The 227,600-nt window shown below is 64.6% G+C and carries 215 protein-coding genes, 4 tRNA genes and 2 pseudogenes (1 of these 221 running past the window's edge); 85 read left to right on the forward strand and 136 right to left on the reverse strand.

Going from position 1 to position 227,600, the window contains the following annotated elements:
• Positions 1–138: 138 nt before the first annotated feature.
• The 11 genes from QDT69_RS08770 to QDT69_RS08820 form a co-directional block, all read right to left on the reverse strand.
• Entirely contained in the window at positions 139–1,110 is a 972-nt protein-coding gene (locus QDT69_RS08770; RefSeq protein WP_279706204.1) for a tripartite tricarboxylate transporter substrate binding protein BugD, read from the reverse strand.
• A 120-nt stretch (positions 1,111–1,230) separates the two neighbouring features.
• A complete protein-coding gene (locus tag QDT69_RS08775) occupies positions 1,231–2,472 on the reverse strand; it encodes a threonine synthase (RefSeq protein WP_279706665.1) in 1,242 nt (413 codons plus the stop codon).
• Between the two features lie 175 nt (positions 2,473–2,647).
• Complete coding sequence (gene lpdA / locus QDT69_RS08780; RefSeq protein ID WP_279706205.1) at positions 2,648–4,069, reverse strand: dihydrolipoyl dehydrogenase; 1,422 nt, start codon at positions 4,067–4,069, stop codon at positions 2,648–2,650.
• A 17-nt stretch (positions 4,070–4,086) separates the two neighbouring features.
• Positions 4,087–4,329 carry a hypothetical protein gene (locus QDT69_RS08785; protein ID WP_279706206.1) on the reverse strand — a complete coding sequence of 81 codons (243 nt, stop codon included), beginning with the start codon at positions 4,327–4,329 and terminating at the stop codon, positions 4,087–4,089.
• Positions 4,330–4,506, reverse strand: a complete 177-nt coding sequence (locus QDT69_RS08790; protein ID WP_165445499.1) for a hypothetical protein — start codon at positions 4,504–4,506, stop codon at positions 4,330–4,332.
• 12 nt (positions 4,507–4,518) lie between these two features.
• Positions 4,519–5,877: a pyruvate dehydrogenase complex dihydrolipoamide acetyltransferase gene (locus QDT69_RS08795; protein WP_279706207.1), complete on the reverse strand. Its 1,359-nt coding sequence runs from the start codon at positions 5,875–5,877 to the stop codon at positions 4,519–4,521.
• A 2-nt stretch (positions 5,878–5,879) separates the two neighbouring features.
• Complete coding sequence (locus QDT69_RS08800; RefSeq protein WP_279706208.1) at positions 5,880–6,185, reverse strand: DUF5076 domain-containing protein; 306 nt, start codon at positions 6,183–6,185, stop codon at positions 5,880–5,882.
• A gap of 5 nt (positions 6,186–6,190) precedes the next feature.
• Entirely contained in the window at positions 6,191–7,588 is a 1,398-nt protein-coding gene (locus tag QDT69_RS08805) for a pyruvate dehydrogenase complex E1 component subunit beta (protein ID WP_279706209.1), read from the reverse strand.
• Between the two features lie 46 nt (positions 7,589–7,634).
• Positions 7,635–8,654 carry a pyruvate dehydrogenase (acetyl-transferring) E1 component subunit alpha gene (pdhA, locus tag QDT69_RS08810; protein WP_279706210.1) on the reverse strand — a complete coding sequence of 340 codons (1,020 nt, stop codon included), beginning with the start codon at positions 8,652–8,654 and terminating at the stop codon, positions 7,635–7,637.
• A gap of 159 nt (positions 8,655–8,813) precedes the next feature.
• Positions 8,814–9,131, reverse strand: a complete 318-nt coding sequence (locus QDT69_RS08815; RefSeq protein WP_021079258.1) for a septum formation initiator family protein — start codon at positions 9,129–9,131, stop codon at positions 8,814–8,816.
• 99 nt (positions 9,132–9,230) lie between these two features.
• Entirely contained in the window at positions 9,231–9,782 is a 552-nt protein-coding gene (locus QDT69_RS08820; RefSeq protein ID WP_279706211.1) for an NAD(P)H-dependent oxidoreductase, read from the reverse strand.
• A gap of 277 nt (positions 9,783–10,059) precedes the next feature.
• Here QDT69_RS08820 and QDT69_RS08825 point away from each other — a divergent pair, with 277 nt between their 5' ends.
• Positions 10,060–11,175 carry a D-alanine--D-alanine ligase gene (locus QDT69_RS08825; RefSeq protein ID WP_279706212.1) on the forward strand — a complete coding sequence of 372 codons (1,116 nt, stop codon included), beginning with the start codon at positions 10,060–10,062 and terminating at the stop codon, positions 11,173–11,175.
• A 110-nt stretch (positions 11,176–11,285) separates the two neighbouring features.
• Here QDT69_RS08825 and QDT69_RS08830 read toward each other — a convergent pair whose 3' ends face one another.
• Both QDT69_RS08830 and eno read right to left on the reverse strand, forming a co-directional pair.
• On the reverse strand, positions 11,286–12,425 hold the full coding sequence (locus QDT69_RS08830) for a zinc-binding dehydrogenase (protein ID WP_279706213.1): 1,140 nt from the start codon (positions 12,423–12,425) through the stop codon (positions 11,286–11,288).
• Positions 12,426–12,472: 47 nt separating this feature from the next.
• Positions 12,473–13,756 carry a phosphopyruvate hydratase gene (gene eno, locus QDT69_RS08835; RefSeq protein WP_279706214.1) on the reverse strand — a complete coding sequence of 428 codons (1,284 nt, stop codon included), beginning with the start codon at positions 13,754–13,756 and terminating at the stop codon, positions 12,473–12,475.
• A 176-nt stretch (positions 13,757–13,932) separates the two neighbouring features.
• On the opposite strand from eno, the gene queF reads away from it, so the two are divergent.
• Both queF and QDT69_RS08845 read left to right on the forward strand, forming a co-directional pair.
• Positions 13,933–14,409, forward strand: coding sequence for a preQ(1) synthase (gene queF, locus QDT69_RS08840; RefSeq protein WP_279706215.1), 477 nt, complete (start codon positions 13,933–13,935; stop codon positions 14,407–14,409).
• A gap of 51 nt (positions 14,410–14,460) precedes the next feature.
• Positions 14,461–14,790: a hypothetical protein gene (locus QDT69_RS08845; protein WP_279706216.1), complete on the forward strand. Its 330-nt coding sequence runs from the start codon at positions 14,461–14,463 to the stop codon at positions 14,788–14,790.
• 3 nt (positions 14,791–14,793) lie between these two features.
• Here QDT69_RS08845 and QDT69_RS08850 read toward each other — a convergent pair whose 3' ends face one another.
• Positions 14,794–14,970, reverse strand: coding sequence for a hypothetical protein (locus QDT69_RS08850; RefSeq protein ID WP_279706217.1), 177 nt, complete (start codon positions 14,968–14,970; stop codon positions 14,794–14,796).
• A 199-nt stretch (positions 14,971–15,169) separates the two neighbouring features.
• Here QDT69_RS08850 and QDT69_RS08855 point away from each other — a divergent pair, with 199 nt between their 5' ends.
• On the forward strand, positions 15,170–18,265 hold the full coding sequence (locus tag QDT69_RS08855; RefSeq protein ID WP_279706218.1) for a hypothetical protein: 3,096 nt from the start codon (positions 15,170–15,172) through the stop codon (positions 18,263–18,265).
• Positions 18,266–18,323: 58 nt separating this feature from the next.
• Here the strand turns inward: QDT69_RS08855 and QDT69_RS08860 are convergent, their stop codons facing one another.
• The gene (locus QDT69_RS08860) at positions 18,324–19,520 is read right to left on the reverse strand and encodes an MFS transporter (protein ID WP_279706219.1); all 1,197 of its coding nucleotides are present in this window, start codon (positions 19,518–19,520) and stop codon (positions 18,324–18,326) included.
• A 15-nt stretch (positions 19,521–19,535) separates the two neighbouring features.
• Entirely contained in the window at positions 19,536–20,393 is an 858-nt protein-coding gene (kdsA, locus tag QDT69_RS08865; RefSeq protein WP_279706220.1) for a 3-deoxy-8-phosphooctulonate synthase, read from the reverse strand.
• Between the two features lie 165 nt (positions 20,394–20,558).
• Between kdsA and QDT69_RS08870 the strand changes: the two genes are divergently transcribed.
• A complete protein-coding gene (locus QDT69_RS08870; RefSeq protein ID WP_279706221.1) occupies positions 20,559–20,885 on the forward strand; it encodes a PAAR domain-containing protein in 327 nt (108 codons plus the stop codon).
• A 57-nt stretch (positions 20,886–20,942) separates the two neighbouring features.
• On the opposite strand, the gene QDT69_RS08875 is transcribed toward QDT69_RS08870, so the two are convergent.
• Positions 20,943–21,269, reverse strand: coding sequence for an NIPSNAP family protein (locus QDT69_RS08875; RefSeq protein ID WP_279706222.1), 327 nt, complete (start codon positions 21,267–21,269; stop codon positions 20,943–20,945).
• Between the two features lie 167 nt (positions 21,270–21,436).
• Here QDT69_RS08875 and QDT69_RS08880 point away from each other — a divergent pair, with 167 nt between their 5' ends.
• The 3 genes from QDT69_RS08880 (at position 21,437) to QDT69_RS08890 (ending at position 24,268) form a co-directional block, all read left to right on the forward strand.
• A complete protein-coding gene (locus tag QDT69_RS08880; protein ID WP_279706223.1) occupies positions 21,437–22,111 on the forward strand; it encodes a response regulator transcription factor in 675 nt (224 codons plus the stop codon).
• Positions 22,108–23,478: a HAMP domain-containing sensor histidine kinase gene (locus tag QDT69_RS08885; RefSeq protein WP_279706224.1), complete on the forward strand. Its 1,371-nt coding sequence runs from the start codon at positions 22,108–22,110 to the stop codon at positions 23,476–23,478. The genes QDT69_RS08880 and QDT69_RS08885 overlap by 4 nt, the downstream gene beginning before the upstream one ends.
• Positions 23,479–23,602: 124 nt before the next feature.
• On the forward strand, positions 23,603–24,268 hold the full coding sequence (locus QDT69_RS08890) for an rRNA adenine N-6-methyltransferase family protein (protein WP_279706225.1): 666 nt from the start codon (positions 23,603–23,605) through the stop codon (positions 24,266–24,268).
• 18 nt (positions 24,269–24,286) lie between these two features.
• Here QDT69_RS08890 and QDT69_RS08895 read toward each other — a convergent pair whose 3' ends face one another.
• Both QDT69_RS08895 and secG read right to left on the reverse strand, forming a co-directional pair.
• The gene (locus QDT69_RS08895) at positions 24,287–25,918 is read right to left on the reverse strand and encodes a CTP synthase (RefSeq protein ID WP_050419628.1); all 1,632 of its coding nucleotides are present in this window, start codon (positions 25,916–25,918) and stop codon (positions 24,287–24,289) included.
• A 166-nt stretch (positions 25,919–26,084) separates the two neighbouring features.
• Positions 26,085–26,474: a preprotein translocase subunit SecG gene (secG, locus tag QDT69_RS08900; RefSeq protein ID WP_050419627.1), complete on the reverse strand. Its 390-nt coding sequence runs from the start codon at positions 26,472–26,474 to the stop codon at positions 26,085–26,087.
• Positions 26,475–26,677: 203 nt separating this feature from the next.
• Between secG and QDT69_RS08905 the strand changes: the two genes are divergently transcribed.
• A complete protein-coding gene (locus tag QDT69_RS08905; protein WP_279706226.1) occupies positions 26,678–27,244 on the forward strand; it encodes an XRE family transcriptional regulator in 567 nt (188 codons plus the stop codon).
• A gap of 3 nt (positions 27,245–27,247) precedes the next feature.
• Positions 27,248–27,778, forward strand: coding sequence for a GNAT family N-acetyltransferase (locus QDT69_RS08910; protein ID WP_279706227.1), 531 nt, complete (start codon positions 27,248–27,250; stop codon positions 27,776–27,778).
• 186 nt (positions 27,779–27,964) lie between these two features.
• Here the strand turns inward: QDT69_RS08910 and tpiA are convergent, their stop codons facing one another.
• Entirely contained in the window at positions 27,965–28,717 is a 753-nt protein-coding gene (gene tpiA, locus QDT69_RS08915; protein WP_279706228.1) for a triose-phosphate isomerase, read from the reverse strand.
• Between the two features lie 252 nt (positions 28,718–28,969).
• Here tpiA and QDT69_RS08920 point away from each other — a divergent pair, with 252 nt between their 5' ends.
• From QDT69_RS08920 to QDT69_RS08940, 5 genes are all read left to right on the forward strand, one after another.
• Positions 28,970–30,871, forward strand: coding sequence for a peptidylprolyl isomerase (locus QDT69_RS08920; protein ID WP_279706229.1), 1,902 nt, complete (start codon positions 28,970–28,972; stop codon positions 30,869–30,871).
• 70 nt (positions 30,872–30,941) lie between these two features.
• Positions 30,942–31,955 carry an anthranilate phosphoribosyltransferase gene (gene trpD / locus QDT69_RS08925; RefSeq protein ID WP_279706230.1) on the forward strand — a complete coding sequence of 338 codons (1,014 nt, stop codon included), beginning with the start codon at positions 30,942–30,944 and terminating at the stop codon, positions 31,953–31,955.
• A gap of 11 nt (positions 31,956–31,966) precedes the next feature.
• The gene (trpC, locus tag QDT69_RS08930; protein ID WP_279706231.1) at positions 31,967–32,788 is read left to right on the forward strand and encodes an indole-3-glycerol phosphate synthase TrpC; all 822 of its coding nucleotides are present in this window, start codon (positions 31,967–31,969) and stop codon (positions 32,786–32,788) included.
• 4 nt (positions 32,789–32,792) lie between these two features.
• A complete protein-coding gene (gene moaC, locus QDT69_RS08935) occupies positions 32,793–33,317 on the forward strand; it encodes a cyclic pyranopterin monophosphate synthase MoaC (RefSeq protein WP_279706232.1) in 525 nt (174 codons plus the stop codon).
• 326 nt (positions 33,318–33,643) lie between these two features.
• Positions 33,644–36,376: an EAL domain-containing protein gene (locus QDT69_RS08940; protein ID WP_279706233.1), complete on the forward strand. Its 2,733-nt coding sequence runs from the start codon at positions 33,644–33,646 to the stop codon at positions 36,374–36,376.
• A gap of 120 nt (positions 36,377–36,496) precedes the next feature.
• On the opposite strand, the gene QDT69_RS08945 is transcribed toward QDT69_RS08940, so the two are convergent.
• Together QDT69_RS08945 and QDT69_RS08950 are read right to left on the reverse strand one after the other, a co-directional pair.
• Entirely contained in the window at positions 36,497–37,849 is a 1,353-nt protein-coding gene (locus QDT69_RS08945) for a S41 family peptidase (protein ID WP_279706235.1), read from the reverse strand.
• 186 nt (positions 37,850–38,035) lie between these two features.
• A complete protein-coding gene (locus QDT69_RS08950) occupies positions 38,036–39,223 on the reverse strand; it encodes an NADH:flavin oxidoreductase/NADH oxidase (RefSeq protein WP_279706237.1) in 1,188 nt (395 codons plus the stop codon).
• Positions 39,224–39,656: 433 nt separating this feature from the next.
• On the opposite strand from QDT69_RS08950, the pseudogene QDT69_RS08955 reads away from it, so the two are divergent.
• Positions 39,657–39,842 (forward strand): annotated as a pseudogene (locus QDT69_RS08955) (hypothetical protein); the annotation flags it as partial.
• An 89-nt stretch (positions 39,843–39,931) separates the two neighbouring features.
• Here QDT69_RS08955 and QDT69_RS08960 read toward each other — a convergent pair.
• The 4 genes from QDT69_RS08960 to QDT69_RS08975 form a co-directional block, all read right to left on the reverse strand.
• Complete coding sequence (locus QDT69_RS08960) at positions 39,932–40,216, reverse strand: hypothetical protein (protein WP_279706239.1); 285 nt, start codon at positions 40,214–40,216, stop codon at positions 39,932–39,934.
• A gap of 306 nt (positions 40,217–40,522) precedes the next feature.
• Entirely contained in the window at positions 40,523–41,530 is a 1,008-nt protein-coding gene (locus QDT69_RS08965; protein ID WP_279706240.1) for an ABC transporter substrate-binding protein, read from the reverse strand.
• A gap of 283 nt (positions 41,531–41,813) precedes the next feature.
• Positions 41,814–42,725, reverse strand: coding sequence for an amino acid ABC transporter substrate-binding protein (locus tag QDT69_RS08970; RefSeq protein WP_279706241.1), 912 nt, complete (start codon positions 42,723–42,725; stop codon positions 41,814–41,816).
• 135 nt (positions 42,726–42,860) lie between these two features.
• Positions 42,861–43,793 (reverse strand): DUF3280 domain-containing protein, encoded by a 933-nt coding sequence (locus QDT69_RS08975; protein ID WP_279706242.1) that lies wholly within the window; start codon positions 43,791–43,793, stop codon positions 42,861–42,863.
• Positions 43,794–44,017: 224 nt separating this feature from the next.
• On the opposite strand from QDT69_RS08975, the gene QDT69_RS08980 reads away from it, so the two are divergent.
• From QDT69_RS08980 to QDT69_RS09010, 7 genes are all read left to right on the forward strand, one after another.
• Positions 44,018–45,445, forward strand: a complete 1,428-nt coding sequence (locus QDT69_RS08980; protein WP_279706243.1) for a histidine kinase — start codon at positions 44,018–44,020, stop codon at positions 45,443–45,445.
• Positions 45,442–46,104, forward strand: a complete 663-nt coding sequence (locus QDT69_RS08985; protein ID WP_279706244.1) for a response regulator transcription factor — start codon at positions 45,442–45,444, stop codon at positions 46,102–46,104. The genes QDT69_RS08980 and QDT69_RS08985 overlap by 4 nt, the downstream gene beginning before the upstream one ends.
• Before the next feature lie 796 nt (positions 46,105–46,900).
• Positions 46,901–47,527 (forward strand): HAD family phosphatase, encoded by a 627-nt coding sequence (locus tag QDT69_RS08990; RefSeq protein WP_279706245.1) that lies wholly within the window; start codon positions 46,901–46,903, stop codon positions 47,525–47,527.
• 80 nt (positions 47,528–47,607) lie between these two features.
• Positions 47,608–48,819 carry a gephyrin-like molybdotransferase Glp gene (glp, locus tag QDT69_RS08995; protein ID WP_279706246.1) on the forward strand — a complete coding sequence of 404 codons (1,212 nt, stop codon included), beginning with the start codon at positions 47,608–47,610 and terminating at the stop codon, positions 48,817–48,819.
• 243 nt (positions 48,820–49,062) lie between these two features.
• Positions 49,063–49,767 (forward strand): transcriptional repressor LexA, encoded by a 705-nt coding sequence (gene lexA / locus QDT69_RS09000; RefSeq protein WP_279706247.1) that lies wholly within the window; start codon positions 49,063–49,065, stop codon positions 49,765–49,767.
• A gap of 266 nt (positions 49,768–50,033) precedes the next feature.
• Complete coding sequence (locus QDT69_RS09005; RefSeq protein ID WP_074130078.1) at positions 50,034–50,462, forward strand: hypothetical protein; 429 nt, start codon at positions 50,034–50,036, stop codon at positions 50,460–50,462.
• Positions 50,463–50,607: 145 nt separating this feature from the next.
• Positions 50,608–50,835: a hypothetical protein gene (locus QDT69_RS09010; protein WP_279706248.1), complete on the forward strand. Its 228-nt coding sequence runs from the start codon at positions 50,608–50,610 to the stop codon at positions 50,833–50,835.
• 11 nt (positions 50,836–50,846) lie between these two features.
• On the opposite strand, the gene QDT69_RS09015 is transcribed toward QDT69_RS09010, so the two are convergent.
• Entirely contained in the window at positions 50,847–53,135 is a 2,289-nt protein-coding gene (locus QDT69_RS09015; RefSeq protein WP_279706249.1) for a ComEC/Rec2 family competence protein, read from the reverse strand.
• A 432-nt stretch (positions 53,136–53,567) separates the two neighbouring features.
• On the opposite strand from QDT69_RS09015, the gene QDT69_RS09020 reads away from it, so the two are divergent.
• Positions 53,568–54,896 (forward strand): MFS transporter, encoded by a 1,329-nt coding sequence (locus QDT69_RS09020; protein WP_279706250.1) that lies wholly within the window; start codon positions 53,568–53,570, stop codon positions 54,894–54,896.
• A 229-nt stretch (positions 54,897–55,125) separates the two neighbouring features.
• On the opposite strand, the gene QDT69_RS09025 is transcribed toward QDT69_RS09020, so the two are convergent.
• Positions 55,126–55,488, reverse strand: coding sequence for an SPW repeat protein (locus QDT69_RS09025; protein ID WP_279706251.1), 363 nt, complete (start codon positions 55,486–55,488; stop codon positions 55,126–55,128).
• Between the two features lie 246 nt (positions 55,489–55,734).
• On the opposite strand from QDT69_RS09025, the gene QDT69_RS09030 reads away from it, so the two are divergent.
• Both QDT69_RS09030 and glnA (QDT69_RS09035) read left to right on the forward strand, forming a co-directional pair.
• Positions 55,735–55,917: a hypothetical protein gene (locus QDT69_RS09030; protein WP_279706252.1), complete on the forward strand. Its 183-nt coding sequence runs from the start codon at positions 55,735–55,737 to the stop codon at positions 55,915–55,917.
• Between the two features lie 112 nt (positions 55,918–56,029).
• Entirely contained in the window at positions 56,030–57,460 is a 1,431-nt protein-coding gene (gene glnA, locus QDT69_RS09035; protein WP_279706666.1) for a type I glutamate--ammonia ligase, read from the forward strand.
• Between the two features lie 126 nt (positions 57,461–57,586).
• Here the strand turns inward: glnA (QDT69_RS09035) and QDT69_RS09040 are convergent, their stop codons facing one another.
• Positions 57,587–57,973: a nuclear transport factor 2 family protein gene (locus QDT69_RS09040; protein WP_279706253.1), complete on the reverse strand. Its 387-nt coding sequence runs from the start codon at positions 57,971–57,973 to the stop codon at positions 57,587–57,589.
• A 35-nt stretch (positions 57,974–58,008) separates the two neighbouring features.
• Positions 58,009–59,688: a glutamine--tRNA ligase/YqeY domain fusion protein gene (locus QDT69_RS09045; RefSeq protein WP_279706254.1), complete on the reverse strand. Its 1,680-nt coding sequence runs from the start codon at positions 59,686–59,688 to the stop codon at positions 58,009–58,011.
• A gap of 165 nt (positions 59,689–59,853) precedes the next feature.
• On the opposite strand from QDT69_RS09045, the gene gltX reads away from it, so the two are divergent.
• The gene (gltX, locus tag QDT69_RS09050; RefSeq protein WP_279706255.1) at positions 59,854–61,275 is read left to right on the forward strand and encodes a glutamate--tRNA ligase; all 1,422 of its coding nucleotides are present in this window, start codon (positions 59,854–59,856) and stop codon (positions 61,273–61,275) included.
• 160 nt (positions 61,276–61,435) lie between these two features.
• On the forward strand, positions 61,436–62,737 hold the full coding sequence (gene gltA / locus QDT69_RS09055; protein WP_279706256.1) for a citrate synthase: 1,302 nt from the start codon (positions 61,436–61,438) through the stop codon (positions 62,735–62,737).
• A 33-nt stretch (positions 62,738–62,770) separates the two neighbouring features.
• Here gltA and QDT69_RS09060 read toward each other — a convergent pair whose 3' ends face one another.
• The 5 genes from QDT69_RS09060 to lpxA all read right to left on the reverse strand — a co-directional run bounded on the left by QDT69_RS09060 (position 62,771) and on the right by lpxA (position 66,732).
• Positions 62,771–63,106: a metalloregulator ArsR/SmtB family transcription factor gene (locus tag QDT69_RS09060; protein ID WP_279706257.1), complete on the reverse strand. Its 336-nt coding sequence runs from the start codon at positions 63,104–63,106 to the stop codon at positions 62,771–62,773.
• A gap of 5 nt (positions 63,107–63,111) precedes the next feature.
• A complete protein-coding gene (locus tag QDT69_RS09065) occupies positions 63,112–63,768 on the reverse strand; it encodes an SRPBCC family protein (RefSeq protein ID WP_279706258.1) in 657 nt (218 codons plus the stop codon).
• 114 nt (positions 63,769–63,882) lie between these two features.
• Positions 63,883–65,061 carry a lipid-A-disaccharide synthase gene (lpxB, locus tag QDT69_RS09070; RefSeq protein WP_279706259.1) on the reverse strand — a complete coding sequence of 393 codons (1,179 nt, stop codon included), beginning with the start codon at positions 65,059–65,061 and terminating at the stop codon, positions 63,883–63,885.
• Entirely contained in the window at positions 65,061–65,918 is an 858-nt protein-coding gene (lpxI, locus tag QDT69_RS09075; protein WP_279706260.1) for a UDP-2,3-diacylglucosamine diphosphatase LpxI, read from the reverse strand. Before lpxI ends, lpxB begins: the two co-directional genes overlap by 1 nt.
• A 19-nt stretch (positions 65,919–65,937) precedes the next feature.
• Positions 65,938–66,732, reverse strand: coding sequence for an acyl-ACP--UDP-N-acetylglucosamine O-acyltransferase (gene lpxA, locus QDT69_RS09080; RefSeq protein ID WP_279706261.1), 795 nt, complete (start codon positions 66,730–66,732; stop codon positions 65,938–65,940).
• A gap of 150 nt (positions 66,733–66,882) precedes the next feature.
• Between lpxA and QDT69_RS09085 the strand changes: the two genes are divergently transcribed.
• Positions 66,883–67,206: a KTSC domain-containing protein gene (locus QDT69_RS09085; protein WP_279706262.1), complete on the forward strand. Its 324-nt coding sequence runs from the start codon at positions 66,883–66,885 to the stop codon at positions 67,204–67,206.
• Positions 67,207–67,222: 16 nt separating this feature from the next.
• Here the strand turns inward: QDT69_RS09085 and fabZ are convergent, their stop codons facing one another.
• From fabZ to dnaE, 12 genes are all read right to left on the reverse strand, one after another.
• Positions 67,223–67,681 carry a 3-hydroxyacyl-ACP dehydratase FabZ gene (gene fabZ, locus QDT69_RS09090; RefSeq protein ID WP_279706263.1) on the reverse strand — a complete coding sequence of 153 codons (459 nt, stop codon included), beginning with the start codon at positions 67,679–67,681 and terminating at the stop codon, positions 67,223–67,225.
• Positions 67,681–68,742, reverse strand: a complete 1,062-nt coding sequence (gene lpxD / locus QDT69_RS09095; RefSeq protein WP_279706264.1) for a UDP-3-O-(3-hydroxymyristoyl)glucosamine N-acyltransferase — start codon at positions 68,740–68,742, stop codon at positions 67,681–67,683. The genes fabZ and lpxD overlap by 1 nt, the downstream gene beginning before the upstream one ends.
• 32 nt (positions 68,743–68,774) lie before the next feature.
• A complete protein-coding gene (bamA, locus tag QDT69_RS09100) occupies positions 68,775–71,318 on the reverse strand; it encodes an outer membrane protein assembly factor BamA (RefSeq protein WP_279706265.1) in 2,544 nt (847 codons plus the stop codon).
• 176 nt (positions 71,319–71,494) lie between these two features.
• Entirely contained in the window at positions 71,495–72,646 is a 1,152-nt protein-coding gene (gene rseP, locus QDT69_RS09105) for an RIP metalloprotease RseP (protein WP_146985734.1), read from the reverse strand.
• A 45-nt stretch (positions 72,647–72,691) separates the two neighbouring features.
• On the reverse strand, positions 72,692–73,918 hold the full coding sequence (dxr, locus tag QDT69_RS09110; protein ID WP_279706266.1) for a 1-deoxy-D-xylulose-5-phosphate reductoisomerase: 1,227 nt from the start codon (positions 73,916–73,918) through the stop codon (positions 72,692–72,694).
• Positions 73,919–73,922: 4 nt separating this feature from the next.
• Positions 73,923–74,795 carry a phosphatidate cytidylyltransferase gene (locus tag QDT69_RS09115; protein WP_279706267.1) on the reverse strand — a complete coding sequence of 291 codons (873 nt, stop codon included), beginning with the start codon at positions 74,793–74,795 and terminating at the stop codon, positions 73,923–73,925.
• Positions 74,792–75,550 carry an isoprenyl transferase gene (locus QDT69_RS09120; protein ID WP_279706268.1) on the reverse strand — a complete coding sequence of 253 codons (759 nt, stop codon included), beginning with the start codon at positions 75,548–75,550 and terminating at the stop codon, positions 74,792–74,794. Before QDT69_RS09120 ends, QDT69_RS09115 begins: the two co-directional genes overlap by 4 nt.
• Positions 75,551–75,569: 19 nt before the next feature.
• Positions 75,570–76,133 carry a ribosome recycling factor gene (gene frr / locus QDT69_RS09125; RefSeq protein WP_024583513.1) on the reverse strand — a complete coding sequence of 188 codons (564 nt, stop codon included), beginning with the start codon at positions 76,131–76,133 and terminating at the stop codon, positions 75,570–75,572.
• Between the two features lie 73 nt (positions 76,134–76,206).
• Positions 76,207–76,923 carry a UMP kinase gene (gene pyrH / locus QDT69_RS09130; protein ID WP_279706271.1) on the reverse strand — a complete coding sequence of 239 codons (717 nt, stop codon included), beginning with the start codon at positions 76,921–76,923 and terminating at the stop codon, positions 76,207–76,209.
• A gap of 69 nt (positions 76,924–76,992) precedes the next feature.
• The gene (gene tsf / locus QDT69_RS09135) at positions 76,993–77,916 is read right to left on the reverse strand and encodes a translation elongation factor Ts (protein WP_279706272.1); all 924 of its coding nucleotides are present in this window, start codon (positions 77,914–77,916) and stop codon (positions 76,993–76,995) included.
• 127 nt (positions 77,917–78,043) lie between these two features.
• Positions 78,044–79,036 (reverse strand): 30S ribosomal protein S2, encoded by a 993-nt coding sequence (locus QDT69_RS09140; RefSeq protein WP_279706273.1) that lies wholly within the window; start codon positions 79,034–79,036, stop codon positions 78,044–78,046.
• 410 nt (positions 79,037–79,446) lie between these two features.
• Complete coding sequence (gene dnaE, locus QDT69_RS09145; RefSeq protein WP_279706274.1) at positions 79,447–82,974, reverse strand: DNA polymerase III subunit alpha; 3,528 nt, start codon at positions 82,972–82,974, stop codon at positions 79,447–79,449.
• A 1,159-nt stretch (positions 82,975–84,133) separates the two neighbouring features.
• On the opposite strand from dnaE, the gene QDT69_RS09150 reads away from it, so the two are divergent.
• Positions 84,134–84,298, forward strand: coding sequence for a hypothetical protein (locus tag QDT69_RS09150; RefSeq protein ID WP_279706275.1), 165 nt, complete (start codon positions 84,134–84,136; stop codon positions 84,296–84,298).
• Between the two features lie 110 nt (positions 84,299–84,408).
• On the opposite strand, the gene QDT69_RS09155 is transcribed toward QDT69_RS09150, so the two are convergent.
• Positions 84,409–85,143, reverse strand: a complete 735-nt coding sequence (locus QDT69_RS09155; protein WP_279706276.1) for an outer membrane beta-barrel protein — start codon at positions 85,141–85,143, stop codon at positions 84,409–84,411.
• Between the two features lie 164 nt (positions 85,144–85,307).
• Between QDT69_RS09155 and QDT69_RS09160 the strand changes: the two genes are divergently transcribed.
• On the forward strand, positions 85,308–85,739 hold the full coding sequence (locus tag QDT69_RS09160; RefSeq protein ID WP_279706277.1) for a DUF3551 domain-containing protein: 432 nt from the start codon (positions 85,308–85,310) through the stop codon (positions 85,737–85,739).
• A gap of 109 nt (positions 85,740–85,848) precedes the next feature.
• Entirely contained in the window at positions 85,849–86,130 is a 282-nt protein-coding gene (locus QDT69_RS09165; protein ID WP_279706278.1) for a DUF3551 domain-containing protein, read from the forward strand.
• 108 nt (positions 86,131–86,238) lie between these two features.
• Here QDT69_RS09165 and QDT69_RS09170 read toward each other — a convergent pair whose 3' ends face one another.
• The 10 genes from QDT69_RS09170 to QDT69_RS09215 all read right to left on the reverse strand — a co-directional run bounded on the left by QDT69_RS09170 (position 86,239) and on the right by QDT69_RS09215 (position 97,031).
• The gene (locus QDT69_RS09170) at positions 86,239–86,937 is read right to left on the reverse strand and encodes an ABC transporter ATP-binding protein (RefSeq protein WP_279706279.1); all 699 of its coding nucleotides are present in this window, start codon (positions 86,935–86,937) and stop codon (positions 86,239–86,241) included.
• Positions 86,938–86,946: 9 nt separating this feature from the next.
• Positions 86,947–88,227 (reverse strand): lipoprotein-releasing ABC transporter permease subunit, encoded by a 1,281-nt coding sequence (locus tag QDT69_RS09175; protein ID WP_092114619.1) that lies wholly within the window; start codon positions 88,225–88,227, stop codon positions 86,947–86,949.
• A gap of 71 nt (positions 88,228–88,298) precedes the next feature.
• On the reverse strand, positions 88,299–89,618 hold the full coding sequence (proS, locus tag QDT69_RS09180; RefSeq protein ID WP_146985719.1) for a proline--tRNA ligase: 1,320 nt from the start codon (positions 89,616–89,618) through the stop codon (positions 88,299–88,301).
• A gap of 164 nt (positions 89,619–89,782) precedes the next feature.
• Positions 89,783–91,345, reverse strand: a complete 1,563-nt coding sequence (locus QDT69_RS09185; protein WP_279706280.1) for a CopD family protein — start codon at positions 91,343–91,345, stop codon at positions 89,783–89,785.
• A 4-nt stretch (positions 91,346–91,349) separates the two neighbouring features.
• Positions 91,350–91,877 carry a YcnI family protein gene (locus QDT69_RS09190; protein ID WP_279706281.1) on the reverse strand — a complete coding sequence of 176 codons (528 nt, stop codon included), beginning with the start codon at positions 91,875–91,877 and terminating at the stop codon, positions 91,350–91,352.
• A 7-nt stretch (positions 91,878–91,884) separates the two neighbouring features.
• Positions 91,885–92,409 (reverse strand): copper chaperone PCu(A)C, encoded by a 525-nt coding sequence (locus QDT69_RS09195; protein WP_279706282.1) that lies wholly within the window; start codon positions 92,407–92,409, stop codon positions 91,885–91,887.
• 34 nt (positions 92,410–92,443) lie between these two features.
• Positions 92,444–92,941: a TlpA disulfide reductase family protein gene (locus tag QDT69_RS09200; protein ID WP_279706283.1), complete on the reverse strand. Its 498-nt coding sequence runs from the start codon at positions 92,939–92,941 to the stop codon at positions 92,444–92,446.
• Positions 92,938–94,119 (reverse strand): sialidase family protein, encoded by a 1,182-nt coding sequence (locus tag QDT69_RS09205; RefSeq protein WP_279706667.1) that lies wholly within the window; start codon positions 94,117–94,119, stop codon positions 92,938–92,940. Before QDT69_RS09205 ends, QDT69_RS09200 begins: the two co-directional genes overlap by 4 nt.
• Positions 94,120–94,175: 56 nt before the next feature.
• Positions 94,176–96,536, reverse strand: a complete 2,361-nt coding sequence (locus QDT69_RS09210; RefSeq protein WP_279706668.1) for a TonB-dependent receptor — start codon at positions 96,534–96,536, stop codon at positions 94,176–94,178.
• A 123-nt stretch (positions 96,537–96,659) separates the two neighbouring features.
• A complete protein-coding gene (locus QDT69_RS09215; RefSeq protein WP_279706284.1) occupies positions 96,660–97,031 on the reverse strand; it encodes a DUF2946 domain-containing protein in 372 nt (123 codons plus the stop codon).
• 457 nt (positions 97,032–97,488) lie between these two features.
• Here QDT69_RS09215 and QDT69_RS09220 point away from each other — a divergent pair, with 457 nt between their 5' ends.
• The 4 genes from QDT69_RS09220 (at position 97,489) to QDT69_RS09235 (ending at position 101,593) form a co-directional block, all read left to right on the forward strand.
• Complete coding sequence (locus QDT69_RS09220; RefSeq protein WP_279706285.1) at positions 97,489–97,914, forward strand: globin; 426 nt, start codon at positions 97,489–97,491, stop codon at positions 97,912–97,914.
• Between the two features lie 88 nt (positions 97,915–98,002).
• Positions 98,003–99,034: a sugar ABC transporter substrate-binding protein gene (locus tag QDT69_RS09225; protein ID WP_279706286.1), complete on the forward strand. Its 1,032-nt coding sequence runs from the start codon at positions 98,003–98,005 to the stop codon at positions 99,032–99,034.
• A gap of 9 nt (positions 99,035–99,043) precedes the next feature.
• A complete protein-coding gene (locus tag QDT69_RS09230) occupies positions 99,044–100,546 on the forward strand; it encodes a sugar ABC transporter ATP-binding protein (protein ID WP_279706287.1) in 1,503 nt (500 codons plus the stop codon).
• Positions 100,547–100,558: 12 nt separating this feature from the next.
• Positions 100,559–101,593, forward strand: a complete 1,035-nt coding sequence (locus tag QDT69_RS09235; protein ID WP_279706288.1) for an ABC transporter permease — start codon at positions 100,559–100,561, stop codon at positions 101,591–101,593.
• 463 nt (positions 101,594–102,056) lie between these two features.
• Here QDT69_RS09235 and QDT69_RS09240 read toward each other — a convergent pair whose 3' ends face one another.
• Both QDT69_RS09240 and mtnK read right to left on the reverse strand, forming a co-directional pair.
• On the reverse strand, positions 102,057–102,191 hold the full coding sequence (locus QDT69_RS09240; protein ID WP_279706289.1) for a hypothetical protein: 135 nt from the start codon (positions 102,189–102,191) through the stop codon (positions 102,057–102,059).
• Between the two features lie 72 nt (positions 102,192–102,263).
• Positions 102,264–103,571, reverse strand: coding sequence for an S-methyl-5-thioribose kinase (mtnK, locus tag QDT69_RS09245; protein WP_279706290.1), 1,308 nt, complete (start codon positions 103,569–103,571; stop codon positions 102,264–102,266).
• A gap of 712 nt (positions 103,572–104,283) precedes the next feature.
• Here mtnK and QDT69_RS09250 point away from each other — a divergent pair.
• Together QDT69_RS09250 and QDT69_RS09255 are read left to right on the forward strand one after the other, a co-directional pair.
• Positions 104,284–104,523, forward strand: coding sequence for a PilZ domain-containing protein (locus tag QDT69_RS09250; protein WP_279706669.1), 240 nt, complete (start codon positions 104,284–104,286; stop codon positions 104,521–104,523).
• An 80-nt stretch (positions 104,524–104,603) separates the two neighbouring features.
• On the forward strand, positions 104,604–105,899 hold the full coding sequence (locus QDT69_RS09255; RefSeq protein ID WP_279706291.1) for a hypothetical protein: 1,296 nt from the start codon (positions 104,604–104,606) through the stop codon (positions 105,897–105,899).
• 22 nt (positions 105,900–105,921) lie between these two features.
• On the opposite strand, the pseudogene QDT69_RS09260 reads toward QDT69_RS09255, so the two are convergent.
• From QDT69_RS09260 to QDT69_RS09365, 22 genes and pseudogenes are all read right to left on the reverse strand, one after another.
• Positions 105,922–106,029, reverse strand: a pseudogene (locus QDT69_RS09260) (IS5/IS1182 family transposase); the annotation flags it as partial.
• A gap of 53 nt (positions 106,030–106,082) precedes the next feature.
• Positions 106,083–106,724: a glutathione S-transferase family protein gene (locus QDT69_RS09265; RefSeq protein WP_279706292.1), complete on the reverse strand. Its 642-nt coding sequence runs from the start codon at positions 106,722–106,724 to the stop codon at positions 106,083–106,085.
• A 158-nt stretch (positions 106,725–106,882) separates the two neighbouring features.
• Positions 106,883–107,158 carry a DUF1467 family protein gene (locus tag QDT69_RS09270; RefSeq protein WP_279706293.1) on the reverse strand — a complete coding sequence of 92 codons (276 nt, stop codon included), beginning with the start codon at positions 107,156–107,158 and terminating at the stop codon, positions 106,883–106,885.
• 6 nt (positions 107,159–107,164) lie between these two features.
• Positions 107,165–107,569 (reverse strand): methylmalonyl-CoA epimerase, encoded by a 405-nt coding sequence (gene mce, locus QDT69_RS09275; RefSeq protein ID WP_016841811.1) that lies wholly within the window; start codon positions 107,567–107,569, stop codon positions 107,165–107,167.
• A 44-nt stretch (positions 107,570–107,613) separates the two neighbouring features.
• A complete protein-coding gene (locus QDT69_RS09280; RefSeq protein ID WP_279706295.1) occupies positions 107,614–109,284 on the reverse strand; it encodes a ribonuclease J in 1,671 nt (556 codons plus the stop codon).
• Complete coding sequence (locus tag QDT69_RS09285; protein WP_279706296.1) at positions 109,284–110,090, reverse strand: biotin--[acetyl-CoA-carboxylase] ligase; 807 nt, start codon at positions 110,088–110,090, stop codon at positions 109,284–109,286. Before QDT69_RS09285 ends, QDT69_RS09280 begins: the two co-directional genes overlap by 1 nt.
• Positions 110,091–110,150: 60 nt before the next feature.
• Positions 110,151–111,587, reverse strand: a complete 1,437-nt coding sequence (gene nuoN / locus QDT69_RS09290) for an NADH-quinone oxidoreductase subunit NuoN (RefSeq protein WP_279706298.1) — start codon at positions 111,585–111,587, stop codon at positions 110,151–110,153.
• Positions 111,588–111,598: 11 nt separating this feature from the next.
• Positions 111,599–113,113 (reverse strand): NADH-quinone oxidoreductase subunit M, encoded by a 1,515-nt coding sequence (locus tag QDT69_RS09295; protein WP_050423872.1) that lies wholly within the window; start codon positions 113,111–113,113, stop codon positions 111,599–111,601.
• Complete coding sequence (gene nuoL / locus QDT69_RS09300; RefSeq protein WP_279706301.1) at positions 113,114–115,201, reverse strand: NADH-quinone oxidoreductase subunit L; 2,088 nt, start codon at positions 115,199–115,201, stop codon at positions 113,114–113,116.
• Positions 115,202–115,209: 8 nt separating this feature from the next.
• The gene (gene nuoK / locus QDT69_RS09305) at positions 115,210–115,518 is read right to left on the reverse strand and encodes an NADH-quinone oxidoreductase subunit NuoK (RefSeq protein WP_016841823.1); all 309 of its coding nucleotides are present in this window, start codon (positions 115,516–115,518) and stop codon (positions 115,210–115,212) included.
• Positions 115,515–116,153: an NADH-quinone oxidoreductase subunit J gene (locus QDT69_RS09310; protein ID WP_050423874.1), complete on the reverse strand. Its 639-nt coding sequence runs from the start codon at positions 116,151–116,153 to the stop codon at positions 115,515–115,517. Before QDT69_RS09310 ends, nuoK begins: the two co-directional genes overlap by 4 nt.
• Before the next feature lie 9 nt (positions 116,154–116,162).
• Entirely contained in the window at positions 116,163–116,657 is a 495-nt protein-coding gene (gene nuoI / locus QDT69_RS09315) for an NADH-quinone oxidoreductase subunit NuoI (protein ID WP_279706303.1), read from the reverse strand.
• Between the two features lie 7 nt (positions 116,658–116,664).
• A complete protein-coding gene (gene nuoH, locus QDT69_RS09320) occupies positions 116,665–117,735 on the reverse strand; it encodes an NADH-quinone oxidoreductase subunit NuoH (protein ID WP_050423875.1) in 1,071 nt (356 codons plus the stop codon).
• A 10-nt stretch (positions 117,736–117,745) separates the two neighbouring features.
• A complete protein-coding gene (gene nuoG, locus QDT69_RS09325; RefSeq protein ID WP_279706304.1) occupies positions 117,746–119,821 on the reverse strand; it encodes an NADH-quinone oxidoreductase subunit NuoG in 2,076 nt (691 codons plus the stop codon).
• A 9-nt stretch (positions 119,822–119,830) separates the two neighbouring features.
• Positions 119,831–121,156 (reverse strand): NADH-quinone oxidoreductase subunit NuoF, encoded by a 1,326-nt coding sequence (gene nuoF, locus QDT69_RS09330; protein ID WP_021079173.1) that lies wholly within the window; start codon positions 121,154–121,156, stop codon positions 119,831–119,833.
• Positions 121,157–121,175: 19 nt separating this feature from the next.
• Positions 121,176–121,388 carry a hypothetical protein gene (locus tag QDT69_RS09335; RefSeq protein ID WP_279706305.1) on the reverse strand — a complete coding sequence of 71 codons (213 nt, stop codon included), beginning with the start codon at positions 121,386–121,388 and terminating at the stop codon, positions 121,176–121,178.
• Complete coding sequence (gene nuoE, locus QDT69_RS09340) at positions 121,388–121,999, reverse strand: NADH-quinone oxidoreductase subunit NuoE (protein WP_016847752.1); 612 nt, start codon at positions 121,997–121,999, stop codon at positions 121,388–121,390. Before nuoE ends, QDT69_RS09335 begins: the two co-directional genes overlap by 1 nt.
• A gap of 43 nt (positions 122,000–122,042) precedes the next feature.
• The gene (locus tag QDT69_RS09345; protein ID WP_146985695.1) at positions 122,043–123,239 is read right to left on the reverse strand and encodes an NADH-quinone oxidoreductase subunit D; all 1,197 of its coding nucleotides are present in this window, start codon (positions 123,237–123,239) and stop codon (positions 122,043–122,045) included.
• Positions 123,236–123,853, reverse strand: a complete 618-nt coding sequence (locus tag QDT69_RS09350) for an NADH-quinone oxidoreductase subunit C (protein ID WP_279706306.1) — start codon at positions 123,851–123,853, stop codon at positions 123,236–123,238. The genes QDT69_RS09345 and QDT69_RS09350 overlap by 4 nt, the downstream gene beginning before the upstream one ends.
• Positions 123,854–123,863: 10 nt before the next feature.
• A complete protein-coding gene (locus QDT69_RS09355; protein ID WP_279706670.1) occupies positions 123,864–124,448 on the reverse strand; it encodes an NADH-quinone oxidoreductase subunit B in 585 nt (194 codons plus the stop codon).
• Positions 124,445–124,810, reverse strand: a complete 366-nt coding sequence (locus tag QDT69_RS09360; RefSeq protein ID WP_018271860.1) for an NADH-quinone oxidoreductase subunit A — start codon at positions 124,808–124,810, stop codon at positions 124,445–124,447. The genes QDT69_RS09355 and QDT69_RS09360 overlap by 4 nt, the downstream gene beginning before the upstream one ends.
• Positions 124,811–125,024: 214 nt before the next feature.
• Positions 125,025–125,540: a MarR family transcriptional regulator gene (locus QDT69_RS09365; RefSeq protein WP_279706307.1), complete on the reverse strand. Its 516-nt coding sequence runs from the start codon at positions 125,538–125,540 to the stop codon at positions 125,025–125,027.
• Between the two features lie 132 nt (positions 125,541–125,672).
• On the opposite strand from QDT69_RS09365, the gene QDT69_RS09370 reads away from it, so the two are divergent.
• The gene (locus tag QDT69_RS09370; protein ID WP_279706308.1) at positions 125,673–126,863 is read left to right on the forward strand and encodes an aromatic ring-hydroxylating dioxygenase subunit alpha; all 1,191 of its coding nucleotides are present in this window, start codon (positions 125,673–125,675) and stop codon (positions 126,861–126,863) included.
• 42 nt (positions 126,864–126,905) lie between these two features.
• Entirely contained in the window at positions 126,906–128,189 is a 1,284-nt protein-coding gene (locus tag QDT69_RS09375) for an MFS transporter (protein ID WP_279706309.1), read from the forward strand.
• On the opposite strand, the gene QDT69_RS09380 is transcribed toward QDT69_RS09375, so the two are convergent.
• The 3 genes from QDT69_RS09380 to QDT69_RS09390 all read right to left on the reverse strand — a co-directional run bounded on the left by QDT69_RS09380 (position 128,186) and on the right by QDT69_RS09390 (position 134,737).
• Positions 128,186–129,004, reverse strand: a complete 819-nt coding sequence (locus QDT69_RS09380; RefSeq protein ID WP_279706310.1) for an alpha/beta hydrolase — start codon at positions 129,002–129,004, stop codon at positions 128,186–128,188. The two genes, QDT69_RS09375 and QDT69_RS09380, sit on opposite strands and share 4 nt — an antisense overlap.
• A gap of 134 nt (positions 129,005–129,138) precedes the next feature.
• Positions 129,139–133,365 carry an autotransporter outer membrane beta-barrel domain-containing protein gene (locus QDT69_RS09385; protein WP_279706311.1) on the reverse strand — a complete coding sequence of 1,409 codons (4,227 nt, stop codon included), beginning with the start codon at positions 133,363–133,365 and terminating at the stop codon, positions 129,139–129,141.
• Positions 133,366–133,714: 349 nt separating this feature from the next.
• Positions 133,715–134,737 (reverse strand): TRAP transporter substrate-binding protein, encoded by a 1,023-nt coding sequence (locus QDT69_RS09390; RefSeq protein WP_279706312.1) that lies wholly within the window; start codon positions 134,735–134,737, stop codon positions 133,715–133,717.
• Between the two features lie 190 nt (positions 134,738–134,927).
• Here QDT69_RS09390 and QDT69_RS09395 point away from each other — a divergent pair, with 190 nt between their 5' ends.
• From QDT69_RS09395 to QDT69_RS09415, 5 genes are all read left to right on the forward strand, one after another.
• Positions 134,928–135,131, forward strand: a complete 204-nt coding sequence (locus QDT69_RS09395; RefSeq protein WP_021079164.1) for a hypothetical protein — start codon at positions 134,928–134,930, stop codon at positions 135,129–135,131.
• A 188-nt stretch (positions 135,132–135,319) separates the two neighbouring features.
• The gene (locus QDT69_RS09400) at positions 135,320–135,973 is read left to right on the forward strand and encodes a haloacid dehalogenase-like hydrolase (RefSeq protein WP_279706313.1); all 654 of its coding nucleotides are present in this window, start codon (positions 135,320–135,322) and stop codon (positions 135,971–135,973) included.
• An 87-nt stretch (positions 135,974–136,060) separates the two neighbouring features.
• Complete coding sequence (locus tag QDT69_RS09405) at positions 136,061–136,261, forward strand: hypothetical protein (RefSeq protein WP_279706314.1); 201 nt, start codon at positions 136,061–136,063, stop codon at positions 136,259–136,261.
• Positions 136,262–136,299: 38 nt separating this feature from the next.
• Positions 136,300–136,467: a hypothetical protein gene (locus tag QDT69_RS09410; RefSeq protein WP_279706315.1), complete on the forward strand. Its 168-nt coding sequence runs from the start codon at positions 136,300–136,302 to the stop codon at positions 136,465–136,467.
• Between the two features lie 170 nt (positions 136,468–136,637).
• The gene (locus QDT69_RS09415; protein ID WP_279706316.1) at positions 136,638–137,936 is read left to right on the forward strand and encodes a hypothetical protein; all 1,299 of its coding nucleotides are present in this window, start codon (positions 136,638–136,640) and stop codon (positions 137,934–137,936) included.
• Between the two features lie 64 nt (positions 137,937–138,000).
• On the opposite strand, the gene QDT69_RS09420 is transcribed toward QDT69_RS09415, so the two are convergent.
• Positions 138,001–138,891 (reverse strand): class I SAM-dependent methyltransferase, encoded by an 891-nt coding sequence (locus QDT69_RS09420; protein WP_279706317.1) that lies wholly within the window; start codon positions 138,889–138,891, stop codon positions 138,001–138,003.
• A gap of 426 nt (positions 138,892–139,317) precedes the next feature.
• Here QDT69_RS09420 and QDT69_RS09425 point away from each other — a divergent pair, with 426 nt between their 5' ends.
• A complete protein-coding gene (locus tag QDT69_RS09425) occupies positions 139,318–139,503 on the forward strand; it encodes a hypothetical protein (RefSeq protein ID WP_279706318.1) in 186 nt (61 codons plus the stop codon).
• Between the two features lie 141 nt (positions 139,504–139,644).
• Here QDT69_RS09425 and QDT69_RS09430 read toward each other — a convergent pair.
• Positions 139,645–139,721, reverse strand: a tRNA-Asp gene (locus QDT69_RS09430).
• Between the two features lie 307 nt (positions 139,722–140,028).
• On the opposite strand from QDT69_RS09430, the gene QDT69_RS09435 reads away from it, so the two are divergent.
• Positions 140,029–140,352, forward strand: coding sequence for an HU family DNA-binding protein (locus QDT69_RS09435; RefSeq protein WP_224924859.1), 324 nt, complete (start codon positions 140,029–140,031; stop codon positions 140,350–140,352).
• Positions 140,353–140,519: 167 nt separating this feature from the next.
• Positions 140,520–141,776: a peptidase T gene (gene pepT / locus QDT69_RS09440; RefSeq protein ID WP_279706319.1), complete on the forward strand. Its 1,257-nt coding sequence runs from the start codon at positions 140,520–140,522 to the stop codon at positions 141,774–141,776.
• An 80-nt stretch (positions 141,777–141,856) separates the two neighbouring features.
• Here pepT and QDT69_RS09445 read toward each other — a convergent pair whose 3' ends face one another.
• Genes QDT69_RS09445 through QDT69_RS09455 form a run of 3 tightly spaced genes read right to left on the reverse strand, consistent with a single transcriptional unit; the run spans position 141,857 to position 143,420 of the window.
• Complete coding sequence (locus QDT69_RS09445; RefSeq protein WP_279706320.1) at positions 141,857–142,747, reverse strand: methyltransferase domain-containing protein; 891 nt, start codon at positions 142,745–142,747, stop codon at positions 141,857–141,859.
• 48 nt (positions 142,748–142,795) lie between these two features.
• Entirely contained in the window at positions 142,796–143,101 is a 306-nt protein-coding gene (locus tag QDT69_RS09450; protein WP_050425261.1) for a YciI family protein, read from the reverse strand.
• Between the two features lie 34 nt (positions 143,102–143,135).
• Positions 143,136–143,420 carry a hypothetical protein gene (locus QDT69_RS09455; protein ID WP_050425260.1) on the reverse strand — a complete coding sequence of 95 codons (285 nt, stop codon included), beginning with the start codon at positions 143,418–143,420 and terminating at the stop codon, positions 143,136–143,138.
• Between the two features lie 246 nt (positions 143,421–143,666).
• Between QDT69_RS09455 and QDT69_RS09460 the strand changes: the two genes are divergently transcribed.
• Positions 143,667–143,876 (forward strand): PRC-barrel domain containing protein, encoded by a 210-nt coding sequence (locus QDT69_RS09460; protein WP_279706321.1) that lies wholly within the window; start codon positions 143,667–143,669, stop codon positions 143,874–143,876.
• Between the two features lie 147 nt (positions 143,877–144,023).
• On the opposite strand, the gene QDT69_RS09465 is transcribed toward QDT69_RS09460, so the two are convergent.
• A tRNA-Val gene (locus QDT69_RS09465) sits at positions 144,024–144,100 on the reverse strand.
• 69 nt (positions 144,101–144,169) lie between these two features.
• Complete coding sequence (locus QDT69_RS09470; RefSeq protein ID WP_279706322.1) at positions 144,170–144,574, reverse strand: GFA family protein; 405 nt, start codon at positions 144,572–144,574, stop codon at positions 144,170–144,172.
• Positions 144,575–144,774: 200 nt separating this feature from the next.
• Between QDT69_RS09470 and QDT69_RS09475 the strand changes: the two genes are divergently transcribed.
• Positions 144,775–145,443: a GntR family transcriptional regulator gene (locus QDT69_RS09475; protein ID WP_279706323.1), complete on the forward strand. Its 669-nt coding sequence runs from the start codon at positions 144,775–144,777 to the stop codon at positions 145,441–145,443.
• A gap of 1 nt (position 145,444) precedes the next feature.
• On the forward strand, positions 145,445–146,653 hold the full coding sequence (locus QDT69_RS09480; protein ID WP_279706324.1) for an MFS transporter: 1,209 nt from the start codon (positions 145,445–145,447) through the stop codon (positions 146,651–146,653).
• Positions 146,654–146,743: 90 nt separating this feature from the next.
• On the opposite strand, the gene lon is transcribed toward QDT69_RS09480, so the two are convergent.
• From lon to QDT69_RS09505, 5 genes are all read right to left on the reverse strand, one after another.
• Positions 146,744–149,173: an endopeptidase La gene (gene lon / locus QDT69_RS09485; RefSeq protein WP_194454115.1), complete on the reverse strand. Its 2,430-nt coding sequence runs from the start codon at positions 149,171–149,173 to the stop codon at positions 146,744–146,746.
• Between the two features lie 321 nt (positions 149,174–149,494).
• Positions 149,495–150,769: an ATP-dependent Clp protease ATP-binding subunit ClpX gene (gene clpX / locus QDT69_RS09490; RefSeq protein ID WP_018271869.1), complete on the reverse strand. Its 1,275-nt coding sequence runs from the start codon at positions 150,767–150,769 to the stop codon at positions 149,495–149,497.
• Positions 150,770–151,225: 456 nt separating this feature from the next.
• Entirely contained in the window at positions 151,226–151,861 is a 636-nt protein-coding gene (locus QDT69_RS09495) for an ATP-dependent Clp protease proteolytic subunit (protein WP_021079148.1), read from the reverse strand.
• A 245-nt stretch (positions 151,862–152,106) separates the two neighbouring features.
• Positions 152,107–153,468, reverse strand: coding sequence for a trigger factor (gene tig / locus QDT69_RS09500; protein WP_279706325.1), 1,362 nt, complete (start codon positions 153,466–153,468; stop codon positions 152,107–152,109).
• Positions 153,469–153,634: 166 nt separating this feature from the next.
• Positions 153,635–153,719, reverse strand: a tRNA-Leu gene (locus QDT69_RS09505).
• 135 nt (positions 153,720–153,854) lie between these two features.
• Here QDT69_RS09505 and QDT69_RS09510 point away from each other — a divergent pair.
• The 3 genes from QDT69_RS09510 to QDT69_RS09520 are packed head-to-tail and all read left to right on the forward strand — an operon-like array spanning position 153,855 to position 157,284.
• Positions 153,855–155,189, forward strand: a complete 1,335-nt coding sequence (locus tag QDT69_RS09510) for a multicopper oxidase domain-containing protein (RefSeq protein ID WP_279706671.1) — start codon at positions 153,855–153,857, stop codon at positions 155,187–155,189.
• 42 nt (positions 155,190–155,231) lie between these two features.
• The gene (locus tag QDT69_RS09515) at positions 155,232–156,317 is read left to right on the forward strand and encodes an enolase C-terminal domain-like protein (RefSeq protein WP_279706326.1); all 1,086 of its coding nucleotides are present in this window, start codon (positions 155,232–155,234) and stop codon (positions 156,315–156,317) included.
• A 34-nt stretch (positions 156,318–156,351) separates the two neighbouring features.
• Positions 156,352–157,284 (forward strand): hypothetical protein, encoded by a 933-nt coding sequence (locus QDT69_RS09520; protein WP_279706327.1) that lies wholly within the window; start codon positions 156,352–156,354, stop codon positions 157,282–157,284.
• Between the two features lie 123 nt (positions 157,285–157,407).
• Here QDT69_RS09520 and QDT69_RS09525 read toward each other — a convergent pair whose 3' ends face one another.
• From QDT69_RS09525 to QDT69_RS09540, 4 genes are all read right to left on the reverse strand, one after another.
• Positions 157,408–158,118 carry an SDR family NAD(P)-dependent oxidoreductase gene (locus QDT69_RS09525; RefSeq protein WP_279706328.1) on the reverse strand — a complete coding sequence of 237 codons (711 nt, stop codon included), beginning with the start codon at positions 158,116–158,118 and terminating at the stop codon, positions 157,408–157,410.
• A 10-nt stretch (positions 158,119–158,128) separates the two neighbouring features.
• The gene (locus QDT69_RS09530; RefSeq protein ID WP_279706329.1) at positions 158,129–158,761 is read right to left on the reverse strand and encodes a glutathione S-transferase family protein; all 633 of its coding nucleotides are present in this window, start codon (positions 158,759–158,761) and stop codon (positions 158,129–158,131) included.
• Positions 158,762–158,957: 196 nt separating this feature from the next.
• The gene (locus QDT69_RS09535; protein ID WP_279706330.1) at positions 158,958–160,070 is read right to left on the reverse strand and encodes an alkene reductase; all 1,113 of its coding nucleotides are present in this window, start codon (positions 160,068–160,070) and stop codon (positions 158,958–158,960) included.
• A gap of 84 nt (positions 160,071–160,154) precedes the next feature.
• Positions 160,155–160,706: a TetR/AcrR family transcriptional regulator gene (locus QDT69_RS09540; RefSeq protein WP_279706331.1), complete on the reverse strand. Its 552-nt coding sequence runs from the start codon at positions 160,704–160,706 to the stop codon at positions 160,155–160,157.
• Between the two features lie 202 nt (positions 160,707–160,908).
• Here QDT69_RS09540 and QDT69_RS09545 point away from each other — a divergent pair, with 202 nt between their 5' ends.
• Positions 160,909–161,250 carry a monooxygenase gene (locus QDT69_RS09545; protein ID WP_279706332.1) on the forward strand — a complete coding sequence of 114 codons (342 nt, stop codon included), beginning with the start codon at positions 160,909–160,911 and terminating at the stop codon, positions 161,248–161,250.
• A gap of 34 nt (positions 161,251–161,284) precedes the next feature.
• Here the strand turns inward: QDT69_RS09545 and QDT69_RS09550 are convergent, their stop codons facing one another.
• Positions 161,285–162,250, reverse strand: coding sequence for a LysR family transcriptional regulator (locus QDT69_RS09550; RefSeq protein ID WP_279706333.1), 966 nt, complete (start codon positions 162,248–162,250; stop codon positions 161,285–161,287).
• A 113-nt stretch (positions 162,251–162,363) separates the two neighbouring features.
• On the opposite strand from QDT69_RS09550, the gene QDT69_RS09555 reads away from it, so the two are divergent.
• A complete protein-coding gene (locus QDT69_RS09555) occupies positions 162,364–163,191 on the forward strand; it encodes an oxidoreductase (protein WP_279706334.1) in 828 nt (275 codons plus the stop codon).
• 159 nt (positions 163,192–163,350) lie between these two features.
• On the opposite strand, the gene QDT69_RS09560 is transcribed toward QDT69_RS09555, so the two are convergent.
• Positions 163,351–164,850, reverse strand: a complete 1,500-nt coding sequence (locus QDT69_RS09560; protein WP_279706335.1) for an NAD(P)H-hydrate dehydratase — start codon at positions 164,848–164,850, stop codon at positions 163,351–163,353.
• A 354-nt stretch (positions 164,851–165,204) separates the two neighbouring features.
• Here QDT69_RS09560 and QDT69_RS09565 point away from each other — a divergent pair, with 354 nt between their 5' ends.
• Both QDT69_RS09565 and glnA (QDT69_RS09570) read left to right on the forward strand, forming a co-directional pair.
• Positions 165,205–165,543, forward strand: a complete 339-nt coding sequence (locus tag QDT69_RS09565; protein WP_011441447.1) for a P-II family nitrogen regulator — start codon at positions 165,205–165,207, stop codon at positions 165,541–165,543.
• A 150-nt stretch (positions 165,544–165,693) separates the two neighbouring features.
• On the forward strand, positions 165,694–167,103 hold the full coding sequence (glnA, locus tag QDT69_RS09570) for a type I glutamate--ammonia ligase (protein WP_074127279.1): 1,410 nt from the start codon (positions 165,694–165,696) through the stop codon (positions 167,101–167,103).
• A 179-nt stretch (positions 167,104–167,282) separates the two neighbouring features.
• On the opposite strand, the gene QDT69_RS09575 is transcribed toward glnA (QDT69_RS09570), so the two are convergent.
• The gene (locus QDT69_RS09575) at positions 167,283–167,546 is read right to left on the reverse strand and encodes a tautomerase family protein (RefSeq protein WP_279706336.1); all 264 of its coding nucleotides are present in this window, start codon (positions 167,544–167,546) and stop codon (positions 167,283–167,285) included.
• A gap of 152 nt (positions 167,547–167,698) precedes the next feature.
• Between QDT69_RS09575 and QDT69_RS09580 the strand changes: the two genes are divergently transcribed.
• Positions 167,699–168,676: a helix-turn-helix domain-containing protein gene (locus QDT69_RS09580; RefSeq protein ID WP_279706337.1), complete on the forward strand. Its 978-nt coding sequence runs from the start codon at positions 167,699–167,701 to the stop codon at positions 168,674–168,676.
• 186 nt (positions 168,677–168,862) lie between these two features.
• Complete coding sequence (locus QDT69_RS09585; protein ID WP_279706338.1) at positions 168,863–170,092, forward strand: ABC transporter substrate-binding protein; 1,230 nt, start codon at positions 168,863–168,865, stop codon at positions 170,090–170,092.
• Positions 170,093–170,288: 196 nt separating this feature from the next.
• Here QDT69_RS09585 and QDT69_RS09590 read toward each other — a convergent pair whose 3' ends face one another.
• The 5 genes from QDT69_RS09590 to QDT69_RS09610 form a co-directional block, all read right to left on the reverse strand.
• Entirely contained in the window at positions 170,289–171,356 is a 1,068-nt protein-coding gene (locus tag QDT69_RS09590) for an extracellular solute-binding protein (RefSeq protein WP_279706339.1), read from the reverse strand.
• Between the two features lie 102 nt (positions 171,357–171,458).
• Positions 171,459–172,517, reverse strand: coding sequence for a dipeptidase (locus QDT69_RS09595; RefSeq protein WP_279706340.1), 1,059 nt, complete (start codon positions 172,515–172,517; stop codon positions 171,459–171,461).
• A gap of 40 nt (positions 172,518–172,557) precedes the next feature.
• Positions 172,558–173,208 (reverse strand): glutathione S-transferase family protein, encoded by a 651-nt coding sequence (locus tag QDT69_RS09600; RefSeq protein ID WP_279706341.1) that lies wholly within the window; start codon positions 173,206–173,208, stop codon positions 172,558–172,560.
• Between the two features lie 92 nt (positions 173,209–173,300).
• Complete coding sequence (locus QDT69_RS09605) at positions 173,301–175,571, reverse strand: PAS domain S-box protein (protein ID WP_279706342.1); 2,271 nt, start codon at positions 175,569–175,571, stop codon at positions 173,301–173,303.
• A gap of 388 nt (positions 175,572–175,959) precedes the next feature.
• Positions 175,960–176,730, reverse strand: coding sequence for a gamma-glutamyl-gamma-aminobutyrate hydrolase family protein (locus QDT69_RS09610; RefSeq protein WP_074131319.1), 771 nt, complete (start codon positions 176,728–176,730; stop codon positions 175,960–175,962).
• Between the two features lie 292 nt (positions 176,731–177,022).
• Between QDT69_RS09610 and QDT69_RS09615 the strand changes: the two genes are divergently transcribed.
• On the forward strand, positions 177,023–178,168 hold the full coding sequence (locus QDT69_RS09615; protein WP_279706343.1) for an AI-2E family transporter: 1,146 nt from the start codon (positions 177,023–177,025) through the stop codon (positions 178,166–178,168).
• Between the two features lie 7 nt (positions 178,169–178,175).
• Here the strand turns inward: QDT69_RS09615 and QDT69_RS09620 are convergent, their stop codons facing one another.
• The 6 genes from QDT69_RS09620 to QDT69_RS09645 all read right to left on the reverse strand — a co-directional run bounded on the left by QDT69_RS09620 (position 178,176) and on the right by QDT69_RS09645 (position 181,856).
• Complete coding sequence (locus QDT69_RS09620) at positions 178,176–178,472, reverse strand: antibiotic biosynthesis monooxygenase (RefSeq protein WP_279706345.1); 297 nt, start codon at positions 178,470–178,472, stop codon at positions 178,176–178,178.
• A gap of 116 nt (positions 178,473–178,588) precedes the next feature.
• Positions 178,589–178,825, reverse strand: coding sequence for a hypothetical protein (locus tag QDT69_RS09625; protein ID WP_279706346.1), 237 nt, complete (start codon positions 178,823–178,825; stop codon positions 178,589–178,591).
• Positions 178,826–178,869: 44 nt separating this feature from the next.
• Positions 178,870–180,087: a GGDEF domain-containing protein gene (locus QDT69_RS09630; RefSeq protein ID WP_279706347.1), complete on the reverse strand. Its 1,218-nt coding sequence runs from the start codon at positions 180,085–180,087 to the stop codon at positions 178,870–178,872.
• A 247-nt stretch (positions 180,088–180,334) separates the two neighbouring features.
• A complete protein-coding gene (rpsI, locus tag QDT69_RS09635; protein ID WP_194454095.1) occupies positions 180,335–180,811 on the reverse strand; it encodes a 30S ribosomal protein S9 in 477 nt (158 codons plus the stop codon).
• Positions 180,811–181,275, reverse strand: a complete 465-nt coding sequence (gene rplM, locus QDT69_RS09640; RefSeq protein WP_021079117.1) for a 50S ribosomal protein L13 — start codon at positions 181,273–181,275, stop codon at positions 180,811–180,813. The genes rpsI and rplM overlap by 1 nt, the downstream gene beginning before the upstream one ends.
• Before the next feature lie 152 nt (positions 181,276–181,427).
• Positions 181,428–181,856 (reverse strand): PaaI family thioesterase, encoded by a 429-nt coding sequence (locus tag QDT69_RS09645; protein WP_050422551.1) that lies wholly within the window; start codon positions 181,854–181,856, stop codon positions 181,428–181,430.
• A 70-nt stretch (positions 181,857–181,926) separates the two neighbouring features.
• Between QDT69_RS09645 and QDT69_RS09650 the strand changes: the two genes are divergently transcribed.
• The 8 genes from QDT69_RS09650 (at position 181,927) to nadC (ending at position 189,858) form a co-directional block, all read left to right on the forward strand.
• Positions 181,927–182,754, forward strand: a complete 828-nt coding sequence (locus QDT69_RS09650) for an enoyl-CoA hydratase (RefSeq protein ID WP_279706350.1) — start codon at positions 181,927–181,929, stop codon at positions 182,752–182,754.
• Positions 182,755–182,882: 128 nt separating this feature from the next.
• Positions 182,883–183,467: a CoA-binding protein gene (locus tag QDT69_RS09655; protein WP_279706672.1), complete on the forward strand. Its 585-nt coding sequence runs from the start codon at positions 182,883–182,885 to the stop codon at positions 183,465–183,467.
• Between the two features lie 149 nt (positions 183,468–183,616).
• The gene (locus QDT69_RS09660; protein ID WP_279706351.1) at positions 183,617–184,897 is read left to right on the forward strand and encodes an O-acetylhomoserine aminocarboxypropyltransferase; all 1,281 of its coding nucleotides are present in this window, start codon (positions 183,617–183,619) and stop codon (positions 184,895–184,897) included.
• Positions 184,898–185,052: 155 nt separating this feature from the next.
• Entirely contained in the window at positions 185,053–185,448 is a 396-nt protein-coding gene (locus tag QDT69_RS09665) for a hypothetical protein (protein WP_279706352.1), read from the forward strand.
• A gap of 14 nt (positions 185,449–185,462) precedes the next feature.
• The gene (locus tag QDT69_RS09670; protein ID WP_279706353.1) at positions 185,463–186,422 is read left to right on the forward strand and encodes a hypothetical protein; all 960 of its coding nucleotides are present in this window, start codon (positions 185,463–185,465) and stop codon (positions 186,420–186,422) included.
• Between the two features lie 54 nt (positions 186,423–186,476).
• Positions 186,477–187,463: a quinolinate synthase NadA gene (nadA, locus tag QDT69_RS09675; protein ID WP_279706354.1), complete on the forward strand. Its 987-nt coding sequence runs from the start codon at positions 186,477–186,479 to the stop codon at positions 187,461–187,463.
• A complete protein-coding gene (locus tag QDT69_RS09680) occupies positions 187,460–189,010 on the forward strand; it encodes an L-aspartate oxidase (protein WP_279706355.1) in 1,551 nt (516 codons plus the stop codon). Before nadA ends, QDT69_RS09680 begins: the two co-directional genes overlap by 4 nt.
• On the forward strand, positions 189,007–189,858 hold the full coding sequence (gene nadC / locus QDT69_RS09685) for a carboxylating nicotinate-nucleotide diphosphorylase (protein WP_279706356.1): 852 nt from the start codon (positions 189,007–189,009) through the stop codon (positions 189,856–189,858). Before QDT69_RS09680 ends, nadC begins: the two co-directional genes overlap by 4 nt.
• A 4-nt stretch (positions 189,859–189,862) precedes the next feature.
• On the opposite strand, the gene QDT69_RS09690 is transcribed toward nadC, so the two are convergent.
• Positions 189,863–190,948 carry a COX15/CtaA family protein gene (locus QDT69_RS09690; RefSeq protein ID WP_279706357.1) on the reverse strand — a complete coding sequence of 362 codons (1,086 nt, stop codon included), beginning with the start codon at positions 190,946–190,948 and terminating at the stop codon, positions 189,863–189,865.
• A gap of 93 nt (positions 190,949–191,041) precedes the next feature.
• Between QDT69_RS09690 and QDT69_RS09695 the strand changes: the two genes are divergently transcribed.
• Entirely contained in the window at positions 191,042–191,251 is a 210-nt protein-coding gene (locus QDT69_RS09695; protein ID WP_050422561.1) for a DUF2842 domain-containing protein, read from the forward strand.
• Here the strand turns inward: QDT69_RS09695 and QDT69_RS09700 are convergent.
• Entirely contained in the window at positions 191,248–192,312 is a 1,065-nt protein-coding gene (locus QDT69_RS09700; protein WP_279706358.1) for a polysaccharide deacetylase family protein, read from the reverse strand. The genes QDT69_RS09695 and QDT69_RS09700 overlap by 4 nt on opposite strands.
• A gap of 154 nt (positions 192,313–192,466) precedes the next feature.
• Between QDT69_RS09700 and QDT69_RS09705 the strand changes: the two genes are divergently transcribed.
• Complete coding sequence (locus tag QDT69_RS09705) at positions 192,467–193,660, forward strand: GNAT family N-acetyltransferase (protein ID WP_279706359.1); 1,194 nt, start codon at positions 192,467–192,469, stop codon at positions 193,658–193,660.
• An 18-nt stretch (positions 193,661–193,678) separates the two neighbouring features.
• Here the strand turns inward: QDT69_RS09705 and QDT69_RS09710 are convergent, their stop codons facing one another.
• On the reverse strand, positions 193,679–194,617 hold the full coding sequence (locus tag QDT69_RS09710; RefSeq protein ID WP_279706360.1) for a LysR family transcriptional regulator: 939 nt from the start codon (positions 194,615–194,617) through the stop codon (positions 193,679–193,681).
• A gap of 343 nt (positions 194,618–194,960) precedes the next feature.
• Between QDT69_RS09710 and QDT69_RS09715 the strand changes: the two genes are divergently transcribed.
• Positions 194,961–196,289, forward strand: a complete 1,329-nt coding sequence (locus QDT69_RS09715) for an MFS transporter (protein ID WP_279706361.1) — start codon at positions 194,961–194,963, stop codon at positions 196,287–196,289.
• 88 nt (positions 196,290–196,377) lie between these two features.
• On the opposite strand, the gene QDT69_RS09720 is transcribed toward QDT69_RS09715, so the two are convergent.
• Complete coding sequence (locus QDT69_RS09720; protein WP_279706362.1) at positions 196,378–198,702, reverse strand: Wzz/FepE/Etk N-terminal domain-containing protein; 2,325 nt, start codon at positions 198,700–198,702, stop codon at positions 196,378–196,380.
• Between the two features lie 174 nt (positions 198,703–198,876).
• On the opposite strand from QDT69_RS09720, the gene QDT69_RS09725 reads away from it, so the two are divergent.
• The 4 genes from QDT69_RS09725 (at position 198,877) to QDT69_RS09740 (ending at position 203,724) form a co-directional block, all read left to right on the forward strand.
• A complete protein-coding gene (locus QDT69_RS09725; protein WP_279706363.1) occupies positions 198,877–199,503 on the forward strand; it encodes a polysaccharide export protein in 627 nt (208 codons plus the stop codon).
• 3 nt (positions 199,504–199,506) lie between these two features.
• The gene (locus tag QDT69_RS09730; protein WP_279706364.1) at positions 199,507–200,646 is read left to right on the forward strand and encodes a glycosyltransferase family 4 protein; all 1,140 of its coding nucleotides are present in this window, start codon (positions 199,507–199,509) and stop codon (positions 200,644–200,646) included.
• Between the two features lie 115 nt (positions 200,647–200,761).
• Positions 200,762–202,306, forward strand: a complete 1,545-nt coding sequence (locus QDT69_RS09735) for an undecaprenyl-phosphate glucose phosphotransferase (RefSeq protein WP_279706365.1) — start codon at positions 200,762–200,764, stop codon at positions 202,304–202,306.
• Positions 202,307–202,455: 149 nt separating this feature from the next.
• Positions 202,456–203,724, forward strand: coding sequence for an O-antigen ligase family protein (locus QDT69_RS09740; RefSeq protein ID WP_279706366.1), 1,269 nt, complete (start codon positions 202,456–202,458; stop codon positions 203,722–203,724).
• Here the strand turns inward: QDT69_RS09740 and QDT69_RS09745 are convergent.
• Positions 203,696–204,169: a MarR family transcriptional regulator gene (locus QDT69_RS09745; protein WP_279706673.1), complete on the reverse strand. Its 474-nt coding sequence runs from the start codon at positions 204,167–204,169 to the stop codon at positions 203,696–203,698. The two genes, QDT69_RS09740 and QDT69_RS09745, sit on opposite strands and share 29 nt — an antisense overlap.
• A gap of 144 nt (positions 204,170–204,313) precedes the next feature.
• On the opposite strand from QDT69_RS09745, the gene QDT69_RS09750 reads away from it, so the two are divergent.
• Positions 204,314–205,513, forward strand: coding sequence for an FAD-dependent monooxygenase (locus QDT69_RS09750; RefSeq protein ID WP_279706367.1), 1,200 nt, complete (start codon positions 204,314–204,316; stop codon positions 205,511–205,513).
• Positions 205,514–205,644: 131 nt separating this feature from the next.
• On the opposite strand, the gene QDT69_RS09755 is transcribed toward QDT69_RS09750, so the two are convergent.
• From QDT69_RS09755 to QDT69_RS09765, 3 genes are all read right to left on the reverse strand, one after another.
• A complete protein-coding gene (locus QDT69_RS09755) occupies positions 205,645–206,820 on the reverse strand; it encodes a saccharopine dehydrogenase NADP-binding domain-containing protein (protein ID WP_279706368.1) in 1,176 nt (391 codons plus the stop codon).
• Positions 206,821–206,981: 161 nt separating this feature from the next.
• Positions 206,982–207,767, reverse strand: a complete 786-nt coding sequence (locus QDT69_RS09760; RefSeq protein ID WP_279706369.1) for a DUF169 domain-containing protein — start codon at positions 207,765–207,767, stop codon at positions 206,982–206,984.
• Positions 207,768–207,859: 92 nt separating this feature from the next.
• Complete coding sequence (locus QDT69_RS09765) at positions 207,860–208,654, reverse strand: YdcF family protein (RefSeq protein ID WP_279706370.1); 795 nt, start codon at positions 208,652–208,654, stop codon at positions 207,860–207,862.
• A 66-nt stretch (positions 208,655–208,720) separates the two neighbouring features.
• Between QDT69_RS09765 and QDT69_RS09770 the strand changes: the two genes are divergently transcribed.
• The 4 genes from QDT69_RS09770 to QDT69_RS09785 all read left to right on the forward strand — a co-directional run bounded on the left by QDT69_RS09770 (position 208,721) and on the right by QDT69_RS09785 (position 212,539).
• Positions 208,721–209,662 (forward strand): acetamidase/formamidase family protein, encoded by a 942-nt coding sequence (locus QDT69_RS09770; RefSeq protein WP_279706371.1) that lies wholly within the window; start codon positions 208,721–208,723, stop codon positions 209,660–209,662.
• 168 nt (positions 209,663–209,830) lie between these two features.
• Positions 209,831–211,657 (forward strand): AMP-binding protein, encoded by a 1,827-nt coding sequence (locus QDT69_RS09775; RefSeq protein ID WP_279706372.1) that lies wholly within the window; start codon positions 209,831–209,833, stop codon positions 211,655–211,657.
• Positions 211,658–211,821: 164 nt separating this feature from the next.
• A complete protein-coding gene (locus tag QDT69_RS09780; RefSeq protein WP_016844973.1) occupies positions 211,822–212,022 on the forward strand; it encodes a hypothetical protein in 201 nt (66 codons plus the stop codon).
• A 49-nt stretch (positions 212,023–212,071) separates the two neighbouring features.
• Positions 212,072–212,539, forward strand: coding sequence for a GcrA family cell cycle regulator (locus tag QDT69_RS09785; protein WP_279706374.1), 468 nt, complete (start codon positions 212,072–212,074; stop codon positions 212,537–212,539).
• A 165-nt stretch (positions 212,540–212,704) separates the two neighbouring features.
• Here QDT69_RS09785 and QDT69_RS09790 read toward each other — a convergent pair whose 3' ends face one another.
• Positions 212,705–213,667 carry an SDR family NAD(P)-dependent oxidoreductase gene (locus tag QDT69_RS09790; protein ID WP_279706375.1) on the reverse strand — a complete coding sequence of 321 codons (963 nt, stop codon included), beginning with the start codon at positions 213,665–213,667 and terminating at the stop codon, positions 212,705–212,707.
• Between the two features lie 218 nt (positions 213,668–213,885).
• Here QDT69_RS09790 and QDT69_RS09795 point away from each other — a divergent pair, with 218 nt between their 5' ends.
• The gene (locus QDT69_RS09795; RefSeq protein WP_279706376.1) at positions 213,886–214,023 is read left to right on the forward strand and encodes a hypothetical protein; all 138 of its coding nucleotides are present in this window, start codon (positions 213,886–213,888) and stop codon (positions 214,021–214,023) included.
• A 150-nt stretch (positions 214,024–214,173) separates the two neighbouring features.
• On the opposite strand, the gene QDT69_RS09800 is transcribed toward QDT69_RS09795, so the two are convergent.
• Both QDT69_RS09800 and QDT69_RS09805 read right to left on the reverse strand, forming a co-directional pair.
• Positions 214,174–214,353 (reverse strand): hypothetical protein, encoded by a 180-nt coding sequence (locus QDT69_RS09800; RefSeq protein ID WP_279706674.1) that lies wholly within the window; start codon positions 214,351–214,353, stop codon positions 214,174–214,176.
• Between the two features lie 442 nt (positions 214,354–214,795).
• Positions 214,796–216,331: a porin gene (locus QDT69_RS09805; RefSeq protein WP_279706377.1), complete on the reverse strand. Its 1,536-nt coding sequence runs from the start codon at positions 216,329–216,331 to the stop codon at positions 214,796–214,798.
• A 454-nt stretch (positions 216,332–216,785) separates the two neighbouring features.
• On the opposite strand from QDT69_RS09805, the gene QDT69_RS09810 reads away from it, so the two are divergent.
• On the forward strand, positions 216,786–217,298 hold the full coding sequence (locus QDT69_RS09810; RefSeq protein WP_279706378.1) for a MarR family transcriptional regulator: 513 nt from the start codon (positions 216,786–216,788) through the stop codon (positions 217,296–217,298).
• A 68-nt stretch (positions 217,299–217,366) separates the two neighbouring features.
• On the opposite strand, the gene QDT69_RS09815 is transcribed toward QDT69_RS09810, so the two are convergent.
• The 7 genes from QDT69_RS09815 to QDT69_RS09845 all read right to left on the reverse strand — a co-directional run bounded on the left by QDT69_RS09815 (position 217,367) and on the right by QDT69_RS09845 (position 222,208).
• A tRNA-Pro gene (locus QDT69_RS09815) sits at positions 217,367–217,444 on the reverse strand.
• 85 nt (positions 217,445–217,529) lie between these two features.
• Positions 217,530–218,123 (reverse strand): MerR family transcriptional regulator, encoded by a 594-nt coding sequence (locus tag QDT69_RS09820; protein WP_279706380.1) that lies wholly within the window; start codon positions 218,121–218,123, stop codon positions 217,530–217,532.
• 128 nt (positions 218,124–218,251) lie between these two features.
• Positions 218,252–218,587 carry an integration host factor subunit alpha gene (locus QDT69_RS09825; protein WP_035631661.1) on the reverse strand — a complete coding sequence of 112 codons (336 nt, stop codon included), beginning with the start codon at positions 218,585–218,587 and terminating at the stop codon, positions 218,252–218,254.
• Positions 218,588–218,717: 130 nt separating this feature from the next.
• Complete coding sequence (locus QDT69_RS09830; RefSeq protein ID WP_279706382.1) at positions 218,718–219,695, reverse strand: ketoacyl-ACP synthase III; 978 nt, start codon at positions 219,693–219,695, stop codon at positions 218,718–218,720.
• Entirely contained in the window at positions 219,692–220,753 is a 1,062-nt protein-coding gene (plsX, locus tag QDT69_RS09835) for a phosphate acyltransferase PlsX (protein WP_279706383.1), read from the reverse strand. The genes QDT69_RS09830 and plsX overlap by 4 nt, the downstream gene beginning before the upstream one ends.
• 322 nt (positions 220,754–221,075) lie before the next feature.
• Positions 221,076–221,660 carry a DUF177 domain-containing protein gene (locus QDT69_RS09840; RefSeq protein WP_279706384.1) on the reverse strand — a complete coding sequence of 195 codons (585 nt, stop codon included), beginning with the start codon at positions 221,658–221,660 and terminating at the stop codon, positions 221,076–221,078.
• Entirely contained in the window at positions 221,657–222,208 is a 552-nt protein-coding gene (locus QDT69_RS09845) for a ubiquinol-cytochrome C chaperone family protein (protein ID WP_279706385.1), read from the reverse strand. The genes QDT69_RS09840 and QDT69_RS09845 overlap by 4 nt, the downstream gene beginning before the upstream one ends.
• A gap of 137 nt (positions 222,209–222,345) precedes the next feature.
• Here QDT69_RS09845 and QDT69_RS09850 point away from each other — a divergent pair, with 137 nt between their 5' ends.
• On the forward strand, positions 222,346–222,825 hold the full coding sequence (locus tag QDT69_RS09850; protein WP_279706386.1) for an outer membrane protein assembly factor BamE: 480 nt from the start codon (positions 222,346–222,348) through the stop codon (positions 222,823–222,825).
• 227 nt (positions 222,826–223,052) lie between these two features.
• Positions 223,053–224,027, forward strand: a complete 975-nt coding sequence (locus QDT69_RS09855; RefSeq protein ID WP_279706676.1) for a tripartite tricarboxylate transporter substrate binding protein — start codon at positions 223,053–223,055, stop codon at positions 224,025–224,027.
• Between the two features lie 136 nt (positions 224,028–224,163).
• Here the strand turns inward: QDT69_RS09855 and QDT69_RS09860 are convergent, their stop codons facing one another.
• The 3 genes from QDT69_RS09860 to thiL form a co-directional block, all read right to left on the reverse strand.
• Positions 224,164–224,319: a hypothetical protein gene (locus QDT69_RS09860; RefSeq protein WP_167351864.1), complete on the reverse strand. Its 156-nt coding sequence runs from the start codon at positions 224,317–224,319 to the stop codon at positions 224,164–224,166.
• A gap of 217 nt (positions 224,320–224,536) precedes the next feature.
• Positions 224,537–226,657: a sodium-translocating pyrophosphatase gene (locus QDT69_RS09865; protein WP_279706387.1), complete on the reverse strand. Its 2,121-nt coding sequence runs from the start codon at positions 226,655–226,657 to the stop codon at positions 224,537–224,539.
• A gap of 222 nt (positions 226,658–226,879) precedes the next feature.
• A protein-coding gene (gene thiL / locus QDT69_RS09870) for a thiamine-phosphate kinase (RefSeq protein WP_279706388.1) crosses the window boundary here: on the reverse strand, positions 226,880–227,600 show its 3' portion. It continues 281 nt past the right edge of the window; only the last 721 of its 1,002 coding nucleotides appear in the window; the start codon falls outside the window, past its right edge — the gene reads right to left on this strand; it ends in the stop codon at positions 226,880–226,882.

Below are 227,600 nucleotides of genomic sequence, written 5' to 3' on the forward strand. Positions count from 1 at the left end.
GAAGGCCGGGACCCATAACCACCGCGTTTGATTGTGATCGGGAACGTGGCCCCAGCGTCGCGCCGCAACCAACGTTTGGAGTAATTGGGTCCCGGCCCCGGTGCGCATTGCGCACCAGGCCGGGACGACGTTGCGTCTTCACTCCACCTTCACGTTGGCGGCCTTGATCATCGGCCACCACTTCGCGATTTCCGCCTTCTGCCAGGCGCCGAGTGCTTCCGGCTTCAGCTGGTCTTGCGGCGGCATCTGCAAGCCGAGATTTTCGAGCTGCTTCCTCACGGCGGGATCACGCAGCGCCTGGATCGCAGCCGTGTTGAGCTTGGCCACGATCTCCTGCGGCGTGCCCTTCGGCACCCAGAGGCCGGACCACAGCGTCATGTGGAAGCCGGGCAGGCCTGCCTCATCGACCGTCGGGACTTCGGGCGCATTCGCGACCCGCTTGGAATCGGTGACGGCATAGGCGCGGATGTTGCCGGCACGAACCTGGTTGATCGAGTTCGAGGTCTGATCGACGATGATGTCGATCTGGCCGGCGACGAGGTCGTTCAGCGCCGGCCCGGTGCCGCGATAGGGCACGTATTGCAGCTTGATGCCGGAGACATTCTCGAAATAGAGCCCCGCGATATGGCTGCCGCTGCCGGCGCCGGCGGTGCCTGCGGTCGGCGGCGCCGGCCGCGACTTCAGCCATGCGAGCAGCTCCTTCAACGTCTTCGCCGGCACGTCGTTCTTGCTGACGATGATCATCGGATTGCTCGGCAGCAGCACCACCGGCTCGAGATCCTCGACGAGGTCGTAGCCGAGCTTGTAGATCGCGCCGTTTGCGACGTGGGTACCGAGATGGCCGAACGAAACGGTGTAGCCGTCCGGCGCCGCGCGCACCGCGCGGCCGACGCCGATCGAACCGCCCGCTCCGGTCACGTTCTCGATCAGGACCACCTCACCGAGCGACTGCTTCATCCGCTCGGCAAGAATGCGCGCCATGGCATCCGACGGACCGCCGGCGGCGAACGGCACGACGATGGTGATCGGGTGCGCGGGCCAGGTTTCCGCGTGTGCAGCGCCGACTAGCGTCACAAACGCGGCCAAAACAGCCCACAGGATTCGACGCATCATTCACTCCATCAAATGACACCGTCATTGCGAGGAGCGAAGCGACGAAGCAATCCATGGTTCAGCAAGCGGTGAGATGGATTGCTTCGCTGCGCTCGCAATGACGACTGCAACAACAGGTTAGAACTGCGAGAAGTCGATCGGCTTGTGCCGGTCGAGCGCGCGGGGCACCGGCGGCAGCGGGTATTTCAAGCCGCTGGCGCAATTGAACAGCATCACGCGGTCACCCTTCGAGACGCGGCCGTCGGCAAGGCTCTCCTTGTAGGCGGCATAGGTCGCAGCGCCCTCAGGGCACAGCAGGAGCCCCTCCTCACGCGCGACCTCGTTGAGCGCGGCGCTGATCTTGTCGTCATCGACCGCGATCGCAAACCCCTTGCTCTCGCGCACCGCGCGCAGGATGAGGAAGTCGCCGATCGCCTGCGGCACGCGGATGCCGGAGGCGATGGTGTGGGCGTCCTCCCAGCGCGCCGCATGCTCGGTGCCAGCCTCGTAAGCACGCACCATCGGCGCGCAGCCGGAGGCCTGCACCGCGACCATGCGCGGGCGCTTCGAGCCGATGAAACCGATCTTCTCGAGCTCGTCGAACGCCTTCCACATGCCGATCAGGCCGGTGCCGCCGCCGGTCGGATAGAAGATCACGTCGGGCACGTCCCAGCCGAGTTGCTCGGCGAGCTCGAGGCCCATCGTCTTCTTGCCCTCGATCCGGTACGGCTCCTTCAGGGTCGACGTATCGAACCAGCCGACCTTGGCCTTGCCCTCGCCGACGATCTTGCCGCAGTCGTCGATATAGCCGTTGACGCGATAGACGGTGGCGCCCTGCAGCTCGATCTCGCTGACATTCACCTCCGGCGTATCCGCCGGGCAGAAGATCGTGGTCTTGATGCCGCAGGAGGTCGCGTAGGCCGCGAGCGCCGCGCCGGCATTGCCGTTGGTCGGCATCGCCATGTGCTTGATGCCGAGCGCCTTGCCCATCGACACCGCCATCACGAGGCCGCGCGCCTTGAACGAGCCGGTCGGCAGCCGCCCCTCGTCCTTGACGATGATCTCACCGCCGCCGAGCTTGGCGCCGAGCCGCGGCAGCCGGATCAGCGGCGTTGTGACTTCGCCGAGGCTGACGATGTCCTGGCATTTGCGCACCGGCAGCAGCTCGCGGTAGCGCCATAGGTCGGCCGGACGTTCGGCCAGCGCATCCTTGGTGAGCGCCTTCTTCACCCCGGCGAGGTCGTAGCGCACCAACAGCGGCTTGCCGGCCTTGGACAGGTTGTGCACCTGGTCGGCTGCATAATGATCGCCCTCCATCGCGCATTCGAGATGGGTCACGAAGGTCGGGCGTTCGATGGTGAGGTTGTCGTTGTCTTTCACTGGCTTCATCGCCTTTCTTGTTCTGCTCTATTGCTGTTAGACCCGTCACCCTGAGGAGGTCGCGAAGCGGCCGTCTCTAAGGGCGAACGGCCCGCTGTTCGATCCGGGCCGTGCATCCTTCGAGACGCGCTCCGCGCTCCTCAGGATGACGGGACCGTGGCCGCCGTCCGCGGCCTCAGATATTCAGCACGCGCCCATAGGCGTCGAGCACCGCTTCCTTCATCATTTCCGACAAGGTCGGATGCGGGAACACGGTGTGCATCAACTCCTCTTCGGTGGTCTCCAGATTCATCGCCACCACATAGCCTTGGATCAGCTCGGTGACTTCGGCGCCGATCATGTGTGCGCCGAGCAGCTGGCCGGTCTTCTTGTCAAACACCACCTTGACGAGGCCCTGGTCTTCGCCGAGCGCGATCGCCTTGCCGTTGCCGACAAACGGGAAACGGCCGACGCGGATCTCGCGGCCGCCTTCCTTGGCCTTGGCTTCGGTGAGGCCGACGGAGGCGACTTGCGGGTTGCAGTAGGTGCAGCCCGGGATCATCAGCTTGTCCATCGGATGCGGATGCAGACCCTTGATCGCTTCGATGCAGATCACGCCCTCATGCTCGGCCTTGTGCGCGAGCATCGGCGGTCCCGCGACGTCGCCGATCGCGTAGATGCCGGGGACGTTGGTCTTGCCGAGGCCGTCGATCACGATGCAGCCGCGATCGGTTTTGACGCCGAGCTTTTCCAGCCCGAGACCCTCGATATTGCCGACCACGCCGACCGCCGAGATCACGCGCTCGAATTCCTTGGTCTGCGGCTGGCCCTTGCCGTCGTCGATGGTCGCGACCACGCTGTCGGCCTTCTTCTCCAGCTTGGTCACCTTGGTCGAGGACATGATCTTGATGCCCATCTTCTCGAACCGCTTGCGCGCGAGGCCGGCGATCTCCGCGTCTTCCACGGGGAGGATCTGCGGCAGCACCTCGACCACGGTGACGTCGGCACCCATGGTGTGGAAGAACGAGGCGAACTCGATGCCGATCGCACCGGAGCCGACCACCAGCAGCGACTTCGGCATCCGCTCCGGCACCATCGCCTCGAAATAGGTCCAGATCAGCTTCTTGTCGGGCTCGAGCCCGGGCAGCACGCGCGGCCGCGCGCCGGTCGCAATGATGATGTGCTTGGCCTGGTAGGTGCCCTCGCCGCTCGCGCCCTTCGGCGCCTCGACCGCGGACTTCTTCACCGTGATCTTGCCGGGCGCGTCGATCGTGGCATCGCCCCAGATCACCGTGACCTTGTTCTTCTTCATCAGGAAGCCGACGCCGTCGTTGAGGCGCTTCGACACGCCGCGCGAGCGCTGCACCACCGCTTTCGGATCGAACGAGACATTGTCGGCCGACAGCCCGTAATCCTTGGCGTGCTGCATGTAGTGATAGATCTCGGCGGAGCGCAGCAGCGCCTTGGTCGGAATGCAGCCCCAGTTCAGGCAGATGCCGCCGAGATAGGACTTCTCCACGATCGCGGTCTTGAAGCCGAGCTGCGCGGCGCGGATCGCGGTCACGTAGCCGCCGGGGCCGGAGCCGATGATGATGACGTCAAAGGATGTGTCGGCCATGGCGGCTCCCGTTCAACTCAACGTGTAACGCCGCGGGCGCGGCTTCTTGCGATCAACGACCTGACCAGCCATTCGAGCCCGATCGCCACGGCCATAATGGCCAGGGCCGTCAGCACGATCGGCTGGGCGATATTCCGTGCCAGCTGTTCGCCGGCGAAGAACGCGGAGTGCAGCAAATCGAACCCGACCGGATTGCACACCAGCACGGCCGACAGCAGCAGCGAAATCCAGGGCCAGCGCGTGCGGGCCAAGCCGGCCACTCATCGGTACTCCTGCCATACCGCACCGAGAAATATGGTCCACACCAGCGCCAGCACACCGGCGCCGATCATCATCAACCGGAACTGGAACGTCGATATCAGGTCGCGGTTGACCGCGACGAGCAGCGCAACGGCTATGGCGGCGAGCAGAACGTACGGACCTGACATCGCGTACATGGCGGATGCCCGTCACACCATCATCATCACGGGATTTTCGATCAGCTGCTTGAAGGCGCCGATCAGCTCGGCGCCGAGCGCGCCGTCGATGGCGCGGTGATCGCACGACAGGGTCACGCTCATGACGTTCGCGATCTCGATCTTGCCGCCGCGCACGACGGGGCGCTCCTCCGAGGTGCCGACCGCGAGGATCGAGGCGTGCGGCGGATTGATCACGGCGGTGAAGTGGTTGATGCCGTACATGCCGAGGTTGGAGACCGCGGTGGTGCCGCCCTGGTATTCTTCCGGCTTCAGCTTACGGGCGCGGGCGCGCGCGGCAAAATCCTTCATCTCGTTCGAGATGGTCGAGAGCGTCTTGGTCTCGGCCTTGCGGATGATCGGCGTGATCAGGCCGCCCGGCATCGCCACCGCGACGCCGACGTCGGAATGCTTGTGCTTGAGCATGCCGCCTTCGGTCCAGCTGACGTTGCAGTTCGGAATCTTCTGCAGCGCGACCGCCATCGCCTTGATGACGAAGTCGTTGACCGAGATCTTGTAGAGCGGCTTCTTCTCCTTGTCCTTCGGCGCGGCGGCGTTGATCTCTTCGCGCGCGGCGAGCAGCTTGCCGATGTCGCAGTCGATGGTGAGATAGAAGTGCGGGACGTTCTGCACCGAGGCGGTGAGACGCTGCGCGATGGTGCGGCGCATGCCGTCATGCGGCACGACTTCATACGAGCCTGGCTCGAACAGCGCCAGGATCTGCTTGTCCGACATCGACGGCGCGATGCTCGGCCCCGCGGCGGCGGGCGCCGCCGCCGGCGCCTTCAGGCCCTTGCCGGACTTGGCGTCGTCGACATCGCGCGCGATGACGCGGCCGTGCGGTCCGGTGCCGGTGATGCGGGAAAGATCGATGCCGGCTTCCTTTGCCAACCGGCGCGCCAGGGGCGAAGAAAAGACGCGGGCGTGGCCGTTGGCTTGCGCGGCGGGTGCCGCAGCAGGCTGCGGCGCCGGCGCTGCGGCCGGTGCCGGCGCAGCCACTGGTGCGGGAGCCGCGGCAGGCGCGGCCTGCGCGGCGGGCTTCGGGGCTTCGGCGGGCTTGGCGGCCGGAGCAGTGCCGGCTCCGGCGCTGGCTGCCGCCTTCACATCCTCGCCGTCGCCGGCCATGACCGCGATGACGTCGTTGACCGGCACGTCCTGCGTGCCCTCCGGCACCAGGATCTTGGCGATCGTGCCCTCGTCGACCGCCTCGACTTCCATCGTCGCCTTGTCGGTCTCGATCTCCGCGATCACGTCGCCGGACTTGACCTTGTCGCCCTCTTTCTTGAGCCACTTGGCGAGATTGCCCTTTTCCATCGTCGGCGACAGCGCGGGCATGAGAATATTGATCGGCATTGTCAGTGACCTTGTTGCGACCGCGGTTTGGTTTGGCCCATGTCGGTCGGCCGGGCGATTTCGGCTTCGAACATCTCGACGATGCGCGCGAGCGCCTCGTCCTCGGTGTATTCGCTCTCGCGCGAATAGGCGCGCGCGGCGTGGCGGGCGATGTCGACGAGCATCAGCCCCCACATGTCCGGCTCCTCGAAGGCGCGCTGGAACGCGATCGACAGGCCGCCGTCGACGACAAAGGCGCGCAGCACCTCGACGGCGTCGTCGCGGCCTATCACGTCAGGCGGCAGCGGCTGCTCCTTGGGACCGGCCATCGGCGTTACCGGTAGGACACGGCCTTGGCGGCCGCGACCACCTCGGCGACGGAAGGCAGAGCAAGCTTTTCGAGATTGGCGGCATAGGGCATCGGCACATCCTTGCCGGAGACGCGCGCGACCGGCGCATCGAGATAGTCGAACGCATGCTCCATGATGCGCGCGGCGACCTCGGAGCCGACGCCGCTCTGCTGCCAGCCCTCCTCCACCGTGACCGCACGGCCGGTCTTCTTCACCGAGTTGATGATGGTCTCCGTGTCCATCGGACGGATGGTGCGCAGGTCGATCACCTCGGCGTCGATGCCCTCCTTGGCGAGCTCGTCCGCGGCCTTCAGCGCATACGACATGCCCATCGCCCAGGACACGAGGGTGACGTCCTTGCCGGCGCGCGCAATCCGCGCCTTGCCGATCGGCACAATGAAATCGGCGAGCTTTGGCACCTCGCCGGTGTGGCCGTACAGCACCTCGTTCTCGAGGAAGATCACCGGATTGGGATCGCGGATCGCGGCCTTGAGCAGGCCCTTGTAGTCGGCGGCCGAATACGGCGCGATCACCTTGAGGCCCGGAATCTGCGAGTACCAGGCGGCGTAGTCCTGGCTGTGTTGGGCGGCGACGCGCGCAGCGGCGCCGTTCGGGCCGCGGAACACGATCGAGCAGCCCATCTGGCCGCCAGACATATAGAGCGTCTTGGCGGCGGAGTTGATGATCTGGTCGATCGCCTGCATCGCGAAATTCCAGGTCATGAACTCGACGATCGGCTTCAGCCCGGCCATCGCCGCGCCGACGCCGACGCCGGCAAAACCGTGCTCGGTGATCGGCGTGTCGATCACGCGCCGCGCACCGAATTCCTGCAACAGGCCCTGCGTCACCTTGTAGGCGCCCTGATACTCGGCGACCTCCTCGCCCATGATGAAGACGTCGCCGTCGCGGCGCATCTCCTCGGCCATCGCATCGCGCAGCGCCTCGCGGATGGTCTGCGTGACCATCTCGGTGCCCGCGGGAATTTCCGGATCGGGCAGCGCCTCGCTGACCGGCGCGGCCGGCGCCTTTGCTGCCGGCTGCGGCGCTTCCGCCTTGGCTTCGGCAGCAGGCGCAGCCTCCGCCGCCTTCGGCTGCGGCGCTGGTGCCGCAGGCACCTTGGCGAGGTCGGCGGCGCTTTCGCCGTCCGCCAGAATCGTGGCGATCGGCGTGTTCACCGCGACATCGGCGGTGCCTTCCGGAATCAGGATCTTGCCGAGCGTGCCCTCGTCGGTTGCCTCGACCTCCATCGTCGCCTTGTCGGTCTCGATCTCGGCGATCACGTCACCGGACTTGATGGTCTCGCCTTCCTTTTTCAGCCATTTGGCGAGGTTGCCCTTCTCCATGGTGGGCGACAGCGCAGGCATCAGCACTTGAATGGGCATATCGGCTCCCGAAATCGATCTTGAAATTCGTCTGCGCGGGGTGGGGTCAGCGGTAGATGTCGGTGTAGAGCTCGGATGCATCCGGCTCCGGATCGTGCTGCGCGAAGTCGGCGGCTTCGTTGACGATCTCGCGCACCTCGGCGTCGATCGCCTTCAGATCCTGCTCGCTGACGCCCGACGCCAGCAAGCGGTTGCGCACCTGCTCGATCGGGTCCTGGTCGTGACGAACCTTCTCGACTTCCTCGCGCGTGCGGTACTTCGCGGGATCGGACATCGAGTGGCCGCGATAGCGGTAGGTCTGCATCTCGAGGATCATCGGACCATTGCCGCCGCGGCACCATGCTGTGGCCTCATCGGCGGCGGCCTTGACCGCGCGCACGTCCATGCCGTCGACCTGCCTGCCGGGAATGTTGAAGGAGGCGCCGCGCTTGGAGAAATCCTGCTGCGCCGAAGCGCGCGACACCGAGGTGCCCATCGCGTAGCGATTGTTCTCGATGACGTAAATCACCGGCAGCTTCCACAGCTCAGCCATGTTGAAGCTCTCGTAGACCTGGCCCTGGTTGGCCGCGCCGTCGCCGAAATAGGTCACGCTGACGTTATCGTTGCCGCGATAGCGGTTGGCGAAGGCAAGGCCGGTGCCGAGCGACACCTGCGCGCCCACGATTCCGTGACCGCCGTAGAAATGCTTCTCCTTGCTGAACATGTGCATGGAGCCGCCCTTGCCGCGGGAATAGCCGCCGCGGCGTCCGGTCAATTCGGCCATCACGCCCTTAGCTTCCATGTCGCAGGCCAGCATGTGGCCGTGGTCGCGGTAGCCCGTTATGACCTCGTCGCCCTGCTTCAGCGCCATCTGCATGCCAACCACAACGGCTTCCTGGCCAATATAGAGATGGCAGAAGCCGCCGATCGCACCCATGCCGTAGAGCTGACCGGCCTTCTCCTCGAAGCGCCGGATCAGGAGCATGTCCCGCAGTGCCTTGAACTCCTGCTCCTTGGAGAATTCGGGGGGAGAACCAGCCTTCTCTTGCCCTGATTCTTTTGCGACGGTTTTCTTGGGTGCGGCCATGGCAATTCCGGGTGAGAGAAGTCGGAGAACCCTCTCTAACCCAACTCAAATCACCTTGGAAGGATTGCGTTCGCTCGATGGAATTTTGCTATGCCGCACTGCAGCGCGGCGCGACACTTTTGTGATAGCACGCGATTATTTTTGAAATTTGAGAACGCGTCAGTTCGACTTGTTGATCCGGACCAGATCACGCGGGTTGGCGTAGTCGAGCTGGAAGCGCGCGCGCTCGTCCAGCATGTCGGGATCGACCCGGTCCGACCGCAACAGCGACACCCGCTGCTCGCCCTCGGCGCGTTCCTTCTTCAGCCGCGCGAGCTCCGAGGTCAGCGCGATGATTTCCTGGTCGAGCTCCTGCCGCGCGTTCAGGCCGTATTTGCCGGTATAGGCGTTGACGCCGAAATAGCCGACCATCAGCGCCGCCAGCGTGTAGAGCGCGAGCCCGGTCAGAATCGATTTGAGGCGCGTACGGGAAACCATGGCCGCGAAGATGCGGCCATGGGGTTAACGGAGTGCTAAACCAAAGCGTTTTCGAGCGAAGTGGATGCCGGTTCGCGTGAAGAAAACGCGTCAACAAGGTCAGCCGTTCTGCTTTTCGATAAAGGCCGCGAAGGCGCCGAGATACTGCTGCAGCACGCCCTTGAGCGACTCCTTGGTCAGTTCGCCCTTGTCGTCGAAGGCATCGCCGACACCGTTGAGATAGGCTTCCGGCTGGCCGAGGATCGGACCGGAAATGCCCGGCAGGATGTTCTGCAGATGCTTCACCGCGCTGACGCCGCCGAGCGGTCCCGGCGAATTGCCGATGATGCCGATCGGCTTGCCGATAAACGAGCTCTTGCCGTAGGGCCGCGAGGCGACGTCGATCGCGTTCTTCAGCACGCCCGGAATCGAGCGGTTGTATTCGGGGGTCACGAACAGCACGCCGTTCGACTTCTGCAACTTCTCGCGGAAGGCCAGCCAGTCCGCCGGCGGGGCGGCCTCGAGGTCCTGGTTGAAGAAGGAAATGCCTTCGAGGGTCGTCACGTCGAGCTTCAGCGATGCCGGTGCGAGCTTGGCCAGCGCATTGGCAATCTTGAGCGAGAAGCTCTGTTTGCGGATGCTGCCGACGATGGTGACGATGTTATAGGCCATAGCAATTTCCCTCGGGTTGTGCGTGAAGCTCGCGCACTTCACCTACCGGCGCTCCGAGAAAGATGCAAGTGCATGGATCGTTCAATTCCGGAAACCCAGTGTTCACGAAATTTGACCGAACGGCCATGAGGCTCTGCCCCCAAAGCGTTGGCGCCTCCGGATCGGCCACCGGCCGCTCCGCCCGAAAACCGCGTCGGGCGAGCGCTCGGGGCCAATTGTCGACACGTTCCTCCAAACATACTGTTGCCGGATTCGACCGCCGACCGAAGAGCGGACAATGGCAGAGCGCAAGAGACGGATTGCAATCCTGTTCGGCGGACGATCGGCCGAACATGACGTGTCGCGGGCGTCGGCGGCGAACGTGCTTCGCTCGCTCGACCCGGATCGCTATGAGGCCACGGCGATCGGCATCACCCGGGATGGCCGCTGGATCGTTGCCGATGCCGGCAACGGCGCCGGCGCGGGTGGCGGCGCGCTGACCATTCCGGACCATGGGCCGCAACTCGCGCTGCTGCCGGGCGGACAGGGCCGCGTCGTGGTGCTTCCGGGACCTGAGGCAGTGCCGGCGGAATTGCCGGCATTCGATGTCGTCTTCCCGGTCCTGCATGGCCCCAATGGCGAGGATGGCACGGTGCAGGGTGCGCTGGAGTTGTCCGACGTGGCCTATGTCGGCTCGCGCGTGATGGGCTCGGCGGCCGGAATGGACAAGGACATCGCCAAGCGCCTGCTGCGCGAGGCGGGATTGCCGATCGTCCCCTTTGTCGTGATGTCGGTCGCCGCCCCGGTCAGCTACGACGACGCGGTCAGCGCCCTCAGCTCGCAGGAGCTGTTCGTCAAGCCGGCCAACATGGGATCATCGGTCGGCGTGTCGAAGGCGCGCAACGCGGCGGAATTCGAGGCCGGCTGCAAACTGGCGTTCCGCTTCGACACCAAGATCCTGATCGAGCGCTGCATCGCGCCGATCCGGGAGGTCGAGTGCTCCGTGCTCGAGGATGCCGAGGGCCGCGTGCGTGCCTCGCAGCTCGGCGAGATCGTGCCGTCCGACAAGCACGGCTTCTACTCCTACGACGCGAAGTATCTCGATGCGGATGGTGCCCTGCTTCAGGTGCCCGCCGACGTCCCGCCCGCCGTGGCAGATCGCATCAGGGAGCTCGCGATCAAGACGTTCGGCGTGCTGGGTTGCGAAGGCATGGCGCGCATCGACTTCTTCCTGCACGGCGAGCAGGCGTTCGTGAACGAGGCGAACACCCTGCCCGGCTTCACCAACATCAGCATGTATCCGCGGCTGTGGGAGGCCAGCGGCCTGCCGCAATCCGAGCTGATGGACGTCCTGATCGGCCATGCCCTGGAGCGTCACAAACGCTCCAGGGCACTGGCATTCGAGCGCGACTAGCAGGATCCGGAAAAGTGCGAAGCGGTTTTCCGGAAGGATCATGCTCAAACAAGAATCCAAAGCGCGATGACGATTCAACCTAATCTCATCGCGCTTTAACCTCCGCTCGGTTACGCGCCCTTGTTCGGATTGATCAGGAATTTCTCGCCGGTCGCGCGCTTGCCGTAGACGGCGATGTTGTCGAGCTGCAGGGTTTCCTGCAACGACACCACCTTGGTGTAGTGACTGGCGAAGGTGGTCTTCAACTCGGCAACCACCCGCTGGCGCAGCTTGTTGCCCGCCTCCGGACCGATCTTCATCAGGAACGGGAACAAGAGCCAGCCGCCGACGCCCCAGGCCATGCCGAAGCCGCGCGGCAACTCGATCGAGCGGGTGTCGAGGCTGCCGTAGACATAGACCTGCTTGTGCACATTCGAGCCGTAGCGGCTGTAAGCCTTGGCGGTCTTGTTGATCGCAGTCTCCATCGCGACCAGGATCTGGCCCGCGAGCTTGCCGCCGCCGATCGCATCGAAGGCGATGGTCGCGCCGGTCTCGACCAGTGCGCCGGTGAGCTTGTCCATGAAGTCGGGCGCGCTGGAATCGACGATATGCTTGGCGCCGATCTTGTGCAGGATGTCGGCCTGCTCCTTGTTGCGCACGATGTTGACGAGGCCGATGCCGTCCTTGAGGCAGATCCTGTTCAGCATCTGACCGAGGTTCGACGCCGCCGCCGTGTGCACCAGCGCCTTGTGGCCCTCGCGACGCATCGTCTCGGTCATGCCGAGCGCGGTCAGCGGATTGACGAAGCAGGACGCGCCTTCCGCGGGCGTGGTGCCTTCGGGCAGCGGCAGGCATTCGTTGACACGCAGCGTGCGGTATTGCGCATACATCGCACCACCGATCATCGCGACGGTCTTGCCCATCAGCGCTTTCGCCGCGTCCGACGAGCCGGTCCGGATCACGACGCCGGCGCCTTCATTGCCGACCGGCATCGACTCGTCGAGCCGGGCGGCAAGGCCCGGCAACGCCGCTTCCGGCACGCGCGCAGTCACCACGGGCAATTCCTTGCTGCCGGAGACCTTGGCGGCCGACATGTCGGCCGGGCCGATTAAAAGCCCAAGGTCGGACGGATTGATCGGGGTCGCCTCGACCCGGACCACGACCTCGTCGGGACCGGGCTCGGGGGTCGGGACATTGACCAACGACAATTCCAGTTCGCCATCCTTCTTGAGCAGCGAACGTAGTTGCAGACCGTTCTTGCCGTCACTCATCCCGACCTCCCCTTTTGCGTTTTGTTCAGTCCCGATCAATTGGGGCGCTAGGCGAGCGCCTTCAAGGCCGCCCTGCCGGCGTATTTTGCCTGGGTACCGAGCTGCTGCTCGATGCGCAGCAGCTGGTTGTACTTGGCGGTACGGTCGGAGCGCGCCAGCGAGCCGGTCTTGATCTGCCCGCAATTGGTGGCGACCGCGAGGTCGGCAATCGTGGAGTCCTCGGTCTCGCCGGATCGGTGCGACATCACGGCGGTATAGCCGGCCTTGTAGGCCATCTCGATCGCCGCCAGCGTCTCGGTGAGCGTGCCGATCTGGTTGACCTTGACCAGGATCGAGTTGGCGCGGCCGTGCTTGATGCCGTCGGCAAGCCGGGTCACGTTGGTGACGAACAGATCGTCACCGACCAGCTGGCACTTGTTGCCGATCGCGTCCGTCAGCTCCTTCCAGCCGTCCATGTCGTCTTCCGACATGCCGTCCTCGATCGTCACGATCGGATAGCGGCCGACGAGGTCGGCGAGATACTTCACCTGCTCCGAGCGCGAGCGGGTCTTGTTCTCGCCGCCATAGACGTAGGAGCCTTCCTTGAAGAATTCGGTGGAGGCGCAGTCGAGGCCGAGCACGACGTCGTCGCCCGCCTTGTAGCCGGCCTTGCCGATCGCATTCATGACGAACTCGAGCGCGGCGTCGGCCGACGGCAGGTTCGGCGCGAAACCGCCCTCGTCGCCGACATTGGTGTTGTGGCCGGCCTTCTTCAGCTCGCCGCGCAGCGTGTGGAAGATTTCCGAACCGCAGCGCAGCGCTTCGGCGAAGCTGCTGGCGCCGACCGGCAGGATCATGAACTCCTGGAAGTCGATCGGGTTGTCGGCATGCACGCCGCCATTGATGATGTTCATCATCGGCACCGGCAGCGTCCGCGCTGAGGTGCCGCCGACATAACGATACAGCGGCATGTCGAAGGATTCAGCCGCGGCCTTGGCGCAGGCCAGCGAGACGCCGAGGATGGCGTTGGCGCCAAGCCGGCTCTTGTTCGGGGTGCCGTCGAGCTCGATCATGATCTGGTCGATCGCGACCTGCTCCTCGACGGCCTGGTCGCTGAGCGCCTCGAAGATCTCGCCGTTGATGGCGGCAACCGCCTTCTCGACGCCCTTGCCGAGGTAACGCGACTTATCGCCGTCACGGAGTTCCACCGCCTCATGGGCGCCGGTCGAGGCCCCCGACGGCACCGCCGCGCGACCGATCGACCCATCCTCCAGCACCACATCGACCTCGACGGTGGGGTTGCCGCGGCTATCCAGGATTTCGCGGCCGATGATGTCGACGATGTCAGTCATGAGTACCTCTTGTGGCAGTGAGGGGGGCAGATGGCGGTGCTTCTACCGCAATGCATCGAGGGGGAAAAGGCCGGGTGACCGGCGGCATTGCCCTCCTTTGCATGGGGTTGATTTGCAGGAAAACCGGTTTCCACTTTTCCGGATCATGCTCTATGAGGACCCCACGGAGACCCCTCATGGCGAAGAAATCCAGCAAATCAACGACCTCCTCCGGCCTGCAACTCGGCCGTGCGGTGGAATGGCCCGACGCGCCTGAGAAGGCGCAGCTCGACCGCGTGCCTAATCCGCAGGCTGGTACCGATTATCTGGTACGCTTCACGGTGCCGGAATTCACCTCGATCTGCCCGGTAACGGGCCAACCGGATTTCGCGCATCTGGTGATCGACTACGTGCCCGGCCGCTGGCTGCTGGAATCCAAATCGCTGAAACTGTTCGCCGCAAGCTTCCGCAACCATGGCGCCTTCCATGAGGATTGCACGGTCATGATCGGCAAGCGGATTACGGACGAGATCAAGCCGAAATGGCTGCGCATCGGCGGCTACTGGTATCCGCGCGGCGGCATCCCGATCGACGTGTTCTTCCAGACCGGCAGGCTGCCGAAGGGCCTCTGGGTCCCCGACCAGGGCGTCGCGACGTATCGCGGGCGGGGTTAGGTGGGCGCCAAAAATTGGCCGCGTGAAGTGGTCTCGCTACAGGAGCCTTCTATGACGCGAGATAATGAAGCTATCGAACGGGTCCGATCCGACGGTCGACAAAAGACCTTTGCCATTAGCCCGGATCGAGAGATCAAAATCGCGTTCCTTATCCGCGGCGATGATTGGCTTCCTCTCAGAGCGCCGTGGTGGCGGGGGAAAGATGTCTCGATTATTGGCGCAGACCTCGACGGCAACTTCATCCTTCGCCATTGCGATGGCTCGGTGCGATTGTGGGATCATTCAGAGCACGCCGACGAAATTCTTGCGTCCGGAGTAGTGGATTTTTGTAAGCGCCTGGGGCCGCCATTCCAAACCAGGCCGACACAAAGTTCAATCTAGGCGCTAAGGATCGCTAAGCCTCGACTTCAGGCCGCGATCCGCATCGGCCGGACGGCGCTGCTTCAAAAATCTCGCGCAAATAAATCCGAGCACGACCATCACGGCGGCGGCCGAGACGAGCGTCGTCGCCTTGCCGGCGTTATTGAAGCCCACGTCGCGCGAAGCCAATTCGTGCGACACTGCGGCTTATTCTTGAAAGTTGTGAGGCAGGGTTCCGCGCTGCCGTTTGCAGCATCGCTAAAGCGATTGAGCGACAACGCGGATTCCCAACGTGCGAAATGTTCCGCAAGCGCAGAAAAATTTGCGCGGCCAATCGTCACATACGCGTCGTCCGTCAGGTGTCTCTTCCGCTCCTCATCTCACCCCAGGGAGCATCGAAATGGCTACGATCAGCGGAATGAAAACCTTCGCGTCGGGCGCGGCGGTTGGCGCAACGGCTCCGGACTCCGTTACGACTGCGAACGGGACGATCTTCGTCGAATACGGCAATGGTGCAGACTCGACCGGCGCCGGCGGCTCAAGCACGATCGTGCAGTACGACAAGAACGGCAAGGTCGAACACACCTACACGATCGCCGGATCGGTCGATGGCTTGAAGTACAATCCGTTCACCGGCGAGATCTGGGCGCTTCAGAATCAGGACGGAAACTCCACACTTACCCTGATCGATCCCCTCACCCACAAGGTGACGGGCCCGCTGAGCTTTGCCGATCCATCCGCGACGCGCGGCTATGACGACGTCGTCTTCAAGGGCGACAAGGTGTTCCTGAGCTACACCAATCCGAACGGAGCCGGCGATCCGACGCTCGTCGAACTGCTCAATGGCGATCATCCAAGTGGAACATTGTTGACGGCGACGATCCTGACCGATGGCGCCACCGGCTTCAACACGGTCACGGGCGCCACCGAAGTTGTCCCGCAGTCCGATCCGGATTCGCTCAAGCTCGCGCCCGACGGCGATCTGATCTTCACTGACGGCGCCGACGGCACCATCATCGACGTTCAGCATCCCGGGACGGCCAGCCAGGCGATCGCGTTCACGACGATCAAGGGCATTCCAGCCGGCTCCGTCGGCAATGCCGGCCTCGACGACGTGATCAAGCCCGGCGCTACTGCCGGCACGTTCTATATGACCGACACGAAGACCGGGAACGTCTATTCGTTCCACGCGAGCGGCCTCAACACCAACGACTATTACGCGTCGGTTGCGAGCCTCGGCGGGTTCGGCCAGGTCGATCCGACCACCGGCGTCTTCACGCCGCTGGTCACGGGAGCGAACTTTTCCGCCGCGCACGGCCTGATCTTCGTTCCGGACAAGAACGCGTCCCCGATGGCGCATGTGGATTCAATCACGACATTTGCCGCTCCGCCGAATGGGGTGACCGGACTGGATTCGATCACCATCGCGAACAAGTACGTGTTCGTGGAGTACGGCAATGGCGTCGACTCGACCGGCGCCGTGCCGGGCGACAGCACGATCATCCAGTACGACCGCGCGGGACACTTCGTGCACGCTTATTCGATCGAGGGATCGGTCGACGGGCTGAAGTACAATCCCGAGACCGGAATGGTCTGGGCATTGCAGAACCAGGACGGCCGCTCATCACTGTCGCTGATCGATCCCAACACGCAAACGGTCACCGCGCATTTCGACTATGCCAACCCGTCGACCTCGCGCGGCTATGACGACGTGGTGTTCAAGGGCAACGAAGTATTCCTCAGCTATACGAACCCGACCGGCAACGGTGATCCCACCATCGTGAAGCTCCTGAACGGCCCGAACCCGAAAGCTGGCGACCTGCTCACCACCGCTCCCGTGTTGCTCGACGGCGCCGTGGGTTACGATACCGTCACCGGCAAGATGGAGGTGGTGCCGCAGGCCGACCCGGACTCGCTGAAGCTTGCCGCGAACGGCGATCTAATCTTCTCCAGCGGCGATGACGGCGCGATCATCGACGTCCAGAATCCGGGCACTTCCCACCAGGCGATCGCGTTCACTCCGATCCAGGGAATTCCTGCCGGATCAGGCGCCGGCCTCGACGACGTCATCAAGCCATCCGCGACGTCGGGCACCTTCTACATTTCGGACGCAAAGGACGGCCATGTCCTGGCGGTGTATGCGAGCGGCCTCAATCCCAACGACTACTATGCCTCGGTGGGTTCGCTCGGGGCGTTCGGCCAGGTCGACGAGAACACCGGCACCTTCACCGCGCTGGTGTCCAGCGAGAATGCACCCGGCTTCAGCTTCGGCTCGCCGCACGGCGTTGCCTTCGTTCCCGACAAGAATGCGACGCCATTTCCCGAGATCAGTGCGGTCAAGACCTTCCAGGCCCCACCCGACGGGGCGACCCAGCCCGATTCCGTCACCACTGCACACGGCTCGACCTTTGTCGAATACGGCAATGGCGCCGATTCGACCGGCGCCGGAGGCTCCAGCACCATCGTGCAATACGACAAGCACGGCGACGTGGAATTCACATACTCGATCACGGGATCGGTCGATGGCCTGAAATACAACCCAACGACCGGCGATATCTGGGCACTCCAGAATCAGGACGGCAATCCCACCCTGACGTTGATCAATCCGGAGACGCATGCGGTCTCCGCGCCGCTCAGCTATGCCGATTCGAGTGCGAGCCGCGGCTTTGACGACGTGGTGTTCAAGGGCGACAAGGTGTTCCTGAGCGAGACCAACCCCGTCAATCCCGGCGATGCAACCGTGGTCCAGCTCCTCAACGGCGATCATCCGTCTGGCACGTTGACGACCAAGCCCATTCTTGAATTTGGCGCTACCGGTCTGGACACCGTGACCGGCAAGACCGAGGTCGTGCCTCAGAACGATCCGGACTCGTTGAAGCTCGCCCCGAACGGCGACCTGTTGCTGTCGAGCGGCGACGACGGGACCATCATCGATATCAAGAATCCCGGCACGACCCACCAATCGGTGTCGTTTACGCCGATTGCGGGCGTCGGCGCCAAGGCTGGTCTCGACGATGTCATTGAAACAGGTGCCAAGTCGGGCACGTTCACATTGACCGATACGGCCACCGACAAGGTCTTCTCGTTTCACGCGACTGGCCTGAACCCCGACGATTACTACGCCTCGGTCGGCAGCCTGAAGGCGTTCGGCCAGGTCGACCCGACCACCGGCGCATTCACGCCGCTGCTGTCGGCCGACAATGCGCCCGGCTTCGACTTCAGCTCTCCGCACGGCGTCAGCTTCACGCCCGACCCTTCTCCCGCGGCCGGTCATGTCGCGACATCGGTGCACGCCGATAGCTTCGTGTTTGCCGATGGCGGCAACAACGCCGGCGCCGCAGCCGGCACTCCCCAGCCGTTCTCATTTGAAGGCCCTTCACATGCAGAACAGCTTGCGCAACTTGCTTCCGACGTCTCGCATAGCAGTTCGGATTGGCTGCACGAGACTACGATGCAGTACGTGGCGATGGGGCACGATGCCTTCCATCTGACCTAGCGATCGCGCGTTTTCGGAACGGTGCTGCGAGGACGCGGACAGTTCCTCGCAGCAGCGCTCAGGAGCCGGCATGCGCGTCAGCGGGCGCACGCTGCTTGAGGAATCTGGCGCAGATGAATCCGAGCACGACCATCACGGCGGCGGCCGAGACCAGCGTTGCGGTCTTGCCGGCATGTTGAAGACCAAAACCATAGGCGATCGGGCCGACGGTCTGGCCCATGAAAAAGAAGAACGAGTGCAGCGACAGCGCGGTGGCGCGCGCTTCGACCGATAGCTCGCTGGCGAACACCTGCAGACAGCCGTGGATCATGTAGAAGCCAAGACCCATCACCAGCAGGCCCGCCATCTGCAATTTCCAGTGCGGGCCGAAGGCGACGCCGACCAGTTGAATCGCGACCAGCGTCGCGCCGACGATCATCATCCCCCTCACCCCGATCAATGGCAAAAGCCGCGCCACCGTCAGCGTGTAGAGCAATCCGCCGATCGCAAAGCCTGCGATCACGATGCCGGCGATCGACAGTGAGGTCTCGCCGAGCTCGAACAGGAACGAGGCGATGAAGGGAAACAGCCCAAGCACGCAGCAGCCTTCGACGAAGACGGCCGAATAGCAGATCCGCGCGTTCGGATTGGTGAAGATGGTGCGATAGCCGTGGCGCAGCGCCTTCAGGCTGGTACGCGGCGGACGGTTCAGCTCAGCGCCGCGGAAGCCGGCCGCAACCGCCAGCGCGACAATGATCACGAGGCCGCCGAGCACCGCGAGCACGCCGCGCCAGCCGAGCAGATCGCCAATCAGGCCAGAGGCCGTGGCGCCGAGCAGATTGCCGGTCATCGAGCCCGCCAGCGTACGGCCGATCGCGAGCTGCCGCTTGTCAGGGCCGACCAGATCGCTGGTCAGCGACAGCGCCACCGGAAACACGCCGCCCGAGCCGATGCCTGCAAGGATACGGGTCACGAACAGCATCGGGAACGAGGTCGAGAGCGCGCCGAGGATGTTGGCCGCGCCGAGCAACACCAGGCAGATCGTCATCAGCCGCGCCTTGCCGAACAGATCGGCGGCGGCGCCGATCGCCGGCTGGATTGCGGCAAAGGTGAAGGCGAACACCGCAGCAAAGCTCGCCGCGGTCGCAATGCTGACGCTGAAATCCTCCGCGACATGCGGCAGCACCGGATCGAGCGCGCGCACCGACAGGCTCGCCGCGAATGTCGCCAGCGTGATGACGTTGAGAACCGGCGGCATGCCGCTCTTTGCGGTCATGTCGTCGTCACCCCGTCAGGCCGCGGTCTTGGCCAGCGCGTCGAAGGCCATCAGCCGCCTGACGAGGGCTTCGAAGTCGCGCAGCGGCACCATGTTGGGGCCATCGGACGGCGCGTGATCCGGATCGGGATGGGTCTCGATGAATACGCCGGCGACGCCGACCGCAACCGCGGCGCGCGCCAGCACCGGCACGAATTCGCGTTCGCCGCCCGACGAGGTGCCCTTGCCGCCGGGCTGCTGCACCGAATGGGTGGCGTCGAAGATCACCGGCGCACCGGTGGTGCGCGAAAGGATCGGCAGCGCGCGCATGTCGGAAACCAGCGTGTTGTAGCCGAACGACGCGCCGCGCTCGGTGACCAGCACATTGGCATTGCCGGCGCCTGTGATCTTGCTGACCACATTCGCCATGTCCCACGGCGCCAGGAACTGGCCCTTCTTGACGTTGACCACCTTGCCGGTCGCGGCCGCGGCCAGCAGGAGATCGGTCTGCCGGCACAGGAAGGCCGGGATCTGCAGCACGTCGACCGCCTGCGCGGCCTCGGCGCACTGGTCAGGCTCATGCACGTCAGTCAGCACGGGCAGCCCGAGCGAGGAACGGATCTCGGCGAAGATCGGCAGCGCCTGCTTCAGCCCGATGCCGCGCGCGGCCGACGCGCTGGTGCGGTTCGCCTTGTCGAACGAGGTCTTGTACACCAGACCGACTTTGAGCCGGGCCGCGATCTCTTTCAGCGCGGAGGCCACTTCAAGCGCGTGCGCGCGGCTTTCAAGCTGGCAGGGACCGGCGATGATCGAGATTGGCAAGGCATTGCCGAATTTGGCCGATCCGACGGCAACGATCGGCGCAGCGGCTTGCGCGGAAACCTGATTGGTCAAAATGTGCATCCTTTTGCCGGCGACCATGCAGTCCTGTGCGGGGTGGATCAAGCCATCCCGCGCGATGAGGGGGTTGCGCTGACGCCGTGGGTGCGCCGTGCTATCACAATCCTGCCCTATCCGCCCCTATAGATTGGCGCGGAACAGATTCCCATGAGGAACGACATGCGCCTTTTGCTTGTGATCGTTGCTGCGGCCGCCTTGCCGGGCCTTGCCTACGGCCAGGCCAGCAGCCAGCCCGGGGTCGTCACCAGCGGCGCCAACGGCGTCACCGTCAATGGCAAGCCGGCGGCGCGTAGCGGCGACACCACCAGCAATGGCGGCCCGCTCGTCGAAGGCGTGCCCAATGTCCTGATCAACGGCAAGCCGGCGGTGGTCATGGGCGATCGCACGCATTGCGGCGGCAAGACGACCTCCGGCAGCCACGGCGTCTTCATCAACGGCAAGCCGATGGTGACCCAAGGCGATCAGACCTCGGGCTGCCCGCAATAGGCCAGGCGGTGACTGGGCGCGACGAGGTCTCGCCATCGCGCCCTTGCGGCACCCGTTTCATTTCACCGACGAAAACGCGGTCGGCACCAAAAGCTGGTTTTCGATGTTGAGAACGATCTGGCCGTCTTCCTCGCTCTTGGCGCGCCCGGCGATCCATTCCGGATCGCTCGTGAACGCGGTCCATTTCTTCTCGCGCTCGGCGAGCGATTCCCAGGCCAGCAGATAGGTCAGGTCCTGGTTGGATTCGCCGACCAGCGTCGTGAAGAAGCCGGCCTGCCTGATGCCGTGCTTGTCCCAGAGCTTCAGCGTGATGGTCTCGAAGCGCTTGAGCAGCGCCGGCAGCCGGCCCGGCAGGCAACGATAGACGCGGGTCTCGTAGATCATCGGCAATTCTCCCGGATTTGTGTGCGAGGGTTATAGCCAGCAAGTTCCGGACTGTCTTGGGGGGTGGCAACATGGCACCCCTGCTCGCGGCAGGCGGCCATTTCCGCAATGTTGTTGCAATGTCACTTGCCTTAAAACCGGCTGTTCGGGATCTGGACCAAGAGGACATGCGGATACTGCTGGTGGAAGATGAGGCGGAGATGGCGGCGGCGCTGGCGCAGGCGCTGAAGGGCTACGACATGGTGGTCGACCATGTGCCGAGCCTCGCCGAGGCCGAGGAGGCGATTTCCGCCGACGTCCATGGCGCGGTGCTGCTCGACCGCCAGCTTCCCGACGGCGACGGCCTCACGTTGATCCCGAAGCTGCGCGCCAAGGCCGACGGCGTTCCAATCATCGTGCTGACGGCGCGCGGCGACCTCGCCGACCGCATCATTGGGCTCGACAGCGGCGCCGACGACTATCTGGCCAAGCCGTTCGCGGTCGAGGAGCTGCTGGCGCGGCTGCGCGCCGTGCTGCGCCGTCCCGCCGGCCTGCAGCTCGAGATCATCAAGGCCGGCCGCATGGCGTTCGATTGCAGCCATCGCGAGGCCAGCGTCGATGGCCGCCCGCTCGACCTGCCGCGGCGTGAGCTTCTGGTGCTGGAGACGCTGCTGCGCCGCCTCGGCCGCACCGTGTTGCGCGCGACGCTCGAGGAGGCCGTGTACAATTTCGAGGACGAGATCCAGTCGAACGCGCTCGACGCCCATGTGTCGCGGCTGCGGCGCAAGCTCGCCGATACCGACGCCGGCGTCGAGATCCACAGCATCCGCGGCGTCGGCTACCTGCTCAAGCAGGTGTCATGAGCGAACCCGCCGACCACTATTGCCTGCGCTCGCAACTGAGCTGGCGACTGGTCGGGCTGCAAGCGCTGCTGCTTGCCATGCTGATCGTTTGCCTGATCAGCGCATTGTGCGTCACCGGTTTCCTGATCGTCCCGCGCGATGAGGATCACGTCATCTCCATCGTGCAGAACGCGATCGCACGCGATGGGAAAGGCGACCTTATTTTGCGCTCGACGGCCGAACTCAAGCAGCTTCGCGACAACACGCCCGACCTCTGGTTCCTGGTGCGCGACCGGCAAGGCCATTCGCTGTCGGAAGGCGCAGTGCCGTCCGAATTTGCACGAATCGGTGATGCACTCGACCAGATCAGCCAGGCCAGGCTCGGCTGGCAGATGTTCGAGGACGATCCCCGCAAGCCGCCGGCGCGGCTGAAGCGCGTCAATTCCGACGCCGGCCCGGTGCAGGTGCTCACGGCCACGCAAGGGCCGACATCGAGCGTCAAGACAGCCCTCGCCACGACGCTGGCGTTCCTGGCCGTTGCCCTGCCCGGCCTGCTGCTGATGGCGTGCGCCACCTTCATCGCAACGCCGATGGTGGTGAAGCGCGCTTTCGCCGGCCTCGACACCGCGGCCGATCAGGCGCGCCGGATCGACTTCCGCCAGCGCGGCAGCCGGCTGTCGGCCGACCACCTGCCGCTCGAGGTCGCGCCGCTGGTGACCGCCGTCAACGATGCGCTGACGCGGCTCGACGACGGCTATTCGCGCCACCAGCGCTTCGTCGCGGATGCCGCGCACGAATTGCGCACCCCGATCGCGATCCTCAACACGCGGCTGGAGTCGCTGCCGTCGGGGCCAGAGAAAACCCGCCTGCTCGAGGACTCTGCGCGGCTTGCAACGCTCGCCGAGCAGCTGCTCGACATCCAGCGCTTCGACCAGTGCCGCAACCCCTTCGGCCGCATCGATCTCGTCGCGGTCGCGCGCAATGTCGCCGCCGATCTCGCGCCGCTCGCGATCGCGGGCGGTTACGAATTGTCGCTCGATAGCGCCGCCGACCGCGTCGAAACGCTGGGCGACCGCGCCGCGCTGGAGCGCGCACTGACCAATCTCGTACAGAACGCCATCCAGCATGGCGGCCGCCGCGGCACCATCACCATCCATGTCGGCAACGCCGCGACGGTCGACGTGACCGACGAAGGCGACGGCATTCCGAAGCATGAGCGCACGCGGATCTTCGATCCGTTTTATCGGCTCGCGCCGCTCGACCGCGGCGCCGGCCTTGGTCTGAACATGGTGCGCGAGATCGCAAGGCTGCATGGCGGTCACGTCTCCGTGCTCGACGGACCGAAGGGCGGCGCATGCTTCCGTCTTACACTACCGCCTGCGCCCTAGGCATCGTGATGCCAGAGCGCTTTCCAGCAACATCGCGCAATGTTCTCGCAATGCAGCCCGCGCAAAGAGGAGATCGCGCCGCGCGATCGAGTCGCGACGCGACGACACTTTGCTGGGAATCCCAATGGCACATGATCTCCTTTCTTTCTTCACGGCGTGGATGGCTGCCCCCGGCCGCGTCGGGGCCATCGCGCCTTCGGGCGCAGCGCTCGCCGAACTGATCACCCGCGACATCGGCGCCAACACCGGCCCGGTGCTGGAGCTCGGCCCAGGAACGGGCGCCTTCACCTATCAGCTGTTGAAGCGCGGCGTGCGCCAGCAGGATCTCACGCTGATCGAATACGGCTCGGATTTCATGCGGCTGTTGCAGCTGCGCTTTCCCGGCGCGCGCGTGCTGTGGATGGACGCCGCGCGGCTGGCCTCGGAACGGCTGTATGACGGCGCGCCGGTCGGCGCCGTGGTCAGCGGACTGCCGCTGCTCAACATGTCGCCGCGCAAGGTCATCTCGATCGTCGGCGGCGCATTCAGCTACATGCGTCCCGGCGGCGCGTTCTATCAATTCACCTATGGGATGCGCTGCCCGATACGGCGGCCGATCCTCGACCGGCTCGGCCTGCGCGCCACGTTGGTCGATCGCGCCATCCTCAACGTGCCGCCCGCCGCGGTCTACCGGCTGACGCGGCGACCGCAGTACAAGCTGTTGACGCGTGACGTTACACCGGCGGCCGGCACCAACGTTTCACCGATCAAGAAGGAACGCCAGGCGAGCGAGGACTGCGCCGCCGTGTGACGGCGCAGCTGACCACCGTTACATCAGCCGGCTCTGCTTCGCAGCCGCCTCGATGAACGACGCAAACAGCGGATGCGGCTCGAACGGCCGCGACTTCAGTTCGGGATGGAACTGGACGCCGATGAACCAGGGGTGGTCCTCGTACTCGACGATTTCGGGCAGCACGCCGTCGGGCGACATGCCGGAGAAACGCAGGCCGTGCTGCTCGAGGCGATCCTTGTAGGCGGTGTTGACCTCGTAGCGGTGGCGGTGTCGCTCGGAGATCTCGGTCGCGCCGCCATAGACCTGCGAAACCCGGCTGCCGCGGTTGAGCGCCGCGGGATAGGCGCCGAGCCGCATCGTGCCGCCGAGGTCGCCGGTCTGCGAGCGCTTCTCGAGCTCGTTGCCGCGCAGCCATTCCGTCATCAGACCAACCAGCGGCTCCTCGGTCGGGCCGAATTCGGTCGAATTGGCGTTCTCGATGCCGACCAGATTGCGCGCCGCCTCGATCACCGCCATCTGCATGCCGAAGCAGATGCCGAAATACGGCACGTCGCGCTCACGCGCGAACTGCGCCGCGCGGATCTTGCCTTCGGCGCCGCGTTGGCCGAAGCCGCCGGGCACCAGGATGCCGTTGACGTGCTCGAGGAACGGCGCCGGGTCCTCGTTCTCGAACACCTCGCTCTCGATCCAGTCGAGGTTGACCTTCACCTTGTTGGCGATGCCGCCATGCGAGAGCGCCTCGATCAGCGATTTGTAGGCGTCCTTCATGCCGGTGTACTTGCCGACGATCGCGATCGTCACCGCGCCTTCCGGATTGCGGACGCGCTCGTTGATCACGTGCCAGCTCTGCAGCGCCGGCGGAATCTTCGCCGTGATGCCGAACGCGGCCAGCACTTCGTCGTCCAGCCCCGCCGCGTGATAGGCCTCGGGCACCGCGTAGATGTTGTCGACGTCGCGCGCCTCGATCACAGCGCTCTCGCGCACGTTACAGAACAGGCCGAGCTTGCGCCGCTCTTCCTTGGGGATTTCGCGGTCGGTGCGGCACAGCAGGATGTCCGGCTGGATGCCGATCGAGCGCAGCTCCTTCACCGAGTGCTGCGTCGGTTTTGTCTTGAGTTCGCCGGCGCTTGGAATGTACGGCAACAGCGTCAGGTGAATGTAGACGGCGTGATCGCGCGGCAGCTCGTTCTTGAGCTGGCGGATCGCCTCGAAGAACGGCAGGCCCTCGATGTCGCCGACGGTGCCGCCAATCTCGACCAGCACGAAATCGTACTCGTCGTTGCCCGACAGCACGAATTCCTTGATCGCGTTGGTGACGTGCGGGACCACCTGGATGGTGGCGCCGAGATAATCGCCGCGGCGCTCTTTCGTGATGATGTCCTGGTAGATGCGACCGGTCGTGATGTTGTCAGCCTTGGTGGCCGGACGACCGGTGAAACGTTCGTAATGGCCGAGATCGAGATCGGTCTCGGCGCCGTCGTCGGTCACGAACACTTCGCCGTGCTGATACGGCGACATCGTTCCGGGATCGAGGTTGAGATAGGGATCGAGCTTGCGAAGGCGGACTTTGTAGCCCCTAGCCTGCAGCAAAGCGCCGAGCGCCGCTGAAGCCAGACCCTTGCCGAGCGAGGAGACCACGCCGCCGGTGATGAATATGTACCGCGCCATGGGACTTTACCTTTAAGCCGACTCCACCGATTCGCAAAACGAATCGGCTGTTCCCGGCAAACAAACCACCGGGCTGTGGGTTACGTTAAATTGAGAGCGATTTCAGACTATTGATGGGTATTCCTGATGCAGGATGCCAGCTGGTATCCTGCATGGCCACCCTGCTTTATTGCGACCGAGGCGCCTGCGGGCCGCTCGGGGCCTGCTGGCCCTGCTGCTCGTCGGTCTTCTTCAGCGAATCGAGGATGCCGCCGGACGTCGGGGGCGTCAGCGGCGCGCCGCCGGCCGGCTGGGTCTGCGCCGGTGCGCCGGTGCCGATGATCGAGCTCGGCTTGCGGTCGTAGCCCGCGTACCAGGACAGAAACAGGCTGGTGAGGAAGAAGCCGGCCGCGAGGATCGCGGTGGTCCGCGACAACAGATTCGCGGTGCCGCGGCTCGACATGAAGCCGGCGCCGCCGCCCATGCCCAAGCCGCCGCCTTCAGATTTCTGCAGCAACACGGCGCCGATCATGACGGCGACGATCATGAGATGAATAATGATAACGACAGTCTGCATCGCAAGCCTTCCGTCACAAGCCGCCAAGCGGCCAGACAAACGGCGCTATCGGCTCTACGGTTTTCGTGAAGTCGCGCCCTGTTACACGATTGCACCGGGCATTGTCACCCCCGAGATAGTCGCATCGGCTGACATCACAAGCGATGCCGATCACGCGCCCCCGCATCTTGATCGGAATTGGCCAATTCCATTATAATAGACATATGGATACTTTGATAGACGACCTGAGCGAGCGCTTGGCGCAACGGATCAGGCTCGAACGCGACAGCCGGGGCTGGTCGCTGGCCGAGCTTGCCGAACGCGCCGGCGTCTCCAAGGCAACGATCAGCAAGATCGAGCGCGCCGAGGTCAGCCCGACCGCGGTCGTCCTGGTGCGCCTCGCCTCCGCCTTCGACCTCACGCTTGCCGGTCTGATGCTGCGCGCCGAGGGCCAGGGCGAACGGCTGTCGCGCGCCGACGCGCAACCGATCTGGCGCGATCCTGAGTCCGGCTATCTGCGCCGCCAAGTGTTCAGCCGTCCCGATCATCCGGTCGAGCTGGTGCGGGTCGAGCTGCCGCCGAAGCAATCCGTCACCCTGCCCGCCTCGTCCTACACGCATATCCGCCAACTGGTCTGGGTGCTGAGCGGCAGCCTCGTCATCACCCAAGGCGGCGCACGCCATGTGCTGGCGGCCGGCGACTGCCTCGGCTTCGGCCCGCCGGCGGAAACCACCTTCGCCAACGAAACCAATGCCGGGTGCACCTACGTGGTCACCCTGGCCCGGAGCTGATGCATGCCGCAGTTTTCCATCAAGCCGCTTGCCGACGAGCCCGGGATTCGCGACGCGCTCAGCGAATTGCTGATCGAGACCGTCGCCAGCGGCGGCTCAGTGAGCTTCATGCATCCGCTGGCGCCGGAGGATGCTGATGCGTTTTGGCAGGATTCGCTCAACGCTGCGGCGCGCAGCGAGCGAGCAGTGCTCGGCGCGTTCGACGGCAATGATCTGATCGGCACCGTGACGCTGCTGCTGAAGCTGCCGCCGAACCAGCCGCATCGGGCGGAAATCGCAAAAATGATGACGCGCGTCGCCCGCCGCGGTCGCGGCGTGGCGACCGCGTTGATGCGCGCCGCCGAGCAGCTTGCGATCACGCACGGACGCACGCTGCTGGTGCTCGACACCGCCGAGGAAGACGGCGCCGGGCCATTTTATGAACGGCTTGGATTTCAGCTCACCGGCCTGATCCCGGATTACGCGCTGAAGCCGCACGGTGGCCTCACCGGGACGTTGATCTATTGGAAGCGGATCGGGGCGGCGGCGGCTTGATCCTGCGGCACAGATGTAGACGGCACCAGCTTCGCAACACTGACAATCCCGTCACCCTGAGGAGCGCGCAGCGCGTCTCGAAGGGTCGACGGCCACCAGCCGGGTCGTCGACCCTTCGAGGCTCGCTCCGCTCGCACCTCAGGGTGACGGTGAGCGAGCCCAATCCGCGGCACGATGCACGGCCGCCTAGCAGCCGGCCGCGATCGCCAGGAAGTCGGATGCCTTCAGGCTGGCGCCGCCGACCAGGGCACCGTTGACATTGGCGACGGCCATCAGCTCAGCGGCATTCGACGGCTTCACCGAGCCGCCATAGAGGATCCTGATCTTGTTTCCCTCGCCCTTGAAGCGATCGGTGAGCTGACCGCGGATAAACCTGTGAACTTCCTCGATATCTCCGGCGGTCGGGGTCAGGCCGGTGCCGATCGCCCAGACCGGTTCATAGGCCACCACCAGATTGGCCGCGGTCGAGCCGTCGGGCAGCGAGCCGGCAAGCTGGGTGCCGCAGACATCGAGCGTCTTGCCGGCGTCGCGCTGCTCGCGCGTCTCGCCGATGCAGACGATGGCGGTCAACCCCGCGCGCCACACCGCCTCGGCCTTTTGACGAATCAAGGCATCGGTCTCGCCGTGGTCGGCGCGCCGCTCGGAGTGCCCGACGATGATGGCGACCGCGCCAAGGTCCTTAAACATTTCGGCCGAGAGGTCGCCGGTGTGGGCGCCCGATGGCTTCGGGTGGCAATCCTGAGCGCCGACGGCGACCTTCGAGCCGCGCGCCTTGTCGGCAAAGGCACCGACCAACGTCGCCGGCGGACAGACCAAGAGATCGGCCTTCCCGGCGACATCGCCGGCGCCGGCCAGCATCGCGTCGAACTCGGCAAAAGAGGATTTCAGGCCGTTCATTTTCCAGTTGCCGGCGATCAGCGGCCGGATGGCGTCGGTCATGTCGGATTTCCCATCATTCAAGCGTCCCCTGCGCTATCAGAGCCGGGCGGTGACTTCCAGAGCGCGGCTTGAAGCCCGCTGCGCGGCGCTTTACCGCTTCGATCTGTCCCCCTTACCCATGGTTGCGGGGGGGCTTCGGCCACTTTATAAGCGTTTTCAATTCGGTGACGCCCTGTTGCCGGACGAAAAGTCCCGACTTTTGGTCCCATTTGGGCGCGACCCGGTTCCCCTCCTGTAAAACAAGTTGGACCCATGCTTCGAGGAATGCGGAAAGCCTCATCAAACTGGCTCGGCAAGACGATTATGGCCGTGGTGATGGGCGTTTTGATCGTCAGTTTCGGAATTTGGGGTATTGCCGACATTTTCAAGGGGTTTGGCCAGTCGACCTTCGCCAAGGTTGGCGGGACCGAGATTTCCGCCGAGCAGTTCCGCCAGATCTACACCGATCGCTTGCAGCAGCTTGGCCGCCAGTTCGGCCGTCCGCTGACGCCGGACCAGGCGCGCGCCTTCGGGATTGATCGCCAGGTGCTGCAGCAGACGCTCGCGGAGGCCGCACTCGATGAAGAAGCGCGCCGCATGGGCCTCAACCAGTCCGATGCCGAAGTGCTGCGCACGATCTACAACGATCCGAACTTCAAGGGCCTCAACGGCCAGTTCGATCCGCAGCGCTTCCAGTCCGTGATCCGCAACTTCGGCTACACCGAGGGCCGCTACATCGCCGAGCAGCGCCGCGTCGGCCTGCGGCGGCAGATCGCCGGCACCATCTCGTCCGGGATCGAGCCGACCAAATCGATGATCGAGGCGCTGACCCGCTTCCAGAACGAGCAGCGCTCGATCGACTACGTCACGCTCGGCGCCGCGCAGGCCGGCACCATCGATCCGCCCTCGCCCGAGGCGCTCGCCGCCTATTTCGAGGACCACAAGGTCCAGTTCCGTGCGCCCGAATACCGCAAGATCTCCTTCGTCGCGATCACGCCGGAGGAAATCGGCAAGTGGGAAGCCGTGTCGGACGAGGATGCCAAGAAGCTGTTCGAGGAGCGCAAGGACCGGCTCAGCACGCCCGAGAAGCGTGAGGTCTCGCAGATCGTGTTTCCGGACGCCGGCGAGGCGCAGGCCGCCCGCGCGCGCATCACGTCAGGCACCTCGTTCGACGACATCGCCAAGGAACGCAAGCTCAGCCCGGCCGACGTCAATCTCGGCCTGGTCGCAAAGTCGGCGATCCTAGATCCGGCCGTCGGCGATGTCGCTTTCTCTCTCCCTTCGGGCGAAGTCAGCCAGCCGGTCCAGGGCCGCTTCGGCATCGCGCTGGTCAAGGTCGGCAAGATCGAGCCCGGCGTGACCCCGACCTATGACAGCGTGGCGCAGCAGGTGAAGAACGAGATCGCCTCCGAGCGCGCCCGCACCAAGGTCGCCGAACTGCGCGACAAGATGGAAGACGAGCGCGGCGGCGGCTCCAGCGTGATCGACGCGGCACAGAAGCTGAAACTGAACGCCGTCACGATCGATGCGGTCGATCGCTCGGGCCGCCTGCCGAACGGCCAGGTCGCGTCAAACATCCCGCGCGGCCTCGACGTGGTGTCGCAGGCCTTCAACAGCGACGTCGGCGTCGACAACGACCCGATCCAGTTCAACAACGGCTATGTCTGGTACGACGTGCTCGGCATCACGCCGTCGCGCGAGCGCCCCCTCGACGAGGTCCGCGACCAGGTCGAGGCGAAGTGGCGCGAGGACCAGATCTCCGCCAAGCTGCGCGCCAAGGCCACCGAGATGGTCCAGAAGCTCGACAGCGGCACCAAGCTCGCCGACGAGGCGGCCGCTGCCGGCGTCAAGGTCGAGACCGCCGCCAACTTCAACCGCGAGGCCACCCTGCCCGGCGTGCCGGCCGGCGTGATCGCGGCCGCGTTCCGCACCGCCAAGGATGGCGACGGACAGACATCGACCGCCGGCGGCAGCCAGTGGGTCGTGTTCCGCGTCACCAATGTGACGGTGCCGCCGGTCGACTTCGCCTCCGACGCCGCCAAGCAGCTCGCCGAGGCGCTGCGGCGCTCGATGAGCGACGAGCAGGTCGCGCAGTATGTCAGCAAGATCGAGTCCGATATCGGCGTAACCGTCAACCAGGCCGCCTTCGCACAGGTGACAGGCGCAAATAATTGAGCATGATCCGGACAGCGCGACGGCGCGCTGTCCGCAGATCAAGCTCCAACAACAGACCCTGAGCCAGCGAATGGACGACCTGAAATCGATCATCGGAAAAGTCGCCACCGGCGCCACGCTGACGCGTGAAGAAGCAGCGTCCGCCTTCGACAGCATGATGTCGGGCGAAGCCACGCCCTCGCAGATGGGCGGGCTGTTGATGGCGCTGCGGGTGCGCGGCGAGACCGTCGAGGAAATCACCGGAGCCGTCACCGCGATGCGCGGCAAGATGCTGCCGGTCAAGGCGCCGGCCGAGGCCGTCGACATCGTCGGCACCGGCGGCGACGGCTCCGGCTCGGTCAACGTCTCGACCTGCGCCGCTTTCATCGTGGCCGGCGCCGGCGTGCCCGTCGCCAAACACGGCAACCGCGCGCTGTCGTCGCGCTCGGGCGCCGCCGACGTGCTGGCCTCGCTCGGGGTCAAGCTCGATCTGACGCCGGCACAGGTCGGACGCTGCGTCGCGGAGGCCGGCATCGGCTTCATGTTCGCGCCCGCGCATCATCCGGCGATGAAGAATGTCGGCCCGACCCGGGTCGAGCTCGCCACCCGCACCATCTTCAACCTGCTCGGACCGCTGTCGAACCCGGCCGGCGTCAAGCGGCAGATGGTCGGCGTGTTCTCGCGGCAGTGGGTGCAGCCGCTGGCGCAGGTGCTGAAGAATCTCGGCTCGGACAAGGTCTGGGTCGTGCACGGCTCCGATGGCCTCGATGAGATCACCCTCACCGGTCCGACCTTCGTCGCGACGCTCGAGGACGGCGAGATCAGGACGTCAGAGGTGACGCCCGAGGAGGCTGGCCTTGGCCGCGTCGGCGGCGAGGCGCTGAAGGGCGGCGATGCCGACGCCAATGCGATCGCGCTCTCCAGCGTGCTCCAGGGCAAGCCGAGCGCCTATCGCGACGTCGCCCTGCTCAACGCCGCCGCCGCACTGATCGTGGCCGGCCGCGCCAAGGATCTCAAGGAAGGCGTTGCGATCGGCACCCAGTCGCTCGACAGCGGTGCGGCCGCTGCGCGGCTCAAGCATCTGATCGCGGTGTCCAACGGCTGAGAACGAAAATCATGTCCGACATCCTGACCAAGATCGAGGCCTACAAGCGCGAGGAGATCACCGCCGCAAAGCGCGCGCGTCCGCTCGCCGTCATCGAGGCGCAGGCAAAGGTGGCCTCGGCCCCGCGCGGCTTCGTCCGCGCGCTCAGGGATAAGCATGCACGCGGCGACTATGCGCTGATCGCGGAAGTGAAGAAGGCCTCGCCCTCGAAGGGGCTGATCCGGGCCGACTTCGATCCGCCCGTGCTCGCAAAGGCCTATGAAGCCGGCGGCGCGGCCTGCCTGTCGGTGCTGACGGACGCGCCCTCGTTCCAGGGCCATCTCGACTTCATGGTCGCGGCCCGCGCGGCGACCAGCCTGCCGGTGCTGCGTAAGGATTTCATGTTCGACACCTACCAGGTGGCGGAGGCACGCGCCCATGGCGCCGACTGCATCCTGATCATCATAGCCGCGCTCGACGACGCGGCGGCGAAGGAGATCGAGGACGCCGCGCTGTCGTATGGCATGGACGTGCTGATCGAGATCCACGACCGCACCGAGCTCGACCGTGCGCTGAAACTTCGCTCGTCGATGATCGGCGTCAACAACCGCAATCTGCGCACCTTCGAGACCACGCTTGTGACCAGCGAGGCGCTGGCACCGCTGATCCCGCGCGACCGGATGATCGTCGGCGAGAGCGGCATCTTCACGCCTGACGATCTCGCCCGCCTCGAGCGCGTCGGGATGTCGACCTTCCTGGTCGGCGAGAGCCTGATGCGCCAGCAGGACGTCACTGCGGCCACCCGCGCCCTGCTGACGCGGCAGGGCGCGCCGCGCGCCACCGCAACGCGCTGACGCGATGGCGCGAAAGACCAAGGCCAGGACGACTAAGGCCGAGCCGCCGGGCACGGCCCTCACCCATATCGACGCCAAGGGCGACGCGCGCATGGTCGACGTCTCGGCCAAGCCGGCGACCGAACGAACCGCGGTCGCCGAAGGCCGCGTCCTGATGAGCAAGGCAACGCTGGCACTGATCGAATCCGGCCAGGCCAAGAAAGGCGATGTACTGGCGACGGCGCGGATCGCCGGCATCATGGCGGCGAAGCGGACCTCGGAATTGATCCCGCTCTGCCATCCGCTGGCGCTCACCAAGGTCACGATCGACATCGCAACCGACCGCAAGCTGCCCGGCTGCATCGTCCGCGCCAGCGTCAAGGTGACCGGGCCGACCGGCGTCGAGATGGAGGCACTGACCGCGGTCTCGGTCGCGTGCCTCACGATCTACGACATGATCAAGGCGGTCGAGCGCGGCGTGCGCATCGAGGGCATTCATCTGATCGAGAAGATAGGCGGCAAGTCCGGGCACTATCGCGCCGGCGCGTGATCGCAACGGGCGCGCATCGCGGGACTGACAGCTTCAGCTGATCTACCTGTCGGCCGGACGTCTCTATCCCCGTCATCCTGAGGAGCGCGAAGCGCGTCTCGAAGGATGCACGGCCCGGCTGCTGGCCGTCGATCCTTCGAGGCTCGCTCCGCACGCACCTCAGGATGACGGTGACAGAGCCGAGCGCAGTCCAACCGCCAATGTCCACAGCCATTCGTTAACCAATCTCGCTAACCCGCGCTCCATTTCGTTTGGATACGACTTTCGCGGGCCGGAGGTGCGCGAAACCTACTTCCGGGTGAAACGCCTGGAAGCGATAGCGACACATGAATCCAAACGGCAACGCCTCGTTCAATATCACCTCGGTGATCGGCAGCGGTCCGATCCGCTGGCTGATCCTTGGCGGCGCCGTGCTGATGGCCGCGATCGCGATCGGCGCCACCCTGATGGCCGAAAATTTCCGCGAGCGCGCCCTGCACAACAGCGAGCGCGAGCTCGAGAATACGGTGCTGTTGCTGGCGCGGCATTTCGACCAACAGCTCGACGATCTCGAAGTGGTTCAGCGCGACCTGATCGCGTTCATGCGCGACAACGGGATCGCGACGGCTGAGAACTACAAGCGCCGGATGTCGTCCGCCGACGTCCACGCGATGCTGAAGTCCAAGATGGACGCGCTGTCCAACGTCGGCAGCCTCAACGTGTTCGACGCCGACGGCGTGCTGATCAACAGCTCGGGCGCCTGGCCGCTGCCGCAGGCCTCGATCGCCGATCGCGACTACTTCAACATCTTCAGATCCAGCCCCTACTCGCCCGACATGATGGTCGCGCCGGTGGTCAGCCGCGTCAGCGGAAACTGGACCACCGCCATCGTCCGCAAGGTCACCGGTCCGCACGGCGAGTTCCTTGGCGTGGTCGGACGCGGCATCGAGCCGGCGACCTTCGAGAAGTTCTTCTCCACCGTCGCGCTTGGCGAAGGCGCCGCGATCGCGATGCACCATCGCGACGGCACGCTGCTGGCGCGCTATCCGCATGTCGAGGAGATGATCGGGAAGAATTTCCGCGCTGGCCCGGCCAGCCAGCAGCAGGTGTTCGAGCTGCCAGCGAGCACCGCGCGGCTGACCAGCCCGGTCGACGGCAAGGACCGCCTGGTGTCGTCGCGGGCGCTGACCAAATTCCCGATCGTCGTGGTCGCCACGACCACAACGGAAGCGGCGCTCGCCAACTGGCGCGAGCAGATCGGCATCCTGATCGCGGTGACCGCCGCATCCGTGCTGGCGATCGCGATCCTGCTGACGCTGGTGGTGCGCAAGCTGATGCAGCAGCATCGCGCCCAGCAGCAGCGCCTGACGCTGGAGAAGCTGCGGCTCGACACCGCCGTCAACAACATGACGCAGGGGCTGTTGCTGTTCGATGCCGCGCAACGGCTGGTGATCTGCAACAAGCGCTATATCGAGATGTACGGATTGTCCGCCGACGTCATCCGTCCCGGCTGCAGCTTCCGCGACGTCATCATGCATCGCCATTTGACCGGCTCGTTCCAGGGCGACGTCGAGCGCTATGTCAACCTCGTGCTGCGCGACGTCGGCATCCGCAACACCATGGTGATCGCGACGCCCGACGGGCGCTCGATCCAGGTCGTCAACGAGCCGCTGGCCGATGGCGGCTGGCTTGCGACCCACGAGGACGTCACCGAGCGCCGCCGCGCCGAGGAGCGCATCACGCATCTTGCCCACTACGATGCCCTCACCGACCTGCCGAACCGCGCGCTGTTCCACGAGGAGATCAAGCGCGAGCTGCCGCACGTCGCGCCCGACAGCCAGCTCGCGGTGCTCTATATCGACATCGACGAATTCAAGGGCGTCAACGACTCGCTCGGCCACATGGTCGGCGATGAACTGCTCAAATCCGTCGCGCGGACGCTGAGCGGCGTGATCGGCGACGGCGATTTCGTGGCGCGGCTCGGCGGCGACGAATTCGCGATCGTGCAGACCGACGTGAACAGCGAGCTCGAGGTCAGCGACCTCGTCGCGCGCATCTACGAGGTGATCCGCACGCCCTATCAATGCCTCGGCCACCAGGTCACGACCGACGCCAGCATCGGCATCGCGCTGGCGCCGAGGGACGGCACCGATCTCGACCAGATCATGAAGAACGCCGATCTTGCGATGTATGCGGCGAAGTCGGCCGGCCGGCGCGTCGCGCGCTTCTTCGAGCCGGCGATGGATGCCGACGCCCGCGCCCGCCGGGAGCTCGAGATGGAGTTGCGGCAGACGATCTCGGCCGGCAGCGGGCTCGAAGTGTATTACCAGCCCTGCGTCGACCTGCGCAGCAACGAGATCACCGGCTGCGAGGCGCTGGTGCGCTGGCGGCACCCAGTGCGCGGCATGATCTCGCCGGCCGAGTTCGTGCCGATCGCGGAGGAGACCGGCCTGATCAACCAGCTCGGCGAATGGGTGCTGATGACGGCCTGCAAGGAGGCCGTGAACTGGCCCGATCACATCAGGCTCGCGGTCAACGTTTCGCCGGTCCAGTTCCGCAGCGGCACGCTGGCGCTGAAGGTGATCGGAGCGCTCGCGGCGTCCGGCCTGTCAGCCGGCCGGCTCGAGCTCGAGATCACCGAGGCCGTGCTGATCCGCGACGACGAGACCGCGCTGGCCGCGCTGCACCAGCTCCGCGCCATCGGCATCCGGATCGCGCTCGACGATTTCGGCACCGGCTATTCGTCGCTGAGCTATCTGAAGCGCTTCCCGTTCGACAAGATCAAGATCGACCGCTGCTTCGTCACCGACATCGCCGACCCGCAAGGCTCGGCCGGCATCGTCGAAGCCGTTGTCAGCATCGCGGCCGAGCGCAGCATGACGACGACGGCGGAAGGCGTCGAGACCGCGCAGCAGCAGCAATTGCTGCGCGAGCTCGGCTGTTCGGAAATGCAGGGCTATCTCTTCAGCCCGCCGAAGCCGGCCGCCCAGATCCGCGAGCTGCTGGCCGAACATCGCCGCGGCCCGGCCGCGGGAACGGGCGCCACGCGCCGGCGCAAGCCTGTCGCCGGCGCGGCGTAAGCTTTTTGGGAGAGGTGGTGTAGCCCGGATGAAGCGAAGCGCAATCCGGGGACTTTGCAGCCCCGATGGACCGCTCCCGGATTTCGCTTCGCTCCATCCGGGCTACGGGGGGCTCAAGCTCTAGTTCGGTACCGGCCGCTTCTGCGCGGCCTTGGTGTCGGCATTCTTGGCGTCGGCGTTGACAGTGACGCCGCGCAGCTGATTGAACGCTGCCGCCAGCGCCTTGTCGTTCTTCTCGTCCGGCGGCACATACGATTGCGAGCCGGTCTGCTCGGCGCCCTCGGCGGAGAGATGCCCGCGCATCGAGGCCTCGCCCTTGATCTCGGAGCGGGTCTTGAACTCGTCCGGCACGTCCTGCAGCACCTCGATGTCGGGCTTAATGCCGAGCGCCTGGATCGAATGGCCTGACGGCGTGAAGTAGCGCGCCGTGGTCAGCGCCAGCGCGCCGTTGCCGGCGCCGAGCGGAATGATGGTCTGCACCGAGCCCTTGCCGAACGAGCGGGTGCCGATCAGGGTCGCGCGCTTGTGATCGTGCAGCGCGCCGGCGACGATCTCCGAGGCCGAGGCCGAACCGCCATTGATCAGCACGACGAGCGGCTTGCCCTTGGTCATGTCGCCGCCATGGGCGGTGAAGCGCTGGGTCTCTTCCGGATTGCGGCCGCGGGTCGAGACCACCTCGCCGCGCTGCATCAGCGTCGAGGTCACCGAGACCGCCTGGTCGAGCAGGCCGCCCGGATTGTTGCGGAGGTCGACGACGTAGCCGGCGAGCTTGTCCTGCGGGACTTCCTTCTGGATCTCGCCGATCGCCTTGCGCAGGCCCTCGGTGGTCTGCTCGTTGAAGGAGGTGATGCGGATATAGCCGATGTCGCCGCCCTCGACGTGATACTTCACCGGGCGGACGCGGATGATCTCGCGGGTGATCGAGACCTCGATCGGCTTGTCGGCGTCCTTGCGGACGATCTTCAGCCGGATCGAGCTGTTGGGGGCGCCCTTCATCTTGTTGACGGCCTGGTCGAGCGTCATGCCCTGGATCTGCTCGTCGTCGATCGAGGTGATCACGTCGCCCGACATGATGCCGGCGCGCGAGGCCGGCGTGTCGTCGATCGGCGCCACCACCTTGACGAAGCCGTCCTCCATCGTGACCTCGATGCCGAGCCCGCCGAACTCGCCATGCGTGGTCTCCTGCATCTCCGCCCAGCCCTTCTCGTTCATGTAGCGGGAGTGCGGATCGAGCGAGGAGATCATGCCGTTGATCGCGCCCTCGACGAGCTTGGAATCCTCTGGCTTCTCGACGTAATCGGTCTTGATCTTCTCGAACACCTCGCCGAACAGATTGAGCTGCGAATAGGTGTTGTCGGAATGCGCGGCGGCATTGGCGACGGCGAACAGATGCGCCCCCTGCGGCGAGGCCACGAGCAGGGTGAGACACGCCCCCGCAACCGTCCCGAGGAAGAAGCCAACATGTTTGCGCATTATCCGTGATCCCTTCGCTAGCGGCCGGCAACGTTTCGCAACATACGGCCCACCTCACCCCGACGCGGGGCACCACACAACGGCTTTTTGGTCGGATCAAGGCCGCCCCGTCCCCGGACCATTACGGTCCTGTCACGATGCCTCGGTCAGCGCCAAATCAACAACTTAGTCAGCACCCAGTCAGCCTCAAGTCAGCTCCCGGTCGGCCTCTGGCCCAGCCTCCCGCAACCCGTTCTGCCAGGTCGACGGCCGGGTCCCGAATCCGCGCTTGGCCCGGGTGCCCAGCCAATAGCCAAACTGCGGGGGAACATTGCGAAATGGCCCTTCAACCCCGAGTTTCAATGCCGCATCCATCGGCCAGTTGGGGTTATTGAGGATTTCACGGCCGACCGCGATCAAATCTGCTTGTTTATCACGCAGGATCTGCTCGGCCTGGTCACCATGGATGATCAGGCCGACCGCCATGGTCATGATATCGGCATGGGCGCGGACATATTCCGCCAGCGGCACCTGATAGTTGTATTTGATCTCCTTGCCGAGGATCGGCGCCATCTCGCTGATTCCGCCCGACGAGCAGTCGATCACGTCGACGCCCTTGGGCTTCAGGATCGCCGCCAGCCGGGCGCTTTGCTCCGGACCCCAGCCGGCATTGTCCTCGACCGACAGCCGCACGAACAGCGGCTTGTGATCCGGCCAGTGCGCGCGCACCGCCTCGGTCACCTCGATCAGGAAACGCATCCGATTGGCTTCCGAGCCGCCATATTCGTCGCTGCGCTGGTTGGAGCGCCCGGAGAGGAATTCGTGCACGAGATAGCCGTGGGCGCCGTGCAGTTCGAGCACCTCGAAGCCGGCCTCGTGCGCACGCCGCGCCGCCTGCCCCCAGGCCGCGACGAGGTCCTTCACCTCGTGCGTCTCAAGCGCCCGCGGCACCGGCCAGCGCTCGCTGTGAGCGATCGCGCTCGGTGCCACCGGCGTCCAGGCATCCCAATCCTCGATCTCGGCGCTGCGTTCGAGCGGACGGTCGCCCTCCCAGGGGCGGCTCGCCCGCGCCTTGCGGCCGGAATGACCGAGCTGGATGCCGGCGACCGCGTTCTGCTGCTTGATGAAGCTCGCGACACGGCTGAGCGGCGCGATGAACTTGTCGTCCCAGATGCCGAGGTCGCCGATGGTGCCGCAACCGCGGCGTTCGACCTTGGTCGATTCGACGATCACGAGGCCGGCGCCGCCGGCGGCGAACTTGCCGGCATTCATCAAATGCCAGTCGGTCGGAAAGCCCTTCTCGGCCGAATATTGATGCATCGGCGGCACCACGATGCGGTTCTTCAGCGTGACGCCGCGGATGGTCATCGGCGAAAACAGCAGCATGTCGGACATTCGCTTCCTCGCAGAGCGTCGTTACCCGGCGCGCCGGGCCGATCTTGGCTTTCCCAGCGACGATATACGCGCCGCGCGATGACCGATAGAGGCACGCCGTGGCCACGCGCGTTCGTCGAAATTGTCTGTTCCACCGCATCGAAATTATTGCGCGCGGAGGAAATCATGATCGCCGCGCGCGTTGTCTCTGGCAACCCGAAGGAGGAAACTCATGAGGACCAGCACAATCGCGTTGTTCATCGCCGGTGTCATGGCAACCGGCCCGATGATCACGGGACAGGCAGCTGCCCAGAACCTGCAAAACGAGGCCGATAAGGGCGCCAAGACCCGCAACTCCGGTGAATCCGGTTATGTCGGCAACCAGGATAGACCCGGCGCGGCCGCCACGCCTCCGGGACGCCCCGATGCCACAACCGATTCCACGAATGCCGCGACATCTCCGAGCGCCCAGAATTCGGGGACCGGAATCAGCGGAGCGCCGGGTAACAAGAACGGGCCGCCGGCCAAGGGACAGAGCACGGTGGGCTCGAATTCGCAGAACCAGCATGTTCGGCAACAGGATCCTTCAAACGTCAAGGGATTGCCCGGCAACAAGAGCGGCGAGCCTGCGAAACGCTAACGCCTGCCGGTCTTCAACGGAAGCGACGCCGATCAATGAGCCTGATCGGCGTCGCTTGAATTACGCTGCTGATCGGATCAGTTCTGATCCTACTGAGCGGGTTTCCGGCTCGCCGACACATCCGTCGGGCAGTTCGCGCCGCATGCAATCGCTTTCTTCTGGTCGCCGACACGCCACACCAGCAGCGCGACCAGGACAATGATGGTGACCGTAAGCTTGGCCAATGTGTCGTGATTCAATTTCAGCTCCGAACAACAATCGGCATAACCAGGAAAATCAGTTGCACGCAGAATATGGCCCAGCGAGACTTCGGAGGCCGATGCCGGGATCATCGACCAGACCCGGATTCTAATCGGGTTGATCGACGTCATCATGATACGACCGCGGCGCGGCCTGCAACCTTCTCGGCCTGCATGGCAGCACGGCACAGCCGCAGACGGCTGGAACATTCGCCGCCGTGTGCCGTTCAGTCGCCGTGCTCTGAATCATTGCCCCAGAGGCACACAACACCTCCTGCGGCCCCAGTCGTCACGCTGGGGCCGTAAAATATTCGAGTTCCACGCACCCCGGGGAGCAGGGTGGACGGAGTCCGCAGCGATCTTGCGGGAACCGCGCGTCAATGACGCGGCGTCAAGTCGCCGATCCCTAGCCCAAATGGGCTACGTCCGCATTACCAATTGTCAGATCCGCGCGAGGCTGGCCGCGCCCGCGGCGATCGCGTCGTTGAAGCTCGTGTCCCAGAATTTTCCGACCTCGGCGCGCGCGTCGAGCACGCCGAGCTTGAGGAAGGTGTCGGCGACCTTCTGGTGGGTGTCCGGCACGTCAGGCGTCACGCCGGCGAGCGAGAAGTCGTCGCTGCGACGGGCGAACTGGTCGAGGATGTCCTGTAACGGCAGATGGGTTTCGGCCACCTGCGCGGCCGCATAGGCCGGAAAATTCTTGTTGGCGAACGCATAGGCGCGCTGGATCCGCAGCAACAGGTCGCTCACCGCCGCGTGGCGCAGCGGATCATCGACCGCCCTCGGATTGGCGTAGATCGGGAAATTGCCCGAGAGATAGCCGACGCCGGTCTTGAGCAGGCGCGCGCCCTGCTTGGCGATCGCAAGCTGCCCGTTGTAGCCATAGATCGCCCAGGCATCGAGCTTGCCGGAGGCGAACGCGGTGTAACCATCCGACGGCGTCAGGTTGATGGCCTCGATATCGCCGAACCCAAGGCCTGCTTCTTCGAGTTGCTTGGCAAGAAAATAATGCGCCGTCGTCGCGCGCACATAACCGACGCGCTTTCCCCTGAGGTCGGCTATCGAACGGATCGGCGCATCCTTCGCCGCCACCGTGACCTGGATGTTGAGATCCTCATGGGTGACGGCGATGAAGCGCACCTTGGCATTCTGGCGCGCGGCGAACATCGCCGGAATCTCGCTGCCTGATCCGATGTCGAGCGCGTCGCCGTTCAGCGCCTCGATATGGAGCACACCATTGTTGAGCTCCTTCCATTCGATCCTGTACGGCGTCTTGTCCTCGCCGGCGGCCTGCAGCAGCGGCCGCCAGCCGCCCTTGTAATACGCGACACGCAGGGTGACGCCGCCGAGATCGGCCGACCCGGTTTGGGCGCGCGCACCGCCAGCGACCAGACTTCCGGCGAGCACGCCAAGCGCGGAACGTCGAGAGAGAGAAAATGGCGTAGTCAACGGCCTGCTCCTGATCAGCAATCACAACGCTGCAAGCTTAGGAGAAAAACCGCCGATGTATATGAGAAGCTATTTCGTTTTTGGCGTCGTGCGCGAAATGCCGTTCCAAGGATTGGTGGCTTAGCGCGGTGATCCGCTTTCCGGTCGCGTCATTGGCCAAACGTAGAACCAGGCTGCACCCGCGTCGCACAGTGCGTAGGATGGGTAGAGCGGAGCGAAACCCATCGCTCATCCCGCGGCCCGAATGATGGGTATCGCTTCGCTCCACCCATCCTACTCCGCGCTACTTCGCAACCTCATACACATCAGGATCGTAGCTCGAGCTCGGATTTTTGAACGCACTCCGCAACGCCGGCGACATCGGGACGTTGTAATTGATGCCTTTCGGCGGGGTCGGCGATTCCAGCCACTTCTTGTACATCACCTCGATCTCGGGGCTCATGTAGAGCTCCGCCGTGGCGCGGTCGGCCAGCGCCTTGAACGGCGCGTCCTCCCGGCGCAGCATGACGCCGAACGGCTCCGCTTTCGAGAAGACATCATCGCTGATCATGTAGAGCGAAGGCTGCTTCGACCGCGCGATCGCGACCGCGAGCTGGACGTCGTCGAGCGCGTAGGCCTGGGCCCGATCGGTCTCCAACATCAGGAAGGCCTCGGCCTGGTCCTTGGCCGGCAGAACGTTGATGCCGAGCTTGCGTTCGGTATTGACCTTGATCAGCTGCGCCAGGTTCACCGAGCCGGCAACGGCGGTGACCGATTTGCCCTTGAGGTCGTCGATCGTATTGATGCCGAGGGATTTCTTGGCGGCAAAACGCGTTGCGCTCAGGAAGTGCGTGTTGGTGAAGGTCACCTGCTTCTGGCGATCCGCGCTGTTGGTGGTCGCCGAGCAGTGCAGATCGATCGTGCCGTTGACCATCAGGGGGATGCGGTTCGACGAGGTGACAGGAAGGTAATCGACCGCGATGTCCGGAATGCCGAGATCCTTCTTCACGGCATCGACGATCCTGAGGCAGATATCGAGCGCAAAGCCGATCGGCCGCGCGTCGTCGTCGAGATAGCTGAAGGGAACGGACGCTTCCTGAAAGCCGAGCGTAACCTTCCTGGTCTCCTTGATCTTCTGCAGCGTGCCCGACAACTCCTCGGCTGCCACCGGGCTCGCGGCGAGCGTGAGAGCGAAAAGGATGGCGGGCAAGCGCATCGGCGGCTCCTGTGCGGTGATCAGACGGCGTTGATAACCCACGCACAGGCCCGGCGATAGACGACGGCGTGTCTAACAGCTATCGCGCTTTGCTATAGTCCGCCTGCAATCCGCCGAACGCCGTCGCCGGCAGGGCTAGCGCTGCGCCCCGCCCTCGAGCAGGCGGTCGCCGACCAGATGGACCGCGCCGCGGGTCCAGGAATAATCGGCGCCCATCCGCAGGCCGCTGTCGCCGCGTGAGACGACCTCGCCGCTGCGTGCGTCGCGCACCTGGAAGCCGACGGTGTATTCGGTCCGGCTGACCCGCCTGATCACGCCGATCAGCGATCGATCGGCGCCGAGCTCTTTCGCGATCGCGGCCTCGCAGCCGTTGCAATCGCGCAGTGCGCGCGCCTTGACGGGCTGCGCGGTCGCGCCGGTGATATCGACCAGGCGATAGCGGCCCGATTGCGCGAGCCGGTCACGCACGCCACGGGTCACATCGGCCAGATAGGCCGCATCGGAGCCGGCAAGGCCGGACGCGGGTGCCGCGGAATTATCCTCGAGCTCGAACTCGAACACTGCAAGCCCGATCGGCGCTGCGGCGGTGACCTGTGCCGGCGGCAGCGCGGCTGCAAGGGCAGCGCGCACCTCGCGCGACACGAATATCCGCGCATGGTCCCACGCCTCGTCATTGTCGCCGCGAAACGTGTAGAGTTTCTCGTACAGGACACGGCTCGCGCCGACATCGATCACCGCGACCTTGGCCCATTGGATCAGCGTGCTCATCTTCTGCACGCCGCCGACAACCTTGATCCGGGCCTCGCCTGCGGGCGCCGCCGACGGGACCAGGCGATAGCGCGGCTCTGCGGCCACATCGGCGCGCAGCGCGGCCATGAATGCGTCGAGCCGCTTCTGATGCGCGGCGGTCTGATCGACCACCTCGCCCGAGGTGTCGACATAGCTGAAATCGTCGATGCTGACGCCGAGTGGGGATGTCTGCGCGGCGGCTTCGGCGCGAAGCGGATCAGGTCCGGCCAGGAGGCCGATCAACGCGACGGCGTACAAGACGAGGCGAGACTGGCGCATGATCCGGGCCTTTCGGGTGCTGGTGCGGGCTGGTCGACCGGAGGTCTAGGGCGGCCACCTCCGCACCGCAGCGGAGCGTCTCCCGGCCGGTGCCGGGAAAATTTCACGACCGCGGTCCGCCCCCACCACGGCGCTTCTCGACCGGTCCATTCTGCCGTTTAATGCGCATGGCGGCCCTGCCCGCAACGGGCGTCGAAGCCGCCTGCTACCCCGAGGATACGCCAATGCGGAATTGGTCCGGAAGCGATCTGAAGCTGCGGCTGACCTTGCGTGTGGCCGCCGTTGCCACCCTCTGCTTTGCCGTGATCTCCGGCTACTTCCTGTTCGACTCCGACCGCTCGGTGCGCGCCAGGATCGCCGCCGTTGCCGATGTCGCCGCCCGGACGCTGGAGCTGCAGCAGAACAAGATCCAGTGGCTGAACAATGCGCGCGCCGAGTTCCCCGATCTTGAGGGCGTTGCCGCCTCGGTCATGGCGCCGGGCTTGTGCCTCGCATTTCGCAGCAATGGCGGCGAGATCAGCCAGCGCTTCTGCGGCGGCGCGCAGACCGATACGGCCGCGCCGCCGCTCGCCTTTGCGGCGCTCTATCGCCGCCTGTTCGATCCCGGCCGCGAGACCGTGCGCCCGGTGGTTGCGCGCGGCCATGCGATCGGCGAGGCCGTGGTCTGGGTCGACCCTGCCGTGCTGACGGCCGAGGCCTGGCACGATGCCGGCCGGCTGATGGCCGTGCTCATGATCGCGCTGCCGCTGCTCTGCGCGCTGGTCTATGCGGCGTTGTCGCGTGCGCTGCGTCCGACCCGGCTGATCCGCGACGGGCTCGAGCGGATCGCCGCAAGCGACCTCGCCGCACGCCTGCCGCCGTTCGACCTCGCCGAATTGTCGGCGATCGGCGACGTCTTCAACCAGCTCGCGGCGCGCCTCGCCGCAGCGCTCGCCGACCGCAATGCGCTGACGCAAAAACTGATCCTGGTACAGGACGAGGAACGCCGGCATCTCGCGCGCGAGCTGCATGACGAGTTCGGGCAATCGCTGGCCGCGATCCGTGCGCTCGCGGCCTCCGCGCGCCTGACCGCGGTCCGGGATTGCACGCCCTTGCTCGCTGAATGCGACGGCATTGCGCGGACCGCGACCGACATGATGGAGACGTTGCGCGGCGCCCTGTTCAGACTGCGCCCGCCCGATGTCGACGAGCTCGGTCTAGCCGCCAGCCTGGAGGGATTGATCGCCGGCTGGAACGGCCGCAGCCGCGGGCAGCCACGGTTCGAGATCGTCCTATCGGGATCGTTCGCGCGCCTGCCCTCCTCCGTCAACGCCAATCTCTACCGCATCGTGCAGGAGGCGCTCACCAACGCGGCCAAGCACGCCGGCGCCACGCGCGTGGTGCTGCGGCTGCAGATGCGCGAGGCGGCTTCCGGCGACGGCGAAATCGCGCTCGCGGTCGAAGATGATGGCAGGCCCGGCGATGGGCAAAGCGATCCCCACGGCGATCTACAGGTCAAGTCCGGCATGGGCCTGCTCGGCATGCGCGAGCGGGTCGCCGCGCTCGGCGGACGGTTGAGCTTCGAGGTCGTGCAGCCCCATGGCACATCCCTCCGCGTCGTCGTTCCCGTTGCTGCCGGCGCCGAGGCCGCGGCCGTGGAACGCGCGGCATGAGCAATGCGGCGCGAACCATCATGCTGGTCGACGATCACGCCGTGGTTCGGGAGGGCTACCGGGCGATGCTGCAGAAGCAGCCGGGCCTCCGTGTCGTCGCCGAGGCTTCCGACGGCGTCGAGGCCTACCGCCTCTACAAGGAGACCGGGCCCGATCTCGTGATCATGGACCTGTCGATGCCCGGCATCGGCGGCATCGAGGCGATCCGGCGCCTCAGGCAGTGGGACAAGCGCGCAAAGATCCTGGTGTTCACCATGCACCAGAACGCGGCCTTTGCCATGCAGGCGATCCGCGCCGGCGCGAGCGGCTATGTCACCAAGACCAGCCCGCCGGAGACGCTGGTGCATGCCGTGATGGATGCGCTGTCGGGCAAGATCGCGATCAGTCCGGACATCGACCACGAGCTCGCGCTCAGCCACCTCGCCCGCGAGCGCGCCGCCGCCGACCTCCTGACCGCGCGGGAGTTCGAAGTGCTGCGCATGCTGCTCGCGGAAAAGACCACCGACGAGATCGCCGAGGCGCTGCATCTCAGCCCCAAGACGGTCGCGAACCTGCATTCGATGATCAAGGACAAGCTCGGCGTCGGCACGGATATCGAGCTGGTTCGCCTCGCGCTGCGGCAGGGCATCCTGACGCAGGTCGATCTGCGCGAACAGTGAGCCCGCGGCGGCACCTGATGATGCGGTCCGGCGCCCATCGAGATCGGTGTTGCAAACAAAGGGCCCCAGCGAGGGGGGTCGCCGGGGCCAGAGCAACTCAGTCGCATCATCCTAGACCTTATCGCGACGCTTTGCTCCGCTCCTTCGGATGACCGGAATCGTACGGGGCCGAAACCGTGAACCCTGCTCGGCTCTCGTCCGTATCCGTACAGGTCAGGATTTTGCCATCCCTCCTGGGGCTAGAACCAACGCCGTCCGCCCGTATTCAATGCGGGCGGCGTTGCTCGTTTCCGGCCTGGAACAGCAAATGGCGACCCCAGCCTGTCACGCGCCTGGCATTCATCGAAGTTCCCGGGCAGGAACCGGAACGGACCTTCATCGACGTGAGTTGGACAGAATGATTTTCGACGAAGGAGCGTCATCGCCGTGACCCGGAAAACCCTACAGGCACGTTCGGAGCAGGCGCTCGTCGTCATCATTCTCAGCACCGGCGCGCTCATCGCCTATCTCGGCCTAGCGCTATCCAGAATGTGAGAGGGTCTGCGCTCGCGCGCGCCGAAAGCTGTATCCCCATCCTCAACTGTCATCGCCCGGCTCGACCGGGCGATCCAGTACGCCGCGGCTTCTCGATTCAAGCACCGCCGTCTCTGGAATACTGGATCACCCCGCCTTCGCCTTTCGCGGGTGATGACACCGTGCGCGCGGGAACGACAGCGCGCTTAACCGCGTCGCATGCCTGCCGCACAAATCGGGGACATTGCCGCCCGCCCGCAATTCTCGTACACGGTTTCACGCAATGACCTCGCAACTCTCCCCCGATTCCGTCGACGTGCTGCTGTTCGATATCGGCCGCGTCGTGCTCGACATCGACTTCGACAAGGTGATGGCGCACTGGGCGCAGCATGCCGGCTGCGCACCGGCCGAGCTCGCCAGCCGCTTCGTCGTCGACGACAGCTTCAAGCATCACGAGATCGGCCGGATCGACGATGCGGCATTCTTCGCCAATCTGCGCCAGTCGCTCGGCATCGGTCTCAGCGACGCGCAATTCCTCGAGGGCTGGAATTCGATCTTCACCGGCGAGATGCCGGGCATCGCGCCGCTGCTCGCGTCCGCCGCGAAGCGTATGCCGCTCTACGCGTTTTCCAACACCAATCCGGCCCATGTCGCGCATTTCTCGGCCGCCCATGCCGAGTTGCTCGGCCATTTCCGCAGCGTCTTCCTGTCCTCGAGCATCGGCTTTCGCAAACCCGACGCCGAGGCCTACGATCATGTGGTAAAAGCCATCGGCGTGCCGGCGTCGCGGATCCTGTTCTTCGACGATTTGGCTGCCAATATCGAGGGTGCGCGGGCGCGCGGCCTTCATGCCATCCACGTGACATCGACGGATGACGTGGCAAGGGCGCTGACTGCACTTGGGATTTGAACATTGGGACTTGAACCTCGGGATTTGAACCTCGGGATTTGAACCCTGGATTTGAACCCTAAATTTGAGGAGCTCTGAGCGTGGCCTTGATGCCGGTTGCCGATGCCCTGTCCGCCGTTCTCGCCGGTGCCGAGCCGCTGCCGCAGGAGATGGTCGCGCTCGATGCCGCCTACCACCGCACCCTGGCCGGTGACCTTGCCGCACTCCGCACCCAGCCGCCGCAGCCGATGTCGGCAATGGACGGCTATGCAGTGCGGGCAGCCGACGCGGCCGATCTGAAAGCCCGGCTCAAGGTGATCGGCGAAGTCGCCGCCGGCCGGCCGTTCGAGCGGACGGTCAGTGCCGGCGAGGCGGTGCGGATCTTTACCGGCGGCGTGATCCCCAACGGCGCCGACGCCGTCATCATCCAGGAGGACACCAGGGTCGACGGCGACCACATCGCGATATCAGAGGCGGCAGCCGCCGGACGGCACATCCGCGCCGCAGGCGTCGACTTCCGCGAGGGCGACGTGCTGCTCGCCGCCGGCAGCTGCCTCTCCGACCGCGCGCTGTCGCTGGCCGCGGCCATGAACTATCCGGAGCTCGCGGTCCGCCGCCGGCCGAAGGTCGCGGTGCTGGCGACCGGCGATGAGCTGGTGATGCCGGGATCAAAGCCCGGCCCCGGCCAGATCGTCTATTCCAACGGCTACGCGCTGCGCGCGCTGGCGCGGGCCGAAGGCGCAGAGACCGTCGACCTCGGGATCGCCGCTGACACCGTGGAGGCGACCACGGCCGGCATCCGCCGGGCGCGCGAGGCCGGTGCCGATATCCTGATCACCACCGGCGGCGCATCGGTCGGCGACCACGATCTCGTCAAGCAGTCGCTGGAGGCCGAGGGCGTCGAGATGGCGTTCTGGCGGATCGCGATGCGGCCCGGCAAGCCGATGATGCACGGCCGACTAGGGGCGATGCGGGTGATCGGCCTGCCCGGCAATCCGGTGTCCTCCTATGTCTGCGCCTTCCTGTTCCTGGTGCCGTTGATTCGCGCATTGAGCGGCCGGAAAGTGATTCATCATCGCCGCGCGAGCGCCCTGCTCGGCCGCGACCTCGCCGCCAACGACCAGCGCGAGGACTATCTGCGCGCGCGCCTGGACGAGCGCGAAGACGGCACGCTGATCGCAACGCCTGTCATGCAGCAGGACAGTTCGCTGCTCGGGAATCTCGCTGCGGCACGGGCACTTCTCGTGCGTCCGCCGTTTGCGCCGGCGGCTGTCAAAGGCGCCGAGTGCGAGATCCTGACGCTGCCTGAGTGAGGCTTTCGCGGCCCGCTCATTGTGCGTCGCCGAGCGCGTTCACCGGAAATTAAGTGGTTGCGGAACACATATCGAACATATAGTGTCCGTTCATGATTTGTTTCGAGTACTGGTGTCTACAAACGGGAGGCCACCAGGGAGCGCTTGCAGCAAGCACGATGCTCCTGAGGTCAGGCCCGGCCTGCAGGCCCCACTGAAGAGTCTCGGAATCGAACGACGCTATCAACCGGGGGAATACTCGAGATGCTCACGCGCAAACAGTACGAACTTCTGCGTTTCATCAATGAACGTCTGAAAGAGGCCGGCGTGCCGCCCTCCTTCGACGAGATGAAGGATGCGCTCGACCTGCGCTCGAAGTCCGGTATCCACCGCCTGATCACTGCACTGGAGGAGCGCGGCTTCATCCGCCGCCTGCCCAACCGCGCCCGCGCCATCGAAGTCATCAAGTTGCCCGAGCTCGCAGCCGGCGGCGGCAACGGCCGCCGCGGCTTCACGCCAAGCGTCATCGAAGGCACCCTCGGCAAGCGCACCAGCACGCCCCCGGTCGCCGAGGACGACGGCAACCGTCCGGTCGCCGTGCCCGTGATGGGCCGGATCGCCGCCGGTACGCCGATCGAGGCGCTGCAGACCCGCAGCCACACCATCAGCGTGCCGCCCGACATGCTCGGCGCCGGCGAGCATTATGCGCTGGAAGTGCGCGGCGACTCGATGGTCGATGCCGGCATCCTCGACGGCGACATGGCGCTGATCCAGCGCAACGACGTCGCCAACACCGGCGACATCGTGGTGGCGCTGATCGACGAGGAGGAAGCCACCCTGAAACGCTTCCGCCGCCGCGGCGCATCGATCGCGCTTGAGCCGGCCAACACCGCCTATGAAGTGCGCATCCTGCCGCCGAACCGGGTCCGCATCCAGGGCAAGCTGATCGGCCTCTATCGCAAGTACTGAGCGCAAATACTTGCGGCGGCGAGGAACGAGCAACACATCGGATCGTTCCTTGAAGGATGGCGCAACGCGCGGCTTCTCGTGCGGCCTGCCTGACGCGCTCCGATACCTCTCACGCAGCGTCGCGTGTTTGTGATTGAGGCGGCCTCGGGCCAGTCGTACAATCGCCCAGAAACGAGCAGACACTCGTTCGCTATCGTCCACTCTGGTAGAGGCCCTATGCCTCAAGGAGAGGCACGGGTCGCTACCTCGAAATGAGGAGCCAACCGATGTGTGACTATAGTCTGCACGCCGTGGCATCGCGCCCCGCCATTGTCGGAGAGACGCTTATCACGACGACCTTCCGCGGCACGTCGACCCGCGGCTTTGCTTCGGAGAACGATCCCACTGTCGCGGTCTGCATGCTGCCAGGCACCGAGCTCGCTTTCGCCGAGAACGTTCGCTACGACAGCCGCTGGATCTGGACCAAGACGATGAACTTCCGCGTCGGCGTGTTCAACGAAGTCGAGCCCGACGTGCCCGATCGCCATCACGACGCGGTCGAATTCCCCGACGGCAGCCATGTGCTGGTGACCCAGCTCGTCGAGGGACAGCGCGTCAGCGTGCTGCAACTGCCGGCGCTGCATCCGCCGGTCGAGCAGAAGCCGAAGGTTGTGGAGCGGCGGCCCTCCGCATTCGCGTCGCTGTTTTTGGGTTGAACGCATCGTCGCCACGGAATGACCCGTTCGGCGGCGGATGACCTAAGCGATTTCGAGCGACCCCGGACGTCGGGTTCCGGGGCGCAACAGGAGATTTGCGTCGGCGGACGGCTTGGCGCATCATCGTGCACGGAGGACGTGCGCGGTGGTCGATAAGGTCACATGGCAAAAAGCTGGACGCGTCACGGAGCCGGGCCGCTACATGTTCCGGTTCGGCTGGCTGACGGTCACGGCCGACGACCTGAAGGTCTGGCAACGGTTTCCCGAGGCGGTCTTCACTCTCGTCAAGAAGCCCGACGGCGGCCCCGACTCCGACGAATACCATCTCGGCCTGTTTGAGCTGCCCTCCGGCACCTCGCTCGATCCCGGCTAATCCTCGCCTTACTAATCCTCGCCTTGCAGATCGACCTCGGACGGCGTCGCGTCGACGGCGGGCCGCGGCACGGCGGCGGGTGCGCGCAGCGTCGTCTCGCTCTCGCCATCGCCGGGAACCGCCGGCGACCACGGCCGGTCGATCCCGCCCGGCTTGACCGCATCGATGGCGTAGCCGTCCCGGATCCGCCGCAGCATCAGCGCGCCGTGGCGCCGCAGCCGCTCGGCGTCGATCACTGAGGCGGCGCAGTCCCGCGGCGGTGGCGGCCGCGCGGTCACGATCAGCGCCGCGCGCTCGCAATCGTCGGCCAACGCCTCCGGCCGGGTCGCCAGCGCGACGAAGGCGCCGTTGGGCCCTTGCGTCACGCAGCCGCTCGGATCGCAGGAGACCCCCTCGCCGAGCGACGCATCCGTAGCAGTCCGCGCGTCAGCATCCGCCGCCAGCCATTCCTTCACGAGAAAGGCATCCTTGGCGCTGTGCATCAGATGTAGCCGCCCGTCGCCGCCACGCACCGCGACGTTGCGACCGTCGGCCGAGACCAGGACGTCCGGCTGCGGCACCCGCACCGCCCAGACCGAGGCGACCACGAGCAACGCGGCCCCCGACCAGCGCAGCGGCGAACGCAACAATCCGAGCAGGATCAGACCGGCACTCGCCAGGATCATCGGCCCGACGCCGAACGCCGCCATCCGGCCGACCGCGCCGGGCAGCGCCGCGACCCATTGCGTCACCAGGATCATCCAGTCGATTCCGAACCCCATGATCGCCCAGAACACCCCGTCGAAGCCGAACGGCATGGCGAGGAGCCCGAGCAGGCCCGCCGGCATCACCACGGCCGACACCACCGGCATGGCCGCGAGGTTCGCGAGCAGCCCGTACGGGGTGACGCGATGGAAATGGAACGCGGCGTAGGGCGTCGTCGCGAGCCCCGCGACCAGCGAGGCCAGCGTCAGCATCGTCAGCTCGCGCCCGCCCCACAGCGCGACCCGCGCGGTCGCCGAATGGTCGGGTGACGCCAGCAGGTTCGGCAGCCCGATCTGCACCAGCGCCACCAGCCCAAGCGTCGCGGCAAACGACATCTGGAAGCTGGGATGCACCAGCGCCTCCGGCGCGATCGCGAGCACGATCAGCGCCGCCACCGCCAGCGTGCGGAAGGTGATGGCGCGGCGGTCGACCATCACGGCGATCAGCACCACGGCCGTCATGAAGAACGACCGCTGGGTCGCGACCTCTGCTCCCGACAGCAAAAGATAGAACGCTGCGGCGACGAGCGCCGCCGCAGCAGCCCATTTCTTGATCGGCTGTCCCGCCGTCAGCGCCGGAAACAGCGCAAGCAGCGCGCGGATCGTGAAGAACACGACGCCTGCGACGACCGCCATGTGGTAGCCGGAGATCGACAGCACATGGCCGAGCCCCGAGATGAACATCGCATCGTTAACCGGCGTCGTGATCGCATCGCGCCGCCCGGTGAGCAGCGCGGTTGCGATCGCGCGCTGATCGCCGTCGAGCGTAGTGCGGATGCGTGCGTCGATGGCGTCGCGCAGCCACTGCATGAAGGCTGCGTAGCGCAGCGCGAGGCCACCGGCCGCCGGCGGCTCCCTGGTCTTGACCGCCCCCATCACGAAGCCGGACGCTCCGATGCCCTGGAAATACAGGTCGCGGCCGAAATCATAGGAGCCCGGACGCTGCGGCCCAAGCGGCGGCATCAGCCGCGCCTTCAATTCGACGAAGCTGCCGACTTCGGGCGCGGTGCCCTTCTTCACCGACAGCCTGACACGCTCCAACTTCGTATTGTCGCGCGGGCTCTCCATCGAGACCACCCGCAGCACGAAGCGATCGGTCTTCTCTCTGATGTCGCGCGTCTCGACGAAGCCGGTCAGCGCCACGGAGAACATCGGCCGCGCCAGCACGCCATGGGCGATCCGCGCCGTTTTCCATGTCGCGGTCGCAAAGCCCGCGGCAACCGCAGCCAGCATTACGACGGCGGGAAACACACTGCGCCGCCGGAGCAGCAGCGCCAGCAGGCAGAGCACGATCGCGACAGTGGCCGCGACCGACAGCACCGGCTCGTGCTCGGCCGCGAAATAGAATGCGATGCCGGTGCCGAACGCCACCGGCACCCACGGCAACAGCCGACCGGCGCCCGCCTCCGCGCGCGCCCATTCCCGCAACGTCTCGACGAAGGGCCGCCAGATGCTGGCAGGCGTCGGCAGATAGCCGCCGGCAGGAACGACGGCACGCGGCGGCCACGTCCCCGCGTAGCCGCGTTTGCCGCCCGGCGTCGTGCCCTGCTCCGCCATTCCACTTGTGATCCCTGCCGGGCGGCAAGGCTACCGGAAGCAGTGACCTCACCGCTAGCGGAACGGATGCAGAATACGGACCGGCAAGGCGGGATACGAGGACCGACCTGCGCCGCGCGGCTCCCCGCACGGGCCACAGCTCCTGCCCGCGTCAGACCGATCGAGCCGAAAGTCGCATTAGGTACCAATCCGGTTGGGATTAGACTGCCCTGACGCCTGCATTCCCGGACAGACAGGGATGAGGCGCTAACGGCTCGCGGCACTGAAGGCCGCTGGAGCTCTTCTCAGGTGGTCCAAAACTCCCCTGAGACCAGGCGTTGCGGACGAACTCGCAAATCTCGCCTGCAACGCCGCGCACCACGCGCACTCCGCGAGCGGATTGATCGCTGAAAAAACGCGAGGAGTAGCGTCTGCATTTGATAGGAGCAGCACATGGCAATTCAAGTACCTAGCGATTTTCGTCGCGTGATTGTCGCTGCGTCAGTGGGAAACATCATTGAATGGTACGACTTCTATATTTTTGGCAGCCTTGCCGCCGTTCTATCGGTCAAGTTCTTTGAGCAATCCCACCCCGTCGCAGCCCTGCTGAGCACAATCGCACTGTTCACTGCGGGATTCCTGATCCGTCCGCTGGGGGCCTTCCTGTTCGGATGGATGGGCGATCGGGTCGGCCGCAAATATACATTTCTCATTACGTTGAGCGGAATGGGCCTGGGAACGGGAGCAATCGGACTGATTCCAACCTATCAGTCGATCGGCCTGACGGCCGCATTCATTCTGTTCGGTTTGCGGATGATCCAGGGTCTGTGCCTCGGCGGCGAATATGGCGGCGCCATCACCTATGTCGCCGAGCATGTTCCGGACGACAGCCGCGGCTACTACACGGGCTGGCTACAAACCTCGCCGACGCTCGGGATCGTGGTGTCGCTGGCCGTGATCGTCCTGACCCGGAGCTGGGCCGGCAATCAGGCCTTCGACGAATGGGCCTGGCGCGTTCCGTTCCTGCTCTCGTTCGTGCTGGTGGCCATCGCCATCTACATCCGCCTCCAGCTCCAGGAGACGCCGATTTTCCAGGAGATCAAGGCACGCGGACAGATGACCAGGAATCCGTGGAAGGAAGCCTTCCTCAGCGCCAACATCAAGTACATCGGGATCGCCATCGTCGTCCTGATCGGACAGGGCGTGGTCTGGTACAGCGGTCAATTCTGGGCACTGTACTTCCTGCAGCAGGTTTCGAAGGTGGACGCGCTCTCCTCGGCCTACATCGTAGGAGCAGCATTGCTGATCGCAACACCGAGCCTGATCTTCTTTGGCTGGCTGTCGGATCAGATCGGCCGCAAGCCCGTGATCCTGGGAGGGATGCTGCTCGCCGCGATCACCTACTATCCGCTGTATCTGTGGCTCGGCACGGTCACACAGCCGGGACACATCAACTATCCGGCCGCCGTCTTCATCGTCTTTATCCTCGTCTGCTATGTCGGGATGGTGTACGGGCCGGTCGGCGCGTTCCTGGCGGAATTCTTCCCAGGGAGGATCAGGTACACCTCAGTCTCGGTGCCGTATCATATCGGCAACGGCTGGGGCGGCGGCTTGGTGCCGTTCATCACATCGGCCGCTTTCGCGGCCACCGGCAGCATCGGCTACGCGCTGATCTACCCGATTGTCGTTCCGGCGGTGTGTTTCGTGATTGCCCTGCTCGTCATGCCTGAGACACGCAAGACCAGAATTTGGGAGCAGATCGAGGCGAGCGTCGCATCGTAACGAAGTGACCTTGCTGCGGGGCGACTGCGGCAGGAGTCATGGCCGTCTTCCAGCAGGTGCGGACGATGATTCTGAATCGTCCCGCACTCGCGGTCCCTTGCGTGATTTCTCTGCAGAACTTGCGTCCGCGTGACATCGATGCGGCCTGGAGGGGACCCTGCTCCATGCAACCAAACCTCTGCGGCCGCCAGTGATAGGCGGTTAGACCAACACTTCCGTTGGCTTCCTCTCAGCCAGCCCGGTGATGCCACCGATCGTGCCACCAGGTGGTGAAATCACGATCCGTGGTCAGCTCCCAGCAAGCGAGCACGATCACCACGATGCCGGCGAGCACGCTGCCCGTCGTGACCGATCCGTGTTCGTAGCTGAACGTCCAGGGTGCCAGCACCAGAGCCAACCCCATCAGCATCTCGCCCCATTCCTCCAGATAGGACGGAATGATGAATGCCTCCAAGGCAAACAGCACGACGCCCAATCCGAGTGCGATGGAGATCCAGAGAGCTGCCCCGGAGAAGCCCAGTGCAAACGGCGACGCGACCAGCCAAACGCCCACCAACAGGCTGGCAGCATCCTGCCAGTGTTGAATGCGCATAATCCTCACCTCCCTCTTCCGAAGATATGGTGCGGTGGGGACAAAAAAACCTGTCCAGCCTGCGTTGTGTTGCCGCTGCTGATCGGTGAGCCGGCGACCATGCTGGCATCCCTCCGCCCGGAGAGCGCTCTTGTAATCGCGCTGCAGCAAGATGCACACTGTGTGAGCTTGACTAGGTGTCAACGTCTGCGGTTCGCGGTCCACCGGTATTCACGGCTGCGCTCAGGACGAGAGGAGTATGACGCCATGCGAGAAATCGAAATCCACAACTATGCGCGGCAATTGCTCGAGGCACATGGCGCCAAGGCCATTGCAGAAGCGGCGCAAAACGCCATCGAGCTCGAAGCAAAGGGCGAGGCCGAGCTGGCCAAAACGTGGCGGCATATCGAAGACGCTATGAAGCTGATGCGCGGGCCGCACCAAAGCTGAGCTGCTAGCGCGCAGTGCAGAACGTGGAGCAGTATCCGTCTCAAGTCGCCTTGTGACGGCTGAACGGCAGCATGATCTCTACGACCCGGCTCTCGATGACAGGAGCGAAGCTATGTTTCCAAAATGTGCAACAGCCGAAGATCTCGTAAAGGCGATCAAGGACGAGAAAGTGCAGATGATCGATCTGCGCTTCACCGACTTGCCGGGGCTATGGCAACATTTTTCTGTCCCGCCGAGCGCGGCGAACGTCGATGCTCTCAGCGAAGGGATTGGATTCGACGGCTCATCGATCCGCGGCTTTCAGGAAATTCAGGAAAGCGACATGCTGGTCGTCCCGGACCCGACCACGGCTTTCCTCGACCCGTATTCCCCTGCATCCACCCTGGTATTGATCTGCAACATCCGCGACCCCGTCACCGGTCAATCATATAGCCGTGATGCCCGCTACATCGCCCAGAAAGCCGAAACTCACCTGAAGGCTACGGGCCACGCCGATACCAGCTACTTCGGTCCGGAGGCGGAGTTCTTCGTGTTCGACAGCGTGCGCTACGGACAAGGCATCAATTACGCTTTCCACGAAATCGATTCCGGTGAAGGCAGCTGGAACACGGGCACGGAGGAAGCGCCCAATCTGGGACACAAGCCGCGCCCGAAAGAGGGATACTTTCCGGTGCCCCCAACGGACAGCATGCAGGCGCTGCGCACCGAGATGGTGTTGATCATGGAGCAGTTGGGCATCCAGATCGAAGCCCACCACCATGAAGTCGCAACCGGTGGACAGAACGAAATCGACATGCGCTTCACCACGCTGACGCGCATGGCGGACAATCTGATGATCTACAAATACGTGGTGAAGAACACCGCCCGCCAGAACGGCATGACCGCGACGTTCATGCCAAAACCGCTGTTCGAGGACAACGCGTCCGGAATGCATGTCCATCAGTCGCTGTGGAAGGGCGAGACCAACCTGTTCTACGACAGGGGCGACTATGCCGAACTGAGCCAACTCGCTCGCCATTATATCGGCGGCCTGTTGACCCATGCCTGGGCATTGTGCGGGCTTTGCGCCCCAACCACCAACTCCTATCGACGACTGGTGCCGGGCTATGAGGCTCCGATCAATCTGGTCTATTCCCAACGCAACCGATCAGCTTGCTGCCGCATTCCGATGTATTCGCCGAATCCGAAGGCCAAGCGCGTCGAATTTCGCTCGCCGGATCCCTCCTGCAATCCCTATCTGGCCTTTGCCGCAATGCTGATGGCAGGCCTCGACGGCATCCACAACAAGATCGACCCGGGCAGCCCGATCGACAAGAACCTCTACGACCTGCCGCCAGCCGAGGCGAAGGAGGTGAAGTCGACGCCGGGGTCATTGGACCAGGCGCTGGATGCGCTCGAACGCGATCACGCGTTCCTGCTGCGGAACGATGTCTTCACCGCGGACGTGATCGAAACCTGGCTCGACTACAAACGGAAGAAGGAGGTCGATCCCATCAGATTGCGACCTCACCCCTACGAATTCCATTTGTACTACGACATCTAGCGGCGACCGCCGACGAGCGGCGGCCGCAAGGCGCACGACGCCCGGCCTCGCGAACTGCCTACGCACTATCGCTCAATACGAGGCGCGCCAGCCCTCAACTTCTTGTGCCGCGTTCCAGCGCGAAGCCTAGATCAACGGCGTCCGCGAGGAGACGTGATGGCAGACGATCTTCCAGTCGCCGTCCTCGCGAGCGATCACCCAGGTGATCTTGACGGCAAGCGCGGGCGCATCGCCGTCGAGGAAGAATGATGCGACGCCCGCCATGTTGACGAGATCGGCATTCACCCGTTCGGTCCTGATATCGCTGAACCGAGCGCGCGGCGCGTGCCAGCGCGGCAGGCCGTCAAAGTAGGCTTTGACGCCGTCGCGGCCGCGATACAGCGTCGGATTCGAGCCGAAGAAGAACGCGCTCTTCGAATAGAGCGCGGCAAGCGCATCCGCATCGAGCTTGCTGAAGCCCGCAGACCAGCTCGCGATCATAGCGGAGGCGATATCGTCGGCTTCACTCGGCATCGATCGCCTCCGTCCGTTATCCGCGCGGGACCAAGCTAGCCCTTGCCGCCGACTTCCTTGGCGAAGGTGTCGCGCAGGCCGATGGTGCGGTTGAACACGAGCTTGTCCGGCCTCGAATCCGCATCGCGCACGAAATAGCCCTGCCGCTCGAACTGCATCGCGTCAGGTGAATTGCCCTCGGCGATCGCAGGCTCGACCCGCGCATCGCTGAGCACTTCCAGCGACTGCGGATTGAGGTCGGCGGCAAAATCGGCGGCGTTCGGGCTCGGGTTGGCGAACAGCTGATTGTAGACGCGGATCTCCGCCGGCTTCGACTGTGCCGCCGGCAGCCAGTGCATCGTCGCCTTCACCTTGCGGCCGTCGGGCGCATTGCCGCCCTTGGTCAGGGGATCGTAGGTCGCGCGGAGCTCTGCGATCTCGCCGGCGTCGTTCTTGATCACGCCCGTGCACTTGATGAAATAGGCATAGCGCAGCCGCACCTCGTTGCCGGGCGAGAGGCGGAAGAACTTCTTCGGCGGGTTCTCCATGAAGTCGTCGCGCTCGATAAAGAGCTCGCGGCCGAACGCGATTCTGCGGGTGCCGGCTTCCGGATTGTCGGGATGGTTGATCGCCTCGATCTCCTCGACCTGGCCTTCCGGATAGTTCTCGATCACGACCTTGAGCGGCCGCAGCACCGCCATGCGGCGCAGCGCGGTGCGGTTCAGCTCCTCGCGGATGCAGAATTCGAGCATGCCGACGTCGACCACGCTGTTGGCCTTGGCGACGCCGATGCGCTTGATGAACTCGCGCACCGCGGCCGGCGGCACGCCGCGCCGCTTCAGGCCGGCGATGGTCGGCATGCGCGGATCGTCCCAGCCCGAGACATGCCCGTCACGGACGAGCTGGGTCAGGACGCGCTTCGAGAGCAGCGTGTAGGTTAGGTTCAGTCGCGCCATTTCGTACTGGCGCGGCGTCGAGGGCACCGGCAGCTTGTCGAGCAGCCACTCATAGAGCGGACGGTGGTCCTCGAACTCCAGCGTGCAGATCGAATGGGTGATCCCCTCGATCGCGTCCGACTGGCCGTGCGCGTAGTCGTAGCTCGGATAGATCGACCATTTGTCGCCGGTGCGCGGATGGTGGGCATGCAGGATGCGGTAGAGCACGGGGTCGCGCAAATTGATGTTGCCCGCCGCCATGTCGATCTTGGCGCGCAGCACGCGGGTACCGTTCGGAAACTCGCCGGCCTTCATGCGGCGGAACAGGTCGAGGTTCTCCTCGACCGAACGGTCGCGGAACGGCGAGTTCTTGCCGGGCTCGGTCAGCGTGCCGCGGGACGCGCGGATCTCCTCCTGCGACTGGTCGTCGACATAGGCATAGCCGGCCTTGATCAGGCCCTCGGCCCAATCATACAGGCGCTCGAAATAGTCAGACGCATAGAAGAGGTTCTTGCCCCAATCGTAGCCGAGCCAATGGACGTCGGCCTGGATCGAGTCGATGTACTCCTGCTCCTCCTTGGTCGGATTGGTGTCGTCGAAGCGCAAATTGCACTGGCCGCCGAACTCCTGCGCGATGCCGAAATTTAAGGCGATCGACTTGGCGTGGCCGATATGCAGGTAGCCGTTCGGCTCCGGCGGGAAGCGGGTCACGATCCGGTCGTGCTTGTGGGAGGAGAGATCGGCCTGGACGATGTCGCGGATGAAGTCGCGCCCTGCCTCTGCCGTCGTGTCAGTCGTCATCAAAGGGTTCCCTGGAGGATTAGGCCCAACCTTCTGCCAAATTCGTGCCGTCCGGCCAAGCCCGGTTTCGAGCCGGTTTGACGGGCAAAAGGTCAACCGAGGCTTTAGTTATGTCCGGTTCCTGCTATACACCACCGCCCGTTCCCGCATACGTCTCGCTCGATCATGGCCAATCCCGTCGTTACCCGCTTCGCCCCCTCACCGACCGGCTTCCTCCATATCGGAGGTGCCCGCACCGCGCTGTTCAACTGGCTCTATGCCCGGAAGCTCGGCGGCAAGATGCTGCTCCGGATCGAGGACACCGACCGTGAACGCTCCACCAAGGAGGCGATCGACGCCATCCTCGACGGCCTGAAATGGCTCGAGCTCGATTGGGACGGCGACGTCATCTACCAGTTCAGCCGCGCCGCCCGCCATCGCGAGGTCGCCGAGGGCCTGCTCGCCGCCGGGCGCGCCTATTACTGCTACGCCACGCCCGAGGAGCTGGCCGCGATGCGCGAGAAGGCCCGCGCCGAGGGGCGCACCCGGCTCTATGACGGCATGTGGCGTGACCGTGATCCGGCCACCGCGCCCTCGGACGTCAAGCCGACCATCCGCCTGAAAGCGCCGCAGACCGGCGAGACCGTGATCGAGGACCAGGTCCAGGGCCGCGTGGTCTGGCAGAACGAGAACCTCGACGACCTCGTCCTGCTGCGCGGCGACGGTACCCCGACCTACATGCTCGCGGTCGTGGTCGACGACCACGACATGGGCGTCACCCATATCATTCGTGGCGACGACCACCTGATCAACGCCGCGCGCCAGAAGCAGATCTACGACGCGCTGGAGTGGGAGCTTCCGAGCATGTCCCACATTCCGCTGATCCACGGCCCCGACGGCTCGAAACTGTCGAAGCGCCATGGCGCGCTCGGCGTCGATGCCTACCGCGCGCTCGGCTATCTGCCGGCCGCCCTGCGCAACTACCTCGTCCGGCTCGGCTGGAGCCATGGCGACCAGGAGATCTTCTCGACCCAGGAGATGATCGACGCGTTCGATCTCCCGGGCATCGGCCGCTCGGCGGCCCGGTTCGATTTCGCCAAGCTGGAGAACCTCAACGGTCACTATATCCGGCAGAGCGACGATCAATCCCTCGTGACCCAGTTCGAGAGCGTGCTGGACTATGTTCCTGAAGGCGCCGCGCTTAAGGCCAAGCTCAACGACACCACCCGCGCGCAGTTGCTGCGCGCAATGCCGAGCCTGAAGGAGCGCGCCAAGACGCTGATCGAGCTGATCGCGGGCGCCTACTTCATTTTCGCCGATCGGCCGCTCGAGCTCGATCCGAAAGCGGCAGCGCTACTCACGCCGGAAACACGCGCATTGATCGGCCGGCTGCGCACCGCGCTGGAAACCGTGAATGACTGGACCGCGGAAACCACCGAGACCGCCATGCGGAATTTCGCCGAGCAGAACAATCTGAAGCTCGGCGGCGTCGCCCAGCCGCTGCGGGTGGCGCTGACCGGACGCACAACGTCGCCGGGCATCTTCGACGTGCTGGCCGTCCTGGGACGCCAGGAGTGTCTGGCCCGCCTCGCCGATCAGGCGGCGTAATCCTGCATGGACCCCCTCCAGGGTCCATCTTGCAGCGCACATTGCAATGAGCTACCCATCCCCGGACGCTTTCTCAACAAGCCGTTCCGCCCGGCCATGGGCCGCACATTAGCGACTGGGCATGGTCGGTTTTCGCAACGAATTCATCGGGGATATCGCGATGGACGCAAAATCCAGCAAGACAGCCACACTCACCATCGGCAACAAGAACTACGATTTCCCGATCCTGAGCGGCACGGTTGGGCCTGATGTCATCGACATCGCCAAGCTCTACGGCCAGGCCGGGGTGTTCACCTACGACCCCGGCTTCACCTCGACCGGCAGCTGCCAGTCGAAGATCACCTACATCGACGGCGATGCCGGCGTTCTCGAATACCGCGGCTATCCGATCGAGCAGCTCGCCGAGCACGGCGACTTCCTCGAGACCTGCTACCTGCTGCTCTACGGGGAGCTCCCGACCCCGGCGCAGAAGAAGGACTTCGACTACCGCGTGATCCATCACACGATGGTGCATGAGCAGATGGCCCGCTTCTTCCAGGGCTTCCGCCGCGACGCTCATCCGATGGCGATCATGGTGGCGGCCGTCGGCGCGCTGGCTGCGTTCTACCACGACTCCACCGACATCAACGATCCGCGGCAGCGCATGATCGCCTCGATGCGGATGATCGCGAAGGTGCCGACGCTGGCGGCGATGGCGTACAAGTACACCGTCGGCCAGCCCTTCATCTATCCGAAGAACTCGCTCTCGTTTGCCGAGAACTTCCTCAACATGTGCTTCGCGGTGCCCTGCGAGGAGTACAAGATCAATCCGGTGCTCGCCGACGCACTCGACAAGATCTTCATCCTGCACGCCGACCACGAGCAGAACGCCTCGACCTCGACGGTGCGTATCGCCGGCTCCTCGGGCGCCAACCCGTTCGCCTGCATCGCGGCCGGCATCGCCTGCCTGTGGGGCCCGGCGCATGGCGGCGCCAACGAGGCTGCGCTCAACATGCTCTACGGCATCGGCAAGGTCGAAAACATTCCGGACTTCATCGCCAAGGTGAAGGACAAGAACAGCGAAGTCCGCCTGATGGGCTTCGGTCACCGCGTCTACAAGAACTACGACCCGCGCGCCAAGATCATGCAGAAGATGTGTCACGCGGTGCTCAAGGAGACCGGCCATGGCGACGATCCGATGCTCAAGGTCGCGATGGAGCTCGAGAAGATCGCGCTCAGCGATCCCTACTTCATCGATCGCAAGCTCTACCCGAACGTCGACTTCTATTCGGGCATCACGCTGAAGGCGATGGGTTTCCCGGTCTCGATGTTCACCGTGCTGTTCGCGGTCGCCCGCACCGTCGGCTGGATCAGCCAGTGGAGCGAGATGATCGAGGATCCGCAGCAGAAGATCGGCCGTCCGCGCCAGCTCTACACCGGCGTCGCGCGCCGCGACTATGTGCAGATCGACAAGCGCAAGTAAGCTGCATTTCTGAGTGAGTCCGAGACGGCGCCGTCATTCCTGACGGCGCCGTTTTCGTTTGCCGCGCGCGACTTCGGTCGCGAGCGCATCGAGGCGCGGCAGCCAGAACGCCCTGAAGCGGTCGAGCCAGTCGTCGACCTCGCGCAGCCGCTGTGGCTCCACGGCATAGATCCGGCGGGTACCGTCGGCGCGCACCGACGCGAAACCGGCCTCGCGCAGGATTCGCAGCTGCTGCGAGACCGCCGATTGCGTGATACCGAATTCGCGCTGCACGACGGCGACGACATCGCCCGAACTGTGCTCGCCGGTCGCCAGCAGCTCCAGGATGCGCCGGCGGACGGGATCGCCGAGGATGTCGAAGGCATGCACGCGCGCTAACCTCCGCCCGGCTCAGGCTCGCCGCAATAGAACGCCGTGGTGTTGGCCTCTGCGCGCCGCGCGGCGCTCTCGTCGGTCCCAGCCTTGATCGAAGCCCGGCACCAGTCTGCGCTGCTGCGGCGGATGAAATCCTTGCCGTCGTCCGAGCCGGGCCAGGCCGCGGCCGCCGCGCGGTCGAAAAGCTGTCCCGGCGCTGTGGCGAGGCACAAAGCGAGCCCCATCAAGGCGAGGTCCCAGCCAACGCCGACTGCGCCAGGCCCATAGCGGTCCCAGAAGTCACCTTCGATGAGCGAGAGATGCTCAAGTTCCAGACGGGTTCCTCTGGAACCGTCATCAGCCAAGGTTACGGTCAACCAGCTGACGGTGCCCATCGCCTCCCAAGTCACGGCAAGCCGGCGCGGCGGCTCACACGTCGTGATCTCGCCGCCCGCCTGGCCCTGGAACTGGTAGCGGCCGCCGAGCTTCAGATCGCCCGAGATCGGCAGAAACCAGCGTGGAATGCGCTCGGGATTGGTCAGCGCGTCCCAGAGATCGGCAATGTCGGTGTCGTAGCTGCGCGTTGCAATCACCGCCCGCGCCGGTTTGCCGTCGCGCTCCCGGACGGCGACTTCACGAACGACGGCTCCGACATAGGCGACAGGATCGATCTTCATGGAGGGCTCCATAGCAATATTAGATAACGCTAATATTAGCGTAGTCTAAATATTCGAGGCAAGCGGAACCGTTGCGGCGGTATATCGCCGCTGAATGAAGACATGATCGATTGGCTAGGTCGGACGCCGGCCCAGTTCGGCCAGCACGATGTCGGCGGCGCGGACGCTCGGCGGCTGGTCGCCGGTCGACATCTTGCCGTCCATCGTCGCGAACGCCACCAGCTGCCGCAGACGCTCCGGTGAATCCTTGATCACGTCGACCAGCGCCTGCGCGAGCTTGTCCGGGGTGCAGTTCTCCTGCAGGAACTCCGGGATGATGTCGCTGCCGATCACGAGATTGGCGAGGATCACCGACGACACCCGGATCGCGCGGCGCAGGATGAACGCCTCGGCGGCGCCGACGCGATAGGCCGTCACCATCGGAATCCCTGACAGTGCGAGCTCCAGCGTCACCGTGCCCGACTTCGCGAGCGCCGCGCGCGCCACGCGAAATGCGGCGCGTTTCTCGGTCTCGCCGATCGCGAGCCGCGGCGCCACCGGCCAGGACGCGACGCCTTCACGCACCATCAGCTCGAGATGCGGCATGGTGGGAAGCACGAGCTCGAAAGGGATTTGCTGGCTGAGCTGGCCGAGCGCGGCGCCGAACAGCGCCAGATGATGCCTGATCTCGCTGCGCCGGCTTCCGGGCAGAACCAGCAGAACCGGCGGCTGCGCGTCGCGCCGCCTCTGCTCCTCCTCGTTCGGCCGCAGCGAGGCGAGCTGCTCGGTCAAGGGATGGCCGACATAGCTGCATGGCGGTCCCTGCAGCTCGCGATACTCCTCCGGCTCGAACGGCAGCAGCGCGAGCACATGATCGACATAGCCGCGCATCGCGCGCGCCCTGCCCGGCCGCCAGGCCCAGACCGACGGCGACACGTAATCGACGATCGGAATGTCCGGATTGCGCGCGCGAACGCGGCGGGCGACGCGATGCGTGAAGTCGGGGCTGTCGATGATGACCAGCATGTCGGGCGGATCGGCGAGCACGGCGCCGGCGGTACGGCTGATCAACCGCAGGATTTTCGGCAATTGCTTCACGACCGCGGAAAGGCCGACGATCGAGAGTTCTTCGATCGGGAATAGCGTGTCGATGCCCTCACCTGTCATCGCCCGGCCACCGACGCCGGAAAACTGCACGGCATCGCCGAGCCGCTGGCGCAGCACCTTCATCAGCGCCGCGCCGAGGCGGTCACCGGATTCCTCGGTCGCGATGAGGAAGACCTTGCGGCCGGTGCTGGGACTGCGCGCCTGCATCAGCCCGCCAGCCCGATGACGAACAGCCCCTTGGCGTCTGCGGCCTCGATCAGGGCCTGAGGTTCGGCGGCAAGCGTATTGCCGGCAATCACGGCGATCCCGGCGATCCCCGCCGCTGCCGCGCCCTCGACCGTGCGCGGACCGATGGTCGGCAGATCGAAGCGCAGATCCTGCTTGCTCTTCGGCGCCTTCACCAGCACGCCGCGGCCGGCCTTGGCACGGATCCGCCCCTCGGCACGCAGCCGCGCTACGCGCGCGAGCAGCCCGTCGGTGCCTTCGATGTCTTCAACCGCAACCACGTGACCGTCGATCACCACGGCCGCCTGGCCGATGTCGAACGGCCCGAGCGCGTCGAGCACGCCGCGGCCGCGCGCGATGTCGGCGAGCGCTGCACTGTCCGGCGACGCGCGCGTCACGGCGCCCTCCGGCATCAGCAGATCGGGCGCGACATCCTTGATCCCGACCATACGAAATCCCTGCTGCTCAAGGATGCGGCCGACGCTCGACAGCAAATGATCGTCGCCGCCGCGAAACGCGCGCACGACATGACCAAGCAGGCGTAGCGTCCCCCAGTCGAGCCGGATCTCCGACAGCGCCGGACGCACCAGGGTGCCAATGAAGATCAGGTCGCGGCAGCCCTCGTCGCGGAACAGCCGGGTCGCCCGTCCGAGTTGGCCGACCGAGATCCAGCGATGACGAAACTTCTGCAGGCGCGCGGGATCGCAGGCGCCGCGCAACGCGAACAGCACCGGCGTGATGCCACGCGCGGTGAGCTGATCGGCGACCGCAAACGGCATGGCGCCGCCGCCGGCGATCACGCCGACGGGCGAGGAAAGCGAGGGAGCCGCTGACGTCATGCTGGCGGCCATCCCCTGCTCAATTGGTATCGGCGGGAAGACAGAGCGGCCGCAGCTTGCCGCCCTCGATGAAGGTGAGGATTTCCGCGATCGCGGGATCCTCGTCCGCCAGCGGCTGCACCGATGCCAGCCGCTCGGCGAAGATGCCGGGGCCGTGGAACAGCTTTTGATAGAACGCGCGCACCGTTGCGAGCCGCGCCTTGGTGAACTGGCGGCGTCGCATGCCGATGATGTTGAGGCCTTCGAGGACCGCGTACTGGCCGTTGGCCAATCCGAACGGGATGATGTCGCCGCGCACGCCGCAGACGCCGCCGATCATCACCTGCGAACCGACGCGGGTGAACTGGTGTACCGCCGACAGGCCGCCGATATAGACGAAGTCGCCGATCTCGCAGTGGCCGCCCAGCGTCGCTGATGTCGCGAAGATCACGCCGTTGCCGACCATGCAGTCATGGCCGACATGGCTGTTGTTCATGAAGAAGCCGCGATCGCCGACGCGGGTGAGCCCGCCGCCCTTGATCGTGCCGACGTTCATCGTGACGCCCTCGCGGATCGTGCAGGCTTCGCCGACTTCGAGACGGGTCGGCTCGCCGCGATAGCTGAGATCCTGCGGCGGCCCGCCGAGCGCGGCAAACGGCGAGATGACGCAGCCGGCGCCAATCTTGGTATGCCCGCTGACCGTGACGTGCGCGATCAGCTTGCAGTTCTCACCGAGCACGACATTGGGGCCGATGATGCAGTACGGACCGATCTCGGTGCCGGCCCCGATCACAGCGCCATCCGCAATCCGCGCAGTGGGGTCGATCATGCTCATGAAGTTTTCGATCCGGAATTCGTTAAAGGCGCCAAGGTACTATCAAGGCACAATGCTGTCGATTTGGGCGGTCGTTAGCGCGACTTTGACCGCCCTGTCCAGTGACGTATCATGACGGCCTGTTGCAAACGAGAAGGTCGCAACCGATCCATGGTCCGGGCCGCCGCGCTGATCCTCAGCCTGCTCTCTGCGCCGATCGGCCCGGAGACCGTCGACCTCGGCAACAGCACGACGGTCGATCTCTCGCGCTTCGACTGCCGCGATATCAATCGCAGCACGATCGTCCAGCGCGTCTGCTACAGCGTGGCCGAACGCACGCTGCTGGTCGCAGTCAGAGGCAGCTACCAGCACTATTGCGGCGTGCCTACTGAAACCTACGACGCGCTGATGATCGCACCATCGATGGGCGTCTTCCTCAACCGCGTCCTGCGCATCGCCGGCGCGGATGGTCGGTACACCTGCCGGACGTCGTGAGCCCGGCGAAAGCGCTTTAGTCCGTCAGCATCGCGCCGACATCGGCCTCGGCGACCACCTGGCCGTTGACCTTGGCATCGCCGTGAAACCACCACATCGTCTTGCGGCGGCCGAGCGAGCGCATGTGATACTCGATGGTGTCGCCCGGCATCACCGGCTTCCTGAACTTGCACTTGTCGATGGTGAGGAAATACACCGCGCGCGGCTTCTCGGTGCCCTCCACCGACTTGATTCCGATCACGCCGGCGGTCTGCGCCATCGCCTCGATCATCATGACGCCGGGATAAACCGGGCGCTCCGGGAAATGTCCCTGGAACGGCGGCTCGTTGAAGGTGACGTTCTTGATGCCGATGCCGCTGTAGTCGGTGCGGATCTTGATCACGCGGTCGATCAGCAACATCGGAAAGCGATGCGGGAGCGTCTTCAGGATATCGTTGATATCCACCAGCTCGAATTTGACCGGTGCCTCCTCCATCACTCCTGTTCCTTGCCCTTGGCTTCGTTGTCGCGCACCAGGCGCTCCACTGCGATAATTTCCCTGAACCACTGCTTGGTCGGCTTAGCGAAATGCCCGCCCCAGCGGCCATTGGCCGGGATATCGTCCTTGACCGCACTCATCGCCGTCACTTGGGCGCCGTCGCCGATCTTGAGGTGGTTGTTGATGCCCACCTTGGCGCCGAGCGCGACATTGTCGCCGATCGTCAGACTGCCGGCGAGCCCGATCTGGGCCGCGAGCAGGCAGTGCCGGCCGATGGTGACATTGTGGCCGATCTGGACCTGATTGTCGATTTTGGTGCCCTCGCCGATCACGGTGTCGCGCAGGGAACCGCGGTCGATGGTCGAGGCGGCGCCGACCTCGACATTGTTCTGGATCACCACGCGGCCGGTCTGCGGTACCTTCACGTGGCCTTTGGGCCCGAAGAAGATGAAGCCGTAGCCGTCCTGGCCGATATTGCAGGCGGGGTGGATCAGGACGTTGTTGCCGATCAGCGCGAACTGAATGGTGGTCTTGGCGCCGACATTGCAGTCGCGGCCGATCTTCACGTCGGCACCGATCACTGCGCCGGCGCCGATGATGGTGCCCGAGCCGATCTCGACCCGCGGGCCGATCACGACCAGCGGATCAACGATGACACCGTCCTCGAGACGTGCAGTCGGATCGATGATCGCCGACGGGGCGATCCCCTCGGTATCGAACCAGGATTGCGGGCGCAGCGCATCGGCGTGCCATTCGCGGGCAAGCTCGACGAACACCTGGAACGGCTTTGCGGCGCGCAGCACGGCGGTGCCCTTCGGCACCTGCGCCTCGAAGCGCGGGCTGACCAGGCAGGCGCCGGCCTTGGTCGCGGCAAGCTGGTCGGCGTATTTGAGATTGTCGAAAAACGCGAGATGCATCGGACCGGCCTCGTCGAGCGAGGCCAGCCCCCTGATCTCATGCGCGCCCCTTTCGGGGTCGACCAGTTGCGCCTTCGTCAGCGCGGCTATTTCAGCCAGCGATGACGAAGGAGGACTCTTGAAGAAGATCGGCTGCGCCATTCCATCCGTCGCAGTCCGGCCGGGTCGCGGTGTTAGAAAGTCGTACCGCCACCAAACCGGAATTCTTGCACGCGGTCATACGCACCCTTGGTCAGCGGTATCGCGTAGTCGAAGCGCAGCGGACCAAACGGCGACTGCCAGATCAGGCCGACACCGACCGAGGTACGAACGACCTTGCTGTCGTCATAGCTTAGACCAAGGCAGGTGCCTGGAGTCGGCGGGTTGTTCGTCGGCTTGATGCAGCCAGGCTGATTGACTTCGCCCGTCGCCGCCCACGAGGTCGGGCCCTTGTAGTCGTACAGCCCGCCGGCGTCGGCGTAGACCGCGCCCTTGAGCCCGACTTCCTTCGGCAGGAACCAGAACGGCATCTGCAGTTCCGCCGACACGCCCCAGTACTTGGTGCCGCCGATGGCGTCCATGGTGCCGTACGGGTTGATGTCACGCGGACCGATACCGTTCGGCGCGAAGCCGCGGACCAGGTTCGGGCCCATCTGGAAGTGATCCAGCATACGCAGCTCGTCGCTGCCGAGCTTGTTCAGGATGCCGCCCTGCGCGTGGATCACGCCGACGATGTCGGAGACCAGCGGGGTGTAGTACTTCGCGTCGATCGCGGACTTGATGTAGCTGACGTCGCCACCGACACCGGCGAAGTCCTGCTTGAAGTCGACGATCAGACCGTCGGTCGGGTTCTTGTTGTTGTCGAGGGTGTTGTAGTTGAGCGTGTAGCCGAGCGCCGAGGTCAGCGTCTTGCCACCCGCCAGCTCCTTGCGGACCGGCAGCGAGGCTTCGCCGTCGGAGAAGCAGCCGAGACCATTGGTCGACACCAGGCTGATCCCGTTCAGGTTCGCGTAGGCAGGGCTCGGATTGAACGCCGGATTGGGAGTTACACCGTCAGCGAGGAATGGATTGTTGTTACAGTTGTTCAGCGTCGACGGCAGGGTGATTTCCTGCTGATAGACCGAGTAACGCAGCTGCAGCGACAGATCTTCCCGCAGGCTGAAGCCGAGCCGCGGGCTGAAGCCCAGTGTCTTGGTGCCGTAGGCGATGTAGCTGTTGGACAGCTGCTGGCGCTGGTAGAAATCGAGGCCGAGCGCGACGCGGTAATCGAGCAGATAGGGCTCGACGAACGACAGCGAGTAACCGCGGGCGTACTGGCCGTAGGTCACCGAGGCCTTTGCGAACAGGCCGCGGCCGAGCAGGTTGCGCTCGGAGACGCTGACTTCGGCCAGCGCGCCATCGGTGGTCGAATAGCCGCCCGACACCGAGAAGTCGCCGGTCGACTTCTCCTCGAGATCGACGATCAGGATGACGCGATCGCTGGAGGACCCGGGCTCGGTGGTGATCTTCACGGTCTTGAAGAAGTCGAGGTTCTTCAGCCGGCGCTCGGCACGATCGACCAGCGCACGGTTGTAGGCATCGCCTTCCGAGATATCGAACTCACGGCGGATCACGTAGTCGCGCGTGCGGCTGTTGCCGCGGATGTTGATGCGCTCGATATAGGTGCGCGGACCTTCATCGATCGCGAAGGTGATCGACACCGTGTGATTGTCGAAATTGCGATCGCCGCGCGGCCGAACCACCGCGAACGCGTAGCCGCGGCGGGACGCCTCGATCTGCATCTCCTCGACCGACTTCTCCAGCGCCTCGGCGTTGTAGAGCGAGCCGACATTGACGCGCGAATAGGAGCGCAGCGCGTTCGGATCGAGCGTGTTGATCGACGAGGTGAAGTTGACGGAGGCGACGCGGTACTGCTGGCCTTCCTCGATCTTGAAGGTGACCAGGAAGCCCTTCTTGTCGGGATCGTATTCGGTCAGCGCGGCCACAACCTGGACGTCGGCATAGCCGTTCTTGAGGTAGAAGCGGCGCAGCAGGTCACGGTCGGCCTCGACCCGGTCGGGGTCGTAGACGTCGTTGCCGCCAAGGAAGCTCAGCAGATTCGATTCGCGGGTCTTGATGACGTCGCGCAGACGGGATGCCGAATAGGCATTGTTGCCGATGAACTCGATCGACCGCACGCCGGTCTTCACGCCTTCATTGATCTCGAAGATCAGGTCGACGCGGTTGTTCGGCTGCTCGATGATCTGCGGATTGACCCGCACGTCGTAGCGGCCGGACCGACGGTAGATTTCGGCGATGCGCAGCGCATCCGACTGCACCATCGGACGCGAGAAGGTGCCGCGCGGCTTGGACTGGACTTCGGCGGTGAGTTGCTCGTCCTTGACCTTCTTGTTGCCTTCGAAGGCAACGCGGCCAATCACCGGGTTCTCGACCACGACCACGACGAGGCGTCCGCCCCGCTGGTCAATATGGACGTCCTGGAACAGACCGGTCTCGATCAGCGCCTTCAGACCGTCGTCGATCTGGGCCTGGCCCAGCCGACCGCCCGGTCCGGGATGGAAATAGGAGCGGATGGTTTCGAGCTCGACGCGGCGGTTCCCCTCCACCGTGATCGAATCAACCGTCTGCGCATACGCAGGCGCAGACACAGCTACGGCCGACAGAGTGGCCGCCACCGGCGCGGCGAACATGACCAAGGCGGCGAACAAGCCCCCCCTCACTCGCATTCCAAACATCATGCGCAACGCGCCCTTATCTTAACGATGCCAAGTCGTTCCCCAACGACCCGACAGATTCCCAACCTGCCGCTCAGCTTGTAGCCAAATTTGCCAAGGGGGCAAACTTACTAGAGCTGAACATTTCCATTTTCGTTCCAAGACGTTGCCCATTGGCAACGTCACAGAAAAGCCCCGTTTCAGGACCCGGCGATCCTGAGGATGTCGTTATACGTCGCAAACACCATCAACATCAGAACCAAACCCAGCCCGATTCGGAAACCCACCTCTTGCGTCCGCTCGGAAAGCGGGCGTCCACGGAGCGCCTCCGCGCTGTAGAAAAGCAGGTGTCCGCCATCCAGAAGCGGGATCGGGAACAGGTTCAACAGACCGATCGAGACCGACAGGATGGCGCAAAGATTGACCACGAACTGGAACCCGGCGCTCGCGGCCTGGCCCGAAAGCTTCGCGATTCCAATGACTCCGCTCACCTCGGCCGGATTGCCGGTCCCGACGAAAAGCGACCCCAGGAACTTGAACGTGCTGGAAATGATGTACCAGACCTGCTCGACGCCGATCTTCATGGCCTCGAAGACGCCGACCGGCGCGCTGGATGCTTCGCCGACCTGAGCCTTGTGCTCGATTCCGAGCACGCCGATCTTGTGCGCGTTGCCGAAGGGATCCTTGACCTCCTTCAGCGCCGGCGTCGCCTTGAGCGAGACCACCGCACCGTCCCGCTTCACCTTGAAGCCAAGCTCTGAACCGGCGTTCGACGCTACGATCCGCTGCATGTCAGCGAAGCTCTGGATGGCGCTGCCGTCGATATCCACGACGACGTCGCCGACCTTGAAGCCTGCATTGGCGGCGACGCTCTCGGCGACCAGGCCGTCGACCCGGGCGATCGTGCTGGGCTTGCCGTAATAGAGCGCCATGCCGGCGAAAATCAGAGCGCCGAGGATGAAGTTCGCGATCGGGCCGGCCGCGACGATGGCGGTGCGCTTGCCGACGGATTTGTGATGGAAGCTGCCTTCGCGCTCTTCCGCCGTCATGGCGGCAAGCGTCTCGGTCGACGGCGTCGACGCCTCGCTGTCGTCACCGAAGAACTTGACGTAGCCGCCGAGCGGAATCGCCGAGATCTTCCAGCGAGTGCCATGCCGGTCATTGAAGCCGGCAAGCTCCGGCCCGAAGCCCAGCGAGAAGGTCAGCACCTTCACGCCAGCCCAGCGCGCGACCAGGAAATGGCCAAGCTCGTGGAAGAAAACGACGATGGTCAGGACGAAGAGAAACGGAACGATATAGCCGAGCAGCCCATGGCTCAACGCATTGATACTATGAAGAAAATACTCGGGCATCCGAATTCCCCTCGACAAGAGCGATTAAGCTCCGTCCCCAACCCTCTAGGTTGCCTTTAAGGCAATTTGAGGCAATAGGGCGGCAGCCTTATTTCGCGCGATATGGTCAACGGAAATCGCATCATCCGCCGAGTGCAGTGGTGGCTGATTCCCTGACCTGATCCAATCATTCATCGTCGCCTCGACCAGCCGGGCGATCGCACCGAACTTGATCTTGCCAGCGATAAACGCGGCGACCGCAATCTCGTTCGCGGCATTGTAAACCGTCGTCGCGCCGTGCCCCATCCGCAGCGCCTCATAGGCCAGCCGCAGTCCGGGGAAGCGCTCGAAATCCGGTGCCTCGAAGGTGAGCTGTCCGATCTTGGCGAGATCCAGCTTGGCTGACGGGCCGACGACGCGATCAGGCCAGCCGAGGCAATGCGCGATCGGAATCCGCATGTCAGGCGTGCCGAGCTGCGCCACCACCGAGCGATCCGAGAACTCGACCATGCCGTGGATGATCGACTGCGGGTGCACCAGCACGTCGATCTCGTCGGGCGCCAGGGCGAACAGATAGGACGCCTCGATCACCTCGAGGCCCTTGTTCATCATCGAGGCGGAATCGATCGTGATCTTCTGGCCCATGCTCCAGTTCGGATGCTTCAGCGCCTGTTCCAGCGTGGCCTGCTCGATGTCGGCCGGAGCCCAGGTGCGGAACGGTCCGCCGGATGCGGTGATGATGACCCGCGTCAGTTCCTCGCGATTACCGGAAGCCAGCGCCTGGAACAGCGCATTGTGCTCGGAGTCCGCCGGCAGGATACAGGCGCCGGCCTTCTTGGCCCGCTCCATGAAGATGTCGCCGGCGCAGACCAGGCACTCCTTGTTGGCGAGCGCGACGGTTGCGCCGCGATCGACCGCGGCAAGCGCCGGCTTCAGACCGGCCGCGCCGCTGACTGCCGCCATCACCCAATCCGCCGGCCGTGCGGCGGCCTCGATGATAGCACTCTCCCCGGCCCCGCATTCGATCCGGGTTCCAGCCAGCGCGTCCTTCAGCTCGGAAAGCTTCGCCGGATCGGCGATGGCGGCGAACCGAGCGCCGAACTCTCTGGCGAGCTTTGCGAGGCCTTCAACATTGCTGTTCGCGGTCAGCGCCTCGACCCGGTAGCGGTCGCGCGCGCCACGCAACAGATCCATCGTGCTATCGCCGATCGAGCCGGTGGCACCGAGGACAGTCACGGTCCGCACGGCTGATGCCGCTACGGCCTTGTTGTTACGCAACGGAACTGCGCTCATCTCATCACCAAACCATAAGACCGCGTCCGACGCCATCGGCGCCACCACGGAGAAAGCCGAAAATCGCCGCCACAATGACGGCCGCGACAAATCCGTCCAGGCGATCCAGCAGGCCGCCATGGCCGGGAATGATGTGGCTCGAATCCTTCACCCCGAACCGCCGCTTGACCGCGGATTCGAAGAGATCGCCGAGTTGCGAGACCACCGACAACACGGCTCCGAGCATCAGCAGCGCCCCGGTCGTCCCGATCTCGAAGGCGGCAAAGCCGGCCGCAACAATCAGGCTCGCCACGAAACCGCCGATCGCGCCAGCCCATGTCTTCTTCGGGCTGACCCGCACCCAGAGCTTCGGCCCGCCGATGCTGCGGCCTGCGAAATAGCCGCCGATATCGGTGACCCACACGATCAGCAGCACGAACATCAGCGCGGCGAAGCCCTTCGCCGTATCGAGACGCAGCACGACCGATGCGATCTCGGCGGCCGCGGCATAGAGCAATCCCGCAATTGCCCAGCTGCGCCGCTCGCCCGACGTCAACGCCACCGCGACCACACCGACCACGAGCACGTCCAGGGCCGCATCGATGCGGCCGGCCATCAAACAAAGTCCGATCAGCAGCAGCGCGGCGGCACCGGGCACCACGACGCGGAGTTCGCGTCCGAACCCGGTAACCGCGAGCCATTCCACAAACAGGCCGACCGCCACCAGCGTCACCAACAGCGACCAGGCGACGCCACCCAGATAGGCCAATGCGATCGCAACCGGCGCCAGCACCAGCGCCGCAACCACGCGCATCGCGAGGTTGCGCGACCCCTGCTCGCCTGCTGCCGCCGCGGGCTGCTCGCTTGCTGCCGCAGGTGCGGCTTCGCCCTCGCTCACGAGCCGGTTTTCACGGCGAGACCACCGAACCGGCGCTCGCGCTTGCCATATTCCGCAATCGCGCCCTCGAGCGCCGCCTTGTCGAAATCCGGCCAGTGAATCGGCACGAACACCAGCTCGCTATAGGCGGCCTGCCACATCAGGAAGTTCGACAGACGCTGCTCGCCGCTGGTGCGGATGATCAGATCCGGATCCGGAATGTCGGGCGCATCGAGATAGTGCCCGAGTGTGTCGGCATCGATCGAGTTGGCGTCGCGCTTGCCTTCGGCGACCTCGCGCGCAAGGCGCCGCGCGGCGGCGGCGATCTCCGCTCGCGAACCGTAGTTGAAGGCGACAACAAGGTTGAGCTTGCTATTGTTCCTCGTGAGCTCTTCGGCCTCGTTGAGCAGCGCGCAGATGTCGCCGTCGAGCCCGTCGCGCTCACCGATCACACGCACCCTCACCCCATCGCGGTGCAGCGTCGCCAGATCGTTGCGGATAAAGCGGCGCAGCAGGCCGAACAGATCGCCGATCTCGCTCGCGGGTCGCGACCAGTTCTCCGAGCTGAACGAAAAGATCGTTAGATAGACGATGCCGAGTTCATGGGCCGCACGCACCACGCGGCGCAGCGCCTCGACGCCGCGGCGATGGCCCTCGACGCGCGGCAGGCCGCGCGAAGCGGCCCAGCGCCCGTTGCCGTCCATGATGATCGCCACATGCAACGGACTTCCGGAGCGATCCGGTCCGTCAGTCGCTGGGGCGGCGGCGTTCGACATCGGCTCTTCCCGTACCGTCTCAGACCGTCAGGATTTCCTTTTCCTTGGCAGCAAGCAGCTGATCGATTTCGACGATCATGCCGTCGGTCGCCTTCTGCACCTCGTTCGACAGGCGCTCCTGATCGTCCTCGGATATCTCGTGATTCTTCTCGAGCTTCTTGATCACGTCGAGGCCGTCACGGCGCACATGGCGCACCGCGACCTTGGCCGCTTCGGCGTATTTATGCGCGACCTTGACGAGCTCCTTGCGGCGTTCCTCGTTGAGCTCGGGAATGCGCAGCCGCAGCACCTGGCCTTCGGTCGCCGGCGACAGGCCGAGGTTCGAATCGACGATCGCCTTTTCGACCGCCTTCACCATCGTCTTGTCCCAGACCTGCACCGAGAGCAGGCGCGGCTCGGGCACGCTGATGGTCGCAACCTGGTTGAGCGGCATATGCGAGCCGTAAGCCTCGACCTGGACCGGCTCCAGCATGGACGCCGCAGCGCGGCCGGTCCGCAGACCGCCGAGCTCGTGCTTGAGCGATTGTGTGGCGCCCTGCATGCGGCGCTTCACGTCGTTGATGTCAAAACCAGGTGCGGCCATGACGTTCTCCCTTTCACTAGAAACCGGCTGTCGACGCCCTCGAGCCCAAAATCTGGACCCGGAGGCGCGGCAATCAGCCGGCGACGACCGTGCCGTGTCCGGACCCGCGCAGAATCGCACCGATCGAACCGGGCTCCGCGATCGAGAACACGATGATAGGCAGCGACGTCTCGCGGGCAAGCGCGAAAGCAGTCGCGTCCATGACCTTGTAGCCGCCCTCGATCGCCTGCGAATGGGTCAGGCGGTCGAAGCGCTTGGCTTTGGGGTCCTTCTTCGGATCGGCGTCATAGACGCCGTCGACATTGGTGGCTTTGAGCACCGCCTGCGCGCCGATCTCGGCCGCACGCAGCACGGCGGTGGTATCGGTGGTGAAGAACGGGTTGCCGGTTCCACCGCCGAGCAGGACGATGCGTCCCTCGGCCAGATATTTGTGCGCCGCACCACGGGTGAATAGCTCGGAAATCTCCGGCATCACGAATGCCGACAAGGTCCGCGCCGCCGTCCCCTTGCGCTCGATCGCCGCCTCGAGCGCGAGGCAGTTCATCATGGTCGCGAGCATGCCCATGGTGTCGCCGGTCGGCCGCGACACGCCACGCGAGGACACCTCGACGCCGCGGACGATATTGCCGCCGCCGATCACGACAGCGACCTCGACGCCGAGCTTGCGGGCCGCGATCAGGTCGTCGGCAACGCGGTCGACCGTCGGTTGATCGATACCGAACCCGTGGGAGCCGGCCAGATATTCGCCGGACAGCTTGATCACCACGCGACGATAGATCGGCTCAGCCATGATGCGATCGCTTTCTTATCCCGCGCAGGCAGGCCTCCGGCGCATGCGCCGGACGCCTGGTGTCAGCGGTTACTTCTTGCCGCTGGCGGCGGCGACTTCGGCGGCGAAGTCGCTTTCCTGCTTCTCGATTCCCTCACCGAGAGCATAGTTCACAAAGCCAGCGATTTTGATCGGCCCGCCGACCTTACCCTCAGCTTCCTTCACCGCCTGGGCGACGGACTTGCCGCTGTCGTGGATGAAGGCCTGATCGAGGAGGCAAACCTCCTTGTAGTAGGTCTTCAGGCCGGAATCGACGATCTTCTCGATGACGTTCTCGGGCTTGCCCTGCTGGCGGTACTTGTCGGCCAGCACGTCCTTCTCGCGCTTGACGGTCTCCGGATCGAGCCCGGCCGGGTCGAGCGCCAGCGGCTTCGCCGCCGCGACATGCATGGCGAGCTGGCGGCCGAGCACCGCGAGCTCGTCGGTCTTGCCGGTGGACTCCAGCGCCACGATCACACCGATCTTGCCGGCGCCCTCGATGACAGCGTTGTGGACATAGCTCGACACCACACCCTTGCTCACCTCGAGCGAAGCGGCGCGGCGCAACGACATGTTCTCGCCGATGGTCGCGATCGCGTCCGAGATCGCCCGCTCCACCGTGAAGTCGCCAACCTTGGCGGCCTTAATGGCCTCGACGTCGGAGCCGTGCTTCAGCGCGACCTGAGCAATCATCTTGACCAGGCCCTGGAACTGCTCGTTGCGCGCGACGAAGTCGGTCTCCGAATTGACCTCGACCAGCACGCCCTTGGTGCCGGAGGTCAGCGCGCCGATCAGGCCCTCGGCCGCCACGCGACCGGCCTTCTTCGCAGCCTTGGAGAGGCCCTTCTTGCGCAGCCAATCCTGCGCAGCGGTCATGTCACCGTCGGTCTCGGTCAGCGCCGCCTTGCAATCCATCATGCCCGCGCCGGTCGACTCGCGGAGTTCCTTGACCATCGCTGCAGAGATCGTTGCCATCGTTCCATGTCCTTCTTGCCTGTACAGAAACCGCGGCGCCCGATGGCGCCGCTGTCAGCGACAGGAAAATCGTTGTTCGTGGAATAGAAGCGGCGGCCGGGCAGATCCCGGCCACGCCGCGTAACTGTTATTCCGCTTCGGCGAGCGTCTTGGCTTGGGCGACCCAGGCATCGGCGCGGCTCGGCAGACCGACTTCTTCGCCGATCTTGTGCGCGGTGTCGTGATCGAGCTCGGCGAGCTGCCAGTAGTGGAAGATGCCGAGGTCGTTGAGCTTCTTCTCGATCGCGCCGGACACGCCGGTGAGCTTCTTGAGGTTGTCGGCGGTGCCGCGCGGGCCGGCCAGCCCCTGGAAGCCGGACGGCGCCGCCGCCGGAAGGTCTTCCTGCACCGGCGATGCCGAGGCACCGATATCGATTCCGGAATCGCCCTGAGCGCGCGAGATGCCGTCGATGGCGGCGCGCGCTACGAGGTCGCAGTACAGCGAGATCGCGCGGCCGGCGTCGTCATTGCCCGGCACCACATAGGTGATGCCCTTCGGGTCCGAATTGGTATCGACGATCGCGGCGACCGGGATGTTGAGCCGCTGGGCTTCCTGGATCGCGATGTCTTCCTTGTTGGTGTCGATCACGAAGATCATGTCCGGAAGACCGCCCATGTCCTTGATGCCGCCGAGCGAACGGTCGAGCTTGTCGCGCTCGCGCTGCAGCGTCAGCCGCTCCTTCTTGGTGTAGGAGTTGGCTTCGCCCGACGAGAGCACGTCGTCGAGATGCCGCAGGCGCTTGATCGAGGCCGAGATCGTCTTCCAGTTGGTCAGCGTGCCGCCGAGCCAGCGCGAGTTGACGAAGTACTGCGCCGAACGCTTGGCCGCATCGGCAACGCCGTCCTGGGCCGAGCGCTTGGTGCCGACGAACAGGATACGGCCGCCCTTGGCGACGGTATCGCTGACCGCCTGCAGGGCACGGTGCAGCATCGGCACGGTCTGCGCGAGGTCGATGATGTGGATGTTGTTGCGGGCGCCGAAGATGTAATCCTGCATCTTCGGATTCCAGCGGTGGGCCTGGTGGCCAAAGTGAACGCCAGCTTCAAGCAACTGACGCATAGAAAAATCGGGCAGCGACATAGTGATAATTCTCCGGTTGGTTCCTCCGGAAACGTGTGAGCAGACGAGCCTTATGGCCCGGCTGCCACCGGACGGCCTTTTGAGCCATGTTTCCGTGTGAGATGGCGCGCTATATAGCGCGATTTGCGCCAGAAGCAAGGAAATACGGCCGGTTACACCGGCCGGACAGGCCCAAATCGTGCCGAAACGGCCCTGTTTGGCGGCCTAAGGGCTACCGCGGGTGCGCGCGGCCAAAATATCGAAAAACAACCCCATGCAAAGGAGCTGGCGGCGACCGGCATTGGACAAGCAGCTTAACCCGTCGGGCAAAATCACCGCCACATTTCCAATATTCCGAAATCGTGCACCCACTCCTCGCGGGCGCCGTGAAACATCGCCCTCTTTAGACGCCAAATGCGATCGCCCTACCCCTACAGCGTCTGCACGTCGACCACGCCCGCGACGGCCTTGATCGCGCCGGCGATCTGCGGCGAGACCTTGTAGCGGCCGGGCAGCTTCATCTCGACCTCGGTTTCGAGGTCCAGCATCATCACCAGCGAGACGTCGCCGTCCGCCCCCGCCATCGGTGCTGCCAGCGCGGCTGCCGGCTTCACCACAGGCGCCTTTGCGGGACCGCCCGGGGCCGGCGCGGCGTCCGGCATATTGAGGCGGCGGGCGATCGAATCGAGCGGCTTGGTGTCACGCACGAAGATCCGCAGGCCCTTTTGGGTCTTGGCCGCGGCGTGATCCAGCGGCTCCGCGTGCAGCACCCGCGCCCGCACGTCCTCGCCCTGTAGTTCGGCGCCGAGTTGCAGCAGCACGGCCGCGCCGGGCTCGAGCACATCGCGGTACTGTGCGAGGCCCTCGGAGAACAGCACTGCCTCGAAATGGCCGGTCGGATCCGACAGGCCCATGATGCCCATCTTGTTGCCGGTCTTGGTGCGCCGCTCCATGCGCGACACCACGGTTGCCGCAACCTTGCCCGCCGTGGCGCCGGTCTTCACCGCGCGCGAGAACTCCGCCCAGGATTGCACGCGCAGCCGCTTCAGCGCGGTCGCGTAGTCGTCGAGCGGATGGCCGGACAGGAAGAAGCCGATCGCATCATATTCGCGCCGCAGCCGGTCCGCGGGTAACCACGGCTCGACTTGCGGCAGCGTGATGCTGGGCGCATCCGGAGCGCTGCCGAACATGTCGTTCTGGCCCGAGGTTGCCGCCTCGTGGCTGCGCTGGCACGCCGCGAGGATCGCATCGGCGCCGGCGAACACGCGGGCCCGGTTCGGGTCCAGCGTGTCGAAGGCGCCGGCTGCCGCAAGGCTCTCGATGATCCGCTTGTTGACGGCGCGCGGGCTGACCCGCGCGGCGAAATCGGCGAGCGAGGTGAAGGCGCCCTTCTTGTTACGCTCCTCAATGATCTGCTCGACGGCTTGGATGCCGACGCCCTTCAGCGCGGCGAGCGCGTAGTAGATCGTGTTGCCGCTGACCTCGAAGGTCGGGCCGGAGCGGTTGATGTTGGGCGCCTCGACCTTGATGCCGAGCCGCTGCGCCTCGGAGCGGAATTCGGACAGCTTGTCGGTGTTGTTGAGTTCCAGCGTCATCGACGCTGCCAGGAACTCAACCGGGTAATGCGCCTTCATGTAGGCGGTGTGGTACGACACCAGCGCATAGGCCGCCGCGTGGCTCTTGTTGAAGCCGTAGTCGGCGAACTTGGCGAGCAGTTCGAAGATCGTCTCCGCCTGCCCCTTCGCCACGCCGTTCTTCATCGCGCCGGCAACGAAGATGTCGCGCTGCTTGTCCATCTCGGCGCGGATCTTCTTGCCCATCGCGCGCCGCAGCAGGTCGGCTTGGCCGAGCGAGTAGCCCGCCATCTGCTGCGCGATCTGCATCACCTGTTCCTGGTAGATGATGACGCCGAAGGTCTCCTTCAGGATCGGCTCCAGGATCGGGTGCAGATATTCCGGCTCCTCGTCGCCGTGCTTGCGCGCGCAATAGGTCGGGATGTTCGCCATCGGGCCCGGGCGATACAGCGCCACCAGCGCGATGATGTCCTCGAAGCGGTCCGGCCGCATGTCGATCAGCGCGCGCCGCATGCCCTGGCTTTCCACCTGGAACACGCCGACCACATCGCCCCGTGCCAGCATCTGGTAGCTCGGCGCATCGTCGATCGGCAGCGTCGCGAGGTCGACATGAACGTCGCGCTGCTTGAGCAGCTTGACCGCGACGTCGAGCACCGTCAGCGTCTTGAGGCCGAGGAAGTCGAACTTCACGAGCCCCGCCGGCTCGACCCATTTCATGTTGAACTGGGTCACCGGCATGTCGGATTTCGGATCGCGGTACATCGGCACCAGCTCGCTCAGCGGCCGGTCACCGATCACGATACCCGCGGCGTGGGTCGAGGCATGGCGTGTCAGACCCTCGAGGCGCTGCGCGATGTCGAAGGCACGCGCCACCACCGGATCCTCGTCGCGAAACGCCTGCAGCTTCGGCTCGCCCTCGATCGCCTGCGCCAGCGTCACCGGCGCGGCGGGATTTTGCGGCACCAGCTTGGTCAGCTTGTCGACCTGCCCGTACGGCATCTGCAGCACGCGCCCGACGTCGCGCAACACGCCGCGCGCCTGCAACGTACCGAAGGTGATGATCTGCGCCACCTGGTCGCGGCCGTAGCGCTCCTGCACGTACTGGATCACCTCGCCACGGCGGTCCTGGCAGAAGTCGATGTCGAAGTCCGGCATCGAGACGCGTTCCGGATTGAGGAAGCGCTCGAACAGCAGCGCGAAGCGCATCGGATCGAGGTCGGTGATGGTGAGCACCCATGCGACCAGCGAGCCGGCGCCGGAGCCGCGGCCCGGTCCGACCGGAATGCCCTGCGCCTTTGCCCATTTGATGAAGTCCGACACGATCAGGAAGTAGCCCGCGTATTTCATGCGGGTGATGACGTCGAGCTCGAAGGCAAGCCGCTTGCTGTAGTCCTCCTCCGTCATGCCCGGCGAGAGACCGTGCACCCGCAGGCGATTGGCGAGCCCCTCCTCGGCCTGGCGCTTCAGCTCGGCAGCCTCGTCGGCGGCGGCATCGGAACTCTGTGCGGCACCGACCGTGAAGAACGGCAGGATCGGCTTGCGGGTCTTCGGACGGAACGAGCAGCGCTCGGCGATCTCGACCGTCGAGGCCAGCGCCTCCGGGATGTCGGCGAACAGCACCGCCATTTCCGCGCGGGTCTTGAAGCGGTGATCCGGGGTCAATTGCTCGCGGTTGGTCTCGGCGATCAGGTGGCCACCGGCGATGCACAGCAGCGCGTCATGCGATTCGTAGTCGTCGCTGCTGGCGAAATAGGGCTCGTTGGTCGCAACCAGCGGCAGGCCCTTCGCATAGGCGAGATCGATCAGGCCGCCCTCGGTGCGGCGCTCCTTGTCGATGCCGTGGCGTTGCAATTCGATGTAGAGGCGATCGCCGAACAGGCCGGCCAGGCGTTCGCAGCGCGTGGCCGCCAGCGCCGCCTGCTCGGCGCGCAGCGCCAGCGCGATCGGCCCGTCGGGACCGCCGGTCAGCGCGATCAGATCCTCGGCGGCGTCGGTGAGCCAGTCGAACTTGATGTGCGGGGTCTGGTTGACCGGCGTCTCCAGGAACGCCCGCGAGTTCAACCGCATCAGGTTCTGGTAGCCGCGCTCGCGTGCCGCCAGCAGCACGATTCGCGTAGGTCCCGTCGTCGCCAGGATGCTCCGCGTATTGGGGTCGACATCGCCGAAATCCACCGCAACCTCGCAGCCGACGATCGGCTGGATGCCGTAGCCGGCCATCTTGTCGGAGAATTCCAGCGCCCCGAACATGTTGTCGGTATCGGTGAGAGCCAGCGCCGGCTGGCGGTCGGCCTTCGCGAGTTCGCCGAGCTTGGCGATCTTGATCGAGCCCTTCAGCAGCGAATAGGCGGAATGAACGTGAAGATGAACGAATCCGGCATTCGGCATGGCGGCTTATGGAATCTCTAGCGTCAGGGATGGAGCGAGTGCCAAAGCCGGAGCTCGAAAGCGTCAGACCCGACTCGCATCCCCATCGTGGGGTCTTCGCCCTGCCAAGTCCACGCCGAACGCGGTATGGCGGCAGGTCCTCCCGGTTTTCCCCAGGGGGACATTGGAGGGGTCACCAAAGGCGAGCTATGCCCCTGCCCCCATGCACATTTTCAGAACTGGGTGATCAGCTGAGCCCAAACCGCGATCATCCCGACGAACAGCGTGATCGATGCCAGCGCTGCAGCTTCCTGCACGAAAATCTTCAACATGGCCGCTCTCCCTGAACTGGAACGTATGCAGAACATTGTTCCTTTTTTGTTCTGGGAGTCAAGCAAGGGTATTGGGGCAGTTTGAAAACTGCCCTCGAAACAGTTCGCTTGGTTAATTCGGCTGATTGAGCGGCAAGACCACGCTGAGACGTGACGGGGCCGCACCTCCAATTCCAGGGCATCACGATGCAGGACCGGCCGTAAGGCTGGTGTCAGCCAGAAATGTTTAGATACAGCCACTGCAACATGGAGAGAACAGTTACCGCCCGGCGGCCTCACGGTTGCCGGGCGTTGTTCATTTGCCTCCGACAAATTCAGAAACAAAAGTTCCCCTCGTCAGGCTCGCGTAAGCCGGCGCAGCTAAGCGTTGAGCCGCGCTGAGTTCTCAGCTCAGCGAAAAGCATGCCCTTGCTTGGAGCCTCATCCGTTGGAAACAACGGGTGAGGCTTTTTCCATTTGTCCTCATTGGCCGCGTCGGGCGTCCTAACCGGGAGCATCGAACAGCTGCCGCCCATGCCGGGCGTTCCTCCAACCGTGATCCTGGTAGCTAATCGCAGGAGTGGCCGGGTGCAGTCCGAATCAGGGCGCTCATCGCGCGAGGCGGCCCTAAGGCTCATGACATTCCCCCCGTACGATTCCGGTACTCCCTGTGAGCAGCGGAAAACGCCCGGGCCAAGCCTAGGATCGCGGCGCTGAGTGCTCCGGCCTCAGCGTAAGGTCTCAATCAACAATCTCGGGGGAGCGTCGTGATGCCTCGTATCTCCACCATTCCTGGAGCAGGACTTCCTGTCAGTGTCCTCGCGATAACGCTGCTGACCTTGGCGCCCGCCAGCGCGGAAAAGATGTCCATGCGACAGCAGGCCGTCGTCAAGCACATCAAGGCCGAATGCAAGGCGAAGGCGGCGGAGCAAGCCAAGGGCTACGGCTTCGTCGAGAGGTGGCGCGCGTACTCGGATTGCGTCCACGATGCAGCCAAGACCAATAGCGGGCTCGACTTCGCCGATTTCGATTGATGGTCCAAGCTCGGTCGTTGCTCAGGTAGGAGAATCCGACAAGCCAATAAAAAACCCCGGGCCGAAGCCCGGGGTTTTCGCTGCCGCTTGGATCAAGCGAGCAATCGGTATCAGTACCTGGCGATGATCGGGCCACCGAACTTGTAGTTCAGACGGCCGAGGACCATGTCGGTGTCGCCACCGGTGTGGAAGCCAGCAACGGCAACACCGGCCGGGGTGACGAAGGTCGCGCCGTGGGTGTCTTCGAAGATGTGGTTGTATTCCACGCCGAGCGACCAGCCCTGCGAGAAGGCGAATTCGAGGCCAACACCGACCGTCGGGCTCCAACGGGTGTCGAAGCCGGTCGAGGACGCCAGGGCGCCGCCCGGTGCCAGGAACTGGTAGTTGCGATCGGTGACCGCAGCACCGCCCTTGGCGTACAGCAGGACGTTGTTCCAGGCGTAGCCGATCTGACCGGTGAACAGGCCGAACGCATCCGTCTTCGAGCGAACGACGCCGCCCGGGACGAGCAGGTTGCCGGTGCTGCCCTTGAAGTCAGCCCAGTTGCCCTGAGCTTCCAGACCCCAGACCCAGCCGCCGGTCTGCCAGCGGTAGCCAACCTGGCCACCGATGGTGCCGCCGTTGGCGTCGTAGCTGCCGACGCTGCCGACACCATCGACCGAACGGTTGTCGTGGCTCTGGCCCCAACCACCGTTGATACCGATGTAGAAGCCGGTCCAATCATAAACAGCGGCAACCATGGGCGGCGGAGCCTTGGTGTAAGGGCGAGCCGCGAGGTCAGCCGCGGAAGCAGCCGTCGCGCTGAGCGCGATCATGCTGGCGGTGACAAGCAAAATCTTTTTCATTTTCCCGTTCCAACTTTTTCTACAGGCCCCCAAGGCCGCGAGACACCGTCATAGCAGCCCCCGACGGAATTGCTGTAACTTCGCTGCAACAGGCAGGCCCAAACGACTTCGCTCAAATTTGAAGTTAATACTGTATTACATGCACTTCTTGGAACTTTTGCCACATGGCTGCCGCAGAAATTTCACAATTCGAAATCGCCTGCGCAGCAGCGCGTAAGATCGTGTTGACCGGAACCGGCTTGTCCGATTTGGATCGTCGCCGAGATCGAATCTGCGCAGCGAAGGAAATGCATATGCGGACGATGATTCTGGCTGCTGCGACGTCTGCGGTCGTATTCGCAACCCTCGGCACCGCGCCCGCCCATGCGGTCGGTGTGCGCTACCCGTTCTGCATCCAGGGCGACCGCTATCCCGGCCTGAGCAACTGCTCCTACCCGTCCTATGAAGCGTGCCTGGCCACGGCCTCGGGCATCGGGCAGAACTGCATCGCCAACCCCTATTATGCCGGCGATAACGACCCGCGCTCCTATCTGCACATCCCCCCGCGCGATCGCCGCGAGGGCAATTTCTTCGATCTGTTCTTTACTGACCGCTGATGTGGCCGAGATCAGCGCGGCAATGTGAGTTGATGCAGCACCCATGCCGGCGCCTATTCGCGCATATGCGCCGTCAGCGTCGCTGACGCCTGATTGACTGGAGATTCCGATGCGCAGCCTGATTCCGGCGCTATTCCCGGCACTTTTGGCTTTGGGTACCGTCGCCAGCGCACCAGCTAGCGCCCAGAAATACGACACGACCTCGCCGGTCTGCAAAACCAACTACCGATGGGGCGGTGAGGATACCGACTGCGGCTACACGTCGCTGGCGCAGTGCCAGGCATCGGCGTCCGGCCTTGCCGCGATGTGCATCAACAATCCCTATTATGCCGGGCCGCCGAGTGGCGGCCGCTCGCGCGAGCCTGGCCGCGCGCGGCGCTCCGGATATTGAGGATGAGAGCCTTCCCGCTTCGATTAAACGAGAACGAAAAAGCCTTTGAGCTCATCACCTTGACGCACGCTCTTCACGCGAGCCGTTAGCCACTTCACGTTAGACGGTTTATTCGAGCTCGACGACCTGCCCGTTCGACAACGACACCCGGCGATCCATCCGCGCGGCGAGCTCCATGTTGTGGGTAGCGATCAGCATCGCGACTTGGGTCGCCTTGACCAGTTGCATCAGCGCGTTGAAGACGTGATCGGCCGTTGCCGGATCCAGATTTCCGGTCGGCTCGTCCGCAAACAGCACCCGCGGTGCGTTGGCAACCGCGCGCGCGATCGCCACCCGTTGCTGTTCGCCGCCGGAGAGTTCGGCCGGACGATGGGTGATGCGGTCGCCAAGCCCGAGATAGGCGAGGATCTCGGTCGCCCGTTTCACGGTTTCGGAGCGCTTCAGGCCACGAATCATCTGCGGCAGCATGACGTTCTCGAGCGCCGAGAACTCCGGCAGAAGCCGGTGCGATTGATAGACGAAGCCGATATCGGAGCGGCGAATCTGCGTGCGGTCGACGTCGGACATCTGCGAGGTCGGCGTGCCCGCGACATAGACCTCGCCGTCGTCCGGGCTTTCGAGCAGGCCCGCGATGTGCAGCAGCGTCGACTTGCCGGAACCCGAAGGCGCCACCAGCGCCACCGATTGACCGGGCCACAGCGCGAGCTTGGCGCCGTTCAGGACCGTCAGCGTCGCTTCGCCCTGCCTGTATTCCCGCTTGATGTCATGAAGATAGACGACCGGTACGTCTTCCGCCCCCTCCGCCATGTGGGCTCCTTATTCGTACCGGAGCGCTTCGACCGGGTCGAGGCGCGCGGCGCGCCACGACGGGTAGAGCGTCGCAAGGAAAGACAGCGTCAGAGCCATGATCACGACGGCGAGCGTCTCGCCGAAATCGACCTCGGCCGGAAGCTTGGAGAGGAAATACAGCTCGGGCGAGAACAGCTCGGTGTTGGTGAGCCATGACAGGAACTGCCTGATCGATTCGATGTTCAGGCAGATCAGCATGCCGACCGCAAAGCCGGTCAGCGTACCGACCACGCCGATCGAGGCACCGGTGATCAGGAATATCCGCATGATCGAGCCTTGCGAGGCACCCATGGTGCGCAGGATCGCGATGTCCTGGCCCTTGTCCTTCACCAGCATGATCAATCCGGAGACGATGTTGAGCGCCGCGACCAGCACGATCATGGTCAGGATCAGGAACATCACGTTGCGTTCGACCTGCAACGCGTTGAAGAACGTCGAATTGCGCTGCCGCCAGTCGACCAGGAAGACCGGCCGCCCGGCCGCTTCCGTCACCAGCTTGCGGTAGGTGTCGATCTTGTCCGGATTGGTGGTGAACACCTCGATCGAGGACACGTCGTTGTTGCGGTTAAAATAGGCCTGCGCTTCGGCGAGCGGCATGAACACGAAGGTCGAGTCATATTCCGACATACCGATCTCGAACACCGCGGTGATCTTGTACGGCTTGATGCGCGGCGTAGTGCCCATCGGCGTCACCGCGCCCTTCGGCGAGACCAGCGTGATCATGTCGCCGGCATGCAGCGAGAGCTGATCGGCGAGCCGGCGGCCGATCGCAACCCCCTGCCCCTCGTCAAAGCCCTCGAGCGTGCCCTGCTTGATGTTCTTGGCGATCGAGGTGAGGTTGTTGAGATCGTCGGCGCGGATGCCGCGGATGAAGACGCCGGCGGCGTTGAACGGCGACGATCCGAGCCCCTGCCCGTCGACGACAGGCGCGGCGAGGCGAATGCCCTGCACCTGGCTGATGCGGTCGGCGACGTCCTTCCAGTCGGTCAGCGGCGATTCCAGCGGCTGCACCAGCAGGTGGCCGTTGAGGCCAAGGATCTTGTCGAGCAATTCCTTGCGGAAGCCGTTCATGACGGCCATCACCACGATCAGCGTGGCAACGCCGAGCATGATGCCGAGGAACGAAAAGCCGGCGATGACCGAAATGAACCCTTCCTTGCGGCGCGCGCGCAGATAGCGTCCGGACAGCAGCCATTCGAATGGCGCAAAAGGCGGGGTACGGACTGGCTCGTTCATGGTCTCATCCATCTTTCGATAATCCCATGATTCGGGCCAAATGTGGCCGGATTACCCCGCCGAACACGCGGCGTGAATAAACTTTAACCCGCGAGCTTCGCGACGACGTCAGCCGGGCTCATATTGTCGCGTGAACCGTCGCTGCGGCGCTTCACCTCGACCTTGCCCTCGGCAAGCCCCTTCGGCCCGACCAGAATCTGCCAGGGGATGCCGATCAGATCGGCGGCGGCGAACTTGGCGCCGGCGCGCTGATCGGTGTCGTCGTAGAGCACGTCGACGCCCTTCGCCGAGAGCTCGCGATAGAGCTGCTCACAGGCGCCGTCGACCGCGGCATCGCCCTGCTTGAGGTTGAGGATCGCGGCGCGGAACGGCGCGACCGCCTCGGGCCATTTGATGCCTGCGTCATCGTGACAGGCCTCGATGATCGCGCCGACCAGACGCGACACGCCGACACCATAGGAGCCGCCATGGATCGGCACGTCGACGCCATCGGGCCCGGCCACCATCGCCTTCATGGTGTCGGAATATTTGGTGCCGAAATAGAAGATCTGGCCGACCTCGATGCCTCGGGTGTTCAGCCGCTTTGCTTCGGGCACTTCCTGCTCGAAACGCGCGGCCTCGTGAACGTCCTCGGTCGCAGCATAGACCGAGGTCCACTGCTTGATGATCGGCGTGAGGTCGCCATCGTAATCGACGTCCTCGCCCGGCACCGGCAGATCCAGCACATCGCGATTGATGAAGACGCCGGACTCGCCGGTGTCAGCCAGCACGATGAATTCGTGGCTGAGGTCGCCGCCGATCGGGCCGGTCTCGGCCCGCATCGGAATAGCCTTCAGGCCCATCCGCGCAAATGTGCGCAGATAGGCCACGAACATCTTGTTGTAGGAGCGTCGGGCGCCGGCCTCGTCGAGGTCGAACGAATAGGCGTCCTTCATCAGGAATTCGCGGCCGCGCATCACGCCGAAGCGCGGACGCTGCTCGTCGCGGAACTTCCACTGGATGTGGTAGAGGTTGAGCGGCAGGTTCTTGTAGGACTTGACGTAGGAGCGGAAGATCTCCGTGATCATTTCCTCGTTGGTCGGCCCGTACAGAAGTTCGCGCTTGTGACGATCGAGGATGCGCAGCATCTCCGGGCCATAGGCGTCGTAGCGGCCGCTTTCACGCCAGAGATCGGCGAGTTGCAGCGTCGGCATCAAGAGTTCGAGCGCACCGGCGCGATCCTGCTCCTCGCGAACGATCTGCTCGATCTTCTTCAGCACCCGGAAGCCGAGCGGCAGCCAGGCATAGATGCCGGCCGCCTCCTGCCGCATCATGCCCGCGCGCAGCATCAGCCGATGCGAGACGATCTCCGCCTCTTTCGGATTTTCTTTCAGGATGGGCAGGAAAAACCGCGACAATCGCATGGCGTTACTCGGGAATCAGGAAAGCATGGGAAGAGCTGCAGTGAAACCGGATCGGCTGTGAAAACACAAGGCCGCCAAATAAGAAAAACCCTTCAAATCAGGCGATTTTCGGCCATTTGAACGAATTGCATGCCGCCGAAGTGCCCGGCGTGCTGATCGTGCGCTTACCTGACCTCGAAATCGTCTTCCAGTGTCACTTTCTTGAAATCGGACACCAAAGCGTCGATCTGCATGTGCCAGCGGCCCGGGACCGGCAAGGGCACCTTCTTCACGCGCCAATAGCCGTCAGATCCGAGCGCAGCGGCGCGTTCCAACGGCTCAATGCCGCGATCCGGCAGGCTCAGCGTCAGCGTCGCTTCCTTGGCCGCAAACGGGCTGGCATCGCCGTTCATCAATTGGAGCACGAAATCGTTCTGCCCGACCTTGCCCGGCGCGATCAGCACCTGGAACATCGCGGCATCGGTGTGGATGTGAACCGCGAGCGGAACGTCGTCTGACATCGCCAGCACGCGCGGTGGCGGCGTGAAGCGCCAGAGTGCAACGAGGCCGAGGATCGCGATCATCAGCACGAATTCGAGCGCGATCGAGCGCTGCAGCGGCCGCGTCCGATGAAACTCGCGCGCAATGGCCGGCGTGAACACCAGCCGATTCAGCGCGGCGAGCCCGAGCAGGACAGTGACAAGCACAAGCTTCGCGATCAGGACGTTGCCATACTCGGTGTCGATCAACGCGCCAAAGCTTTCGAGCTGGACGATCGCGAGCGCCAGGCCCGACAGGACAATCAACGCGACGACCGGCACCGCCAGCATCGAAAACCGCCGCAGCACCCGGAGCAGTGAATCCTTGCGCTGCCAGGCAAGCACGGCCAGCGGCGCGAGCGCGCCCATCCAAAACGCCAGGCCGACGCCATGGATGAACAGCGCGGTCCGCGTTAGCCATTGCGGAGCGGCGGTGGCGGCGTGGCCGCTGACCGCAAACGATAGCCCGACACAGATCATTGCGACCGCGGTGCGGATAAAGGCTGCGCTGAATGACGGGCTGCGCCAGGCAATCGCCGCGATCAGCATCGCGGCAATCGCAAGCAGCAGAGCCGGAAACAGGCTGGTGCCGGCGGCACTGGCCCACGCCGCCCATGTCAGGACGCCCGTGATCGGCAGGTTCAACAAGTCGACGCCCTGCAGGCCAAGCGAAGCGATCGCGCCGATGAGGCCGATCTTGAGCGACCACATGATCAGCCGCTCGCCGGCCGGCCCCTGCCCGATCCAGGCGGCAAAGAACACGCCGCCGACGCCGGCAAACAGCCCCAGATAGAGCGCAAGCCGCGCCAGCCAGATCAGCGCATAGAGCACGCCGTCGCCAGCTGGCACCGCCGAGCCGGTGACGACGCCGATCGAGAACAGCAATGAACCAGCAACCGGATGGCCGTCCTGCGACACCACGCGATAGCTCACCACCTGCGTGCCCTGCGGCAGGCCCGCCGGCAGCGTCACCACCACCGATTCATCGACGGCGCGGAACGCAACGTCGCGCGGCTTGCCCACTGCGTCGAGCAGGCTGACCGCGGTCGGCGCTACCGCTTCGTTGAAACGGAGCACCACCGTCTTCGGCGCTTCCGCCACCACGCTGCCGTCCGCCGGCTCGGCGCCGATCAGGACGGCATGCGCATGCGCCGCGGTCGCAACACACAGCGCCACGACGAGCGCAGCCAGCGTTGCGACGAGCCGCACGGCTTTAAGACTTCGGCAGCAGCTTGACGCCGGGCGCCGGCGTCTTGCTGCCATGGTCGTGCCCGCCGCCCTGCCCCTCAGACGGGATATCGATCCAGCGGCTGACGCCCTGCTCGCACTCCTGCACGACAGGGAAATACAGCACGGTGTTCGGCTTCAGCGTATCGGTGAGAAACGTCTGCATCACGAACTCGTCGTAGTTCTTGTCCGCCAGCTTGCCACCGCTCCAGGCGACTTCCTTGACGCCCTCGGAGAGCTTGGCGCCGTGATAGTCGTATTCGGCAGCGTATTTTCCAGTGACCGTATCGAGCGTCCAGCCGGGCTTCGGCATCGGCTTCACCCCGATCACGCCTTCCGGAATCTGCACCCGGATCTTGATCGTCGCCGATCCTGCACAACCGTGCGGCACGGCGAACACCGCCTTGTAGTACGAACCGGCCGGCGCCTGCTTTCCTTCAAGCGTGATATGGGCGATCGCCGGCGACGCTGCGAGCAGCGCCGCTGTGGCAATGAGGAGCGTGGGTGATCGCATGGCGCCCTCACATCTTCTTCATGTCCATGTGACCGGAATGGTCGCCATGGCCGGAGTGGTCGCCACCCGGCGCCTGCGCACCGACGGCCTGCACATCGAGCGAGACCGCGACCTTGCCGGCCTTCTCGAATTCGAGCGTGACCGGCACCTTGTCGCCCTGCTTGAGCGGGCTCTTCAGGTCGAACATCATCAGATGGAAGCCGCCAGGCGCGAGCTTCACGGTCTTGCCCGGCTCGATGGCCAATCCCTTGTCGAGCGCGCGCATCTTCATCACGCCATTGTCCATCGACATCTCGTGAACTTCGACCTTGCCGGCGACGTCGGCTGAGCCTGAAACAAGACGATCGGGTGTCGAGCCCTTGTTCTCGATCGTCAGGTAGCCGCCGCCGATCTTGGCGCCGTTCGGCGTCGCGCGCGTCCACGCCTGCGTGATCACGAGGTCGCCGGCCTTGACGTCCTCGGCACGCGCGGACGTCGACACAACAGCAGCAGTCAGCGCCGCGAGCGCGAGGATACGAGAGAGTTTCTTCATGGCGACGGATTCCTTTCAGGTTGAAGTCGTCGTGTTATCGGGTTGCTGCGGCCTGGGTGTCAGACCATTTGTTCAAATCGGCGATTTCGGCCGATCCTTCGATTGTCGTGATGGTGCCGTCCCGGGCGATCAGCATGGTTCGCGGGATATCGCCCTGCCAGGCAGGATCGATCTCAAATCTCAATCGTTCGGCGAACCCATCGCCGAAAATCCAGTTCTCGGCCGACGCCAGCCCCGCGCTATTCAGCATCGATCGGGTCGCCTCCGGCAGGTTTGGAACCAGATCCGCGCTGATCGTCACGACGTCGATACCAGGATGATCCTTCATGAACCCTCCGAGCTGCGGCAGCTCGACCTTGCAGGGTCCGCAGGTCACGCCCCAGAAATGCACCAGGGTCGGGTGGCCGGCATGCGCATGCAGCAGCTTTTGCCAGCTGCCGCGCTCGAACGGCTTTGGCGCGCCCTCACCTGCCGCGAGTGCGGACGGCAGCGTTGCGAGCAGCATAAGAGCAGCAAGCAAATGACGCTTCATGGTTCGCCCTCGATCGCCTGAAAATGATAGCCGTCGGCCTTCGTCATCCACGACAGGTAGGTTTGCCGGCGGTCGGTCACGAGCAACGGATGATCGGAGCTGTCGGTGGTGTCGGCTATGACAGCTGGTTTCGACCAGGTCGCTCCGTCGTCGTGCGAGGTCATCAGATTGATCGACGTCTTTTGCCCATCGAATTCCTTCCAGGCCATCGCAAGCCCCTGCGGGCCCGCGATCACCTGCGGCCGTGACGGGCTGTGGTTGAGCTGACCAATCGGAAGCGGATCGGAGAAGGTTTTGCCGCCATCGCGCGACCGCGCGTAGAACAGGCCCTTGCGTGCCTTCCCGTTGGTGTACCAGGTCACGTGATAGGTTCCGGCGGGCGAAATGGTCAGGCTGGGACCATGATGCGGACATGCCGCGATCTGCCAGTCGTCGCGGCTCACCCGATGCACCTCGCCTGATGTCGCCAGATCGGTGAACGTCACGATCGCATGGTCGCGGACACCGCCGTCGAAGATGTTGCGAAACACCACCACCGGATGGCCTGAGCCGTCGAACGCCAAAGCGAGACGGCAACACTCGCAGGTGTTGTCGGCAGCCATCCGCGCATCGGAATAGGTCGCGCCACCGTCCTTCGATGACGCGAAGAACAATCCGGCACCGTCATATTTCTCGCCGCGCTGCTGCGCCGGCGCACGGTTGCGCTTGTCGAGCCAGACCGCGAACACGGCGCCGGTAGGATCGAAACCGATGGCTTCGAACCGTTGGCTCTCGTTGTTTGCAGTGATCGGCTTCGGGGGATCAAAGCTGTGCCCGCCATCGGTCGAGCGCGTGGTCAGCACCTGGCCATTGAAGGCCTGATCGCGAAAGATCGAGAACGCCAGCGCGATGTCTCCCTTGGCATCGATCGCAAGCTTCGGCCGCGCGTCCGGCCCCCAATCCAGGTTGAGCCGGTCCCGCGTCACCTGCACCGGCGCGGAAAAGCTTTTGCCCTGATCCATCGAGCTCGCGACGGAAATCTGACCTCCGGCCATCCACGCCAGCCAGAGCGTCCCGTCCGGCGCGAAGGCCGGAGTGACCTTGCTCGCGCAACGCAAGACGGTTTCCTCGCACGCCGCTTCCGAAGCGTGCTGATGGCTCATTTGCGCCTTGGCGAGGTTCGGATAGGCCGCGAGCATGGCTGTCGCAAGCACGATGCGAACAGCAGATTTGCAAGAAATCATCGATGCGCTCCTCATTTGAACGCGATCTTCATGCCCGCGACAAACGCCCGCGGCGAACCGGCATAAATCGAGTTGGGGTTGTTCGCCAGTATGCTCGCAGGATTTTGAACGCCTGCCGCCGTCACCGAGTTGGCGATATTGTTCGCGGAGGCGATGTAGGTTCGATCGAACACATTCCGCACCTCGAGATACAGGTTCAGCGACTTGAAATAGTCGGAGATCAGATCCGTCGTGTAGTGAACATTGAGATTGACCAGCTCGTAACCCGGCGCCCGCAGCAGATTGGCGTTGTCCATATAGAAGCCATCCTTCCACTGGACCTCGACGAACCCGCCAAGCCCCTGCAGCGGCCCCGACGGCTGGTCATAGCCAAGCCGTGTCGTCAGCTCATTTGGCGAGACGCCGGGAATCTTGTTGCCGGCGCGATTGAAGCTGAAGACCGCGCCATTGGTGATGTTCTCGACATATTCTGTGTAGACCTCATCGAGATAGGTATAGGCGGCCGAGAACCGCCAACCCGGCAGGAACTTCCAGTCGGCGGCCAGTTCGACACCGCGATGTTCCGACCGCGGCGCATTGAACGTGTAGGTGATCCCCGCCCGCGGCGTTGCCTGGGAGACCAGCTCGTCCTTGAAGAACTCGTAGAACCCGGTGACGCTGACCTTGACCGCGTTGTTCGGCGTCCAGTCGGCGCCGAGGTCGTAGCCGAGGTTCTTCTGCGTCCGCAGCTGGGTGTTATTACCGGACGAGCCGTCCGGCAGGATGAACAGGTTACTGACCTGCGGCGTGCCATATCCCGTTGCCACCCGGCCGCGGAATTGCCACTCGCTGTTCAGGCGGTAGAGCAACGCGAGCTCGGGTGCGGTGTTCTGGAATTGTCGGTCCGCCGTCGTGATCGCCGTGGTCGTCGCCCCGGCCGCGCCGGTATAGGTATAGCCGGTGTTTCGCCCCGTGAGATTGGTGGTCTCCCAACCAATGCCGGCGACCGCCGTAAGGTCAGGCGTGAGCTTCAGTTCCTCGCGCGCGCGAAGGCCGTAATTCGTCGTCGTGCTGAACAGGTTGCTGGACAGGCTTCCCAGAGTCGCATTGCCGCCCGGCATCACGTTGCGGGTGTCGCTCGAAGCCGTGAGCGTGTTGTAGAAGCCACCGAAATAGGCGGTGGAATCCATCCCGAAGATGTCGCCGCGTCTGACGATGTCGCTCATGTAGTTGTAGGACGGGAAGTCGCCGATCGCGCTCGTCGATCCTGTCGGCTGGTTGATGTTGCGGTCGTCGAAGACGAACTGGTTGCGCCAGGTGGTCTGGTTGTCGAAATCGTGCTCCCAGCGACCGCCAACGATGGTGCGGCGATCGTCGCGCCCGAGGCCGGCTTGAACAGCGGTCTCCTTGTCGGTGCCCGCCGCCGAATTGAAACCGTTGTTGAACAGGGTCACGGTTCCGCATCCCGGCGCGGCCGTAGCGCCGGTGGTGCAGCCCTGCTGGAACGGGTTCTGGTTGAACTGGTTGAGCGACGAGCGGATCGGCAGGCGCGCCGTCAAATCGTTGTTGATCAGCTTGAACGTGAAACGGTCATCCGGCGTCACCTGCAGGGTGCCGAGGAAATTGACGGTCTGGGTGTTGAACCAGCTGTTGCCGAGATACCCGTCGCCGCGGGTGTCGCTGGCGAACAACGAGCCCTCGAAATTGCCGACCTTCTTGCCCGCGGCCAGATAGTTGTTGAGATAGCCAAAGCTGCCGCCATCGACGCCATATTCGACGCCGTCGATCGTGCCGCCCGGCCGGGTCCGGAAATTCAGCGCACCGCCGGTCGCGTAATTGCCGTAGAGCGCCGACGACGGGCCGCGGACGACGTCGATCGCGCCATAGGCATGCGGATCGATCAGATCGCTGCGCGACAGACCGTCCGGCTGGGTGACCGGGAACCCGTCATCGAAGATGACGAGGTTGCGGATGCCAAAACCATTCCGGGCATTCGATCCCCGGATCGAAATGCCGAAGTCGCGCGGACCATTGCCCTGCTTGATCGAGATACCCGGACTGTCGCGCAGCACGTCGGCGACGGAGAACGACGGCCGGTTGTCGAACTGGCTGCGGTCGATGGTGGTCTGTGTCTGGCCGGCCGGCGCCTGGTTCAGACCGTTCCGGGCCGGTGCAGCGGTCTCTCCCGGCCTCGCGGCGCGTGATGTGTCGGCGGCCACCGCCGGCGCCGCGCGCGGCTTGGGGGGGCGCCGGACGGATGCCGCGCGAACGCGGGGCTTCTGCGTGACCGGCTTGGCACGCACCGAAGTCTGGGGCGCCTCGACCGTGACGGAGGGCAGTGTCGTTTGGGCCTTCGCCCAACAATTGATCGTGGAAAGGGCCGCGCCGAGCATCAGCGCACTTGCCCTGCCTCGCGGTTGAAACCGAAACATGGATGAATCCTGACACCGGCTCTCTGGCCGGCTTGTTCAAGGGCACTCTCCGGCGCGGCACGCGCACCGGCAGCGACAATCTCGTCAGGAAAACAGCGGCGGAGCGCGGGCTTGCGCGGCAAGATGCGCCCGCGAACGATCGAACTCGCTGGCGAAATCCAGCCAGACGATCCGGCTTGGCACGCGCGGGGCGGTCTGCGCTGTGACTTGCGGGTTATCAACGGGAGCACCGGTCTGCAGCACGCTGCAGGCCGAGCAGCAGCCGTCATGGGCGTCATGACCGGTCTGGTCACCTTGCCCGCCGCCTGAGCTGGCATCGCCGTGGCAGATGGTCGCCACCCCGAGCGGATCCGACGCGGCAAGGCTCGCCGCCCAGCACGCCCCGATCGGTGCAAAAATCTGCACCAGCAGGGCAACCAGGACTATAGGCAGAAAATTCTTCAGCCGCCGGCGCATCGCAAACCCATCCGGGACGGAACTAACCACCAAGGGCGTCGAAAGTCGAGATCGCGGACACGCCCGGCTTCTTCCAGCCGACGGAATTTGCCGAACGTGACGTTGATGCCGCGGCTGCCTCGCAACTGGTCGTATCTCCTTACCCCGTCACGGGTTTTCACACGAATGTCATAACCGGCAGAGGCTCCATCCCAATCATTTCGCAAACTGCTCGAAATTTGAACAATCGTTGCCGAAAATGATGACAAGGCTGGAAAGATAGTCTACCAATTCGGGCGCAGGTCAGCCGCGAGGTGTGTCCTGGTGGTCCAAGTCTCGGGAGGAGCCCGACGCGCACAAGCAGCGTCACCCCATCAATCAAGATCAAATCGAATTTTTGGGGCAAATAGGGTCGACACAATTTTTGGAGCAGGGCTTGCAGCCCTGCTCTTTTTTTGTGTGATGATCGCATCAAGCAATGACCTCATCATCGAATCCGATCGAACGCAGTTTCGAACTCGCGGCAGCGGCTTGCGATGATCTGACGCCGCACGTGTACCAACGGTTGTTTCGCGAGCATCCCGAGGCGCAGACGATGTTTCGCACCGAAGGCAGCGAGCCGGTGAAAGGCTCGATGCTGGCGTTGACCATCGAAGCCATCCTCGATTTCGCGGGCGAACGTCGCGGGCATTTTCGCCTGATCGAGTCGGAGGTGTTCTCGCACGACGCCTACGGGACGCCGCGCGAACTGTTCGTCGCTTTCTTTGCGGTGATTAGAGACTGCCTGCGCGACATTCTCGGCGAGCAATGGTCCGCGGACATCGATGCTGCGTGGCACAAGCTGCTCCGCGACATCGAGGCCATCGTGCTGCAGCAGACACATCTCGTGGACGCGAGGGCGTAGCGTCACCGTTCCGATTGTGACACACTCCCATTATCCGCGGCGCGTGCAACTGACGCCGACGGTCAGAAAAACGAAGAGGGAGCAAACAATGCCAGGCACCGACAAGGGGATGGATAAGGCGTCGACGACGCGGCGCGACCTTCTGCAAATGGCGGCGGCAGGTGGAGCCGGCCTGCTCGGCGGAATGGGCGTGACGACGTCCGCACTCGCAGCCGAAATGGGACGTTCGGAAAAGCCGCTGAAGGCCGCATTCTCCAATGCCGGACTGCAGGCGACGTGGTGCGCACAGGGTAAGCAGGCCGCCGAGTTCTGGGGCAAGCTGTTCAACGTCGAGGTCACCTGGTTCGACGGCCAGCTCGACGCCGTCAAGCAGCGTGCCGCCATCGACAACATGGCCTCGCAAAAATGGGACTTCGTCGCGATCCAGGCGTTCGGCATCGGCACATTGACCCAGCCGGTGCAGAAGATGATCGACGCCGGCACCCCCGTGATCGACATGGACACGCTGATTGCGCCGCTCGACCAGATCAACGTCCATTCGTTCCTCGCCCCCGACAACGAGTTCATGGGCGCCTCGGTGACGCAGGCGCTGTGCAACGCGATCGGCGGCAAGGGCAAGGTCATCATGACCCAGGGCGCGCTCGGCCACACCGGCGCACAGGGCCGCGCCAAGGGCTTCAACTCGGTCGTGAAGCAGTTCCCGAACATCGAGGTGCTGGATACCCAGCCCGCCGACTGGGACGTCTCCAAGACTGCCCGGCTCTGGGAAACCTACCTGACCAAATATCCGCAGATCGACGCGGCTTTCTTCCACAATGACGACATGGCGCTTGCGGCCTACAACATCATGAAGGCGCACAACCGCACCAACATCCTGATCGGCGGCGTCGACGCCATGCCGCCGGCGATCCAGGCGGTCAGCGAAGGCCGCATGTTCGCGACCGTCCGCAACCCATCCTGCCGCATCCATGGCGGCGCGATCGTCGCCGGCGTTGCCGCCGTGGTCGGCGGCGAGAAGAGCGGCCAGGGCATTCCGAAGAACGTCGTGACCGACGGTCCCGTCGTGACCAAGGCCAATGCCGCCGGCATGCAATGGATGGAGGATCACTTCCTGATCTGAGCGGGCCTCATGTCGCAGGGACGCTCCCCGATCCTCGAGTTGAACCAGATCACGAAGGCCTTCGGCGGTGTCGAAGCCCTTCGTGGGGTCGACTTTGCACTGCACGCCGGCGAGATCCATGGTCTCGTCGGCGAGAACGGCGCCGGGAAAAGCACGCTGATGAAGATCATCGCCGGCGTGCACCCGGAATTCTCCGGCCGCTTCATGCTGGACGGCAAGGAGACCCGGTTCCGCTCCACCCGCGACGCGCATGCCGCCGGCATCGGCATGGTGCATCAGGAGCTCAGCGTCGCGTCGGATTTGACCGTCGCCGAGAATGTCTTTCTCGGCAACCAGCCGACCAACAGCCTCGGCTTCGTGCAATGGCGGCGGATGGCGCGCGAGGCCGGCGAGCAGCTCTCCCGGTTTGGCATCGACGTCGATCCGATGACGCGGCTCGGCGACCTGCCGATCGGCCTGCAGCAGCTGATCGAGATCGCCCGCGTGCTGTTTTCCGGCGCGCGCATCATCATTCTGGACGAGCCGACCTCCGCCCTCTCCCCGCCCGAGGTCGAACGCCTCTTTACTACGTTGCACAGGCTCCGCGACGAAGGCACCAGCATCGTCTTCATCTCGCATTTCATCGAGGACATCCTGCGGGTCTCCGACGTCGTGACCGTATTCCGCAACGGCCGCAAGATCGCCGAGACCGCTTCCGCCGACACCACCAAGGGCGCGCTGATCGAGGCCATGATCGGCCGCGGCGGCGAGGCGCTGGAACACAGCTACACCGACGACCTGATGCTCCCGCAATCGGGCGGCGGCGCCGCTGTCCTGAAGGTCGATCAGCTATCGCTCGGCCGTACCCTGCAGGACGTCTCGTTCGAGGCCCGCGCCGGCGAGGTGCTCGGCATCTACGGCTTCATGGGCTGCGGGCAGTTGGAGCTGTCGCGCATCCTGTTCGGCAAGCTACGGCCCGACGGCGGCACGCTTGCGGTCGACGGCGCCGCGAGGACATTTCGCAGCACCGCAGCCGCCCGGCGGGCCGGCGTTGCGCTGGTCCCGGAGAGCCGGCGCGCGATGCTGTTCCACCAGGAGCCGGTCTACAAGAACATCTCGATCAGCGTCCTCGATCGGATCTCGGCGGTGCTGCTCAAGCCGGTGCGCGAGCGCGCCATCGCCCAGCGTCAGGTCGAGCAGTTGCAGATCAGGCCGCCGGTGGTCGGCCTCGATCTCGGCATGCTCTCCGGCGGAAACCAGCAGAAGGTGGCGCTGGCGAAATGGCTGACCTACCCGCCGCGCCTGCTGGTGCTGTGCGAGCCGACCCGCGGCATGGATGTCGGCGCCAAGAACGACGTGATCAACATCGTGCGGGACCTCCGCGCCAAGGGACTGGCGATCATCGTGCTGTCGACCGAGCCGGAGACGGTGCTGTCGCTGGCCGACCGCATTCTGGTGCTGAAGCGCGGCGCGGTGGTGCGTGAATTCGCGGGTGAGGCAGTCAGCAAGGATCGGCTGCTGGAAGCCGCGTGATGGAGAAACATGATGGCAAGCAGTGACAGCGCGACGAGCCCGGCCGATCACAAGCGGCCGCGCGGGCTGGCGCCGTTCCTGCGCTCGCAGATGCGCAACATCGCGCCGTTCCTGACGCTGATCTTCCTCAGCGCCTTCTTCGCGATCGCGAGCCCGTCGTTTGCGACCATCGACAATGTCGGCAACATCCTGACCCAGGTGTCGGTCACCGGCATCATCGCGGTCGGCCTCACCTTCGTGATCCTGTGCGCCGAGATCGATCTGTCGATCGCCAGCATCGCCAACGTCACCGGCATTGCGGTGGCGTATTTCACGCTGCAGGAATCCTACGTCAACATCGCCAACGTCCCGATGCCCGGCACCGTCGCGATCCTGCTGGCGCTGGCGCTGTGCGCGCTGCTCGGCCTCGTCAACGCGCTGGGGCTGACCATGATCGGCATCCCCTCCTTCATCATGACGCTCGCCATGATGCAGATCGCAGCCGGCGTCTCTGCGCTGCTGGTGCGCGGCCAGATCGCCTACAAGGTGCCGGACCTGATCACGACGCTCGGCTCGGGCTCGATCGGCGGCATTCCCTGGATCGTGATCGTCGCCGCGGTGATGCTGCTCGGCGGCCATCTCGTGCTGACCTACACGCGGTTCGGCCGCTACGTCTACATGGTCGGCGGCAACCGCGAGGCTGCGGAATTCGCCGGCCTCAACGTCAAGCTCATCCTCGGCAGCGTGATGGTGATCTCGGCGGTGTGCTCGGGGATCGGCGGCATGCTCGGCGTCGCCCATTTCGGCAGCGCGCAGCAGAACGAGTTCGACACTTATCTGCTGGATTCGATCGCGGCCGTCGTGGTCGGCGGCACCAGCCTGTTCGGCGGCCGCGGCGGCATCGGCAACACCATCGTCGGCCTGTTCGTGCTCGGCGTGCTCAACAACGGCCTCGACCACGTCAACATCGACAGCTTCCTGAAGATCCTGATCCGCGGCCTGATCCTGCTCGCGGCGCTGATCATCAACGTCTACGCGCAGCGGCTACGGGAACAAGCGGCGGATTGAGGACACCAGACTCATCGCGAGAAGCGACAGCCGCAATCCGATGTCATCGCCCGGCGAAGGCGGGTGATCCAGTATTCCAGAGACAGTAGTGCCTGAACCGAGACGCCGCGGCGTACTGGATCGCCCGGTCGAGCCGGGCGATGACTGCTGAGGGATGCCCTGCTGCAATTGCGTGAAAATTTCCGAACAGGTCCGCCGAGCCGGCGCTAATCTCTGGCGGGCAGCGGAGGGTTACGCCTTTGTCAGCGTCGACGGCACATCGGGAAATATGCGGGAGGTTCGGCAGGACAATCGCCGTTGCAGTCGGTGTTGCTCTCAGCCAGGCCGCAGCAGCAGCACCGCCCGATAACCCGAATCCGGCGCTTGCCCCATGGTTTGAGAGCCTGAAGCAACCGGGCACCGGTGCATCGTGCTGCTCGATTGCGGATTGCCGAACGGTCGAGTTCCGGCAGGACCGGGACGGCTACGAGGTATTGATCGATAGTCGCTGGAAGCTGTCGTCGCCATTCTGGCTGCGGGTCCCGCCGAACAGGATCATCAACAGAACCGACAACCCGACGAACCGCGCCGTGGTCTGTTTCACGCCTGAGGCCGGCATTCTCTGTTTCGTGCGTCCGGCCGAAAGCTAGTCCGTGCCGCTGCGGCTGACACGACTATCGGTAGCTCCCGTTCACCTGGCAAAATCCGGCTGCCAGTGGCGCAACTCGCGCGCGGCGTAGGTGACCGCGCCGATCGTCGTGTAGGACGGCGCCTCCAGCATCATGTTGCGCGCGAGCTTGAGGCTGCGTGCCTCGCAGATCGCACGCTGCTTCTCGTCCGCGATCCATTCGAAATCGATGTTGTGCGCGAGGCCGAGGATGCGCCGGATGGTCTTGGCCGCAGCGAAGCCGACCGTGTCCTGAAACAGCCGCGCCATGTAGGCCTGCCGTTCCGCCTCCAGCCGTGCCGCGCCTGCTTCGCCCGAGAACAGCGAAACCGGATAGCCGTCGCCCCTCGCCTCGCTGCGCCATAGCGCGAGAAATTTTCGCGAGAACCCGGCCCACACGCCTTCGATCGTTTCCAGCAGCCAGGCCTCGAACGACGCGCGCTCGCCTGGCGAGCGCTCGTGGCCGGCGGAGGCAAGATAGGCCATCAGCAGGTTGCCGATGACGGCGCCGATATCGAAGCCCATCGGGCCGTAGAAGGCGAATTCGGGGTCGATCACCTTCGTCTCGGTTTCGGTGACCATGATCGAGCCGGTGTGCAGGTCGCCGTGCAGCAGCGCCTCCGGGCTCGCCATGAACTTCAGCTTGAGCCTGGAGATCGCGACATGGAGGTTCAGGTCCTCACGGAACGCCGCCGCGGTCGCGTCGAGATACGGCGTGGTCCAGCGGTTCTGCTCGGCGACCCGGTACGGATCGGTGAAGATCAGGTCCTCGGTGATCTTGCAGAGCGCATGGTTGCCGGCAAACGCGGCGATCCCTTGCTTCTTCTCCGCGGCCGACAGCGCGAGATCGGACGAGAAGAACAGCGTCCGCGCCAGGAAGGTCGAGATATCCTCTACGAAGCACGGATAGCGCGTGGCGCCGATCAGCCCCTTGCGCATGATGATGTGCGGTTCGAGCAGCTCCATCGCGGTGAGCGCAAGCGGTGCGTCGTGATGCAGCACCGCCGGCACGACTTTTGGCGCCAGCCGCGCCTGATGCACCAGCGCCAGATGCTCGTAGTGCGCCCGCGACAGCGGCAGCGGCCAGCTCTCGCCGACCAGCCGCACATAGGGCAGCGCCTGCTTGACGGCGATACCGCCGCCCCTGCCCTTGACGATGAAGACGAGGTTGAGATTGCCGTCGCCGACCTCGCTGATCGACCAGTCGGCCGGGGCGCCGCCGAGTTGGGTCACGATGGCCGGAAGCCCAGCGAGATAGTCCCGGAGATCGGCTTCGCGCAGGATTCGATATTGACTGGCCCCGGAAGAGCCTGGTTGCGCCTGCAGGTTCATGGTGGCCCCTCCTTCGATTGCCTCCGGGCGAGGTTGATCCTCGCTCCCGTTCCAGGATGTTCGCGCCGATGGCGGCCTTTCACCTGGCTGGATCATAGTTGCAGCAAATGCGGGCGGCGACCAGCGCATAGCTCGCGACGGCAGTGTCGCCGTCGGGTCTGAGCGGGATCAAGCCGATCGTCGCGGTACCGCCGACCATTTCGGGACAAATAGTCGCCACTAATTTCTGAAACTTGATGTCAATGTTTCCCGCAGTCCGCACGGGATGGGATTTGCGTCCCGTCGAGCTGGATGTAACCTGCCCCTATCGAAACGTGTCGATCCGCGGCACTGGCATCGACCGCTAGCAGATCGCACAATGACCGACGACACCGAGACCATTTCGCTGCGCCACACCATGGTCGACGGCGTCCAGCAGGACGACGACTATGAAGTGATCTGGCGCGGCCTCCCGGTGGGGAGGATCATGCGGCAGCATGACAGCCGACAATGGTGGTGGGGCTGCAACGTCTATGGCCGGCCGCCGACAAACGGCGACAGAGGTCCCGCGATCGATTTCAAGGACGGTCAGGTCCGCTTCAAGCTTGCCTGGGGGCGGCTCAGGCCGACCCTGACCGACGAGCAGATCGCCGTCGCGACACGCCACGCGGAAGGACTGCAGAAGCAGACGGCCGGGCAAGCCGTGGCGGCCAAGCCGGACGTGGTTCAGGTCATGCAAAACAGCCGCGGGGCGCTCCGCCATCGCGTGCTCAAGGCCGGCACCATCGAATTCAACGGCGGCGCCATCGACTGCGTGATCCGAAATATCTCGGAGACCGGCGCCGCGCTCGAAGTCACCAGCCCGGTCGGCATCCCCGAGACCTTCAACCTGGTGCTTCCCGGCGATCACACCAAACGTCAATGCCGTGTCGCCTGGCGCAGGGAGCGCCGGATCGGGGTCAGGTTCACGTAGCTCTCAGGCCGGGGACACTGTTCCCGGATGCCGCTTCGCTCATGTAGGCTACTTCGCAACCCGGCCCGGCAGGTTCATCCATGTTCGTCGCCGTGTTCTCGATCTTCGCCACCAGTCGCAAGGATCCGCTTGTCGATATGGTCGAGCGCGTGCACGCCGGCTTCCTTGCCGCCGGTTTGGGCGAGCCGACGGTGCGGTTCAGACTGTCCGATCCCCCGCTCAGCGCCGAGATCGCGGCCGTGCAAGCCATTGCCGGGACAAAGCGCGTCTCAAGCATCGCCAGGGTGCTCAAGCGCTGGCCCGAATTGGAGCGCTTCGCGCGCACGACCGGCTCGGTTGGTCCCGGCAGGGCTGAAGTCCGCGCGATGTCGAACGTGACCGAGACCGGCACTGTCGAGGCGGTCGACTTCGCGATCCTCAAGGAGATCGCAGCAGGCGTCCCGAAGTCATTTCCATGCCATGCCATCGACCTGCATTTCTCGGTGCCCGCCTTTTCGGATGGCCCGCCGCTGCCCGCTACGCCCGACCTTCAGACTATTCGCGGCCTGATGCGCGCCGGCGTCGACATCGGCGCTGGACATCCGACCTCGCCCGGCATCAGCGTGCACGATAAGTGGTGGGTGAACGGACGGCAGCGGTCGCTCGCCGCGCTGCGCGTCGTCGAAGCCGACCCGCAGGCGAAGAAATTGCCGGAGCCGCGCGCCGATGTCGCAGCCCTGCTTGCGGCCTGCGGCAAGGTGCGAAAGACGGTGCAGGTCCCGATGGTTGCGGCGCCCGCCAATGCGGCGCCGGCTGCCGCCCCGCTTCCCGCCGGCTTGCCTCAGCCGCTGGACGACGCCATCCGCGCTGTCGTGCGTGAGCATCGGGCGGGGATGAGCGAGCTGCTCGAGACGCTTCCGCACGATCTGCCCCATCAGGTCGAGAACATGGCTGCGCCGGCCTCCGGCGAGCCCCCGAGCGCCGGCCCCAAGAAGCCCGATCTGGCTCGGGCCTTTGCGCCACTCGGCTACGATTGCCGCGGCGAGAGCGGATCGTTCCGGCTGCAGCGGCGCACGCCGGGCAATCTCACCGTCCGGCTCCAGGTCGATGTCGGCAGCTGGGGCAGTTCGGTCACCGCCTTCATGCAGGTGATCGGCATGGTGAACGGGCATGCCTTCAAGGCGACGCTGCCGCTCCATGCCTCGCGCGGCGCGGTCCGCGGCGACGTGAGGGGGGTCGAGTTGCCGAGCCCGTTCCCGATCGGCGACGCCGAGCGATGGCGGCAAATAACTGACAATCTGGCAACGCTCGTCGCAGCGCTTGATCGCGGCTTCGTGCCTGAGATCGAGGCGATCTCCGGCCCCTCACCCGAGTGGTTCCGGCCGGAGCAAACCTAAGCACGGCGTTAGCCACAGCCCGGATTGAGGCGAGCTGGACCACGGCGAGGAAGCTGGTGGCGAGCTTGTCGTAGCGGGTGGCAACGGAGCGGAAATGCTCAAGCCTTGAAAAGAACCGCTCGATGAGGTTGCTCGCACGATCGAGCCGTTTGCTAACGCGGGGCTTCCAGCGCCGGGCGAGCACTACAATCCCGGTGATCTTGCCGCCCAAGCCTTGGTGGCCTGGCAGCGTTCCATCGCTCTGATGTAGCCAGGGCGTGCTGTCGTGCGGGCGAGATAGTCCCGCTCGGTAGGACCGAGAACGTAGTTGCCGGTTCGCAGGCCAAGCAGGAGGGCGTAGCTCACCGAGATATCGGCCGCCGTGAATCGGTCGCCGGCAAGATAGGGGCATTCCGCGAGGCGGCGGATAACCAACCCCAGCCGGCTCTCGAAGGTCTCGCGGGCCCAGCAGGTAACCCGGGCATCTCGCTCGGCTTCGGGCGCCAGTTCGCGACCGACAAAGACGGCGTTCATCGGCCCGGCGAGCCCGGCCTCGCCCAAGTGGAGAAATTGCAGATAGGAGGCAAAGGCGGGATCATCAGGGGCGACGGCAAGCGACCCTGCGCCGTGGCGGGCGAGCAGGTATTCAAGAATGGCGATCGATTCGACCATGATGGTCTCGCCGTCCTGCAGTACGGGAATGAAGCCGGCGGGGTTAAGCGCGAGGAAATCGCGATCATTCTCGACTGCGAGCAGATCGACCGGGCGCAGCCGATAAGCCAATCCTAGTTCCTCGAGCAGCCAAACAACGCGGAAGCCACGACCTTCGCCATAGACGGTGAGCATAGCTAAGCATTCCTGGATTGGACGAGACGAACCAACTCGCAGAGGTAAGCCAGTCGCGCAACGGACGATCGATAACGCCTATGCGCTCAAGGCTTAGCGCATAACCACTCCCCGCACGCGGGGCGAAATGAAGCGGCGTCCGCCGCTCGACATCACCGTCAGAACGGCATCCCCATCAGCTTCGACAGCCGCTCGACCGAGAGATAGCCGGAATAATACGCCCACATCGCGATCGCGAAGATCACCGCCGAGATCAGCGTGGTCCACAACAGCTTGCGGCCCATCCGCGCCAGGACCGGCGCGCCGGGGTCGGTGCCGGGCGCGCCGACGCCGTCCTCGTGCTGGCTACGCACGCCGAACGGCAGCGTCAGGAACAGCACGAGCCACCACAGCACGAAGTAGATCGCAAGGCTGGTGGAGATTTGATACGCCATGTGGCCTCAGGCCTGTTCGATCTCAACCAGGGCGCCGGAAAAGTCCTTGGGGTGGAAGAACAGCACCGGCTTGCCGTGCGCGCCGATCTTCGGCTGGCCGTCGCCCAGCACCCGCGCGCCCTCGGCGATCATGCGGTCGCGCGCCGCGATGATGTCGGGCACGTCGTAGCAGACATGGTGGATGCCGCCGTCGGCGTTGCGCTCGACGAATTTTGCGATCGGCGAGGCCTCGCCGAGCGGCTCGATGAACTCGATCTTGGTGTTCGGCAGCGTCACGAACACGGTGATGACGCCGTGCTCCGGCAGCGGCACCGCGTCGGAAATTTCGGCATTGAAGGCGGTGCCGTAGATCTTGGCGGCTTGCTTGGCGTCCTTGACCGCGATCGCGACGTGATTGAGCCGGCCCAGCATCTCGTTCTCCCTTAATGTCGTTGCGCACGTTTCGAAACCGCGCGTCAAACCGTCAGTACGTGCACAACGCAGATCGGCTTCTTGCCCCATTGCTCGTTCAATGCCGCCCGCACCGCCCGGCGCACCGATTCCCCAAGCGCGTCCGGATCGCGCCGCCGCGGCTTCGGCAGGCCCTCGATCGTCGACACCACCACATCGAACACGATGTCGTCGAGCAGTTCGCCGGCCGCATTGTTCTCCGGCATGCCGACGAGATCAACCTCGGGATCGTCGGCTATTTCGCCCTGCTGGGTCATCGCGATGGCGACGAAGGCGCAGCCGGCAAAGCCCATCCGCCGCCGCTCCACCACGGCGCGCGACTTGGAATCCTCCAGGATGGTGCCGTCCTTGTAGAGCCGGCCCGCCGGCACTTCGCCGATGATGCCGGACTCACCGGGCCCGAGCTTGATCAGGTCGCCGTTGCGGCAGGTCAGAACCTTGGGGACTCCTGCGGCGCGCGCCAGCTTGGCGTGCTCGGCAAGGTGCAGCGCCTCGCCATGCACCGGGATCAGGAGTTGCGGCCGCACCCAGGAGATCATGTCGCGCAGTTCGTCGCGGCGCGGATGGCCGGAGACGTGCACCAGATGCTCGCGGTCGGTGATGATCTCGACGCCCTGAGTCACCAGCCCGTTGATGATGCCGCCGACCGCCTTCTCGTTGCCGGGAATGGTGCGGGAGGAGAAGATCACGGTGTCGCCCTTGTTCAGGGTCACCTGCGGATGGTCGTTGTTGGCGATCCGGGCCAGCGCGGCGCGAGGTTCGCCCTGGCTGCCGGTGCACAACGCCAGCACCTTGTCGGGCGGGAAATGTCCGTAATAGTCGGTACTGCGGAATTTGTGCGAGCCGTCGAGATAGCCGCATTCGCGCGCGACCTGCACCACGCGCTCCATGGCGCGGCCGACCACCACCACCTCGCGATCGGCGGCGTTCGCAGCGTCCGCTACCGCCCTCACCCGAGCGACGTTGGAGGCGAAGGTCGTGACCGCCACCCGGCCCTTGGCCGCCTTGACCAGCTTCTTGATCGTGGCGGCAACCTCGGTCTCGGAGGGCGAGCGCCCGTCGCGCACCGCGTTGGTGGAATCGCCGACCAGCGCCAGCACGCCTTCGTCGCCGAGCTCGCGCAGCCGCCGCTCGTCGGTCGGCTGGCCGATGATCGGGGTCGGGTCGATCTTCCAGTCGCCGGTGTGCAGCACGGTGCCGACGTCGGTCTTGATCGCCAGCGCGTGCGATTCCGGAATCGAATGCGCGACCGGGATGAACTCGACATTGAACGGGCCGATATCGACCCGGCCGCCCGACGGGATCACGGTGACCGGGATCTTCGGCGGATTGCGCTCGGCGGCGCATTTGGCCTCGAACAGCGCCGCGGAGAACTGCGTCGCGTAGATTTTGCAGCCGAGCTTGGGCCAGAGGTCGATGATGGCGCCGAAATGGTCCTCATGGGCGTGCGTCAGCACGAGGCCCATCAAATTGTTGCGCTCCTTTTCCAGGAAGCGGACGTCCGGCATGATCAGGTCGATACCGGGCAGATGCTCCTCGTCGCCGAAGGAGACGCCGAGATCGACTGCGAGGAAGGAGCGCTGCTGGCGGTTGCCGAGGCCGTAGATCGACAAGTTCATGCCGATCTCGCCGACGCCGCCGAGCGGTGCAAAGGTGAGTTCGTCCGGTCGCGCCATCAGTTCGCCCTCACCGAGGCTGCGGTGCCGAAATAGACCTCGCCGGCCGTCACGGGCATGCGCTGTCCATCGGCGGTGCGGACGATCAGGCAGCCGGTATCGTCGATCGTATCAAAGATGCCTTCGAGGGTCGCCGAGCCGGTCTGGACCGCGACCTTCTCGCCGAGCCCGGCAGCACGCTCCAGCCACAGCCTGCGGATCTCAGGAAAGCCGCGGCCATCGTCCCAGATGCCGCGAAACTCGACCCACGCGTCGGACAACGCGGTGAACAGCTCTTCCGCGCCGATCTGGATGCCGAGCGCTGCGAGCGAGACCGCCGGCGTGGGCGTTCCCTCGGGCGCGGCGATGACGTTGGTGCCGATGCCGACGACGACCGCCAGCCGGTTTCCGATGGCCTCGGCCTCGAGCAGGATGCCCGACAGCTTCTTGCCGTTGGCGAGCACGTCGTTCGGCCATTTCAGGGTGAACTTCGGGCTGTCAGGCCCAAGCCGCAGCGCCGCCTCGATGCTGACCTTCTGCAGCGCAGCTTCGAGCGACAGCCCGGCGGCAAAGCCGAGCGTTGCCGCGACCGCCGGCTGAACGTCGGTCACTTCGAGGATGCTGCTGGCGAGATTGCCGCGCGGCGCGACCCAGACCCGCTGCCGGCGGCCACGTCCCGCGGTCTGCTCGGGCGTGACGAACCACATCGGCCCCTGCTCGCCGCCACGGGCGCGCAGCAGCGCCTCGGCATTGGTCGAGCCGATCTGGTCGAAGGCGGCGAGCTTGGTGCCCGCCGCGATGGCCCGGGGTCCAAGCGTGAAGGTCATATCGAATCTATGCGCATGATCCGTTCCGAAAGCCAGCGTCCTGTCCCGGAACCGAGCGCGTTAAAATAGCGACTTCGCCGCCGCCGTCGCCACGCTCACCAGCGGACCCGGATAGGCGAAGAAGAAGATGTTGAAGATGCCTGCGACCGCCAGCACGGTGCGCAGCTCGACGCGGACCGGATCGAGCTTGCCGAGCGGCTGGTCGAAATACATCACCTTGACGATCGACAGATAGTAGAACGCGCCCACCACGCTGGTCAGCACGCCGATCACCGCGAGCGTGAACAGATTGGCTTTGATCGCGGCGACGAACACGTACCACTTGCCGAAGAAGCCGGCGAGCGGCGGGACGCCGGCCAGCGAGAACAGCAGCATCGCGAAGATGAAGGCGATCAGCGGGTTGGTGCGGGACAGGCCGGCGAAATCGCTGATCTGCTCCAGCGGCTGGCCGTTGCGCTTCATGGCGAGGATGATGCTGAAGGAGCCGAGCGTCATCGCGACATAGATCGCGATGTAGATGAGCACGCCCTGCGCGCCCTCGACCGTGCCGGAGGCGAGGCCGACCAGGGCAAAGCCCATATGGCCGATCGAGGAATAGGCCATCAGCCGCTTGATGTTGGTCTGGCCGATCGCGGCGAACGAGCCCAGCGCCATCGAGGCGATCGCGACGAACACCAGGATCTGCTGCCACTGGGAAACGATGCCCGGGAACGCGGTCAGCGTCGCACGGGTGAACACGGCGAGCGCCGCGACCTTCGGGGCGGACGCGAAGAACGCCGTCACCGGCGTCGGCGCGCCCTCATAGACGTCGGGCGTCCACATGTGGAACGGCACCGCCGAGACCTTGAAGCAGAGGCCGGCGAGCAGGAACACCAGGCCGAACACGATGCCGATGCTGCCGGTGGTGGCCGCCGCCGCGATGCCGGCGAAGCTGACGGTGCCGGTGAAGCCGTAGATCAGCGAGGCGCCGTAGAGCAGCATGCCCGACGACAGCGCGCCGAGCACGAAGTACTTCAGACCGGCTTCGCTCGACTTGGCATTGTCGCGCTGGCTGGCGGCGACGACATAGAGCGCAAGGCTCATCAGCTCGAGGCCGAGATAGAGCGAAATCAGGTCGCCGGCTGAGATCAGCACCATCATGCCGAGCGTCGACAGCAGCACCAGGATCGAGAACTCGAAGGTGCGGCTCGACGGCTGGGACAGATATTCGGTCGACAGGATCAGCGTCGCCGCCGAGGCGATCAGGGCGAGGACCTTCAGGAAGCGGGCGAAGTCGTCGACGATGAAGCTGCCGCCGAATGTCACGAGCTTGCCGGCCGGCAGCCAGAGCTCCAGCACGCCGGTTACGACCAGCAGCAGCACCGCGAGCGTGGTGACGAGGCGCGTCGTCCCCTGCCCGCGATAGGCTCCGATCATCAACAGCACCATGGCGCCGACCGCGAGCACCAGCTCCGGCAGCACCGGCTGCAACTGATAACCTGCACTGGAAAAGCTCATGGGCTAAGGCCTTACTGGACGGTCAGCGCGGCTGCCTTCACGGCAGTCACGGCGGTTTGGTAGTTGTTGACGAGCTGCTGCACCGAGGCGGCCGACATGTCGAGCACCGGCTTCGGATAGACGCCGAACAGGATGGTCAGCGCGATCAGCGGGAACAGCGTCACGCATTCGCGGAACGTGAGATCCTTGATCGACATCAGCGACGGCTTGACCAGCGCGCCGAACACCACCTTGCGGTAGAGCCAGAGCGCGTAGCAGGCCGACAGGATCACGCCCGTGGTGGCGAAGAACGCCGTCGGCAGCGAGATCTTGAAGGTGCCGAGCAGCGTCATGAACTCGCCGACGAATCCGCTCGTGCCCGGCAGACCGACATTGGCCATGGTGAAGACCATGAAGGTCATCGCGTAGAGTGGCATCCGGTTGACGAGACCGCCATAGGCCGCGATCTCGCGGGTGTGCATGCGGTCGTAGACGATGCCTACGCAGAGGAACAGCGCGCCGGAGACGATGCCGTGCGAGACCATCTGGAACATGCCGCCGGCAACGCCCTGGGTGGTCACTGCGAAGATGCCCATGGTGACGAAGCCCATATGCGCGACGGAGGAGTACGCGATCAGCTTCTTCATGTCCTCCTGCATCATCGCCACCAGCGAGGTGTAGATGATGGCGATGACGGACAGCGTGAACACGAACGGCGCGAAGTCGTGCGAGGCCAGCGGGAACATCGGCAGCGAGAAGCGCAGGAAGCCGTAGCCGCCCATCTTCAAGAGGATCGCGGCCAGGATCACCGAGCCCGCCGTCGGCGCCTCGACGTGCGCGTCAGGCAGCCAGGTGTGTACCGGCCACATGGGCATCTTCACCGCGAACGAGGCAAAGAAGGCGATCCACGCCCAGGTCTGCATGCCGCGCGGCACCGCGGTGTGCATCAGGGTCGGGATGTCGGTGGTGCCGGCGTTCCAGTACAGCGCCATGATGGCGAGCAGCATCAGCACCGAGCCGAGGAACGTATAGAGGAAGAACTTGAACGAAGCGTAGACCCGGCGCGGACCGCCCCAGACGCCGATGATCAGGAACATCGGGATCAGGCCGCCCTCGAAGAACAGATAGAACAGCACGAGGTCGAGCGCCGAGAAGGTGCCGATCATCAACGTTTCCAGGATCAGGAACGCCATCATGTATTCGCCGACACGCTGCGTCACCGACCTCCAGCTCGCGATGATGCAGAGCGGCATGATCGCGGTGGTCAGGATGAGCAGCGGCAGCGAAATGCCGTCGACACCCATGTGGTAGGTGATGCCGGTGGCGAGCCAGGACGCCTTCTCGACGAACTGGAAGTCGGTCGAAGCGGGATCGAAACGCGCCACCAGGATCAGCGACACCGCGAAGGTGATCAGCGTGGTCCACAGCGCGATCCAGCGCGCCGTGCGGTTGGCACTCTCGTCGCCGCCCCGTGCCAGCAGGTAGACCAGGATCGCGCCGACCGCCGGCAGGAAGGTCGTGACCGAAAGGATGGGCCAGGTTGTCATTTACTGGCCTCCCAAGCCGAACATGAACCAGGTGATCAATCCGGCGGCCCCGATCAGCATCGCGAACGCGTAGTGATAGAGGTAGCCGGTCTGCAATTTCACGACATTGCGGGTGATGTCGAGCACGCGGGCCGAGACGCCATCGGGACCGAAGCCGTCGATGATGAAGCCGTCGCCCTTCTTCCAGAGCGTGTAACCGAGCCACTTCGCCGGACGCACGAAGATCCAGTCGTACAGCTCGTCGAAGTACCACTTGTTGAGCAGGAATTGGTACAGCATCGGCTGCTGGTTCGCGAGCTCGACAGGCAGATACGGCCTGCGGATGTAGAACAGATACGAGACGAACAGGCCGAGCGCCATCATCACGGTGGGCAGCGGCGCGAGCCAGCTCGGCATGTGCTCCATGTCCTCGAGGATGTGCGGGTTCATCTTCACGGATTCGCGGAAGAACTCCTCGACGCCATGCGGGCTGGCGAACACTTCCTTGAACGGCAGGCCGGCCAGGATCGAGCCGGCGGCGAGCACGCCGATCGGCACCAGCATCCAGATCGGGCTCTCATGCGCGGCCTCGTAGTGCTTCTGGTCGTGTGGCTCGCCGAAGAACGTCTTGAAGATCAGACGCCAGGAGTAGAACGAGGTCAGGCCGGCGGCCACGATGGTCAGCAGATAGGCATAGGTCGCGAACGGGTTGTGCGCGGCATAGGCCGACTCGATGATCGCGTCCTTGGAGAAGTAGCCGGCGAACAGCGGGAAGCCGGTCAGCGCCAGGGTGCCGATGCACATCACCGCGAAGGTGTACGGGATCTTGCGCCACAGGCCGCCCATGTTGCGGATGTCCTGCTCGTGGTGCATCGCATAGATCACCGAGCCGGAACCCAAGAACAGCAGCGCCTTGAAGAAGGCGTGCGTGAACAGGTGGAACATGCCGACCGAATAGGCCCCTGCTCCCATCGCGACGAACATGTAGCCGAGCTGCGAGCAGGTCGAGTACGCGACGATGCGCTTGATGTCGTTCTGCACGAGGCCGATCGTGGCGGCGAAGAACGCCGTGGTCGCGCCGAAGAACATCACCACCGCCTGCGCGGTCGGCGACAGCTCGAACAGCGGCGACAGCCGCGCCACCATGAAGACGCCCGCGGTGACCATGGTCGCGGCGTGGATCAGTGCCGACACCGGGGTCGGGCCTTCCATCGCGTCCGGCAACCAGGTGTGCAGCAGGAACTGGGCCGACTTGCCCATCGCGCCCATGAACAGCAGCAGGCAGGTCAGCGTCAGCGCATTCACCTGCCAGCCGAAGAAGTCGGTGGTCTTGCCGGTCAGCCCCGGCGCGGCGTGGAAGATGGTCTCGAAATCGGTCGAGCCGACCAGTGCGAAGATCGCAAAGATGCCGAGCGCGAAGCCGAAGTCGCCGACGCGGTTGACCACGAAGGCCTTGATCGCCGCCGCATTGGCCGACGGCTTCTGGTACCAGAACCCGATCAGGAGGTAGCTGGCGAGACCGACGCCCTCCCAGCCGAAGAACAGCTGCACGAGGTTGTCCGAGGTCACCAGCATCAACATCGCGAAGGTGAACAGCGAGAGATAGCCGAAGAAGCGCGGCCGGTTCGGATCTTCGTCCATGTAGCCGATGGAATAGAGGTGGACGAGCGCGGACACGGTGTTGACCACGACCAGCATCACGGCGGTCAGGGTGTCGACCCGCAGCGTCCAGGCCACCTGCAGGTCACCCGAGGTGATCCAGGGCAGCAGCACGACGCGCGCGTCATGGTGCATGAAGCCGACATCGACCAGCGTGAACCAGGACAGCGCGGCCGAGACGAACAAGAGGCCTGTGGTGATCAGCTCGGCCAGCCGGGAGCCCGCGGCCGCCGGCTCGGAGACATGGTGGTCGTCATGGCCATGATCGTCATGGCCGTGGTCGTCGTGGGCCGCCGAGGCATGAGCGTCGGAAGCATGGGCGTCGCCATGTGCGTCGTCGTGATGGTCGACGGTGTCGCCGCTCGGGCAGCGCGCATGCGCGCCAACCAGCGAGATAATTCCCGCAAGGATGGCGCCGAGCAGCGGCAGGAAAACGATAGCCTGAACCATGACCGCGCCTAGCCCTTCATCAGATTGACGTCTTCAACCGCGATCGAACCGCGGTTGCGGAAATACACCACCAGCACCGCGAGGCCGATCGCGGCCTCGGCCGCCGCCACCGTCAGCACCAGCAGCGCGAACACCTGGCCGACGATGTCGCCGAGGAAGGTCGAGAACGCCACCAGATTGATGTTGACCGACAGCAGGATCAGCTCGATCGACATCAGGATGACGATGATGTTCTTGCGGTTGAGGAAGATGCCGAGGATCCCGAGCGTGAACAGGATCGCGGCGACCGCGAGATAGTGCCCCAGCCCGATGGTCATTTCACCCACTCCGCCGCATCGGCATCCTGCAGGCCCTGCCCCGACGCCACCTTGCGCATCGCCATCGCCATTTCGGGCGTGCGCGCGTTCTGCACGTTGATGTTCTGCCGCTTGACGTTGGCCTTGTGGCGCAGCGTCAGCACGATGGCGCCGATCATCGCGACCAGCAGCACCATGCCGGCAAGCTGGAAGTAATGGATGTACTTCGTATAGAGCACGAGGCCGAGCGCCTCGGTGTTGGTGACATTGGTCGGGATAGCCGCGGTGATCGTCTTGGTCACCTGCGGGTTGATCACCCAGGCGCCGACCACCAGCAAGAGCTCGAACAGGAAGATGCCGCCGATCACGATGCCGATCGGCAGGTACTGGATGAAGCCCTCGCGGAGTTCGACGAAATCGACGTCGAGCATCATGATCACGAACAGGAACAGCACCGCGACCGCGCCGACATAGACGACGATCAGCATCATCCCGAGGAACTCGGCGCCCATCAGGATGAACAGACCGGCCGCGTTGACGAAGGCCAGAATCAGGAACAGCACGGAGTGCACGGGATTGCGCGAGACAATCACCATGACCGCCGAGGCCACGCAGACCGCGGCAAACAGATAGAAGAACAGCGCCGGAAGGATCATGCCCTCACCTCACCGGTACGGCGCGTCGAGCGCGATCGACTTCGCAATCTCGCGCTCCCAGCGGTCGCCATTGGCGAGCAGCTTCGCCTTGTCATAGTAGAGTTCCTCGCGGGTCTCGGTCGCGAATTCGAAATTCGGGCCCTCGACGATGGCATCGACCGGGCATGCCTCCTGGCACAGGCCGCAATAGATGCACTTCACCATGTCGATGTCGTAACGCACCGTGCGGCGGGTGCCGTCGTTGCGGCGCGGACCGGCCTCGATCGTGATCGCCTGCGCCGGGCAGATCGCCTCGCACAGCTTGCAGGCAATGCAGCGTTCCTCGCCGTTCGGGTAGCGGCGCAGCGCGTGCTCGCCACGGAAGCGCGGCGAGATCGGGCCCTTCTCGAACGGATAGTTCAGCGTCGGCTTCGGCTGGAAGAAATAGCGCATCGCCAGGAAGAACGCGGAGATGAATTCCGACAGCAGGAGCGAGCGGGCTGTTGCGTTGACATTGACACTCATGACGGCCTCACTTCGGCGCGATGCCGGCGAACTGCAGCACGCCGGCCACGATCACCACCATCGCCAGCGACAGCGGCAGGAACACCTTCCAGCCGAGCCGCATCAGTTGATCGTAGCGGTAGCGCGGCACGATCGCCTTCGCCATCGCGAACATGAAGAACATGAAGAACACCTTGAGGGCGAACCAGACGATGCCCGGGATCCAGGTGAACGGCGGCAGATTGACCGGCGGCAGCCAGCCGCCCAGGAACAGGATCGACGCCAGCGCGCACATCGTGGTGATCGCGACATACTCGCCGAGCATGAACAACAGATACGGGGTCGAGCCGTACTCGGTCATGAAGCCGGCGACCAGCTCGGATTCGGCTTCGACCAGGTCGAACGGCGGACGGTTGGTTTCCGCCAGCGCCGAGACGTAGAACACCACGAACATCGGGAACAGCGGCCACACATACCAGTTCAGGATGGTGAGCTGCGGCAGGCCGATCAGGTGCGCGAGCCCGCGCGTGTTCTGCGCCTCGACCACGGCCGAGAGGTTCAGCGAGCCGACGCAGAGCAGCACCGTGATGATGACGAAGCCGATCGAGACCTCGTAGGACACCATCTGCGCCGCCGAGCGCAGCGCGGCCAGGAACGGGTACTTCGAGTTCGACGACCAGCCGGCCATGATGATGCCGTAGATCGACAGCGACGAGATCGCGAAGATGTAGAGAATGCCGACATTGATGTCGGAGATCACCCAGCCGAGATCGAACGGGATCACGGCCCAGGCGGCCAGCGCCAGGATGCATGACACTAGCGGCGCCAGCAGGAACACGCCCTTGTTGGAGCCGGACGGAATCACCGGCTCCTTGAGCACGAACTTCAAGAGGTCGGCGAAGGATTGCAGCAATCCGAACGGGCCGACCACGTTGGGACCGCGGCGGATCTGCACCGCCGCCCAGATCTTGCGGTCGGCGAGCAGGATGTAGGCAATCGCGATCAGCAGCACGACGAGCAGCAACAGGCTTTCCGCGACCATGATGATCAGCGGCCAGAGGAAGCCGGTCCAGAACGAGCTTGCGAAGAATTCAGCCATCAGGTCACGCTCACTCCGCTGCCGTCAGCATTCGGCCCGACGCCAGCCGCGAGCATTCCGCCATCACGGCAGAGGCCCGCGCGATCGGGTTGGTCAGATAGAAATCGTCGACGGTCGGCTTGAACGCCGCCTTGTCGACGGCACCGCCCTTGCCCGCCAGCGCCTTGACGTCCTCGGCCTTGCCGGCCTCGATCTGGTCGAGCCGCATCAAGTGCGGCGAGGTCTTGAACATCGCCTGGCGCAGCGCCTGCAACGAGTCGAACGGCAGCTTCTTGCCGAGCACGTCGGACAGCGCGCGGATGATCGCCCAGTCCTCGCGGGCTTCGCCCGGCGGGAACGCGGCGCGGTTGGCGATCTGCGCCCGGCCCTCGGTGTTGACGTAGATGCCGGACTTCTCGGTATAGGCGGCGCCCGGCAGGATGACGTCGGCGCGGTGCGCGCCCTGGTCGCCATGGGTGCCGATATAGACCACGAAGGTGCCGTCCGGCACCTTGATCTCGTCGGCGCCGAGCAGGAACAGCACGTCGAGCGTGCCGAAGGTGGTCATCTGCGCCGTGGTCAGGCCACCGGCCGAAGGCGAGAAGCCGATATCGAGCGCGCCGGCGCGCGAGGCGGTATCCTGCAGCACAGCAAAGCCGTTCCAGCCGTCCTTCAGCGCGCCGACGTCGACGGCGAGCTTGGCGGCCTGCGCCAGCACCGCGGCGCCGTCGTGCCTGGTGTAGGCGCCGGCGCCGACCAGGATGATCGGGTGCTGCGCGTTCTTGAGCACGTCGGCAAACGAGTGCTTGCCGGCGGCGAGATCGGCGAGCGTGTCGGTGCCCGCGCCGAGATATTCATGGTCGTAGGTGAAATCGGACTTGGCGCCGATCATGCCGACCTTGAGCCCGCCGGTGCGCCAGCGCTTGCGGATCCGCGCGTTCAGCACCGCGGCTTCCTTGCGCGGATGCGAGCCGATGATCAGGATCGCGTCGGCCTGGTCGATGCCGGCAATGGTCGGGTTGAAGATGTAGGAGCCGCGGCCAGCCTTGGCGTCGAAGGCGTCGCCGCCCTGCACCGCCAGATTGACCGAGCCGAACTTCGCGAGCAGCTCCTTCAGCGCATACATTTCATCGACCGCAGCGAGATCGCCGGCGATCGCGCCGATCCGCTTGCCATCGGTGCGGCTTGCCTTGGCGGCGATGGCGGCGAAGGCTTGCTGCCAGGTCGCAGGCTTGAGCTGGCCGTTCTCACGCACATAGGGCCGGTCGAGGCGCTGCGTGCGCAGGCCGTCGACGACGTGGCGGGTCTTGTCGGAGATCCACTCCTCGTTCACGGCCTCGTTGATGCGCGGCAGGATGCGCATCACCTCGCGGCCGCGGGTGTCGACGCGGATCGCCGAGCCGACGCCGTCCATCACGTCCACCGACTGCGTCTTGCCGAGCTCCCAGGGACGCGCCGCGAACGCATAAGGCTTCGAGGTCAGCGCGCCGACCGGGCAGATGTCGACGAGGTTGCCCTGCAGCTCCGAGCTCAGCGCATGCTCGAGATAGGTGGTGATCTCCATGTCCTCGCCGCGGCCGGTCGCGCCCATTTCGGGGGCGCCGCAGACTTCGGCGGAGAAGCGGACGCAGCGCGTGCACTGGATGCAGCGGTTCATCGAGGTCTTGACCAGCGCGCCGAGATACTTGTCCTCGACCGCGCGCTTGTTCTCGGCGAAACGGCTGGTGTCGACGCCGTAACCCATCGCCTGATCCTGCAGGTCGCACTCGCCGCCCTGGTCGCAGATCGGGCAGTCCAGCGGATGGTTGATCAGCAGGAACTCCATCACGCCTTCGCGCGCCTTCTTGACCATCGGCGAACGGGTCGAGATCTCCGGCGGCTCGCCTTTCGGGCCCGGACGGCAGTCGCGCACGGCCCAGGCGCAGCTCGCGACCGGCTTCGGGCCGCCCTTCACCTCGACCAGGCACATCCGGCAATTGCCGGCGATCGACAGCCGCTCGTGATAGCAGAAGCGCGGAATCTCGGCGCCCGCCGCCTCGCACGCCTGCAGCAGCGTGTACTCCGGCGGCACATCGATCTCTTTGCCATCGACGATGATCTTGCTCATGTCTCTTCTCTACTCCGCCGCGACCATGTGGACGGGATCACGAACGCCCTGATCGTCGAGATCGGCCTTGTGCGAATACTGATCGATGCGCTCTTCGATCTCGTGACGGAAATGCGCAATCAGACCCTGGATCGGCCACGCTGCGGCGTCGCCGAGCGCGCAGATCGTGTGACCTTCAACCTGCTTGGTGACCTCGAGCAGCATGTCGATCTCGCGCTTGTGGGCACGGCCGTCGGCCATGCGGGTCAGCACGCGCCACATCCACCCGGTGCCTTCGCGGCACGGCGTGCACTGGCCGCAGCTCTCGTGCTTGTAGAAATAGGAGATGCGCGCGATCGCCCGGATCAGGTCGGTCGACTTGTCCATCACGATCACGGCCGCGGTGCCGAGGCCCGAGCGCAGCTTGCTCAGCGAGTCGAAATCCATCGGCGTGTCGATGATCTGCTCGGCCGGCACCATGCGCACCGACGAGCCGCCGGGGATCACGGCCTTCAGATTGTCCCAACCGCCACGGATGCCGCCGCAATGCTTCTCGATCAGCTCGCGGAACGGGATGCCCATCGCCTCTTCGACGTTGCAGGGACGCTCGACGTGACCGGAGATGCAGAACAGTTTTGTGCCGACATTGTTCGGCCGGCCGATGCCGGCAAACCAGGCGGCGCCGCGGCGCAGGATGTCGGGCGCGACCGCGATCGACTCGACGTTGTTGACGGTGGTCGGGCAGCCATAGAGGCCGACATTGGCCGGGAACGGCGGCTTCAGCCGCGGCTGGCCCTTCTTGCCTTCGAGGCTCTCGAGCAGCGCGGTTTCCTCGCCGCAGATATAGGCGCCGGCGCCGTGCGCGACATAGATGTCGAACGGCCAGCCGTTGATGTTGTCCTTGCCGACCAGCTTGGCCTCATAGGCCTGGTCGATCGCGGCCTGCAGGCGCTCGCGCTCGCGGATGAACTCGCCGCGGATATAGACGTAGCAGGCATGCGCGCCCATCGCGAAGCTCGCGAGCAGGCAGCCCTCGACCAAGAGATGCGGGTCGTGCCGCATGATCTCGCGGTCCTTGCAGGTGCCGGGTTCGGACTCGTCGGCGTTGACGACGAGGTAGCTCGGACGGCCGTCCTTGGATTCCTTCGGCATGAAGGACCACTTCATGCCGGTCGGGAAACCCGCACCGCCGCGGCCGCGCAGGCCGGACGCCTTCATCTCGTTGATGATCCAGTCGCGGCCCTTGTCGATGATCCCCTTGGTGCCATCCCAGGCGCCTCGGCGGCGCGCGCCCTCGAGGCCCCAATCATGGAGGCCGTAGAGGTTCTTGAAGATGCGGTCCTTGTCGTCGAGCATGCTCAAAACTTTCCGAACATCACCGATTGGCTTGCGAATAAGCGAGCCCGGCGGCGCAGCCGCCGAACACGATGGCCCACAACAGGCTGGATTCCAGCGTGGCGCTGAGGCCGTAACGTTGCAGCAGGAACATGAAGCCGGCCGCGACGACGGTATGCAGCGCAATCGTGCGCCAGGCCTTCATCGCAGCGCCTCTCCCCATCCCGTTTGCCTGCACCTGAAAGCCCCGCATCAAGTGGTTTCCTTCAGCGTCGTCGGCCCGCCTGCGGGCGCCGAGAACTGACGGTCGATCTGCGGGCCCGGCTTCGGCGGATTGCCGGCGGCAAAGCCGTCGAGCACCTTGCCGAAGCTTTCCTTGGTCAGGTCCTCATAAGTGTCCTTCCAGATCAGCACCATCGGCGCGTTCACGCAGGCGCCGAGGCACTCGACTTCTTCCCAGGAGAAGTTGCCGTCCTTCGACAGCTGGAAGGGATCGTGATGGATGCGATGCTGACAGACCTCGATCAGGTCGGCGGCGCCGCGCAGCCGACACGGCGTGGTGCCGCAGACCTGGACATGCGCCTTCTTGCCGACCGGCGAGAGCTGGAACATGGTGTAGAAAGTCGCGATCTCCAGCATGCGGATATGCGGCATCTCGAGCAGGTCGGCGACGGCGCGGATCGCCGCTTCCGAGACCCAGCCGTCATGCTGCTCCTGCACGCGCCACAGAATCGCGATCGCGGCCGAAGCCTGGCGGCCCGGCGGATATTTCTCGATCTGCTTCTTGGCCCAGGCCAGATTCTCGTCCGTGAACGTGAAGCTCGCGGGCTGCAATTCCTTCGGGGCAAGGCGGCGGACGGACATCGATCAAACTCTCAATTAGCGCGCGGTGCGGATGCGGACATCATCACCGGTCGACCTCGCCGAACACGATGTCCAGCGAGCCAAGGATGGCGGAAACGTCGGCGAGCAAATGGCCCTTGCAGATGTGATCCATCGCCTGCAGATGGGCGAAGCCCGGCGCGCGGATCTTGCACTTGTAGGGCTTGTTGGTGCCGTCGGCGACGAGGTAGACGCCGAACTCGCCCTTCGGCGCCTCGACCGCGGCGTAGACCTCGCCGGCCGGCACATGGACGCCTTCGGTGTAGAGCTTGAAGTGATGGATCAGCGCTTCCATCGAGCGCTTCATCTCACCGCGGCGCGGCGGCGCGATCTTGTTGTCCTCGACCACGACCGGGCCCTGTCCGTCGGCTGCTTTGAGCTTCTGCACGCACTGCTTCATGATGCGCACCGACTGGCGCATCTCTTCCATGCGGATCAGATAACGGTCGTAGCAGTCGCCGTTCTTGCCGATCGGAATGTCGAAATCCATCTCGGCGTAGCACTCATAGGGCTGCGACTTGCGCAGGTCCCAGGCCGCGCCCGAGCCGCGCACCATCACGCCGGAGAAGCCCCACTCCCAGGCTTCCTTCAGCGGCACCACGCCGATATCGACGTTGCGCTGCTTGAAGATGCGGTTGCCGGTGAGCAGCCGATCAAGGTCGTCGACGACCTTGAGGAACGGGTCGCACCACGCCTCGATGTCGTCGATCAGCTTCGGCGGCAGGTCCTGATGCACGCCGCCGACGCGGAAGAACGCCGCGTGCATGCGCGAGCCAGAGGCGCGCTCGTAGAACACCATCAGCTTTTCGCGCTCTTCGAAGCCCCACAGCGGCGGGGTCAGCGCGCCGACGTCCATCGCCTGCGTGGTGACGTTGAGCAGATGCGACAGGATGCGGCCGATCTCGCAATACAGCACGCGGATCAACTGGCCGCGGCGCGGCACCGTGATGCCGAGCAGCTTTTCCGCCGCGAGGCAGAAGGCGTGCTCCTGGTTCATCGGCGCGACGTAGTCGAGGCGGTCGAAATACGGAATCGCCTGCAGGTAGGTCTTGTGCTCGATCAGCTTCTCGGTGCCGCGGTGAAGCAGGCCGATATGCGGATCGACGCGCTCGACGACTTCGCCGTCCAGCTCCAGCACGAGGCGCAACACGCCGTGCGCCGCCGGATGCTGCGGACCGAAGTTGATGGTGAAGTTACGAAGATTTTGCGGTTGCTCGTTCATGGCTTCGGCTCCGCCTTGGCCTTCTCGTCACCGGGAAGCGGATAGTCCGCGCCTTCCCAGGGCGAAAGGAAATCGAACTTGCGGAATTCCTGGTTGAGCCGGACCGGCTCGTACAGCACCCGCTTCTCCTGGTCGTCGTAGCGAACCTCGACGAAGCCGGTGAGCGGGAAATCCTTGCGCAGCGGATGGCCGTCGAAGCCGTAGTCCGTCAGCAGGCGGCGCATGTCCGGATGCCCCGTAAAGATCACGCCATAGAGGTCGTAGGTCTCGCGCTCGAACCAGTCGGCGCCCGGGAAGATGCCGATGATCGACGGCACCTGCGTAGTCTCGTCGGCCTGCCCGCGCACACGAATGCGCGTGTTCAGCGTCGGCGACAGCAGATGGTAGACCACGTCGAAGCGCTTCTCGCGGCTCGGATAGTCGACCGCAGTCACGTCGGTGATGTTGACGAAGCGGCAGTTCGGATCGTCACGCAGAAAAGTGACGACGTCCACGATTCTGCCAATCTCGACGTCGATAGTGAGTTGATCGAACGCGACCGAGTGCGCCGTGGCGGCGCCCGGAAGCGCGCTCACGATCGTCTGCCCAAGGGCGTCGAGCTTGCCGTCGTCCATGCCTGAAACCTTAGCGTTCGATGGTGCCGATACGGCGAATCTTCTTCTGCAGCAGCAGCACGCCGTAAAGCAGCGCTTCCGCCGTGGGCGGACAGCCCGGCACGTAGATGTCGATCGGCACGATGCGGTCGCAGCCACGCACCACCGAGTAGGAGTAGTGGTAGTAGCCGCCGCCATTGGCGCAAGAGCCCATCGAGATGACGTAGCGCGGCTCCGGCATCTGGTCGTAGACCTTGCGCAGCGCGGGCGCCATCTTGTTGGTCAGCGTGCCCGCGACGATCATCACGTCGGACTGCCGCGGCGAAGCGCGGGGCGCGAAGCCGAAGCGCTCGACGTCATAGCGCGGCATCGAGACCTGCATCATCTCGACCGCGCAGCAGGCGAGACCGAAGGTCATCCACATCAGCGAGCCGGTGCGCGCCCAGGTGATCAGGTCATCGGCGGCTGCGACGAAGAAGCCCTTGTCGGACAGCTCGTGGTTGACCTCGAGGAAAAACGGATCATTGGCGCCAACCGGCTTGCCGGTCGACGGATCGAGAATGCCCTTCGGAGCCTGCGCTATCGCCGGCTGCGAGTTTGCGGCGGTGGGGCTCAATCCCATTCGAGCGCGCCTTTCTTCCATTCATACGCGAACCCGACCGTCAGCACGGCCAGGAACACCATCATCGACCAGAAACCGGTTGCGCCGAGCTTTCCGAACGCCACCGCCCAAGGGAACAGGAACGCCACTTCGAGATCGAAGATGATGAAGAGGATCGCCACCAGGTAGAAGCGGACGTCGAACTTCATGCGGGCGTCGTCGAAAGCGTTGAATCCGCATTCATAGGCGGACAGCTTTTCCGGGTCCGGCGATTGGAACGCGACCAGGAACGGCGCGATCAGGAGCGCAAGACCGATCAGGCTCGCGACTCCGATAAAGACCACAAGTGGGAGATAATTCTGCAGGATGCCGGTCATCGGCGAGGCCTTCTTGCTGCGGTTTCGGACGTGCCGCAGATTCGTTGATTGGAATTGTTCTTGAGGCTTTAGCGCAGCGCAACAGGGGGCGCAAGACAAGCTATTTTGACGCTTTTGCCGTCGATCCCGTGGGCTCTTTGCCGCATCGGGCGGATACGCTTGCCTCAATCGGCAACGCTACGGCGGCCATTCGGTGCCCTGCGCGCATCCCATATCAGCCCAGCTCCCGCTCGGCAGCGAGCATCTCGGCGGCGGTCATGGTCAGCCGGTCAATATGTCCAAGCAGCAGCTCAAGATCCTGTGGACTGAGCTGTTCCAGCAGGCGCCGGTTTCGTTCCTGCGCGCCGGCCACAATGGCGTCATGGGCGGCGAGCCCGGCCCTGGTGAGGGAGACCAGTGTTTCCCGGTTGTCACGCGGGTTGGCGGCCTTGGCCACCAGCTTGCGCGCGACGAGCTCGGCGAGCGCCCGGCTGATCTGCCCCTTGTCCATGCCGACGGCTTCGGCCAGCCGCACCATGCTCATCGGCGGCCGCCGGCCGAGCGAGGCGACCAGGCCGAACTCGACCGAGGACAGACCGGTCAGGCGCTTGTAACGCAGCAGCGCCCCGCGCCTGAGCAAATTGGCCAGCACCATCAGCCGCGACGACATCATCGCGGTGATCGGCGCGAGCTCCGCGTCGACAACCGCCTCCGGCGGCAAGTTCCTCTCGGTCCTGAGCTTCTCGGTCATCGCCAACCTCTGCCAACAAAGCCGGTCGCTGCCAAGCTAGACCAGATCGTTGACAATGTCATCGATATATCGTTGACTTCATCAACGATGAAGCAGCCGCGGGCGTCAGACCGGCGGCGGGAGGCGACATAGATGACGATCACCCAGCCGGACCGCGATCTCGGCACGGCCTATGCGATGAAGCCGTCCACCACCCGGACCGAGCTCACCTCGGTCGTCCGCGGCACGCCGATGGGCGAGCTGCTGCGCCGCTACTGGCACCCGGTCGGCCTCACCAGTGACGCCACCGATATCCCCAGGAAAGTCCGCGCCCTCGGCGAGGACCTGATCCTGTTTCGCGACAAACATGGCCGGATCGGACTGCTCCATGCCCGGTGCTGCCATCGCGGCACCACGCTCTATTATGGCAAGGTCGAGGATGACGGCATCCGCTGCTGCTATCACGGCTGGAAGTTCGACATCGAGGGCCGCTGCCTCGAACAACCCTGCGAGCCCGAAGGCGGCCTGTTCAAGGACAAGGTGCGCCAGCCCTGGTATCCGGTGCAGGAGCGCTACGGCCTGATCTTCGCCTATATGGGCCCGGCCGAGAAGAAGCCTGTGCTGCCGCGCTACGAGTGCCTGGAGACCATGGACGACGGCGAGTTCGTCGAGGCCGACGATTCCTCGATCGGCGGCGGCGGCCCGGCCGTGATCCCCTGCAACTGGCTGCAGCATTTCGAGAACGTCGCCGACCCCTACCACGTGCCGGTGCTGCATGGCTCATTCTCGGGGCCGCAATTCACCAACATGATGGCCTCGATGCCTGAGGTGAAGTTCGAGATGTCGCCGCGCGGCGTCGCGGTGCGCTCGATCCGCAAACAGGACGACGGCAAGGTGTTCTACCGCGTTACCGAGGCCGCCCTGCCCACGCTCCGCGTCGTGCCCAATCCGCGGGTCGCGCAGTTCGCCCGCGTCGAATCGATCGGCTGGACCTTGCCGATCGACGACACCTCGTTCCGGATCTATGTCGCCGGCCGGGTCAAGAACGCAGGCGACATCGGCCGCATGCGCTCGAAGTTCAACGGCAAGTTCTGGTGGGACATGACGGAGCAAGAGCACCAGCAATTCCCCGGCGACTACGAGGCCCAGGTCGGCCAGGGTCCGGTGACCATCCATTCCGAAGAGCATTTCGGCCAGAGCGACCGCGGCATCCTGATGATCCGCCGGATGCTCTCCGACCAGCTCGAGGCCATGGCCGCCGGCCGCGACCCGATCGGCGTGTCGTTCGACTCAGATGCCGGGCCGGTCGAATTCGAGGCGGGGAACTATATCCGCGAGGCCTGAGGCCCGCGCAGAAAAACAAAAAGACAGTCGGGGGAGGAAGTCATGGTCAATGTCGCACCGCGGGCGGCCGCGCCGGCGCAGGCCGCAGCCGCGCGCCGCTACTACGTGCTCGCATTGCTCACGATCATCTATGCCCTCAACTTCCTCGACCGCACCATCTTCAACGTGCTGATCGAGCCCATCAAGAAAGAGTTTTTACTCAGCGACACCACGATGGGCTTGCTCGCCGGGTTCGGCTTCGTGCTGTTCTATTCGCTGCTCGGCATTCCCATTGCGCGGATGGCCGATCGTCTGAACCGCCGCAACATCGTAGCATTGGCTTTCGCGTTCTGGAGCGCGATGACCTATCTCTGCGGTATGGCCTTCAGCGTCACGACGCTGGCACTGGCGCGGGTCGGCGTCGGCAGCGGGGAATCCGCGGGCACACCGGCCTCGCAATCGATGATCGCCGATCTGTTCGACAAGAACGAGCGGCCGCGCGCACTCGGCATCTACGCGATCGGCACCTATCTCGGCGTCTTCCTCGGCTATTTCATCGGCGGCTATGTCAACCAGCACTATGGCTGGCGGATGGCGTTCTTCACCGCGGGCCTGCCCGGCATCGCGCTCGCCGCCATCCTGTGGCTGACGATCTCGGAGCCGAAGCGCGGCGCGATGGCCGAAACCTTCAAGGCCGAGCCGATCGGGCCGACGCTCGGCTTCCTGATATCGCAGCCGAGCTTCGTCATCGTGCTGATCGGCTTTTGTCTAACGACCTACACCAACTACGCCACGGCGGTGTGGATCCCGCCGTTCCTGGCGCGCATCCACCACCTCACCAGCGCCGAGATCGGCACCTATGCTGGCACCTTCAAGGGCCTCGCCGGCATGGCGGGCACGCTGATCGGCGGCCTCGTTGTGGCACAGATCGGCCGGCGCGACGACCGCTGGAAGCTGTGGGCGCCCGCGATCATGTCCGGGCTCGCCGGCCCCGTCTTCGCGCTCTGCATGCTGACACAAAGCTTCACGCTGATGGTCGCGACGCTGGCGCTGACCTCGTTCATGGTCGGCTTCCATCTCGGCCCGATCTTCGCGATCGCGCAGACGGTGGCAAAGCCCAGCATGCGCGCGCTGGCCTCGGCGATCGTGCTGCTGACAGCAACCTGCTTCGGCCAGGGTGTCGGTCCCCTCGCCGTCGGCATGATCAACGACGCGCTCAAGGGCGCCTACGGCGTCGATGCGGTTCGCTACTCGCTGTTGTCGGCAGCGGTGACGACGACGCTCGGCGCCGTGCTGTTCGTCTGGGCGGCGCGCTGGATACGATCGGATATTGCCCGCGCCGGTTAAGCGTCCATGAAGGCGAACAGATCGGACATCAGGCGCGCGCTGTGCGTCAGCGGCAATGCGTGCGGTGCGCCTTCATAGACAACGAGCTTGCTTCCCTTGATCAGCCCCGCCGTCTTCGCGCCGGTCAACTGGAGCGGCGCGCTGGCATCCTTGTCGCCATGTACGATCAGCGTCGGGCGATTGATCCCCTTGGTCGCCGCGCGCAGATCGGCAAACGAGATGGTCTTGCGGCAAGCCAGCGCCACCGGCAGCGGCACGCTCAGCATCATCTCCCTGATCCATGCGCGCGTGACCTCCGATGTGTCGGGCATGAAGAACGGCGCCTCGTTCTCGCCCATCCATTTCGGGAAGTCCTGCGCAATCGCTGCATTCTGCGCATCGACCATCGCCCGCGGTACCGCGTCCGGATTGTCCTCGGTCTGGACCAGATACGGCGTGGTCGGCGCCACCAGCACCAGCCGCGCGATGCGCTCGGCGCCGTGACGCGCCAGATAGTTCACCGCCTCGATCGATCCCATCGAATGCGCGACGATCGTGACGTCACGGAGATCGTGCTGCTCGATCACGGCAGCGACATCGTCGGTCAGCGTGTCGAGATCGTATCCCGTCATCGGCATATCGGAGCGGCCATGGCCGCGCCGGTCCGGCGCGACGCAGCGATAGCCTTTTGCATTCAAGGCGACGATCTGGCTGCCCCAGACGCTGGAATTGAACGTCCAGGCCGCGAGGAACAGCACCGGCCGGCCCGAGCCCCAATCCTGCACGAACAATTTCGTGCCGTCCTTGGCGGTCGCATGAAGCAGTTGGCTCACCATGATGTATCTCCCTATGCGGATCGACCGGCGCCATCGCCGCCGATGTGCCGAGCATCGCAAAGGGGGATCGCCTGCGCGATTACGCCTCAGGTAATCACGCGCGTTATGTCAGGCTGTCCGAAGCGGAAACGATCTCACCATTGATACCGCACCACGCCCTTGCCGGCGTAGCTCGAGGTGACGTTGGAGAACTCGCCTTCGAACGTCGCCGATGCCGACCAGCCGTTGCGCCAGTTCATCTCGAGCGAGGCCGTGGTCAGCGCGGAGTCGCTCGACTGCGCCGCGCCGTTGACGACGAAGCTGGTGCCGGGCAGCGCCTGGAAGGTCGCAGCAGCCAACCGGTTGGGATTGTAGTCGTGCGCCCAGGCAAACCGCGTGCGCAGCGTCAGGATGCCGTCCTGCACCGGGAAGGACTTGTCGGTACGGAGGCCGAGTTCACTGCGCGGGTCGGTCACGCTCTTACCGGCATAGGTCAGCGCAAAGGTCGGCAGACCCGAGATCACCCGTTCGGCATAGGCCGGCAACTCGAAGCTCGTGAACTGGCCTGCGGCATAAGGCGTGATGCCGACGCCGATCCACGGCGCAACGAAACGGTAGCCGCCCTCGAGCCGCCCTGACCAGGCGTTGGCATTGAACTCGGCGCGGAGCTGATCGATGCCGGCGGCGGTGACGGTGCGGTTAGTGGTGATGTCCTGCCAGCCATAGGCGAGCGCGGCGGAGACGTAGGCCGGCCCTTCGGTGTGGCGGAGATAGACGCCGGCCTGGAACAGGTCGGATCGGCCGCTGCCACTGTTGACCACGGAGAAATTCGTGCCGCCGCCGGCGATGGCAAAGCCCGCAACGGTGTTCGGTGAGAACAGGTAGTCGGCGCCGACCGCGGTGCCGTACACGCTGCTGGTCGTGTTGTTCGACCCGACGATGGCGTTGCCGCTGGTCGATTGCGAGCCGCCGAAGCCTGCGGCCCAGACGTTCCAGCGCTGCACGAACGGCACCGGCGGCGCCTTGGTGAACATCGCGAACGCATCGGTCTTCTTGGTTGCGGCATAGGCGCTCGCCTCGCCCTCGTCCGCATAGCCCGGTGCGCCCGGCATCGGACCTGCTCCGCCCCCGCGATTCATGAAGGGATCGGTGAGCAGTCCCATGAACAGGTTCATGGCGTTGAACGTCGTCTGCTGCGAGCCGGTCGCGAGTTCGCCGGATGCCTGCGTCAGGCCCGATGGCGCGAGCGTGCCGAACACCGTCTGAATCCCGCCGGTCGTGTTGAAGTAGTTGACCAGCGTGTTGGCGACATTCTGCTGGTTGATAGACAGGCCGCCGCCAAAGTTCGGAGCCGGCCCAAAACCCAGCGTCAGATTGAGATAGGCGTGGGTGGCGTCGTAGCTCAGCGTGTCGCTGAAATTTTGTGGCAGGTTTGTATTGTTGATGCTCGCGAACGTGCCGGACAGGCCACCGGCCGCGGTCAGGATCGTATACTGCTTGGAGATGTAGCTGCCGTTGGCGAAGGCTGCATTGACACTGGCGCCGCCAAGCGTCGCGGTCCCGCCGACATTGGTCGACGCCGCAGCGGTCGGCGTGACCTGCACCAGGTAGATCGCGCCGGACTGGAAGGCGAGATTGCCGTTCACGGTCAGTGTGCCGGTCGGGTTTGCGGTGCTGCCAGGCGCTAATGTGCCGCCGCTCATTATGGCTGCGGTCCCCAGATCCCCGTCACCTCTAATGTATGCCACGCCGAGGCCGGGAATGTATAAGATCCTGACGGGCGCAGGACCGACGTTGCCGGTGCCGCTCAATACGCCGCCGGAATTGACCGTCACGTTCGACGAGCTGGCGATCGAGCCGTCCACTTCCAGTGTGCCGCCGGTGACGGTGGTGGCGCCGGTATAGGTGTTGATGCCGGTCAAGATTTCCTTGCCGCCGGTGATCGCCACGCCGCCCGCACCGCCGATGATGCCGGCAAAGGTTCCGTTAGCATTGGTCAAGGTCAGTGTGTTGGCACCGAGGTTCACGGCGCCGAAGATGCTGGTCCCGGAAAGACTGTTGATCGAGACGCCGCCACCCGCGCGCGATATATCGAAGAGGCCGTCGTTGATCACGGCCTTTGAGGACGCAATGCTGCCGCCGCTGATCAGGTCGAGCTCGCCGCTGGCGTTGATCGTGGTCAGTCCGGTATAGGTGTTGACGCCGCCGAAGATCGCTAGGGCGCCATATGCGACCGCCACATTGCCGCCCGTGCCGCCACCAATGCCCCCATCCTGGATGACGCCGTTGTAGCGGCCCACAACGCTGGTGATGGTCAGCGTCTTGGCGCCGAGGGACACGACGCTGTGGCCGGTCGGGTCAGACAGGCCTCTGACGCTGGCACCGCTGTTGGTCTGCGAAATATCGAACGTGCCAATCCCCGCACCCGGAGCGAATGCAACAGCGAACGAATTGACGATCGAGCCGTTGCCCTTGAGCGCCAGCGTCGCGCCGGAATCGATCTGGGTAATGCCGAGGAAGCCATTGACGCCGGACAGGGTCTGCTTTCCGTTGGCGATCTCGAGGCCGCCCGTGGGGACCGAGCCGTTGATCGTGCCGGAAAATTCCGTCGAACCGGCGGTGATCACCAATATGTTGCCGCCGAGGACGACCGATCCATCGCCCGCGAGCGTCGTGATCCTGTTGGGCAAGGGCAACGATGCCGAAATATCGAACGTGCCATTGACCGTCACGACGCTCGAATTCGAGATGCTGCCGAACGTCGACAGCGCCAGCGTTGCGCCGGAATTGATCGTCGTCGCGCCGGAATAATTCTCGGCCGTCGTCAGCGTCAGCGCACCGCCGCTGCCGGAGTTCGCGATCGTCACGCCGCCGGTGCCGGTGAGCGCCGTGGCGAGGGTCACGGCATTGCCATTATAGTCGAACGTCGCGCCGCCGGAGCCGATCGCATTCAGCCGGCCCGAGATGTCGGTTGTATTGCCGCTGGCCCATTGCAGGCCACCGCCGTTGAGCGTGATGTTGCCAGAGCCGAAATTGCTCGCGGCGTTGAAGTTGACCAAGCCGCCGCTCACGGTCGTGCCGCCCGAGTAAGTATTCGCGGCCGTCAGTGTCAGCGTACCGGCGCCGGTCTTGGCGAGGCCCCAACTGCCGGCATTGACAGTGGTGCCGCCGCTGCCGGTCTGGTCGGCGATAACGTCGGAGACGGTCTGGTTCTGCCCGGCAGCAGGATTGAAGGTCAGCGTCCCGTTACCCTGCAGGAACATACCCGAGCCCAACGCGGAGCCATTGCCCGCACCGACGCCGCCGACCCCGCCGCTGACGCTGCTGCCGTTGACGGTGAAGGCACCGGCAACAACCAGGTTCCCGCCACCCTGGACGAACACCGCGCCGCCCGCGCCGAGCCCGCCGCCAGCGCCACCTTGAGAATCTTTGCCACCGTTGCCGGCGCCGAAGCCGCCGGTATTCCCGCAAGTGTTTCCGCTGTTGCCGCTAGCACCGCCGCCACCACCACCAAAGCCGCCTATCCCGGCATTGGCAAAGCAGCGCACGCTTCCCCCGCCGCCGCCGAAACCGCCATCTCCGCCCGCGCTGTTGAAGCTGCCGCCGCCGCCACCGCCGAAGCCACCAACACCGCCGCCGCCGCTCAAGCCGGCGACGGGGGTAGCAGCGCCGCCACCGATTCCACCGCCACCACCGGCAGCATTGATGCCAATCCCGAAGGCCCCGCCGCCGCCACCTCCACCGCTGGCGCCCCCCGTGCCTGCTGTGGCGCCGTTGGCGATGCCGGCGCCGCCGCCAGCGGCGCCGACGGCGATGCCGGCAGCGCCATTGCCACCCGCGGTGCTAGCCGCGCCGGCGCCGCCATCGGCGCCCACGCCAATTCCGCCGCCGCCGCCAGCACCATTATTGCCGCCATTGCCACCATTGCCGCCGAGGCCACCACCACCTCCGCCGCCAACGCCCGCGCCGTAATTGCCGCCGTTACCGCCAATGGCGCGGTTGCTGGCTAGCGAAACATTGCTCACCGTGACGTTGGCCCCGCTGGCAACGAACAGCGCGCCGCCGGCGCCCATGCCGCCGCCGCCGCCGCCATCGAGCCCGCTGCCGCCATTGCCGCCCTTGGCCACGGCGTTCTGGATCGTCAGGTTGTTGACCGCGACGGTACCCGAGTAGACGAACAGCCCGCGCTGCACGCCGCCGCCGTCGAGCGTGAAGTTGCCGCCGTTGATCGTGACGGTGCTGCTCGAATTGATGATGGGCAGCGTCGTCCCGCTGGTCAGCGTGATGTTCTGCGTGATGTTGAGCGTGAAGCTGGTGCCCGGATTGTTATCGATCGTCGTCAGCGCGGTGACGAGGCTCGCGCCATCGCTGGCGTTGAGCACCGTTTGGGCGTGTGCGCCGGTCCCGCACCCGACGAGCAGAGCAAGGGTTACCGCAACCCGTCGCAGACGGAAAAAACGGAAGCGTTCCACAACGTGCACGCGCATGGCATTCCAAACTCGGGCCGCGCGCCGCGCGGCCACTGAAAATCTCAGCGTGAGGTTGTATCCCCTGAGACATCCTGCCGCATGACAAAAAGCAAAAATGGAACCGAAAGCGCGCCGGTGTGCCTTCTGAGCCACAAGCGATGTCCCCACGTTTTTCCGCAGGCTTCGCCAGGGGGACCAATGCCGACCGCGCATGGCATTGCTCGCGCGATCGGCCTTGCATTGCTGCTGGCCAATTGCGCCGTTACGTCAGCTTGCCGGTATGTTTCTCCAGCGCCGCCCAGGCGTCCGCGCCATAGGTCTTCTGCCATTGCGTGTAGAAGCCGGCTTTGACCAATGCGGCCCTGAACTGCACCGGATCGGGCTTGTTGAACGTCATGCCCTTCTCGGTCAGCTCGGCCTGCAACGACCGATCCATCTCGACGAGATCGGCGCGCTCCTTCACCGCCGCCGCGTCGAATGCGGCATTGATGATCTCGACGAGATCGGGCGGCAGGCCCGCCATCGCGCGGCGGTTGCCGAGGATCCAATAGCCGCTCCAGCAATGGTTGGACAGCGCGCAGTATTTCTGGACCTCGTAGAGCTTTCCGGTCGAGACCTGCGCCAGCGGATTCTCCTGCCCTTCGACGATGTGGGTCTGCAGCGCCGAATAGAGCTCGCTGTAGGAGATGCTCGACGGCAGCGCGCCGAGCCCAGAGAACAGCGACGTCAGCAATGCCGTTACCGGCACGCGGATCTTGAAGCCCTTGAGATCGTCGACGCTGTTGAGCTGCCGGCTCGACGACGAGGTGATCTGGCGGAAGCCGTTGTCCCAGACCTTCTTCAGCGGCACGACGCCGGTCTTGGTGATCGCCTCGCGGACGAGGTCGCCGACGCCGCCGTCCATCGCCGCCCAGACCTGGTCGTAGGACTGGAAGGCGAAGCCGACGCTGGGCAGACCGGACAGCGGCACCAGCGTCGACAGCGTCATGCTGGGTGCAGCCAATAACTCGATACCGCCGGCCCGGACCTGCGACAGCATCTCCGGATCGCCACCGAGCTGGCTGTTGGCGAACACGGTAATGTTGAGCCGGCCGGACGATTGCGTGCCGACCAGCTTGGCCGCCTCGGCCAGACGGATTGTTAGCGGATGGGTTTCCGGAGTGTTGACGCCGAGCTTGAAGTCGAACTCGGCTGCGGCAAGGACCGGCTTACCAAACATCGTGGCGGCCACTGCCGCCGTGCCGGTGCGGAGCACCCGACGGCGGGTCACATTCGTTGTTTTCATTATTGTTTTTCTCCCGAGCGCATCCCGCGCCTGGGGTCAGTTTCGGACCTCCGGCTGTGTGACGCAAGGCACGGTGAAACCAATCCGCCCGTGGCACGAAACCATTTCAAGGAACTCACGAAACGATCCGGAAACAGATCGGGCTTACCAGTAGCTGCCATAGACGGCGCATAGACGCCCGGAGGCGACCATGAACCACTCGATCCATTCAGCTGATCGCGCGACCCACCTCAAGATCGTGGTGGTTGCCCTCGTTGCGGCTATCGGGGTTGCGGCATTCGGCATTTCGGCGCGGAACAATGCGGATTTCACCCAGACCGCTCAGACCAACCAGGTCATCAAGGCCGGCAAGCCGGTTGCGATCACCTCCTCGGGCACCTCGACGGTCCGCTAGGATTTTTCAGGCTTCGGCAGACAAAATGGCCGCCTTCGGGCGGCTTTTTTGTTGGGCCTAATCGTCTCGAACTACGTTCAGGACGCTGTGGCCTTTGCCGCCCGGATCGGCTACGGCGATTGCAGGACCACCGAGACCGGGGCGCGCGATCGACGTGTGCAGGGTCGCAAACCGGCCGGGCGTCGCGAATGACCGAGCCTCGCCTCGCGGGCGACATGTCTGCAGAACCGCAGGACGCTCCTCGCACCCGCGGAACGTCCACCCTGCTCGGGCTGCCGACTTCGCTGCCATTGGTGCTCGACCTCGACGGCACGCTGATCAGGGGCGACCTGCTCTATCTCAGCTTCTTCTCGATCCTGCACCGCAATCCGCTGATCGTTGTTGCATGTGCCGCTTGGCTGATGCGCGGACGCGCAACGTTGAAGCGTCAGCTTGCACGGCGCCAGCGGATCGACTGGAGCCGGATCGAACTGCAGCAGGACGTCGTCGCACTGGCTGAGCGCGAAAAGGCCGCCGGCCGCCGCGTCGTGCTGGCAACCGCAGCCGACGCGCTGCTCGCGAACCAGCTTGCATCGCGACTGCCCTGGCTCGATGAGGTGCTCGCCTCCGACGGCGCGCACAATCTCAAGGGCGCCAACAAGGCCGGCCTGCTGCTGAAGCGCTTTCCCGGCGGCTTCATCTATGCCGGCGACAGCGCATCCGACCTCGCGGTCTGGGCCCACGCCGCTGGAATCATCACCGTCAATGCGCGCGAGGCGCTGCGCGCCGCGGTATCCGCACTCGGCAGGCCGACGTTGCATCTGCCGGATCGCGGCCGCGGCGAAATCTTAACCGCGTCCTAACGCGGTCGTTCGATTGCGATCCGCTCCACGACCCCAGTCTTAAAAATTGTTCCGTAAGGTGGCCGTCGACAGAGGCGCGGGCCCACAATGAATTTGCAGCAGCAAGTAATTTCCACCGGCTTCAAGATCACCTGCACCGATTGCGGCAGCCTGGCGATCAAGGTCGCCGATCCGGCGCACGCTTCCGGCGACACCATCATCGAATGCCGCCGCTGCAACGCCGTGCGCGGCACGGTGGCGGATCTGCACACCCTGGCGCGGCACGGCCGCGACCTGTTCGAATTCTAACCCCGGCCCCGCCGATGCTGTCAGATCCGAGCGCGACCATGCAGAGCGACATTCCCCTGGATACGGTCTGGTCGATCCTCGAGGCCGCCAACGAATTGGGCGATACAAACACGGTCGACGCCTGCCGCCGCATCATCGACGCGAATTTGCGTGGCGACACGCCTGGGCAATCCGACCTGAACGCGGTTGCCGCATTCTTTGCCTGATCAGGGCAGCCTGTTGCCGATTGCGCGTTCAATGCGGCGCCGCGGTGACCGATCGCACAACGGAAATATTACAATACAGACTGCAACGTCGCTCAACGTTGCTTGACTTGATTCGACCGAGGCCGGCTGGCTAGTTGTCGCACAGTTCTCGAATCGAACGGGCCGATGCAATGACGCGCGATGACCTGGTTGTCGGGGGCACGATCCTCGGGTTCTTCGCCGTCAGCACCGCCTCGCTGATCGCCTGCGGGCACGCGTTCCCGGCGATGCATGTCTGGCGATCCGGCGTCACCGCCGAGGCCATCCTCGGCACCGCCATCATGGTCATCTTCATCCCGGCATTCGCCGCGGGACGATTCAGCTTCGGCTATCTGGTGAGCTTCTCGCTGCTGTCAGCCGTGTTCGGCTTCGTCTGGCTCAGCTTCTTCAGCGCGTTCGACTACCCGCACGCGATCGCCCGCTGGGCCATGATCGCCGCGCTGGCCGCCGCGATGATCCCGCTGATGTTCCAGAACATGCCGGTCTGGCGCCCCAACCTGTCGGAAGCGGCCATCAAACGCATTGCGCTGCTGCTGCTGGCATCGTCCCTCGCCGTGCTGATCTCCGACATCTCCTACGGGGTCAACCTAGGCACTCCCTATGGCACAGCCCGCAACGCCATCGCGCGGCCAGCTCTGTTGAATTATCTCACCCCGATCATGATCGGAGCAGTGCTGCCCTATCTGTTTGCGCATTTCGCATCGCGCAGGCAATGGTTGCAGGCCGCCTGCGTGTTGCTGTTCGCGCTGTGCTTCTATCCGGTCGTCAACAACAAGACCGTTCTGCTGTTGCCGATCTGGCTGCCGTTCCTGTTCTGGCTCTACGGCCAGTTCAACCCGCGCCTGGCCACGGTGCTCGCATTCCTGCTCCCGGCGACCGTCGGGCTAATGGCGTTCGCCGTTCTCGGCGCCGACAAGGACTACTTGGTGTTCAGCGCCATCAACCTGCGCTTCCTCGCGATCCCGTCACTGGCGCTCGATCAATATGCCGACTTCTTTGCGCACCGCGAGCTGACCCGGTTCTGCCAGATCTCGATCCTGCGACAGGTGACGGCTTGCCCGTATGGCGAACTCGGCCCGGCGCTCGGCGCGATCTATCGCGACGGCAATTTCAACGCGTCCTTCCTCGCCACCGAGGGCATTGCGTCGGTCGGTCTCGCACGCGCCCCGGTCTCGGCGCTCGCGTGCGGCCTCATCCTCTCTGTGGGGTCGACGGTCTCGCGGCATCTGTCGCCGCGCTTCATCGCGGTGTCATCAGGCATTGCCGTTCAGGCGATCATGAACGTGCCGCTGACCACGGGCCTGGTCTCGAACGGGATCGCGCTGCTGTTCCTGCTGTGGTGGCTGACGCCGGAACAGCGCGCGGAACTATCCCGCAGTCCCGAGCACGCCGCCCGGCAGGTCGGCGTCGTCGGCCTCGCGGCGTCCTGATCTTGCGCGCCCAGCCGGGACGTGGCGGGCGCGCAAGGACAGTGCCGGCGTGCGGGCGGCCCGACTAATGTGGCCGCGACTTCTTTCGAAGAACGATAATGCTCTGATAGGGCGAGATCCCATTCATGCCGACATCGACAATATCGAACCGGTCGGTCCAGTGCTCCTCGATGTACTGCTTGGTGATGATGGTTTCGCCGTATGTCATTTCGCCATCGACCGGATAACTCTGCGGATAGAAGTAGAAGCCATCTCGCCGCACGGTTTCGGTGATCTTTTGCTGATCCCAACCGGGCAATTTCGAGATCGGCTCATAGAATGCATATGCCGGCGGCCGCACCGTCAGAAGGAAGAGACCACGATCCTCCAGCGCAGCATGGACCGCGTCGAGGCATACGTCGCTCGCGACCGGGGAAAGATGCGTCCAGATCGACAACGCGTAGGCGACGTCGAATTTCTGGTTGAATGGAAGACGCTTCGGCAGGCTGTCCGACAGCACGATATCGGCGCGAGGGTTGGAGCGTTGCGCGACCTGGATGATGCCCTTGTGAGGATCGCAGCCATGCAAATTGCGCAGCGGCACATCCTTCATGAAATATCTGAGCACGCTGCCCCAGCCGCAACCATAGTCCAGCACCGAACACTCTTCGAATGGCTTGTCCAGATGCAGCCTGAGTTTGTCGTGTATGAGCCGATAGGTTTCGATCACCGCAGCGCCGAGCTCCATCCCGGAACGACCGCTCCAATTCTTCTGGGTGCCGGCATCGGGCGGATCGGGAATCGTCGCCTTGATGGCGTCGAAGCCATCATACTCCTTCCAGAGCAGCACGTTCCAAAGATAGGGATCGTCGATCCACTTGAACGCTTCGTACGCAGGCTCTCCCCTTCCGCATGCGGCCTCCGTCCTCGCCAGCTCGTCTTTGTAGTATTCGTTCAGCCACAGGCTCCAATCCATCCGCACGTCTCCTACTCTGTTGTCGGTCCTTGCCGCGCCGGCGTCATCTGAATGTTTCCGAAACTGTCGATGATTTCTCCGGCAACTTTAAGACGCATCATACGCGTGAGTTCCGGAACGCGATGGAACCGCGCACGCGGCTCTTGCTGCAAGCCTTGCGACCGCCTCATCAAGTGTAGCGCCGAAAAATTACAATCTTACGTAGTTGATTGGTTCCGTCAGATGCAGCAGGGACGGCATCGGCTCGACTTCAACCGAGCAGAGTAAGGTTGACGTCAGGCTGGCGCGTTACGCTGCGCACGTGAACCGGGACCTGCGCTGCTTCCATTTCTCCACCGCTCCGGGTGGCGATAGTCACTACCGCGTTCGCCTATCTGATGCTCGCGTGAGGGCGCCCCGTCCGTGCGGCGTCCAGGAATCGTGTCGATGAAAGTCCGCGAGCTCATCCAAGCACTCCAGGCACTCAAGGATCAGGACGCAACGGTCGTCATCGGAGAAGGCGCACAGCCGGAAACCTGGCTGATTGTGTCAGGCGTGGCGGAATGCCGGATTACGCGCGTGAATGATGATCATGCGATCGCCGGGAGCGAGCCAGCGATTGAGATCGTCTGAAAGAGTGAGCCTGGCGGTTGTTTTTGGGGGTCTCGAAGATGCGTGCCAGCAAGCCCTGACAGAGGGGCGTCCAAGACGTCATGACGGCGCGCCACGTGACACGTCTCAAATCTGGAACTTGGGCTAAGTGCTTGATAAGACTGGCGCGAGAGACGGGACTCGAACCCGCGGCCTCCGCCGTGACAGGGCGGCGCTCTAACCAACTGAGCTACTCCCGCGGATGCCGATCTTCGGATTGATCCGCGCAGGACCGAGGGCATAAAGGCCCGCATCCCGATAGTCAAGCGCGTTGCGGATCCCTGCACAGTGCCGGCGCTTTTGCGCCGTAGTTGCGAGTTGTAGCCTGTTTTCAGGCGAAACGGCGTAGTCAGCAAAGCCCCGAATCAAATAAGGCCTGATACGTCTGGGTTTCCTGTGGCCGGCCCGGCGCTGCCCGTTCCCAGAACCGGCGGTTTCAGGACTGTTCCGGGCGCATTTTCCCGACGCGAACGGCACGCCATTCGCGCGAACGCAAGCAATCCAGCCATTCAGCAACGAGGAGGGCCACACATGGCGAAGAAAGCAGCGACCCCGGCGACGATCACGCTGAAGCACCTGGCGGCGGCCATTGCCGAAGAGCAGGAGCTGTCCAAGAAGCAGGCCGAGGCGATCCTGACCGACATGGTCACCCGGATCACCAAGCACCTCAAGAAGGGCGAGCGCATCCGGATCGTCGGCCTTGGCATCCTCCAGGTCCGCAAGCGCGCCGCCCGCATGGGCCGCAACCCGGCGACCGGCGAGCAGATCCATATCAAGGCGAGCAAGAAGGTCGCCTTCCGCGCCGCCAAGGAGCTGAAGGAAGCCGTCTAAGGCTTTACTCTCCGTTGATATCAAAGCGCCATTCCGGCTCGTGACGCGGCCCCGGAGTGGCGCTTTTCTGTTATAGGATTGTCTCCTGCTCGCCTTGATCCGGTTTGCTTGCGCGAACCAACTTCGCCAAGGCGCATTGTCCCCGTCCCTACCCCTGCGCGGTCTTCATGCTGGCACCGGTACTCGACTTCAAGCACACCGTCACCGAGCGCTTCCTGCGCTATGTCGTGATCGACACCCAATCCGATCCGGATTCGCCGACCTGCCCCTCCACCGAGAAGCAGAAGAATCTCGGCCGCCTGCTGGTCACCGAGCTCTTGGCAATGGGCATATCCGACGCGCATCTCGATCCGCACGGCTATGTCTATGCGACGATCCCCGCCAACACCGACAAGACGGTGCCAGTGCTCTGCTTCTGCTCGCACATGGACACCTCGCCCGATTGCACCGGCAAGAACGTCAAGCCGCAGGTCGTGAAGAACTATCGCGGCGGCGACATCGCGTTGCCCGCCGACTCCACGCAGGTGATCCGCGCCGCCGAGCATGAAGCGCTGGCCGACCAGATCGGCAACGACATCATCACGACCGACGGCACCACCCTGCTCGGCGCCGACAACAAGGCCGGCCTCGCCGAGATCATGGATGCCGCGCATTTCCTGATGACCAATCCGCAGGTCAAGCACGGTACCATCAAGATCCTGTTCACGCCGGATGAGGAGATCGGCCGCGGCGTCGACAAGGTCGACATCAAGAAGCTCGGGGCCGATTTCGGCTACACCATGGACGGCGAGACCGCTGGTCATATCGAGGACGAGACCTTCTCGGCCGACGGCGCCAGCATCATCATCGAAGGCGTCGCCACCCATCCGGGTTTTGCGAAAGGCAAGATGGAGCACGCGATCAAGATCGCCGCGGCGATCGTCGACCGCCTGCCCAAGGATCACTGCTCGCCCGAGACCACCGAAGGCAAGGAAGGCTTCCTGCATCCGGTCGCGATCTCGGGCGCGTTGGAGCACGCGCGGATCGACTTCATCGTTCGCGATTTCACCGAAGCCGGCCTGAAGCATAAGGAAGCGCTGCTCGAAGCGATCGCCAAGGATGTCATGAAGGGATATCCGCGCTCGACCTATCGGATGGAGGTCAAGCAGCAGTACCGCAACATGAAAGAGGTGATCGACCGCCATCCGCAGATCGTCGCCTATGCGATCGAGGCGATCGAGCGCGCGGGACTGACGCCGGTGAAGACCTCGATCCGCGGCGGCACCGACGGTTCGCGGCTGTCCTTCATGGGATTGCCCTGCCCGAACATCTTCGCCGGCGAGCACGCATTCCATTCGCGGCTCGAATGGGTCAGCCGGCAGGACATGGAAAAGGCCGTGCAGACCATCGTGCATCTCGCAATGATCTGGGAAGAGCGAGCGTAGGCTCGTCGCAACTCTCTCCCCGTCATAGCGAAGCGAAGCAATCCATATCTCGACGCGCGGATAGATGGATTGCTTCGTCGCTACGCTCCTCGCAATGACGGCACGACCAACTCGTTCTCCCAGGCCCGCGCAGTCACGATCCAGATCGCGCCCGGCAGCAGCACGGAATCGCCTTTGACGAAGGGCGTGAGCGCTTCGCGCATCGATGCGATCGCGGCGGCGCGCACGTCATCCGGATGGCCTTCCAGCGCACGGCTGGCTGGCCCGATCTCGAGCGCGCCCTGGATCGCCGCATCGATGCCGCGGCCGGTCGCGACATCGAGCTCGACCTTGCACGGCTCCATCGCGATGCCGGAGAAGCCGGCCTCGCCCAGGATCCGCTTCACCCGGGCTTCGGAGGCAAACGAAAACGGGCCGGGATCCTCTGGGCCGAGCTGCGGCAGTTTCGGTACATGCTTGTAGACCGCCTGCAGCGGCGCCATGAAGAACGGATTCTCGCGCGGCTCCTGCCAGCACGCGAAGGCAAGACGGCCGGTCGGCTTCATCGCCTTGCGCAGATTGGCAAAGGACACCGCCGGATCGGCAAAGAACATCACGCCGAAGCGCGAGGCCAACAGATCGAAGCTCTCGCGGGCGAACGGATACACCGTCGCATCGGCAAGCGTGAATTCGACCGGCAGTCCCTGCGGCGCGCTCTGCCGCGCCCGCGTCAGCATCGGCTCCGAGACGTCGACGCCAAGCACGTGGCCCGCGGGCGCGACCTTGGCCGCCAGCGCAAAGCTCGAGGCGCCGCTGCCGCAGCCGACATCGACGACGCGCTCGCCGGCTTTCGGCGCGGCACGATCAATCAGCAGGTCAAGCACCGGCTGGAGCACGATGTCCTGCGCGGCCTGTCTTGAGGCCCAACGCTGACCGCCAGGCCCGTTCCAATATGCAATCTGATCGGCGTTCTGCGGGTGACCAGCGTTCATGCGCTCAAAACCTTGTTGAGAAATCTTGTTGGGAAGCCTTGGCCGATGCTAGCAGCTCTCGCGCGTCGCAGCGCGCAACATCGGCGTGACCTGATAGGTGAATCCGGCATTGGCCTTGGTGACGGGATCGTTGGCGACGATCTCCTGTGGATCGGCATCATCGGATAGTTGCAGCACGCCCAATCCCCAGACGCCGGCGGGATCGGCGACCGGCCCGAAGATCAGCGCCTTGCCGGCCTGCAGCAATTCGCCGCAATAGGCGACGTGCGCCTGCATGATGGCGGCTTCTTGCGGCGTCATGTCTTGCGGGAAGGTCGGACGCGGTCCGGTCAGTTTGCAGACGTAGTATTTCATCGACCTGGTCCGCGTTCGCTGATTACTTCACTGACTACTTGGCGGCTGCGTTTGTGGGCTTGGCCGGCTTCGTCTTCGCGGCGCTCCCCTTCGAGGCGGCCTGCCCCTCATTGGGGCGCGCAATGCCCCACGGGTCGGTCGGCTTCTGGTCCGGCACACCGCTCAGCGCGCGCTGGTAGGCGCGCTGCTGCCGCGCCTCATTGGCCGCATCGGCCGGCGACTTCTCGACCTCTTCGCGATAGCGCTGAACATGGTCCGACTGCGCCAGTGCAGGTCCGCCAATCATGGTGAGGAGAATAATCGCGGCAATTTTGCGCATGCATCAAGTTCCCGGGTTAGGCGGAGAGAATAGCATCGCAGCAAGGTCGGCATCAAACCTGCGCACGTGACTTTCGGCACCTTTCGCGCCATCGGCCAACGATTGACATTCGACCGGCCAGCGCGGAGCAAGCGCGGTCCCGGCCACCCCACAACTACCCCACGGTCGGGATCGCGCCCTCTCCACGCGCTCACAGAGGGCCGCGCAATGGCCTTGCTACGTAGGGCTCTTCAACCAGAGGCCGCTTTGCAGCTCGTGAAACACCGCGCCACCGTCATCCTGCGCGAGCATGTGCAAGCGGAAGCAGAACTGGTCGGAAGGGCCGCAGTTCTCACCGATGGGACTGCGGGAACCGTCGACGGCGTGTTTCTGGACGAGTCTCACGGGTTGCGTATCTCGATTGCCGGGCACATCGGCAAGTGGCCGATCTCGACAATCAGGATGCTTCAGCCATAGAGCTATGGGGTACCGGAGATGACGGAGCCGGTCCGCCTTCGCTCTTTCGAGCTTCGGCGCGACAGCCTTCGCCCTGCGGCACCGAACAAGTGGATGAGTTTATCCGCGAAGGCTGGCTTGCCAAGCCGTAGCCCGCCGGGCGAAGGCTGGTAGGCGGCGAGAGATTCGAACTCCCGACCCTCTCGGTGTAAACGAGATGCTCTAACCAGCTGAGCTAGCCGCCCTTACCTGGGCGCCTCTTTAGCCTTGCCTGCCCCCGAGGCGCAAGGTGGCAAAGTTTCAATCGATCAGCGTCAATCCATGGGCCGCGCCGGCAAGCCCTCGAGATCGTTGATCCATGGTGCGGCGGAGCGGCACCAGACCTGGCGTCGCGGGGTCAATTCGCCGCGCTGGCGAATGCTGCCCCAGCGGATGCCCCAATCATCGGGTCCTCCATCCTCGCCGCTGGTGAACAAGGGGGAACCGCAATCGCTGCAAAAATGCTGGAAGCGGATCCGGCCGTTATCGCCGCGTTTGCCGTACACTTTCGGCGCACCATGGGTCAGGTGGACCTGCTCGGCGGCGCAAATCACCGTGACGCGATAGGGCGAGCCGGTCAGCGCCTGGCAATCCGTGCAATGGCAGATCGACACCCGTTCGGGATCGATCTCGGCCTGATAGGTCACGGCCCCGCAATGGCATTGCCCGTCGATCCGCATCTGCGATCTCCCAATTCGGCGTCGTGCAACAAGGCGGTCGCCGAGAGGTCGTTCCCTCGATCGCAGCCTGCACGGCGCCCCGCGCCGCCGTCCGGCGCCCCACCCGCACAACGCTGGTATCCCAAATCGGTATTGTTTGGGATACCAATTCGGGATACGTCGATCCAATCCAAGCCATTCCCACCACCGGCAGACAGCCCATGTCGCAGATGCTTCAGATCCACGACCAGCTCCGGGAAATGATCCTCTCTCTCGACCTCGGCCCCGGCGAGCGGCTGACCGAGCGTTGGCTCGAGAGCCGGTTCGAGGGATCGCGCACGCCGATCCGCGCCGCGCTGGTGCGGCTCGAAGGCGAAGAGCTGGTCCGCCGCGATGGCCGCAACTGGATCGTCGCGCCGATCGACCTCGGTGAGCTGGAGGCGCTGGCGGAGTTCAGGATCCCGCTGGAGACGACCGCCGTTCGCCTCGCCTGCGCGCGTGCGAGCGAGGCCGACATCGCCGGCATCGAAGAGATGCTGGATGCCTGCCAGTCCGGCGCGCCGCGCGAGGAATGGCACCGCGTCGGCACCGATTTCCATGTCGAGATCGCGCGCCTCTCCGGCAATCCCTTCATCGTCAAGGCGATCGGCGGCGCCATGACCCGGTTGTCACGAGCGCGCTGGCTCGAAGTGTGGACCGAACCGTCGCGCGAGCAGGCCTGGCGCGAGCACCGGCGCATTCTCGGCTTCATCAAGGCCAACGATCCGGAAGCCGCCGCGCGCGAGGCGGCCGATCACATCAAAGACACCCGCGATCGCCTGCTCCGTTCGCTGAACGAAGACCGCCGCGGCCTGCGCGCGCGCGGCTTTGCCGTGATCGGATTGCGCTGACATGAACATGGAAATCGATCGCGAAGCGGCCCTCGATGCGGGGCCCTGGAGACGCAACCTGATCGTCTGCGTGTTCGGCTCCTTCACGACCATTGTGGGAATGACGCTGCTGCTGCCGTTCCTGCCGCTTTATGTCGAGCAGCTCGGCGTGACCGATCATGCCGCCATCGTGCAATGGTCGGGCATAGCCTATGGTGCAACCTTCTTCAGCGCGGCGCTGACGGCGCCGCTGTGGGGACGGCTGGCGGATCGCTATGGCCGCAAGCTGATGCTGATCCGCGCGAGCCTCGGCATGGCGCTCGCCATGTCCCTGATCGGCATGACGCACAATGTCTATGAGCTGGTCGGCCTGCGGCTGTTGACCGGCCTGCTCGGGGGATACGCTTCGGGCTCGACGGTGCTGGTCGCGGCACAGACGCCGAAGGCGCGCTCCGGCTGGGCGATCGGCGTTCTGTCGGCCGGCATCATGGCCGGCAGCCTGGTCGGTCCATTGATCGGCGGCGTCTTGCCCGGCCTGATCGGCATGCGCGCGACCTTCTTCCTGATCGGCGGCGTCATCTTCATCACCTTCCTCGGCACAACCTTCCTGATCCGTGAGGAGGCGCGTCCGAAGACCGCGAAAGGCAGCAAGGCGCGTGGCGGCTGGTCGCTTGTTCCGGACAAGCGCCCTGTGATCGCGATGTGGGGCACCGGCCTGCTGCTGATGGTCGCCAACATGTCGATCGAGCCGATCATCACGGTCTATGTCGCACAATTGGTCGAGGCGCCGCAGGTGACGTTCGTGGCCGGCCTCGTGATGTCGGCGGCGGCCTTCGGCAGCCTGCTGTCGTCGTCGCACCTCGGCAAGCTGGCCGACCGTATCGGCCATTGGCGGATCATCAACGTTTGCCTTGCGGTCTCGGCGCTGCTGCTGATCCCGCAGGCCTTCGTGGCCAGCGGCTGGCAACTCATCATGCTCCGCTTCCTGATGGGGCTCGCGCTCGGCGGCCTCCTGCCCTGCATCGCCAGCGTGATCCGGCACAACGTGCCCGACGCAGTCACCGGCAGCATGCTCGGCTACTCGATCTCGGCGCAATATGCCGGCCAGGTGATCGGCCCGCTCGCCGGCGGATTCATCGGCGGCCATATTGGCATGAGCGCGGTGTTCCTCGGCACCAGCGTGCTGATGGCGCTCGGCGCGATCGGCAATTTCATTGTCGAGAAGAAGTAACGACGGCGCAACCCTGCTTCCGTGCCGCAGATTTCCAAAACAAGAACGGCGCCCGAAGGCGCCGTTCTCTATTTCAGTTCGTAGCTCGCTTCAATGCGCCGTCAGGCCGCCGGACGCCTCATCCGATGCGTCGGGCTTGACGTCGACCTTGCTGGTCTCCTCTTCCCAGACGATCGGCGCAGGCACACGGGTCAGCGCCTTGGCGACGACTTCATCCAGCCGCGAGACCGGAATGATCTCCATGCCGCCCTTGATCGCATCGGAAATCTCCGTGAGATCCTTGGCGTTGTCCTCCGGGATCAGCACCGTCTTGATGCCGCCACGCGCGGCCGCCAGCAGCTTCTCCTTCAGACCGCCGATCGGCAGCACGCGACCACGCAGCGTGATCTCGCCGGTCATCGCGACATCGTGGCGGACCGGAATGCCGGTCATGACCGAGATGATCGCGGTGGCCATCGCAACACCGGCGGACGGACCGTCCTTCGGGGTTGCGCCCTCGGGCACGTGAACGTGGATGTCGCGCCGGTCGAACATCGGCGGCTCGATGCCGTAGGTGATCGCACGGGAGCGGACGTAGGACGCCGCCGCCGAGATCGACTCCTTCATCACGTCGCGCAGGTTGCCGGTGACGGTCATCTTGCCCTTGCCGGGCATCATGACGCCTTCGATGGTGAGCAGCTCACCGCCGACATCGGTCCAGGCCAGACCCGTGACGATACCGACCTGATCCTCGTCGTCGATCTCGCCGAAGCGATACTTCGGAACGCCGAGGAATTCTTCGATATTCGCCTCGGTGACCTTCACCGACTTCTTCTTGGAGATCATCAGCTCCTTCACCGCCTTGCGGGCGAGTGTGGAGAGCTCACGCTCCAGGTTACGCACGCCCGCTTCGCGGGTGTAGCGGCGGATCATCAGCAGCAGGGCCGCGTCGTCGATCGACCATTCCTTGGAGTCCAGGCCGTGCTTGGAGAGCGCGCTCGGGATCAGATGCTTGCGCGCGATCTCGACCTTCTCGTTCTCCGTGTAACCGGCGATCCGGATGATCTCCATGCGGTCCATCAGCGGGCCCGGAATATTCAGCGTATTCGCGGTCGTGATGAACATCACGTTGGACAGGTCGTAGTCGACCTCCAGGTAATGGTCGTTGAAGGTCGAGTTCTGCTCGGGGTCGAGGACCTCAAGCAGCGCCGACGACGGATCGCCGCGGAAATCGGCGCCCATCTTGTCGATCTCGTCCAGCAGGAACAGCGGGTTCGAAGTCTTCGCCTTCCGCATCGACTGGATGATCTTGCCAGGCATCGAGCCGATATAGGTGCGGCGGTGACCGCGGATCTCGGCCTCGTCACGCACGCCGCCGAGCGACACGCGCACGAACTCGCGGCCGGTCGCCTTCGCGATCGACTTTCCGAGCGAGGTCTTGCCGACGCCCGGAGGTCCGACTAGGCACAGGATCGGTCCGGTCAGCTTGTTGGCGCGCGACTGCACCGCGAGATACTCGACGATACGGTCCTTGACCTTCTCGAGCCCGTAGTGATCGGAGTCCAGGACCGCCTGCGCGGCCTCAAGGTCCTTCTTGACCTTGGACTTCTTGCCCCACGGGATCGACAGCAGCCAATCCAGGTAGTTGCGCACGACGGTCGCTTCCGCAGACATCGGCGACATCTGGCGCAGCTTCTTCAGCTCATGCTGGGCCTTCTCGCGCGCTTCCTTGGAGAGCTTGGTCTTGGAGATCTTCTCCTCCAGATCGGCCAGCTCGTCGCGACCTTCGTCGTCGCCGAGCTCCTTCTGGATCGCCTTCATCTGCTCGTTCAGGTAATACTCGCGCTGGGTCTTCTCCATCTGGCGCTTGACGCGCGAGCGGATGCGCTTCTCGACCTGCAACACCGAGATCTCGCTCTCCATCAGGCCCAGCACCTTCTCCAGGCGCTGCGTGACGGACAACGTCTCCAGGATCGCCTGCCGATCGGCAATCTTGACCGCGAGATGCGAGGCAACGGTATCGCCGAGCTTGGCGAAATCGGTGATCGCCTGAACCACGCCGACGACTTCGGCAGAGATCTTCTTGTTCAGCTTCACATAGCTTTCGAAGTCGGACACGACCGACCGCGCCAGCGCCTCAGCTTCAACCGAGTTGGCGTCCGTGTCGGCGAGCGCGACCGCGGTCGCTTCGTAATATTCGCTGCGGTCGGAATACTTCTCGACACGCGCGCGCTCGAGGCCCTCGACCAGCACCTTGACGGTGCCGTCCGGCAGCTTCAGCAGTTGCAGCACGCTGGCGAGCGTACCGGTCTCGTAAATTGAATCGGGTGCCGGATCATCATCGGACGCGTTCTTCTGCGTCGCGAGCATGATCAGCGCGTCGTTCTTCATCACCTCTTCGAGCGCGCGGATCGATTTCTCGCGGCCGACGAAGAGAGGCACGATCATGTGCGGGAAGACGACGATGTCGCGGAGCGGCAACACCGGATAGGAATGGCTCTCGCCGTGGACGATCGTTGGCCGGGGTTTTGAGGTCGTCATGGCCTTATCCTTTTGTTTTGCCCCCTTGCTCGCAGTCCGCCTGCTTGCGCAACCGCCACAAGGTGCCTTGGTGATCCGGAAAAGATTGCCGTCAGCAGCCGCTTATTCCGTATCGAAAAGCGACGAATCTCAACGCATGAGATCCCTCGCCGATAGCATTAGGTGGCTATCAGGCCGGGGGGTGTCAAGCCTGAGAAGTGCCCGGAAATTCAGGCTAAACAGGCATTTACTGCAATGCCACAACGGCGCTGCTGTTGCGCCGCAACGGCCGCCGGATCGCCCGGCAGCCGTGCAATTTTTTACGGGTCGAGACGCGTGCTGTTAGGCGCTCGCGCTGCTCTCGACGGCGCGGTCGGAACGATCCGCGTAGATGTAGAGCGGACGCGCCGTGCCCTCGACGACCTCGCGCGAGATCACGACTTCCTCGACGCCTTCCAGGCCCGGGAGGTCGAACATGGTCTCGAGCAGGATGCTCTCCAGGATCGACCGCAGGCCGCGCGCACCGGTCTTGCGCTCGATCGCCTTGCGGGCGACCGCGCCAAGCGCCTCGTCGGCGAAGGTCAGCTCGATGTTCTCCATCTCGAACAGCCGCTGGTACTGCTTCACCAGCGCGTTCTTCGGATCGGTCAGGATCTTCTTCAGCGAGGTTTCGTCGAGGTCTTCCAGCGTCGCAACGACGGGCAGACGGCCGACGAATTCCGGGATCAGGCCGTACTTCAGCAGATCTTCCGGCTCGACGTGGCGGAAGATCTCGCCGGTACGGCGATCCTCCGGCGCGAGCACCTGCGCCGCGAAGCCGATCGAGGTCGAACGGCCGCGCGCCGAGATGATCTTCTCGAGACCCGAGAACGCACCGCCGCAGATGAACAGGATGTTGGTGGTATCCACCTGCAGGAACTCCTGCTGCGGATGCTTGCGGCCGCCCTGCGGCGGGACCGACGCCACCGTGCCTTCCATGATCTTCAGCAGTGCCTGCTGGACGCCCTCGCCCGACACATCGCGGGTGATCGAGGGATTGTCCGACTTGCGGCTGATCTTGTCGATTTCGTCGATATAGACGATGCCGCGCTGCGCACGCTCGACATTGTAGTCGGCGGCCTGCAGCAGCTTTAGGATGATGTTCTCGACGTCCTCGCCGACATAGCCGGCTTCGGTCAGCGTCGTCGCGTCAGCCATGGTAAAGGGCACGTCGAGGATGCGGGCCAGCGTCTGCGCGAGCAGCGTCTTGCCCGAACCGGTCGGACCGATCAGCAGGATGTTCGACTTCGCCAGTTCGACGTCGTTGTGCTTGGTCTGGTGGTTGAGCCGCTTGTAGTGATTGTGGACGGCGACCGACAGCACCTTCTTGGCATGGCTCTGGCCGATCACGTAGTCGTCCAGGACCTTGCAGATTTCCTTCGGCGTCGGAATGCCGTCGCGCGACTTCACCAGCGAGGATTTGTTCTCCTCGCGAATGATGTCCATGCACAGTTCGACACACTCGTCGCAAATGAAGACAGTCGGTCCGGCAATCAGCTTGCGAACTTCATGCTGGCTCTTGCCGCAGAACGAGCAGTATAGCGTGTTCTTGGCGTCGCTCGTGCCGACCTTACTCATTCCTTATCTCCGTCCGCCGTTCGATCTTGTTTGCCAGATCGACCCAATCCGGCACAAAACCGGCGTCTTGGGTAGATAGAGCAAATTCCGTACCAAAAAAGACCCTACGCAATACTGACCGTGCCAATCACGGTTTATTCGAATCTCCGCGATCATAGCCGATGCATTACAGCCAACCATGCTGGCACCCGACTATCAAGAATTCGCTAATCGGATGCCCGGCTCAAGACCGTGACAATACCGTGATTTTCCACGATCGCACGTGGAATACGCGTCGAAATCCACGGAACGTTGCGGGATTACCACGCCAGCCAATGAGCACGAAAGTGGAACCTTCCGCCCGCGCATAGGCACTTGCGGGGTACTCCGCCCGTCCTGCTTTTGCCGGTTATGTGAGGCGCCAATGTGCAGATCACGCCGGCGCCCCGGGAGGCCTGTCCAGATCAGGCAGCCCTGTCATGCAGCCTTGGCGGCCGACGGATCTTCCGGACGCTTGTCGATGACCTTGTCGACGAGGCCGAACGCCTTGGCGTCCTCGGCGGTGAGGAACTTGTCGCGCTCGAGCGCGTCCTCGATCGCCTTGTAGGTCTGGCCGGTGTGCTTCACGTAGATCTCGTTGAGGCGCTTCTTGAGATTCAGGATCTCCTGCGCGTGCAGCATGATGTCGGTGGCCTGGCCCTGGAAGCCGCCGGAGGGCTGGTGCACCATGATGCGGGAGTTCGGCAGCGTGAAGCGCATGTCCTTCTCGCCGGCCGCGAGCAGCAGCGAGCCCATCGAGGCCGCCTGCCCGGTGCACAGCGTCGACACCGGCGGACGGATGAACTGCATCGTGTCGTAGATCGCAAGGCCCGACGTCACCACGCCACCCGGCGAGTTGATGTACATCGAGATTTCCTTCTTCGGATTCTCGGCCTCGAGGAACAAGAGCTGCGCGACGATCAAGGTCGACATGCCGTCTTCCACCGGACCGGTGACGAAGATGATGCGCTCTTTCAAGAGGCGCGAGAAAATGTCGTAGGCGCGTTCGCCGCGATTGGTCTGCTCGACGACCATCGGAACGAGATTCATGTAGGTTTCAACGGGATCGCGCATGAAAGAACCCAGGGGTTAGGGGTGATGCAGAGCTTTGCCCAGAACTAGCTTCGTCCAAGACTACTGGCTCGAGGCTGGCTGGCTCAAGGCTTAAACCAGATATGGGCCAATTTCCGGCCGACAAGGCCGACACTAGCCAATTGGGCAGGTCGTGGACGTTCAAGCCGATTCGCAGCGGCGCGCCTAGCGAGGGGATCCTCACAAGGCGCGCTTTCGCGGTTCATCATTAACGCGAGGTGCCGGAATTAGGCGGCAGTCTTCTCGGCGTCTTCATCCTTGAACAGCTCGTCCTTGGTGACCTTCTTCTCGGTCACATTGGCGAGCTCCAAGACGAAGTCGACGACCTTGTCCTCGTAGATCGGAGCGCGGAGCTGGGCCAGCGCCTGGGCGTTGCTGCGGTAGTAATCCCAGACTTCCTTCTCGCGGCCGGGCATCTGGCGCGCGCGCTCGATCACGGCGCGCGAGACCTCGTCGTCAGTCACGGTGATCTTGTTCTTCTCGCCGATCTCCGACAGCACGAGGCCGAGGCGGACGCGGCGGTCGGCGATCTTCTGGTACTCTTCCTTGGCCGCATCCTCGGTGGTGTTCTCGTCGGCGAAGGTCTTGCCGGTCGAGTCCATCTCGGCCTTGATCGAGTTCCACATCAGGTTGAACTCTTCGGCGACAAGCGACGGCGGCGCCTCGAATTTGTGGCTCTCGTCGAGCCGGTCGAGCAGCGCGCGCTTGACCTTCTGGCGGGTCGCGCCGGCGAATTCGGCGGTCAGGCGCTCGCGCGCGGCTTGCTTCAGCTTGTCGAGCGACTCAAGGCCGAGCGTCTTGGCGAACTCGTCGTCGATCGTGGCCTCACCGGGCGCCTCGATCAGCGTCGCGGTGGTCTCGAACTCGGCCGGCTGGCCGGCAAGCTTGTCGTTGAGGTAGTTCTTCGGGAACGAGACCTTCAGCGTGCGAGTCTCGCCCGAGCCGATGCCGATCAGCTGCTCCTCGAAGCCCGGGATGAACTGGCCGGCGCCGATCACGACCTGGATGCCCTCGCCGGTGCCGCCCTCGAAGGCTTCACCATTGATGGTGCCCTTGAAGCTGATGGTGACGCGGTCGCCCTTCTCCGCCTTGGTGCCCTCGGCCTTGGCGTTGTACGGGCGGCTGCCCTCGGCGATCCGCTTGATGGCGTCGTCGACGTCCGCGTCGGAAACTTCCACCACCGGCTTCTCGACCGAGAACGACTTGAAATCGGCGAGCTGGATCGGCGGCACGACCTCGATCGCGACCGTGTAGGTCAGGTCGGTCTTGCCCGACAGCAATTCATCGACCTGGTCCTTCTCGGTCGGCATCGTGATCTTCGGCTCGCCGGCAAGGCGGAAGCCACGATCTTCGAACAGCTGCCGGTTGGTGTCGCTGATGGTCTGGTCGATGGTCTCGGCCATGACCGAGCGGCCGTAGATCTTCTTCAGGTGCGCCACCGGCACCTTGCCGGGACGGAAGCCGTTGAGACGGACCTTGTCCTTGAGGTCGACCAGCTTGGCGTCCGCCTTGGCATCGAGATCGGATGCCGGAACGCTGATTTTGAATTCGTGCTTCAGTCCCTCGTTGAGGGTCTCGGTGACCTGCATGGTATCAATCTTCTTCCGCTTTTGCCGCGGCCCGAGCGGCCGTGGCAGTGTTCAATCTGTGCGACGCTTGAGCCTTGCGGCCTGACGTCTGTGGGTTCGGCGAACCCTCGTCCCCTGCGGGGCCCAAGGTTCTCCAAGAATTCGTCATGCAAACGCTGTAAGCGCTTGGTGCGGGCGGAGGGACTCGAACCCCCACGACTCTCGTCACTGGAACCTAAATCCAGCGCGTCTACCAGTTCCGCCACGCCCGCGCGAAAAGCATCCAGTCCGGCCGCGATGCCGCGGGCGGCCGGGCTTATAACATGCGCCCACCGGTTCGCAGCAAAAAAATGGCCGCTGGAGAACCCGCCCTGCGACCGATCGCGACTGGACAGGTACGCTTGAAAATGGTCCGCATCGGCCGGATGGCAAGCCCCGCAGCAAGTCCCGAATTTTGGCTCAGCCGGCGCGACCTGATGGCCGCCCTCGGCGCCGCGGCGCTTTGCCCCGCTTGGCCGGCTACGGTCTCGGCGCAGGGCCGGACGGCGGTCGTGCTCCAGGCCAGAATCGATCGCATCGTGCTTCGCCCTGACGGGCCGGACACGCCCGTCTGGTCGCTGGGCAGCGGCGACCTCCGCTTCAGGCGCGGCGAGGTCCTCGACGTGACGTTTGGCAACGAGCTGCCGATCGCCGCCGCGCTCGATTGGCGCGGGCTCGATGGCAACCCGGCCGCGGAGCCGTTGGCCTCCCGGGCACAGCTTGCCGCCGGGGCCAAGGATACTTTCCAGCTCCCGCTCCGGCATGCTGGTACCTTCCTGTGCGAGCCGCTGCTCGGCGCCGGCGGCACGGCGCCGGCCCGCCCGCGGCCGCTGATCGTCACCGGCACCTCACCGGTCGCGGTCGATCGCGACGAGGTCCTGCTGATCGAGGAGTGGCGCCTGCGGCCGGACGGAACCGCGATTCCACCCGGAACCGAATCGAAAGATTCGACGCCAATTCATACAATTAACGCCAAGACCTCATACGAAGTCTCGGCTCCAGCCAATGCCCGGCTCAGACTCCGCTTCATCAATGGCAGCCAGCGCAGTGTGCTGGCGGTCAAGCTGGAGAACCTCGACGTCAGGGTGATGGCGATCGACGGGCAGCCGGCCGAACCGTTCCCGGCCCGCAACGGTGCGCTGGTGCTGGCGCCCGGGAGCCGAACCGATGTCTTCGTCGATGCGGCCGGTCCGGCCGGAACCAGCTTCCCGATCCTGCTGCACGACGGCAAGCAGGCTCGCCCGGTCGGCAAGCTCATCGTCTCGAACGAACCGCCGATCCGCCCCGCGCCGTTCCCGCCCGCGCCGCCGCTCCCGGGCAACGACATGCCGGCTCAGCTCGATCTCAGGAGCGCAGCCAGATTCGAGCTGGCGCTCGGCACGCCGACCGAGTGGTTCCGCCCGGCGGACTTCAAGCCATCGGCCGCGCCCGCCTTTCAGGCCAAGACCGGCCGGCCGGTCGTGCTGACCCTGACCAATGGCGGCGCGATCGCCAGCGTCTTTCATCTGCACGGCCATCACTTCCGTCTGCTCGACCGGCTGGATGACGGCTGGAAGCCGTTCTGGCTCGACACGCTCGCGGTCGAACCGGGCCAGACCCAGCGCATAGCCTTCCTCGCCGAATATCCCGGCCGCTATTTGATCGAACAGGTCGCGACCGATTGGGCCGCGCCGCGGCTCGTCCGATGGTACAGTGTCCAATAACAAGAACAGGAAGCACTCCGGGAAGCGCGTGGGGAAACATCCATGAGCCAGACAGTTGCAGCGATCTGCGGAGTTAAGGCGCGAGGCGTCGTGGTGCCGCTCAAGCGCCCGGTGACGACCGCCTTCGGCGTGATCGATTCCGGTCCGCTGGTCCTGATCGATGTCGAGACCGATCAAGGCGTTACCGGCCGCACCTACATCTTCGCTTACAGCAAGCTCACACTTCACCCGCTTTGTTATCTGATCGAGGAGATCGGTCGCGAACTCGCCGGCAGGCCGGTCGCGCCGTTCGACCTGATGAAGGCGATGGATGCCAAGTTCCGGCTGCTCGGCTGGCAGGGCTTGGTCGGCATGGCCGTGTCCGGTCTCGACATGGCCTATTGGGATGTGCTCGGCCAGCTCGCCGGTCGGCCGCTGGTCGAGCTGCTCGGCGGATCGGCGAAGCCGATCAGGGCCTATGACAGCTACGGCGCGGTCGATCCCGTTACCGATGAACGTGCACTGCGCCGATCGCTCGACCAGGGCTTCAAGGGCATCAAGATCAAGGGCGGCGACGGTGATGCCGCCAATGACGAGCGCGTCGTGAAGGGCGTGCGCGCCCTGCTCGGCCCCGACGTCGCGCTGATGCTCGATTTCAACCAGTCGCTCGATCCGGCGGAGGCCACCCGCCGCATCGCCCGGCTGGCACCCTACGATTTGCACTGGATCGAGGAGCCGGTGCCGCAGGAGAGCCTGTCCGGCCACGCCAAGGTCCGCGAGACCTCGCCGACGCCGATCCAGGCCGGCGAGAACTGGTGGTTTCCGCGCGGCTTCGCCGAGGCGATCGCGGCCGGCGCGTCCGACTTCATCATGCCCGACGTGATGAAGGTCGGCGGCGTCACCGGCTGGATGCAGGTCGCAGGGCAAGCTGATGCTGCGTCGATCCCGATGTCGAGCCATCTGTTCGCGGAAGTCAGCGCGCACCTGCTCGCGGTGACGCCGACCGCGCACTGGCTCGAATTCCTCGACTTCGCCGGCGCGATCCTGGCAAGGCCCGCCGAGATCGTCGACGGCGCGGTGACCGCGCGTGGTCCCGGCCTCGGCATCCAGTGGAACGAGCCGGCGGTGGCGAAGTATCTGGTCAGCTAGCGTCTGGCTGCAATCGAGGAGGAGCCTAGAGGTCGTGCCAGTTTCCCTTCACGTCTCGACCGCTCTATCGAGCGCCTCTCGCTTGTTTCCGGCGCTTGTCCTCGCCTGCCTGATGGGCGCGTGCTTCACCGGACCGGCGTTCGGCAAGGACCGCGAGGACGACAGCAGCGCCTCCAACGCGACACCGAATATCTATCTCGATTTGCGAACCAGCTACGCCACCGTGCCGGCTGGCGCCTTGCCGGTCGGTTTCAGCAGCCCGGCGCTGCTTACCGCGCTACAGTCGCTCGCGCTTGCCGGCGGCGGCACCCTGCCGACCAACGTTTCGCTGCCATCCCGGCAATCCCTCGCCGTCGATCTTCCGTTGACGGTGGACGTCACCGATACCGTCTCGCTCTATGCCGGCGTTTCAGGCACGACCACCTACGGACCCGCGCAGGGCTGGTCGCAGTTCGATGTCACCAGCTGGAACGTTGGGTTTCAGGCAGATCTCTACAGTCAGAATGGTGGTTCGATCCCGACCATCACCTGGCAATCGACAATCACCCAGGCAATCCCGAACGGGCCGACCGGAACCACGACCTTCAACAACATCCTCGAGTTCGACTACGCCTTCGACGCGGACGCCACGCGGGGAATGCTGGCGGGGTTCCAGGACACCCGCGTCGAGGTGGCGACCGCGCTCGCCCGAATCCATCCAAATATCATCGGCTATGTCGGCGGCTATTACCAATGGCCGAGCAACTGGAAATTCACAGGCCGCGTCGGCGTGCAACATTTTGGCGGCGCTCAGCTGCTGAACTTCGCGCAAATTCAGTCCTTCACCCAGCCTATTCTCCGGCTCGATCTCGACCGGATGGATGACAACGACAATCGCCAGTTCGGAGTCACAGCTCAGATCATCTGGATGCCGAAGCCGTCCTATCAGCTGACACTGAGAACGCCGCTCTATTTCGTGCGCAATTGACCGAGCCGTTCCAGCCGGCAGGCAGGGTGTGATCAGCGCGGCTTCTCGCACAGCAAGAGTATCGGCTGGGCAGAGCTGCGTCGGGCTGTTTCGGTCCTTTTCTCTCCGCTTTGATTCCTGCGGCTACCAGACCTCGCCGAACGGACGCAGTTCGACGAGGAACGACCAGGTCGAGCGATCCTGATGGGCAACCCGGAACATTTCTTCGGCGATCGCGGCGGGCTTGGCGAAGAAGTCGTCCGGTTTGTCGGGCGCCAGCAGCGGACGCGTGCGCGGCGTGTCGATCGAGGCGTCGATCAGGATGTAGGCGACATGAATACCCCGAGGCCCGAACTCACGTGCCATTGATTCCGCCAGGATGCGTTGCGCCGCCTTGGTTGAGGAGAAGAAGCCCCAATTGGTCTTGCCCCGGATGGCCGACGTGTTGCCGGTCACCAGGATCGCGCCCTCACCCGCTTCCAGCATCGCCGGAATCGTCTCGCGAGCGAGATGAAGCAGCGCCGTGGTGTTGACCCGGAAGTTCCTTTCAAGATCGTTCGGGTCCATCTCAAGGATACTGCCCCGGGTCGCACGCAGGGCGTTGTGGACCACGATCTTGGGTGCGCCCATCTCCGCCTTGATGCGCGTGACGGTCTTGATCAGGGCGTCGAGATCGCCGACGTCGCATTGATAGGCGCGAGCATCCCTGTACTTGCGAGCCAGGGCGTCGAGGTTATCGGCATTGCGGGCGAGCATTGCGACCCGATAGCCGCTCTCGCTGAAGCGCTTGGCGATCTCGGCGCCCGTGCCATGCTCAGGCCCTACGCCGGTGACGATGCAAACTGGCTTGCTCATGCTCATCTCCTTAGAACTGGAAGGTCGGACGCGCCGACACCTTGGCGAACCAGTTAGCGACGGCGGGATAGCGCGTGGCGATGTCCATCTCCAACACCCTGGTCAAACGTATGGCGAAGAAGCCGGTGATGTCGGCGATGGTAAACTCAGGACCGGCGACGAATTCGCTTCTGGCGATGTGTGGCTCGACGCGACCCAGCAGGATCTCCATCAGCTCCTTGCCGCGGATCACCATTGCAGGCAGCTGCGGCAGATCGGTGCGTGTGCCCGGCACGACCTTGCCCGCGAACATCGGCACATGGTTGCGCACCGCGTGAACCATCGGGACCAGGCCATCAAGTTCGAAGCGGCGCAGCCACATGTCGATGACGGCGCGCTCGACGGCCGTGCGGCCAAATAGCGCGGGCTCCGGATGCAGTTCCTCCAGGTACCGGCAGATCGAGACGGACTCCGCAATCACGGTGCCATCTTCCAGTTCAAGAAACGGCACGCAGTGGAACGGGTTCATCGCGGTGAACGCTGCGGCGAACTGATCGTCGTCGCGCACGTTCAATTGTTCGGTCGGGATATCGAGCCCCTTTTCGGCCAAGAAGACGCGAACGCGCTGGGCGCTGGCTGCCGGCCCGAACCCGTAGAGCTTCATCGTCGCTCTCCCTCGTCACCGACGATGAAGCGCGCGCTCATGCGCTGACCTTTCGCGTTCCTCGACCAGCGCGATGGCGTAGTCGTCGAACGAGATCCAGCTCTGGCCCCGTTCATCCCTGATGCTCCAACGCCGCTATCATTTGGGCGAAACTGGTACGTGTCACCGCGTCCATCGCTCTCGTGCCTTTCCCGGCTCAGGCACTGAATGCGCCGACCTCATCGAGGCTCGGATAGTCGGTGTAGCCGCGCTCGGCGCCGCCGTAGAACGTCGATCGGTCTGGCGCGTTGAGCGGCGCGCCAAGCGCGAGACGCCTCGGCAGATCGGGATTGGCGATGAAGGCGCGCCCGAACGCGACGAGGTCTGCCGTGCCGGTAGCGAGCGCCTGCTCGGCGGTCTCCGCGGTGAAGCCTCCCGACACAATGAACGCGCCGGGAAACAACGGGCGCAACAGCGTGGCGACGGATTGCGGCGCCGCGTCGTCGGTCTGATCAACCAGACCGGCGCGCACCCGAGCCTCGATCAGATGCAGGAAGCCGATCTGACGTGCGGCCAGTTGCTTGATGACGTGCGTGTACAGAGACATCGGGTCACTGTCCGCGACATCGCCGACGCTGCTGAACGGCGACAGCCGAACGCCGATGCGATCGGCCGGCCACACGTCCGAGACGGCATCGAGGACTTCAAACAGCAGACGGGCGCGGTTCTCGATCGAGCCGCCATAGCGGTCGGTGCGGTGATTGGTCTTGTCCTCCAGAAATTGCTGAAGCAGATAGCCGTTGGCGGCATGAATCTCGATGCCGTCGAACCCGGCCCGCTTGGCGTTCTCCGCGGCCTTGCGGTAGTCGGCGACAATCTGCACGATTTCGCTCAGCTCGAGCGCGCGGGGCGTCTCATAGGGCGCGCGCTGAAAATCGCTCTTGAAAGCATTGCCTGCCGGCCGGATCGCAGACGGCGCGACAGGAACGGCTCCGTCCTTTTGAAACGAGGAGTGCGAAATCCTTCCCACGTGCCACAGCTGCAGGAAGATCACTCCGCCTCGCTCCTTGACTGCGTCGACGACGGTGCGCCAACCCGCGACCTGGTCCTCCGTGTAGATTCCCGGCGTCTGCGGATAGCCCTGCCCTTGCTGGGAAATCTGGGTCGCTTCGGCGATGATCAGCCCGCCTTCGGTCGCGCGCTGACCATAATAGGTCGCGGCGAGCGGCGACGGCACGCCGTTGGCTGATCGCATCCTGGTCAACGGCGGCATCACAACACGGTGCGCGAGCCGAAAGGCTCCAAGCTGGAACGAAGTTGAAAGCTTCATTTTCTCTCTCCAATATGACCGGTCATCTTAGTCGTAAGCCAAGTTGATGCCAGTGGCTCTTTGGTACCTTTGGCTCTCGACGGCTCAGGCGAAGATGCTTGCGAATACCACGCGTTCGAACTGATCGAACGGCGACTTGTCCTGCTCGACCTTGGACCTGAGCACGGCCCCCTCCCAGGCATTGACCAGGAATGTCGCAATGGTGGCGGCAGGCAGACGCGGCTGCACGCGGCCGGCTTTCTCGGCCTCGCGCACGCAGGATTCGATCGCGCGGCTCCAGGCGGCGAAGATCTCGGCGAGACGATCGCGGACCTCCTTGCTCTGCACAGAGAGCTCTGCACTGAAGTTCCCGATCATGCATCCAGTTTGGAAGTTCTGACGGATGGCAAGGTCCGACAAGCCACGAAAAAAGCGACGAAGCCGCTCCACAGGGTCGACACTTGTGTCGCTCAGCTGTGCGCGCCGAGCGGCGCCGTTCTGCCAGTACCGCTCCAGCGCCTCCAGCGCCAAAGCTTCCTTGCTCTCGAAGTGATTATAGAACGATCCCTTCGGCACCCCGGCGGCATCCGTGATGTCCTGAACACCGGTGCCGTTGAAGCCATGCCGATGCAGGGTCTGCAACCCGGCCTCGATCAATTGTTCCCGAACGCTCGGCCTTGCCATGCTCTGATCTCCTGAACGTACAATATGACCGGTCGTCTTAAATGTCAAGCGCTGCCCCTCCGGGGGCACTCGGCTTAAACCGGGACAAGCGCGGGCTGCATGCTGTATTGTTCGGCCAGACCGGCGTGCCGCCAAGCGAACCTGACACCGTGTGGACTCAGATCGGAGAACCGGGATGACACGGTGCATCGTCGTCGTTCAATTCGACCTTCCGAAGCGAACTGAAGAACAGGCCATCAAGGGCGGCATGGGCACCGCCCCCATCTATCGAAAGCTCGCGACAAAGGGGCTGATCCGCAAAGACTACCTCAACGGTGAAGCCGGCACGGGCGGCGTTTATTTGTGGGAGAGCCGGGAGGCGGCCGAGGCATGGTTCACCGAGGCCAAGATCGCCGAGCTCACCGAACGGTTCGGAGCCCGGCCGCGGCTGACCTGGTACGACACATACGTCACCGTCGACAATCTCAAGGGCGAGACGCGGGTGAACCAAACCAAGCTGATTTCAGCCGCGGAATGAAATCGACCTGAGGTCCGCGCCGGGCACCCGCAGCTCAAGCGCCCTTGCGATGATCGCGCGATCGCTTGGCTTGGGGTGGGAGGGCCCCGCCCCCCTTAGCGGCCAACTTCGTCTCCGCTCGTATCATGTCGACGAAAGCTCGAAGCCCGGCCGTCATGTGCCGATGCCGCGGATAGTAGAGACGCAAGCCGGGGAATGGCGGCGTCCAGTCGTCCAGCACGGCTCGCAATGTCCCGGCCGCGAGATGCCCCGCGACCCAGAAATCACTGACGAACGCCAGTCCCAGGCCTTCGAGAGCGGCCTCGACCATCAGGGTGTCGCTGTCGAGGGTCAGCCTGCCCGGGACATCCACCGCCATCTGCTCGCCGCCGCGCTTTTCGAATTCCCAGTGATAGATCTTGCCGCTGGGCATCCGCCTGCGAATGCATTCATGGGCAAGCAGATCAAGCGGCGACCGCGGCACCGACGCGCGAGCGAAATAGGCGAGCGCGCCAACGACGATGAAGCGCGTGTCCGGGCCGCAGGGAACCGCGACCATGTCTTGCGGCACGGCTTCGGCCAGCCGGATGCCGGCATCAAAGCCCTCCGCGACGATATCGATGGCACGGCCCTCCAGCGTCAACTCGACGTTCATGTCGGGATAGTGCCGCATAAACTTTGCGACGACCGGGCGGAGGATCTGGTGCGCGGCGCGCTCCTTCAGGTTGATGCGCAGCGTCCCTGCGGGCGTGTCGCGGAACTCGTTCACGTCCTCCATCGCTCCGGCAATCTCGCGCAGTGCTGGACTGACCCTGGCGAGGAAGCGCTCTCCCGCTTCCGATAGGGCGACGCTGCGCGTCGTCCGGTTGATGAGACGCACGCCCAGCTTTTTCTCCAGCCCGGCGATCGCATGACTGAGCGCCGAGGGCGAAATGCCGAGTTCGGTTGCGGCGGCGCGAAAGCTGCGATGGGTCGAGATCGCGACGACCGCGTTCAGCTCGAAAAGACCGGCATGCTGCATTGTACAATTACTTGCATCAGGTCATGCCAGTTTATGCCGATTATTGCATTAATCAAGTCGACTATATCGAGCCCGCAATCTGGATCGGCAACCTGATCTAAAGGACATCCTCTATGGCAAAGACTTTCCTTATCACGGGCGTTTCGTCCGGCTTCGGCCGCGCGTTGGCCGAGGCTGCATTGAGTGACGGCCACACCGTCGTCGGCACCGTGCGCAACGAGAACGACAAGCAGAAGTTCGAAGCGCTCGGCGCAGGCGTGCACGCGGTGATCCTTGATGTCACCAACTTCGAGGCCATCGCGCCCGCCGTCGCCGACGTCGAGCGCAGGATCGGCGCGATCGACGTTCTGGTGAACAATGCCGGCTATGGCCACGAGGGCATTCTGGAGGAATCATCGATCGACGAACTGCGACGGCAGTTCGAGGTCAATGTCTTTGGCGCGGTGGCGATGATCCAGGCGGTGCTGCCCTTCATGCGCAAGCGCCGCGCCGGGCAAATCCTCAACGTCACGTCCATGGGCGGGTTCATCACGATGCCCGGTCTCAGCTACTATCACGGCAGCAAGTTCGCGCTGGAGGGGATCTCCGAAACCCTCGGCAAGGAAGTCAATGACCTCGGCATCAAGGTGACGGCGGTCGAGCCCGGCAGCTTCCGCACTGACTGGGCCGGACGATCGATGGTACGGGCGGAACGATCGATCGCCGACTATGACGCTCTGATTGATCCGATCCGCAAACGCCGTATGGAAATGAGTGGCCGGCAGGTTGGCGATCCCAAGAAGGCCGCGCAGGCCATGCTGAAACTCGCACTGTCGGCCGATCCGCCGGCGCACCTGCTGCTCGGCAGCGATGCCGTTCGGCTGGTCGAAGACAAAATGAAACTGTTGCAGGCCGAATTCGATGCATGGAAGAGCGTTTCGCTCTCCACCGACATTGCCTAGAGCATGATCCGGAAAAGTGCGAAGCGGTTTTCCGGAAGGATCATGTGCAAACAAAGGGCTCGAGCGCGATGACGATTCAACCTGATCGCATCGCGCTTGTGGTCAAAGGACACGCGATGCACGCGCGCCGCGGCGGCCATGTCGGCAAGCGCGAGCCGCCTAATATTCAATGCCGAACTCGTCATAGAGACGGCGGAACACGGCCGGCAGCACCTCGGTCAGATCCTCGGCGATCAGGCCGGGCCCCGCCTCGCTGGCGCCTTCGCCGTGCAGCCACACGCCGATGCTGGCCGCCTCGAAGGCCGCAACGCCCTGCGCCAGGAAGCCCGCGATGATGCCTGCGAGCACGTCGCCGGCGCCGGCGGTGGCAAGCCACGGCGGCGCGTTGGCGGCAACGGTGGCGCGGCCATCCGGAGAGGCGATCACCGTGTCGGCGCCCTTCAACAGCACCACCGCGCCGGAGCGCTCGGCCGCCGCGCGCACGCGCTCGAGCTTGGAGCGGCCGGGATGCTTGTTGGAGATGTCGCTGAACAGCCGCGGAAACTCGCCCTCATGCGGGGTCAGCACCACCCCAAACCCGTCGCTCGCCTTGATCGCCTCGAACAGCCTGTCCGGCGTGCCGGCAAAACTGGTCAGCGCATCGGCGTCGAGCACGAGGTGCCGCCGCGCAGAGAGTGCGGTGTGAACGAAGTCGCGGGTACGCGCGCTGACGCCCGCGCCGGGGCCGATCACGCAGGCGTTGAGCCGCTTGTCGTCGAGCAGTTCGGCGAACTGGATCGGGTTATCGACCGCGCGCACCATCACCGCGGTCAGCGCCGCCGCGTTGACGGCAAGCGCATCGCGCGGCGAGGCCAGCGTCACGAGGCCGGCGCCGGCGCGCAGCGCTGCCCGCGCAGCGAGCCGTGCCGCCCCGGTCGAGGCGAGATCGCCCGAAACCACGACGGCATGCCCCCTCGCATATTTGTGGCCATCGATCCGCGGCACCGGAAACGGCCAGCGCCAGGCCTGCGGCACGTTCTCCGCGGTCAGCGGCTTGATCTCGTCGAGCACCTGCGCGTCGATGCCGATATCGGCGACGCGGACCCGGCCGCAATACATCCGGCCCGGCAGCAGCAGATGCGCGGGCTTCTTGCGGAAGAAGGTGACGGTTTCCGTCGCCTGCACGGCCGCGCCCATGACAGCGCCCGTGGTGCCGTTGATGCCGCTCGGCAGGTCGACCGCCAGCACAGGCGCACCATTGGCGTTGATGGCCGCGATCATCTCCAGCGGGTCGCCCTTCACCGGGCGATTGAGCCCGGCGCCGAACAGCGCGTCGATGATCAGCGCCGGCTTGCCGAGCGCCTGCGGGTTGAACGGCAGCACCGGATATTTCCAGCCCTTGGCGGCCAGCGCGGCGTCGCCCTGCAGGCTGTCGCGCTCGCAGAGCAGGATCACCGAGACCTCGCGGCCGCGCGCGGCGAGCTCGGCGGCGGCGACAAAGCCATCGCCGCCATTGTTACCGCGGCCGGCGACCACGACGATCGGCCCCTCCTCGACCAGGTCCATCGCCGCTTCCGCGACGGCCTGGCCCGCGCTCATCATCAGCGCGAAGCCCGGCGTGCCGGCTGCGATGGTCAGCCGGTCGGCGCGCTCCATCTCGGTGGTGGTCAGAACGTCCATGCCGAATCCTCAATCGCTTCGCCTTTTCGAGAGGCAATTCCTGTGACGTTCGCGGGGTTTCTACTGGCCGACTGCATATGGATTGATCTATTTGCCTATTTGTTAGGCTTGGATATCATAGCCCATCTGGTTCGATATCAGCCGACTGCCTGTTAAAAGGCTGATAACATTTCGAAATCGGGGACCTTAACAACTTGGCATAGACCCTGCTTTTGAGGAAGCCGCGTACAAGGCCGCCCGATGCGACCATTGCGCGTGCTTCCGGCTACCGGCCGGAAGGCTTAAGACCAACCAGACTGCGCCCCACGCGCATCGAACTCGACCCTGCAATCTGCAATGCCCGGGAGGCGCTCAGTGAAGAAGATTGAAGCCATCATCAAGCCCTTCAAGCTCGACGAGGTGAAAGAAGCGCTCCAGGAAGTCGGACTGCAAGGCATCACCGTGACCGAGGCCAAGGGATTTGGCCGCCAGAAGGGCCATGCCGAGCTTTATCGCGGTGCGGAATATATCGTCGACTTCCTGCCCAAGGTGAAGATCGAGATCGTGATCGGCGACGACCTGGTCGAGAAGGCGATCGACGCAATCCGCCGCGCCGCCCAAACCGGCCGGATCGGCGACGGCAAGATCTTCGTCTCCAACATCGAAGAAGCCATCCGCATCCGGACCGGCGAATCCGGGCTGGACGCTATTTAAGGGCGGTGCTATCCGGAATTTCTGACGCAAAAGAGAAAAAAGGCTGCTTCGGCAGCCTGATTTCGTTTGAGTAGTCACACGAACCCGCCAAAAGCGGGAATAACGTCGCCCACCGCCGGAAACACACCCGCACATCCATAAGGGGTATTCATGAAGACCGCCAAAGACGTCCTGAAATCGATCAAGGACAACGACGTCAAATACGTCGACCTGCGCTTCACCGATCCGCGCGGCAAGTGGCAGCACGTTACCTTCGACGTCAGCATGATCGACGATGACATCTTCGCCGAGGGCACGATGTTCGACGGCTCGTCGATCGCCGGCTGGAAGGCGATCAATGAATCCGACATGTGCCTGATGCCCGACCCGGTCACCGCGACGATCGACCCGTTCTTCGCCGAGACTACCATGGTCATCACCTGCGACGTGCTCGAGCCGACCACCGGCGAGCCCTACAACCGCGACCCCCGCGGTATCGCCAAGAAGGCCGAGGCGATGGTGAAGTCGATGGGCGTGGGCGACACCGTGTTCGTCGGCCCCGAGGCCGAGTTCTTCGTGTTCGACGACGTGCGCTATTCCGCCGACCCCTACAACACCGGCTTCCGCCTCGACTCCTCCGAGCTGCCGATCAACTCGTCGACCGAGTATGAGGGCGGCAACCTCGGCCACCGCATCCGCACCAAGGCCGGCTACTTCCCGGTGCCGCCGCAGGACTCGGTGCAGGACATGCGTTCCGAGATGCTCGGGGCGATGGCCAAGATGGGCGTCAAGGTCGAGAAGCACCACCATGAAGTCGCTTCGGCCCAGCACGAGCTCGGCATGAAATTCGACACGCTGACGCTGATGGCCGACCATATGCAGATCTACAAATACTGCATCCACCAGGTCGCGCACATCTACGGCAAGACCGCCACCTTCATGCCGAAGCCGGTCTATGGCGACAACGGCTCGGGCATGCACGTCCACCAGTCGATCTGGAAGGAAGGCAAGCCGACCTTCGCCGGCAACAAATATGCCGACCTGTCGGAGACCTGCCTGCACTACATCGGCGGTGTCATCAAGCACGCCAAGGCGATCAACGCCTTCACCAACCCGTCGACCAACTCCTACAAGCGTCTGGTCCCGGGCTATGAGGCCCCCGTGCTGCTCGCCTACTCCGCGCGCAACCGTTCGGCGGCCTGCCGCATCCCCTACACCGCGAACCCGAAGGCCAAGCGCGTCGAGGTGCGTTTCCCCGACCCGATGGCCAACCCCTATCTCGGCTTCGCCGCGATGCTGATGGCCGGCCTCGACGGCATCAAGAACAAGATCGATCCGGGTCCGGCGATGGACAAGGACCTCTACGACCTGCCGAAGGAAGAGCTGAAGCAGATCCCGACCGTCTGCGGTAGCTTGCGCGAAGCGCTCGAGAGCCTCGACAAGGATCGCGCGTTCCTCAAGAACGGCGGCGTGTTCGATGACGACTTCATCGACGCCTATATCGAGCTGAAGATGACCGAGGTCGCCCGTTTCGAGATGACCCCGCACCCGGTCGAGTTCGAGATGTACTACTCGCTGTAAGCTTTGCAACACCTCACCAATGCGAAAGGCGCTTCCACCGGAAGCGCCTTTTGTTTTTTGACGTATCCGTCATTGCGAGGAGCGAAGCGACGAAGCAATCCGTGCGTCCGCGTATGCGGAGAGATGGATTGCTTCGCTTCGCTCGCAATGACGATGTGGTGAAAGCGCCTCTTCCTCGCTTACACCTTCGCTTTCGCGATCCGCCGCCCGCCGGCGTCGAGCGGGCCGAATTTGCCCGCGATCATGTCAGGCGTCGGCATCATGCCGCCGAGCGACCAGCTCGCCGGCTCGCCCTCCTCGATCTTGACCCAGACGTTCCTGCGGAAGTCCGGGTCGCCCTGCCCCTCGACCTCGACCATGAGATCGGTAACGCGCTCCAGCAGCGCCTTCTTCTGCGCGACATCGAAGATGCCGCGGACGGTGGAAATGGTGACGTAAGGCATGGTCTCTCTCCATTGCTGAGGTTGTGACAACGCAGCGAAGATGGACCGGCATGGCCCAATCAGGCAGTGGCCGATCAGACAGAGATCGGGCAATATCCGCCATGGCCTGATCACGCCGATCGGGTAGGATGACGGCAACGCCTGGAGGTCCCATGAAGCTCGCGATCCTTGCGCTTGAAGGCTGCATGCAATCGGCGGTCGCCGGCATCGCCGACATCCTCACGCTCGGCAACCATGTGATGCAGCTGCGCGGCGGCAAGGCGCGTTTCAGCTGGCAGACGCTGTCGCTCGACGGCAAGGCGGCGCGCGCCGGCGGCGGGAAGCTGCTTGCCGTCGATGGCGCCATCAGCAAGCGGACGGCCTTTGACGCGATCATCGTGCCCGGCAGCCTGGTCGATCACCTCACCGCCGAACGCCTGCAACCGCAATATGACCGCGCCGGCGCCTGGCTGCGCCAGCAGCACGCCAGCGGCCGCTTGATCGGCGCCTTCTGCAGCGGCGTGCTGCTGCTCGCCAATGCCGGCCTGCTCGACGGCCGCCGCGCCACCATCACCTGGTGGCTGCAGAGCGAGCTCCGCCGTCGTCATCCGAGGATCGACCTCGCCAGCGATGCCGTCATCACGCAGGCCGACCGCCTGGTCTGCGCCGCCGGACCGATGTCATGGGTCGACTTGTTGCTGCGGCTGATCGAGCTCGTCGAAGGCCCCGAGGTCGCAAAGGTCTGCGCCGACTATGCCGTGATCGACACCGCGCAGCGCACGCAGGCGATCTTCATGCCGCTCGGCTACATGCTCGCGCAGGACCCGCTGCTGATCAAAGCGGACATGCTGGTGCGCCGTACCGGCAAGACGCCGATCACGGTGCGCGGCCTCGCGCAGGCGCTGGGTCTGAGCGAACGCACGCTGAACCGGCGCTTCCGCGAACTGACCCACGAGCCGCCGCAGGCCTTCATCACGCGACGCCGCGTCGAGCACGCCCGCACGCTGCTGGAGACCACGGCGCAACCGATCAAGGCGATCGCTCGCGCCACCGGCTATGAGGACGAGAGCAGCTTTCGCAAGGCCTTCCGCAAGCTGACGCTGACATCGCCGCAGGCCTACCGCGCGCAGCGATCAATGCGTGCGGCGTAATCGCAGCAATCCCGGAAGACTACGGTCAGCAGTACTGACGAACCCAATGAAGTGGTGCGAACCGGCGCACGAGCCTGTGCTTCGGCATCGACAAGATCCGGAGCCGGGTGTTCACTGCCAACAAGGACCCGGAAGCGGCCTTCGATAAGACAGACACATTCATTTTTGCATTTTGGGAGAAACGACATGTCTTTCGTCGCACGACGAATGGCGGCGCTTTCGACCGCCATCATCATCCTCGCCGCCGGCGCAGGCGGCGCATCTGCCCAGAAGACATACGACACCGGCGCAAGCGATACTGAAATCAAGATCGGCAACATCATGCCCTACAGCGGGCCGGCATCGGCCTACGGCACCAGCGGCCGGGCCCAGGCGGCCTACTTCCGCAAGATCAATGCCGAGGGAGGAATCAACGGCCGCAAGATCAATTTCATCTCCTACGACGACAGCTACAGCCCGCCGAAAACGGTCGAGCAGGCGCGTAGGCTCGTCGAAAGCGACGAGGTCCTGCTGATCTTCGCCGCCCTCGGCACCGCATCCAACGGCGCCATTCAGAAATACATGAACACGAAGAAGGTGCCGCAGCTGTTCATCCAGACCGGCGCGACCAAGTGGAATGATCCGCAGAACTTTCCGTGGACCATGGGCTGGCAGCCCAGCTATCAGGCCGAAGGCCGGATCTACGCCAAGCACATCCTGAAGGAAAAGCCGAACGGCAGGATCGCCGTGCTCTACCAGAACGACGATTATGGAAAGGACTACCTCAAGGGCCTGAAGGACGGGCTCGGCGACAAGGCGGCATCGATGATCGTGACCGAGGACGCGTATGAAGTCGCCGAGCCGACCATCGACACGCATATCGTCAAGATGAAATCGATGAATGCCGATGTGTTCGTCGACATTGCTACGCCGAAATTCGCGGCGCAGGCCATCAAGAAGACGGCCGAGATCGGCTGGAAGCCGTTGCACATTCTCAATTCGGTCGGCTCCTCGATCGGCGCTGTGATCCAGCCGGCCGGCTTCGAGAACGCCCAAGGCATCATTTCGGTGGCCTACCTGATGGATCCGCTCGATCCGCAATGGAAGGACGACCCCGGCATGAAGGCGTTCGACGAATACCTCGCCAGATATTTCCCCGAAGGCAACCGGGCCGATGGCCTGGTGGTGACGGGCTACAACGTCGCGCAAACGCTAATTCAGGTGCTGAAGCAGTGCGGCGACGATCTCACGCGCGCGAACGTGATGAAACAGGCCGCCAACCTGAAGGCCTTCCGGACCAACAATCTGCTGCCCGGAATCACGATGAACACCAGCCCGATCGATTTCGCACCGATCAAGCAGATGCAGCTCAGACGACTCAAGGGCGAGCGCTGGGAGCTGTTCGGACCCATGCTCAGCGCGGAAGTCGGCGGGTAGCCGGCTGCGGCCACTCGCTGCGCTGCTTGGGTGGTCCGAGCACTATCGCCGTCATTGCGAGGAGCCAACGGGTCCAGCCTTTGGCCGGCCCGATGATAAACTCCGCGACGAAGCAATCCATGCGTCCGCGTACGCGGAGAGATGGATTGCTTCGCTTCGCTCGCAATGACAGTACGAGCTTTCGCTCGGCGAACACCTACACCCGGAACAGCTTCGCGTACCTTGCCTTGATTTCCTCGCTCTGTGCCTGCACCTGGGCCGGATCGGCCTTCAGCATCTTCAGCTTGTCGAGCGGCACGTGCCCGGCCTTCTCCTTCACCCCGGCGTGGAACGAGCGGTGCGCGAATTCGTCGGCCAGCATCTGCTGGGTTGCCGCGCTGAAGAAATAGCTCTGGAACAGCCGCGCCGCGTTCGGGTTCGGCGCGCTCTTGAAAATGCCGCTCGGCACGATGATCAACGGCGCGCCCTCGGCCGGATAGACCACCTCGACCGGCTTGCCCTGATCCTTGGCCAGCACGAGGTTGTAGTCGTTGCCGTCGGCCATGACGGCACGCTCGCCGAGCAGGATCTTCTTCGGCGGATCGGCGGCCGACTGCACCTGCATCACGCGCTGCTGCGACAGCTTCTCCAGATACGGCCAGCCGAGATCGCGCGCCAGCACGAAGGTCGCGGTCATGATCGCGCCGGAGTAGCTCGGGTGCGCCTTGACGATCCTGCCGCGCCACCGGGGATCGAGCAGGTCGGCGTAGCTCTTCGGCGCTTCCTCGCGCTTCACCTGCTCGGTGTTGTAGCCGATCACCTCGAACCAGGCGCAGGATGTGGCCGAGGTGCCGTCGGGATCGATCTGGTCGGCCGGGAAATGTTTTGCGACCTCTTCCGGCATGTAGGCCGCGAGCCAGTCGTTCTTCTTCCAGTCGAGATAATGCGCCGGATCGGTGGAGTTGGCGACGTCGACGGCGTGGATGCCGCTGCCCTGCTCCTGCGCGATGCGCTGAAAGATCCGCTCGGCGCCGGAGCGCTCGACGCGGACGCTGATCCCGGGATATTTCTGCTCGAAGTCGCGCGCGAGGCGCTCCGCCGTATTCAGTTCCAGCGCGCTGTAGAACGAGATCTTGCCTTCCTTCTTGGCCGCCGCGATCAGCTCCGGCGTCACGGCCTCAGCCGGCGGCGCCGCCGCCCTTAGGGGTTCGGCGAACACCATGCCGGCGGCGGTGGCTGCCGTCACCTTGAGCCAGTCGCGTCTCGACCATTTGCGGTCCTGCATTCCATACTCCCTGAGATCGGGCCGTTGACCGGCCGCGCCATTGTGATGGGAGCATAGCGCGTCGGATGGGTGGAGCGAAGCGATACCCATCCCGCCGACTGGTCACCGCGAGCTTTGGCGCAACACCCGCATCCAGTTGTCAAAAGCGATCTTGCGCAGCGCGGCATCATCGAAACCGCGCCCGCGCAACGCCTGGATCAGGTTCTGGAGCTGGCTTGCATCCCTGAGCGGACGAGGCATCACCGCACCATCGAAGTCCGATCCGAGCGACACGTGATCCTCCCCCATCCGCTCGACCAGGTAGCTGAGATGGTTGGCGACCGTCTCGATCGGGACGTCGGGATCGCGGTGCCCGTCCGGGCGCACCTCGGACACACTGAAATTGAAGCCCACGACGCCGCCGGATGCTTTGACGGCGTCGAGCTGCCGATCGGTCAGGTTGCGGGTCGCGGGGCAGATCGCATGCGCGCAGGCGTGGGTGACCACGATCGGAGCCGTACTGATTGCCACCAGATCCCAGAAACCGCGCTCGTTGAGGTGGGCCGCATCGACCATGATTCCGAGTTCATTGCAGGCCCTCACCAGCGCCTTCCCGGCGTCCGTCAGACCGGGCCCGGTGTCCGGCGAGCGCGGATAGGCGAACGGCACGCCATGGCCGAAGATGTTAGGCCGGCTCCAGACCGGGCCGAGCGAACGCAGGCCGCTGGCGTAGAGCCTCGCCAGCCCGTCCAGATCGGCATCGATCGCTTCGGCCCCCTCCAGATGCAACACGATCGAAAACACCGCGTCCCGGCGCGCCGCCTCGATCTCATCCACGGTCGTCGCCTGTCGGATCTTTCCGTCGGCTCGGGCCACCATGGCTTCCAGCCCGCTCAACTGGGCTTCGATGGTGCGGCGGGCATAGGCCGCATCGAGCGGCTCGGCCAGACGCACCTCATACCCGTCGGCGGTTCGCGTGAAATCGCCTTGTCGCGGATGTTCTGCCTTGGCGTACATCGCGAACAGGCCGCCAACCATGCCGCCTTCGCGGGCGCGGGACAGATCGAGATGGCCCTCCTCGGAGCGCACGAGAAAGTCCCGACCGCCTTCCCGATACTCGGCGAGATGCTGAGCCGCGTCATTATGGCCGTCGAAGATCGCGATCTTGGTGTGGTCCTGCACGGTGCATTCCTCACGTCGAACTTGCGCCGAGTAGAGGAGGTCAGCCCGCGACTTGCGGATTATTGACCGCCAACTGAGCCGCGAAAGCCCGCTTGTAGGCGGGCCGCGCTTCGCCGCGGGCGACGTAGGCTGCAAGCTTCGGATGTCCGTCGAGCATGCCTGATGGCTTCAGGCGGAGCAGCACCGACACCATCATCAGATCGCCCGCGCTGAATGCGCCGTCGAGCCAGTCGGCATCGCCCAGACGATCCGACAGCTGGTCCAGCCGCTGCCGGACCCGATCCTCGACCAGCGGCAGGCGTTCTGTGTGCCACGGCCGGTCGCGCTCGAACAGCCTCGCAGTTGCGAGCTCGAGGATCGGCGGTTCCACCGTGTTGAGCGCGGCAAACATCCATGCGATTGCGCGCGCCCGGGCATTGGCGTCATCGGGCAGCAAGCCAACATGGCGCTCGGCGAGGTGGAGCACGATCGCCCCCGTCTCGAACAGAGCGAGATCACCCTCTTGATAGGTCGGCATCTGACCGAACGGGTGAAGCGCCAGATGCGCGGGCTCCTTCATTGCAGCAAACGAAACCAGCCGAACCGTGTAGGGTTGCCCCACCTCCTCAAGCGCCCACCGAACCCGCGTATCCCGCGCCAGTCCCTTGCCGCCGTCGGGCGACCGCTCAAAGGCGGTGATCGTGATGGTCATGCAGGCTTCTCCCCGGCGAACTCGCAGCTGGTTGTGGATCTCGGTGCGCGATGTTCACCGTACCCGCTCGCGCTTGTCAGCGCGTCGCCATCCTAGCTCTTTTCCGGCGGGTTCTCGCGCAGGAAGCGTTCGAGATCGGGCTGCACGGAATAAGGCTGCGGAACCGGATCGCCCTGGAAATCGACCTGTAGATCAAGGCAGCGCCGCAGCACCCGCGCCAGTTCACTGCGCCGATACGGCTTGGTCAGCAGCGGAATGCCGTGGCCGCCCCGGCCCTGTTGTGCCGGCAGCGCGCCGTCGCTGTAGCCCGAGGTGAACAGCACCCGCAGTGCCGGCCGCCCAGCCATTAGCGTATCAGCCAATTGCCGGCCGTTCATGCTGCCGGGCATCACGATGTCGGTGAACAGGAGATCGAATGCGGTGCCGCGGTTGACGATCTCGAGCGCGGCGTCGGCGTCTGCCGCGGCCAGCACCTTGTAGCCGAGGCTTTCGAGCTGGCCCGTGACGTAGTCGCGGATCGTGGGGTCGTCCTCGACGCACAGGACGGTTTCGTCGCCGCCCCTGACCGGCTGATCGTCCTCCTCGGCCGCGCGCTGCGCGGTGCCATCTGCCTTGGGCAGATAGATCCTGAAGACGGTGCCTTGGCCCTGCTCGCTCTTGACCTCGATCCCTCCGCCGCTCTGCTTGACGAAGCCGAACACCATGCTGAGGCCAAGCCCGGTGCCTTGCCCGACCTCCTTGGTGGAGAAGAACGGATCGAAAATTTTCTCCAGATGCGACGGCGAAATTCCGGTGCCGGTGTCGGCGACCTCGATCACGAGATGGTCGCCGGCACGCTCGACGCCGTGCGCCACGGCGTCGGGAATGCCGAGCTGGATGTTGCGGGTCGCAAACGTCAGCGTGCCGCCCTCAGGCATCGCATCGCGCGCATTGATGGCGAGATTAACCAGCGCGGCGCCGAGTTGGCTGCGGTCGACAAAGGCGAGCCAGGCGCTGCGGTTGAGTTCCGTCCTGATCTCGGTCTGCGACCCCAGCGTCTGCGACAACAGCCGGACCACCTCGCCGATCAGGTCGTTGACGTCGGTCTCGGCGGGTTGCAGCGGCTGCTTGCGCGCGAAGGCCAGGAGGCTCGAGGTGAGCTGCGCGCCGCGATCGGCGGCATCGCTGATCAGCTTGGCGATCGCGGCAAGCTGCGGGTTGTCCTTGACCCCGTCGGCAAGGATCTCGACCGTGCCGGTGATCACCGTCAGCATGTTGTTGAAGTCGTGCGCGATGCCGCCGGTCAACCGCCCGAGCGATTCCGTCTTCTGCGCCTGGATCAATTGCTCCTCGGCGAAGCGGCGCTGGGTAACGTCCCTGACAAAGGAGTTGATGATCCAGCCATCGCCGCGGCGCAGCGCATTGAGCGACACCTCGACCTGGAAGCGGTGACCGTCGCGACGCACGGAGGCGGTCTCGTAGCGCATGCCCATGCCGCCGCCCGCGGCCTCCTGCAGGAAGCGGGTGATGCGCTGGCGGTGCGCGACGCGAAGCTCCTCCGGAAACACCAGTTCGACGACGCGACAACCGACCGCCTCGGAGCGCGTCCAGCCGGTCAACGTCTCGGCCTGCGGGCTCCAGTCGAGGATGATGCCGTCCTGGTCGGTCTGCACGAAAGCGTCGAGCGCGGTCCTGACGATGGCCTGCGCCATCTGCTCGCTTTCCACCAGCGCCTGATGCGCCTGACGCTGCGCGGTGACATCGTGCAGCACAATGACAGCGCCACGCAAATTGCCGGCATCGTCGCGCAGCGGCCTGGCGTTGACGACAAGACAGACGGCCGGCCCCGGCGGCAGGGGTTTCACGATCAGTTCGAAATCGTCGATGTTCTCGCCGCGCAGCGCACGCGCCATCGGCGTGTCCGCGATCGGCATCTCGGTCGTGCCGTCGGCATAATAGTTCTGGAAGGTGCGAACGCCGGTCAGGGTGTCGAAACCGGGCTCGACACCGTACAGCCGCCGCGCCGCCGCGTTGACGATCACGATCATCGCGTGCTCGTCGGCGACCACCACCGGATCGCGGATGCTCTCGACGGTCTTCTCCAGCAGGTGCTGCCGGCTGCCCAATTGCGCCGACAGCTCGGCAAGCGTCGCGGCGAGCTGCGCGATCTCGTCGTTGCCGCCTGTCGTGGGTACCTGCTGGCCGCGCGACAGCGCTTCCGCCGCCCGCACCAACTGGGCGGGTGTCCTGGACAGCGATCTCGCAATCAGCTCAGCAGTCATCAACACCACCGCAACCGCGCCGCCGGCGAGCGCCATGCCCGGCCAAGTGACGCCATGGATGAAGCCCAGTGTGACCAGGAGTGTGACGACGGGAAGCATCATCCCGACCGCCAGACGGCCCGACAAATTCATCCCGACCAACTCATCGTGAGCAGCTGCACCGGAAAATGGAAAAGGAAAACAGGAGTCGGAAAGGTATTGTCAGCGCCGGAGCAATATCGGGTGGCTTGCACCCAGTTGCTTAGCCGAGTCCGGCGCCGCAATCCGCCACTTTCGTATCCGTATTAGTACGGAGAGCAGTCGGCTCGATAGCGCGGGCCCATGGGTGTGACCGGGACCCGGCTTTGCCAGCGCCCTCTGTTCGCAGAGCGGCGGAACGGAAGACAACAATCGGGAGTTCATGCTGCGGATGCTTGACCAGTGACGGCGAAACAAACTCACCGTCGTCCCTGCTTTCGCGAAAGCAGGGACGACGGTGGTGCTTGGGCCCCTACGCCGCGCGGCGCCGCTCGCGCAGCGCGTCGCCGAAGGCCTCGAACAGCGCGCGATTGATCGGGTTGCGCTGCGGATCGTATTCGGCGTGCCATTGCACGCCCAGCGCAAAGCCGGCTGCATCCGCGATCCGGATCGCCTCGATGGTGCCGTCCTCGGCGATGCCCTCGATCACGACGCGCTTGCCGGGCTCGAGGATGCCCTGGCCGTGCAGCGAATTGACACGAATGGTCTCGCGGCCGAGGATTTTCGCGAACGCGCCCCCCGGCGTCAGCGCGACGTCGTGACGGTCGGCGAACACCACGGTCGGATCAGGATGGATCTCGCCGTTCTCCAGCCGCGGCATCCGGTGGTTCATGCGGCCCGGAATCTCGCGGATCTCCGGATGCAGCGAACCGCCGAACGCGACATTCATCTCCTGCAGGCCGCGGCAGATGCCGAAGATCGGCACGCCGCGCGCGACACAGGCCTCCGACAGCGCGAGCGCGACATCGTCGCGGTGGATGTCATAGGGCTCGTGCGCGGCACAGGGTTCGGTGTTGAAGCGGGTCGGATGAACGTTGGCGCGGGCCCCGGTCAGCACCACGCCATCGACCACGTCGAGCAAGGCGCCGACCTCGGTGATTTCAGGGCTCCCCGCGAACATCAGCGGCACGGCACCCGAGACCTCGGCAACCGCGCGAAGGTTGCGCTCTCCGACCATCTGGACTGTGAAACGATTTTCTATGCGATGGGCGTTTCCGATCACGCCGACCACGGGCCGTCTCATTATTGAAGTCTCGCGCAATGATTCTTCTAAGTTTGCGACGTTGCGGAGAGGATCATGCCTTCGAGTTCCCCAGGGATCAACTGCCTAGTTCTGCACAGGGGGGCTTGCAGTCCTGCACAGGCCGGGTCCGGCGATGCTCAAACGGCCGCCGGGAGCCCGGAAATGCCCCAGCCGGCGGCCTGTCCGCCACAACCGCCGGTCGGCGGCAAACCGGCACAGCGCTCGCAGCTTGATCCCGGCGGAGTTTTCGCCAAAGACTGCTCCGGACACCGTCGCGAAGGGGGAATCACCCGTGACAGACTCGGCTGACAATCGCCTGCAGGCGCGTAACGACATGGCGTGGGCGATCGCCGTCGGCGGTATCGGCATCGTGCTGTTCGCGGCCCTCTTGCTGTTCGCCTGGCAGTTCGCCGCAACCCTGTTCCTGTTGTTCTCGGGCATGCTGCTCGGCGTCGGCCTGAACGCGATGACCACCCTGCTCGGCCGGCTCACCGGGCTGCCGCATGCGTTGCGGCTTGCGGTCGTCTGCCTGGCGCTGGCGGGGCTATTGTCCGGGATCGTGTTCCTCGGCGGCACCACCATCGCGCAGCAGGCCACGGTGCTGAGCAACACGATCAAATCGCAGCTCGGCAGCGTCAAGGACTTCCTCGAGCAGCATGGTGTCGACACCAGCTATCTCGATTTCACCAATGCCGCCGGCGAGGCGAAGGGCGAAGGCACCGCCGTGACGACCACGACAACGACGACGCCCGCGACGTCGCAGTCACACGGCATTCCCGGCGCCAGCGCGCTGGCCTCGAGCGGCGGCGCCATCATCGGCCAGACGCTGAAGGTGCTGCTCGGCACCGTCAGCGTCGTCGGCAACTTCTTCATCGTGCTGTTCCTCGGGCTCGCCTTCGCGGCCCAGCCGAGCATCTACCGCGCCGGATTGTTGTTCATCGCGCCGGCCAAATACCGCGCGCAGGCGACCGTCATCGTCGACCGCATCGGCGAGACGCTGGAGCGCTGGCTGATCGCACAGATCATCACCATGGCCGCGGTGTTCCTCGTCACCTGGATCGGCCTTGCCATCATCGGCATTCCGAGCTCGTTCATCCTCGGCATCCAGGCCGGCCTACTCGCCTTCATCCCGACGGTCGGCGCGATCCTCGGCGGACTGATCGTGGTGCTGGCAAGCCTCGCGACGGGGTGGATCGCGGCGCTGTCGGCCTTCATCCTGTTCCTCGGCGTCCACGCGCTTGAGAGCTACGTGCTGACCCCGATCATCCAGCGCCAGGCGCTCGACATCCCGCCGGCGACACTGTTCGCGTTCCAGATCCTGCTCGGCGTCGTGTTCGGCATCTGGGGGCTCGCGCTGGCGCTGCCGCTGATGGCAATCGCCAAGGTGATGATCGATCACTTCAAGGCTGGGGGCCAGGCTCCTGCAAAGGCAGCCTAAACTCTCCTCAAGTGGTCAGCACGGTCTCGGTGTGCTCGACCTCAGGGGCCGCCGCGAAATACGGACCGACCAGCGCGCGCCAGGCGGTGAAATCCTCCGAATCGCGGAAATCGACGGTGTGGTTCTCCAGCGTCTCCCACTTCGCCACCAGCCGGTAGCGCGACGGCTTCTCGATCGAGCGGTGCAGTTCAAACCCCTTGCCGCCCTTGGCGCGCAGGAACAGCGGGCGCGCCTTGGCCACCGCCGCCTCGAAATCCTTCTCGCTGCCGGGCTTGACGTTGATCTGTGCGATTTCCGTGATCATGGGGCTTCGGCCTCGCTTTGCTGGCTTTCCTCGGGCAAAGCCCGTCTCTAGCGCAGCCGGCACAAAAGCAAAAGGCGCCGTCTACGGGACGCCTCCTCCGTTGAACTTGCCGGAGTTCAGCCGAACAGCAAGACTGTACCTGCAACCATCAGCATCACGCCGAGCAGCAGCGCGATCGGCCAGTGGCGCTTCGGCTGCTCGTATCGCCCTTGCGCGCGCCGTTCGGCGATCAGCGCGGTCTCGTACTCATCGGAGTCCGAGAACAGGCAGGCGAAGCCAGTGCGCGCCGAAACCGCGTCGGCTTCGAGCGACATCAGGGCGGACTGTGGATTGCGGGTGCGGATCGACTCCATGCCCGAAAGCATGGGATCGAATGGTTAACCAGCAGTTACCGCACTCATGCGCCGGCGTTCACCGGCTTTTGCCGCGCCGATGCCGGCAGGCCCGCGGTCTTGCGCCGCCAATTCTCCAGCGAAAGCGGCAATTCCTCTGCCGCCTCGACGCGGTTGCGACCGCCGCGCTTGGCCTGGTAGAGCGCGGTGTCGGCCGCGGCCAGCAGCACCTCGAGCTCGGTCCCGGCGGGGCCGCCGGCGACGCCAATGCTGACCGTGGTGTCGACCGCGCCTTCCTCGCAAGTGATGTTGCTGTTCTCGAACGCCTCGCGTACGCGCTCGGCGACCAGCACGCCCTCCTCCAGCGAGCACGGCAGTAGCGCCGCGAATTCCTCGCCGCCGATACGGCCGGACAGATCACTGATCCTGAGATTGTTGACCACCACCGCGGAGAACAATTTCAGAATCTCGTCGCCTGCTGGATGACCGAAACGGTCGTTGATCGACTTGAAGTGATCGATGTCGAAGATCATCACCGTGACCGGCCGGCCGCCATCGGCTTCGCGCTCGATCACGCGCGCGCAGGCTTCGGAGAAGCCGCGGCGGTTGAGCATGCCGCTCAGGGGATCGATCGAGGCAGCGGTCTTGTGCACGGCCACCGCGCGGTCCGATACCATCATGAAGATCACGAACACGGTGCCGATCGCGTACAGCACGAGCTCGATCGAGAACAGCGTGACCCAGAAGGTACTGACGAAGTTCTGGCCGTTCAGCCGCATGAGGTCGCCGACCAGGATCGGGAGCATCAGGACGCAGCCATGGGCGACCGGGATGGCAATCGCAATCCAGCGCCGTTGCATCGCACGGCGGCGCTCGCTCCAAAGCTCGGAGGCGGTCAGCGCGGCGTAGATCGCAACGATCCCGGCGCCGATGGTCAGGCGCAGCGCCGGATCCGCCACCGCCGTCATGGCGCCAATCCACGCGATCGGGCCAAGCACGAGGCCCGGCAGGTTCGCCTTGCGGCCATGGAAAATCCGCGCGGCATTCCAGACCATGCCGCAGGCGGCGAAGCCGATCGCATTGAGGCCCAGCATGACGATGGGATCGAGCGTCGAGCTGCCGACCGTCCAGAGCGCGACTGAGGCCGCACCGAGCAGATAGGCGGTGCCCCACCATTTCAGCGCGGGAATTTCCTCCTGCCTGCCAAACAGCCAGAGCATGGCGCCGAGCATGCCCGCGACCATGGTGGCGAACAGATAAAGCGTCGATGGATCGAACGACATAAGTCACCCCAGCCCGGTGTGATGCAACGTCCGCAGGCGCAATTAATACGGTGATGCAGCGCCAGTGCGAGACCGCACGCTAGAAGGCCCGAGTTCCAATTTCGTTTGCACGCACACGCAAGTTTTCTTGAAAAACTGCGCTAATTCGCGTCGAAGCAGACACCGTCGGGCGCAGCAAAAAGGGCGCCTCGCGGCGCCCTCTGCAACTCGATGCACGCGGCAATTGCCGCGAATTTTAGAACTCGAATTAGCGCTTCGAGAACTGGAAGGACTTGCGGGCCTTGGCCTTGCCGTACTTCTTACGCTCGACCGAGCGGCTGTCGCGGGTCAGGAAGCCGCCCTTCTTGAGGACGCTGCGCAGCTCGGGCTCGAAGTTGGTCAGCGCCTTCGAGATGCCGTGACGAACCGCACCGGCCTGGCCGGAGAGACCGCCACCGGCGACGGTGCAGATCACGTCGTACTGGCCGTTACGGGCGGCCGCGACCAGCGGCTGCTGGATCATCATGCGCAGCACCGGGCGGGCGAAGTAGACTTCGAACTCGCGGGTGTTGACCGAGATCTTGCCGGAGCCGGGCTTGACCCAGACGCGGGCGACCGCGTCCTTGCGCTTGCCGGTGGCGTAGGCGCGGTTGTACTTGTCGACCTTCTTGACGTACTTCGGCGCGTCGGGCGCGGCCGGCTTGACCTGCGAGAGCTGGTCGAGGGACTGCAACGTATCGGACATTATGCGGCCCTCGTGTTCTTGCGGTTCAGGGAAGCGATATCGACCTTCTCGGGGCTCTGGGCTTCATGCGGATGCTCGGCACCCGGATAGACGCGCAGATTGCCCATCTGCATACGGCCGAGCGGACCGCGCGGGATCATGCGCTCGATCGCCTTCTCGACGACGCGCTCGGGGAAGCGACCCTCGAGGATCTGCTTCGCGGTGCGCTCCTTGATGCCACCGATGAAGCCGGTGTGCTTGTAGTAGGTCTTCTGGTCGCGCTTGCGGCCGGTCAGCACCACATGCGCGGCGTTGACGATGATGACGTTGTCGCCGCAATCGACATGCGGGGTGTAGGTGGGCAGGTGTTTGCCGCGCAGGCGCATCGCGACGAGGGTGGCGAGACGACCGACCACCAGACCCTTGGCGTCGATCACGACCCACTTCTTCGTCACTTCGGCGGGCTTGGCCGAGAACGTGCTCATGTGTGAAATCCGTGAAAAAGAAATCGGCGCCGTATGCGCCGAACTGGCGGCTTTCTAGAGAAGCCACGGTCGCGCGTCAACGTCGACGCACCAGAATTACATCAGCAAAAACAGCAGCTTGCAAATATGGTGTAATAATACCGCAAAAAAGCCTATTGATTTGGAATGGAATAGGTCGCCGTGACATGGGCGATCGGGTCCGGAGAGGTGCCGGACAGCAGGTTCACCTCGCCGACCGCAAGCCGCTTGCCGAGCTTGAGCAGCTTGGCCACCGCGAGCACGTCCTGCCCCGGCTGGCCTTTGCGCAGGAAGTTGATGTTGAGATTGGTAGTGACGGCAAGGCCGATCGGCCCGATCGCCGACAGCAGCACCACATACATAGCGAAATCCGCGAGCCCCATCAGGGTCGGTCCCGACACCGTGCCGCCCGGCCGCAGCATGCGCTCGCTGAAAGCCTGGCGCAGCAAGGCCGTCTCGCCATCGGCGCTTTCGATCCTGATGTCGTCGTAGGTGAACGCCTGCGGAAATTCCCTGCGCAGGAACTCCTCCAGTTCAGCTACGCTCATTTTCGCAATCGCCATGCGGTCCCTGCCCTCGCTTCAGCCTGCCTGTTACATTAAATTGTCACAGACACGATAGAGGAATTTCGTCATGTCCGCCCAGGCCGCTCGCGCGGAAGCGCCGCAACTTCAGCCGATCCTGCTGCGGGAGAGCGTCGGCAGTATCGCGCTACTGACGCTCAATCGCCCAGCGGCGCGCAACAGCCTCTCCGAAGGCCTGATCGGCGAGCTGCACGCTGCGCTGAACGATATCGGCGATGACAAGAGCATCCGTGCCGTCGTGCTCGCCGCCAACGGCCCGGCGTTCTGCGCCGGACACGACCTCAAAGAGCTCACCGCGCGCCGTACCGATGCCGACCGCGGCCGCGCCTATTTCGCGCAGATCATGAACGCCTGCAGCGCGATGATGCAGGCGATCGTGCATTTGCCGAAGCCGGTGGTCGCCTCCGTCCAGGGCATCGCGACCGCAGCCGGGTGCCAGCTCGTCGCGAGCTGCGACCTCGCAGTCGCCTCCGAAGCCGCAGCGTTCGCGACGCCGGGCGTCGACATCGGGTTGTTCTGCTCGACGCCGATGGTGGCGCTGTCGCGTAACGTGCCGCGCAAGCAGGCGATGGAGATGCTGCTGACCGGCGAACCGGTCTCCGCGGCAACGGCGCAGAGCATCGGCCTCGTCAACCGCGTGGTATCAGCAGGCACCGAGCGCGACGCAGCGATCGCACTGGCCCAGAAGGTCGCGCTGAAATCGGCCTACACCGTCAAGCTCGGCAAGGAGGCGTTCTATCGCCAGGCCGAGATGAACCTCGCCGACGCCTATCGCTTCGCCGCCGAGGTGATGACCGAGAACATGATGGCGCGCGACGCCGAGGAAGGCATCGGCGCCTTCATCGAGAAGCGCGATCCGAAGTGGCAAGACAAGTAGTTCTGTCTTTGGCACGAAACCAAACCCTGTCATTCCGGGATGGTGCGTTAGCACCAGACCCGGAATCTCGAGATTCCGGGTTCGATGCTACGCATCGCCCCGGAATGACGTAGAAGAAAAGAATGCAGATGAATCACGACGCCTACGACGACAACTACATCCGCAGCATCCTGAACAACGTCAAATCGATCGCGATGGTCGGCGCATCGCCGGTCAATGTGCGGCCGAGCTATTTCGCATTCAAATATCTGGCGCAGCGCGGCTACGACATGATCCCGGTCAACCCCGGCCATGTCGGCAAGGAACTGATGGGCAAGCCGTTCGTCGCTTCGCTCGCCGACATCGGCCGCCCGATCGACATGATCGACATCTTCCGCAATTCGAGCCACATCATGCCCGTCGTCGAGGAGGCGCTGAAACTGTCGCCGCCGCCGAAGGTGATCTGGATGCAGCTTGGCGCGCGCGACGATGCCGCGGCCGAGAAGGCGGAAGCCGCGGGCCTCAAGGTGGTGATGAATCGCTGCCCGAAGATCGAGTATGGCCGGCTGTCGTCGGAGATCTCCTGGATGGGCGTCAACTCGCGCACCCTGAGCTCCAAGCGCGCGCCGATCCCGACCCAGGGCATGCGGCTGTCGCTGAACCGCACGAGCTTTAGCGGCGGCCAGACTGCGGCATCCGACCGCGCTGCGAAAAACAAAACCGAGACGCCCTGACATTTCGGCGGAATTATCGTCGCGATCGTCCGGTACAGCGCAGCATGCCCGTTTCAAACCGTGGCGTGCGCGCCAACGCGGCTTGACGTCGGGCGCTACCGCCATCAGCATGCCGCGCACTTCGACCAGGCCACAACAGGATCCAAAGAATGACCGATCGCCTTCCGGGATTTTCCACCCTCGCCGTGCACGCCGGCGCACAGCCTGATCCCACCACCGGCGCGCGGGCGACGCCGATCTACCAGACCACGTCATTCGTCTTCAACGACGCCGACCATGCGGCTTCGCTGTTCGGCCTGCAGGCATTCGGCAACATCTATACCCGCATCGGCAACCCGACCAATGCCGTGCTCGAGGAACGCGTCGCAGCGCTCGAGGGCGGCACCGCAGCACTCGCGGTCGCCTCCGGCCACGCCGCACAGCTCGTCGTGCTGCAGCAACTCCTGAAGCCCGGCGACGAGATCATTGCGGCACGCAAACTGTATGGCGGCTCGATCAACCAGTTCACCCACGCCTTCAAGGCGTTCGGCTGGAATGTGGCCTGGGCCGATCCCGACGAGATCGAAAGCTTCGAGGGTGCGGTGACGCCGCACACCAAGGCGATCTTCATCGAGTCGATCGCCAATCCCGCCGGCAGCATCACCGACATCGAGGCGATCGCCGCCGTTGCGCGCAAGGCCGGCGTGCCGCTGATCGTCGACAACACGCTGGCCTCGCCATACCTGATCAAGCCGATCGACCACGGTGCCGACATCGTCGTGCACTCCCTGACCAAGTTCCTCGGCGGTCACGGCAACTCGCTCGGCGGCATCATCGTCGACGCCGGCACCTTCGACTGGTCAAAGGACAACAAATATCCGATGCTGAGCGAGCCGCGCCCCGAATATCACGGCATCCGGATCCAGGAGACGTTTGGCAATTTCGCCTTCGCGATCGCCTGCCGCGTGCTCGGCCTGCGCGACCTCGGCCCGGCGCTGTCGCCATTCAACGCCTTCATGATCCTGACCGGCATCGAGACGCTGCCGCTGCGCATGCAGAAGCACTGCGACAATGCCAAAGCGGTGGCGGAATTCCTCTCCACCCACCCGGCCGTCTCGGCGGTGAACTATGCCGGCCTGCCGGGCGACCGGTACAACGCCCTGCAGCGCAAATACGCGCCGAAGGGCGCCGGCGCGGTGTTCACCTTCAGCCTCAAGGGCGGCTACGACGCGGGCGTCAACCTGGTGTCGAACCTGAAGCTGTTCTCGCATCTCGCCAATGTCGGCGACACCCGCTCGCTGGTGATCCACCCGGCCTCCACCACCCACAGCCAACTCGACGACGCCGCCAAGGTGAAGTCCGGCGCGGCGCCCGAGGTGGTGCGGCTCTCGATCGGCATCGAGGACAAGGAAGACCTGATCGCCGACCTCGACCAGGCGCTGCGCGCCTGATTGCTCGGTGTTCCGGAGCGGTGCACCGCATCGCTCCGGCACCTGCCCAAAGCGGCGGGTTTCTCGTTAAGGCTTAATACCGACAGGTCTCTCGTTAACGATCAATCCGACATAAAGTGGCAGTGATAGGCTCCGGATGATTCGGGAGACCATTGATGCTGCGCTGGACATTGCCGCTCGCGATCGCGCTGTTTGCGATTCCGCCTGCTGACGCCGCCGACGCCCCTAAGCCCGCCACCGTCAAGGCTGCGCGCCAGCTGCCGGCCGGCCTGCCGCGCCGGCACTACGCCTACCGCACCACCATCACGCAGCCAACCTATGTGCGGCGCGGGCGCCAGCTCGTGGTCGTCGAGCCCGTGGTGATCCCGCTCAATTCAGAGCCGTACATTGTGTTCCCGCCTGGCGAACCGCTTCTGCCCGGATCGGCGGCGCTGCCGGGCTATTACGGCGACCACCGCTCCTACAGCTATCTCGGCCCTTATTACGGCGGCGCCTATGTGACCTACTGGGACCGCCTGCCCTACGCCTGCGGCATCTACGGCTATTGCTAGGCCGGGACGAACACGTGGCCAAATCGCCGCAGAAGAAATCCAGCGCGCCGGCTTCGGGCAATGCCGTCACCGCCGACCTTGTCGCGGTGCTGGTCGCCGTCACCGACGGCACGCCCAAGATCGTGACCATCGCCGGCGGCTCCGCGCTGCCGAGCGGCCCGTTCGAGTTCACCCACCGCTCGCTGCAGACCGCGCTGCGGGCCTGGGTCGAGGCGCAGACCGGCCACCCGCTCGGCTATGTCGAGCAGCTCTACACCTTTGCAGACCGCGGCCGGTCCGGCGACGCCAAGTCGCCGCACAGCGTTTCGATCAGCTATCTCGGCCTGACCCGCGAGGACAGGGTCGGCGAAGGCTTTGAGGCGCACTGGTCCGGCTGGTACGACTATTTCCCCTGGGAGGATCATCGCGCCGGCGCGCCTTCGTCCCTCGCCAAGATCATCGCGCCAAAGCTGAAAGCGTGGGCGAAGGCAGCGCCGTCGCCAACCTTGCAGCGCGAGCGCTGGCAACGCTGCGCCATCACCTTCGGCCTCGAGGACCGCGACTGGAACGAGGAACTGGTGCTGCAACGCTATGAGCTGCTCTGGGAGGCGTCGCTGATCCCGGAAGCCAACCACTCGCGCGGCCGCGAAGCATCGGTCGTGCCGGGCAAGCCGATGACGGCGGATCATCGCCGCATTCTCGCGACCGGCATCGCGCGGCTGCGCGCCAAGATCAAATACCGTCCGGTGGTATTCGAGCTGATGCCGGCCGAGTTCACCCTGTTGCAACTGCAACGCAGTGTTGAAGCACTCGCAGGCCGGCTGGTCCACAAGCAGAACTTCCGCAGGCTCATCGAGCAGCAGGAACTCGTTGAAGAGACTGGCGCAATGGCCGCCGATACCGTCGGTCGGCCGGCCAAGCTGTTCCGCTTCCGCCATGCCGTATTGGCCGAACGGGCCGTCGCCGGCACCAAGCTTCCGCTTTCGCGCACTTGACACGCCTTATGCTCAGGATAAGTATAAGCCATCTTATGCTCACGGAGAGTATAAATGGCCTTGCTCGATACCGATCTGCTCACCCGCACCGCGCCGCTCTATGAGCGCGTCAAACGCGTCATCCCGCCGTTCGAATGGGCTACATTCGCCGAGGACGTCGACGCGATCCTGGAGCTGAAACGCCGCCGCAACGCGGTGGTGCTCGCGCACAACTACCAGACGCCGGAGATCTTCCACGGCGTTGCCGACATCGTCGGCGACAGCCTCCTGCTCGCGCGCGAAGCGACCAAGGTCGCCGCCGATGTCATCGTGCTCGCGGGCGTGCACTTCATGGCCGAGACGGCGAAGCTGCTCAACCCAGCCAAGACCGTGTTGATCCCCGATCTCAAGGCCGGCTGCTCACTGGCGGATTCCATCACGGCCGAGGACGTGCGGCTGATGCGCGCGCGCTACCCGGACGCGCCCGTCGTCGCCTATGTCAACACCTCGACCGCGGTGAAGGCGGAGTCCGACATCTGCTGCACGTCGGGCAATGCGCTCAAGGTCGTTGAATCGCTCGACGCCGAGCGCGTCATCATGCTGCCGGATGAATATCTGGCGCAGAACATCGCCAAGCAGAGCAGCAAGAAGATCATCGCCTGGAAGGGCCATTGCGAGGTGCACGAGCTGTTCACTGCCGATGACGTGCGCCAGCTGCGCGAGAATTATCCAGATGTCACCGTCCTGGCGCATCCGGAATGCCCGCCCGACGTCGTCGCCGAAGCGGACTTCGCAGGTTCGACGGCCGCGATGCAGACATTCGTCGAGACCAAGCGTCCGCCGCGCGTCGTGCTGCTGACCGAATGCTCGATGAGCGACAACATCGCGGCGCGGAATCCCGATGTCGACTTCGTCCGCCCCTGCAATCTCTGCCCGCACATGAAGCGGATCACGCTGAAGAACATCCGCCACGCGCTGGAGACCAACCAGCACGAGGTTACTATCGATGCCGCGATCGCCGAGCGCGCGCGCCGGAGCGTTGAAAGGATGCTGGCAATATGAGCATCGATCTCTCCGACCTGAACGGCCGTCCTGTGATCATCGGCGGCGGCGCCGCGGGGCTGATGACCGCACTTCAGCTCGCGCCCGAGCCGGTCGTGCTGATCTCAAAATCCCCGCTGGGCGCCGAAGCCTCCAGCATGTGGGCGCAGGGTGGCCTCGCCGCGCCGGTCGGCGCCGATGACAGCCCTGCCCTGCATCTCGCCGATACGCTCGCGGCCGGCGCCGGCCTTTGCGACGGCGCGGCAGCATCCCGGATCGTCCACGCTGCGCCGGCCGCCGTGGAGCATCTCGCCGAGCTCGGCGTCGCCTTCGACCGCCGGGCCGACGGCAGCTGGCGCCTCGGGCTCGAGGCCGCACACGGCCGCAACCGCATCGTGCATGCCACCGGCGATGGCACCGGCCGCGAGATCATGCGCGCGCTGATCGCGGCGGTGCGTCAGACGCCGTCGATCACCTTGCTGGAAGGCGTCGAGGCGCGCCGGCTGCTGGTCGAGGACGATGCAGTCAGGGGCGTGCTTGCGGCCAGCGACCGCGGCGCGTTGACGATCACGACCAACCGCGTGGTGATCGCAACCGGCGGCATCGGCGGGCTGTTCGCCGACAGCACCAACCCCGGCGGATGTTTCGGCCAGGGGCTCGCGCTCGCGGCCCATGCCGGCGCAAAGCTGTCGGACATCGAATTCGTCCAGTTTCATCCGACCGCCTTCGACGGGCCGTCGCGGCCGATGCCGCTGCTGACCGAGGCGATCCGCGGCGATGGCGCGATCCTGATCGACGAGACCGGCCAGCGCTTCATGGCCGATCAACCCGGCGCCGAGCTTGCGCCGCGCGACATCGTCGCGCGCGCGGTCTGGCGTCACCGCGCCGCGGGGCATCGCACCTTCCTCGACGCGCGCCAGCATCCGGGCGCGGATTTCGCCGAGCGCTATCCGGTGATCTCTGCGTTCTGCAAGATGGCCGGTATCGATCCCGCCACGGATCCGATCCCGATCCGGCCCGCGGTTCACTATCACATGGGCGGAATCGCGGTTGACGGCTTTGGCCGCAGCACGGTGCAGGGCCTGTGGGCCTGCGGCGAGGCCGCGCGCACGGGGTTGCACGGCGCCAACCGGCTCGCCAGCAACTCGCTGATGGAAGCGATCGTCTGCGCGCGCTGGGTTGCCGAGAGCATCGAAGGCGTGAGCGCAGGCCCGCGCGCCATGCTCCGCGACGACACGATGCCGCCGGCTTCCGATCCCTCCGCGGTGCGGCCGATCCTCAGCCAGGGGCTCGGCGTGCTGCGCGATCGCGACGGCGTCGCACGCGCGATCCGGAGCCTCTATCCACTCGCGCGCAACCACGGTGCAGCGTCCGACCCGGCGCTGGTCGGCTTGATGATCGCCGTTGCTGCAATCCGGCGCGAGGAAAGCCGCGGCGGCCATTTCCGTACGGATTTCCCGCACACCGCTCTATCGGCGGCGCCGTCTTCCCTCACCCGTGCCGAGGCGTTCGCCGCCGCGCGCGACATCGTTGAATCCGAGCTTTCAGCCAGGAGTGCCCTGTCATGACCCTCAATCCCCTGTTGCCGCTGCTGTATGAACCGATCGTGCAGACCGCCCTGCGCGAGGATCTCGGCCGCGCCGGCGATATCACGGCGGATGCGATCGTCCCGGCGAGCCAGCAATCGCGGCTGGTGATGCGGGCGCGGCAGCCCGGCGTGATCGCAGGCCTCGACGTCGCGCGGTCAGCCTTCCAGACGGTGTCGCCTTCCGTCGAGCTGCGCGCCGAGCGGCCCGACGGCAGCGCGGTCGAGCCCGACCAGGTGATCACGATCATCGACGGCCCGGCCCGCAGCCTGCTCACCGCTGAGCGCACCGCGCTCAACTTCCTCTGCCATCTGAGCGGCGTCGCCACCGCGACCGCCGCGCTGGTCAAAGCCGTCGCGGGCACGCGCGCGCAGATCGTCTGCACCCGCAAGACCACGCCCGGACTGCGGGCGCTGGAGAAATATGCGGTGCGCGCCGGCGGCGGCGGCAATCACCGCTTCGGGCTCGACGATGCCGTGCTGATCAAGGACAACCATATCGCGCTCGCCGGCGGCATCCGCACCGCGATCGAGCGCGCCAAGGCCAATACCGGTCATCTGGTCAAGATCGAGGTCGAGGTCGACACGCTGGCGCAGCTCGAGGAAGCGCTGGCGCTCGGCGTCGACGCGGTGCTGCTGGACAACATGACGACCGAGCAGCTCGGCCAGGCGGTCCAGATGGCGCGCGGCAAGGCGATCACCGAAGCCTCCGGCCGCATCACGGCTGCGACCGCCGCGGCGATTGCCGCCACCGGCGTCGACCTGATCTCGGTCGGCTGGATCACCCACAGCGCGGCCGCGCTCGATATCGGGCTCGACTATCTGTCCTGATTGATCAGACGGACTGGCCGGCCGGAACGAGGGTCGGCTGGTCCCGCTCGGTCCGCCGCGCGGCGAAGCGCTCGGCCTGCAGCACCGCGAGCGTCAGCACGACGATCGCGACCGCCTGGTGCGTCAGCGCCAGATCAATCGGCACCTGATGCAGCAGCGTCAGGATGCCGAGCGTCGCCTGCAGCGTGATCGCCGCAACCAGCCACCAGGCGCCCGCGATCACGCCACCGCCGGCGCGCGAACGCACGGCATCGATCGCATGCGCGATCGCCAGCGCAAACAGCAGATAGGCGGCCATGCGATGCTCGAACTGCACCGTCAGCGTGTTGTCGAACAGATTGCGCCACCACGGCGTCTCGAACCAGAGCCGGGCACCCGACGGGATGAAGCCACCGTCGATATCGGGCCAGGTGTTGTAGACCCTGCCCGCGCGCAGGCCCGCGACCAGCGCGCCGAAATAGAGCTGCACGAAGGTGAGCACGAGCAGCAGCGCGCTCGTGACCTTCAGCCTGAGCGGTGCGATCACCATTGGGCGGTCGGTCAACCGCCGCAGCGTCCAGACGATCGCGGCGAAGATCAACAGCGCCAGCACCAGATGCGTCGCGAGCCGATACTGCGACACCTCGATGCGCTCCGAGAGACCGGACGCCACCATCCACCAGCCGACGCCGCCCTGCAGTGCGCCGAGGCCGAAGATCACCCATAGCCGCCGGCCGAGCTCACCGCTCACCGCGCCGCGCCACAGGAAATACAGGAACGGCAGCAGATAAGCGGCGCCGATCACGCGGCCGAGCAGCCGATGGCTCCATTCCCACCAGAAGATCGTCTTGAACTCGGCGAGCGTCATCCCGGCGTTGAGCTCGCGATATTGCGGAATCTTCTGGTAGCCCTCGAAGGCCTGGGTCCACTGCGCCTCGGTCAGCGGCGGCAGCGCACCGGTCACCGGCTTCCATTCGACGATCGACAGGCCGGATTCTGTCAGCCGCGTAGCCCCGCCGACCAGCACCATCAGCGCGATCAGACCGGCGACCGCGATCAGCCATATCCTGACGGCGCGGAGCTGCGATGTCTTTGCGGAAATACCGGCCATTTCGCCCTGACTTGATTGGATTTTCGAGCCCCTTATAGTCCGGCGCGCCCGCGGCGCAAGCGCCGCTGAGATCACGAGTTGCACATACAAGCCATGGCCATACGCACCCGCAAACTGCTCGGAACCATCTTCCTGCTCATCCTGGTTGTGGTGTGGTCGCTGCTCGGCATGACGATTGCCCAGACGCCGTGGCTTGCCAATTCCGGCCTGCTGCAGGCGATCTTCTACGTCGTCGCCGGCCTCGGCTGGGTGCTGCCGGCGATGCCGATCGTGTCCTGGATGTCGCGCCCCGATCGCGCTTAGAGCGCGCCCTGCTCCCGCGCGCTCAGCGTCGGCCGCACCGGTGCGAACATCACGCCCGACAGCAGCACCCGCATGATCCGCAGCGAGCGCACGCGGCCGTCCCACGCGATCCGCGGCAGCGCATGGAGGTTGGTGCGTCCCTGCGCCTCGACAATGCCGGAGATGGTCGACACCGCGCTGGCAAAACCGGCCTCCTCCGCCATCACGACATGCGGACGGGCGAACGCGTCGCGATCCCCGAAGGGATAGGCGAAATGCCTGATCGGCCGCCGCAGCGCGCTCTCGGCCACCGCCTTTCCCATCGCCATCTCGCGCTGTGCGTCGGCATCTCTGAGGCTCGACAGGACGGAATAGTTCACCGTGGCGCTGCCGAACGTCACGTTCGGATCCGCGGCAAGCTCTGCCAGATCCTGCCAGTCGAGTGACGCGCTGCGTGACAATCGCGCAGCGTCGGCCGAATAGCGCCGCGCGAGATCGTTCACCGCATAGGACAGATCAGGCGGCGACAGCTTGCGCAGCCAGCCGGACAGAAAATCGAACAGCTCGTATTTGTCCGACAGGGCCGAGACCACGAAATGCCGTACCCGGCCGTCAATGACAAGGCTGATGCGGCCCTCGCGGGCGATGATGTCCTCAAGCACCAGCCACCACGCCGCACCCACGCCGTCCGGAAATGCGGTCGGCAGATAGAGCGTGAACGGAACGCCGTGCCTGGCGAGCACGGGATAGGCATGCGTGACGATGTCCTTGCTGGCACCGTCGAAACTCAGGCAGGCAAAGCGGCGGCGCTCGGGCATGGTCACCGCGCGGCGGCAGGCCTCGTCGATCCCGACGATGTCGTACTTCCAGCGCTTCAGCGCGCGGATCGTGCGATCGAGGAAGGCCGGCGTGATCTCCTGGGATTTCAGCGGTTGGAACCGGCCGCGTTGGGCGGGACGGACGCGCGCGAAGCGCAGGATCACCCCGGCGCCGCCGGCCTCGCGTTCCCGCAACCTGAAGGCACCACTGAAATAGGCGAGCTCGGCTCGAGCCCGCCGCAAAATCCGATTGTCCGGCGCCAAGATCTCGCTATCCGTCCTTGCCCGTCCGGCGGTTCCCACACGCCGCCAAGCATATCCCGAGGGCATTGTTATTACTCTTTGTTGACATTTCCCTGCGAAGGTCGGCCCCAGCCGAGACCTGTAAATTAATACCTTAAAAAATTTGGGTTCCGAGATGACCATGGCGGCGGCAATTGAAGGCCAGACGGCTGGCGCGCGAACATGGCCGAACGCAATCCGCGTCGCCGGGGTCGACATCTTTCACGACCTCACTGCGGCCGAGGCGACCTGGCGCAGTCTCGAGACCCCGCAACACAGCTACACGCCCTATCAGCGCTTCGACTTCCTTGCCTCCTGGCAGCGCCAGGTCGGCGAGCGCGAAGGCCTGCGCCCCTTCATCGTCGTGGCCCATGACAGCGAACGCCGTCCGTTGCTCCTGTTGCCGCTCGCCGTCGAGCAGCGCCTGGGCGCCAATTGCGCAAGCTTCATGGGCGGCAAGCATGCCACCTTCAACATGGCGCTGTACGACCGCGACTTCGCCGCCAACGCGACCGAAGCCGACATCACGACCCTGATCGGATCGATCGCCGAGCGATCCCGCGTCGACGCGCTCATGCTGTGTCAGCAGCCGCTGCGCTGGCAGGACCAACCCAATCCGATGGTGTTGCTGCCGCATCAGGCTTCGGTGAACGACTGCCCGCTGCTGGTCATCGAGCCCGGCGCGGCACCCGCGTCGCTGATCAGCAATTCGTTCCGCCGCCGCCTCAAGGGCAAGGAGCGCAAGCTGCAGGCGCTGCCGGGCTACCGCTATCATGTCGCTGATAACAGCGCCGACGTCTGCCGCCTGCTCGACTGGTTCTTCCGCGTCAAGCCGCAGCGCATGGCTGAGCAGAAGCTGCCCAACGTGTTCGCCGAGCCGGGCATCGAGCAGTTCATCCGCACCGCCTGCCTCGCGCCGCGCGCCGACGGCAAGGGCTATGCGATCGACATCCACGCGCTGGAGTGCGACGAGGAAGTGATCGCGATCTTCGCCGGCGTCTCCGACGGTCATCGCTTCTCGATGATGTTCAACACCTACACGATGTCGGCCAATTCCAAGTTCAGCCCCGGCCTGATCCTGATGCGCGACATCATCGATCGCCATGCCGGCCTGAACTATCGCGCCCTCGACCTCGGCATCGGCTCGGACGAGTACAAGCGGCTGTTCTGCAAGGACGACGAAGCGATCGTCGACAGCTTCATTCCGCTCAGCCTGCGCGGCAAGCCGGCGGCCACCGCGCTGTCGGCCATCAGCCGCGCCAAGCGTGCCGTGAAGCAAAATCCCGCGCTGTTCGAGATCGCGCAGAACCTGCGCAGCATGTTCCGCTGAACACGACCGCGGGCGACGCTACGCGGACGAACCATCCGGCGCCGCGCGGCCGCTCGCGACGCCAAGCCGCATCATCGCATCGAACACCAGCGTCGCGGCAGGCGACAACGCTCGCTTGCGCAGCTTGATCAGCCCATAGCTCTCGAGCATCAACTGGTCGCGGATGCGAAGCATCTTGAAGCGCTGCGGATCGAGCAGATCGAAGATCAAGAGCGGCACCGGCACGATCGCATCGATGCCCGCCGCAATTCCAATCGACGCGAAGAACGACTCGGTGTTGATGATGCGCTGGGGCGGTGCAATGCCCCGGCTGTAGAACAGCCGCTCCAGCCCCTGGCGCATGAAGGATTCCCGCGGCTGGATGATCCATTGCAGGTCGACCGTGTCTTCGAGATTGACGCTGTCGAGGCCGGCCAGCGGATGCTCGGCGCGAACCAGCAAGCCGGCCTGCTCGGCGCCGATCTCGTGATAGTCGAACTGTCCGGAATCGACGCCGGCCGGAATTCGCGCCACGACGAAGTCGAGCTCAAGCGCCAGAAGACGCGCAACGAGCGGCGGACTGGTGCTGACGTCGAGCGAAATGTTCACCCGGTGCAGCTTCTCGCCAAGGTACTGCATGACGTCGACGACGAGGTCGATGCTGGGCTTGGCGACCGTCCCGACCGACACTGTGCCAAGCTCGCCGGACCTGTAGCCGGCGAACTCATTGGTGACCCGGTCAAGGTCCGCGAGCACGCTCCGGCCGCCACGGATCAGAATCGAGCCATAGGCGGTCGGCTCGACGCCTCGCGCCGTCCGCTCGAACAGCGGAACCCGCGCCACGGCCTCGATCTCGGCCAGCATCTTCGATGCGGCCGACTGGGTAATATTCAGCCGCTCGGCGGCGAGTTGCAGCTTGCGCTCGCTGTCGAGCGCGACCAGCAGGCGCAACTGGCGCAATTTCAGATTATTGATCACGGCCCGCTACCATCCTGCCCGGCCAGAGCCTGTTCCGTTCCGACTACTCGGAACGGGACTCTAGATACTGTTTTGACGCGTTTTCCTTAAGCGAACCGGTTTCCACTTCGCTGAAAAACGCTCTGGGTTCCCGCGCTTATACCGCGGTGCATCATGACAGTTTCGCCGTGGCTCCATTCCCAAATGCCATTAGTCACGCGGCCGTTGATTACACAACAATGAATGCAAGGATTACAAGGCGATTTACAAGGGCAAGGCAACGGACCGCTGCGGGTGCACCAGATGTCACCCCGGGCAGCGCAGTCAGCGTTTGCCGAATCGAAAACAGAAAGGGATGGGAACGATGAGCGACGAAGTCGAGAAGCGCGCGATTGGGAAGATGATGCGACGGCTGATTCCGTTCCTCATCCTGTGTTACTTCGTGGCCTATCTCGATCGCGTCAATGTCGGCTTCGCCAAGCTGCACATGAACACGGCGCTCGGCCTCAGCGAGGCCGCCTATGGGCTCGGGGCTGGCCTGTTCTTCGTCGGCTACTTCTTCTTCGAAGTCCCCTCCAACATCCTGCTGGAACGGTTCGGCGCGCGGCGCTGGATCGCCCGCATCATGATCAGCTGGGGCATCGTCTCGGCGGCATTCGCGTTCATCCCGCAGATGTCCGCGGCGAGCGGCCTTTCGAGCGAGTGGATCTTCTACTTCCTGCGCCTCCTACTCGGCGCCTGCGAGGCCGGCTTCTTCCCCGGCATCATCTTCTATCTGACACTCTGGTTCCCGACGATCTATCGCGCCCGCGTCATCAGCCTGTTCATGCTGGCGATCCCGATCTCGAGCATCATCGGAGCGCCGATCTCGGGCCTGCTGCTGAACCTGTCGGGCGCCGGCCTGACCGGGTGGCAATGGCTGTTCATCTGCGAAGCGCTGCCGTCGGTCCTGGTCGGCTTCGCCGTGCTGGCCATGCTGCCCGACTTCCCGCGTCAGGCGAGTTGGTTGCAGCCCGACGAGATCAAATGGGTGCAGACCACCCTCGAGATCGAGCGGCAGAAGAAGGAAGCCGTGGAACACATCTCGGTGCTGCAGTCGCTCACCGATCCGCGCGTCCTCGCCTGCGCCTTCGTCTATTTCTGCCTCAACGCCGCCAGCTACGGCGTCGCGTTCTTCCTGCCCACCATCATCAAGGCGTTCGGCGTCACCGACACCCAGACCGGCCTGATCGCAGCCCTGCCCTTCGTGTTCGGCGCGGTCGGCATGGTGCTGCTCGGCCGGCATTCCGACAAGACCGGTGAGCGGCGCTACCACGTCGCCGGAGCGCTGGTGCTCGCAGCCGTCGGCATCGGCCTGGCCGGGCTGGTCTCCAGTCCGGTGCTGATCGTCGGCCTGCTCTGCCTCGCGCAGATCGGCGTGTCGGCGGTGCCGCCGATGTTCTGGCCCATGCCGGCCAGCATCCTGAACGGCGCCTCGGCCGCGGCAGGCATTGCCGCGATCAACTCGCTCGGCAATCTCTCGGGCTTCGCGGGCCCGTTCGCCATGGGCTATCTGAAAGACCTGACCGGCGGCTTCACCGCAGGCCTGCTGCTGCTCGCGGTCGTCGGCTTGATCGGCGCGCTCGTCACGATCCGGCTGCGGATCGATCCGGTGCTGGAGCGAGCCGCACGCGAGCCGATGCTGGCGCATTGAAGCGTCATCTGGAAAGGCGTGCAGCGGCTTTCCGAAACGAAAGCGCGATGACGATCAATCTGATCTCATCGCGCTTTTGAGGTCTGGTTCAGGCCGCGACGACCCGGGGGCCCGTCACGGCCGCTTCCGACGGCGCGCAGGGCTTGCTCAGCATCGTCACTTCGGAGAAGCCGACGGCCCTGAGCTGATCGACCATCTGATGGCGGGCATCCTGCGCCATGGCGGCATCCGGCACGACGATGGCCTGCGCCTTCGCGGTCAGCAGTTCGGCCGGCAGGTCGACGGCGGAGCCGGCGTCGAGCAGCACGTGGTCGTAGACCCGGAGCAGCGCATCGATCGCAAGCGCCAGCCGCGGCGATTGCAGATGGCTGCGATCGAAGCCCGGGCGTCCGGCGCTGACGATCTGAACCCGCGACTGCCGATCCTTGGTGATGATCTGAGCGAACGTCGCCTCGCCCTGCATCAGCTCGGCCAGGCCGGGCGCCGCGGGATCGACGGTCGCCGTCGCTAGCACCGGCGAGGACGCGACGAGATCGATCACCACGACCTTGGCCTGACGTGCCATCAGACGGGCCAGCGTCAGCGCGGTCCACGTGACGCTCTCACCGGTGGCCGGACCGAGCACCGTGACCTTGTGGGCGGCGGGACCGGCCGCGACGAGACGCTCGGCCAGCGCGCCGATCTCGTCGACCGTTTGGACGGGCGCAGGCTGCGGCTCGCTGATGACGGGCTCGTAGGCCATTGCGGGCTCCAGTTCTGGCTCCGGCGCAAGGCTCGGTGCGAGCGGCGATGCGAGCTCGGGTTCAGGCGGCAGCCTCGGCGCTGGCTCGGCCGCGGTCTCCATGACCGGTTCGCGGCGCCGGATCACTGCGGCGGCCGGTGCGAAGGCGCGGCCCACGGCGCCGGGCGCGGAGATGCGCAGCAATTCGCCTGTTATGATGATGCCGGACGACAGCAACAGCGTCGCCAGTGTTGCGATCAGCACGATCGGCAGCTTCTTCGGATAGGCCGGCGTGTTGGAGACCGTGGCGCGCGAGATGATGCGGCCGTCGGTCGGCGCCGCCTCGATGTTCTCGCGTGCGGTCGCCTCGCGATATTTGGCGAGATAGGCTTCCAGCAGATCGCGCTGCGCCTTGGCCTCACGCTCCAGCCCGCGCAGCTGCACATCCTGACCATTGCTCGATGCCGCCTGCTTCTTCGACTGGTCCAGGCTCGCTTGCAACGCCTGGACACGGCCGTCGGCGACGCGGGCATCGTTGTCGAGCGAGCGCGAGATCTTGCCGGCCTCCTCGCGCAACTGGCGGTCGAGATCGGAGATCTGCGCCTTCAATTCCTTGATGCGCGGGTGGTTGTCGAGCAGCGTCGACGACTGCTCGGCGAGCTGGGCGCGCAGCGTGCCGCGCTGCTCGGCGAGCCTGCGGATCAGCTCGGAATTGAGCACTTCCGAAGCCTCGATCGGCTTGCCGCTCTGAAGCATCTCGCGGATCAGCCGCGCCTTGGTCTCGGCATCCGCCTTCAGCGCGCGGGCATTGTTGAGCTGCGTGTTCAGCTCGCCCATCTGCTGGTTGGACAGCGGGATGTTGTTGGTGCCGACGAACAGGCTCGACTTGGAGCGGAATTCCTCGACGCGCGAATCCGCGTCGGCGACCTTGGTGCGCAGCTTGTCGATCTCGCCCAGCAACCACGTGCTGGCGGACTTGGCTTGATCCTGCCGTGCCGCCTGCTGCAGCACGAGATAGCCGTCCGCGATCGAGTTGGCGACGCGGGCGGCGAGATCAGGATCCTCCGACTGGAATTCGATCACGATGACGCGCGACTTGTCGACCGCATAGGCCTGGAAGCGCTCATAGAAGGCGTCGAGCACCCGCTCTTCCGGCGTCAGGCTGAACGGATCGCGGCCGATGCCGAACAGCGCCAGCAGCGACTTCAGCGGGGAGAAGCCGCGCAGCACCGGATCGAACTCCGGACGCTCGGCGAGCTTGTTCTTCTTGATGATGTCACGCGCGAGATCGCGCGACATCACGAGCTGGACCTGGCTGGTCACGGCCTCGGCATCGAGCGAGGTGCGTTCGAGGTCGCGTTCGCCGTTCGGGCGCAGGAAGGCGTTCTCGCGATTGTCGATCAGGATTCGCGCTTCCGACTTGTAGCGCGGCGTCACGACGTTGACGGCAGCGAGCGACAGCGCAAACACCAGCACGGTCGGCACGACGATCCAGCTTCGCTTACGCGCCAGCGCGCGCCCGAGCACATGCAGATCGAGATCGGTTGCCGGCGCCGCACGCGCCGGCTCGTCAGGAGCTGACATCGGCGAAGCCGGCTTCGCGACGGCCTCGTCGGCGACGGGCGCAGACTTCGGCAGCGCCCGCTGCACGACGGTCTTTTCGTTGCCTCTACGCCAGAATGCAAAACGCATAACGAACTCCCGCGGACGCCGCGATTCCACCTCAATGCCGGCGATTACAGTCCATTAAGGTTGCTGCTGGGTTAATCGGCGCGGTTGACGGATGCGGCTGCCACCACCGCCCGTCATGCTTTGTTAACCATGAGTGCCGTTAATCGGGGCCGGTAATTTCGTGGGATTCCTCACATGCGCAATTTGCGCGCTCCCCTTGTTTGTCTGATTGCTGCGCTCGCGCTGTCGGGCTGCATGGGCTGGACGTCGCCGATTGCCGGCGACCCGACTCTCGATCCGATGGCATATGGGCAGCCCTCCTTTGCCGGGCCGGTCGCCTATGCCGAGCCTGCCCCGACGCGCGAGGCCTATAATCTCGGCCCCGGCGACAAGCTTCGCGTCGTGGTCTATGGCCAAGAAGGCCTCACCAACTCCTATGCGATCGATGCAGCCGGCGCGATCACGATGCCGCTGGTCGGCTCGGTGCCGGCGCGCGGTCGCACGCCTGCCGGGCTTGCCGCCGAGATCACCGCACGGCTGCGCAACGGCTTCATCCGCGAGCCGTCGGTGGCGGCCGAGATCGAATCCTACCGGCCGTTCTTCATCCTCGGTGAAGTCCAGGCCCCCGGCCAATATCCCTACGTGCCCAACATGACGGTCGAGAGCGCGGTGGCGATCGCCGGCGGCTTCTCGCCGCGCGCCCGGCGCGACGAGGTCACCCTCACCCACACCGATGCATCGGGCGCCGGCCGCTTCGTCGCTCGCCTGGGCACGCCGATCGGCCCGGGTGACACCGTGCTCGTCGGCGAACGCTGGTTCTGATCGATGGCGCAGGATCACAATCAGGACCAGCCGCTTCGCATCCTGCATGTCGTCCGTGCCCCGGTCGGCGGCATCATTCGTCACATCCTCGATGTCGCCAACGGCCAGATCGAGCGCGGCCACCATGTCGGCATCGTCGCCGACAGTTTGACCGGCGGCACCCGTGCCGACGCGGTGCTGGCCGAGATCGAGCCGCGGCTCAAGCTCGGCGTCCACCGGGTCGCGATACGCCGCGAGCCGCGCTTCGCCGACTTCATGGTCTGGGCGCATATCGCGGGCCTGATCCGCAAGCTGAAGCCCGATGTCGTGCACGGCCATGGCGCCAAGGCCGGCGCCTATGTCCGGCTGCGGCGGCGCTCGAACAAGGTGATCCGGGTCTACACACCGCATGGCGGCTCGCTGCACTATCCGCTCGACACCTGGAAGGGCCGCTTCTACAGCCAGCTCGAGCGCACGCTGATGAACAGCACCGACCTGTTCTTGTTCGAGAGCGCATTCGCGCGCGACACCTATCAGCGCACCGTCGGCAAGCCCTCAGGCCTCGTCCGCTGCGTCTTCAACGGCGTCACGTCAGAGGAATTCGAACCGGTTGCCAAGGCCGATGATGCCACCGACGTCGCCTATGTCGGCGAATTCCGCCGCATCAAGGGCGCCGATCTGCTGATCGACGCGGTCGCCAAGTTGCGCGCCGACGGCAAGCCCGTGACGCTGACGCTCGGCGGTGACGGCGAGGAGTTCGAGCGGCTCAAGGAGCAGGTGAAGCGGCTGTCGCTCGGCGATGCCGTCCGCTTCATCGGCCACGTCAAGGCGCGCTTCGGCTTCTCCAAGGGCAGCCTGCTGGTCGTTCCCTCGCGCGGCGATTCGATGCCGTATGTGGTGATCGAGGCCGGCGCTGCGGGAATTCCGATGATCGCCGCCAATGTCGGCGGCATCCCGGAGATCTTCGATACCCACACCGACGCCCTGTTCGCGCCGAGCAATGCCGCCGCGATGGCCGATGCGATCAAGGCCGCGCTCGACAATCCCGCCGCGACCGCCACACGCGCGCAAAAACTGCGCGAGCGGATTTCCGAACATTTCTCGCAGAGCGCGATGGTCGAGGGCGTGCTGGCCGGCTATCGCGATGCATTTGCCAAACGTTAACCACTTCTTGCACACGTAACCGTTTCTTCCGATTTGTCCCCTTAAGTCAAGTCCGGGGGAATTTCGGTGCTGCGCGCGGATGCCCATCTGCAAGCGCAGGAATGGACGTGGACTCGTGGAACCGTTTAACGCACGCTCGATGCTGGATGCCGCTGCGTCTGCGACGGCTGCTCAGCCGCAGGTCGAACGCCGCCGCCGCCTGTCGCCGGTCGCGCTCGCCGTTACCAATCAGAAAGTTCGCGGCGCCTACTCGCCGGTCGTGATCGCAGGCGTGGTTCGCCTCGCCGACTTCGTGCTGCTGAGCCTCGTCGGCGTCGGACTCTATTTGGCTTATGTCAGGCCGCTCGCCGGCGGCGGCATCCATTGGGGATACATCACCTCGATCCTCGGCATGTCCGCCGCGGCCGTGGTCTGCTTCCAGTCCGCCGACATCTACCAGGTGCAGATCTTCCGCGGCCAGCTTCGCCAGATGACGCGGATGATCTCGTCATGGGCCTTCGTGTTCCTGCTGTTCATCGGCGTCTCCTTCCTGGTCAAGCTCGGCGGCGAGGTGTCGCGGGTCTGGCTGTCGTCGTTCTTCTGCGTTGGGCTTGCGGTCCTGATCGCCGAACGGCTGGCGCTGCGTTCGATGGTGCGCGCCTGGGCGCATGACGGCCGGCTCGACCGCCGCACCATCATCGTCGGCGCCGACCAGAACGGCGAGAAGCTGATCGAGGCGCTGAACGCCGACGACGACACGGACATCCACGTGCTCGGCGTGTTCGACGATCGCAATGACAGCCGCGCCATGGAGACGTGCGCCGGCTCGCCGAAGCTCGGCAAGGTCGACGACATCGTCGAGTTCGCCCGCCGCACCCGCGTCGACCTCGTGCTGTTCGCGCTGCCGATCTCGGCCGAGACCCGCATCCTGGAAATGCTGAAGAAGCTGTGGGTGCTGCCGGTCGACATCCGCCTGTCGGCCCATACCAACAAGCTGCGCTTTCGCCCCCGCTCCTATTCCTATGTCGGCAAGGTGCCGACGCTTGACGTGTTCGAGGCGCCGATCACCGACTGGGACCTGGTGCTGAAATGGCTGTTCGACCGCGTGGTCGGCGGCCTCGCATTGCTCGCGGCGCTGCCGGTGCTGGGACTGGTGGCACTCGCGGTGAAGCTCGACAGCCCCGGCCCGGTGCTGTTCCGCCAGAAGCGCTTCGGCTTCAACAATGAGCGGATCGACGTCTACAAGTTCCGCTCGCTCTACCACCATCAGGCCGATCCGACCGCCTCCAAGGTCGTGACCAAGAACGATCCGCGCGTCACCCGCGTCGGCCGCTTCATCCGCAAAACCTCGCTCGACGAATTGCCGCAGCTGTTCAACGTCGTGCTGAAGGGCAATCTCTCGCTGGTTGGCCCGCGCCCGCACGCCGTGCAGAGCAAGCTGGAGAACCGCCTGTTCGACGAGGCCGTCGACGGCTACTTCGCGCGCCACCGCGTCAAGCCCGGCATCACCGGCTGGGCGCAGATCAACGGCTGGCGCGGCGAGGTCGACACCGACGAGAAGATCCAGAAGCGCGTCGAATACGACCTCTATTACATCGAAAATTGGTCGGTGCTGTTCGACCTCTACATCCTGCTCAAGACCCCGTTCTCGCTGATTACAAAGAACGAGAACGCGTATTGAGATTGGCGGGAATCGGACCGCGCGTCATTGCGAGCGCAGCGAAGCAATCCACGCTGCAACTCGGGGATAGATGGATTGCTTCGTCGCTTCGCTTCTCGCAATGACGGAGGGACGGAGCCAGTGTTTGTATCGCGTTGCGTGAGTATCCGATGGCCTATGCGGCGACAGCCGGGACGTCCCAATCGCTGACATCGGCGCCGCCGGGCGTGCTGGCGCTGCAGCGGGCGCTGGTATGGCTTGCCAGCGCGTCGATCGCCATCGTGTTCATCGAGCCGAGCCCGTATGAGCTGGTCACGCTGACCGCCTGCGTGCTGTTCTTTGCCACGGGCCTGCGCATGCAGCTGGTGTTCATGCCGCTGCTGTTCACGCTGATCGTGCTCAATGTCGGCTACAGCATCGGCGCGGTGCCGTTCCTCGACAAGCCGGAGGTGGTGAACTGGGTCCTCACCTCGTGGTACATGGCCGTCACCGTCATCTTCTTCGCGATGGTGATGTCGGAGGACACCGAGGCGCGGCTCGACATGCTGCGCCGTGGGCTGATCGTCGGCGCCATGATCGCCTCGCTGGCGGGTATCGCCGGCTACTTCCATCTGGTGCCCGGCGGCTATGATCTGCTGACGCTGTATGATCGCGCCCGCGGCACCTTCAAGGATCCCAACGTGCTCGGCGCGTTCCTGATCCTGCCCGCGCTGTTCACGCTGCAGAGCGTGGTCTCCGACCGCTTCGGCAAGGCGTTCCGCAACGCCATCGCCTTCGGCATCATCTCGCTGGCGATCCTGCTGTCATTCTCCCGCGCCGCCTGGGGCGGCCTCGTGATCACCGCGGCGTTCATGCTGACGCTGATGGTGTTCACCAGCCGCTCGCAGGCGCAGCGGTCGCGCATCATCGTGATGACCTTGATCGCCGCCGTTCTGGCCGTTGCGCTGATTGCGGTGCTGCTGTCGATCGGCACGGTCGCAGACATGTTCAAGCAGCGCGCGAGCTTCGACCAGAGCTACGACGAAGGCCGCTTCGGCCGGTTCGGCCGCCACATCCTCGGCGCGCAGATGGCATTGGAACTGCCGTTCGGCATCGGGCCGCTCCAGTTCCACACCTATTTCCCCGAGGACACCCACAACTCCTTCCTCAACGCCTTCATGTCGGGCGGCTGGATCTCGGGCATCTGCTATCCGGCGCTGGTGTTCGTCAGCGCGATCATCGGATTCCGCTACATCTACATGCGGGTGCCGTGGCAGCGCGACTATCTGGCGATCTTCTCGGCCTTCCTCGGCATCGCCGGCGAGAGCTTCATCATCGATACCGACCATTGGCGGCATTTCTGGATGATGCTGGGCACGATGTGGGGCATGTATGCGGCGGCCGAGCGCTACCGCGCGACATCGCTCGACGTCAGCGACGAGACTTCGGCGGCATCTTGAGCTTGGCGCGCTGCTCGGGCGGCGTGTCGATCACGCCCTTCAGCGCGGCGGTCGCCTCCAGCACCCCCTTGTAGCCGTCATTGGCGAAGCGCAGCAGCAGCCGCAACTCGTCTTCGCTGTAGTTGCTCCAGACCTTGCGCATCGCCTCCTGCATGGGCACGTAGAACTTGCCGATCTCGGCGGCCTTTTCCTCGATCACCGAGATGAAGACCTTGCGGCGGTCGCTCTCGTCCCGCTCGCGGCGCACGTAACCCGCCTTCTCCATCCGATCCACCACACCCGTGATGGCGCCCGTGGTCAGCCCGGTCACCTCGGCAAGACGGCCGGCGGTCACCCGCCCCTCGAGCAGCAGGATATCCATGCACTCCATGTCGGAGTTGGAGATTCCGGCAACTTCCGCAACGGCTTGGCCGTACATCACGCCCTGCGCGGATGACCGGCGCATCGCCTCCTCGAGTTCCTGCACCAGCGCTTCGCGCGACTTCGCACTTGACAAAGCTGCTCCTGTATCTTACTTGCCTAATATCTTATAAACTAAGATAATCAGCAACTAACCTTTCGTAGCCCACACGGATGCATGGAGCAAGGCATGACCTCACGTCCCCGTAAAGCTCTGATCATTGGCGCCGGCATCGCAGGTCCGGTGACCGCGATGTTCCTGACCCGCGCCGGCATCGAGGCCGAGCTCTATGAAGCCTGGCCCTATTCCACCGGCATCGGCGGCGGGCTGCAGATCGCGCCCAATGGCATGCATGTGCTGGCGGAGCTCGGCCTCGCCGACGAACTGATCCGCAACGGCTCGATCGCCGAATCGTTCGACTTCTATTCGCAGAGCGGCAAGAAGCTCGGCTCGCTCAACCAGAACATGCAGCAGCGCTTCGGCCAGCCCGCGGTGAACATGTGCCGCGCGACGTTGAACGAGACGCTGATCGACAAGGCGTGGGGCTCCAACGTCTCGGTGTTCTTCGAGAAGAAGCTGGTGAAGATCGAGGACCGCGGCGACCAGCCGGTCATCGCCTATTTCAACGACGGCAGCACCGCCGAGGGCGATTTCGTGATCGGCGCCGACGGCGTGCATTCGGCGGTGCGGCGTCACGTGATCCCGGACGGACCGACGCCGTTCGACACCGGGCTGATCGGTTTCGGCGGATTCGTGCCGCGCGCCATGTTCGAGCGCCTCTCGATCGGCCAGAAGGTGGAGACCACGTTCGGGCAAAGCGGCTTCTTCGGCTACGGCCTGTGCAGCCCCGATCCGGACACGGGCGGGATGTGGTGGAGCACGCAGCCATCGCATGGCATGACCGCGGCGGCGTATCGCCTGCAAAGCCAGGACGCGATCAGACAGCATCTGCGCGAATTCCACGCCGGCTGGCACGCGCCGATCCCCGATATCATCGAGGCCGCCGAGAACATCGTGGTCACCGACACGCTCGACGTCGCGACGCTGCCGACCTGGTCGCGCAAGCGGACGCTGCTGATCGGCGATGCCGCGCACGCGACCAGCCCGCATGCCGGCCAGGGCGCATCGCTCGCGCTGGAAGACGCGCTGCGGCTCGGCATCCTGATGCGCGACGGCCAGGAGCTCGGCATAACCTTCCAGGCCTTCGAGCACGAGCGGCGCCCGCGTGCCGAGAAGATCGTGGCGATCGCCCGCCGCAACGGCAACAGCAAGCGCGAGTTCAGCGCGACCGGCGCCTGGCTGCGCGATCACATGCTGAAGCTGCTGCTGCCGGTGTCGTCCAAGGGCATGGACTTTATGTACGCGTATAATCCGCGGGCGGCGGCGTAGCACCTCGCTGTCATGCCCCGCCAAAGCGGGGCATCCAGTACGCCGCGGCCTATCCGCTCAAACACAACGGTCTCTGGAATACTGGATCGCCCGGTCGAGCCGGGCGATGACACCGATGGGGCTGCGAGAGCCTACTTCTCAACTTCAAACGTCAGCCCGGCGTGATCGACCAGGCGCTTGATCAGCTTACCTTGCATCGCAGCTCCCGGCGTCCAGAACCCGGCGGCGACGTCGGGCGTGTCGCGCAACAGGCAGATCGCGCATTCCGAGATCATCTTCGAGGTCGAGCCGTAGCCGGGATCGCGATCGCCCTTGATGCCGGCGCGGACCATGCGGCCGTCGGGCGCGACCGCGAGATAGAGCAGATCGTAGCGGCCGTTCTCGCGCTCTTCCTTGGACGGCCCCTCGCCCGGCTTCGGTGCGCTGGGACCCGTCTTCTCGGAATTCAGCGCCATCACCTTCTTTGCATTGGCCTCGCCCTTCTCGCCCGGGCCGGTCAGGACCATCTCGTCGTAGACGAAGTCGCGCCCATACGGGAAGCCCATCAGCATGTTGGAGCGGTGGACGTTGCGCGTGTTGATCAGCGCCATCATGAACGGCGCGGTCCAGGAGTGCAGATCCTCCTCGTAAGCCGGCTTGCTGCCGCGCGGCTGCTTCGCCCCCTCAAAGCCCGGCGTCAGCGCGAAGGGATTGTTGAGGATCGCGACCAGGCTCAAGTCCTTGGCGACTGCATCGAAGGTTGCCTTGGCGCTCGCGGCCGTGCCGCCGGACAGCGTGCCGCGCATGTCGCGCACGCGGCCCTTGACGCGCTGCGCCGGCGCGCCGAACACGCGCTTGGCTTCCTCCTGCACGAAAAACGTACCGAGCTCGAACGGCACCGAGTCGAAGCCGCAGGAGAACACGATGCGCGCGCCGCTGGCCTTTGCCGCGGCCTCGTACTTGTCGATCATCTGCCGCATCCAGACCGGCTCGCCGCAGAGATCGAAATAGTCGGTGCCGCTTTCCACGCAGGCGGCGATCAGCTCATTGCCATAGAGCTGATACGGACCGACCGTCGAAATGACAGATTTGGTCTGGGCCAGCATCGCCTTCAGCGAAGCGGCATCGCTGGCATCGGCAACCATCAAGGGCGTATCGGCGGGCGCACCGATCGCATCGCGAACCGAGGCGAGCTTGTCCTTGCTGCGGCCGGCCATCGCCCATTTCAGGCTGCCGTCGCGATAATGCGCCGCGAGATATTCGGCGACGAGCTGGCCGGTGAAGCCAGTCGCACCGTAGACGACGATGTCGAGTTTCGACGAGGACATGGATCAGGCTCCCACAGAACGAAATTGCCCCCGTTTTGTCATTGCGAGCGAAGCGAAGCAATCCATTTCACCGCGTATGCGGAGCGATGGATTGCTTCTGCCTTCGCCAAAGGCTTCGGCGGACAAGTCGTCGCTATCGCTCCTCGCAATGACGGTTGCCGCTATTTCTTGGCATACGACACCCCCATGCCGGCGCGGACGTCGGCCTGGATGCCATAGGGCGCGATCGGGTAGCGCAGGCCGTTCTTGGCGAGTTGCTTCATGCCCGCGATCGCCTTCACCAGATAGGCCGGCGGCAGCGCCATCAGCATCTCCTCGTCGGGCACGCCGCCATAGCGGCGCTCGGCGAAGCACGGCAGCGACAGGCTCGGCTCGCCAGTCTTCAGCGCCCGCCCCCACGAGTCCGCGCACGCGGTTTCGCCGACCACACCCCACTCGAACTTCTTGTAGCCGGTGTACTGCAGCCCGTTGATCAGGATGATCATCTGGCCCGGCGTAGCGTAGACGAGGCAGATGTCGGGCGGGTTGAGACGGCCGCTGGTCAGCGGGCTCACCGCCATCGCCTGATACTGGCCGTAAGGCACCACGTCGAGCGCCTCCTGGCGCTTGCGCGCGTCTTCGGCGGTGCCGTGCCAGACGCCGACATAGTTCTCGCCGGCAAGCCACTTCTCGTCCTGCGGCGCGAGCCCGATCACCGCACGGCATTGCGCGCCGACCAGATCGTCGCCGGTGATGCCGACCGTCCAGCCGAGCCGCGAGGCCATGCTGACGATCTGGTCCGTGGTGTGAACCGCCGACGGACGGCGGATCTTCGGGATCGCCTCCATCTCCTCGACGCGGGCAAACATCTTGATGCCGATGACAGTGGTCTTCAGCCGCAGCAGATTGTTCAGGTCGGCCACGATCGCGGCGAGGTCGAACTGTTCCGGCGGTGTCTGCTGTTGCATGGCGTGAACTCCCGTGATCGGCAGCTTGGCGCTGCCTGTTGGTGTGTGATGTTAGCCGGATCGGCCGAGGGAAGCGACAAGCACGTGGTGGCTCAGCGTACAGCCGGTCCCGGTAGCAAATCGTCGGTTTTTCCGGCCAGATGATAGGCCAGCAGCCCCATCCACTCCCGGGTGCCAAGATCGGTGCGCGACAAGCCCTCGATCGCAAGCGTCGCGAAGCTGAAGACATTGCCGACGCGCCAGTCGACCGGGTAGGCCTCGACGTTGAATCCCGCCTTGCGGAACAGCCCGACCGAACGCGGCATGTGATAGGCCGAGGTGACGAGCAGCCAGCGCTCGCCCGGCTTGGGATCGACCAGCGCCTTGGAGAACTCGGCGTTCTCCACCGTGTTGCGCGAGCGGCGCTCGATGATCAACCGCGATCTGGCAATGCCGAGGCTTTCGAACATCTCGGCGGCATAGTCGGCCTCGCGTGCATCGTTCGAGATCAGGTTCGCGCTGCCGCCGGTGAACACGAGCCGCGCGTTCGGATATTTGCGCGCCAGCGCTGCCGCCGCGATGACGCGATCGGCCGCGCTGCGCACGACAGGCGTCGCATGCGCCACCGACAGATCGGCATCGATCGAGCCGCCGAGCACGATGATGCCGTCGGGCGCGCCGCGCGAGGCGTCCCACGGCGGAAAGCGCTGCTCCAGCGTTGAGATCAGGACATTGCCGAGCGGCGAGAAGCCGCAGATCGCGAGCACCAGCAGCGAGGCGACCATCAACCTGCGGCCGAGACGCGCAAACCGCGTCAGCAGCAGCACGGCGCCGATCACGCCGATACCGATCAGGAAATTGATCGGCAGCAGCATGATGCCGAGCGTCTTGGAGAGCACAAAAAACAAGGGAAGCCTCTGCGAAGTTCTGCTACAGCGTCATACGCTGCTGGGAAACCAATCAAAAGCCGTCACATGACCCATCATCACCTGAAGTCCAGTCCCGAAACCTGCCATTGGGGCTTCTTTGAAGCCAAGCTGAAGCCGGTCTTGACAATCGCGAGCGGCGACGAGGTCACGATCGAGACCGTCAGCGGTGGTGCCGACGTGGTGCCCGACCGAAGCAAATTCCACATCCCGCCCGAGCTCGACGACATCCATGCGAAGAGCGAGCGGATGGTGCCCGGACACATCCTGACCGGCCCGATCGCAGTTGCCGGCGCCGAGCCCGGCGACGTGCTCGAGGTCGATATCCTCGACGTCCAGCTGCGCCAGGACTGGGGCTACAATCTGATCAAGCCGCTGTCCGGCACCCTGCCCGATGATTTCCACGAGACCCGCATCCTCAACATCCCACTCGATCGCGCGCGGATGGTCGGCCGCATGCCCTGGGGCCTCGACCTGCCGCTGAAGCCGTTCTTCGGCGTGATGGGCGTCTCGCCGCCGCCTGCCTGGGGCCGCATCTCCTCGCTGATCCCGCGCGCGATGGGCGGCAATCTCGACAACAAGGAGCTCGGCGCCGGCGCCAAGCTCTATCTGCCGGTTTTCGTGCCCGGCGCATTGTTCTCCTGCGGCGACGGCCACGGCGTGCAGGGCGACGGCGAGGTCTGTGTCACCGCGATCGAGACCGCGCTCACCGGGCGCTTCCGCCTGACCCTGCGCAAGGATCTCAAGTTCACCTATCCGCGCGCCGAGACCGCGGACCATTACATCACCATGGCGATGGATCCCGATCTCGACCAATGCGCGGTGCGGGCGCTGCGCGACATGATCGTGTTGCTCGGCGAGAAGCGGAATCTTTCCCGCGAGGACGCTTACACGCTGTGCAGCCTTGCCGCCGATCTGCGGGTCACCCAGACGGTCAACGGCTCCAAGGGCATTCACTGCATGATCGCCAAATCGGTGGTTCACGGTTAGCACCGTCATTCCGGGGCGATGCGCAGCATCGAACCCGGAATCTCGAGATTCCGGGTTCTCGCTTCGCGAGCCCCGGAATGACGAAGGCCAAATAGCCGCACTTGTGCTCCGCACGCGCGGCTCGATACAATCCCCCGCCCAACGAAACAAAAATGGACGGGGACGGATATGCTGAAGGACAGGCTTTCGCCGGCCGACGAGGCTGCGCGCGACAAGGAGATGCAGGAGACGCTCGCCGCCTGCCCGCGCATCCTCGATCTCATCGCCCGCGGCCCGCAGGGAGCGCCGGACGCCGAGGCTGCGATCTATCTGCGATCGCCGCTCGATCCCAACCCGGTCGTGATTTCGAACGATCAGCTGATGGGCTGCATCAAGGCGGCCGAAACCTATTTCCGCGGCCAAGGCATCGGCAAGGACGATGCGGTGGCGATCCTGCTGCCCGCCTGTCCGGCCAGCATCGTCGCGATCTTCGGCGCCGCCGCCTGCGGGGTCGCCGAGCCGCTCAACCTGCTGTTCACGCGGGAAGCGATCACAGCCCAGCTCAATGCCATCAATGCGAAGCTGCTGATCGCACCGCCGCCGGGAATACCGGGCGGGCTCTATGAGCGGATCGATGGGCTGCAGCGCGAGGTGCCGTCGCTCAAGCGCATCGTGATCGCGCCGCTCGACGGCAGCATTTCCTTCGACGGCGAGGTGCTGCGCCCTGATCCGGCCTGGCGCGACGACTACGGCAAGTCGAGCGACATGAGCGAGGCCGACCGTGTCGCGGTGATGCTGCCGACCGGTGGCACCACCGGTCATCCCAAGGTGGCGCGGCTCACCAACCGCGCGATGGTCGCCTCCACCGTATCCTCGCGGATGGCGCTCGACTTCCACCGCGGCGAGCGCGCGATGATCACGATGCCGCTGTTCCATGTCGGCGGCCTGTTCTGCACGACGGCCAATTGCCTGGCGGCTGGCACCACGATCTTCATCCCCGGCCCCGCCGGCGCGCGCGATCCCGCGCTGATCACGCATTTCTGGAAGATCGTCGAGAAGTACCGCGTCAACATCTCCGGCAACGTACCGACCACGCTCGGTGCGCTGGCCGACATCCCGGTCGCGGACAGCGACATCTCGACCCTGCGCGTCACCGCCACCGGCGCCTCGATCTGCCCACCGGAAATCGAACGGCGCTATCTCGCGACCTGGGGCGGCCCCTGCATCCAGCAGCTCTACGGCATGACCGAGCTTGCCGGCGCCATCACCCATGACGTCCACGGCGTGAAGCCGCGCGCCGAGAGCGTCGGCACCCGCAATCCGCTGGTCGAGCTCGCCATCCTCGAGGGCGGCAAGCTGCACACCGGGCCGTGGCCCTCGCCGGTCGGCGAACTCCTGACCAGAGGCCCGCAGGTGTTCGCCGGTTACGTCGACAAGAAGCAGACCGAAGAGGCGTTCCGCGACGGCTGGCTGCGTACCGGCGACATCTGCCGCATCGATGCCGACGGCTTCGTCTACATCATGGGCCGCGCCAAGGATGTCATTATCCGCGGCGGCCACAATATCGACCCGCGCGCGATCGAGGACGCCGCGCTGGCGTTTCCGGGCGTCGCGCTGGCCGCAGCGGTCGGACGTCCCGACAGCTATGCCGGCGAAGTGCCGATGCTGTTCGTCTCGGCGCAGCCCGGCGCGCAGATTGATCTGCAGGCGCTCGCCGCCTTCGTGCAGGACAACATCCTGGAGCCGCCGGCGCGGCCGCGCGTGGTGTCGGTCATCCCGGAGATGCCAGTCACGCCGGTCGGCAAGATCTTCAAGCCCAAGCTGCGCGAGATCGCCGCCGGCGAGGCTGCGCGCGAGCTGCTGGCCCGGGAAGGACTGTCCGGCGAGGTCAGTGTCGAGGCCATCACCGACCCGTCCCGCGGGCTGTACCTCAGCGTGACCGCGCCTGCGGACAAGGCCGAAACGGCTGAGCGGCTTCTCAAGAAGTTCCCGGTCAAGGTCGAGTTACGCACCTAACCCATTAATATACTTAAATAATCTGATCATGACGCCGCGCCGGAATCGACCTCCGGTGCGGCTGTTCGCATTTTGCGGCCGGTGGCTTGACGAACTGCCACATTCCTAAATAGACTCTAAATAGATACTTTTCAGTACAAGCGTTCGGGGTTAAGCGTTTCTCTATGGCTACGGAAAAGGCCGAAACCGACCGCGTCCCGGTCACACTGGCGCTCTCGACCATTGGTTACCTCGAGAAGCTGGTGAGACAGGGCACCCACGGCACGAGCGTCCCGGGCGTTGCACGGACATTGATCGAGGAAGGCATTCGACTCGCCATCAAGGACGGGTTGCTTGCAATCCGCGATAACGGCCGCACGCCCTGACGGCGCACGCGTCCGCGCGGCGGTTCAACACAGAACGTGGAACCGTCAGATGATTGTCAACCAAGAGACCTGGACGCCGGAGCGCGTCGACCAACTCAAGATCTACTTTGAAGCCGGCCTCTCCTGCCGCGACATCGCCGTCAATATCGGCGTCAGCCGCAATGCGGTGATCGGCAAGCTGTCGCGGTTGAACCTCACGCGCACGACGCCGGACGAACGCCGGGCGCGGCGAAAGAAAGCCACCGCGCACGCCGCGCAGCGGGCGACCGCGAAGCAGCAGCTCCGGTTGTTACAGGCGGCTTACGAGCCGGAGCGCGATGATGCGCCAATCGTCAGCGTCAACAGCTGCTCGCTGTTCGAACTGAGCGAGCAGCGCTGCCGCTGGCCGATCAGCAGCCCGGGCGCCGATGATTTCTGCTTCTGCGGCAACACGCCGCTTGGCGGCATGCCCTATTGCTCAGGGCATTACCGCCTCGCCTATCAGGCAGGTTCGCGCCAGCGCGCGATACGCGGGTAGCTCACACTGGAAGCGCCGTTCCCGTCATCCCCGCGCAAAGGCTTCGCCTTTGTCGCCGGAGGAGGCCGCAACGCGGCCGTCTCGACGGATCGACGGCCGCTAGCCGGGCCGTGCATGCTTCGAGACGCGCGTTCCGCGCTCCTCAGCATGACGGGTCCTGCGCGATCAGCCGACCTTCCAGCCGGTCGCCGCCACGAGGTCCTGATAAAACTCCGGCGTGTAGGCCTGCTCGGGGGTCTTGCGCACGCGCTCGTCGAGCATATGCGCGTCGTCGCCGACCGGGATGCGCCAGCGATCCGCCTTGACGCCGTCGAGGATGATCCTGGCGGCGGCAGCTGCCGAGGTCGGCGCCTCGTCGTGGAAGATACGCGCACGATCGAGCGCGAGCTGCTGGATGTCGGCATCCGACATCTTGGCGACGTCGATGCCCTGCCCTTGCAGACGCTGGCGAGCCTGCTTGAGCTCGTCGGGATTGAGCTGGTCGGAGCCGTTCTGCACCTTGCGCGAGTTCGACACGATCGAGGTGCCGATGTGGCCGGGCATCACGACCGAGCATTTGACATGCGGCGCGTTGAGGCGGAGATCGTTGATCATCGCCTCGGTGAATCCCTTCACCGCAAATTTCGCGGCGCTGTAAGCGGTGTGCGACACGCCAAGACCGACCGAGGCCCAGAAGCCGTTGACGCTCGAGGTGTTGACGATGTGCGCCTCGTCGGCCTTCACCAGCAGCGGCAGGAAGGTGCGGACGCCGAGATAGACGCCGCCCCAGCAGATGTTGAAGGTGCGCTCCCACTGCTCGCGGGTGTTGGTAAACAGGCTGCCGCCGCCGCCGATGCCGGCATTGTTGAACAGCAGGTGGATTCTGTCGGTCGCCTGCTGCTCGATCAGCTCATCGCGGAAACGCTTGTAGTGATCCTCGATCGAGACATCGGCAACGTGGGTGGTGATGCGCAGGCCCTGCGGCAGCTTCTCGACCTCGCAGAGCCGCTTGGTCTCGGCCATCGCTTCCATCGAGACGTCGCACATCGCGACATTACATCCCTCGGCAACGAGCTGCCGTGCGAGCTCGCGCCCCATCCCCGTGCCGCCACCCGTGATGACGGCAATCTTTCCGGCGAAATCCTTCATGTGAGATCCGTTCCTTCCCTGCTTCTTATTGCTTTCGGCTGGAGCGCGGATCGCAGTCCCGGCCGTTTGACTGCGGCACTGTACATCACCGAATTATCGCGCAGCAACGGCGCCCGCCGCTCACGCGCAGTCGAGCCGCGCGGAGCAGATCGAGGCGGAGGATGACGTAACGAAATCATTCCGCGTTGCGAACAATCTGACATCGCCAACAGGAGACGATGACAGTGCACATCGTGAACGGATTGGTCGCGACGACGCTGATGGCGATCGCGGCCGGAATTTCCAACACGGCCGCTGCCGCCGAGCTCACGTCGCCGAAGCCGCGCGACGGAATCCGCGCCGACGGCTCGCGCTGATCGGATCAGACCAGCGCAGCAGCGGTGTCGCGCAACGCGCACTCGCCGTGGGCAGGCTTCGACATGACCGAGTTCACGTCGCCTGAAGACCTGGCCGCGACGCGCGTGGCGCCACGAATGATCGGGCTCAACTCCCGGGATTGATCGGCGCTATTCGGCGGTTTCGATCCGCACCGGCACGCGCCGGCGCAGGACGGCAGCGCCGGCGCTCATGATGAGCTTGAGCACGCCGCGCCACGAAAAGTCGATGACCACCTCATGGTGCCGCAACCCCTTGCCGCCCTTCACCAGCCCGAGATCCCGGATCAGGCAGTAATGGCCACTGCTCATCCGAGCCAGACGGCTGTTCTTGAAGCGTCCCATGAATGACGAGAATGCACTGCGGATCGATTCCGTCAAATCTTGACGGCGTCGAATCGACGCGGCGGCGCTCGCCTGCTTGCGGGCCGCAATCCGCGATGCCGCGGGCAGCGCGATCTCCGGCGCCGGCTGTGGCCATGAATCAAAAACCTCCGGCAGGGCATTGCCGGAGGTTTGGGAGGCTTAGCATGGAGCTAAGAGCCATCATTCAATGTGTTGGCCGTTGGATATATAGTTTAGTAGATCAGCTAAGTAAATAAGTTTGCCGCCAATGAATCGCATGGCTCGTCTTCGTTCTTCGCGTAGACCGAAATGTCGCAGCCGATCGTCCGCTACCACCTGTTCCGGTCGAAGAAAAACCCCGGCAGTTGCCTGCCGGGGTTCTGTCGGATCGTGATCAGATCAACCGGTATTACCAGTTGCGCTGAGCGCGGAAGAGCATCTGGACGGTGTCCTGATTCTTCAGCTCGTAGGTCGCGGTCGGCTTGCCGATACCAGCCGACGAGGTGGTGATCGTGCCGGCATACTTCTGATCGAGATGGACGTAGGTCACGTCGGCCGAGAAGGTCAGGTTCTTGACCGGGGTCCAACGGGTGATCAGGCCGATCTGTCCGATGTTGTAGTCGGGGTTGCAGTTGGTCACGCCAGCGCCGCCACCGAAGGCCGTGCGGAACGTGCCACCGACGCCGCCAACGCCGCAGATGAGCGACTTCGCAGTGTCGTTGTACATGACCGCCGCGTAGGCACCGTACAAGCTGGTGTTCCAGTAGGGATCCCAGTTGTGAGTGTACGCGCCGCGGAAGCCCCAGGTCTTGATCGTCTGCTGCTGGCCGCCGGGGCCGAACACCGTATCGGGCGCTGTGCCGAAGCCAACGCTCTGATAGACGCCGGGCAGGTTCGAGCCGCCGTAGATGGCGATCGAGCTGAGGCCGCTGGCCAGTTCCTGGATGTTGTAACGGGTCGCACCGTCAGTGTAGACGCCCTGGATGTTGATGGTGTCGCCGGGTCCGGTCGGGATATTCTTGATCGACAGGGCCAGTGCACCCGCCCAACCCCACTTGTCGTCGGGATGACCGGTCAACTCGGTGCCGCCGTAGTACGCAGCATGGTTGTCATGCGCGGCGACCGACGCCTGGAAGATACCCCAAGCCTGGTCGACCTTGAGCGAGGCGACGAAGTCCGGCGCGATCGTGCCGGCGTAGTCGCTGGAGCCGTAAGCGCCGCCGACGCCGAGGTTGTTCACGCCAGCCTGCATGTAGGCAACCTGGTCCTGCGCCGACAGAGCCAGCGAGACGCCGTTGCCGAACTGCGCGGTGTAGGTGAACTGGTTGATGCCGTTGGTGGTGTTCACGCCGCCGACGAGAGCGTCGTAGTTGTTGCCCGGATAACCGTTCCAGGGAGCAGCGAACTGCGAGACCGCCTTACCCATGGTGAAGCCGGCGAACTGGATGAAGGCGTAGTAGACGCCGACCGTGCCGGCAGCGACGTTGCCCGAACCAGCGTTGTTCGGAGCGGCAGAGCTGCCGATCGCCGAGTAGACGGACGAGCCGTTGCCCTGGCCGGTGTAGCTGTCAGAGGTCCAGGTGAACACCGCATCGAAATAGGTGCGGACCACGCCGTACTCGGTCGCGGTGCGCGTATCGATGTTGAAGTCTTCACGCGAACGCCAAGTGTAGCCGTTGGTGAAGCGGTTGTTGGCGCCGCTGGCACCGTTGGTGTTCGGGCCGTAGACGCCGTTGCCGTTGACCACAAGGTCAGCGCGCACATAGCCGCCCAGCTTGATGCAGGTGTCGGTGCCGGGGATGTAGTAGAAGCCCGGACCATAAAGCGAGCAAACCTTCACGTATTCGACCGCTTTGGCCTTAACGGGAAGATCGGCCGCCTGTGCCCCGCCGACCGCGACCAGCGCGGCGGCCGAGCCCAGAATAAGGCTCTTCGCCAATGTCATATTAAACCTCCAAGTTGCTCATATGCGTAGAGTCCGGGTCGCGAGCGCCCCGTGATCCTCCCGCATTGTCCAAGACCGTTTTCCCCAAACCCCGCACCCGCAGATCAATCTCTGGAGTGCGGCGGACTTGAACGATCACCGCAACGGGACGATCGAGATTCCCCTACCGCCGGGTTCAATATGCATTGGCGAGTTCGCCAAACAAAATAGTTTATAAAGTCAGGAATGCGAATGCGGCCACACTGTGTCCCGCCAGCAACGCTCGACGTAACCGCCTCACGCACATGGGCAAATTTGCCGCACCCAAATTAGCCCAATCGTCACATACGCATCATAATTGCTTTACGTTCACTTGCCTTCCTGAGCGACTTACTAGAAAAAAACGTCCTGTCGACACGGGAAACAAGAAATAAATCAGCACAAAGCTGAGTCGGCACCTAGGGAAGGGGAAGCTGTGTCAGTGACCAGGAAGGACCAGGCGCGCCTGCGCGCCATCGAGCATCTCGACATCATCAAGCGCTTTACGCTCGAGATCTCGTCCATCAATTCGCATCTCGAACGGGTCCGCCAGCTCTGGGGCAAGGCGCTCGGCGTCAGCGGTCCGCAATGGATGATCCTCATCGCGATCTCGGATCTCGACAAGGATGCCGGCGTGCCGATCAACGTGGTGTCGAAGCTGCTGCATGTCGATCCGTCGTTCGTGACCACGCAGTCCAAGCTGCTCGAGCAGAAGGAGCTGCTGCGTCGCTCGCCCTCCCCGGCCGACGCGCGCGTGGTTCGCCTATCGTTGACCGACAAGACCCGCAAGCATCTGGCGGGCCTTGCCGAGCAGCACAAGGCGTTCAAGAAGACCGTGTTCGAGGAATTCAGCGAGCACGAGCTGGCCGAGTTCACCGCCAAGCTCGCGATGCTCAACAATCGCCTGGAAAAGGCGTGCCTGATCGCCGCGATGGATTTCGAGACCTGAAACGGCGGACCGCATCGGGCCGAAATCAACGCCGCTGAATGTTTTGAAAAGCCGAATGCTTTGAAAAATGGTCGGAGCGAGAGGATTTGAACCTCCGACCCCTAGTCTCCCAGACTAGTGCGCTAACCGGGCTGCGCCACGCTCCGATGCCGTTCCATTAGCCGCGATCCTGCGTTCGCGCAAGGCGCAGCAGGCCCTTGAAGACTGCAATCCGGGCATCGGTTCCCGGGATCAGCTATCCTTCATCGCCGCGTCGATTATCTGCCGGCAGGCGACCAGTTCCTGCAGCACCCGCTCGAGCCGCTCCCGATCCGCGGCCGGCACGGACGGCCGCACCGGCGGCGCTGGGGACGCCTTGCCCGGCTGGGCATGCGCCTTGTAGGTCGACAGGATCGGATCCTCGTCGGGATCGACGAATCGGTAGTCGATGCCCTTCTCGTCGCCGTCGCCCTCCTCGCCGTCGAAATCGAGGCCATCATTGCTCTCGAGATCGTCGGGCTCGGCCATGCTGTTGCCGACCGCCTCCTCGACCGCGCCGAACGAGACCGCGGCGGTCTGGTCGGCGATGCCCTGCACCGACTTGATGCCGTGCTCCTTCAGAATCCGCTGCACGCCGCGGATGGTGTAGCCCTCGCCGTAGAGCAGCCGGCGGATGCCCTTCAGCAGGTCGACGTCGTCGGGGCGATAATAGCGGCGTCCGCCGCTGCGCTTCATCGGCTTGATCTGCGCAAAGCGCGTTTCCCAGAATCTCAGCACATGCTGGGGAATATCGAGCTCGTCCGCGACTTCGCTGATGGTACGGAACGCATCCGGCGCCTTGTCCAAATGCCCGCTCCTCTGGCTTCAATGCCTGGAGCCTCGTCCGTTCCGGTTGAATCGGAACGGGACTCCAGACTCTGGTTCTGGCGCGTCTTCTTCACGCGAACCGGGTATCCACTTCGCTTGAAAACGCCCTAGTCGGCCTTGCTGCCGTCGCCATTGGTGACGACATGGCCGTTGATCCGCTGCTTCAGGATCGCCGACGGCTTGAACACCATCACACGCCGCGGCGAGATCGGCACCTCGGTGCCGGTCTTTGGATTGCGGCCGATACGCTGGCCCTTCTTGCGCACCATGAAGGAGCCGAACGAGGACAGCTTCACCGTCTCGCCCTTTTCCAGGCAATCGGTGATCTCTTTCAGCACCAACTCGACAAACGCCGACGATTCCGTGCGCGACAGACCTACCTTTTGGTAGACCGCCTCGCACAAATCGACACGCGTCACTGTTTTTCCGGTTCCCGTCGTCATCGCCTGCCCCGCACTCTCGGCGAACAATTTCTTGACTGAAATTAAAAGCTTAGCGCGCAATGGTCAACAGCGACCAGCATGCACGCTGGAAAAGAACCTTACGAAATATCCGTACTTTTAAGCGAAGCGCTCACCAGCGCACGAGCGCCGAGCCCCAGGTGAAGCCGCCGCCCATCGCCTCGAACAGCACCAGATCGCCCTTCTTGACGCGTCCGTCCTTCACGGCGACCGACAGCGCGAGCGGGATCGAGGCCGCCGAGGTGTTGCCGTGCTTGTCGACCGTCAAGACCACCTTCTGCGGCGCAATATGCAGCTTGTGGGCCGACGCGTCGATGATTCGCTTGTTGGCCTGGTGCGGAATGAACCAGGTGATGTCGTCCGCCGTGAAGCCGGTGGCGTTGAACGCATCGACGATCACATCGGTGATCATGCCGACGGCGTGCTTGAACACCTCGCGGCCCTCCATCCGGAGGTAGCCGACCGTCTTGGTCGAACCGGGGCCGCCATCGACGAACAGCTTCGACTTGTGACGCCCGTCGGAGCGCAGATGCGTCGTCAGCACGCCGCGATCGTCGGTCGTGCCGGACTGCTGCTGCGCCTCCAGCACGACGGCGCCGGCACCATCGCCGAACAGCACGCAGGTGCCGCGGTCGTTCCAGTCGAGGATCCGCGAGAAGGTCTCGGCACCGATCACCAGCGCCCGCTTGTGATGGCCGGCGCGCAGGAAATTGTCGGCAGTGGTCAGCGCAAAGACGAAGCCCGAGCACACCGCCTGCAGATCGAAGGCGACGCCATGGTTGATGCCGAGCGCTTGCTGGACCGCGACGGCGGTCGCCGGGAACGTGTTGTCGGGCGTCGAGGTCGCCAGCACGATCAGGTCGATCGACTGGGCGTCGATCTTGGCATCGGCGAGCGCTGCGCGCGCCGCGTTGATCGCTAGATGCGAGGTGAACTCGTCGTCGGCGGCGATGTGTCGCTCGCTGATGCCGGTGCGCTGCACGATCCAGTCATCCGACGTGTCGATTCGCTGAGCCAGTTCGGCATTGGTCAAAACCCGCTCCGGCAAATATGAGCCGCAACCGAGCACTACCGAACGTATCGCAGTCACGAGACAGCCTCCTGCGCGGTCTGCGCCTGCACCAGGGCGCTGCCGTCGCGGTTGAGCATCTGATTGATCTTGGTGAGGAGATCGTAGTGGGCCATCTCATAGCCAACATCCACCGCATAGGCAAAGCCTTCCGCGTTGATGCCGCCATGGCTCTTGACCACCACGCCGTTCAGGCCGAGCAGCAGGCCGCCATTCGACTTGTTGGGATCGAGCTTGTCGCGCAGCGTCTGGAACGCGCCGCGGGCAAACAGGTAGCCGATCCGCGCCAGCCAGCTCGACGACATCGCCTCGCGCAGCAGCGTGAACATCTGGCGCGCGGTTCCCTCGGCAGCCTTGAGCGCGATATTGCCGCTGAACCCTTCCGACACGATGACGTCGGCGAGCCCCTTGCCGATCGCGTCGCCCTCGACAAAACCGATATAGTTGAACTGGTTCGAGTTCATCGCGCGCAGCATCTCGGCCGCCTCGCGAATTTCGCCGTGGCCCTTGATCTCCTCGGAGCCGATATTGAGCAGCCCGACGGTCGGCCGTTCCAGGTTGAACAGCACGCTCGCCATGGCGCTGCCCATCACCGCCAGCGTCGTCAGATGGCGGGCGTCGCCGCCGATCGAGGCGCCGAGATCGAGCACGACCGAATCGCCGCGCAAGGTCGGCCACACCGCGGCGAGCGCCGGGCGGTCGACGCCGGGCAGTGTCCGCAGATTGATCCCGCCCATCGCCATCAGCGCGCCGGTGTTGCCGGCGGAGACCGCGACATCGGCCTCGCCATGCTTCACGGCGTCGATCGCCAGCCACATCGAGGACGCACGGCGGGTCCTCCGCAGCGCCTGGCTCGGCTTCTCGTCATTCTTCACGGCGACGTCGGTATGGATCACCTTCGATACCGCCTTCAGCGCAGGATGTTTCGCGAGCTCCGGCTCGATCTGGGCCTGGTCCCCGACCAGCAGGAATTCGCTGTCGGGATGACGGCTCAACGAGATCGCGGCACCGGGAATGACGACGGAAGCGCCGACGTCGCCCCCCATGGCGTCAAGCGCGATTCGAACCTTATGAGGCATGAACGTCCCGGAAGCCTGCTCTCCCGCAACCCTTCAGACGAAGACCCGCGAGCTTGAAGTCACCGCCGTCAACGGCGCCCGGCGAAACACCAACTCGGGTCCCGGCCGGGCCGCGACAATAGCGTGTCCGCGGTCCGACACAACCTCTTGACCACAAACGAGGCAGTGGCCGAACCGTCACACAACGCATTAAGATATATCAGAAATACATTGTATTTCAATGTATTGTGACACTTATTTGAAGTGACCGCGGACGCCGTTCGCGCAGCTCCGCAGGCAAGCCATCCCCGCAAATGTGACGTCGGCTGCCCCTCGGCTGCCTTTAACCGCCCTTAGGCTTCTTGCCGTCCGCCTTGTCCTTCAGCGCCTTCAGGGCGGCGAAAGGATGATTTTCCGGGTCAGGCGCTTCAACCTCTTGTTCAAAGACCGCATCCACCTTGCGCGGATACGGGTCGATGCCGAGGAAAAGCGCATCGGTGGCGAGCCGGCCGATGTCGATGAAGCCGCCGACGATCGGCTCCGGCGGATCCGGCGTCTCCTCGTCACTCTCCTCGGCGTCGTCGACCAGGTCGGCCATTTGCGGGATCTGCTCGGGTGGCGCGAACACCACGTCGATCGGCTCATCGATCTCGTTCTCGATCGGATCGAGCGTCACCACGCAGGTCTGCCCAACCCTCGCCTGAACCCGGCCGGTGACGTGATAGCTGCCGTCGCGCTTGGGCTGCAGATCGAACTCCGCCTGCGCGGAGATGACGTCCCGCAACTCCGCGACGTCGGCCATCGCCTTGCGTGCTGCCTCGTCGGCTACGATCGCACGATGCAGGCCGGTCTCGGGGATCTGCGCGACGTTGACCAGAACCCGCCAGGGATCACGCGCATCGGTCCGCCCTGTGCTGCCGCCGCTCATGCCGCGCTCCCCGCAATCTGTGGCGCCGGAAAGCGCCATTCACCCCGGGTCAGCGCCGCGCGGTCGGCGCGTGCCAATTCGGCCAGCGCCGCCCGGGCATAGGCGGCCAGTTCGCGGGCCTTGTCGATGTTCTGACCATTGAGGATGTTCTTGCAGAACGACTCGGCCAGGGCCTCGTCGCTGTCGGTCACCGCCAGGTCATAGGCCGCGGTGCGGCCGTAAAAGGCCTCGCCGAACGCCTGCATGCGCTTCGGCACCGTGAGGTCGCCGACGCCCATTTCCCTGAGATTGTCGTCCATGTCGATGCAGAAATGATCGAACAGGGCCTGCGACAGCTCCACGCCGCCCTCGACGGATTTCAATCGCCGCAACGTCATCCACAAGTGCATCAGAAGCAGGTCAAAACGGCCGTTAACCGTGTCCGGAACGCCCAAGTCACGGTAAAATAACGGTTCTCGCGCCTGCGTCACGATCATGCCATAGATGGTCTCAATGGTGCTGCGCGCGGGCACCCGGGGTCTTTTGAAGTGATTGAACGGCCAAAGCATAGCGGGTTCCGGCTGCCGGCCCCCCAAAGGACGCCTGTTGAGGGCTCGCCCATTGGAGCTCGGCATGATTGCAATCCATTGAGCTGCCCGGTACGTCAATGCTCCGGCCGATGCAAGGGGACGGATCAGTTCCGCCGATGAACCACACTCTTCCCAAACCGTCTCGCGCGGCTTCCGCGCGCGGGTTCTTCACGCGCTTCCGCGCCATCGCGGTCGTTGGCCTGTTCTGCGCCGCCGCGCTCGGCGGCTGCGCCGGTGAGCAATTCCAGAAGGGCTACATCCTGCCCGACGGCGCGCTCGAGCAGATTCCGATCGGCGCGAGCCAGGATCAGGTGCTGATCGTGCTCGGCACGCCCTCGACGGTCGCGACGCTGGACGGCGAGGTGTTCTATTACATCTCGCAGCGGACCTCGCGCCCGGTCGCCTTCATGAATCAGCGGGTGGTCGACCAGCGCGTCATCGCGGTCTATTTCGACAAGAACCGCCAGGTGCGCCGGCTCGCCAATTACGGCCTGAAGGACGGCAAGATCTTCGACTTCGTCAGCCGGTCCACGCCGACGTCGGGCCAGGAAATGTCCTACCTGACACCGCTGTTCAAGTTGCTGAGCTTTAATTAGGAGCCTGATCCGGAAAAGTGCGAAGCGGTTTTCCGAAAAGATCATGCTCAAATAAAAATTAAAGCGCGATAGCGATTCAACGCAACACATCGCGCTTTAGCGCGAAGGAAACTGCGCCAAGTTGTCGCGCTTGCCCGATGGGCAAGCGGTCCCCTAGGCTTGCTCGCAAACAAAAGCCTGCAGGGGGTAAGCGCGTGAGAGCCAAGAGTTTTTCCCGTCGTACGGTATTGTCCGGCACGGCCGCGTTGGCGGCCGCATCGATCCTGCCGCGCGCGAGCCTCGGGGCCGGCGACTGGCGGCCGACCGAGACGGTTCGGATCATCGTGCCGGCGGCGGCCGGAGGCTCGACCGACGTGATGGGGCGGCTGCTGGCCGCGCACTTGCAGCCGCTCTGGGGCCAGTCGGTGGTGGTGGAGAATCGCTCCGGCGCCGGCGGCACCATCGGCACATCAGAGGTCGCGCGCAGCAAGGGCGACGGCCACACCATCCTGATCGGCAATCCCGGCCCGAACGCGATCGCCTTCAGCATCTTCCGCAACCTGACCTACAAGGCCGACCAGTTGCAGGCGGTCTCCAACATGATCCGGATCCCGAACATCGTCTCGGCGCATCCATCGACCGGGATCAAGTCGATCCCCGAACTGATCGCCTATCTGAAGAAGAACCCCGACAAGCTCACCTACGGCTCGTCCGGCACCGGACAGAGCCCTCACCTCACCGGCGCCTGGTTCCTGCAACTCACCGGGCTGAAGATGACGCATGTGCCGTTCCGCGGCGCTGGCCCCGCGCTGCAGGCCGGGCTCGCCGGCGACATCCAGATCCTGTTCGACAATCTCTATCCGTCGCTGCCGCAGGTGCTGGACGGCAAGCTGAATGGGCTTTGCGTCACCACCACCGACCGCAGCGACTCCGCGCCCAATCTGCCTGTCATGCGCGAGGGCGCGCCGGAGCTCGCCAAGTTCGACGTCGCCTCATGGTTCGGCGTGTTCCTGCCGAAGACCGCGCCTGCGCCCGTGGTCGACGAGCTGAACCGCCAGATCAAGGCGATGCTGGAGCGCGACGACGTCAGGAAGAACATCGCCGGCATGGGCGCCCGCGCCGACTACGGCACGCCGCAGCAGTTCTCCGATTTCGTCGACGCGGAGACCAAGAAGTTCGCCGCCATCATCGAGAAGGAAGGCTTGCAGATGGAGGTCAAGTGACGGCGCAGCCGTCATTCCGGGGCGGTCCGCAGGACCGAACCCGGAATCTCGAGATTCCGGGTTCGCCTCTTCGAGGCGCCCCGGAATGACGGGCAGCCAAGGGTGCAATCCGCTGCGGAGCACGCTGCGGCCAATGCTACGACGACTTGTTGATCTTCTTGACCTTGGCGTCGGTTGCTTCGATCGACATCGCCAGCTCCATGATTGCCTGCGACAGCAGCTCGATGGCTTCCTTCTGATCCTGCGACTTGGAGGCGCGCAGCGCATAGTTCCGGGCGGATGAGAGCGACATCGATTGATCTCCGTGTTGTCTGCGTCTGGTTCTGGCGTTGTAGGGCGGATTAGCCGACTACATCCGCGGTCGTTCAACGAGCGAAGGCGGAAGGCGTAATCCGCCGCCGCGGCAATATCCATCGGTGGATTACGCTTCGCTAATCCACCCTACGATTCTTCCAACAAAAACCCCGCGGCTCGCACCGCGGGGTTTTGCATTCGTCTATGTCGCGCGCTCAGTGCGCCAGGATCGCCAGCAGCAAGAGCGCCACGATGTTGGTGATCTTGATCATCGGGTTGACCGCCGGGCCCGCCGTATCCTTGTAGGGATCGCCGACGGTGTCGCCGGTCACCGCGGACTTGTGGGCGTCAGAGCCCTTGCCGCCGTAGTGGCCGTCCTCGATGTACTTCTTGGCGTTGTCCCAGGCGCCGCCGCCCGAGGTCATCGAGATCGCGACGAACAGGCCGGTGACGATGACGCCGAGCAGCATGGCGCCGACCGCCGAGAACGCCGCCGACTTGCCGTCGGCACCGCCACCCGCAATGAAGTAGATCAGGAAGTAGACCACGATCGGTGACAGCACCGGCAGCAGCGAGGGGATGATCATCTCCTTGATCGCCGCCCGGGTCAGCAGGTCGACCGCCTTGCCGTAGTCCGGCTTGTCGGTGCCCTGCATGATGCCGGGCTTCTCGCGGAACTGACGGCGCACTTCCTCGACGATCGCACCGGCGGCGCGGCCGACCGCGGTCATGCCCATCGCACCGAACAGATACGGCAGCAGGCCGCCGAACAGCAGGCCGACCACGACGTACGGGTTGTTCAGAGAGAAGTCCGGCTTGACGCCCTGGAAGTAGGCATGGGCGCTGGGGTCGCTGATGAAGAATTTGAGGTCCTGATTATAGGCCGCAAACAGCACCAGCGCGCCGAGACCGGCGGAGCCGATTGCGTAGCCCTTGGTCACCGCCTTGGTGGTGTTGCCGACCGCGTCGAGCGCGTCGGTCGACTTGCGCACTTCCTTCGGCAGACCGGCCATCTCGGCGATGCCACCGGCGTTGTCGGTGACCGGGCCGAAGGCGTCGAGCGCGACGATCATGCCGGCCAGCGCCAGCATGGTGGCGGTCGCGATCGCGATGCCGAACAGGCCGGCCAGGCTGTAGGTGACCAGGATGCCGGCGATGATGACGATCGCGGGCATCGCGGTCGCTTCCATCGAGACCGCGAGGCCCTGGATCACGTTGGTACCGTGACCGGTAACCGAGGCCGCCGCGATCGACTTCACCGGGCGATAGTCGGTGCCGGTGTAGTATTCGGTGATCCAGATGATCAGGCCGGTGACGACGAGACCGACCACGCCGCACTCGAACAGCGCCATGCCGGTAAACTCGGCGCCTTCGAGCTTGCCGAAGCCGATCAGCCAGTTGATGACAGCCGCGACGCCGACCAGCGACAGGATGCCGGTGGCGATCAGGCCCTTGTACAGGGCGCCCATGATCGACTGGCTGGCGCCGAGCTTGACGAAGAAGGTGCCGACGATCGAGGTGATGATGCAGATGCCGCCGATCGCGAGCGGCAGGGTCATCATGTTCACCAGGATCGAGGTCTTGGCGAAGAAGATCGCCGCGAGCACCATGGTGGCGACCGCGGTCACCGCATAGGTCTCGAACAGGTCGGCCGCCATGCCGGCGCAGTCGCCGACATTGTCGCCGACGTTGTCGGCGATGGTGGCCGGGTTGCGCGGATCGTCCTCGGGGATGCCGGCCTCGACCTTGCCGACGAGGTCGCCGCCGACGTCAGCACCCTTGGTGAAGATGCCGCCACCGAGACGGGCGAAGATCGAGATCAGCGAGGCGCCGAAGCCGAGCGCGACCATGGCGTCGACCACGGTGCGGCTGCCCGCTTCCAGACCCATGAACTTGACCAGCACCATGAAGTAGATGGTGACGCCGAGCAGCGCGAGACCCGCGACCAGGAGGCCGGTGATCGCGCCCGCTTTGAAGGCGAGTTCGAGGCCGCCGGCGAGCGAGGTGGTCGCCGCCTGCGCGGTGCGGACGTTGGCGCGCACCGAGACGTTCATGCCGATGAAGCCGGCCGCGCCCGACAGGATCGCGCCGATCGCAAATCCGAGGGCCACCAGCAGGCCGAGGAAGTAGGCCAGCAGCACGAAGATCACGATACCGACCATGCCGATCGTTGTGTACTGCCGCCGCAGATAGGCTTGTGCGCCCTCGCGCACCGCGCCTGCGATTTCCTGCATGCGCGGATTACCCGCATCCGCGTTCAGGACCGACTGGGTCGCCCAGATCGCGTAGACGATGGAAAGCGCCCCGCAGAGCACAATCAACCATAAAGCTGTCATTGAATGTTGCCTCAGATCCTTGATGTAACCCCCGCGCCTTCTTGTGCCGCTAGGGGGCGGCAGGCGCTTATTTTGCGAGGACAACCCTCCCCAAAAACGGATTGCCTCAAATCGGGCGCGACCTTGCCAAAATCGTTACCGCTGCGCAACGCCACCTACGGCCGAAAACGCCGATATCGGCAGCTATTTAGAAGGAAAATCGGCGCAGTCCGGCTGGGAATTCTAGAAATGGCTGTAGGACAGGCGCTGCAACTTCAGTTCCCTGCCCTGCCCGTCGAGGAAGCTTGGTGGCGACGAACCGGCAATGAGGCCGCCGATGGCGGTCACAGTGACCTTGGCCTGGCGTGCCTCTCGCAGGAAGGCGTCTGCGCGATCGCCAGGCACCGCGCATAGCAGTTCGTAGTCGTCGCCGCCGGCGACCAGGGTCTCGATCCCCACGGCCTTGCGTGCGAGCAGCCCCGCGGCCGCAGATGACAACGGAATGCTCGGCACGTTGATCACGGCCGTCACACCGCTGGCTGCACAAAGCTTGGCCAGATCGCCGGCGAGACCGTCGGACACATCCATCGCCGCGCTGGCGTGGGCGCGGACGGCGCGGGCAAGTGCGTTGCGCGGCTGCGGAACACGGTAGCGGGCGGCGAGAAAATCCCGCCCGGCGGCATCGTCCGCCAGCGCCGCCGCGACCGGCCCTCCTTGCAGCACATCGAGACCGAGCGCGGCATCGCCGATCGTGCCGGTGACGAACACGCGATCGCCCGCCTGCGCGCCGGCGCGATGCACCATCTTGCCCTGTGGCAGCCGGCCGAACGCGGTGATCGAGATCATCAGCGGCCCTGGCGTGGAGACTGTATCGCCGCCGAGCAATGGACAGCCAAAATCGGCAGCGTCCTCGCCAAGCGCCCGGGCGAACGGCTTCAGCCAGCTCTCATCGACCTTGCGCACG

Source organism: Bradyrhizobium sp. CER78, assembly GCF_029846235.1.
Lineage (GTDB): Bacteria > Pseudomonadota > Alphaproteobacteria > Rhizobiales > Xanthobacteraceae > Bradyrhizobium.

Excerpts from the sequence above, each read along its gene's own strand:
- QDT69_RS08770 (WP_279706204.1), bottom strand. The coding sequence starts at position 1,110 with ATGCGTCGAATCCTGTGGGCTGTTTTGGCCGCGTTTGTGACGCTAGTC.
- lpdA (WP_279706205.1), bottom strand. The coding sequence starts at position 4,069 with ATGGCCGACACATCCTTTGACGTCATCATCATCGGCTCCGGCCCCGGC.
- QDT69_RS08790 (WP_165445499.1), bottom strand. The coding sequence starts at position 4,506 with ATGTACGCGATGTCAGGTCCGTACGTTCTGCTCGCCGCCATAGCCGTT.
- QDT69_RS08795 (WP_279706207.1), bottom strand. The coding sequence starts at position 5,877 with ATGCCGATCAATATTCTCATGCCCGCGCTGTCGCCGACGATGGAAAAG.
- QDT69_RS08800 (WP_279706208.1), bottom strand. The coding sequence starts at position 6,185 with ATGGCCGGTCCCAAGGAGCAGCCGCTGCCGCCTGACGTGATAGGCCGC.
- QDT69_RS08805 (WP_279706209.1), bottom strand. The coding sequence starts at position 7,588 with ATGCCCATTCAAGTGCTGATGCCTGCGCTGTCGCCCACCATGGAGAAG.
- pdhA (WP_279706210.1), bottom strand. The coding sequence starts at position 8,654 with ATGGCCGCACCCAAGAAAACCGTCGCAAAAGAATCAGGGCAAGAGAAG.
- QDT69_RS08815 (WP_021079258.1), bottom strand. The coding sequence starts at position 9,131 with ATGGTTTCCCGTACGCGCCTCAAATCGATTCTGACCGGGCTCGCGCTC.
- QDT69_RS08820 (WP_279706211.1), bottom strand. The coding sequence starts at position 9,782 with ATGGCCTATAACATCGTCACCATCGTCGGCAGCATCCGCAAACAGAGC.
- QDT69_RS08825 (WP_279706212.1), top strand. The coding sequence starts at position 10,060 with ATGGCAGAGCGCAAGAGACGGATTGCAATCCTGTTCGGCGGACGATCG.
- QDT69_RS08830 (WP_279706213.1), bottom strand. The coding sequence starts at position 12,425 with ATGAGTGACGGCAAGAACGGTCTGCAACTACGTTCGCTGCTCAAGAAG.
- eno (WP_279706214.1), bottom strand. The coding sequence starts at position 13,756 with ATGACTGACATCGTCGACATCATCGGCCGCGAAATCCTGGATAGCCGC.
- queF (WP_279706215.1), top strand. The coding sequence starts at position 13,933 with ATGGCGAAGAAATCCAGCAAATCAACGACCTCCTCCGGCCTGCAACTC.
- QDT69_RS08845 (WP_279706216.1), top strand. The coding sequence starts at position 14,461 with ATGACGCGAGATAATGAAGCTATCGAACGGGTCCGATCCGACGGTCGA.
- QDT69_RS08855 (WP_279706218.1), top strand. The coding sequence starts at position 15,170 with ATGGCTACGATCAGCGGAATGAAAACCTTCGCGTCGGGCGCGGCGGTT.
- QDT69_RS08860 (WP_279706219.1), bottom strand. The coding sequence starts at position 19,520 with ATGACCGCAAAGAGCGGCATGCCGCCGGTTCTCAACGTCATCACGCTG.
- QDT69_RS08870 (WP_279706221.1), top strand. The coding sequence starts at position 20,559 with ATGCGCCTTTTGCTTGTGATCGTTGCTGCGGCCGCCTTGCCGGGCCTT.
- QDT69_RS08875 (WP_279706222.1), bottom strand. The coding sequence starts at position 21,269 with ATGATCTACGAGACCCGCGTCTATCGTTGCCTGCCGGGCCGGCTGCCG.
- QDT69_RS08880 (WP_279706223.1), top strand. The coding sequence starts at position 21,437 with ATGCGGATACTGCTGGTGGAAGATGAGGCGGAGATGGCGGCGGCGCTG.
- QDT69_RS08885 (WP_279706224.1), top strand. The coding sequence starts at position 22,108 with ATGAGCGAACCCGCCGACCACTATTGCCTGCGCTCGCAACTGAGCTGG.
- QDT69_RS08890 (WP_279706225.1), top strand. The coding sequence starts at position 23,603 with ATGGCACATGATCTCCTTTCTTTCTTCACGGCGTGGATGGCTGCCCCC.
- QDT69_RS08895 (WP_050419628.1), bottom strand. The coding sequence starts at position 25,918 with ATGGCGCGGTACATATTCATCACCGGCGGCGTGGTCTCCTCGCTCGGC.
- secG (WP_050419627.1), bottom strand. The coding sequence starts at position 26,474 with ATGCAGACTGTCGTTATCATTATTCATCTCATGATCGTCGCCGTCATG.
- QDT69_RS08905 (WP_279706226.1), top strand. The coding sequence starts at position 26,678 with ATGGATACTTTGATAGACGACCTGAGCGAGCGCTTGGCGCAACGGATC.
- QDT69_RS08910 (WP_279706227.1), top strand. The coding sequence starts at position 27,248 with ATGCCGCAGTTTTCCATCAAGCCGCTTGCCGACGAGCCCGGGATTCGC.
- tpiA (WP_279706228.1), bottom strand. The coding sequence starts at position 28,717 with ATGACCGACGCCATCCGGCCGCTGATCGCCGGCAACTGGAAAATGAAC.
- QDT69_RS08920 (WP_279706229.1), top strand. The coding sequence starts at position 28,970 with ATGCTTCGAGGAATGCGGAAAGCCTCATCAAACTGGCTCGGCAAGACG.
- trpD (WP_279706230.1), top strand. The coding sequence starts at position 30,942 with ATGGACGACCTGAAATCGATCATCGGAAAAGTCGCCACCGGCGCCACG.
- trpC (WP_279706231.1), top strand. The coding sequence starts at position 31,967 with ATGTCCGACATCCTGACCAAGATCGAGGCCTACAAGCGCGAGGAGATC.
- moaC (WP_279706232.1), top strand. The coding sequence starts at position 32,793 with ATGGCGCGAAAGACCAAGGCCAGGACGACTAAGGCCGAGCCGCCGGGC.
- QDT69_RS08940 (WP_279706233.1), top strand. The coding sequence starts at position 33,644 with ATGAATCCAAACGGCAACGCCTCGTTCAATATCACCTCGGTGATCGGC.
- QDT69_RS08945 (WP_279706235.1), bottom strand. The coding sequence starts at position 37,849 with ATGCGCAAACATGTTGGCTTCTTCCTCGGGACGGTTGCGGGGGCGTGT.
- QDT69_RS08950 (WP_279706237.1), bottom strand. The coding sequence starts at position 39,223 with ATGTCCGACATGCTGCTGTTTTCGCCGATGACCATCCGCGGCGTCACG.
- QDT69_RS08960 (WP_279706239.1), bottom strand. The coding sequence starts at position 40,216 with ATGATGACGTCGATCAACCCGATTAGAATCCGGGTCTGGTCGATGATC.
- QDT69_RS08970 (WP_279706241.1), bottom strand. The coding sequence starts at position 42,725 with ATGCGCTTGCCCGCCATCCTTTTCGCTCTCACGCTCGCCGCGAGCCCG.
- QDT69_RS08975 (WP_279706242.1), bottom strand. The coding sequence starts at position 43,793 with ATGCGCCAGTCTCGCCTCGTCTTGTACGCCGTCGCGTTGATCGGCCTC.
- QDT69_RS08980 (WP_279706243.1), top strand. The coding sequence starts at position 44,018 with ATGCGGAATTGGTCCGGAAGCGATCTGAAGCTGCGGCTGACCTTGCGT.
- QDT69_RS08985 (WP_279706244.1), top strand. The coding sequence starts at position 45,442 with ATGAGCAATGCGGCGCGAACCATCATGCTGGTCGACGATCACGCCGTG.
- QDT69_RS08990 (WP_279706245.1), top strand. The coding sequence starts at position 46,901 with ATGACCTCGCAACTCTCCCCCGATTCCGTCGACGTGCTGCTGTTCGAT.
- lexA (WP_279706247.1), top strand. The coding sequence starts at position 49,063 with ATGCTCACGCGCAAACAGTACGAACTTCTGCGTTTCATCAATGAACGT.
- QDT69_RS09005 (WP_074130078.1), top strand. The coding sequence starts at position 50,034 with ATGTGTGACTATAGTCTGCACGCCGTGGCATCGCGCCCCGCCATTGTC.
- QDT69_RS09015 (WP_279706249.1), bottom strand. The coding sequence starts at position 53,135 with ATGGCGGAGCAGGGCACGACGCCGGGCGGCAAACGCGGCTACGCGGGG.
- QDT69_RS09020 (WP_279706250.1), top strand. The coding sequence starts at position 53,568 with ATGGCAATTCAAGTACCTAGCGATTTTCGTCGCGTGATTGTCGCTGCG.
- QDT69_RS09025 (WP_279706251.1), bottom strand. The coding sequence starts at position 55,488 with ATGCGCATTCAACACTGGCAGGATGCTGCCAGCCTGTTGGTGGGCGTT.
- QDT69_RS09030 (WP_279706252.1), top strand. The coding sequence starts at position 55,735 with ATGCGAGAAATCGAAATCCACAACTATGCGCGGCAATTGCTCGAGGCA.
- glnA (WP_279706666.1), top strand. The coding sequence starts at position 56,030 with ATGTTTCCAAAATGTGCAACAGCCGAAGATCTCGTAAAGGCGATCAAG.
- QDT69_RS09040 (WP_279706253.1), bottom strand. The coding sequence starts at position 57,973 with ATGCCGAGTGAAGCCGACGATATCGCCTCCGCTATGATCGCGAGCTGG.
- QDT69_RS09045 (WP_279706254.1), bottom strand. The coding sequence starts at position 59,688 with ATGACGACTGACACGACGGCAGAGGCAGGGCGCGACTTCATCCGCGAC.
- gltX (WP_279706255.1), top strand. The coding sequence starts at position 59,854 with ATGGCCAATCCCGTCGTTACCCGCTTCGCCCCCTCACCGACCGGCTTC.
- gltA (WP_279706256.1), top strand. The coding sequence starts at position 61,436 with ATGGACGCAAAATCCAGCAAGACAGCCACACTCACCATCGGCAACAAG.
- QDT69_RS09065 (WP_279706258.1), bottom strand. The coding sequence starts at position 63,768 with ATGAAGATCGATCCTGTCGCCTATGTCGGAGCCGTCGTTCGTGAAGTC.
- lpxB (WP_279706259.1), bottom strand. The coding sequence starts at position 65,061 with ATGCAGGCGCGCAGTCCCAGCACCGGCCGCAAGGTCTTCCTCATCGCG.
- lpxI (WP_279706260.1), bottom strand. The coding sequence starts at position 65,918 with ATGACGTCAGCGGCTCCCTCGCTTTCCTCGCCCGTCGGCGTGATCGCC.
- lpxA (WP_279706261.1), bottom strand. The coding sequence starts at position 66,732 with ATGAGCATGATCGACCCCACTGCGCGGATTGCGGATGGCGCTGTGATC.
- QDT69_RS09085 (WP_279706262.1), top strand. The coding sequence starts at position 66,883 with ATGGTCCGGGCCGCCGCGCTGATCCTCAGCCTGCTCTCTGCGCCGATC.
- fabZ (WP_279706263.1), bottom strand. The coding sequence starts at position 67,681 with ATGGAGGAGGCACCGGTCAAATTCGAGCTGGTGGATATCAACGATATC.
- lpxD (WP_279706264.1), bottom strand. The coding sequence starts at position 68,742 with ATGGCGCAGCCGATCTTCTTCAAGAGTCCTCCTTCGTCATCGCTGGCT.
- bamA (WP_279706265.1), bottom strand. The coding sequence starts at position 71,318 with ATGATGTTTGGAATGCGAGTGAGGGGGGGCTTGTTCGCCGCCTTGGTC.
- rseP (WP_146985734.1), bottom strand. The coding sequence starts at position 72,646 with ATGCCCGAGTATTTTCTTCATAGTATCAATGCGTTGAGCCATGGGCTG.
- dxr (WP_279706266.1), bottom strand. The coding sequence starts at position 73,918 with ATGAGCGCAGTTCCGTTGCGTAACAACAAGGCCGTAGCGGCATCAGCC.
- QDT69_RS09120 (WP_279706268.1), bottom strand. The coding sequence starts at position 75,550 with ATGTCGAACGCCGCCGCCCCAGCGACTGACGGACCGGATCGCTCCGGA.
- frr (WP_024583513.1), bottom strand. The coding sequence starts at position 76,133 with ATGGCCGCACCTGGTTTTGACATCAACGACGTGAAGCGCCGCATGCAG.
- pyrH (WP_279706271.1), bottom strand. The coding sequence starts at position 76,923 with ATGGCTGAGCCGATCTATCGTCGCGTGGTGATCAAGCTGTCCGGCGAA.
- tsf (WP_279706272.1), bottom strand. The coding sequence starts at position 77,916 with ATGGCAACGATCTCTGCAGCGATGGTCAAGGAACTCCGCGAGTCGACC.
- QDT69_RS09140 (WP_279706273.1), bottom strand. The coding sequence starts at position 79,036 with ATGTCGCTGCCCGATTTTTCTATGCGTCAGTTGCTTGAAGCTGGCGTT.
- dnaE (WP_279706274.1), bottom strand. The coding sequence starts at position 82,974 with ATGCCGAATGCCGGATTCGTTCATCTTCACGTTCATTCCGCCTATTCG.
- QDT69_RS09150 (WP_279706275.1), top strand. The coding sequence starts at position 84,134 with ATGCGACAGCAGGCCGTCGTCAAGCACATCAAGGCCGAATGCAAGGCG.
- QDT69_RS09155 (WP_279706276.1), bottom strand. The coding sequence starts at position 85,143 with ATGAAAAAGATTTTGCTTGTCACCGCCAGCATGATCGCGCTCAGCGCG.
- QDT69_RS09160 (WP_279706277.1), top strand. The coding sequence starts at position 85,308 with ATGGCTGCCGCAGAAATTTCACAATTCGAAATCGCCTGCGCAGCAGCG.
- QDT69_RS09165 (WP_279706278.1), top strand. The coding sequence starts at position 85,849 with ATGCGCAGCCTGATTCCGGCGCTATTCCCGGCACTTTTGGCTTTGGGT.
- QDT69_RS09170 (WP_279706279.1), bottom strand. The coding sequence starts at position 86,937 with ATGGCGGAGGGGGCGGAAGACGTACCGGTCGTCTATCTTCATGACATC.
- QDT69_RS09175 (WP_092114619.1), bottom strand. The coding sequence starts at position 88,227 with ATGGATGAGACCATGAACGAGCCAGTCCGTACCCCGCCTTTTGCGCCA.
- proS (WP_146985719.1), bottom strand. The coding sequence starts at position 89,618 with ATGCGATTGTCGCGGTTTTTCCTGCCCATCCTGAAAGAAAATCCGAAA.
- QDT69_RS09190 (WP_279706281.1), bottom strand. The coding sequence starts at position 91,877 with ATGCGATCACCCACGCTCCTCATTGCCACAGCGGCGCTGCTCGCAGCG.
- QDT69_RS09195 (WP_279706282.1), bottom strand. The coding sequence starts at position 92,409 with ATGAAGAAACTCTCTCGTATCCTCGCGCTCGCGGCGCTGACTGCTGCT.
- QDT69_RS09200 (WP_279706283.1), bottom strand. The coding sequence starts at position 92,941 with ATGAAGCGTCATTTGCTTGCTGCTCTTATGCTGCTCGCAACGCTGCCG.
- QDT69_RS09205 (WP_279706667.1), bottom strand. The coding sequence starts at position 94,119 with ATGCTCGCGGCCTATCCGAACCTCGCCAAGGCGCAAATGAGCCATCAG.
- QDT69_RS09210 (WP_279706668.1), bottom strand. The coding sequence starts at position 96,536 with ATGCTCGGCGCGGCCCTTTCCACGATCAATTGTTGGGCGAAGGCCCAA.
- QDT69_RS09215 (WP_279706284.1), bottom strand. The coding sequence starts at position 97,031 with ATGCGCCGGCGGCTGAAGAATTTTCTGCCTATAGTCCTGGTTGCCCTG.
- QDT69_RS09220 (WP_279706285.1), top strand. The coding sequence starts at position 97,489 with ATGACCTCATCATCGAATCCGATCGAACGCAGTTTCGAACTCGCGGCA.
- QDT69_RS09225 (WP_279706286.1), top strand. The coding sequence starts at position 98,003 with ATGCCAGGCACCGACAAGGGGATGGATAAGGCGTCGACGACGCGGCGC.
- QDT69_RS09230 (WP_279706287.1), top strand. The coding sequence starts at position 99,044 with ATGTCGCAGGGACGCTCCCCGATCCTCGAGTTGAACCAGATCACGAAG.
- QDT69_RS09235 (WP_279706288.1), top strand. The coding sequence starts at position 100,559 with ATGGCAAGCAGTGACAGCGCGACGAGCCCGGCCGATCACAAGCGGCCG.
- QDT69_RS09240 (WP_279706289.1), bottom strand. The coding sequence starts at position 102,191 with ATGCCGGCCTCAGGCGTGAAACAGACCACGGCGCGGTTCGTCGGGTTG.
- mtnK (WP_279706290.1), bottom strand. The coding sequence starts at position 103,571 with ATGAACCTGCAGGCGCAACCAGGCTCTTCCGGGGCCAGTCAATATCGA.
- QDT69_RS09250 (WP_279706669.1), top strand. The coding sequence starts at position 104,284 with ATGCAAAACAGCCGCGGGGCGCTCCGCCATCGCGTGCTCAAGGCCGGC.
- QDT69_RS09255 (WP_279706291.1), top strand. The coding sequence starts at position 104,604 with ATGTTCGTCGCCGTGTTCTCGATCTTCGCCACCAGTCGCAAGGATCCG.
- QDT69_RS09265 (WP_279706292.1), bottom strand. The coding sequence starts at position 106,724 with ATGCTCACCGTCTATGGCGAAGGTCGTGGCTTCCGCGTTGTTTGGCTG.
- QDT69_RS09270 (WP_279706293.1), bottom strand. The coding sequence starts at position 107,158 with ATGGCGTATCAAATCTCCACCAGCCTTGCGATCTACTTCGTGCTGTGG.
- mce (WP_016841811.1), bottom strand. The coding sequence starts at position 107,569 with ATGCTGGGCCGGCTCAATCACGTCGCGATCGCGGTCAAGGACGCCAAG.
- QDT69_RS09280 (WP_279706295.1), bottom strand. The coding sequence starts at position 109,284 with ATGGCGCGACCGGACGAACTCACCTTTGCACCGCTCGGCGGCGTCGGC.
- QDT69_RS09285 (WP_279706296.1), bottom strand. The coding sequence starts at position 110,090 with ATGACCTTCACGCTTGGACCCCGGGCCATCGCGGCGGGCACCAAGCTC.
- nuoN (WP_279706298.1), bottom strand. The coding sequence starts at position 111,587 with ATGAGCTTTTCCAGTGCAGGTTATCAGTTGCAGCCGGTGCTGCCGGAG.
- QDT69_RS09295 (WP_050423872.1), bottom strand. The coding sequence starts at position 113,113 with ATGACAACCTGGCCCATCCTTTCGGTCACGACCTTCCTGCCGGCGGTC.
- nuoL (WP_279706301.1), bottom strand. The coding sequence starts at position 115,201 with ATGGTTCAGGCTATCGTTTTCCTGCCGCTGCTCGGCGCCATCCTTGCG.
- nuoK (WP_016841823.1), bottom strand. The coding sequence starts at position 115,518 with ATGACCATCGGGCTGGGGCACTATCTCGCGGTCGCCGCGATCCTGTTC.
- QDT69_RS09310 (WP_050423874.1), bottom strand. The coding sequence starts at position 116,153 with ATGATCCTTCCGGCGCTGTTCTTCTATCTGTTTGCCGCGGTCTGCGTG.
- nuoI (WP_279706303.1), bottom strand. The coding sequence starts at position 116,657 with ATGAGTGTCAATGTCAACGCAACAGCCCGCTCGCTCCTGCTGTCGGAA.
- nuoH (WP_050423875.1), bottom strand. The coding sequence starts at position 117,735 with ATGGCTGAATTCTTCGCAAGCTCGTTCTGGACCGGCTTCCTCTGGCCG.
- nuoG (WP_279706304.1), bottom strand. The coding sequence starts at position 119,821 with ATGAGCAAGATCATCGTCGATGGCAAAGAGATCGATGTGCCGCCGGAG.
- nuoF (WP_021079173.1), bottom strand. The coding sequence starts at position 121,156 with ATGCTCGACGACAAGGACCGCATCTTCAAGAACCTCTACGGCCTCCAT.
- QDT69_RS09335 (WP_279706305.1), bottom strand. The coding sequence starts at position 121,388 with ATGCGGGGCTTTCAGGTGCAGGCAAACGGGATGGGGAGAGGCGCTGCG.
- nuoE (WP_016847752.1), bottom strand. The coding sequence starts at position 121,999 with ATGTCCGTCCGCCGCCTTGCCCCGAAGGAATTGCAGCCCGCGAGCTTC.
- QDT69_RS09345 (WP_146985695.1), bottom strand. The coding sequence starts at position 123,239 with ATGAACGAGCAACCGCAAAATCTTCGTAACTTCACCATCAACTTCGGT.
- QDT69_RS09350 (WP_279706306.1), bottom strand. The coding sequence starts at position 123,853 with ATGGACGACGGCAAGCTCGACGCCCTTGGGCAGACGATCGTGAGCGCG.
- QDT69_RS09360 (WP_018271860.1), bottom strand. The coding sequence starts at position 124,810 with ATGACCGGCATCCTGCAGAATTATCTCCCACTTGTGGTCTTTATCGGA.
- QDT69_RS09365 (WP_279706307.1), bottom strand. The coding sequence starts at position 125,540 with ATGACCGAGAAGCTCAGGACCGAGAGGAACTTGCCGCCGGAGGCGGTT.
- QDT69_RS09370 (WP_279706308.1), top strand. The coding sequence starts at position 125,673 with ATGACGATCACCCAGCCGGACCGCGATCTCGGCACGGCCTATGCGATG.
- QDT69_RS09375 (WP_279706309.1), top strand. The coding sequence starts at position 126,906 with ATGGTCAATGTCGCACCGCGGGCGGCCGCGCCGGCGCAGGCCGCAGCC.
- QDT69_RS09380 (WP_279706310.1), bottom strand. The coding sequence starts at position 129,004 with ATGGTGAGCCAACTGCTTCATGCGACCGCCAAGGACGGCACGAAATTG.
- QDT69_RS09390 (WP_279706312.1), bottom strand. The coding sequence starts at position 134,737 with ATGAAAACAACGAATGTGACCCGCCGTCGGGTGCTCCGCACCGGCACG.
- QDT69_RS09395 (WP_021079164.1), top strand. The coding sequence starts at position 134,928 with ATGAACCACTCGATCCATTCAGCTGATCGCGCGACCCACCTCAAGATC.
- QDT69_RS09400 (WP_279706313.1), top strand. The coding sequence starts at position 135,320 with ATGACCGAGCCTCGCCTCGCGGGCGACATGTCTGCAGAACCGCAGGAC.
- QDT69_RS09405 (WP_279706314.1), top strand. The coding sequence starts at position 136,061 with ATGAATTTGCAGCAGCAAGTAATTTCCACCGGCTTCAAGATCACCTGC.
- QDT69_RS09410 (WP_279706315.1), top strand. The coding sequence starts at position 136,300 with ATGCAGAGCGACATTCCCCTGGATACGGTCTGGTCGATCCTCGAGGCC.
- QDT69_RS09415 (WP_279706316.1), top strand. The coding sequence starts at position 136,638 with ATGACGCGCGATGACCTGGTTGTCGGGGGCACGATCCTCGGGTTCTTC.
- QDT69_RS09420 (WP_279706317.1), bottom strand. The coding sequence starts at position 138,891 with ATGGATTGGAGCCTGTGGCTGAACGAATACTACAAAGACGAGCTGGCG.
- QDT69_RS09425 (WP_279706318.1), top strand. The coding sequence starts at position 139,318 with ATGAAAGTCCGCGAGCTCATCCAAGCACTCCAGGCACTCAAGGATCAG.
- pepT (WP_279706319.1), top strand. The coding sequence starts at position 140,520 with ATGCTGGCACCGGTACTCGACTTCAAGCACACCGTCACCGAGCGCTTC.
- QDT69_RS09445 (WP_279706320.1), bottom strand. The coding sequence starts at position 142,747 with ATGAACGCTGGTCACCCGCAGAACGCCGATCAGATTGCATATTGGAAC.
- QDT69_RS09450 (WP_050425261.1), bottom strand. The coding sequence starts at position 143,101 with ATGAAATACTACGTCTGCAAACTGACCGGACCGCGTCCGACCTTCCCG.
- QDT69_RS09455 (WP_050425260.1), bottom strand. The coding sequence starts at position 143,420 with ATGCGCAAAATTGCCGCGATTATTCTCCTCACCATGATTGGCGGACCT.
- QDT69_RS09470 (WP_279706322.1), bottom strand. The coding sequence starts at position 144,574 with ATGCGGATCGACGGGCAATGCCATTGCGGGGCCGTGACCTATCAGGCC.
- QDT69_RS09475 (WP_279706323.1), top strand. The coding sequence starts at position 144,775 with ATGTCGCAGATGCTTCAGATCCACGACCAGCTCCGGGAAATGATCCTC.
- QDT69_RS09480 (WP_279706324.1), top strand. The coding sequence starts at position 145,445 with ATGAACATGGAAATCGATCGCGAAGCGGCCCTCGATGCGGGGCCCTGG.
- lon (WP_194454115.1), bottom strand. The coding sequence starts at position 149,173 with ATGACGACCTCAAAACCCCGGCCAACGATCGTCCACGGCGAGAGCCAT.
- clpX (WP_018271869.1), bottom strand. The coding sequence starts at position 150,769 with ATGAGTAAGGTCGGCACGAGCGACGCCAAGAACACGCTATACTGCTCG.
- QDT69_RS09495 (WP_021079148.1), bottom strand. The coding sequence starts at position 151,861 with ATGCGCGATCCCGTTGAAACCTACATGAATCTCGTTCCGATGGTCGTC.
- tig (WP_279706325.1), bottom strand. The coding sequence starts at position 153,468 with ATGCAGGTCACCGAGACCCTCAACGAGGGACTGAAGCACGAATTCAAA.
- QDT69_RS09510 (WP_279706671.1), top strand. The coding sequence starts at position 153,855 with ATGGTCCGCATCGGCCGGATGGCAAGCCCCGCAGCAAGTCCCGAATTT.
- QDT69_RS09515 (WP_279706326.1), top strand. The coding sequence starts at position 155,232 with ATGAGCCAGACAGTTGCAGCGATCTGCGGAGTTAAGGCGCGAGGCGTC.
- QDT69_RS09525 (WP_279706328.1), bottom strand. The coding sequence starts at position 158,118 with ATGAGCAAGCCAGTTTGCATCGTCACCGGCGTAGGGCCTGAGCATGGC.
- QDT69_RS09530 (WP_279706329.1), bottom strand. The coding sequence starts at position 158,761 with ATGAAGCTCTACGGGTTCGGGCCGGCAGCCAGCGCCCAGCGCGTTCGC.
- QDT69_RS09535 (WP_279706330.1), bottom strand. The coding sequence starts at position 160,070 with ATGAAGCTTTCAACTTCGTTCCAGCTTGGAGCCTTTCGGCTCGCGCAC.
- QDT69_RS09545 (WP_279706332.1), top strand. The coding sequence starts at position 160,909 with ATGACACGGTGCATCGTCGTCGTTCAATTCGACCTTCCGAAGCGAACT.
- QDT69_RS09550 (WP_279706333.1), bottom strand. The coding sequence starts at position 162,250 with ATGCAGCATGCCGGTCTTTTCGAGCTGAACGCGGTCGTCGCGATCTCG.
- QDT69_RS09555 (WP_279706334.1), top strand. The coding sequence starts at position 162,364 with ATGGCAAAGACTTTCCTTATCACGGGCGTTTCGTCCGGCTTCGGCCGC.
- QDT69_RS09560 (WP_279706335.1), bottom strand. The coding sequence starts at position 164,850 with ATGGACGTTCTGACCACCACCGAGATGGAGCGCGCCGACCGGCTGACC.
- glnA (WP_074127279.1), top strand. The coding sequence starts at position 165,694 with ATGAAGACCGCCAAAGACGTCCTGAAATCGATCAAGGACAACGACGTC.
- QDT69_RS09575 (WP_279706336.1), bottom strand. The coding sequence starts at position 167,546 with ATGCCTTACGTCACCATTTCCACCGTCCGCGGCATCTTCGATGTCGCG.
- QDT69_RS09580 (WP_279706337.1), top strand. The coding sequence starts at position 167,699 with ATGAAGCTCGCGATCCTTGCGCTTGAAGGCTGCATGCAATCGGCGGTC.
- QDT69_RS09585 (WP_279706338.1), top strand. The coding sequence starts at position 168,863 with ATGTCTTTCGTCGCACGACGAATGGCGGCGCTTTCGACCGCCATCATC.
- QDT69_RS09590 (WP_279706339.1), bottom strand. The coding sequence starts at position 171,356 with ATGCAGGACCGCAAATGGTCGAGACGCGACTGGCTCAAGGTGACGGCA.
- QDT69_RS09600 (WP_279706341.1), bottom strand. The coding sequence starts at position 173,208 with ATGACCATCACGATCACCGCCTTTGAGCGGTCGCCCGACGGCGGCAAG.
- QDT69_RS09605 (WP_279706342.1), bottom strand. The coding sequence starts at position 175,571 with ATGATGCTTCCCGTCGTCACACTCCTGGTCACACTGGGCTTCATCCAT.
- QDT69_RS09610 (WP_074131319.1), bottom strand. The coding sequence starts at position 176,730 with ATGAGACGGCCCGTGGTCGGCGTGATCGGAAACGCCCATCGCATAGAA.
- QDT69_RS09620 (WP_279706345.1), bottom strand. The coding sequence starts at position 178,472 with ATGATCACGGAAATCGCACAGATCAACGTCAAGCCCGGCAGCGAGAAG.
- QDT69_RS09625 (WP_279706346.1), bottom strand. The coding sequence starts at position 178,825 with ATGGAGTCGATCCGCACCCGCAATCCACAGTCCGCCCTGATGTCGCTC.
- QDT69_RS09630 (WP_279706347.1), bottom strand. The coding sequence starts at position 180,087 with ATGTCGTTCGATCCATCGACGCTTTATCTGTTCGCCACCATGGTCGCG.
- rpsI (WP_194454095.1), bottom strand. The coding sequence starts at position 180,811 with ATGTCCGATACGTTGCAGTCCCTCGACCAGCTCTCGCAGGTCAAGCCG.
- rplM (WP_021079117.1), bottom strand. The coding sequence starts at position 181,275 with ATGAGCACGTTCTCGGCCAAGCCCGCCGAAGTGACGAAGAAGTGGGTC.
- QDT69_RS09645 (WP_050422551.1), bottom strand. The coding sequence starts at position 181,856 with ATGGCGATTGCGAAAATGAGCGTAGCTGAACTGGAGGAGTTCCTGCGC.
- QDT69_RS09650 (WP_279706350.1), top strand. The coding sequence starts at position 181,927 with ATGTCCGCCCAGGCCGCTCGCGCGGAAGCGCCGCAACTTCAGCCGATC.
- QDT69_RS09655 (WP_279706672.1), top strand. The coding sequence starts at position 182,883 with ATGAATCACGACGCCTACGACGACAACTACATCCGCAGCATCCTGAAC.
- QDT69_RS09660 (WP_279706351.1), top strand. The coding sequence starts at position 183,617 with ATGACCGATCGCCTTCCGGGATTTTCCACCCTCGCCGTGCACGCCGGC.
- QDT69_RS09665 (WP_279706352.1), top strand. The coding sequence starts at position 185,053 with ATGCTGCGCTGGACATTGCCGCTCGCGATCGCGCTGTTTGCGATTCCG.
- nadA (WP_279706354.1), top strand. The coding sequence starts at position 186,477 with ATGGCCTTGCTCGATACCGATCTGCTCACCCGCACCGCGCCGCTCTAT.
- QDT69_RS09680 (WP_279706355.1), top strand. The coding sequence starts at position 187,460 with ATGAGCATCGATCTCTCCGACCTGAACGGCCGTCCTGTGATCATCGGC.
- nadC (WP_279706356.1), top strand. The coding sequence starts at position 189,007 with ATGACCCTCAATCCCCTGTTGCCGCTGCTGTATGAACCGATCGTGCAG.
- QDT69_RS09690 (WP_279706357.1), bottom strand. The coding sequence starts at position 190,948 with ATGGCCGGTATTTCCGCAAAGACATCGCAGCTCCGCGCCGTCAGGATA.
- QDT69_RS09695 (WP_050422561.1), top strand. The coding sequence starts at position 191,042 with ATGGCCATACGCACCCGCAAACTGCTCGGAACCATCTTCCTGCTCATC.
- QDT69_RS09705 (WP_279706359.1), top strand. The coding sequence starts at position 192,467 with ATGACCATGGCGGCGGCAATTGAAGGCCAGACGGCTGGCGCGCGAACA.
- QDT69_RS09715 (WP_279706361.1), top strand. The coding sequence starts at position 194,961 with ATGAGCGACGAAGTCGAGAAGCGCGCGATTGGGAAGATGATGCGACGG.
- QDT69_RS09720 (WP_279706362.1), bottom strand. The coding sequence starts at position 198,702 with ATGCGTTTTGCATTCTGGCGTAGAGGCAACGAAAAGACCGTCGTGCAG.
- QDT69_RS09725 (WP_279706363.1), top strand. The coding sequence starts at position 198,877 with ATGCGCAATTTGCGCGCTCCCCTTGTTTGTCTGATTGCTGCGCTCGCG.
- QDT69_RS09730 (WP_279706364.1), top strand. The coding sequence starts at position 199,507 with ATGGCGCAGGATCACAATCAGGACCAGCCGCTTCGCATCCTGCATGTC.
- QDT69_RS09740 (WP_279706366.1), top strand. The coding sequence starts at position 202,456 with ATGGCCTATGCGGCGACAGCCGGGACGTCCCAATCGCTGACATCGGCG.
- QDT69_RS09745 (WP_279706673.1), bottom strand. The coding sequence starts at position 204,169 with ATGCGCCGGTCATCCGCGCAGGGCGTGATGTACGGCCAAGCCGTTGCG.
- QDT69_RS09750 (WP_279706367.1), top strand. The coding sequence starts at position 204,314 with ATGACCTCACGTCCCCGTAAAGCTCTGATCATTGGCGCCGGCATCGCA.
- QDT69_RS09755 (WP_279706368.1), bottom strand. The coding sequence starts at position 206,820 with ATGTCCTCGTCGAAACTCGACATCGTCGTCTACGGTGCGACTGGCTTC.
- QDT69_RS09760 (WP_279706369.1), bottom strand. The coding sequence starts at position 207,767 with ATGCAACAGCAGACACCGCCGGAACAGTTCGACCTCGCCGCGATCGTG.
- QDT69_RS09770 (WP_279706371.1), top strand. The coding sequence starts at position 208,721 with ATGACCCATCATCACCTGAAGTCCAGTCCCGAAACCTGCCATTGGGGC.
- QDT69_RS09775 (WP_279706372.1), top strand. The coding sequence starts at position 209,831 with ATGCTGAAGGACAGGCTTTCGCCGGCCGACGAGGCTGCGCGCGACAAG.
- QDT69_RS09780 (WP_016844973.1), top strand. The coding sequence starts at position 211,822 with ATGGCTACGGAAAAGGCCGAAACCGACCGCGTCCCGGTCACACTGGCG.
- QDT69_RS09785 (WP_279706374.1), top strand. The coding sequence starts at position 212,072 with ATGATTGTCAACCAAGAGACCTGGACGCCGGAGCGCGTCGACCAACTC.
- QDT69_RS09790 (WP_279706375.1), bottom strand. The coding sequence starts at position 213,667 with ATGAAGGATTTCGCCGGAAAGATTGCCGTCATCACGGGTGGCGGCACG.
- QDT69_RS09795 (WP_279706376.1), top strand. The coding sequence starts at position 213,886 with ATGACAGTGCACATCGTGAACGGATTGGTCGCGACGACGCTGATGGCG.
- QDT69_RS09800 (WP_279706674.1), bottom strand. The coding sequence starts at position 214,353 with ATGAGCAGTGGCCATTACTGCCTGATCCGGGATCTCGGGCTGGTGAAG.
- QDT69_RS09805 (WP_279706377.1), bottom strand. The coding sequence starts at position 216,331 with ATGACATTGGCGAAGAGCCTTATTCTGGGCTCGGCCGCCGCGCTGGTC.
- QDT69_RS09825 (WP_035631661.1), bottom strand. The coding sequence starts at position 218,587 with ATGACGACGGGAACCGGAAAAACAGTGACGCGTGTCGATTTGTGCGAG.
- plsX (WP_279706383.1), bottom strand. The coding sequence starts at position 220,753 with ATGCCTCATAAGGTTCGAATCGCGCTTGACGCCATGGGGGGCGACGTC.
- QDT69_RS09840 (WP_279706384.1), bottom strand. The coding sequence starts at position 221,660 with ATGAGCGGCGGCAGCACAGGGCGGACCGATGCGCGTGATCCCTGGCGG.
- QDT69_RS09845 (WP_279706385.1), bottom strand. The coding sequence starts at position 222,208 with ATGCTTTGGCCGTTCAATCACTTCAAAAGACCCCGGGTGCCCGCGCGC.
- QDT69_RS09850 (WP_279706386.1), top strand. The coding sequence starts at position 222,346 with ATGAACCACACTCTTCCCAAACCGTCTCGCGCGGCTTCCGCGCGCGGG.
- QDT69_RS09860 (WP_167351864.1), bottom strand. The coding sequence starts at position 224,319 with ATGTCGCTCTCATCCGCCCGGAACTATGCGCTGCGCGCCTCCAAGTCG.
- QDT69_RS09865 (WP_279706387.1), bottom strand. The coding sequence starts at position 226,657 with ATGACAGCTTTATGGTTGATTGTGCTCTGCGGGGCGCTTTCCATCGTC.